198 protein-coding genes, 3 tRNA genes and 2 riboswitches (1 of these 203 only partly in view) are annotated in these 230686 nt (G+C 39.7%); of the genes, 127 read left to right on the plus strand and 74 right to left on the minus strand.

Annotated elements, in window-relative coordinates; translation table 11 throughout:
- From ACULLG_RS06770 to ACULLG_RS06780, 3 genes are all read left to right on the plus strand, one after another.
- The coding region (locus tag ACULLG_RS06770; RefSeq protein ID WP_452126010.1) for a T9SS type B sorting domain-containing protein at positions 1 to 3097 on the plus strand (3097 nt) is incomplete at its 5' end.
- A gap of 7 nt (positions 3098 to 3104) precedes the next feature.
- Complete coding sequence (locus tag ACULLG_RS06775) at positions 3105 to 4103, plus strand: PorP/SprF family type IX secretion system membrane protein (protein WP_452126011.1); 999 nt, start codon at positions 3105 to 3107, stop codon at positions 4101 to 4103.
- 1 nt (position 4104) lies between these two features.
- The gene (locus tag ACULLG_RS06780; protein WP_452126012.1) at positions 4105 to 6045 is read left to right on the plus strand and encodes an OmpA family protein; all 1941 of its coding nucleotides are present in this window, start codon (positions 4105 to 4107) and stop codon (positions 6043 to 6045) included.
- Here the strand turns inward: ACULLG_RS06780 and ACULLG_RS06785 are convergent, their stop codons facing one another.
- On the minus strand, positions 6046 to 7299 hold the full coding sequence (locus ACULLG_RS06785) for an NRAMP family divalent metal transporter (RefSeq protein ID WP_452126013.1): 1254 nt from the start codon (positions 7297 to 7299) through the stop codon (positions 6046 to 6048).
- Positions 7300 to 7387: 88 nt separating this feature from the next.
- On the opposite strand from ACULLG_RS06785, the gene ACULLG_RS06790 reads away from it, so the two are divergent.
- The gene (locus tag ACULLG_RS06790; protein ID WP_452126014.1) at positions 7388 to 8422 is read left to right on the plus strand and encodes an alpha/beta hydrolase; all 1035 of its coding nucleotides are present in this window, start codon (positions 7388 to 7390) and stop codon (positions 8420 to 8422) included.
- Positions 8423 to 8435: 13 nt separating this feature from the next.
- Here ACULLG_RS06790 and ACULLG_RS06795 read toward each other — a convergent pair whose 3' ends face one another.
- Both ACULLG_RS06795 and ACULLG_RS06800 read right to left on the minus strand, forming a co-directional pair.
- Positions 8436 to 9323 carry a nuclear transport factor 2 family protein gene (locus tag ACULLG_RS06795; RefSeq protein ID WP_452126015.1) on the minus strand — a complete coding sequence of 296 codons (888 nt, stop codon included), beginning with the start codon at positions 9321 to 9323 and terminating at the stop codon, positions 8436 to 8438.
- Complete coding sequence (locus ACULLG_RS06800; protein WP_452126016.1) at positions 9316 to 9975, minus strand: GntR family transcriptional regulator; 660 nt, start codon at positions 9973 to 9975, stop codon at positions 9316 to 9318. The genes ACULLG_RS06795 and ACULLG_RS06800 overlap by 8 nt, the downstream gene beginning before the upstream one ends.
- A gap of 220 nt (positions 9976 to 10195) precedes the next feature.
- Here ACULLG_RS06800 and ACULLG_RS06805 point away from each other — a divergent pair, with 220 nt between their 5' ends.
- From ACULLG_RS06805 to ACULLG_RS06825, 5 genes are read left to right on the plus strand one after another with little or no spacing between them, the layout of a single operon-like run.
- Positions 10196 to 11200: a LacI family DNA-binding transcriptional regulator gene (locus ACULLG_RS06805; protein ID WP_452126017.1), complete on the plus strand. Its 1005-nt coding sequence runs from the start codon at positions 10196 to 10198 to the stop codon at positions 11198 to 11200.
- Between the two features lie 14 nt (positions 11201 to 11214).
- A complete protein-coding gene (locus ACULLG_RS06810; RefSeq protein WP_452126018.1) occupies positions 11215 to 14229 on the plus strand; it encodes a PSD1 and planctomycete cytochrome C domain-containing protein in 3015 nt (1004 codons plus the stop codon).
- Positions 14229 to 15680 carry a DUF1501 domain-containing protein gene (locus tag ACULLG_RS06815; protein ID WP_452126019.1) on the plus strand — a complete coding sequence of 484 codons (1452 nt, stop codon included), beginning with the start codon at positions 14229 to 14231 and terminating at the stop codon, positions 15678 to 15680. The genes ACULLG_RS06810 and ACULLG_RS06815 overlap by 1 nt, the downstream gene beginning before the upstream one ends.
- A 12-nt stretch (positions 15681 to 15692) precedes the next feature.
- Positions 15693 to 16616: a beta-propeller domain-containing protein gene (locus tag ACULLG_RS06820; protein WP_452126020.1), complete on the plus strand. Its 924-nt coding sequence runs from the start codon at positions 15693 to 15695 to the stop codon at positions 16614 to 16616.
- 3 nt (positions 16617 to 16619) lie between these two features.
- Positions 16620 to 18032 (plus strand): c-type cytochrome domain-containing protein, encoded by a 1413-nt coding sequence (locus tag ACULLG_RS06825; protein WP_452126021.1) that lies wholly within the window; start codon positions 16620 to 16622, stop codon positions 18030 to 18032.
- On the opposite strand, the gene ACULLG_RS06830 is transcribed toward ACULLG_RS06825, so the two are convergent.
- Positions 18029 to 19021, minus strand: a complete 993-nt coding sequence (locus ACULLG_RS06830; protein ID WP_452126022.1) for an SMP-30/gluconolactonase/LRE family protein — start codon at positions 19019 to 19021, stop codon at positions 18029 to 18031. The genes ACULLG_RS06825 and ACULLG_RS06830 overlap by 4 nt on opposite strands.
- Before the next feature lie 3 nt (positions 19022 to 19024).
- On the minus strand, positions 19025 to 20035 hold the full coding sequence (iolG, locus tag ACULLG_RS06835) for an inositol 2-dehydrogenase (RefSeq protein WP_452126023.1): 1011 nt from the start codon (positions 20033 to 20035) through the stop codon (positions 19025 to 19027).
- Between the two features lie 421 nt (positions 20036 to 20456).
- Between iolG and ACULLG_RS06840 the strand changes: the two genes are divergently transcribed.
- From ACULLG_RS06840 to ACULLG_RS06870, 7 genes are all read left to right on the plus strand, one after another.
- Positions 20457 to 21047, plus strand: coding sequence for an RNA polymerase sigma-70 factor (locus ACULLG_RS06840; protein WP_452126024.1), 591 nt, complete (start codon positions 20457 to 20459; stop codon positions 21045 to 21047).
- A 129-nt stretch (positions 21048 to 21176) separates the two neighbouring features.
- Entirely contained in the window at positions 21177 to 22325 is a 1149-nt protein-coding gene (locus ACULLG_RS06845) for a FecR family protein (RefSeq protein WP_452126025.1), read from the plus strand.
- 126 nt (positions 22326 to 22451) lie between these two features.
- Complete coding sequence (locus ACULLG_RS06850; protein WP_452126026.1) at positions 22452 to 26090, plus strand: SusC/RagA family TonB-linked outer membrane protein; 3639 nt, start codon at positions 22452 to 22454, stop codon at positions 26088 to 26090.
- A gap of 18 nt (positions 26091 to 26108) precedes the next feature.
- Positions 26109 to 28100 (plus strand): SusD/RagB family nutrient-binding outer membrane lipoprotein, encoded by a 1992-nt coding sequence (locus ACULLG_RS06855; RefSeq protein ID WP_452126027.1) that lies wholly within the window; start codon positions 26109 to 26111, stop codon positions 28098 to 28100.
- Between the two features lie 24 nt (positions 28101 to 28124).
- The gene (locus ACULLG_RS06860; RefSeq protein ID WP_452126028.1) at positions 28125 to 28463 is read left to right on the plus strand and encodes an SdrD B-like domain-containing protein; all 339 of its coding nucleotides are present in this window, start codon (positions 28125 to 28127) and stop codon (positions 28461 to 28463) included.
- 306 nt (positions 28464 to 28769) lie between these two features.
- A complete protein-coding gene (locus ACULLG_RS06865; protein WP_452126029.1) occupies positions 28770 to 29183 on the plus strand; it encodes a hypothetical protein in 414 nt (137 codons plus the stop codon).
- Between the two features lie 10 nt (positions 29184 to 29193).
- On the plus strand, positions 29194 to 29592 hold the full coding sequence (locus tag ACULLG_RS06870; RefSeq protein ID WP_452126030.1) for a hypothetical protein: 399 nt from the start codon (positions 29194 to 29196) through the stop codon (positions 29590 to 29592).
- Positions 29593 to 29851: 259 nt separating this feature from the next.
- On the opposite strand, the gene ACULLG_RS06875 is transcribed toward ACULLG_RS06870, so the two are convergent.
- The 3 genes from ACULLG_RS06875 to mutS form a co-directional block, all read right to left on the minus strand.
- Positions 29852 to 29935: transfer RNA gene (locus ACULLG_RS06875), tRNA-Leu, on the minus strand.
- Between the two features lie 37 nt (positions 29936 to 29972).
- Positions 29973 to 30045 (minus strand) — tRNA-Gly (locus tag ACULLG_RS06880).
- Positions 30046 to 30127: 82 nt separating this feature from the next.
- Positions 30128 to 32710 carry a DNA mismatch repair protein MutS gene (gene mutS / locus ACULLG_RS06885; protein WP_452126540.1) on the minus strand — a complete coding sequence of 861 codons (2583 nt, stop codon included), beginning with the start codon at positions 32708 to 32710 and terminating at the stop codon, positions 30128 to 30130.
- 143 nt (positions 32711 to 32853) lie between these two features.
- Between mutS and ACULLG_RS06890 the strand changes: the two genes are divergently transcribed.
- The gene (locus tag ACULLG_RS06890) at positions 32854 to 33405 is read left to right on the plus strand and encodes an RNA methyltransferase (protein WP_452126031.1); all 552 of its coding nucleotides are present in this window, start codon (positions 32854 to 32856) and stop codon (positions 33403 to 33405) included.
- A gap of 105 nt (positions 33406 to 33510) precedes the next feature.
- Here the strand turns inward: ACULLG_RS06890 and folK are convergent, their stop codons facing one another.
- Positions 33511 to 34656 (minus strand): 2-amino-4-hydroxy-6-hydroxymethyldihydropteridine diphosphokinase, encoded by a 1146-nt coding sequence (gene folK / locus ACULLG_RS06895; protein ID WP_452126032.1) that lies wholly within the window; start codon positions 34654 to 34656, stop codon positions 33511 to 33513.
- A 69-nt stretch (positions 34657 to 34725) separates the two neighbouring features.
- Between folK and sppA the strand changes: the two genes are divergently transcribed.
- Genes sppA through ACULLG_RS06910 form a run of 3 tightly spaced genes read left to right on the plus strand, consistent with a single transcriptional unit; the run spans position 34726 to position 39931 of the window.
- Positions 34726 to 36486, plus strand: a complete 1761-nt coding sequence (gene sppA, locus ACULLG_RS06900; RefSeq protein WP_452126033.1) for a signal peptide peptidase SppA — start codon at positions 34726 to 34728, stop codon at positions 36484 to 36486.
- Between the two features lie 4 nt (positions 36487 to 36490).
- Positions 36491 to 37198, plus strand: coding sequence for a queuosine precursor transporter (locus ACULLG_RS06905; protein WP_452126034.1), 708 nt, complete (start codon positions 36491 to 36493; stop codon positions 37196 to 37198).
- A 39-nt stretch (positions 37199 to 37237) separates the two neighbouring features.
- Positions 37238 to 39931, plus strand: a complete 2694-nt coding sequence (locus ACULLG_RS06910) for an AsmA family protein (protein ID WP_452126035.1) — start codon at positions 37238 to 37240, stop codon at positions 39929 to 39931.
- Here ACULLG_RS06910 and ACULLG_RS06915 read toward each other — a convergent pair.
- The 4 genes from ACULLG_RS06915 to ACULLG_RS06930 are packed head-to-tail and all read right to left on the minus strand — an operon-like array spanning position 39928 to position 42579.
- Positions 39928 to 40752, minus strand: coding sequence for an endonuclease/exonuclease/phosphatase family protein (locus ACULLG_RS06915; protein WP_452126036.1), 825 nt, complete (start codon positions 40750 to 40752; stop codon positions 39928 to 39930). The genes ACULLG_RS06910 and ACULLG_RS06915 overlap by 4 nt on opposite strands.
- A 7-nt stretch (positions 40753 to 40759) precedes the next feature.
- Positions 40760 to 40996, minus strand: a complete 237-nt coding sequence (locus ACULLG_RS06920) for a DUF1059 domain-containing protein (protein WP_452126037.1) — start codon at positions 40994 to 40996, stop codon at positions 40760 to 40762.
- A gap of 23 nt (positions 40997 to 41019) precedes the next feature.
- Positions 41020 to 41760, minus strand: a complete 741-nt coding sequence (gene bla / locus ACULLG_RS06925) for a subclass B1 metallo-beta-lactamase (RefSeq protein ID WP_452126038.1) — start codon at positions 41758 to 41760, stop codon at positions 41020 to 41022.
- 24 nt (positions 41761 to 41784) lie between these two features.
- Positions 41785 to 42579 carry a DUF2797 domain-containing protein gene (locus ACULLG_RS06930; RefSeq protein ID WP_452126039.1) on the minus strand — a complete coding sequence of 265 codons (795 nt, stop codon included), beginning with the start codon at positions 42577 to 42579 and terminating at the stop codon, positions 41785 to 41787.
- 100 nt (positions 42580 to 42679) lie between these two features.
- Here ACULLG_RS06930 and ACULLG_RS06935 point away from each other — a divergent pair, with 100 nt between their 5' ends.
- The gene (locus ACULLG_RS06935) at positions 42680 to 44203 is read left to right on the plus strand and encodes a GH3 auxin-responsive promoter family protein (RefSeq protein ID WP_452126040.1); all 1524 of its coding nucleotides are present in this window, start codon (positions 42680 to 42682) and stop codon (positions 44201 to 44203) included.
- A 160-nt stretch (positions 44204 to 44363) separates the two neighbouring features.
- A complete protein-coding gene (locus tag ACULLG_RS06940; RefSeq protein ID WP_452126041.1) occupies positions 44364 to 44903 on the plus strand; it encodes a hypothetical protein in 540 nt (179 codons plus the stop codon).
- Positions 44904 to 44905: 2 nt separating this feature from the next.
- Here the strand turns inward: ACULLG_RS06940 and clpX are convergent, their stop codons facing one another.
- From clpX to ACULLG_RS06975, 7 genes are all read right to left on the minus strand, one after another.
- Positions 44906 to 46141 carry an ATP-dependent Clp protease ATP-binding subunit ClpX gene (gene clpX, locus ACULLG_RS06945; protein WP_452126042.1) on the minus strand — a complete coding sequence of 412 codons (1236 nt, stop codon included), beginning with the start codon at positions 46139 to 46141 and terminating at the stop codon, positions 44906 to 44908.
- Between the two features lie 89 nt (positions 46142 to 46230).
- A complete protein-coding gene (gene clpP, locus ACULLG_RS06950; RefSeq protein ID WP_452126043.1) occupies positions 46231 to 46911 on the minus strand; it encodes an ATP-dependent Clp endopeptidase proteolytic subunit ClpP in 681 nt (226 codons plus the stop codon).
- Positions 46912 to 47000: 89 nt separating this feature from the next.
- The gene (tig, locus tag ACULLG_RS06955; RefSeq protein WP_452126044.1) at positions 47001 to 48323 is read right to left on the minus strand and encodes a trigger factor; all 1323 of its coding nucleotides are present in this window, start codon (positions 48321 to 48323) and stop codon (positions 47001 to 47003) included.
- Positions 48324 to 48416: 93 nt separating this feature from the next.
- On the minus strand, positions 48417 to 48767 hold the full coding sequence (locus ACULLG_RS06960; RefSeq protein WP_452126045.1) for a phage holin family protein: 351 nt from the start codon (positions 48765 to 48767) through the stop codon (positions 48417 to 48419).
- A gap of 76 nt (positions 48768 to 48843) precedes the next feature.
- Positions 48844 to 50424 carry a G-D-S-L family lipolytic protein gene (locus ACULLG_RS06965; protein WP_452126046.1) on the minus strand — a complete coding sequence of 527 codons (1581 nt, stop codon included), beginning with the start codon at positions 50422 to 50424 and terminating at the stop codon, positions 48844 to 48846.
- Positions 50425 to 50556: 132 nt separating this feature from the next.
- Positions 50557 to 51327: an alpha/beta fold hydrolase gene (locus ACULLG_RS06970; RefSeq protein ID WP_452126047.1), complete on the minus strand. Its 771-nt coding sequence runs from the start codon at positions 51325 to 51327 to the stop codon at positions 50557 to 50559.
- Complete coding sequence (locus ACULLG_RS06975; RefSeq protein WP_452126048.1) at positions 51327 to 52043, minus strand: pyridoxine 5'-phosphate synthase; 717 nt, start codon at positions 52041 to 52043, stop codon at positions 51327 to 51329. The genes ACULLG_RS06970 and ACULLG_RS06975 overlap by 1 nt, the downstream gene beginning before the upstream one ends.
- Before the next feature lie 85 nt (positions 52044 to 52128).
- On the opposite strand from ACULLG_RS06975, the gene ACULLG_RS06980 reads away from it, so the two are divergent.
- From ACULLG_RS06980 to murI, 8 genes are all read left to right on the plus strand, one after another.
- Positions 52129 to 52785 carry a CBS domain-containing protein gene (locus ACULLG_RS06980; protein WP_452126049.1) on the plus strand — a complete coding sequence of 219 codons (657 nt, stop codon included), beginning with the start codon at positions 52129 to 52131 and terminating at the stop codon, positions 52783 to 52785.
- Position 52786: 1 nt separating this feature from the next.
- Positions 52787 to 53668 carry an NAD kinase gene (locus ACULLG_RS06985; RefSeq protein ID WP_452126050.1) on the plus strand — a complete coding sequence of 294 codons (882 nt, stop codon included), beginning with the start codon at positions 52787 to 52789 and terminating at the stop codon, positions 53666 to 53668.
- Positions 53669 to 53779: 111 nt separating this feature from the next.
- Positions 53780 to 54463 carry a type IX secretion system protein PorG gene (gene porG / locus ACULLG_RS06990; RefSeq protein WP_452126051.1) on the plus strand — a complete coding sequence of 228 codons (684 nt, stop codon included), beginning with the start codon at positions 53780 to 53782 and terminating at the stop codon, positions 54461 to 54463.
- 1 nt (position 54464) lies between these two features.
- A complete protein-coding gene (locus tag ACULLG_RS06995; protein WP_452126052.1) occupies positions 54465 to 55205 on the plus strand; it encodes an isoprenyl transferase in 741 nt (246 codons plus the stop codon).
- Entirely contained in the window at positions 55177 to 57849 is a 2673-nt protein-coding gene (locus ACULLG_RS07000; protein WP_452126053.1) for a BamA/OMP85 family outer membrane protein, read from the plus strand. Before ACULLG_RS06995 ends, ACULLG_RS07000 begins: the two co-directional genes overlap by 29 nt.
- Before the next feature lie 97 nt (positions 57850 to 57946).
- On the plus strand, positions 57947 to 58783 hold the full coding sequence (locus ACULLG_RS07005) for an OmpH family outer membrane protein (protein WP_452126054.1): 837 nt from the start codon (positions 57947 to 57949) through the stop codon (positions 58781 to 58783).
- 45 nt (positions 58784 to 58828) lie between these two features.
- On the plus strand, positions 58829 to 59338 hold the full coding sequence (locus ACULLG_RS07010; RefSeq protein ID WP_452126055.1) for an OmpH family outer membrane protein: 510 nt from the start codon (positions 58829 to 58831) through the stop codon (positions 59336 to 59338).
- Between the two features lie 89 nt (positions 59339 to 59427).
- Positions 59428 to 60207 (plus strand): glutamate racemase, encoded by a 780-nt coding sequence (gene murI / locus ACULLG_RS07015; RefSeq protein ID WP_452126056.1) that lies wholly within the window; start codon positions 59428 to 59430, stop codon positions 60205 to 60207.
- A 3-nt stretch (positions 60208 to 60210) separates the two neighbouring features.
- On the opposite strand, the gene ACULLG_RS07020 is transcribed toward murI, so the two are convergent.
- Both ACULLG_RS07020 and ACULLG_RS07025 read right to left on the minus strand, forming a co-directional pair.
- On the minus strand, positions 60211 to 60702 hold the full coding sequence (locus tag ACULLG_RS07020; RefSeq protein ID WP_452126057.1) for a dihydrofolate reductase: 492 nt from the start codon (positions 60700 to 60702) through the stop codon (positions 60211 to 60213).
- Positions 60699 to 61088 carry a 2TM domain-containing protein gene (locus ACULLG_RS07025; RefSeq protein WP_452126058.1) on the minus strand — a complete coding sequence of 130 codons (390 nt, stop codon included), beginning with the start codon at positions 61086 to 61088 and terminating at the stop codon, positions 60699 to 60701. Before ACULLG_RS07025 ends, ACULLG_RS07020 begins: the two co-directional genes overlap by 4 nt.
- Before the next feature lie 55 nt (positions 61089 to 61143).
- On the opposite strand from ACULLG_RS07025, the gene ACULLG_RS07030 reads away from it, so the two are divergent.
- Together ACULLG_RS07030 and ACULLG_RS07035 are read left to right on the plus strand one after the other, a co-directional pair.
- The gene (locus tag ACULLG_RS07030; protein ID WP_452126059.1) at positions 61144 to 62223 is read left to right on the plus strand and encodes an aminotransferase class V-fold PLP-dependent enzyme; all 1080 of its coding nucleotides are present in this window, start codon (positions 61144 to 61146) and stop codon (positions 62221 to 62223) included.
- Between the two features lie 161 nt (positions 62224 to 62384).
- Positions 62385 to 62681 carry an isoamylase early set domain-containing protein gene (locus ACULLG_RS07035; RefSeq protein WP_452126060.1) on the plus strand — a complete coding sequence of 99 codons (297 nt, stop codon included), beginning with the start codon at positions 62385 to 62387 and terminating at the stop codon, positions 62679 to 62681.
- Between the two features lie 82 nt (positions 62682 to 62763).
- Here the strand turns inward: ACULLG_RS07035 and ACULLG_RS07040 are convergent, their stop codons facing one another.
- Genes ACULLG_RS07040 through ACULLG_RS07060 form a run of 5 tightly spaced genes read right to left on the minus strand, consistent with a single transcriptional unit; the run spans position 62764 to position 67452 of the window.
- Positions 62764 to 63045, minus strand: a complete 282-nt coding sequence (locus ACULLG_RS07040; RefSeq protein ID WP_452126061.1) for a DUF427 domain-containing protein — start codon at positions 63043 to 63045, stop codon at positions 62764 to 62766.
- 3 nt (positions 63046 to 63048) lie between these two features.
- A complete protein-coding gene (gene egtD / locus ACULLG_RS07045) occupies positions 63049 to 64017 on the minus strand; it encodes an L-histidine N(alpha)-methyltransferase (RefSeq protein WP_452126062.1) in 969 nt (322 codons plus the stop codon).
- Positions 64018 to 64033: 16 nt separating this feature from the next.
- A complete protein-coding gene (gene egtB, locus ACULLG_RS07050; RefSeq protein WP_452126063.1) occupies positions 64034 to 65194 on the minus strand; it encodes an ergothioneine biosynthesis protein EgtB in 1161 nt (386 codons plus the stop codon).
- 36 nt (positions 65195 to 65230) lie between these two features.
- The gene (locus tag ACULLG_RS07055; protein WP_452126064.1) at positions 65231 to 66724 is read right to left on the minus strand and encodes an ATP-binding protein; all 1494 of its coding nucleotides are present in this window, start codon (positions 66722 to 66724) and stop codon (positions 65231 to 65233) included.
- 14 nt (positions 66725 to 66738) lie between these two features.
- Entirely contained in the window at positions 66739 to 67452 is a 714-nt protein-coding gene (locus ACULLG_RS07060; RefSeq protein WP_452126065.1) for a response regulator transcription factor, read from the minus strand.
- Between the two features lie 226 nt (positions 67453 to 67678).
- Here ACULLG_RS07060 and ACULLG_RS07065 point away from each other — a divergent pair, with 226 nt between their 5' ends.
- Positions 67679 to 70087 (plus strand): hypothetical protein, encoded by a 2409-nt coding sequence (locus ACULLG_RS07065; protein ID WP_452126066.1) that lies wholly within the window; start codon positions 67679 to 67681, stop codon positions 70085 to 70087.
- A 303-nt stretch (positions 70088 to 70390) separates the two neighbouring features.
- On the opposite strand, the gene ACULLG_RS07070 is transcribed toward ACULLG_RS07065, so the two are convergent.
- The 3 genes from ACULLG_RS07070 to ACULLG_RS07080 all read right to left on the minus strand — a co-directional run bounded on the left by ACULLG_RS07070 (position 70391) and on the right by ACULLG_RS07080 (position 73210).
- Complete coding sequence (locus ACULLG_RS07070; RefSeq protein ID WP_452126067.1) at positions 70391 to 71200, minus strand: phytanoyl-CoA dioxygenase family protein; 810 nt, start codon at positions 71198 to 71200, stop codon at positions 70391 to 70393.
- A 78-nt stretch (positions 71201 to 71278) separates the two neighbouring features.
- Entirely contained in the window at positions 71279 to 72352 is a 1074-nt protein-coding gene (locus tag ACULLG_RS07075) for a hypothetical protein (protein WP_452126068.1), read from the minus strand.
- Between the two features lie 60 nt (positions 72353 to 72412).
- Entirely contained in the window at positions 72413 to 73210 is a 798-nt protein-coding gene (locus tag ACULLG_RS07080) for a helix-turn-helix transcriptional regulator (RefSeq protein ID WP_452126069.1), read from the minus strand.
- A 185-nt stretch (positions 73211 to 73395) separates the two neighbouring features.
- Here ACULLG_RS07080 and ACULLG_RS07085 point away from each other — a divergent pair, with 185 nt between their 5' ends.
- Entirely contained in the window at positions 73396 to 73590 is a 195-nt protein-coding gene (locus tag ACULLG_RS07085; RefSeq protein ID WP_452126070.1) for a hypothetical protein, read from the plus strand.
- Positions 73591 to 73596: 6 nt separating this feature from the next.
- On the opposite strand, the gene ACULLG_RS07090 is transcribed toward ACULLG_RS07085, so the two are convergent.
- From ACULLG_RS07090 to ACULLG_RS07120, 7 genes are all read right to left on the minus strand, one after another.
- The gene (locus ACULLG_RS07090; RefSeq protein ID WP_452126071.1) at positions 73597 to 74193 is read right to left on the minus strand and encodes a hypothetical protein; all 597 of its coding nucleotides are present in this window, start codon (positions 74191 to 74193) and stop codon (positions 73597 to 73599) included.
- Positions 74194 to 74266: 73 nt separating this feature from the next.
- Complete coding sequence (locus ACULLG_RS07095) at positions 74267 to 75091, minus strand: thymidylate synthase (protein WP_452126072.1); 825 nt, start codon at positions 75089 to 75091, stop codon at positions 74267 to 74269.
- 171 nt (positions 75092 to 75262) lie between these two features.
- Positions 75263 to 75622, minus strand: coding sequence for a four helix bundle protein (locus ACULLG_RS07100; RefSeq protein ID WP_452126073.1), 360 nt, complete (start codon positions 75620 to 75622; stop codon positions 75263 to 75265).
- An 89-nt stretch (positions 75623 to 75711) separates the two neighbouring features.
- Positions 75712 to 77175, minus strand: coding sequence for a NupC/NupG family nucleoside CNT transporter (locus tag ACULLG_RS07105; RefSeq protein ID WP_452126074.1), 1464 nt, complete (start codon positions 77173 to 77175; stop codon positions 75712 to 75714).
- A gap of 9 nt (positions 77176 to 77184) precedes the next feature.
- On the minus strand, positions 77185 to 77817 hold the full coding sequence (locus ACULLG_RS07110) for a bifunctional nuclease domain-containing protein (protein ID WP_452126075.1): 633 nt from the start codon (positions 77815 to 77817) through the stop codon (positions 77185 to 77187).
- A gap of 90 nt (positions 77818 to 77907) precedes the next feature.
- A complete protein-coding gene (locus tag ACULLG_RS07115; RefSeq protein WP_452126076.1) occupies positions 77908 to 78876 on the minus strand; it encodes an electron transfer flavoprotein subunit alpha/FixB family protein in 969 nt (322 codons plus the stop codon).
- Between the two features lie 76 nt (positions 78877 to 78952).
- Complete coding sequence (locus ACULLG_RS07120; protein WP_452126077.1) at positions 78953 to 79699, minus strand: electron transfer flavoprotein subunit beta/FixA family protein; 747 nt, start codon at positions 79697 to 79699, stop codon at positions 78953 to 78955.
- A 174-nt stretch (positions 79700 to 79873) separates the two neighbouring features.
- Here ACULLG_RS07120 and ACULLG_RS07125 point away from each other — a divergent pair, with 174 nt between their 5' ends.
- The 4 genes from ACULLG_RS07125 (at position 79874) to ACULLG_RS07140 (ending at position 86583) form a co-directional block, all read left to right on the plus strand.
- Positions 79874 to 80851 carry a pyruvate dehydrogenase complex E1 component subunit beta gene (locus tag ACULLG_RS07125; protein WP_452126078.1) on the plus strand — a complete coding sequence of 326 codons (978 nt, stop codon included), beginning with the start codon at positions 79874 to 79876 and terminating at the stop codon, positions 80849 to 80851.
- Between the two features lie 157 nt (positions 80852 to 81008).
- Positions 81009 to 83507, plus strand: a complete 2499-nt coding sequence (locus ACULLG_RS07130; protein ID WP_452126079.1) for a DUF5686 family protein — start codon at positions 81009 to 81011, stop codon at positions 83505 to 83507.
- Between the two features lie 77 nt (positions 83508 to 83584).
- A complete protein-coding gene (locus ACULLG_RS07135) occupies positions 83585 to 84109 on the plus strand; it encodes an inorganic diphosphatase (RefSeq protein WP_452126080.1) in 525 nt (174 codons plus the stop codon).
- Positions 84110 to 84222: 113 nt separating this feature from the next.
- Positions 84223 to 86583 carry a sodium-translocating pyrophosphatase gene (locus ACULLG_RS07140; protein ID WP_452126081.1) on the plus strand — a complete coding sequence of 787 codons (2361 nt, stop codon included), beginning with the start codon at positions 84223 to 84225 and terminating at the stop codon, positions 86581 to 86583.
- A gap of 136 nt (positions 86584 to 86719) precedes the next feature.
- On the opposite strand, the gene ACULLG_RS07145 is transcribed toward ACULLG_RS07140, so the two are convergent.
- From ACULLG_RS07145 to ACULLG_RS07155, 3 genes are all read right to left on the minus strand, one after another.
- Complete coding sequence (locus ACULLG_RS07145; RefSeq protein WP_452126082.1) at positions 86720 to 87421, minus strand: energy transducer TonB; 702 nt, start codon at positions 87419 to 87421, stop codon at positions 86720 to 86722.
- A gap of 240 nt (positions 87422 to 87661) precedes the next feature.
- Entirely contained in the window at positions 87662 to 88276 is a 615-nt protein-coding gene (locus ACULLG_RS07150) for a deoxynucleoside kinase (protein ID WP_452126083.1), read from the minus strand.
- Positions 88277 to 88403: 127 nt separating this feature from the next.
- Positions 88404 to 91694, minus strand: coding sequence for an amidohydrolase family protein (locus tag ACULLG_RS07155; protein ID WP_452126084.1), 3291 nt, complete (start codon positions 91692 to 91694; stop codon positions 88404 to 88406).
- Between the two features lie 241 nt (positions 91695 to 91935).
- Here ACULLG_RS07155 and metK point away from each other — a divergent pair, with 241 nt between their 5' ends.
- From metK to ACULLG_RS07295, 28 genes are all read left to right on the plus strand, one after another.
- Positions 91936 to 93189 carry a methionine adenosyltransferase gene (gene metK, locus ACULLG_RS07160; protein WP_452126085.1) on the plus strand — a complete coding sequence of 418 codons (1254 nt, stop codon included), beginning with the start codon at positions 91936 to 91938 and terminating at the stop codon, positions 93187 to 93189.
- Positions 93190 to 93289: 100 nt separating this feature from the next.
- Positions 93290 to 95221: a CocE/NonD family hydrolase gene (locus ACULLG_RS07165; RefSeq protein ID WP_452126086.1), complete on the plus strand. Its 1932-nt coding sequence runs from the start codon at positions 93290 to 93292 to the stop codon at positions 95219 to 95221.
- Positions 95222 to 95241: 20 nt separating this feature from the next.
- Positions 95242 to 95889, plus strand: coding sequence for a class I SAM-dependent methyltransferase (locus ACULLG_RS07170; RefSeq protein ID WP_452126087.1), 648 nt, complete (start codon positions 95242 to 95244; stop codon positions 95887 to 95889).
- Between the two features lie 101 nt (positions 95890 to 95990).
- Positions 95991 to 96098, plus strand: a riboswitch (SAM riboswitch).
- A 173-nt stretch (positions 96099 to 96271) separates the two neighbouring features.
- Positions 96272 to 97567 (plus strand): O-acetylhomoserine aminocarboxypropyltransferase/cysteine synthase family protein, encoded by a 1296-nt coding sequence (locus tag ACULLG_RS07175; RefSeq protein ID WP_452126088.1) that lies wholly within the window; start codon positions 96272 to 96274, stop codon positions 97565 to 97567.
- Between the two features lie 100 nt (positions 97568 to 97667).
- Positions 97668 to 101057, plus strand: a complete 3390-nt coding sequence (thrA, locus tag ACULLG_RS07180; RefSeq protein ID WP_452126089.1) for a bifunctional aspartate kinase/homoserine dehydrogenase I — start codon at positions 97668 to 97670, stop codon at positions 101055 to 101057.
- Positions 101058 to 101151: 94 nt separating this feature from the next.
- Positions 101152 to 101466: a GIY-YIG nuclease family protein gene (locus ACULLG_RS07185; protein ID WP_452126090.1), complete on the plus strand. Its 315-nt coding sequence runs from the start codon at positions 101152 to 101154 to the stop codon at positions 101464 to 101466.
- Between the two features lie 84 nt (positions 101467 to 101550).
- Complete coding sequence (locus ACULLG_RS07190) at positions 101551 to 102726, plus strand: trans-sulfuration enzyme family protein (protein WP_452126091.1); 1176 nt, start codon at positions 101551 to 101553, stop codon at positions 102724 to 102726.
- A gap of 61 nt (positions 102727 to 102787) precedes the next feature.
- Entirely contained in the window at positions 102788 to 103198 is a 411-nt protein-coding gene (locus tag ACULLG_RS07195; protein ID WP_452126092.1) for an RrF2 family transcriptional regulator, read from the plus strand.
- 174 nt (positions 103199 to 103372) lie between these two features.
- A complete protein-coding gene (locus ACULLG_RS07200) occupies positions 103373 to 103636 on the plus strand; it encodes a DUF2061 domain-containing protein (RefSeq protein ID WP_452126093.1) in 264 nt (87 codons plus the stop codon).
- Positions 103637 to 103648: 12 nt separating this feature from the next.
- On the plus strand, positions 103649 to 104272 hold the full coding sequence (locus tag ACULLG_RS07205; RefSeq protein WP_452126094.1) for a phosphoadenosine phosphosulfate reductase domain-containing protein: 624 nt from the start codon (positions 103649 to 103651) through the stop codon (positions 104270 to 104272).
- A 112-nt stretch (positions 104273 to 104384) separates the two neighbouring features.
- Entirely contained in the window at positions 104385 to 105287 is a 903-nt protein-coding gene (cysD, locus tag ACULLG_RS07210; protein WP_452126541.1) for a sulfate adenylyltransferase subunit CysD, read from the plus strand.
- A gap of 55 nt (positions 105288 to 105342) precedes the next feature.
- On the plus strand, positions 105343 to 106590 hold the full coding sequence (locus ACULLG_RS07215; RefSeq protein WP_452126095.1) for a sulfate adenylyltransferase subunit 1: 1248 nt from the start codon (positions 105343 to 105345) through the stop codon (positions 106588 to 106590).
- A 78-nt stretch (positions 106591 to 106668) separates the two neighbouring features.
- A complete protein-coding gene (locus ACULLG_RS07220) occupies positions 106669 to 108759 on the plus strand; it encodes a HEPN domain-containing protein (RefSeq protein WP_452126096.1) in 2091 nt (696 codons plus the stop codon).
- Positions 108752 to 109525: a uroporphyrinogen-III C-methyltransferase gene (gene cobA, locus ACULLG_RS07225; RefSeq protein ID WP_452126097.1), complete on the plus strand. Its 774-nt coding sequence runs from the start codon at positions 108752 to 108754 to the stop codon at positions 109523 to 109525. The genes ACULLG_RS07220 and cobA overlap by 8 nt, the downstream gene beginning before the upstream one ends.
- Before the next feature lie 85 nt (positions 109526 to 109610).
- A complete protein-coding gene (locus ACULLG_RS07230) occupies positions 109611 to 110672 on the plus strand; it encodes an NAD(P)/FAD-dependent oxidoreductase (RefSeq protein ID WP_452126098.1) in 1062 nt (353 codons plus the stop codon).
- Positions 110673 to 110878: 206 nt separating this feature from the next.
- Positions 110879 to 110994: riboswitch (SAM riboswitch) on the plus strand.
- 73 nt (positions 110995 to 111067) lie between these two features.
- Positions 111068 to 112069: a homocysteine S-methyltransferase family protein gene (locus ACULLG_RS07235; RefSeq protein ID WP_452126099.1), complete on the plus strand. Its 1002-nt coding sequence runs from the start codon at positions 111068 to 111070 to the stop codon at positions 112067 to 112069.
- A complete protein-coding gene (gene metH / locus ACULLG_RS07240; protein WP_452126100.1) occupies positions 112066 to 114828 on the plus strand; it encodes a methionine synthase in 2763 nt (920 codons plus the stop codon). Before ACULLG_RS07235 ends, metH begins: the two co-directional genes overlap by 4 nt.
- Positions 114829 to 114830: 2 nt before the next feature.
- Complete coding sequence (gene metF, locus ACULLG_RS07245; RefSeq protein ID WP_452126101.1) at positions 114831 to 115784, plus strand: methylenetetrahydrofolate reductase [NAD(P)H]; 954 nt, start codon at positions 114831 to 114833, stop codon at positions 115782 to 115784.
- A 114-nt stretch (positions 115785 to 115898) separates the two neighbouring features.
- A complete protein-coding gene (locus tag ACULLG_RS07250) occupies positions 115899 to 116999 on the plus strand; it encodes an acyloxyacyl hydrolase (RefSeq protein WP_452126102.1) in 1101 nt (366 codons plus the stop codon).
- 34 nt (positions 117000 to 117033) lie between these two features.
- Entirely contained in the window at positions 117034 to 117810 is a 777-nt protein-coding gene (locus tag ACULLG_RS07255; protein WP_452126103.1) for a head GIN domain-containing protein, read from the plus strand.
- A 57-nt stretch (positions 117811 to 117867) separates the two neighbouring features.
- The gene (locus tag ACULLG_RS07260; protein ID WP_452126104.1) at positions 117868 to 118938 is read left to right on the plus strand and encodes a serine hydrolase domain-containing protein; all 1071 of its coding nucleotides are present in this window, start codon (positions 117868 to 117870) and stop codon (positions 118936 to 118938) included.
- A 55-nt stretch (positions 118939 to 118993) separates the two neighbouring features.
- Positions 118994 to 119227 carry a thioredoxin family protein gene (locus ACULLG_RS07265; RefSeq protein ID WP_452126105.1) on the plus strand — a complete coding sequence of 78 codons (234 nt, stop codon included), beginning with the start codon at positions 118994 to 118996 and terminating at the stop codon, positions 119225 to 119227.
- A gap of 45 nt (positions 119228 to 119272) precedes the next feature.
- The gene (locus ACULLG_RS07270; protein WP_452126106.1) at positions 119273 to 119995 is read left to right on the plus strand and encodes a hypothetical protein; all 723 of its coding nucleotides are present in this window, start codon (positions 119273 to 119275) and stop codon (positions 119993 to 119995) included.
- Positions 119995 to 120258: a DUF2024 family protein gene (locus ACULLG_RS07275; protein WP_452126107.1), complete on the plus strand. Its 264-nt coding sequence runs from the start codon at positions 119995 to 119997 to the stop codon at positions 120256 to 120258. Before ACULLG_RS07270 ends, ACULLG_RS07275 begins: the two co-directional genes overlap by 1 nt.
- Before the next feature lie 55 nt (positions 120259 to 120313).
- Positions 120314 to 120922 carry a MarR family winged helix-turn-helix transcriptional regulator gene (locus ACULLG_RS07280; protein WP_452126108.1) on the plus strand — a complete coding sequence of 203 codons (609 nt, stop codon included), beginning with the start codon at positions 120314 to 120316 and terminating at the stop codon, positions 120920 to 120922.
- On the plus strand, positions 120919 to 121515 hold the full coding sequence (locus tag ACULLG_RS07285) for a Crp/Fnr family transcriptional regulator (RefSeq protein WP_452126109.1): 597 nt from the start codon (positions 120919 to 120921) through the stop codon (positions 121513 to 121515). Before ACULLG_RS07280 ends, ACULLG_RS07285 begins: the two co-directional genes overlap by 4 nt.
- Positions 121516 to 121600: 85 nt before the next feature.
- Positions 121601 to 121882: a hypothetical protein gene (locus tag ACULLG_RS07290; protein ID WP_452126110.1), complete on the plus strand. Its 282-nt coding sequence runs from the start codon at positions 121601 to 121603 to the stop codon at positions 121880 to 121882.
- Position 121883: 1 nt separating this feature from the next.
- A complete protein-coding gene (locus tag ACULLG_RS07295) occupies positions 121884 to 122285 on the plus strand; it encodes a group III truncated hemoglobin (RefSeq protein ID WP_452126111.1) in 402 nt (133 codons plus the stop codon).
- 10 nt (positions 122286 to 122295) lie between these two features.
- On the opposite strand, the gene ACULLG_RS07300 is transcribed toward ACULLG_RS07295, so the two are convergent.
- The gene (locus ACULLG_RS07300; protein WP_452126112.1) at positions 122296 to 123726 is read right to left on the minus strand and encodes a pyridoxal phosphate-dependent decarboxylase family protein; all 1431 of its coding nucleotides are present in this window, start codon (positions 123724 to 123726) and stop codon (positions 122296 to 122298) included.
- 123 nt (positions 123727 to 123849) lie between these two features.
- Between ACULLG_RS07300 and ACULLG_RS07305 the strand changes: the two genes are divergently transcribed.
- The gene (locus ACULLG_RS07305) at positions 123850 to 124833 is read left to right on the plus strand and encodes a response regulator transcription factor (protein WP_452126113.1); all 984 of its coding nucleotides are present in this window, start codon (positions 123850 to 123852) and stop codon (positions 124831 to 124833) included.
- A gap of 65 nt (positions 124834 to 124898) precedes the next feature.
- Positions 124899 to 127223, plus strand: coding sequence for a TonB-dependent receptor domain-containing protein (locus tag ACULLG_RS07310; RefSeq protein WP_452126114.1), 2325 nt, complete (start codon positions 124899 to 124901; stop codon positions 127221 to 127223).
- A gap of 15 nt (positions 127224 to 127238) precedes the next feature.
- Here the strand turns inward: ACULLG_RS07310 and gldA are convergent, their stop codons facing one another.
- Positions 127239 to 128132 (minus strand): gliding motility-associated ABC transporter ATP-binding subunit GldA, encoded by an 894-nt coding sequence (gene gldA / locus ACULLG_RS07315; RefSeq protein WP_452126115.1) that lies wholly within the window; start codon positions 128130 to 128132, stop codon positions 127239 to 127241.
- Positions 128133 to 128509: 377 nt separating this feature from the next.
- Here gldA and ACULLG_RS07320 point away from each other — a divergent pair, with 377 nt between their 5' ends.
- From ACULLG_RS07320 to ACULLG_RS07340, 5 genes are all read left to right on the plus strand, one after another.
- On the plus strand, positions 128510 to 129340 hold the full coding sequence (locus ACULLG_RS07320) for a prephenate dehydratase (RefSeq protein ID WP_452126116.1): 831 nt from the start codon (positions 128510 to 128512) through the stop codon (positions 129338 to 129340).
- The gene (locus ACULLG_RS07325; RefSeq protein ID WP_452126542.1) at positions 129334 to 130482 is read left to right on the plus strand and encodes a pyridoxal phosphate-dependent aminotransferase; all 1149 of its coding nucleotides are present in this window, start codon (positions 129334 to 129336) and stop codon (positions 130480 to 130482) included. The genes ACULLG_RS07320 and ACULLG_RS07325 overlap by 7 nt, the downstream gene beginning before the upstream one ends.
- A gap of 81 nt (positions 130483 to 130563) precedes the next feature.
- Complete coding sequence (locus ACULLG_RS07330; protein WP_452126117.1) at positions 130564 to 131424, plus strand: prephenate dehydrogenase; 861 nt, start codon at positions 130564 to 130566, stop codon at positions 131422 to 131424.
- A gap of 8 nt (positions 131425 to 131432) precedes the next feature.
- A complete protein-coding gene (locus ACULLG_RS07335; RefSeq protein ID WP_452126118.1) occupies positions 131433 to 132515 on the plus strand; it encodes a chorismate mutase in 1083 nt (360 codons plus the stop codon).
- 126 nt (positions 132516 to 132641) lie between these two features.
- The gene (locus ACULLG_RS07340; protein WP_452126119.1) at positions 132642 to 133316 is read left to right on the plus strand and encodes a head GIN domain-containing protein; all 675 of its coding nucleotides are present in this window, start codon (positions 132642 to 132644) and stop codon (positions 133314 to 133316) included.
- Between the two features lie 56 nt (positions 133317 to 133372).
- Here ACULLG_RS07340 and ACULLG_RS07345 read toward each other — a convergent pair whose 3' ends face one another.
- Together ACULLG_RS07345 and ACULLG_RS07350 are read right to left on the minus strand one after the other, a co-directional pair.
- Complete coding sequence (locus ACULLG_RS07345) at positions 133373 to 133813, minus strand: hypothetical protein (RefSeq protein WP_452126120.1); 441 nt, start codon at positions 133811 to 133813, stop codon at positions 133373 to 133375.
- A gap of 115 nt (positions 133814 to 133928) precedes the next feature.
- Positions 133929 to 134369 carry a hypothetical protein gene (locus tag ACULLG_RS07350; RefSeq protein WP_452126121.1) on the minus strand — a complete coding sequence of 147 codons (441 nt, stop codon included), beginning with the start codon at positions 134367 to 134369 and terminating at the stop codon, positions 133929 to 133931.
- Positions 134370 to 134462: 93 nt separating this feature from the next.
- Between ACULLG_RS07350 and rsgA the strand changes: the two genes are divergently transcribed.
- The 12 genes from rsgA (at position 134463) to ACULLG_RS07410 (ending at position 147473) form a co-directional block, all read left to right on the plus strand.
- Positions 134463 to 135413: a ribosome small subunit-dependent GTPase A gene (gene rsgA / locus ACULLG_RS07355; protein WP_452126122.1), complete on the plus strand. Its 951-nt coding sequence runs from the start codon at positions 134463 to 134465 to the stop codon at positions 135411 to 135413.
- Positions 135414 to 135866: a D-aminoacyl-tRNA deacylase gene (gene dtd, locus ACULLG_RS07360; protein WP_452126123.1), complete on the plus strand. Its 453-nt coding sequence runs from the start codon at positions 135414 to 135416 to the stop codon at positions 135864 to 135866.
- A gap of 80 nt (positions 135867 to 135946) precedes the next feature.
- Positions 135947 to 137854: a DUF3857 domain-containing protein gene (locus tag ACULLG_RS07365; protein WP_452126124.1), complete on the plus strand. Its 1908-nt coding sequence runs from the start codon at positions 135947 to 135949 to the stop codon at positions 137852 to 137854.
- The gene (locus ACULLG_RS07370) at positions 137851 to 139791 is read left to right on the plus strand and encodes a transglutaminase (protein WP_452126125.1); all 1941 of its coding nucleotides are present in this window, start codon (positions 137851 to 137853) and stop codon (positions 139789 to 139791) included. Before ACULLG_RS07365 ends, ACULLG_RS07370 begins: the two co-directional genes overlap by 4 nt.
- A gap of 2 nt (positions 139792 to 139793) precedes the next feature.
- Positions 139794 to 140120 (plus strand): nucleotide pyrophosphohydrolase, encoded by a 327-nt coding sequence (locus ACULLG_RS07375; RefSeq protein ID WP_452126126.1) that lies wholly within the window; start codon positions 139794 to 139796, stop codon positions 140118 to 140120.
- Between the two features lie 69 nt (positions 140121 to 140189).
- Positions 140190 to 141419: a 3-phosphoshikimate 1-carboxyvinyltransferase gene (locus ACULLG_RS07380; protein WP_452126127.1), complete on the plus strand. Its 1230-nt coding sequence runs from the start codon at positions 140190 to 140192 to the stop codon at positions 141417 to 141419.
- Positions 141420 to 141507: 88 nt separating this feature from the next.
- Positions 141508 to 142557 (plus strand): tRNA preQ1(34) S-adenosylmethionine ribosyltransferase-isomerase QueA, encoded by a 1050-nt coding sequence (gene queA / locus ACULLG_RS07385; protein WP_452126128.1) that lies wholly within the window; start codon positions 141508 to 141510, stop codon positions 142555 to 142557.
- 80 nt (positions 142558 to 142637) lie between these two features.
- Positions 142638 to 143678 carry a 23S rRNA (adenine(2503)-C(2))-methyltransferase RlmN gene (rlmN, locus tag ACULLG_RS07390; RefSeq protein WP_452126129.1) on the plus strand — a complete coding sequence of 347 codons (1041 nt, stop codon included), beginning with the start codon at positions 142638 to 142640 and terminating at the stop codon, positions 143676 to 143678.
- A 199-nt stretch (positions 143679 to 143877) separates the two neighbouring features.
- Positions 143878 to 144855, plus strand: coding sequence for a polyprenyl synthetase family protein (locus tag ACULLG_RS07395; protein WP_452126130.1), 978 nt, complete (start codon positions 143878 to 143880; stop codon positions 144853 to 144855).
- Between the two features lie 118 nt (positions 144856 to 144973).
- Complete coding sequence (locus ACULLG_RS07400) at positions 144974 to 145546, plus strand: RNA polymerase sigma factor (RefSeq protein ID WP_452126131.1); 573 nt, start codon at positions 144974 to 144976, stop codon at positions 145544 to 145546.
- Positions 145547 to 145557: 11 nt separating this feature from the next.
- The gene (locus tag ACULLG_RS07405; protein WP_452126132.1) at positions 145558 to 146283 is read left to right on the plus strand and encodes a hypothetical protein; all 726 of its coding nucleotides are present in this window, start codon (positions 145558 to 145560) and stop codon (positions 146281 to 146283) included.
- Positions 146284 to 146369: 86 nt separating this feature from the next.
- On the plus strand, positions 146370 to 147473 hold the full coding sequence (locus ACULLG_RS07410; RefSeq protein WP_452126133.1) for a hypothetical protein: 1104 nt from the start codon (positions 146370 to 146372) through the stop codon (positions 147471 to 147473).
- A 75-nt stretch (positions 147474 to 147548) separates the two neighbouring features.
- On the opposite strand, the gene ACULLG_RS07415 is transcribed toward ACULLG_RS07410, so the two are convergent.
- From ACULLG_RS07415 to ACULLG_RS07425, 3 genes are all read right to left on the minus strand, one after another.
- On the minus strand, positions 147549 to 147785 hold the full coding sequence (locus ACULLG_RS07415) for a zinc-ribbon domain-containing protein (RefSeq protein ID WP_452126134.1): 237 nt from the start codon (positions 147783 to 147785) through the stop codon (positions 147549 to 147551).
- Positions 147786 to 147831: 46 nt separating this feature from the next.
- A complete protein-coding gene (locus ACULLG_RS07420) occupies positions 147832 to 148167 on the minus strand; it encodes a DUF6150 family protein (protein WP_452126135.1) in 336 nt (111 codons plus the stop codon).
- A 185-nt stretch (positions 148168 to 148352) separates the two neighbouring features.
- A complete protein-coding gene (locus ACULLG_RS07425) occupies positions 148353 to 149234 on the minus strand; it encodes a bile acid:sodium symporter family protein (protein ID WP_452126136.1) in 882 nt (293 codons plus the stop codon).
- A 461-nt stretch (positions 149235 to 149695) separates the two neighbouring features.
- Here ACULLG_RS07425 and dnaG point away from each other — a divergent pair, with 461 nt between their 5' ends.
- Complete coding sequence (gene dnaG, locus ACULLG_RS07430) at positions 149696 to 151669, plus strand: DNA primase (RefSeq protein ID WP_452126137.1); 1974 nt, start codon at positions 149696 to 149698, stop codon at positions 151667 to 151669.
- A gap of 52 nt (positions 151670 to 151721) precedes the next feature.
- Here dnaG and ACULLG_RS07435 read toward each other — a convergent pair whose 3' ends face one another.
- Together ACULLG_RS07435 and nadE are read right to left on the minus strand one after the other, a co-directional pair.
- Positions 151722 to 152351 (minus strand): response regulator, encoded by a 630-nt coding sequence (locus ACULLG_RS07435; RefSeq protein WP_420321738.1) that lies wholly within the window; start codon positions 152349 to 152351, stop codon positions 151722 to 151724.
- A gap of 156 nt (positions 152352 to 152507) precedes the next feature.
- Positions 152508 to 153296, minus strand: coding sequence for an NAD(+) synthase (gene nadE / locus ACULLG_RS07440; protein ID WP_452126138.1), 789 nt, complete (start codon positions 153294 to 153296; stop codon positions 152508 to 152510).
- Positions 153297 to 153362: 66 nt separating this feature from the next.
- Between nadE and gldB the strand changes: the two genes are divergently transcribed.
- Positions 153363 to 154352 (plus strand): gliding motility lipoprotein GldB, encoded by a 990-nt coding sequence (gene gldB / locus ACULLG_RS07445; protein WP_452126139.1) that lies wholly within the window; start codon positions 153363 to 153365, stop codon positions 154350 to 154352.
- Complete coding sequence (gldC, locus tag ACULLG_RS07450; protein WP_452126140.1) at positions 154353 to 154685, plus strand: gliding motility protein GldC; 333 nt, start codon at positions 154353 to 154355, stop codon at positions 154683 to 154685.
- A gap of 2 nt (positions 154686 to 154687) precedes the next feature.
- On the opposite strand, the gene ACULLG_RS07455 is transcribed toward gldC, so the two are convergent.
- Positions 154688 to 155188, minus strand: a complete 501-nt coding sequence (locus tag ACULLG_RS07455) for a hypothetical protein (protein WP_452126141.1) — start codon at positions 155186 to 155188, stop codon at positions 154688 to 154690.
- 185 nt (positions 155189 to 155373) lie between these two features.
- On the opposite strand from ACULLG_RS07455, the gene ACULLG_RS07460 reads away from it, so the two are divergent.
- A complete protein-coding gene (locus tag ACULLG_RS07460; RefSeq protein ID WP_452126142.1) occupies positions 155374 to 155748 on the plus strand; it encodes a GTPase in 375 nt (124 codons plus the stop codon).
- Positions 155749 to 155752: 4 nt separating this feature from the next.
- Here ACULLG_RS07460 and yihA read toward each other — a convergent pair whose 3' ends face one another.
- The gene (gene yihA, locus ACULLG_RS07465) at positions 155753 to 156364 is read right to left on the minus strand and encodes a ribosome biogenesis GTP-binding protein YihA/YsxC (protein WP_452126143.1); all 612 of its coding nucleotides are present in this window, start codon (positions 156362 to 156364) and stop codon (positions 155753 to 155755) included.
- Positions 156365 to 156367: 3 nt separating this feature from the next.
- Positions 156368 to 157132: an alpha/beta fold hydrolase gene (locus tag ACULLG_RS07470; RefSeq protein ID WP_452126144.1), complete on the minus strand. Its 765-nt coding sequence runs from the start codon at positions 157130 to 157132 to the stop codon at positions 156368 to 156370.
- Positions 157133 to 157396: 264 nt separating this feature from the next.
- Here ACULLG_RS07470 and ACULLG_RS07475 point away from each other — a divergent pair, with 264 nt between their 5' ends.
- The 16 genes from ACULLG_RS07475 (at position 157397) to ACULLG_RS07550 (ending at position 174899) form a co-directional block, all read left to right on the plus strand.
- The gene (locus ACULLG_RS07475) at positions 157397 to 157852 is read left to right on the plus strand and encodes a division/cell wall cluster transcriptional repressor MraZ (RefSeq protein WP_452126145.1); all 456 of its coding nucleotides are present in this window, start codon (positions 157397 to 157399) and stop codon (positions 157850 to 157852) included.
- Positions 157845 to 158747: a 16S rRNA (cytosine(1402)-N(4))-methyltransferase RsmH gene (gene rsmH / locus ACULLG_RS07480; protein WP_452126146.1), complete on the plus strand. Its 903-nt coding sequence runs from the start codon at positions 157845 to 157847 to the stop codon at positions 158745 to 158747. Before ACULLG_RS07475 ends, rsmH begins: the two co-directional genes overlap by 8 nt.
- Before the next feature lie 15 nt (positions 158748 to 158762).
- A complete protein-coding gene (locus ACULLG_RS07485; protein WP_190811295.1) occupies positions 158763 to 159080 on the plus strand; it encodes an FtsL-like putative cell division protein in 318 nt (105 codons plus the stop codon).
- The gene (locus tag ACULLG_RS07490) at positions 159080 to 161089 is read left to right on the plus strand and encodes a penicillin-binding protein (protein ID WP_452126147.1); all 2010 of its coding nucleotides are present in this window, start codon (positions 159080 to 159082) and stop codon (positions 161087 to 161089) included. Before ACULLG_RS07485 ends, ACULLG_RS07490 begins: the two co-directional genes overlap by 1 nt.
- A complete protein-coding gene (locus ACULLG_RS07495; protein ID WP_452126148.1) occupies positions 161086 to 162549 on the plus strand; it encodes a UDP-N-acetylmuramoyl-L-alanyl-D-glutamate--2,6-diaminopimelate ligase in 1464 nt (487 codons plus the stop codon). The genes ACULLG_RS07490 and ACULLG_RS07495 overlap by 4 nt, the downstream gene beginning before the upstream one ends.
- Positions 162550 to 162557: 8 nt before the next feature.
- The gene (gene mraY, locus ACULLG_RS07500; RefSeq protein ID WP_452126149.1) at positions 162558 to 163778 is read left to right on the plus strand and encodes a phospho-N-acetylmuramoyl-pentapeptide-transferase; all 1221 of its coding nucleotides are present in this window, start codon (positions 162558 to 162560) and stop codon (positions 163776 to 163778) included.
- On the plus strand, positions 163778 to 165112 hold the full coding sequence (gene murD, locus ACULLG_RS07505; protein ID WP_452126150.1) for a UDP-N-acetylmuramoyl-L-alanine--D-glutamate ligase: 1335 nt from the start codon (positions 163778 to 163780) through the stop codon (positions 165110 to 165112). Before mraY ends, murD begins: the two co-directional genes overlap by 1 nt.
- Positions 165113 to 165123: 11 nt before the next feature.
- Positions 165124 to 166332, plus strand: a complete 1209-nt coding sequence (locus ACULLG_RS07510) for an FtsW/RodA/SpoVE family cell cycle protein (protein WP_452126151.1) — start codon at positions 165124 to 165126, stop codon at positions 166330 to 166332.
- Positions 166319 to 167428, plus strand: a complete 1110-nt coding sequence (gene murG, locus ACULLG_RS07515) for an undecaprenyldiphospho-muramoylpentapeptide beta-N-acetylglucosaminyltransferase (protein ID WP_452126152.1) — start codon at positions 166319 to 166321, stop codon at positions 167426 to 167428. Before ACULLG_RS07510 ends, murG begins: the two co-directional genes overlap by 14 nt.
- A gap of 9 nt (positions 167429 to 167437) precedes the next feature.
- Positions 167438 to 168790 carry a UDP-N-acetylmuramate--L-alanine ligase gene (gene murC, locus ACULLG_RS07520; RefSeq protein WP_452126153.1) on the plus strand — a complete coding sequence of 451 codons (1353 nt, stop codon included), beginning with the start codon at positions 167438 to 167440 and terminating at the stop codon, positions 168788 to 168790.
- Positions 168780 to 169499 (plus strand): cell division protein FtsQ/DivIB, encoded by a 720-nt coding sequence (locus ACULLG_RS07525; RefSeq protein ID WP_452126154.1) that lies wholly within the window; start codon positions 168780 to 168782, stop codon positions 169497 to 169499. The genes murC and ACULLG_RS07525 overlap by 11 nt, the downstream gene beginning before the upstream one ends.
- 3 nt (positions 169500 to 169502) lie before the next feature.
- Positions 169503 to 170828: a cell division protein FtsA gene (gene ftsA, locus ACULLG_RS07530; RefSeq protein WP_452126155.1), complete on the plus strand. Its 1326-nt coding sequence runs from the start codon at positions 169503 to 169505 to the stop codon at positions 170826 to 170828.
- A gap of 30 nt (positions 170829 to 170858) precedes the next feature.
- Complete coding sequence (gene ftsZ / locus ACULLG_RS07535; RefSeq protein ID WP_452126156.1) at positions 170859 to 172808, plus strand: cell division protein FtsZ; 1950 nt, start codon at positions 170859 to 170861, stop codon at positions 172806 to 172808.
- Between the two features lie 102 nt (positions 172809 to 172910).
- The gene (locus ACULLG_RS07540) at positions 172911 to 173363 is read left to right on the plus strand and encodes a GatB/YqeY domain-containing protein (RefSeq protein ID WP_452126157.1); all 453 of its coding nucleotides are present in this window, start codon (positions 172911 to 172913) and stop codon (positions 173361 to 173363) included.
- 9 nt (positions 173364 to 173372) lie between these two features.
- Positions 173373 to 173446: transfer RNA gene (locus ACULLG_RS07545), tRNA-Arg, on the plus strand.
- Between the two features lie 229 nt (positions 173447 to 173675).
- Positions 173676 to 174899, plus strand: coding sequence for a site-specific integrase (locus ACULLG_RS07550; protein ID WP_452126158.1), 1224 nt, complete (start codon positions 173676 to 173678; stop codon positions 174897 to 174899).
- 108 nt (positions 174900 to 175007) lie between these two features.
- On the opposite strand, the gene ACULLG_RS07555 is transcribed toward ACULLG_RS07550, so the two are convergent.
- The 11 genes from ACULLG_RS07555 to ACULLG_RS07605 all read right to left on the minus strand — a co-directional run bounded on the left by ACULLG_RS07555 (position 175008) and on the right by ACULLG_RS07605 (position 188943).
- Positions 175008 to 175553, minus strand: coding sequence for a BfmA/BtgA family mobilization protein (locus ACULLG_RS07555; RefSeq protein ID WP_452126159.1), 546 nt, complete (start codon positions 175551 to 175553; stop codon positions 175008 to 175010).
- A 562-nt stretch (positions 175554 to 176115) separates the two neighbouring features.
- On the minus strand, positions 176116 to 177363 hold the full coding sequence (locus tag ACULLG_RS07560) for an acyltransferase family protein (protein ID WP_452126160.1): 1248 nt from the start codon (positions 177361 to 177363) through the stop codon (positions 176116 to 176118).
- A gap of 102 nt (positions 177364 to 177465) precedes the next feature.
- On the minus strand, positions 177466 to 179172 hold the full coding sequence (locus tag ACULLG_RS07565; RefSeq protein WP_452126161.1) for an arylsulfatase: 1707 nt from the start codon (positions 179170 to 179172) through the stop codon (positions 177466 to 177468).
- Between the two features lie 64 nt (positions 179173 to 179236).
- Entirely contained in the window at positions 179237 to 180430 is a 1194-nt protein-coding gene (locus ACULLG_RS07570) for a DUF3500 domain-containing protein (protein WP_452126162.1), read from the minus strand.
- 11 nt (positions 180431 to 180441) lie between these two features.
- The gene (locus ACULLG_RS07575) at positions 180442 to 181071 is read right to left on the minus strand and encodes a hypothetical protein (protein ID WP_452126163.1); all 630 of its coding nucleotides are present in this window, start codon (positions 181069 to 181071) and stop codon (positions 180442 to 180444) included.
- Between the two features lie 169 nt (positions 181072 to 181240).
- Positions 181241 to 182599: an amidohydrolase family protein gene (locus ACULLG_RS07580; protein WP_452126164.1), complete on the minus strand. Its 1359-nt coding sequence runs from the start codon at positions 182597 to 182599 to the stop codon at positions 181241 to 181243.
- Positions 182600 to 182759: 160 nt separating this feature from the next.
- Positions 182760 to 183341 carry a hypothetical protein gene (locus ACULLG_RS07585; RefSeq protein WP_452126165.1) on the minus strand — a complete coding sequence of 194 codons (582 nt, stop codon included), beginning with the start codon at positions 183339 to 183341 and terminating at the stop codon, positions 182760 to 182762.
- Positions 183342 to 183950: 609 nt separating this feature from the next.
- A complete protein-coding gene (locus ACULLG_RS07590; RefSeq protein ID WP_452126166.1) occupies positions 183951 to 184820 on the minus strand; it encodes a hypothetical protein in 870 nt (289 codons plus the stop codon).
- A 126-nt stretch (positions 184821 to 184946) separates the two neighbouring features.
- Complete coding sequence (locus ACULLG_RS07595) at positions 184947 to 187502, minus strand: carboxypeptidase-like regulatory domain-containing protein (RefSeq protein WP_452126167.1); 2556 nt, start codon at positions 187500 to 187502, stop codon at positions 184947 to 184949.
- Positions 187503 to 188414 (minus strand): FecR family protein, encoded by a 912-nt coding sequence (locus tag ACULLG_RS07600; protein ID WP_452126168.1) that lies wholly within the window; start codon positions 188412 to 188414, stop codon positions 187503 to 187505.
- Between the two features lie 10 nt (positions 188415 to 188424).
- A complete protein-coding gene (locus ACULLG_RS07605) occupies positions 188425 to 188943 on the minus strand; it encodes an RNA polymerase sigma factor (RefSeq protein ID WP_452126169.1) in 519 nt (172 codons plus the stop codon).
- A 237-nt stretch (positions 188944 to 189180) separates the two neighbouring features.
- On the opposite strand from ACULLG_RS07605, the gene ACULLG_RS07610 reads away from it, so the two are divergent.
- The 13 genes from ACULLG_RS07610 to ACULLG_RS07670 all read left to right on the plus strand — a co-directional run bounded on the left by ACULLG_RS07610 (position 189181) and on the right by ACULLG_RS07670 (position 207679).
- Entirely contained in the window at positions 189181 to 190227 is a 1047-nt protein-coding gene (locus ACULLG_RS07610) for a hypothetical protein (RefSeq protein WP_452126170.1), read from the plus strand.
- 72 nt (positions 190228 to 190299) lie between these two features.
- Positions 190300 to 190713, plus strand: coding sequence for a DUF6438 domain-containing protein (locus ACULLG_RS07615; RefSeq protein WP_452126171.1), 414 nt, complete (start codon positions 190300 to 190302; stop codon positions 190711 to 190713).
- Positions 190714 to 190923: 210 nt separating this feature from the next.
- A complete protein-coding gene (locus tag ACULLG_RS07620) occupies positions 190924 to 191511 on the plus strand; it encodes an RNA polymerase sigma factor (protein ID WP_452126172.1) in 588 nt (195 codons plus the stop codon).
- 158 nt (positions 191512 to 191669) lie between these two features.
- A complete protein-coding gene (locus ACULLG_RS07625; protein WP_452126173.1) occupies positions 191670 to 192878 on the plus strand; it encodes a FecR family protein in 1209 nt (402 codons plus the stop codon).
- Positions 192879 to 193024: 146 nt separating this feature from the next.
- On the plus strand, positions 193025 to 196390 hold the full coding sequence (locus tag ACULLG_RS07630) for a SusC/RagA family TonB-linked outer membrane protein (RefSeq protein WP_452126174.1): 3366 nt from the start codon (positions 193025 to 193027) through the stop codon (positions 196388 to 196390).
- Positions 196391 to 196409: 19 nt separating this feature from the next.
- Entirely contained in the window at positions 196410 to 198011 is a 1602-nt protein-coding gene (locus tag ACULLG_RS07635; RefSeq protein WP_452126175.1) for a SusD/RagB family nutrient-binding outer membrane lipoprotein, read from the plus strand.
- A gap of 15 nt (positions 198012 to 198026) precedes the next feature.
- Positions 198027 to 199187: a hypothetical protein gene (locus ACULLG_RS07640; protein WP_452126176.1), complete on the plus strand. Its 1161-nt coding sequence runs from the start codon at positions 198027 to 198029 to the stop codon at positions 199185 to 199187.
- 257 nt (positions 199188 to 199444) lie between these two features.
- Entirely contained in the window at positions 199445 to 200632 is a 1188-nt protein-coding gene (locus tag ACULLG_RS07645; RefSeq protein WP_452126177.1) for a M14 family metallopeptidase, read from the plus strand.
- Positions 200613 to 202169: an N-acyl-D-amino-acid deacylase family protein gene (locus tag ACULLG_RS07650; protein ID WP_452126178.1), complete on the plus strand. Its 1557-nt coding sequence runs from the start codon at positions 200613 to 200615 to the stop codon at positions 202167 to 202169. Before ACULLG_RS07645 ends, ACULLG_RS07650 begins: the two co-directional genes overlap by 20 nt.
- A 32-nt stretch (positions 202170 to 202201) precedes the next feature.
- Positions 202202 to 203743 (plus strand): glutamate racemase, encoded by a 1542-nt coding sequence (locus ACULLG_RS07655; protein ID WP_452126179.1) that lies wholly within the window; start codon positions 202202 to 202204, stop codon positions 203741 to 203743.
- A gap of 14 nt (positions 203744 to 203757) precedes the next feature.
- Complete coding sequence (locus tag ACULLG_RS07660; RefSeq protein WP_452126180.1) at positions 203758 to 205062, plus strand: fibronectin type III domain-containing protein; 1305 nt, start codon at positions 203758 to 203760, stop codon at positions 205060 to 205062.
- Positions 205063 to 205093: 31 nt separating this feature from the next.
- Positions 205094 to 206410: a dicarboxylate/amino acid:cation symporter gene (locus tag ACULLG_RS07665; RefSeq protein WP_452126181.1), complete on the plus strand. Its 1317-nt coding sequence runs from the start codon at positions 205094 to 205096 to the stop codon at positions 206408 to 206410.
- Between the two features lie 18 nt (positions 206411 to 206428).
- Positions 206429 to 207679, plus strand: coding sequence for a M14 family metallopeptidase (locus ACULLG_RS07670; protein ID WP_452126182.1), 1251 nt, complete (start codon positions 206429 to 206431; stop codon positions 207677 to 207679).
- A gap of 19 nt (positions 207680 to 207698) precedes the next feature.
- Here ACULLG_RS07670 and ACULLG_RS07675 read toward each other — a convergent pair whose 3' ends face one another.
- Both ACULLG_RS07675 and ACULLG_RS07680 read right to left on the minus strand, forming a co-directional pair.
- Entirely contained in the window at positions 207699 to 208184 is a 486-nt protein-coding gene (locus ACULLG_RS07675; RefSeq protein WP_452126183.1) for a monoheme cytochrome C, read from the minus strand.
- Positions 208184 to 209404, minus strand: a complete 1221-nt coding sequence (locus ACULLG_RS07680) for a sulfite oxidase (protein ID WP_452126184.1) — start codon at positions 209402 to 209404, stop codon at positions 208184 to 208186. The genes ACULLG_RS07675 and ACULLG_RS07680 overlap by 1 nt, the downstream gene beginning before the upstream one ends.
- Before the next feature lie 139 nt (positions 209405 to 209543).
- Here ACULLG_RS07680 and ACULLG_RS07685 point away from each other — a divergent pair, with 139 nt between their 5' ends.
- From ACULLG_RS07685 to ACULLG_RS07710, 6 genes are all read left to right on the plus strand, one after another.
- On the plus strand, positions 209544 to 210689 hold the full coding sequence (locus tag ACULLG_RS07685; RefSeq protein WP_452126185.1) for a formylglycine-generating enzyme family protein: 1146 nt from the start codon (positions 209544 to 209546) through the stop codon (positions 210687 to 210689).
- 79 nt (positions 210690 to 210768) lie between these two features.
- On the plus strand, positions 210769 to 212361 hold the full coding sequence (locus tag ACULLG_RS07690; RefSeq protein WP_452126186.1) for an aldehyde dehydrogenase (NADP(+)): 1593 nt from the start codon (positions 210769 to 210771) through the stop codon (positions 212359 to 212361).
- A 221-nt stretch (positions 212362 to 212582) separates the two neighbouring features.
- Positions 212583 to 214199 carry a glutamate synthase-related protein gene (locus ACULLG_RS07695; RefSeq protein ID WP_452126187.1) on the plus strand — a complete coding sequence of 539 codons (1617 nt, stop codon included), beginning with the start codon at positions 212583 to 212585 and terminating at the stop codon, positions 214197 to 214199.
- 4 nt (positions 214200 to 214203) lie between these two features.
- Positions 214204 to 214476 (plus strand): hypothetical protein, encoded by a 273-nt coding sequence (locus ACULLG_RS07700; protein ID WP_452126188.1) that lies wholly within the window; start codon positions 214204 to 214206, stop codon positions 214474 to 214476.
- 17 nt (positions 214477 to 214493) lie between these two features.
- The gene (locus tag ACULLG_RS07705) at positions 214494 to 214865 is read left to right on the plus strand and encodes a DUF1622 domain-containing protein (protein WP_452126189.1); all 372 of its coding nucleotides are present in this window, start codon (positions 214494 to 214496) and stop codon (positions 214863 to 214865) included.
- A 104-nt stretch (positions 214866 to 214969) separates the two neighbouring features.
- Positions 214970 to 216922 (plus strand): thiamine pyrophosphate-binding protein, encoded by a 1953-nt coding sequence (locus ACULLG_RS07710; protein ID WP_452126190.1) that lies wholly within the window; start codon positions 214970 to 214972, stop codon positions 216920 to 216922.
- A 134-nt stretch (positions 216923 to 217056) separates the two neighbouring features.
- On the opposite strand, the gene ACULLG_RS07715 is transcribed toward ACULLG_RS07710, so the two are convergent.
- The 6 genes from ACULLG_RS07715 to rpsO form a co-directional block, all read right to left on the minus strand.
- On the minus strand, positions 217057 to 217809 hold the full coding sequence (locus ACULLG_RS07715; protein WP_452126191.1) for a hypothetical protein: 753 nt from the start codon (positions 217807 to 217809) through the stop codon (positions 217057 to 217059).
- Positions 217810 to 217865: 56 nt separating this feature from the next.
- Positions 217866 to 218846, minus strand: coding sequence for a YpdA family putative bacillithiol disulfide reductase (locus ACULLG_RS07720; protein ID WP_452126192.1), 981 nt, complete (start codon positions 218844 to 218846; stop codon positions 217866 to 217868).
- Positions 218846 to 219505 carry a ribulose-phosphate 3-epimerase gene (rpe, locus tag ACULLG_RS07725; protein WP_452126193.1) on the minus strand — a complete coding sequence of 220 codons (660 nt, stop codon included), beginning with the start codon at positions 219503 to 219505 and terminating at the stop codon, positions 218846 to 218848. The genes ACULLG_RS07720 and rpe overlap by 1 nt, the downstream gene beginning before the upstream one ends.
- A 314-nt stretch (positions 219506 to 219819) precedes the next feature.
- Entirely contained in the window at positions 219820 to 220683 is an 864-nt protein-coding gene (locus tag ACULLG_RS07730; RefSeq protein ID WP_055393867.1) for a sigma-70 family RNA polymerase sigma factor, read from the minus strand.
- A gap of 160 nt (positions 220684 to 220843) precedes the next feature.
- The gene (locus ACULLG_RS07735) at positions 220844 to 223063 is read right to left on the minus strand and encodes a polyribonucleotide nucleotidyltransferase (protein ID WP_452126194.1); all 2220 of its coding nucleotides are present in this window, start codon (positions 223061 to 223063) and stop codon (positions 220844 to 220846) included.
- A gap of 231 nt (positions 223064 to 223294) precedes the next feature.
- Positions 223295 to 223564 (minus strand): 30S ribosomal protein S15, encoded by a 270-nt coding sequence (rpsO, locus tag ACULLG_RS07740; protein WP_420602569.1) that lies wholly within the window; start codon positions 223562 to 223564, stop codon positions 223295 to 223297.
- Positions 223565 to 223717: 153 nt separating this feature from the next.
- Between rpsO and ACULLG_RS07745 the strand changes: the two genes are divergently transcribed.
- Together ACULLG_RS07745 and ACULLG_RS07750 are read left to right on the plus strand one after the other, a co-directional pair.
- Positions 223718 to 224599 carry a hypothetical protein gene (locus ACULLG_RS07745; RefSeq protein ID WP_452126195.1) on the plus strand — a complete coding sequence of 294 codons (882 nt, stop codon included), beginning with the start codon at positions 223718 to 223720 and terminating at the stop codon, positions 224597 to 224599.
- 236 nt (positions 224600 to 224835) lie between these two features.
- Complete coding sequence (locus tag ACULLG_RS07750) at positions 224836 to 225603, plus strand: hypothetical protein (protein ID WP_452126196.1); 768 nt, start codon at positions 224836 to 224838, stop codon at positions 225601 to 225603.
- Between the two features lie 30 nt (positions 225604 to 225633).
- Here the strand turns inward: ACULLG_RS07750 and accD are convergent, their stop codons facing one another.
- From accD to tamL, 3 genes are read right to left on the minus strand one after another with little or no spacing between them, the layout of a single operon-like run.
- Positions 225634 to 226494 (minus strand): acetyl-CoA carboxylase, carboxyltransferase subunit beta, encoded by an 861-nt coding sequence (gene accD, locus ACULLG_RS07755; RefSeq protein WP_452126197.1) that lies wholly within the window; start codon positions 226492 to 226494, stop codon positions 225634 to 225636.
- 24 nt (positions 226495 to 226518) lie between these two features.
- Positions 226519 to 227586, minus strand: a complete 1068-nt coding sequence (fbaA, locus tag ACULLG_RS07760; RefSeq protein ID WP_452126198.1) for a class II fructose-bisphosphate aldolase — start codon at positions 227584 to 227586, stop codon at positions 226519 to 226521.
- Positions 227587 to 227638: 52 nt separating this feature from the next.
- Positions 227639 to 230230 carry a translocation and assembly module lipoprotein TamL gene (gene tamL / locus ACULLG_RS07765; RefSeq protein ID WP_452126543.1) on the minus strand — a complete coding sequence of 864 codons (2592 nt, stop codon included), beginning with the start codon at positions 230228 to 230230 and terminating at the stop codon, positions 227639 to 227641.
- A 24-nt stretch (positions 230231 to 230254) separates the two neighbouring features.
- On the opposite strand from tamL, the gene ACULLG_RS07770 reads away from it, so the two are divergent.
- Positions 230255 to 230686, plus strand: the 5' portion of a protein-coding gene (locus ACULLG_RS07770) for a TrmH family RNA methyltransferase (protein ID WP_452126199.1). Its footprint extends 291 nt past the window's final position; the window shows 432 of its 723 coding nt (coding positions 1-432); it begins with the start codon at positions 230255 to 230257; the stop codon falls past the right edge of the window.

The raw sequence follows: 230686 nt of genomic DNA on the forward strand, positions 1-230686 counted from the left end.
CCTTGCGGGCAGTGTTGACATCCCTGACACGCAGCAGAGCGCTACGATCACCCTTACCCCGATAGACGATTCGGACGTCGAGCTTGACGAGACCGTGACCGTCACCCTTGCCACGGGCACGGGCTATACGGTCGGTGCCCCGAACAGCGCCGATGTCTCGATAAACAGTGATGACAGCGTAATTGTAGAATTCTCCCAAGCTGTTGGTTCTGATGCTGAGAACGTTGGAGGTAACCTTCCAGTACTTTTCATAACAGGCACTGTAAGTTCAGCTACGACGGTAACGGTCACTGATGCAGGAACAGGTAATGCTACTTCCGGGGTAGATTATACATATACTAATCCACAAGTAATTAATATTCCAGCGAATACTTATGATGGAACCCTTGGAACTTCAATAGCAATTCCAACACTCTCTATAAGTGGTGACATTCAAGTAGAAGCCAATGAAACTATCAATTTAACACTTGGTACAGCAACAGGTGATGCAACATTGGGAAGTCAAACAGCAACTACATATACCGTTAATAATGATGATAATGCGGCTGTCACTATAGAAAATGCCAGCGGGAATGAGGATGATGGTGCAATTACCGTCACAGCTACCTTGGACAATCCAGTGGATGGAGGTTTTACAGTTCAGGTTTCAACTGCTGATGATACTGCTACAATTGCAGACAACGATTATGTTGGAATTTTAAATCAAACATTGACATTTGCAGGGACTGCCGGGGAATCTGAAACTTTTGATGTAACCCCAAATGTGGACAGTGTTATTGAAAGTGATGAGGAAGTAACAATAACAATGGGTAATTTGGGCGACACTACCTTGACCATCGATATTTCGGATACCGCTTCGGTAACTTTCAACAATGATGACTCATGCGCAGCTGGTAATGCACCTCCAATTATTGATAATTCAGTAGTTAGGGATTTTTGTGATGCGTTTACCCAGGACCTTGATGACTATAACATTCAATCCATACCTCCAGGGTCAGATTTAAGATGGAGTACAAATTCCGATACAGATAGTACTGGAGATTACTTGTCCACCAGTACCGTTAGTACACCGGGCACGTATTTTGGGTTTTTCTATGATGCCCTTAACGACTGTGCTAGCCAAACATTAAGTGTGACCATAACCCAAAATTTTACACCTTCGGCTGGAAATACCAATAATGTTGCAACATGTAATGACTCCAATGAAGGTGATAGTGTTGTAGACTTGGATGATCAATTGACAGGAGCTGATGCGGGTAACTGGACATTGACAGATGCTCCTGGAGGGGCATCAATAACAATTAATGCCAGCAACATTGTCAACTTTAACGGGCAACCTTTAGGCGATTATACCTTTACATATACCACATCCGGAGCGGTAGCACCCTGCGTTGACCAATCCGTGGATTTGGTTGTAACGGTGCAAGATTGTGCCATTCCATGTAATGCAGGAAACAATGCACCAACCTTGGATGTCAACGAACCAACGGAATTTTGCGATACTGTTTTAGCGGATTTGGATGATTATGTAACAGATATAGCCCCAGCTGGTAGTGTCCTTACATGGAGCACGAATCCTGATCCTTTGGAAACCATTGCACATAGAAATAGTTTAGTAAACGCACCCGGATCTTATTTCGGTTTCTTTTATGATTCCGCCAATAATTGTGCTAGTCCGGTTTTGACCGTTACATTGGAACGTTTTGACACCCCAATAATAGATAGTACTGCCGGAGATACACGATGTGGCGACGGTACATTGACCTTAACCGCCTCGGTAAGTGATGGGAGCTTTTTAAATTGGTATGATGCGCCTACCGGAGGTTCGGTTCTTGGTGCAGGACCATCATTTGAAACACCAATCCTTTCCACTACAACTTCTTTTTACGTGGATGCAACCGCTAATGGTTGTAGCACTGTCAGGATTGAAGTGATAGCTACAGTAAATCAAACCCCATCAACCGGGACTCCAACAAATACAGAGGCTTGTAATGTTGCTGGGAATGGGGGTCCAACCATAATTGATTTGGATACTACGCTTACGGGTGCGGATCCAGGAACTTGGGCGGTTATTACAGACCCATCAGGAGGAACACTATCTATAGGAACAGAGAATAATGTTGATTTTGAAGGTTTGCCGGATGGAAGCTATGTTTTTGAATATACAACCACTAGCGCATCTGCGCCTTGTACCAACAGTACGGTGCAAGTTACCATTTCTGTAAGCGATTGCGTTGTGGATACGGATGGTGATGGACTTACCGATGGAGAGGAAATTGATTTAGGGACAGATCCAAATCTAGCAGATACAGATGGTGATGGGCTAACTGATGGAGAAGAAGTATTGGTCGTAGATGATCCAAATACCACTGCTATTCCTGAAAATGCTACCAATCCGTTGGACTCATGTGATCCCTTCTTAACACCAGCTTGTAACCCAGACCCAATTGATTTGGCGATTACCAAAGAAGTGGATAACAATGCTCCATTGTTGAATAACAACATCAGCTTCACTATCACCCTGGAAAACACAACCATGGATAGGGTGCTAGACGTTGTTGTAACCGATTTGATAGGTGGAACTACAGGATTTGATTATGTTTCACATACCACTTCTAAAGGAATTTACGACCAAACAACAGGAGAGTGGTCTATTGATGAGTTAATTTCAGAAGAAACAATCACACTGGAAATAACGGTGACCGTTTCATCTGCGGGACTACTGCAGAATACTGCTACCATTACTTCATCCTTCCCATTGGATGGGGTCGAATCCAACAATGTGGCCACGGTAGATGTCAACGTAAGTCAGAGTCCGTGTAATGATCCAGGTACCATTTGTAATATATTTTCACCAAATGGCGATGGAATCAATGATACTTTGGTATTTATAGATCCGAATGGGGAGTACACCAATAATACCATAGAAATTTTTGACCGTTATGGAAACAGCGTTTTCCAAATGGACCGATATGACAGTTCATGGGATGGAACAGGAAGCAACGGTGATCTGCCCAAAGGAACATATTTTTATATACTGGATCTTAATGGAGATGGGAGCGAAATAGTTAAAGGCTGGATTCAAATTTTAAGATAAAGCGGAGATGCCAAAAAATAGGGGTTTACATTTTTATAAGAAAATAGTACTGGTGCTTTTAATGGGCCTTACCTTAAATGTTTACGCTCAAAAAGAACCGCAGTATACCCAATACATGTATAATATTGGGAGTTTTAACCCTGCTTATGTGGGAACGGTTGAAAGCCCTGAAATAGCTGGTTTATATAGGGCACAATGGGTGGATATTCCCGGTGCACCGACAACAATCCGTTTTGGTGTCAATATTCCGTTTTCCAATGAAAAAAGCGGATTGGGTCTTAATGTAGTGCAAGATGAACTTGGACCTTCAAAGCAAACCTATGCCAATCTTTCCTATTCTTATTTGGTAAATCTGTCCGATGATACCAAGCTTTCCTTCGGAATGGTGGCGGGAGGTTCATTTCTTAACCTGGATTATTCGGAAGGGACCTTTGTCAACCCATCCGACCCAACCTTGGTAGGTGAAAACCAAAGCAACTTTTATCCAACGGTGGGAGCGGGATTGTTTATGTATGGCGAAGAAGAATGGTACCTTGGGCTTTCAGTACCAAATTTCCTCACCAATGGACTTTATAATGATGAAGTGGCGACCATTGTTGAAGACAATATGCAGTTTAATGCGATTGGAGGATATATTTTTCAGATTTCAGATAGAACCAAATTTAAACCCGCTTTTCTGATAAATTATTTATCAGGGTCACCTGTAAATATAAATTTATCCGCTAACTTTCAGTTTATTGATGCGCTTACCATAGGTGCGTCTTACAGATTTGACAATGCAGTAAGCGGATTGGCAGGCTTTCAGATATCCAATACCATGTTTTTGGGGTATACCTATGACTATAACACAAATGGACTGGGAGAATATTCCGGAGGCAGTCACGAAGCGATATTAAAATTCTATATAGGACGTGAGAGTAGCGGAAATAGAGGTTCACGAAATAAAAACAAGGATAAAAACCAAAAAGGCAAACCCAAACAAATAGATTCCCCAAGATTCTTCTAACATGGCACAAACAAAAAAAATATCCCTCGCACTGTCTTTTTTTATTTTGGGCATCATGCTGTGTTCGGCCCAATCCAAAAGGTCAAAGGGAGACACCTATTTTTTTCAATATGATTACAGAAATGCCATAACAGCCTATGAATCTGATTTGGCCAAAGGAATCTTGACCGAGGAACAATATATTAATCTGGCCGATTGTTATTTTCAGACCAATAATTTTGAGAAAGCGTCCAAGGCCTATATCGAATTATATGAAAAGGATAAATTGGACGATAAGCACCATTTGAACAAAATGTTGCAGAGCATTTCCAAAAGTTCCAAAAAAGAACGAATTGAAGCCTTTTTAACCACCATGTCATCGAAATTCCCCAAAGAATTTTTGGAAAACATGGAGTTCAACACCCAACTTTTGAGTGGGGATACCGATGGACAGAATCTGGATTTCAAGGTTTTCAATCTGAAAACCAATAGTCCACAGCTCGATTTTTCACCCAGTTTTTATGATAACAAACTCCTGTTTTCAAGTGGAAGAATTTTGGGCAAAAAGAAAAATTCACGCTCCGGAGGTTATCTCAACATTTATGAAGCTTCGGTGTCGCAAGACGGTCAAATAACTTCAGCAATTCCCTTTACCGGAATTGCCCACTCCGATTTCCATAAAGCCACGCCAAGCTATTCCAAAGAATTGCAAAGCATATTCTATGTGATGTCGAATACGGAGGACGGTGAACTGTCCTTTGATGAAAATGGGAAAAACGCCCTGGCCATTGCAATGCAGCAAAATGGAGGTCCCCTTCGATTGCTGTTGAAGGATTTGAGCACCTCATTTTATTATCCCTTCTATGATCATCAAAATGGCAAACTCTATTTTTCTGCGAATTTTGATGATGGTTATGGCGGAACGGACATCTATTTTGTGTATACCAACAACGGCCAAATTATGTCCGCCCCCATAAATTTAGGCCCCAGAATCAACTCATCTGGAAATGAAATAGCCCCTTTTATTTTTGAAAACAGCTTCTATTTTTCTTCAGATGTTTTTTATGGACTTGGAGGAATGGATATCTATAAATCCAATATCGAAGGAGATAATTTCAGTATTCCGGTGAACCTGGGAAAAGGGATCAACTCATCTGATGACGATTTTGGATTGGTCATGCGAAATGAAGGCGATGGACTTTTGGGCTATTTTGCATCAAATAGACCGGGTGGTAAAGGTCAGGACGATATCTATGGTTTCAAGGTTGACCAAAAACCAGGACTTAGAACACTTGCCCTTAAGGGCAAAGTGGTAAAGTTGAACAAAAAGTCGGATGTTATACCTAAAACGGCAGTACGACTTTGGGATGTGGATGGCACCCTCTTAGCCGAAACATATTCCGATGATGATGGGAATTACCGTTTGGAAATACCGTGGAAAAACCAGGTGATTTTGGAAGCGGGCAAGAAACGCTTTTCAACCCTTAACAAGCAACTTGGAGAAGAAGAGATGACTCAAATAGGAAGCTCAGATTACGATATAGAAATAGCTTCCTATGACGATTTAGTGGAAGAAAAGGAGGGGCAAATGGTGGTGAAGATGAAAAATTTCTTCTTTGGAAGAAGTTCAACACGACTTACCCCTGAGATTGAAACCGAATTGGATAAAGCAGTTGCATTTGTACGGGAATTTCCAATGGTACAATTACGTATTGAAACGTATACGGACAGTAGGGGAGGCAGTAGCACCAATTTTAGGCTTACCCAAAGTCGATCGAATGCCATTAAGGCTTATTTGATAAGTAAAGGCGTACCATCCACCAATATTCTTTACTCCATTGGTTATGGAGAAGAGAAAATCCTGAACAATTGCAAAAATGGCGTCTATTGCCTGGAGATGCTTCACAAACAAAACCAACGGTCATTGATTGTTGTGCTTAACGATAATGTGCTATTCAATTGATCAGATAAGCAGCATCCAGCAATAATATAGCGCGAAAAGCGCAAGGAAAATCATTCCAATATAGGTAAGCCATTGTAATCGCCTTTTAGGCCGATATTCCATGGGCATATCGTTGCTCATTACCGTTTTCAGGTTCATCCACCCGATTAATGGAGCCATTACAAATGAAACAAAGGTGGCAAGTGCCACTAAATTGCCCATATTGGCGCCAAAGCCAACAATCACAATCCAATTTATAATGGCCATGAGAATAACGGTGATTGGAAAAGCTTGTTTGCTCGAAAAAGAGGTGGTTTTTGGAAAAAGTTTCTGAAGCACATCCAAACTTACCCTTGATACTGCATCATGAGCCGTCATGCAGGTACTGAACATGGTTGCAAAAGCGGCAACTGCAATTAGAAAATAGGCCCAGTTTCCAATATGGGAAGTAAATAGACTTACCACTTGGTCAGCAAAGACAACTGCACTACCACTCAACTCTGTGCCCGTTCCATAAAGGGTCATCCAACCAATAATCAAAAAGAAAATAGCCAAGAGCGCGGTTAAAAAATAACCTAAACCGAATTCTTCAAGGGCTTCCTTCAAAGATGGCTTTTCTTTCATCGTTTTCATATTCTCCATACTCCACAGACTAACCCACCCTGAGGCCTCCACGGCTGTGGGCATCCATCCCATAAGGCTGATCAAAAAAAGAATGCCAACTTCGTTAAAAATTTCAGGTCTTTGGTACGTTTCTGCTCCAGGGACACCTCCCTTGTTGAGCACAACGACCGTGGTAATGATCAATGCCACAAACAAAATGGAAATGACCGCCTTTAGTGAATTTTCCAGAAATCGATACTTTCCAATAATCAACAGGGCTCCGATAAAAACAAACAGACAAAGGGCAACCATGCCTATACTGACATTGGTAATGCTGAAAAGATTCATCAAAAGACCGGCGGTAACTACATAAAGAGCCGCCAATAAAGTGAAAATGGAAACGATGGTCACAAGAGCATAGATCCACAAATATTTTTTACCAAGATTAAGATAGCCCTGGATCAAGCTCTTTTCGGTAACTGTGGTATACCGAATGCCAAACTCAAAAAAAGGGTATTTTAAGATATTGGCCAATGCAATGGGAATTACCATAACCCACCCGTATTGTGCCCCCGCCTTTGTTGAAAGTACTAAATGCGAAGTTCCTATGGCCATACTGGCAAATAATAATCCAGGGCCGAGGTTTTTTAGTAGAATCTTAAGTTTTGACATGAAAGCAGAAAGTACGTCTGACTAAAATAGTATATTTATGTAACTCCATAAAAAGCGTTTTAACCAAAGCCTACTTAATTACATTTTCATGAAACTATTTTTAAAGCTTCTCAAAGGTCTTTTTTTGATTATAGCAATTATTGTTGCCATTTATTTTCTAGGTCCAAAAGTAGACCAACCGAATTTGGACAAGACACTGCCCGAAGTGACATCGGATTTAGTGCAGTTGGAAAAATGGATAAATCAAAAAGAAGATGACATACCCAATATCAAACCTGCAAATGAATCCCGTATTGTTTGGTTTGACAGCATTCCGGAAAAGACGGAGTACAGCATTGTCTATATCCATGGATGGTCTGCCAGTAGCAAAGAAGGAGATCCAATTCATTTACAAACAGCAAAGCGCTATGGCTGTAATTTGTATTTGCCCCGTTTGGCCGGACATGGATTGGATGAAAAAGAAGGTATGTTGACTTTAACCGCCGATCAAGTATTGAATTCTGCGAAAGAAGCCATAGCAATCGCGAAACAATTGGGAAATAAAGTAATTATAATGGCAACGTCTACGGGAGGTACTTTGGCGCTTCATCTAGCTGGAGGTGATAAGGATATTGCCGGAATCCTATTGTATTCCCCAAATATTGAAATCTACGATCAAAGTGCAAAATTACTGACGGGACCATGGGGGATTCAATTGGCCAAAGCAGTCAAGAAGAGTGATTATTATGAGTTTGAAGCCACAGAGGAAAAGAAAAAATATTGGACAACAAAATACAGAATGGAAGCCTTGACGCAGCTTCAAGCTTTGGTTGATCATACCATGGTTCCAAAAACCTTTCAGCAAGTAAGCCAGCCTACTTTCTTAGGGTATTTTTATAAAAATGATTCCATTCAAGATAAAGTAGTTTCCGTTCCGGCCATGCTAAAAATGTATAATGAACTGGGCACTGAGTCTGACTTAAAAAGAAAAATGGCCTTTCCCGAAACAGCTGATCATGTGATGACAAGTTCCATAACTTCAAAAGATTTGGAATCTGTGCAAAAGGAAACAGAAGAATTTTTAGAAGAAGTTATGGGGCTAGAACCAATTCATATTGATTCGGAATTGGTTGCTCAAAAATAAACACAATTTAGACTCAACTACTGGTCTTATTTTTAATAGAAGTTCGCTCTCCTGCTATGATCCATTTTCCATTTATTTTAAAGCAGATAAAGAAGGAAGTTGTGAATTTATCAGGAGAATCTACTCGAACAATAGCCAATTTTCCATGATATAAATCTGTTGACAGGAGTTGGGTATGATTGATGTCCTGCAAAGGTGGATCAAGGTTTTTTAGCAGATCATTCTTCTGGATGATATCCATATTGTTTCCGTTATCAATGATTTTCTTATCCCAATTTTGATGCAATAGTTTGTTCAAAGCGTCACGATCTAAATTGCTGATAGCCTCAAAATACTGAGTGACCAATTGGTTGACACTAACATAATCCGAAGCACGATTTTGATTGGAATTTGATTTTTCCATTGTAGCCCATAACTTATCCATTAGCATCCATTCTCCGTTTAATTTGTAAAGGAAAAAGCTTGTGGTACTCTTTTTATTTATGCGGACAAAGGCGATATTATCATTGGCAAATCCAACGGATGCAAACTCTCTAAATTTGGCATAGCCAGGATATGGTCCATGATCATGGACCCGCTTTATGAATTTTTGCTTGTTTTCCACGTTAAGTGTGATTTCATCGGGAGTGTCCGTATCCCTCATAAACCAGTTGGAGTGAAACACTTCTTGGAGCAGATTAAGCTTCGCATACTCCACACCCTTATAATATTTGGACATTACCGAATAAATTGCTGACAGATTTTCGGAATGTTGGTTCAACTTAGCTTCGTCAAAAATATAGGCTGATTGCATGGTTTGGTTTTCACCTTGGGAAAACCCGAAAGACGTTACCAGAACAAAAAGGAAAAGCAATACCTCTTTTTTGAATTTATGCAATAATGAATGTAGTGATCTAATCATTTTTTTTGGTTTTAGGAGCATATTCGCTCTGGTAGAGCTTTTCAATAAACTTTGCACTTGTCTCCCAATTTTTTTGGAGTAGGGAGGTTGTTTTTTTTATGTTTTTGTCTATTAAAGCTTGGAGTATGGAATAATGGGCTTCAACGGATTTTTGATGGTTTTTGGAATTTTCCATATACTTTAATTCGTAGAAGAAGACGCGAACCTTAAGATCATTCAAAATATTATGGATTACTTCATTTTCGTAGCTACAGGTTAGCGAATTATGAAATTGAAGGTCCAAACGAACTGCGTCTTCCCGAGTGGGAGCTTTTTCGAATTCAGATTGAATGGATGCAAGGGTGGTAATTTGGGAATAACTTATTTGGGATTGCTCTATTGCCAATTTCTCAAGTGCGTAAATGGCCGGATAAATACTTTTGGCTTCTTTTGAACTCAATTGGGGGATGTAAAACCCTCGATTGGAAATATTTCTAACGATTCCGGTTCGGACCAATTGAACCAAAGCCTCACGAATTGGGGTAACACTTACTTCAATATCTCTGGAGAGTTCCGCCAAAGAAAGCTTTTGACCACTTTTTATTTTACCGTTTAGCATTTGCTCCTGCAACCAATGACTTATCTGATCACGTAAGCTTATAGTTCCAATCATAAGGTCAATTTAGTATATAATATACGATTTAACATTTTAAAATAAAGAAAAAACCTCCATAATAGCAAATTTTTATTTGGTTTTAGCCATTTAAGGCAGTACGAATGTCTAACAGCTCAATATCAAAACACCCCTAAAAGGCATACTTTTTTGAAAAAAGCTAATAAAATGTTTGTTATGCTCACGTGAGCATTCTATATTTGAGTATCCAAAGCCTAAAATGAAAGATTCCATTACCATTAAAGATGTTGCTCGTGAATTGGGTATCCACCATGTTACGGTTTCCCGTGCATTAAGGGATACGGGGTCGGTAAAGGAAGAAACGCGGGATTTAATTAAAAAGAAGGCCAATGAGTTGGGATATAAACCAAATCGCTTGGCCCGCGATTTTAGAAATAAACGGAGCAATGTTTTGGCTGTGGTGGTTCCAGATTTGCGTCCCTACTTTTTTGCAAAATTTGTCTCTGATTTTATGGAAGTTGCCAAAGAACAAGGGTATTCCGTTATGATTTTTCAATCAGGAGAAAAACCTGGTATCGAAAAGGATATTATTGACTCCCTTATTGGATATAGAGTTGCAGGAGTTGTGGCGTCTGTGACCAAGGATACGGTTAAAGAAAGTCATTTTGATATACTGAGGGAAGAAAATATTCCATATGTGTTTTTTGATAGAGCACCTCAACAAACAGAAGCATCTCAAGTTTTGGTGAATAACTTTAAAGGAGCTTATGATGCCGTAACTGCTATGATAAAGTCGGGAAAACATCGCATCGCCTATATCTCAACCCAATATAGACATCAAATATTCCGAGATCGTTTGGAAGGCTATAAACAAGCTCTAAAAGACAATAATCTTCCTTTTTCCAAAGAAATGGTAGTTGAGGGAGGTTTCTTTATGAAGGATGGCTTTGATCATGCCAAAAAACTTATGGAATTAAAAGAAAAACCCGATGGCATATTGGCTGTTAGGGATGAAATTGGAATAGGGGTGATTAAATATTTGAAAAAAGCTGGACTTGGAGTTCCTGATGATGTCGCGGTAATAGGATTTGATAATGATCCCATGGGAGTCGCTTGCGAACCTGAATTAACAACGGTCCAGCAATCCATTCCGTCTATGGTTGCTAGCTCGTTTGAATTGTTGCTGACTCAAATAAAAACGACCACTTTAAGTTGCGAAAAGAAGATTATTGAACCTAAGATTATATATCGAGGCTCTGTTTAGTTTATAGGAGTTAAATGGAGATGAGAATTTTAACCAATTGGCACAAAGAATTTTATAACTTGACTATTATGTTCAAATGCACGGATGTTATAAGAAAAACAAGAGAGGTAGGGCTGCTTTGTTTCCTGTCATTCCTGCTGTTTTCTTGTGGTAACTCCGATACTGCCTATGAGCCGCTCCCTAAAACAGTGGATTTTAATTTCCATATTCGCCCCATTTTGGTGCAAAACTGCTATTTATGCCATGGTCCGGACCCAAGTAGTCGAAAAGCTGAACTTAGATTGGATACCTACGAAGGAGCTACCGCCGCACTCAAGGAAGGAGGTTTTGCCGTGGTACCGGGAAAACCAGGCAAAAGTCAACTGATCTTTCGGGTCAATCATGAGCACGAAGATAAAATGATGCCCCCTCCTGAAACCAATAGCAAGCTTACACAAAGAGAAAAAGATCTTTTGGAAAAATGGATCAAGCAAGGAGCAGAATGGAAACCCCATTGGTCGTTTATAAAGCCCGAGATATCCGAAGAAGATCAAACTAAGGATATTGATCAATTTGTAGATCGCCTGCTGGAGCAAAAAGGACTGGTAAAGGCATCAAAGGCGAACAAAAATACGCTCATTCGAAGAGTTTCATACTTGTTGACCGGACTTCCGCCATCTCCCAAAGAGGTTGAGGACTATATTTTGGATTCCTCAGAAAATGCTTATGAGAAAATGGTGGATTATTATTTAAACTCACCGACTTATGGAGAACGATGGGCCCGACATTGGATGGATTTAGTACGCTACGCCGAAACAAAGGGACACGAATTTGATTATGCCATTACAGGTGCATGGAAGTATCGCGATTACCTTATCAGGGCTTTTAACAATGATGTGCCTTATGACCAACTCTTAAAAGAACATTTGGCGGGAGATCTTTTAGACGAAAAGCGTTATGATGACGAAACCGGGGTGTTGGAGTCCCAGCTTGCAACAGCATTTTATGCAATGGGAGAAGGGACCCATAGCCCTGTTGACATTAAGCAGGATGAAGCCAATCGTATCGACAACATGATTGATGTTACCACCAAAACCTTTCAAGGTTTAACTGTTTCCTGTGCCAAATGCCATGATCATAAATTTGACCCTATTACAGCTGCCGATTATTACGCAATGTATGGTGTTATGGAAAGCACACGTTTTACACCTTTGGATGCTGACCAATCGATTTCAAAAGAGGCAACCGCAAAAGAGATACAAGATATTCAGAGCTATATAAAAACTATTGTTTCCGAAAAACTTTCAACAAACCAAGTAAACAGATCAGCTTTTAACCCAAGAACAGACCAAAAGTTGAATTCCAAATTTATTAAAATAGGAGATTTCCGCAATGATGATTTTGATGGCTGGACAACCACAGGTCTGGCTTTTGGCGATGCAACAACCTTAGGGAATCCTGTTTTAGCAAGCCCCTCCGGAAGATTAATGTCGTTGGAAGAAGGAAGGGCATCAAGTAAGATATTTGGGCCCGGTGTTTTGGGTACGCTCCGATCACCCGATTTTATTTTGAATTCAAATTTTATCGGAGTACGTGCCAAGGGTGAGCACAGTACAATCCGGATAATCATCGATAATTTCCAATTGATACAATGGCCTATTTATGGGGGACTTACCCAATCGGTAAGCAGTTCAGGATGGAAGAATTACAAGTTTGATATTGAATCATGGAAGGGACATAAAGCCTATATTGAAATACTTCCAGGGGGATATGACCAACATAATTTTAAGGTGCCTTCCGATGCCTTTATCGAAGCTCAATATGCAATATCCTTTGATTCAGAATGGCCAGAAGAAGCAAATATTTTGACTGATGAGAGGTCTTCTGAAGGTTTTTCCAGTAGTAAAATAAAAGCACTCAATGCCAATATCAAAAATGGAGCGGTTCATTTTCAGTTCCCAGAATTGATTACAGCCATTGATAGCAGTAAAAAGACCTCCAAATCTTTAAAGGGAGGCTCGGTTATCTATGGAGTTTCCGATGGTTCCGCTACCGATAGTCCGGTATTCATTCGCGGTAGATACCAAGAGCCCTCAGAAGAAAACGTCCCAAGAAGATTTTTATCAACACTTCCAATGGGGAATGTACCTTTTGAATCCAGAGGAAGTGGTAGATTGGAACTGGCGGAAGCTATGCTTCACCAAGAAAACCCACTCACCGCTAGGGTAATGGTCAACCGTATTTGGCACCATCTTTTTGGAAAAGGTATTGTTGAAACTGTGGATAATTTTGGACTACAGGGAAAATTACCTTCACATCCAGAATTATTGGATCATTTAGCCATAAAATTTCAAAACGAAGGTTGGTCCATCAAAAAGACGATCAAATACATTGTTACTTCGGAAACCTTTAAAAGGAGTACCTCAAACAACTTAGAACCCTCGGATAAGGATCCGAACAATATATTTTTGGCTTCGTTCCCAATTAAACGGTTGGAATCAGAGGCCATTCGAGACGGAATTCTTGTCGCTTCGGAAAGTCTTGATACCGAACTTTATGGACCTCCAATCCCTACATATCTTACGGAATTTATGGGAGGTAGAGGAAAACCTGAGGAGTCTGGACCATTAGATGGTGCAGGTCGTAGAAGTATTTACCAAGAAGTAAGACGAAACTTTTTGGAACCCATGATGACAACCTTTGATCGCCCCATTCCATTTACCACATTTGGCCGACGAGATGTGACCAATGTACCCGCACAATCCCTAATTCTAATGAACGATCCTTTTGTGATTGCGCAATCTAAAATTATGGCCGAAAAACTGCTGACTCAAAAGAATTTGTCGTTCAAAGAAAAGGTGGAATGGATCTATATGCGAACCTTTTCCCGAAAACCAACTGAAAAAGAAATTGACAATGCTTCCAAATTTATAGCAACCATTGAAGCGATGAAAAATACAGAAGACTTTGAGGGTAACAAGGATTTGGAGATATGGAAGGAGTATTGCCACAGCATTTTTAACCTAAAAGAATTTATATACCTGATCTAATGAGCAAGTACCATAATTTTATGCAAAGACCCCTTTCACGTCGTGAAATGCTGACCATATGTAAAGGAGGGTTTGGTTCGCTCGCTTTTATGAGTCTATTTGGTATCACCACCCTTTCTTGTGGTCGCTCAAAAGGAGGTGTGATTGAAACAGGGTCAAACCTACAATTGGGCCCTCACCATATGCCAAAAGCAAAAAATGTGATTTTTCTTTATATGGATGGTGGTGTTTCCCAGGTAGATTCTTTTGATCCCAAACCGAGACTTGCCAAAGAAAACGGACAAGACCCCAGAAAAAAATTCAAGGTAGATGCCACCCAGTTTGACAATGTGGGTAAAATTTTGAAGAGCCCATGGGATTTTAAGCAATATGGCGAATGTGGTATGCCGGTGAGTGATTTGTTTCCGCATATAGCCACTTGCGTGGATGATATTGCTTTGATAAGGTCGATGACTTCCCAATTTCCAGAACACACCAATGCCAATTACTTTTTGCACACCGGAAGTGGTCTTCAGGGAAGACCAAGCATGGGATCTTGGATGACCTATGGTTTGGGAAGCGAAAACAAGAATATTCCAGGTTATGTGGTGTTGGATGGTGGATTGATACCACCAGGTGGACTTGATAATTTTAAAAACGGATTTTTACCCGCATCCTATCAAGCATCAATACTTAGGGCTGGCCCTCAACCTGTTGCCAATATCATCCCAAAAGAAAATATTCCAAATCTGCAGGAGCATAAACTGGATTTCATCAAACAACTAGATGATAAACAACTGGATGCCCTTGGAGAGGCTGATGCCATAGAGTCTGCTATTTCCAATTATGAATTGGCCTATAAAATGCAGTCATCTATCCCTGAACTTACCGAATTCAAGGAAGAAACTGCGGCAACGAAGAAATTATATGGTTTTGATTCCGATGATCCTCATACCAGGGGATATGCCGCCCAATGTCTGTTGGCACGCAGATTAGTGGAAAGAGGAGTCAGATTTATTGAATTAACATGTCCCAAAGTAAGTGCGGACCGTTGGGATCAGCATGGAAATCTAAAAGATGGTCATGAGAAGAATGCCCACGCAGTGGATCAACCTATTGCAGGTCTGATCAAAGATTTAAAATCTCGAGGGCTCCTTGAGGAAACTTTGGTGGTTTGGACCGGTGAGTTTGGAAGAACTCCTTTTGCCCAAGGATTGGATGGCCGGGACCATAACCCTTCAGCATTTAGCATGTGGATGGCGGGTGCTGGAATTAAAGGAGGGACCATTTTTGGTAGAACCGATGACTATGGATATCGAGTCATCGAAAACGAAGTTACGGTGCACGATCTGCATGCAACCATAATGCACTTAATGGGCATAAATCATGAACGTCTCACCTTTCGATTTGGAGGTCGGGATATGCGATTGACGGATGTACATGGACACATAATCAAGGATGTTTTAGCCTAAAAAAGAAGTCAAATGAAGATGAAATCAGCTTTTAAACTTGGATTACTTTCACTTTTTATAATGCCCTTACTTTTAATGGCACAAGAATCAACCTCAGCTATCAGTCATTCCTTCTTTATTGCCGGGCCAGAATTTACTGGGATTATTGATGAGGCGGGCAATGTAGCTTGGGATTCGGAAAAACCAGGAGCTAGAGATGGCTACGTACTTAAAAATGGAAATATTCTAATTTGTTGGGCCGATGAGGTACGGGAATTCAACAAAAAAAAGGAAGTTATACTTAAGTATAAAAGGTCTGAGGAGCATATGGAGCTTGGGACTGCAGTTCGACTTTCCAATGGGAACACCATGATTACGGAATCTGGAACCCGACCAAGAATCGTTGAAATCAATAAAAAGGGTGAAGCGGTTAAAAGTGTTCCGCTTCAGCCCGAAACGGACAATGTGCACATGCAAACCCGCATGGCCAGAAAACTTAAAAATGGAAATTATCTGGTTCCCCACTTATTGGCTTTTGCGGTCAAAGAATACCGACCCGATGGAACAATCGTGAACACTTTTAGCACTGACTTTGAAGTCTACGGAGGACGCAAGGCCGAGACATGGCCCTTTACGGCAATTCGAATGAAGAATGGCCATACACTGGTCACGCTTACCCATGGGAATAGGGTAGTGGAGTTGGATGCTAAAGGGGATATCATTTGGCAGATAGATAATTCCATTTTTGATGGCGACCCATTGGTGGACCCATGCGGAGCACAACGATTACCGAATGGCAACACGGTAATTGCGAGTTATGGTGCACAAAAAGGAATCAAACTATTTGAAGTGACCAAAAGCAAAAATATAGTTTGGACCTATAATAATTATAGAGCCCACCATTTTCAAATCTTGACGACCAATGGAAAACCCCTAAAAGGAGCTCCACTTAAATAAAGTATGAATTTGTTCGATGTTTTATTGATTAGTGGTGTCGCTGAAGGTCCTTCGGACTTTCTGGTTTTTTTAGGCAGAATGCATCCACTGGTTGTTCATTTGCCCATTGGTTTTTTGCTGTTGGCCGCATTGGTGGAACTGGTAGCCAAAAAACCAAAATTTCAACCCTTAAAAAGTTACACACACTATATATGGGGTTTGGGAAGTATAAGTGCCCTTTTTGCCGTACTCTTTGGTTACTTTCTCTCGCTTTCCGGGGACTACAATGAGAACACTTTATTCTGGCATAAATGGATGGGTGTTGGCGTTTTCCTGTTTTCTATTGTCTTTTACCTTATTTCACGAAAGCAGTTGAAACTTCCATCCTACGGAAGGCCCATTTTACTATTCTTGATTGCATTTGCTATTTTCTTTACCGGTCATTTGGGCGGAAACCTTACCCATGGATCTACCTATTTATTGGAATATGCCCCTAATGTTGTCAGAAATCTGGCTGGTATGCCAGATAAGGCGATACCGAGGGCGAAAGTAACTGTGCTGGATTCAGCAGATGTGTATTTAGATTTGATTTCACCCATTTTGGACAGGCGTTGTGTTAGCTGCCACAATGACGATAAAAAGAAGGGCGATTTGGATTTGACTTCGTATGCGAACCTTGCTTTAGGAGGAGAAAGCGGTGAAGTTGTGGTTCCTGGGGATTCCAATACCAGCGATTTGTTCAGACGTATTACGCTTCCTAAAACGCATGACGATTTTATGCCTACTGAAGGTAAACCACCATTGTCTGAAGAGGAGGTTGCTATAATTGGCTGGTGGATTGAGAAGAATGTACCCCCTACGGGCTACTTTGTGGAAATGGAACCAGATGAAAAAATGAAGGATTTAGCTGAAAAATATTTAGGTCTTGATAAAAACAAGCTGTTAAGCCAAAATGTTCAGATTCCAAATAAGCAAGTTGTGGATTCATTGGTAAACTATGGTTTTATACTGAATTCCCTTATGATTGATAATAACTTTTTGGAAGCAAACTTTAGTTTAAGCGAACAAGAATTGGATGATCAAGCTTTGAAAACACTTATTGGACTTAAAAACCAAGTTGTTTGGTTGAATTTAAGCAATTCCAAAATCAACAATTCCCATCTGGAACAGGTAGGCCAATTGGAAAATTTGATAAAATTAAATCTTAGTACCAATCCAATTTCGGATGAAGGGTTGTCATATCTATCGCAATTACACAATTTGGAATCCATCAATCTTTACAAAACACATGTTTCCGATGGAATTCTTAGGTTGGTTTCTGAACTTCCCAATTTAAAAAGACTTTATCTTTCAGAATCCAATGTTGACAGTATCACCGTGGCTCAACTACTTAGGGAACATCAAGTTTTAAAAATAGTATTTGAAAGAAAGCCCTAAGGCTTTAACCTTACACGCATGAGTTTTGGGCCGGAGGTAATGTATAAAACTTCTTCCTTATCATCCAGAACGCAGTTGGTATTGAACTCATTATTTAGAATGGTGCCCAAATGCTTTCCTTCAGCATTCAAAATGTAGACTCCTCCAGGACCAGTTGCAAAAATAATTCCATCTCTATTTACTTTCAATCCATCTGGATGTCCTTTTTCCTTTGGAGCGTTACCCGTAGCATCAAAGAATTTTCTTCCGTTGGAAATAATACCATTTTCATCAACATCGGCAGCAATCCAAATGGCATTTTGCCAATCCGCATTGGCAATGTAAACCGTTTTCTCATCAGGTGAAAAAGCAATACCGTTAGGACTGGAAAGTGTATCCGTTACCACTTCGATTTCACCTTCGGGAGAGATGCTATATACCGCTGCATTTAATCGTCCCTCTTCTACAGGGGGCGGGTCGGACATGATCATATTTCCATTGGAATGGAAGGTGGCATCGTTGGTGTTGTTAAACCGAATCCCGTTGTATTGGTCAATAAAAACTTCAAAATTGCGAACGGGATTGTTTATAGAACTTTTCATGCGCACCGCTTCTCCATGACCGTACCGCAAAATGACCAACGAATCATTTGGGTCAACCAAAAGTGCACTTGGTCCAGGTCTATCTGGATCGGAATCCGCCATATCAAGATACAGGGTGACACTATCCTTTTCGGTCCATTGGTATAATTTCTGATGTCCAACATCAGTATAAACCAATTTTTGTTCATCTTTTAGCCAAATTGGCCCTTCGGACCAGGCATGCCCTGTGGATAGTATCTCTATAACGGCATTGGACGAAATGACATCGTCCAAGGCTTTATCCAATCGTTCAATTTTGCCTACCGTCTGGAATGTTTTAGATTTTGTTTCCAATTTGTTTTGCTCCTTGCAGGATGAAATCAAAAGGAATGTGGCAAAAACCCCGAATACAAGATTTAGTTTTTTCATGAATCAATCGATTTGAATACTAGCTGTTTTAACTGGACGGTTTTCCTTTAAGGATATAATGGCAGCTTCGGCCAATATCATGGCCTTGAGTCCGTCTTCCCCAGAAACGGGCATCGGGCTGTTGTTTTGTAAAGCCTCAACAAAAACCTTTATCTCTTCGAGATAGGAAGACTCGTATCTATCCATAAAAAAGTTTAGGTGACGGTCTAAACTAGAACCCATCTCCGTGGCAATGCTCACCGAACTTTTTAAAGGATTATCAACTTTTATCACACCCTTAGATCCAAATACTTCCAAACGCTGGTCATACCCGTATTTGGATTCACGGCTATTTTCAATGGTAGCGACGGCTCCATTTTCAAACTTCAATAAAATAGTGGCACTATCAATATCTCCAGCTTCTCCAATAGCAGGGTCGATTAGACAATCACCAGAAGCAAAAACTTCCACTACCTCACATCCCATGATAAATCGAGCCATATCAAAATCATGGATGGTCATATCTTTGAACAAACCACCCGATTTTTTGATATAGGAAATAGGTGGTGGCTGGGGATCCCGGCTCACAATGTGAAGACTGCGCAAGTTTCCAATTGTCCCTCGTGAAATTTCAGTCCTGACCTTTGAAAAATTCACGTCAAATCGTTGATTGAAACCTATCATAAGAGGAACTTTCAAAGCAGCAATTGTTCTAACCGTCTCATGCGATTTTTTAAGGGATTTGTCAATTGGTTTTTCGCAAAAGATGGCCTTTCCTGCTTTGGCCGCTTTTACGGCGTATTCCGAATGTGTGTCGCTGGGTGAACTGATGAGCACCGCATCAATTTCAGGATTCTGAATGATTAAATCGATATTGTCGGAAACGTTTGGAACGCCTTGTTCTAAAGCAAAATTTTGCCCTTCTTTTCCGGGGTTGACTGCTGCAACCAATTCGACCCCTTCGATTTTTCTGGAAAGGTTTTCGAGGTGAATTTTCCCCATTCTTCCTACCCCGATAATTCCAATTTTTTGCATGTGGCTTGGTTTATATAAAAATACGGTTCACAGGTCACTATTGCAACTGAATTTTGTTGTGAAAATGCGGGTTTTCAAAATAAAAAGGTAAGCTTATTTTAATTTTTGAAAAAGCAGTTGACCAATGGAAAAATAAAAAAATATGAGCCTATAAATGATAATTAAAATAACTGATAGACTTCAAATGTGGATGATTGGAGAGATTGAAAAAAGAGTACGGGTTTTGGAAGGTCTTTGTAAATATTTCTTGTACGAAAAATAATCACAATTGTATCAATTTTTACATTTTTATACTTTATTAGAGTTTTGTTGCAAAAAAAGTATTAGAATATGCTAAAAAATTGTAAAGTTTGTATTGGTATTTTTTTATTACTTGGGTACATGGATTTTGTGCATCACATAATACCTGCTGAATACACTTATGACCAAACAAACTAAAATATCAATTCTTCATACCGACGAAGCACTACTGGGCCGTTTGCAAATGAACGATGATAGTGCATTAACTGAACTCTATGATCGGTATTGGGATTCTGCCTATTTGGCGGCCTATAATGTGCTAAGGGATAAAAAGCTTTGCGAAGATGTTGTGCAGGAATTATTTATGGATATTTGGAACCGGCGCACCAAAATTAAAATCAAGACCACGTTTAAAGCCTACTTTTTTTCCTGTGTGCGCTATCAAGTGTTTGCACAAATAAGAAAGAAAGACAAAAATGTTAGAACCGAGCTTTTTGAGAATCTAGATCAGAGAATACATTATAACTGTCCCGAATCGGAATATTTATACCAAGAACTTATTGAAAAAATAAATAATACAGTCGAGCATTTACCTAAAAAATGTAGGGAGGTATACATGTTAAGTAGAAATGAGCACCTAAGCCATGCCGAGATTTCCGATCGATTACATATATCTACCAAAACCGTGGAAAACCACATGACCAAAGCACTTAAAATACTCAGAAACTCAGTGGGTAGTTTACTCTTGATGCTGTTTTGGTTCCTTTCTTAAAATCATTTATAATTATCTGATATTTAGCCGGTTAAATGATAAATTCATTTTTTTTTCATTTTAAGTAGGGGATGCCCTTAATTATTGACACTATAATATTAAAGGCCGCCATCGGCCATCAAAATTGGTATGGATAAAAAGGATTTTTTAAAACTGTTGGATAAATACCGTAAAGGCACTACGACTGCGGAAGAAGAAAGTTTTCTACTAAATTACTTTAATAGTTTTCAGGGAGATGAACTTGACGCCTGGCCCAAAGAATTGGGCAATCCACAAGAGTTAAAAGAAAAAATGCTTGGCCGATTAACCCAGAATGTTCAGAAAAAGACAGCCAAGAATTTGAAACTAAGACAGATTTCGTCTGGGCTATTCCTAAAATATGCGGCAAGCGTTGCCATAATTGTGGGTGCCGTGTATATGATTTTAAGTGACAGGGAGATGGGTCTATCAGGTGAGATTCATGGGAATACCTCTGATGCGATTGTTTTAAAAAGGGATGATGGAAATGTTGACGTAATTGCTGAAAATGACCAAAAAAAGATAATGGATTCCAAAGGCAATGTGGTAGGTTTCCAGAAAGGGAACACCATTGCATATGAGCAGCAAAAGGCCCAATCCAAAGAGTTGATTTATAACGAGCTTACTGTTCCTTTAGGGAAGAAATTTGATTTGGTCCTGTCAGATGGCACACAAGTAAAAGTTAATGCCGGCAGTACAATTAAGTATCCGATACAGTTTATTGAAGGAGAATCCAGACAGGTGGAGGTTTGGGGAGAAGCTTACTTTGATGTGACAAAAGATGAAAACCATCCTTTTTTGGTAAATGCGAACAACATCCAAGTAAAGGTGCTGGGAACCAAATTCAATGTATCCTCTTATCCTGAAGACGATGCCATCAATACTGTTTTGGTGGAAGGGTCGGTTCAATTATTTGATTCAGAAAATAACAATGCACAAAATTCCTTTGTTATTGCTCCAAATCAGAAGGCTTCTTGGAACAAGGAAATGGGGAAAATGACCATAGAAGAAGTAGATACCAGTATTTACACTTCATGGATCAATGGAAGAATAGTGTTTAAAAACACACCCTTTAAAAACATCAGAAAAAAATTGGAAAGACGCTATAACGTGGTCATTGTAAACCACAATGCGTCGTTGGACGAAAAATTTTATAACGCCTCTTTTGATATAGAAACCATTCATCAAGTAATGGAGGCCTTTAGAGAAAATTACGATATAGACTACACCATAACCAACAACCAGATTATTATTAACTAAAAACCAGCTTTTATGAAAGCAAACTAACGAACCAATAAATCACAAAATCGGAGGATGCGGCAACATCCCCCGATAGCTTAACGTGATTCTAACTAAATGTACAACCACAATAACGCTATTAAAAGTATGAAAAAAACAACTAATTCAGGTGTGCTATTATGGGACATCCCGAAATTTGACCTCAAAATGAAACTCACTACAATTTTCTTGATTGTTTCGTTGTTCAGAATTCAGGCCAGCACATACTCTCAAACAACCAAAATCACACTGGACCTGGATCAGGTGAGTGTAGAAAAAGTGCTCGATGAGATTGAACGAAATACCGATTTTAAGTTTCTGGCGGATACTCAGGAAGTAAACTTGGGAAGAATTGTGTCCATTAGGGCTAGAAATGAAAGGATTAAATCCATTCTTGATAGAATATTCAGCAATGATGATGTTGTGTATTCCATCTTGGGAAAACAGATAATCCTTAAAAAGAACAAGCTACAAAAGGCTGATGATGTTACTGAAGCTTTCCAAAGATCCATATCCGGAACAACTGTCGACGTAAGCGGACAACCACTGCCCGGGGTAAATGTCGTTGAAAAAGGGACTGGGAATGGAACATCTACGGATTTTGACGGCAATTACAGCATAAATGTATCCAGTGATTCAGCAGTTTTGGTATTCTCCTACATTGGTTTTGTGTCTGTTGAAGTACCTGTTGAAAATCAGACTGCCATCAATGTAACCATGCGGGAAGATGTAGGACAACTTGATGAAATTGTTGTTACTGCGTTGGGAATCAAAAAAGAAGCCAAAGCCTTAGGATATTCAGTTGCCAAGGTTGGTCAAGAGCGCATTCTTGCAAGTGGCCCTCCAGTTAATGCCCTTCAATCATTGTATGGGGCCGCATCTGGAGTTACCGTTGCTGCAACCGCTACAGGACCAACAGGCGGAATGAAAATCAATATCCGTAATGCGGTATCTTTTGATGCCAATTCTACTACCAGACCCCTAATTGTTGTGGATGGAATTCCAATCCATGATGAAAATACAAACATAACCCGTAATGCAAGAACAGGTCGGGATAATGGTACGGGTATCAATGACATTAATCCAGATGATATTGAATCCTTTGAAATCTTAAAAGGAGCCAAAGCCTCCGTACTATATGGAAGTGAAGGGGCCAATGGGGTTATTTTAATTACCACCAAAAGTGGTTCTAGAAACAGAGGATTGGGTATTTCTGCCTCCTTTACCACAACAATGGAGGAGAGTGCATTTTTACCAGAACTACAAAATTTGTATGGCACAGGTAGAAGCCCAAGTACCTCCCAAACTGACGACCAAGGATATTTCTTGGATGAAAACGGCGAAAGAACATTGGATGTGGCCGGTTCTGCCTTTGGACCCAGATATGATCCCAATGTGACCCTGAACTGGTGGGATGGATCCACAAGACCCTGGGTGGCTAGCAATAGAACAGTATATGACCAGTTATTCAGGACTGGATCACAACAATCTTCCAATGTTTCCTTGAGTTCAGGAGGAGAAAAAGGTTCAGTACGTTTTTCGTATACCAATCTTAGATATTCCCCGATCTATCCAGGAGCAAAATACAGAAAGAACACCTTTAGCCTTAATGCCTCCTATGATCTTAATGATAACATATCCATAAAATATGTCAGCAACTTTTTTGCCACCAAAAATTTGAACTCAGCCTACGAAGGATCTTTTGATTCACAAGGATCGGTGTCCAGTTTAGGGGCTTATTCCAGTGATATCGATGTGGATTTATTAAGAAGTTTCATGGTTACCGAAAACGGGTTCAATTATTTTGCCAACCCAGCAAGAAGAAGCAATTTTATATCTAACGGTAGATCATCTGTAGTAGGAACTTTATGGGATTGGACCCAGAACGTGTCCGAGTTTAACCGTACGCACAGCTTGCAATCCCTAACCCTTGACCTTACATTCAACGATTATTTGAGTGCCACTATTTTGGGAGGATTGGATTATACTGTTGAAAGAAATGTCTACAAAGGCAAACTTCAAGATCCTGATCTAATTGGTCCCAACAGCGGATCAGTGTTTAGAGATGCCAATAGGGTTATCCGAAAAACTTATGGACAAGCTACGTTAAACTATGACTTCAATCTTAATGATTTTGGATTCAATGGTTTTGTCGGAGGTGTTATAAGGAATAATTATTTTGAAACAAAAGGAGCTGAGAAAATTGGAGGTTTTGTGATCCCGAACTTTTTCTCATTCTCCAATTTACCTTCAGGAGTTCAGCCACAATATGTGTTTGATAATGGAGAAGATATGCTTTACAGTCTGCTTGGATCGTTCCAGGTCGATTGGAAAGATCAAGTATATGTAGAGGCCCAGGCACGTCAAGATTGGTCTTCGATTTTGCCTCCAGGGAACAACAGCTATTTTTATCCTGGTTTAAGTGCAACTTGGATTGCTTCCAATTCGTTGAAGCTTCCAGAAGTGGTCCAATTTTTAAAGCTTAGAACGTCTTGGGCAGATGTGGGTAGACCAGGTCCCTTATACTTTAGTAATGTGAACCTTGGTGTTTCTGCTTCAGGGGGTGGATTTATTCTAACACCACCTAATGACCTACCTCCAATCGATGGAAATTTCATTCCCAATCTAAAGCCGGAGCGTAAACGTGAATATGAGGTTGGACTTGAGGGGTATTTCTTTAATGGAAGAAGACTAGGTTTCGATTTCTCTTTCTATCATGCAAATACCTACGATCAAATTATGAGAGTCCAAGCCCCTCCAGGATTGGGAGTTAATAGTGTTAGGATCAATGCGGGCGATGTGGCCAATACAGGTTGGGAATTAGCCCTAAAGACCAGGCCGTTAATGGGCAACAATTTCAGCTGGGATCTTGATATGACATTCGCTGCGGCCAAAACCAAGGTGAGACGATTGGATGGAGAAATTAATTCACTGGCCTTGTGGAGTAGAAATGGATTAAATGCAGTTGCCGAAGTTGGAGGTGAATACGGTCTTATTATCCAGCAAAGTGGAAACCATCACTACATCAACCCTTCAGATGATAACGACCCCAATAATGGTGCACGTATCGTTGATAACAATGGTGCCCGATATGCCTATTCCAGAAGTAGCAATAAAAAGGTGGGGAAATTGCTTCCAGACCTTGCGGGTGGACTTTTCACGCGATTCAATTATAAGAACTTCGGGTTGGTGGTCAATATGGACTACTCCTTCGGAGCAACGTTTATAAACGAGGCTGAAACCTATATGATGGCAGCAGGGGTACTTAACGAAAGCTTGCCGTTCAGGGATGCCCAAAGCGGTGGTATTGCTTATCATTTGAACGACGAAGGCCAAAAAGTGGCCGGTGCTCATCCCAGTGGAGGTGCAACCTATAATGATGGAGTGTTGTTAGATGGGGTTCTTTCAAATGGTGATGCAAACACGCAAGTTGTTGCGGCCGAGGATTATTATGGTTCCTCCTACTTTTCAAACGGCTTTTTCCCTGAGGACAGACTGTTTAAAAGCGATTATATAGCCTTGCGTAACATCGCCTTGGATTACAGACTTCCCGATTTTTCAAAAAAGATAGGGTTGAGCGATGTTGTGCTTTCCGTTTTCGCCAACAACGTTGCCTATCTGTACAGAGCGGCTCCGAATACCATTCCAGAATCTACAAATGGTACCGGATGGGCTGCAGGATCTTATGGGACCACGGCTTTACCGACCCAGCGTTCAGTAGGATTGTCGATCAAGGCTAAACTTTAACTAAAAAAAATAGAAACTATGAGAAATTCAGTAATTAGACTATTACTATCTCTTCTTCTTGTATTCAGCTTTGGATGCACCAAGGAGTTGGAGGAGTTGTACCAAGATCCTGATGGTTTTTCGAAAACACAGGCAGATAAAGCAGGTGTAAGTATTATAGCCGGATATTTTACCTCACAGTTGACCAGGGGCTTTTTGCTCAGAGGTGACTATGGTGCTTCATATCACCAATTAAGAAGTGGTTCCCGTGTCATGGGTACCGGGGTGCAATTGTATTTTACAACCAATTCTTTTGGTGTGCCATACGCGCTTCGGGATGTTGAAAACGATTGGGGATCTAATGCTTTTAACCGAACCGTTTTTAACAACATCAATAGTCCATGGATAAAACAGGTACTTTGGGGACAAAAGGAATTCAATAATATTCCTGAAGCGGATAGAACCAAGCTCGATGTACTCTTTATTAGGTTATTACATGTGCTTAAAGCATATGGATATCAAAGAGGTATCGATTTGTATGACGCCGTTCCTTATTTTCAAACCGGATCAGCTGGAGCATTGGACGGTGAAAAAGCCGAATGGCTTGGTCAAGAGGAAATCTACCCAATAATTATCCAAGAACTTAAAGAAATTGAGGAGTACTTGGCCGGTTTGGAGCTGGAATCAGATGATCAGACTATATTTTCACAGCAAGATGTAATTTTTGGTGGCGATCTAAACCAATGGCGTAAGTATATCAATTCACTTCGATTGCGTTGGGCGATGAACATTAGTGAAGTGCAGCCCAGTATTACTGCCTCGGTACTTGGGGAATTGAATGGCAAACCACTTTTGGACCAACCTTTGGACGTAGCTGGATTGGCCGATATTGCCATTGTTGAACCTTACCGTTTGCAGGTAGAATTGGGAATCACGCGAGCATTTAGAGAGCGTGCCGATGAATGTCGTGCCCCAAAAAGGTTTTTACATGATGTAATGCATTGTATTCCAGATGAGAAAAGCATTGTTGTAAACGGAGAGACCCTCTACTATTTTGATGGAGACAATGCCACCGAAGGTTTAGCCAATGGAACAGTAGATCCTAGGGTTGCATACCTATTCTCAAAGGATGTTATGGGTAGATATATTGGAGCTGAAACCGGATTTGACGATGGAAGCGATCCCAATAGCTATTATAATAAAACCATGAGGGGTTATTATATTAACCACCCCATCATGACTGATATCAATGTAACCGAGATAACGTTTGGAGCTGCTGGCAATGAGCATAACATCAAGTTAAATGATGAAGCGTCTGCAGATTTATCGCTAAGAGAAGCATTCCTTTTGAATGCATTTAGAAATTTCTGCGGCCAGTATCAAGATATCGGATGGACCATTGGTACTGATAGAAATATGGTTGCGGAATACAATGTACGCCCGCAGTACAATTTCGACATCAGATATCCCACTATGCATGCCGTTGAATCTGAACTTTCACTAGCCGAAGCTGCTGTGAGGGGATTCGGTACTGTAGGCGGTTCTGCTCGTGATCACTATAAAAAAGCAATTGAACTTTCTTGTGCATATTGGTATGAGATGAATACGGCCAACACCTATTCAAAACAGACCACACCATCATTCCCAAGTAATATGGACCAGTCTAGAATAGATCGCGACCGTCCAGAGTTGGAATACAATGCAAGCGCCTATGCCGAGTTTGAAGCACAACGCTTTGACGGATTGTCAGATCAAGAAAAGGTGAGGTCCATCTTTAATCAATTGCAACTGCACTACAATATGTTCAATTTTGAGACTCCGTATACCGCAGCTCGTCGATTGGTCAATTACTTAGGCGACAATCCGGGGTCACCCTATGAAATATTCCAGTGGAAAGAACGCTTCCTGTACAACCCAAATATTCAGGCCACAGATCCTGAAGCATGGGCCATCATCAGTCAGCATGACGATGTTAACCTACCCATTTGGTACACAGGTCGTCAAACGAAGTGGAAAAATGTTCTGGAATAAATCACTAACCTAATACTATAACGAATGAAAAGGATACTATTTTTAATGCTCTCTTTGGTCATGATGATTTCATGTAGCAAAGATGATGAAGGATCAATTATTGGTACGGCAAGTGCCGATGGAGGCAATGTGGTTTCCGGAATAACGGTAAAACTATATAATGATAAAGCTGCCCTATTGAACAGTACAACTACAGATGGTGAAGGTAATTTTTCCTTTACCGGATTGGAGGCAGGCAATTATTACGTAGGCGCCACCATTACCGTGGGTGATGTGGTATGGGATTCTGGAAACACCCCACAGCTTGTTTATGTCAGCGATGAGATAGTTAAAGAAATTGCGCTCACGTTGAACCAAAAGTAACTATTCGATTCTGTTCTGGGAATCTAGTGTTTTTTGAACAGAGGTCTACATCGAATATTGTTTGAGTTATGTTCGTTGGATTGCCGGTCATTTATGGCCGGCTTTCTTTTTTAAAGAACCCATGAGGGAGTTAGGAAACATTTAGAGATTCGCAAAAAAGTGTAAAGAGATACCTAAACCTAATGATACAGTTTGGTTGGTAAATGTTGAGGTTAATTCGATTGATATTTGGCGTTTTTTCTTTCAAATGTTGAACTAATTGGTTATATTCCATAGACTTTTGACGGAAAATTTAATCGACATAATATGACTGAGAAAATATCCAACAACTGTGAAGGCAATGGATGGCATGAAATTCCAAATACAGGAGATGATGCTACCTATCCCCGAGATTGGTACTCCTCTACCTGGGATGAAGGCAATGAATATGCTAGAGGTAAGGCAATTGAGGAATGGCTTAATGATTTGGGTTTTTTTGTTGTAGGTTATACGGACAAAACTATCCCTTTCTGTAAACAGAACACCTGTACAGGCAATAAAAAGTGTTTGCCACAAGTAATAGAATCCGACCCTACCGATACTGTAACGATTAAACTGGTCAGTATCACCATGCCTGATAACAAGGTTAAGAAAATGTATTGGGCGTTTGCCAAAGATAGGGGAAGAATCAAATTAAGAGCTACCTCTTGCAAATGCGTAACTGTTCCACAAGAATTTTAAATTACTAAAAATGGAAAAAGTCAAAATGGCAGATACTTGTGTTAAGAACACAACTTGGCAAGAAAGACGAATAGATGATACCGTCCCAGACGAAGCAAAATCTGATTCTTTTGAGGAGGGCGATGCTTGGGGGCAGGCAAGGTCAATAAAGGACTTGATGTTATTGCTAGAGTTCACAGATCAGCAGTGGGAGGCCTTATGCAATGGTAAATGTGCAAGCGACACCAAACAATGTCTACCAAAAGACATTGTAAGGACCCAAACAGACAACCTTATTATCAAGAAAATAACCATGGACCTATCTGGTGGGAAAAAACGAACCATGTATTGGGCCTTGATAAGTACTCGACCAGGTAATATGAAAATCAAGGCAACCGACTGTGATTGCGTGACTATACCTTATTTTTAGTGGTTAATTGATAGTTTTCTAGGGTGATTGATGTGGATTATTGCCTAGATTTTCAATTAGTTTTTTTCTTCTTTTCCCCATCACCTTGTCGATGTGTGACTTTGTTGAAACAAAGCTGTCCAAACCACCAGACAGCCCCTTCCTCAGTGCCGAAGCTGTGTTCAACATCAAAAATATACTTTAAGGGTTAGAAACCAAAAATGTTAACCTCTGGTTAGCCTAGAAAACAAAAAAACCCCAGTAAATACTGAGGTTTATGTACTCGAGGCGGGACTTGAACCCGCACGGGCAAATGCCCACAGGATTTTAAGTCCGGCGTGTCTACCAATTCCACCACTCGAGCAGGACTTAAACAAAAAAACGCTGCAAGCAGCGTTTTGAGCGAAAAACGGGATTCGAACCCGCGACCTCCACCTTGGCAAGGTGATGCTCTACCAACTGAGCTATTTTCGCATTTTAAAGAACATCTGCAGCACCAGTTACTGCCGATGCGGATGCAAATTTAAAACATTTCCGCAAAAAAGAAAGAAATATTTTAAGAGGAAGCCTTTTTCTTTTTGCTTAACAATCGTTTGATCTCGTTAAGTTTCATCAAAGCCTCAACAGGGGTGAGTGTGTCAATGTCCAAATGCAGAATTTCCTCCTTGATTTCTTCGAGTAAAGGGTCGTCCAGATTAAAAAAGCTTAATTGCATTTCGTTCTGGTTGGCTTCCAACTTTTCAGATATTTCTTCGCTCGAGTGCGACTTTTCAAGTTTTTTCAGGATTTTATTGGCTTTTTGAATCACCTGTTGTGGCATCCCCGCCATTTTGGCTACGTGGATTCCAAAACTGTGCTCACTACCCCCTGGAACCAATTTCCGAAGGAAAAGCACATTGTCCTTCAACTCCTTGACCGAAACATTGTAGTTTTTGATACGCTCAAAAGTATTGGTCATTTCATTGAGTTCGTGATAATGGGTGGCAAAAAGTGTCTTTGCCCTTGATGGATGTTCGTGCAAATATTCCGATATGGCCCAGGCAATGGAAATTCCATCGTAGGTGCTTGTTCCCCTTCCGATTTCATCCAATAAAACCAGGCTTCGTTCCGACAGATTGTTCAAAATTGAGGCGGTCTCGTTCATTTCCACCATAAAGGTCGATTCGCCCATGGAGATATTGTCACTGGCCCCAACACGGGTAAAAATCTTGTCCACAACCCCAATATTGGCTTCAGAGGCCGGTACAAAACTGCCCATTTGAGCCAGTAGCACAATAAGCGCCGTTTGACGCAGTATGGCCGATTTACCACTCATATTAGGGCCGGTAATCATAATAATTTGCTGCGTTTCACGATTTAGAGCGACATCATTTGTAATGTAACTTTCACCCAGGGGCAATTGCTTTTCAATGACCGGATGCCGTCCATCTATAATATTAAGAGTAGTGGACTCATTCATATTGGGAAGGACATAGTCATTGGCTTTGGCCAGTTGTGCAAATCCCGCCAAACAATCTAATTGCGCTATCAATTGTGCATTTTTTTGCACGGGAATGATATAATCTTGCAGCCATACCAAAAGCTGTTCGAACAATTGTTGCTCCAACTGTAAAATGCGTTCTTCGGCTCCCAGAATTTTGGCCTCGTACTCTTTGAGTTCTTCCGTGATGTAACGCTCAGCATTGACCAGGGTTTGTTTTCTGATCCAGGTTTCAGGTACCTTGTCCTTATGCGTGTTCCGTACTTCGATATAATAGCCAAAAACGTTATTTGATGCTATTTTAAGAGAGGTGATGCCAGTTTGCTTTGTTTCGCGCTCCAACATCTTGTCCAGATAATCCTTGCCTGAAAAAGCCAGGTTTCGCAACTCATCCAATTCTTCGGAATACCCTTGCGCAATGGTATCTCCTTTTTGGATATTTATTGGAGCACTTTCATTGAGCATCTCCTTTACCTTTTGGCGAAGGTCTTCGCAATTGTTCAACTGTTTGCCAATATGTTGCAATGAAGGGTTTGGACTCCCGCTGGCCAATTGCTTTATGGGTGCTACGGCTTCCAACGAATTTTTTAATTGGATGACCTCCTTCGGATTGATTTTTCCTGTTGCCAGTTTGGAAATCAGACGTTCCAAATCTCCCATTTGCTTAATCCAGTGCTGAATTTTTTCAAGCTGGGTTTCTTCTTCCTTTAAAAAGGACACCACTTGATACCGTTCCTTGATTTTTTCAACATTTTTCAACGGCAGGGCCAACCATCGTTTTAAAAGTCGACCACCCATGGGTGAGATGGTCTTGTCGATGATATCCAGCAAGGTAACCGCGTTGAGGTTATGGGAATGGTACAGTTCAAGATTGCGAATGGTAAAACGGTCCATCCAAACATATTCCTCTTCCGCAATACGTTGGATTTTGTTGATGTGCTGCAACTGCCGATGCTGGGTTTCGGACAAATAATGAAGTACAGCTCCGGAAGAAATAATCCCATTCGTTAAGTGGTCTATACCAAAACCTTTCAGGTTTGTGGTCTTGAAATGGCCATTAAGGCTTTCTATAGCGAAATCTTCCTGAAAAATCCAATCCTCCAGAAAAAAAGTATGGAGTTGGCCTCCAAACTGATCCACAAAATCCTTTTTATGTGCTTTGGATACCAAAACTTCGTTCGGAGCAAAGTTCTGTAGTAATTTATCAACCTGTTCAGCTGAACCTTCAGAAGTTAAGAACTCGCCGGTAGAAATATCCAGAAAGGAAACACCCAATTTGGTACGCCCAAAATGTACCGCGCATAAAAAGTTGTTGCTTTTGGAAAATAGGATGTCGTCATTTAAGGCCACTCCAGGTGTAACTAACTCCGTAACACCTCGTTTTACAATACTTTTCGTAAGTTTTGGGTCCTCTAGCTGGTCGCAAATGGCAACACGTTGCCCTGCTTTCACCAATTTTGGTAAGTAAGTGTTCAGCGAATGGTGTGGAAATCCGGCCAATTCGGTCTTATCACCCCCATTATTTCTGTAGGTTTGGATGATGCCCAATATTTTGGCGGCTTTTACCGCGTCCGCTCCAAAAGTTTCATAAAAATCCCCTACGCGAAAAAGTAACAGTGCATCAGGATGTTTGGTCTTGATAGCATTGTACTGCTGCATTAAAGGGGTTACTTTCTTTGTTTTTGAAGAAGCTGCCAAAGCGATGGATTTTCCGTTATTTTTGAATCGGGTAAAAACGAAAATACCGTTTTCCCGATAGAGCAAAAATTTTTGTTGATATATTTCACTTTGATGTTGAAAAAATGAAGCGCAAACTTGAAAATAGTGAGTTGGAAAGGTTGGATGTGACTGACTTTAAAAAAGTTGAAAAATCGCCCATAATTTTGATTTTGGACAACATCCGAAGCTTAAACAACATTGGTTCCGTTTTTCGCACGGCAGATGCATTCCTGATTCAAAAAATTTATTTGTGCGGAATAACCGCGACGCCACCTCATAAAGACATCCGAAAAACGGCTTTGGGAGCTACCGATAGTGTCGATTGGGAGTATAGGCCGAACACCTTGGAGCTTGTACAAGAATTACAGGCCGAAAACACCAAGATAATAGCCATTGAACAGGCAGAAGGAGCTACAATGCTCCATGATTACAATGCAAGTTTAGGCCAAGCAATGGCCTTGGTTTTTGGGAATGAGGTCAAGGGCGTTTCGCAAGAGGTGGTTTCAGCGAGTGATATGGTTTTGGAGATTCCGCAGTTTGGCACAAAACATTCCTTGAATATTTCGGTAAGCGTTGGGGTGGTGGTTTGGGATATTTGGAACAAAATAAATGCCCAAAAACAAAAAAAGCCCTGAAAATTCAGGGCTAAACATATAGTTTGAGTTAGTTAGTTCCTCTATAAAGAGAAGGCTAATAAAATAAAACCATTCGTTATATCCAAACTTTTTCAGAAAATTCTCTTAAAAATTAGATAAAAGTATCTGGTCTGAAAGTGCCTTTAAAATGGTGTCGTAGTCGTTTTTATTGTCCACAAAATTCAGCTCACTGATATCCAGGATCATACTATTTTGATTAGGGTGGCTTTTGATGAAGTCCAAATACCCCCGATTTATCTGTTCCAAATAATCAGGACTTATGTTTTGCTCATAATCCCTTCCCCTTTTTTTGATATTGTCCAATAATCGCTCTGTATTCTGGTACAGATAGAGGTAAATTTCCGGCTTTTTAACCTCCTTATACATAAAGTTAAATACCTTTCGATATAGATTGAACTCCTCTTCCTGCAAGGTGATTTTTGCAAAAATCAAGGATTTAAAAATATCATAATCACTGATCATAAAGTTCTTGAAGAGATCAAATTGCGAGGTGTCATCAGTAAATTGCTGATACCGGTCCGCTAAAAATGACATTTCGAGTGGAAATGCGTAGCGGGATTGATCTTCATAAAATTTTGGAAGAAAAGGATTGTCCGCAAAGCGTTCCAATACCAATTTGGCATTGAAATCCGAAGCGATCATTTTGGTCAAAGTGGATTTTCCGGCTCCAATATTACCTTCAACTGCGATAAATTGAAGCTGGGAAAAAAGCTCCAGCCTGTTCTTGAAAAGTTTGTGCTTTGTTTTTGTTAACTGATTACGGTCCTTGCATTGCTGTAACAGATTACGGATGTCCTTGTTCAATACCGGGTGGTAAAACTGTGGCGCAATATCGGCCAATGGCCTTAAAACAAAATTCCGTTCAACCATGCTGGGATGTGGTATGGTCAGCTCATCTGTTTTGATGATTTCGTTCCCGTAAAGAAGGATGTCAATATCCAAGGTTCTGGATCGGTAACCTTTGTGCTCGCTTCTTTCCCGTCCAAAATCCCTTTCAATTTGCAATAGTATTTCAAGCAAATCAAATGGTTTGAGCTCCGTTTCAATGGCAATGCAGGCATTTAAAAAATCCTCGCCTTCAAAACCTACCGCAGCATTTTCATAAACAGCGGATACAGTGCTAATTTTCCCAGCTATTTTTTGAATACTGAAAAGGGCGTTTTGTAGTGTAAGAAAGCGATTGCCCATGTTGCTTCCCAAAGAAAGATATACTTGTTGTTTTCGACCCATAATCAGAAAAACAAAGTAAACAAAACAATATAACAATGGTTATATTTGATGCAGAATAAAATTTTTTTGATGAATTTTTTGAGAAATCTTTTAGCCTCGATTTTAGGATGTTTGGTGGCGTTTGGTATACTGTTCGGCATGTTCATGATATTTTTGGCCTTGGTGAGCAGTGCAGATGACGGAGTAGTGGTTAAGAAAAATTCCGTTTTGGAAATAAGTTTTACCGAACCTATCCGTGATTATTTGGGTAAGGATGAAACGGACCCTTTTGCCGGATTTTGGGATGATGAAGCCGGATTGGATGAGATAATACATGCTATAAAAGTGGCTGGAGGCGATGAAAGGATAAAAGGAATTAGTCTTACCACCAGTTTTGTACAGGCCGGACTTGCGCAGGTACAGGCAATACGCAAGGCTTTGGAAGACTTTAATGGGACCGGAAAGTTCATTTATGCGCATTCCGACTTCTTCACCCAGAAAGATTATTATTTGGCCAGTGTGGCCAATGAACTGTATTTGAACCCAGTAGGGGGAATGGATTTTAAGGGGTTGTCCACTGAAGTGCTATATTTTAAGGATTTACAGGAAAAAACAGGTGTTAAAATGGAAGTGATTCGGCACGGAAAATACAAAAGTGCGGTTGAACCCTATCTTTCAAATACTATGAGTCCTGAAAATCGTGAGCAGATTCATGAACTCATAACTTCTTTATGGGATGAGATGATTGGCGAAATAGGAACTTCACGCGGTATGAGTGTAGATCGACTCAATATTATTGCAGATACTCTTGGAGGTCGTACACCTGAGTTTGCTATTGCCTCAGGTCTGATTGATGGCAACCTTTACTTTGACGAATATGAAGGTTTGATTAAGGAAAACATAGGGGTTGAAGAGGATGATGATATCAATTATGTGAGTTTACAAGACTATATTCCATTGGCGAGTGGAACAAAATATAATGTCGGCAAAAATAAAGTCACAGTGATTTATGCCCAGGGAGAGATTTATTATGGCGAAGGATCTAAGGAATTTATAGGACAAGGCCTGATTACAAGAGCACTTCAAAAAGCTGTGAAAAGTGAAAATACTAAAGCGATTGTATTGCGCATTGATTCTCCAGGGGGAAGTGCCTTGGTTTCTGACATTATCTGGCGTGAAGTGGAATTGGCCAAAAAAGAAAAACCGGTGATCGTTTCCTTTGGCAACGTTGCCGCATCCGGTGGGTATTACATTGGGGTAGGAGGGGATAAAATTTATGCTGAACCCACCACAATAACAGGATCTATTGGTGTTTTTGGAACAATCCCGAATGTAAGTGAATTGGCTGGTGATATCGGAATCAACGCAGAACAGGTGGGAACCAACAAGAACTCGGTGGACTATTCACTGTTTGAGCCTATGAGCAATTCATTTCGAGATGTGGTACAAGAAGGTATCGAAGATACCTACAACACCTTTTTGGAGCGGGTGGCAGCTGGAAGAAACATGAGTGTTGAAGAGGTGAACACATTGGCCCAGGGAAGGGTTTGGAGTGGTGTTGATGCCAAGGAAAATGGTTTGGTAGATGAATTGGGCTCGTTAGAAGATGCCATTGAAGCCGCTGCCGAAATGGCTGACTTGGACTCGTACGGGATTCGAAAATATCCTAGGTACAAATCCGATTTTGAACGCTTCATGGAAAATTTTGGAGGTGCAAAAGCCAAACTTGGAGAAACTTTGATACAAGAAGAAATAGGAAGTGAGGCCTACCAAATATTGAAAGAATTTAAACAATTGACCAAACAAAAAGGAATTCAGGCCAAAATGCCATTTAGCCTTAACATCAAATAATAGGATGACGCAAAAGGACAAAAGAGTAGCGTTTTCCATATACCTTTATTTAGGAGCTTTATTTATCACCTCTTTGGTGGTGTCCAATCTTATTTTTCAAAAGTTTTTTTATTGGAACCCCTTCGGAGAAGTGACCATTTTAGGAGCCCCACTTTTTGAAGTTTCCGTTGGGATTTTACCTTATCCCATAACATTTTTGATTACGGACCTAATTTCTGAGATTTTTGGTAAAAAGAAGGCCAATCAGGTTGTGGTGGCCGGTATTTTTGCCTCTTTCTTTTCGTTGTTGATTGTTTCAACCGCCTCTGCCGCACAGGCTACAGATTGGTCCCCGGTTTCCAATGAACTGTTCCATTCAGTTTTTGGGAATACCATAGTAGCCGTTTTTGCATCCATGATGGCCTATCTGTTGGCTCAGTTTGTTGATATCCAGCTATATCACTTCTGGAAAAGGCTCACCAAAGGTAGATATTTATGGCTTCGCAATAACTTTTCAACCTTTTCGTCCCAGTTCATAGATACCTTTACTGTGGTATTATTGCTGTGCAGTTTTGGTGAAATTCCGTGGGAACTTTTTTATGGTCTCGTGATCAGTGGATTTGTTTTTAAGATTTTTATTGCCCTGCTCGACACCCCTTTGCTCTATCTTTTCGTATATATCATACGAAGAAGATTTAACCTAAAATTAGGGGAAGAAATAGCCCTTAATTAAGCACTTCTTTCTTATTTTGTGGTTATAAACGCCCAAATTATGAGAACTAAAGCCTTAAAAATCACTGGCATAACCCTACTTGTCCTTATTTCACTGCTAATTGCCTTGCCTTTGCTGCTCGAGGGAAAGATAGCCGATATCATTAAAAACAAGGTCAACAATAACATCAATGCGACGCTAGATTTCGAAAATGCAAGTTTAAGCTTGACCAAGAGCTTCCCATACGCCCATGTGGAATTGAAGCAATTATCATTGGTAAATAATGCCCCTTTTGAGGGAGACACATTGTTTGCATCTGACCAAATTGCACTAAAAATGTCAATCAAGGAACTGTTCAAAACCGCGGAGAAACCGATAACCATAAAAAGCCTAAAAGTTGATGGAGCCAAGCTCCATATTAAGGTAGACGCGTCGGAAAATGCCAACTACGATATTGGCAAAGCAGATGATGAAGGAGCGAATGAGGAGGAAAATGAAGCGGCTTCCAATTTTACATTGGCCATGGACGCTTATGAAATTACCAATGCTGAAATCACATATGCCGATTTGACCAGTGGAATGGGCTTGACCATTTCAGAATTGAACCATTTTGGAACTGGAGACCTGTCGTTGGAAACTTCCGAGTTAAAGACCATGACTGATGCCCTAGTCTCTTTTGAGTTGGACAGCATCAAATATCTGAACAATAATAAGTTATTCCTGGATGCCTTGATAGGGATAGATTTGACACAAAACAAATATTCATTTTTGGAGAACAAAGCTATGATCAATCAATTGCCTTTGGTTTTCGATGGATTTGTGCAAGTAAATGATGAGAATCAGGAGGTCGATGTCAGTTTTAAAACGCCTTCTTCCGATTTCAAAAACTTTTTGGCGGTGATTCCCGAAGCTTACTCCAAGAATATAGAAGATGTACAAACCACAGGTAATTTTGAGGTGGCAGGGCAGTTTAAAGGCGTGGTCGATGACGCACATATCCCCACTTTCAATATCAAAATAAACTCGGAAAATGCCTCTTTCAAATACCCCGATTTACCCAAATCCGTGCAAAATGTATATATCGATACTGAAATCAACAACACAACAGGGATTGCCGAAGATACTTATGTTGACATTAAAAGTGCTTCTTTCACCATAGATCAGGATAAGTTTAGTCTAAAATCCAGAATCAATGATTTGATGGGCAATACCAAGGTGAATGCTCATTTGGATGGGAAAATGAATTTAGGGAACATTTCCAAAGCCTATCCCGTTCCTTCGGAATATGATTTGAAGGGCATTTTGGAAGCCGATGTTACTACGTCCTTTGATATGGCTTCTTTGGAAAACAACCAATATCAAAATACAAAGACCAATGGTAATTTGGCGCTTTCTGATTTTGAATATGCATCGGAGGAACTGAAGAATCCCGTAGTTATTAGCTCTGCAGTGTTGGACTTTACTCCAGAGACGGTTTCGTTGAACTCCTTTAAGGGAAAAACGGGGCAAACAGATTTTGATGCTACCGGAACTTTGACAAACCTTTTAGGTTTCATGTTCAACAAAGAAAATATAGAAGGAACCTTTTCACTTACTTCCAACACGTTTGCGTTAAACGACTTTATGGTAGAAGAGAAAAGTTCAGATCAGGAAACCGCAAACACTCAATCTGAAGGAGAAGAACGTATCAAAATCCCGTCTTTTTTGGATTGTACGATTGATGCTTCCGCAGGTACTGTGCTTTACGACAACCTCAAACTTAAAAATGTACAAGGCTCACTGATTATCAAAGATGAAACCGCAACAGTACAAAATTTGACCTCTGATTTATTCGGAGGCACTTTAGGTGTATCTGGCGCCGTTTCGACCAAAGAAGATACCTCAACCTTCAATATGAATTTGGGAATGAACAATTTCAATATTGGAGAATCCTTTTCTTCTCTGGAACTATTTAAAGTATTGGCGCCATTGGCCAATGCACTTCAAGGAAAACTCAATTCTGATATCAAAATATCAGGAGATTTAAAAGAAGATTTTACGCCGAATCTGGCCTCTGTTTCAGGCGATGCCTTGGCTGAATTATTATCTACGAAGGTAAGTGCCGAAAGTGCACCCCTGCTGTCGGCAATGGGCAGCAAGCTTAGCTTTTTGAACACTGATGATTTGGATTTAAGTGATTTGAAAACTGCGTTGAGTTTTGATAATGGTTCTGTCAAAGTAAAACCATTCACCTTAAAATATAAGGATATCGCCGTAAATGTGAATGGAAGCCACACGTTTGATAAACAGTTGGAGTATACGGCAACTTTGGATGTGCCCGCCAAATACCTGGGCAATGACGTGAATAATCTGATTGCCAAAATGGATGATGAAAGTTTAAAGGATTTAACCATTCCGGTGGTGGCCAATATTGGAGGAAATTATGCGAATCCAAATGTAAGTACAGATTTAAGTTCTGGGGTTTCCAAGTTGACAAAACAATTGGTGGAGATTCAAAAACAAAAACTATTGAATCAAGGCAAGGATACTGCAAAGGATTTACTATCCGATGTATTTGCCAAAGATGACAAAGATTCCACGCAAAACGAATCTTCAGGAGTCAAGGAAGCACTTGGAACGCTTTTGGGAGGAAAAAAAGAAGATAGTGCCCAAGCAAAAGATTCAACGAGTACCGAAGATCCTGTAAAAAATACCGCAAAATCCATTTTGGGAGGTCTATTGGGCAAAAAGAAAAAGGATACGGTGAATAACTAATCCAGAGTAACAAGAACAGGCAGGTGGTCGGAAGGGTACAATCCGTTTTTTCTTCGGTCGTCGATGGTTCGAAAACCTTCTACTTGAATGTTTTTTGTAAGGACATAGTCGATTCGCCGAGTGAGATTTTCCATTGGATTAAAGCCGTTGAAGGTTCCAATGGGGCCATATACCGGGGTTGATGTGTGTTCATAGGCATCCTCCAGTTCGGTTCTTAAAATTTGAATGGGACTTTCCTCAGGATGACTGTTTAGATCACCAATCACAGCAGTACGTTCGTTCTCAATCCCCATTTTCTTGATCAAATTAAGAACAAGTTTTGATGAATTTTCCCTTGCAAGTTTTCCAATATGATCGTAGTGGCAGTTAAACACATGGATTGTTTTTTTTGTGTTTTTGTCCTTGAACATGGCATAGGTTACAATTCGCTCCATTGAGGCATCCCAGCCAACAGAAACCTTATCAGGTGTTTCGGAAAGCCAATAGGTTTTGGTGTTGATCAATTTCAGTTGTTTCTTGCTGTAGAAAATAGCGGCATATTCACCCTTTTGCTTTCCATCATCTCTACCTACTCCTACAAAAGCATAATCATTGAGGGTTTCATCCAGATACATTACTTGTTTGTGTAGGCCTTCTTGAATACCTAAAATATCGGGGTTGTAGTGTTGTATCAAAGCTGCAACATCTTGTTTTCGGTTTTCCCACCAGTTTTCTTTATCATTTGGATTATTGTATCTAATATTATAGGTCATTATTGATTTTTGGGCATAACCGCTCAGGGAAACCAGTAATAATAGACTTATGCAGATGGACTTTTTCATTTGTTTTCTAACTTTCTGGAAGGGATTCAAACAGTTCTTTTTTGCTGGACATCCATTTTTGCATACCGTCGGGTGTTTTCATCCAGGATTGCATAGCGTCCATAGCTTTTAAATGTGGAGTATCTTGTTTTTGGAACATTTCCATGCCATGTTCTTTGCTCAATTCGGCGATCTCTTCAAAAGTATTTGCAGTGAATTCCATGTCACATGCTCCGCCAAGTTGTTTGCAAGTCATTGTTTTCATTGTGAAAGGTTTTGATGTCAAGATTAATATTGTTTGAACAATTGAATTGTATAATCTAAAAGTTCCACTCCGCCACTTTTGCCATGACCGGGGATTACGATTTTTAAACCAGGAAACTCTTGTTTTATTTTTTCAACTGTTGAGGACCATGCGTAAACATCAGCGTCTTCCAGATTCCCTTTACCAGCTTTGACTGATTTAATAAGGCAGCCACCGAACAAAGCTTCTTCGGTTTGTACATAGCCTACGATATTATCCACAGTGTGGCCAGCACCAAAATATTTTACAACTACCTGTTCTTTACCAACCTTAATCTTAATGCTATCGTTGAAACCTTGCCGAGGTAAAAGGTTTAATCCTTTTTTCTTTAATAAATCGATGGTATTTCTACTGCCGTATGAAATTACTTGGCTGTCATGAAATTGATGAAGCCCGCCCCAACAATCCTCATGAAAATGGGTGATCACAACAGCAACAATTTTCTTTTCCTGTTCTTTTTCAATCCACTCAATGAGCTCTTTGGACGCATTGTCATCAGTAGGAGTGTCAAAAACTATTGCTTCGTCGTTGTTAAAATATACCATACCATTACAACCAACTTTTCCAAAATTATTGGTTTGTAAATACGAAATATGTGTAAAGACGTTGTTGTTTATTGGTTTTACTTTCAAAGTTTCGGAATCGTAGAACCTGGAGCGCTCCTTTTTACTTAAACAGCCACAAAGTAGGATTGCCATGGTCACCGATAAAAGTGAATTTTTCATTCTAACTGGTTAAATGGAAAAAAATCACTTAATATTTATACCAACATAGTATCCTTCACTTCCCCTGACATTGAATACGGTATTGTCTTCAAAAAGCAAGTATTGACCTTTTAAGCCCTTAAGGACGCCAGTATAACTTGGTGTTTTGTCCAAATTAAGGCTTTTAACTTTTTCTGGATACTGCAGGACTGGAAAATCCATATGCGTTTCGTTGTTCGAATCGATGAAATAATCGAGCGCCTCATCAGGGACGCTAGACTTTAGTTTATTTCGCCATTCTACAAGATCAACATCTTCTAGGCTATTTGTCAGCATTTTACGCCAGCTGGTCTTATCGCTAACATGGGCTTTGAGCGCCACTTCGGTAATGCCGGCTAAATATCTGTTTGGAACTTCTACTATTTCAATGGCTTCATGTGCACCTTGATCAATCCAACGCGTGGGGACCTGGGATTTTCTGGTAACTCCAACTTTAACATTGCTGCTATTGGCCAAATACACAATATGTGGTTGTAGTTGCACTTTTTTTTCATACTCCAAATCACGATCTTCCTTGCCCAAATGTGCGGTACTTAATTCCGGTTTCATGATCCAGTCCCCAGCTGCTGGGGATTCATAAAAGCACGATTTACAAAAACCTTGTCGGTAAATGGGCCTTTCCCTTCCGCAATTCAAACATTGATATTTTATAAAATCAATTTGTAATTCTTTGTCCAACAACTGGTTCATGTTTAAAAAATCGTTTTCAAAAACCAAATAATATTGAATGGGATTCCCAAGTTCAGTTTGCATTTTGCGCAGGACACCTTCGTAAAGCATGACGGAATTGATATGTTTTTAGACTGATTTGAAAATGAAGGTAAGATGACCTATTTTAGCTATAGCACCTAACCTCATTATAGGTTAAAGATACCTAAAAATGCCAATACCATTATTCAACTCCATAGCTTCTTGGTTACTTAAAAAACGCTATCATCAAATTGAGCTTTTTTTAAAATATCCCTTGGATGTACAAGGAGAGGTTTTACAGCATTTGGTCGATTTTTCAAAAGAAACCATGCTGGGGAAAAAGTATGGTTTTGGTGATATTGAAAAGTATGAGGATTTTGCCAACCGAGTACCCATTGTAAACTATGAGGGCATTGCAGATTTGATAGAGCGTAGTCGTCGTGGGGAACAAAACTTATTTTGGCCCACGTCCATTAAATGGTTTGCCAAGAGTAGTGGAACTACCAATGCTAAAAGTAAATTTATTCCGGTTAGCACGGAGGCTTTGGAAGACTGTCACTATAAATCCAGCAAGGACCTGCTCTGCTTGTACCTGAACAATAACGAGAATTCACAACTTTTTACTGGAAAGAGTCTTCGACTTGGGGGTAGCAAAAAGTTGTATGAAGATAATGGGACCTTTTTTGGCGACCTTTCTGCCATTTTGATTGATAATATGCCACTTTGGGCCGAGTATAGTAGTACTCCGAGCAATAAAGTGTCGTTGATGAGTGATTGGGAGCCCAAATTAAAAGCCATCATTGATGAAAGCATTCAAGAAAATGTGACAAGTCTGGCCGGAGTTCCTTCTTGGATGTTGGTATTGCTCAATGATGTATTGGAAAAAACGGGCAAAAACCACTTGTTTGAAATTTGGGAAAATTTGGAAGTGTATTTTCATGGTGGAGTGAGCTTTGCACCCTATAGGGATCAATATAGAAAATTGCTTCCCCGAAAAAATTTCAATTACTACGAAACTTATAATGCTTCTGAAGGTTTTTTCGGAATCCAGGATAGAAACAATTCCCAAGACCTTCTTCTAATGCTGGATTATGGCATTTTTTATGAATTCATTCCTATGGATTCCTATGGAAAAGAAGAAAAGGCGATTCCGCTTTGGGATGTGGAAGTGGGAGTTAATTATGCTATAGTCATTACCACAAATGCGGGTTTATGGCGATATAAAATTGGTGATACGGTACGATTTACTTCAACAGACCCATATAGAATAAGAATTACTGGGCGAACAAAGCATTTTATCAATGCTTTTGGGGAGGAGCTTATCATTGAAAATGCGGAGGAGGCCTTGAATCAAATTTGTCAGAAGACAGATGCACAAATTATGGATTATACTGCAGCTCCCATTTTTATGAACGGGAGCGAAAAAGGAGCTCATGAATGGATTATAGAGTTTAGAAAGCCACCCAAAGATGTAGCTTATTTTACAGAATTTCTGGACAATGCCCTAAAGTCGCTGAACTCTGACTATGAAGCCAAACGTTACAATAACACTACGCTACGGATGCCAACCGTACATGTTGCCCGCCAAAACCTCTTTCACGACTGGTTGAAATCCAAAAACAAGTTGGGAGGGCAACACAAAATCCCACGGTTGTCCAATGAAAGAGCGTACATCGAAGAATTGTTGCAGATGAACGTGAATAGCCAAAACTAAGATAAATCGAGATTTACGAAAACGTTTTCGTAAACAGAGACCATTCATCGAGCAAACCCCCGTTTTGGTCAAATAAATATGGATTTTCTTCGTTTATGAGTGAAGTTTGATTCATAAATTTTGAGTTCCCTCATCTTAATAAACTGAATATAAATTAATTATGGCTGAAAAACTTGTTATTATCTCCGACATGTGGGGTGTTAAGAAAGGACTCTGGATTACCTCTTACTTTGGATATCTACAGCAATACTATAATATCGTTTTTTATGATTGTCAACAATTGGGCAACATAGATACGCCAGTATCGAGTGAAGAAAACATTCATAAAGCCTTTGTAGAAGGTGGTATTGACACCGCAGTTGCACATTTACTGAAAAAAGAAACAGCAGCCAGTCATTATTTGGCATTTAGTACCGGGGGAACCATTGCTTGGAAAGCTGCTTTGAAAGGTTTACCGATGAAATCCCTTACAGCAATTTCACCTACAAGGATAAGATTGGAAAATGAGAAACCAGATGGTCCAATGAATCTAATTTTTGGCGAAAAAGATGAATACCGACCTGACGCAAAATGGGCAGATGGGATTGGAACTGAAATCAATGTGATTCCCAACTTTGGGCATCAACTGTATTCTGATGAAAAAATCATTGCTGAAGTTTGTTTGGACCTATTGGATAAGGTGACCAAAAAAGCAGTATAGTTTTAAGAAACCGCTTTTAATTTTTTAATGGTCTCATGCGAGAGCTTTTCTTCTGCATAGGCCTTGGTGACCTTAAATTCCTTTTCATCACTGCTTGGTAATGTAAACATGGCATCCGTGAAAACTGCTTCACAAAGTGAACGCAATCCTCTGGCACCGAGTTTATATTCAACAGCTTTTTCCACAATATAGGCCAAGGCTTGCTCTGTGATACTAAAGGTAATACCATCCATGGAAAACAGTTTTTCATACTGTTTGATGATAGCATTTTTAGGTTCGGTGAGAATTGCCCTTAAGGTTTTTGAATCCAACGGATTCATATGGGTAAGAACAGGAAGTCGACCAATAATTTCGGGAATAAGTCCAAATTCCTTTAAATCTTTTGGAATGATATACTGAAGAATATTTTCATTGTCCAATCTATCTTCAGCCTTGGAAGCGCTATATCCAACGGCTTGCATGTTCAATCGCTTGGTTATGATGCGTTCGATACCATCAAAAGCTCCTCCGGCAACAAAAAGAATATTTTCCGTATTTACTTCGATAAACTTTTGGTCAGGATGTTTTCTTCCACCTTTAGGTGGAACATTTACCACTGTTCCTTCAAGTAACTTTAGAAGTCCTTGCTGAACACCTTCACCCGAAACATCACGGGTAATGGATGGGTTATCACTTTTACGGGCAATTTTGTCAATTTCATCTATAAAGACGATGCCTCTTTCCGCTTTCTCTAAATTATAATCAGCCGCTTGTAGTAATCTTGTCAAGATACTTTCAACGTCTTCACCTACATACCCGGCTTCTGTTAAAACTGTGGCATCCACGATGGCCAAAGGAACATTGAGCATTCTTGCTATAGTCTTAGCAATTAGGGTCTTACCTGTACCTGTTTGCCCAACCATAACAATGTTACTTTTCTGGATTTCTACATCATCATCTTTCCCCTTAGGTTGAAGAAGCCTTTTGTAATGGTTATATACGGCAACCGACATCACCTTTTTGGTGCGTTCTTGTCCAATCACGAAAGTGTCCAAAAAATCTCTGATCTCAACTGGCTTTTTGAGTACCAATTCTGATGAGAGATCTTGGTTTTTAGATTGTTTGGACTCCTCTGCTACAATACTATGGGCTTGTTCTATGCATCTGTCACAAATATGCGCGTCAAGACCAGCTATAAGAAGGTTGGTCTCTGGCTTTTTTCTACCACAAAAAGAACATTCCAAGTTTTCCTTTGCCATATAAACATTTAAAGTTCAACCACTAATAACGTAAAAAATATAGATTTTGTTGGTTAGTAGCAGTCTTTTTTTGACTTCTTAGTACGGTTTTAGGATTTATCCCTTACCAATATTTCATCTATCATACCATATTTTTTCGCCTCTGGTGCCCTCATCCAGTAATCCCGGTCACTATCCTCGTAGACTTTATCGAACGATTGCCCTGAGTGGTTGGCTATGATATGATATAATTCATCTTTTATTTTAAGTACTTCTTTGGCTGCGATTTCAATATCACTAGCCTGGCCTTGCGCACCGGATAAGGGTTGGTGGATCATAACCCTGGAATGAGATAGACCACTACGTTTGCCTTTTTCTCCGGCGCATAAGAGTACGGCAGCCATAGATGCGGCTATTCCCGTACAAATGGTGGCTACATCGGGTTTAATGAACTGCATGGTGTCATAAATACCAAGACCTGCATAAACGCTTCCACCTGGAGAATTGATATAAATTTGAATGTCCTTAACGGCATCCGCACTTTCCAAAAACAGCAATTGGGCCTGAACTATATTGGCTACTTGATCATTGATGCCCGTGCCTAAAAAAATGATTCGGTCCATCATCAATCTTGAGAAAACATCCATCGCAATGGCATTCAATTGTCTTTCTTCGATGATATTTGGAGTCATGCCCACTGGATACATACTACTGACAATTTGGTCATAGTACATGCTATTTATGCCGTGGTGCTTGGTGGCGTATTTTTTGAATTCTGTTCCGTAATCCATAGGATTTTATTCGATTTTGCTTAAAAAAAAGGTGCCGAAAACTAGGCTTTTCGGCACCGTAAAGATACTTAATTTTCTTTTAGCTGAATCTAGCTATAGGCTTCCTTAACAAAGTCGTCATAGGTGACCTCTTTTACTTTAAGGTTTGCATGCTCTTTATAGAAAGTCAGTAATTTTTGACTCATCAACTGTTCAGAAAGTCTTTTCACTTCATCTTGATTCCCCATAATTCTGTTGGCAATATTTTCCAACTCTTCTTCTTGGGGATCCAAATGCCCGTATTGTGCCATTTGGGATTTGATGAAGCCTTTGGCAAACTCTTTCAATTCATCAAATTGAACTTGAAGGTCATTTTCTTTGATTATTTTGCCTTCAATCAATTGATAACGAAGTCCTTTTTCCGACTTTTCAAATTCTTCTTTGGCTTCATCATCGGACAAGGGATTTTCACCACTTACCTGAATCCATTTTTGAAGAAATTCGGATGGAAGGTCGAATTTTGTATCATCGATGAGTCTTTCCGTGATATCGTTCAATAATTTTTGGTCAGATTGCTGTTCAAATTGCTTTTCTGAATCCTCCTTGATTTTATCTTTGAGTTCTTTTTCGGTTTTTACGTTGTCCTTTCCAAACAATTTATCGAACAACTCTTGGTCAAGGGTGGCAGGTTGGCGTTCGTTAATTTCTTCTATGGTAAAGGTAACATCGACATTTAGCTTCTCTGCTTTTTCTTTGCTGATGCCCAATGCACTGGTCAGCAAATAATCTTCTTTAAAAAGACCTTTTGTTTTTAATTCAACGGTATCACCAACTTTTTTTCCGACAAGTGTATCTAAGGCTTTTTTACCCTTGATCTTGTCAAGTTCTACAGTTGTCTTGTTTTCAATCTCTTCCGTTTCATTGGTGAAAGTTCCAGTAATTTCGTCTGATTTTCCAGATTCTGTTTTTGAAATCAGCTTTCCATATTGCTTTTGTATACGGTCTACTTGTTCCTGGATCATTTTTTTGTCCGCAACAATCTTATATTGGGTTACGGCTTTTCTGGTTTTTACTTTTACCTCAAAGTTAGGAGCAAGACCCAACTCGAACTCGAAATCTAGGTTGTCATTGTCCCAATCAAAATCTTCTTGTTGTTTCGGTAAAGGATTTCCTAAAACATCCAACTTTTCTTCGGTAAGATATTTGTTGAGGTTGTCTTGTAACAACTTGTTCACTTCATCTACCAAAACAGCTTTGCCATATTGCTTTTTAATAAGCCCCATGGGTACCTGTCCTTTTCGAAAACCGGGAATATTGGCCTGTTTTCTATAATCCTTCAGGATTTTTTCTACTTTGTCTTGATAGTCGTCCTTGCTAATGGCAACTTTTACAACTGCGTTTAGCTCGTCAATCTGCTCTTTTGTGATATTCATCTCCTACCTAATTTGCTATTCAAAAATGGGTGGCAAAAGTAATGCATTTTCTGATTGACAGCAACTTTTTAAAACATTGAGTGCCAAACTAAATCAATTCTTTTTATCCTCTTTGAAAATGGAATGCAAAATGGACTGTAAAAACGATAATAAAAGACTGAAAATTAGGGCCCACCAAATGCTTGCCACCTCGAAACCTGAGATAAAATGTGCTGTAATTAGAATAATTATTGCGTTAATAATCAAAAGAAACAAACCTAATGTTACAATAGTTATTGGAAGCGTTAGGATGATAAGAACGGGTTTTACAAGGAAGTTTAAAAGTCCTAAAACCAAGGCGACAATGATGGCTGTGGTCGGGGAGTCTACACCAACGCCTGGCAATACGTAAGAAAGAATAACAACCGCTACAGCATTCAAAAGAAGTCTTAAAATTAGTTTCATAGGTACAATGTTAATAGAAAAGAAAGGCACCGCTTTTAAACGGTGCCTAAAATATAGTGAATTTAAGTAGTGTTTTCTAATCAATATAGAGTCCAGTGTAATCCAAAGGATTCACACCTGGGAGGTTGGACCCATGTTTTGCGTTTATTGCCTCAATGAATGAATTGGCTAAAATGGCATATCCTCTAGGGGCAGGGTGTACTCCATCCAAAGAAAACCCTCCGCCTGTGGCAAATACTCCTGTTACCGTGCTGCCATCTGCCAAGGGAAACCCGTTAGCTATGATCTCGTTCATTAGCGAGTTGGTATCAACAAAAGCCAAATCAAATTGTGTGGCCAGAGCTTCTATTGTAGCGTTATACGCGGTTAATGCATTGTTAATGGCAGTTTGTTCTCCCGGTGTCACAACCCACTGATCTTCCAAAGGAAAGGTAATCCCATTTATTGCCAATTGTCCCGCAGTAGCAGCATCCACACCAAGACCTTGTAACATGGCAAAAGCATCTTCGTTTAATGTGGCAATTGTTGTGCTGCTGGTCAACACCAATAAATCATCTTCATTGGACTGGCGAGCCTGACCATACAGCAAGCCTGTAACTGTAGCCGTGCCAGGATCAACACCAACTCCTATCAAAGCCGCTGTGATGGCAGCTGACAAATCGGGTAAATCCTCGTCCTTTATAATAACTGAACTAGCTGCAGAATCTGAGAAGGTAAATTGTCTTTCAGGCACTCCCAAAGCCTGAAATACCTGATTCAACCCTGCAAACTGTGCGTTTAAAACTGGAATCTGGGGTCCGAATGCTGGATTTGTGGGATCCAATGGCGCAAAAGGCACCGTGGTAAAAAATGGTATATCCAATATATTGGGAAGATTGGCAATCACCCCATCGGCTCCACCAGCTGTCATAGCAGTCAGAATGGCATTTAGTGACCCTGCAAAAACGTTGGGGTCAGTAATATCGTTTCGTGAATAGGAGGCCGGAATTAAATTTCCAGTTTGGTCAACGCCAGAACCTCCGTTAGTGGCATAAAGTAATATGTCATTAGCTCCAACCCAAGCGGAGAAAAATGTCGCTCCCTGAACGGCGGCATCACCTATAACAGTCGCGTCTTCAGCTGAGGAAAAACGAGCAAAATATGGGTTTGCGGTTCCTAATGCCACACCAGCAACACTTCCATAACCAGGAGCTAATAATTCATAGCTTTTGGCACCTGGGATTCCATAATTGTTAAAGGAACCAGTGAGTTTTGTTGAAACTTCCGTACTTCCAGCACCTGCAACTGGAGTTGGCGCGGGACCATCAGGTAAAAATGCCAGAATCAATCTATTTCCACTTATAGGATTTCCACCAAGTGTCATTCCACCTAAATTATCGGCCATAAATGGAATTTCAAAGGCACCACCACCTACCAAGGCAAAGTTTGATGCCAACATATTTGGGAGTGAAGCTTCTTGTCCAGCACGGAACAAAGCATTATCCGAAAAACCAGCCGTAAGTGAGTTTCCTACGGAGACATATTTTGAGAAATTGGCAGAACCGGCAGTGTAATCAATCGGAGCTGGGTCTGGTGGGGTTACAATTGCGGTATCATCGTCTTCACATGCAATCAAGAACAACCCTAAAAAGGGGAGCAGGGCATATAACTTTTTCATATTCAAATCTGTTTGAGTTAGCTTAAGTTAGATTTATGTTCAAACCGGTATTACCAAAACTAGGTGAAATTTGTTATACAGACAATAAAATGGCCAAAAAAATTATGCATGCATAATAAAAAGGATGAAATTTTACGAATTAAGAAAGCGAAGCGACTTTTCAAAAAATTGTTTGGGATTTTCAGCATGCAACCAGTGACCTGCGTTGGAAACCGTATCGATTTCCGCATTGGGGAAGTGTTTTTTAATCTCAGGATAATCATTCGGTAATATGTATTCTGAACGATCACCGCGAAGAAATAGGGTGGGACCTTCAAATTTGGCATTGGAACTTATATTTTCCCCTATTTCGTCCATTTTATCCTTCAGAACATCATAATTAAAACGAAAGCCCAATTTTCCGGGCTCAACCCAATACAAGTTTTTTAAAAGAAACTGACGAATGCCGAACTCGGGTAAATAGCGAGCGAGTATTTCATCGGCTTCTTTTCTACTGGCGACCATATCGAAGTCCAATTTTCCCAAGGCATCAACTATAGGCTGATGATGAGCGGGGTAGTATTTTGGAGAAATGTCAGCGACAAGTAGTTTGGATATTCTTTCTGGTTCTGAGACTGCCAATTGCATTGCTGTTTTACCACCCATGGAATGCCCGATTAAATTAGCATCCTCAATTTGGTGAAAGTCCATATAGCCAAGTACGTCAGCACTTAAGAATTCATAATCAAAATCATCGGAATGAAAACTTTTTCCATGGTTACGTTGGTCAACAAGATGTACTTGATATCCATGTTGTGCATATTGATTGCCAAGTGTCTTCCAATTGTCGGACATGCCCAAAAAGCCATGCAGGATGATCAATGGTTTTCCTTCTCCCAGAATTTTTGAATGTAGTAATTCCATTATTTCAATCGGTGTAAGTACATATTGACCACATTTTCCAATCCCAAATAGATGGATTCACAAATGAGCGCATGTCCTATGGAGACTTCCAATAATCCAGGAATATTCTCTTTGAAAAATTGAATGTTTTCCAAATTAAGATCATGGCCTGCGTTGATGCCCAAACCAATTTCGTTTGCTCTTTTGGCCGCTTCAGTGAATGATTTTACTCCTTCCGCTTTTTTTCCAAGGGCAAAATCATGTGCAAAACTTTCTGTGTAGAGTTCAATTCGGTCGGTGCCTGTTTCTGCTGCTCCTTCAACCATAGCCACACTTGGGTCGACAAAAATGGAAGTTCGGATTCCATTTTCCTTGAAAGTTTGAATCACATCAACCAAAAAATCTTTGTGTTTTATGGTATCCCACCCAGCATTGGAAGTAATGGCGTCTTCAGCGTCAGGGACCAGGGTGACCTGAGTGGGCTTCACCTCAAGAACCAGGTCAACGAAGTTTGGAATGGGATTGCCCTCAATGTTATATTCTGTAGCGACCACTGCTTTTAGATCCCGAGCATCTTGATATCGAATATGGCGCTCATCCGGTCTAGGATGAATGGTTATACCTTGTGCGCCAAACGATTCTATATCCTTAGCTGATTTAATGAGGTTGGGCATGTTTCCCCCACGCGAGTTTCTTAGGGTTGCCAGTTTGTTGATATTGACACTGAGTTTTGTCATGTATTCCTATTTTGAACGTCAAAAATAAGAATTAGGCACGCCTTTTGCGATTTAAAATTAGTATTTTGCACCTGAATAAATTGTTATGCAAATCCAAAACCAAATAATATCCACGGTTCCCATTTTTGAGGTCTCTGAGACGTTGAAAGAGGTCATTCAGTTTTTTGAAGAGACTACTTTTTCCCATGTGGCTGTTACCGAAAACGGAGCATTTATTGGATTGCTATCTGAAAATGATTTGGCTTGTTTTGAGCCTAAAAAGAAAATTGAGGATTTCCGATTTGAATTGGAAACGTTTTTTGTGACGAAAGAGACCGCTTGGCTTGATGTTCTGGAGATGTTTTCCAGAAATGAGGCCAATATTCTCCCTGTGCTGGACGAAGAGGAGATTATTATAGGGTATTATGATTTGGAAGATATTGTCTCGGTCTTTATAAATACACCCTTTTTTAGGGAACCGGGAGGTATTCTTGTTGTTTCCATTGGTGTAAAAGACTATTCCTTTAGTGAAATTGCCCAAATTGTTGAGGGCAACAATGCACGTTTATTGGGTGCTTTTATAACCGATTCACAGAATGACATTGTAGAGATAACCCTAAAAGTTGGTTCTGAAAATCTGAACGAGGTCGCGCAAACATTTAGAAGATATAACTACAACATTGTTTTTGGCAACAGCGACGATCAGTTTTTGGAAGATTTGAAACAACGGTCTGACTACCTCGAAAAATACCTTAACGTTTAAAATGAAAGTAGCTGTCTACGGACAAAGTTTTCAAGAACACGATAAAACCTATATCGTTGCATTGCTGGAAGAGCTCGAAGCAGTAAACGCCTCAGTATTTATAGAAATTGGTTTTGAAAAACGTATTGCAGCTCATGTTGAAAAGTTTGAATTTGAGACTTTTTCACAAGATTCAGGTTTGGATTCATCTTTTGATATGTTCATAAGTTTTGGTGGTGATGGCACTATGTTACGGGCGGTAACTTATGTAAAGGATTTGGGAATCCCGATTGTGGGAGTGAATACGGGTCGACTTGGATTTCTATCAACTTTTAAGAAAGAAGAAGTACGCAAAGTGGTTACGGAATTTACCGCAGGGAACTATAAAATTGAAGAACGAAGCTTGGTAGAGGTAGATGTAAATTCTGATCTTGATGAAATAGGAGAGCTGAATTTTGCGTTGAATGAAATTACAGTGAGTCGCAAAGACACTACGTCCATGATCACGGTGGAAACTTATTTGAATGATGAGTTTTTGGCATCATATTGGGCAGATGGCTTAATTGTTTCCACGCCCACCGGTTCTACAGGATATTCGTTGAGTTGTGGAGGGCCTGTGATAGAGCCTTCGGCAAAATCATTGGTGTTGACGCCAATAGCTCCGCATAACCTAAATGCCCGTCCCTTGGTCATTTCAGATGACACTCAAATTCGATTAAAGGTTTCCGGACGCGAAGAAACCCATTTGGTGTCCTTAGATTCTAGAATTGCCGACATACCTAACGGCAAGGAAATCAAGATAAGAAAGTCAAAATTCACTGTCAAAATGATCGAGTACAAATCAGAGAGCTTTTTAAAAACACTTCGCAACAAATTGCTTTGGGGTCAAGATAGACGTAATTGAACCCGTCAAAAACAATAAAAGAAGCTAAAAACTGTTTAACAAAAGAGAACATTCAAACAGTATATCTTATAGACTTTCCTTTACCTCTAATATGTTTAACTTTTTGATAGTATGCGGATAGTTTTGGCTATTTTTCTCTGCTGTGCGTTTAACGCCAGTGCCCAGACCTATGAAATAGGTCTTTTTGCTGGTGGGGCCAATACCATTGGAGATGTAGGAAGAACAAACTTCATTTTGCCTTCAGGACCAGCTTTTGGAGGTGTCTTTAAATGGAACAAGAGCAAAAGATATGCATGGAGGGCAAGTGTACTTTATGGCACATTTACCGCAGATGATTCAAAATCGAGCAAATCCTCACGAAGACAAAGACAGTATGTTATAGATAATTCGGTCTTGGAATTCTCCGGAGGAATAGAATTTAACTTTGTTGAATACAATCTTCATAAGCTCGGACCAGCTTTCACACCCTATCTTTATACGGGTTTCACCTACTTTAGGTATGATTTTAATTATTTTGATGCCCTACAAGTGCAGGATATTAACCAAAAAGACGGTAGTTTTGCAATTCCAATGACGGTAGGGGCGAAGTATCGTTTAAATGAATTTTTGATTCTAGGGGCGGAAATTGGGGCCAGGTATACATTTACCGACAACTTGGACGGTAGTAATCCGGAAGGGTCCAATTTTGAGCAATTTAGATTTGGAAATATATTGAGCGACGACTGGTACGTCTTTTCAGGTATCACATTAACGTATACCTTTGGGCGAAAACCTTGCCAGGATTGTTTTCAATAGAATGTACACATTAGAGGACGTAGACAAACATAAACTTCCAAAACATATTGCCGTTATCATGGACGGCAATGGTAGATGGGCCAAAGAACGGGGCAAGCTTAGGATTTTTGGACATGAAAATGGCGTCGAAGCGGTTAGAAATACTGTGGAGAATTGCGCCAAACTTCAAATAGAATACCTTACACTTTACGCTTTTTCCACCGAAAATTGGAACAGGCCAAAATTGGAAGTCGAAACCTTGATGCGACTTTTGGTCACTTCGCTTCGGAAAGAATGGAAAAGATTACATAAAAACAACATCCGCTTAAAAACCATTGGAAATATAAATTCACTTCCTTCCAAAGCACAAAAAGAATTGGCGGAGGTCATTTCAAAAACCAAGGATAATACCGGAATGACACTCACCATTGCCTTGAGCTATGGCTCCCGTGAGGAGTTGAAAAGTGTTGTTAAGGAAATCAGCATCAAAGTTAAAAATAGCATAATTTCACCCGAAAATATTGACGAAACCGTTATAAATACACATCTTTACACGCATTTCATGCCAGATGTAGACTTGCTTATCCGAACCAGTGGAGAACAAAGGATAAGCAATTTTTTACTTTGGCAGATAGCATACGCCGAATTACATTTTATTGACGTATTTTGGCCCGATTTTAGTGAACATCATTTGGTAGAGGCAATATTAAGTTACCAAAATAGAGAACGACGATTTGGAAAAACTAGCGAACAACTTAACTAAGGTTATAAAAAATACCACCCAACTATACTTACAACTACTCCTTCTTTTACTCTTTACGGGCCAAAGCTTTGCACAGGACACTTCTTTCGAGAATGGTAAGGATTATATTTTAGGAGGATTAACGGTAACGGGTCTTCAAAGCTATAACGAGCAAACAGTAAAAACATATACTGGGCTACGTGTGGGTCAACCAATTACCATCCCCGGAGACGAGATAAGTGCTGTTATAAAGAAACTTTGGAGCCTGGAGCTGTTCAGTAACGTTGAGTTTTACTACACTAAGATTGAGGGTAACCAAATATTCTTGGAACTGAGCATTTTGGAACGTCCAACGCTTACAAATGTCACTGTTTATGGTGTTAAAAAACGAAAGGTTGAGGACATTATTAATGATACAGACCTTAAAAAAGGAAAGAAAATAACAGAAAGTTTAATAGCCAACACCAAGAATTACCTTGAAAACAAATATAAAAAACAAGGTTTCCTTAATGCAAAGGTGACCATTGCTACGGCCAATGATACCGTAGGTGCCAATACCCAAAGCATGATCGTAAATGTTAAGAAAGGGGAAAAGGTAAAAATCAGAAACATTGTTTTCAATGGCAATGAGCAACTTGCAGATAAAAGACTTCAAAAAGCATTAAAAAAGACCAAAAAACGAAAGTTCTATCGCTTCTGGAAAAAATCAAAATACATTCAAGAAGATTACAAGGAAGATTTATCCAATTTAATTGACACTTACGCAGAGCGTGGATATAGAGATGCCAGGGTGTTGTCCGATACCTTTGTAAAGGTCGATGAGAACAGCATCGATTTAAAAATTGATGTAGAAGAGGGCAACAAATATTACTTCGGAGATGTCAATTTTGTAGGAAACTCTGTTTATTCTGATAGAATTTTGAGCCAAGTTTTAGGAATTCGTAAAGGACAGACCTATAACGGGGTGTTGTTGAAAAAGAGAATTGCAGATGACACAAAACCTGACGGAGAGGACCTGACCAATCTTTATCAGAATAATGGATACCTTTTTTCCAGTATCAATCCAGTTGAGGTATCGGCCATAAATGACACCATCAATTTTGAAATCAGGATTATTGAAGGGAAGGAGACCTTTTTGGATCACGTTACCGTAAGCGGAAACGATAAAACCAACGATCATGTAATATTTAGGGAGCTACGCACAAAACCCGGTCAAAAATATAGCAAAGACAATATTGTTAGAAGTATTCGTGAACTTGGGCAGCTTGGATTTTTTGATGCGGAGCAAATTGCACCAGATATTCAAAACCCTGACCCAAATGCAGGTACGGTGGACATCAACTACAGTTTGGTGGAATCAGGTTCAAGCCAAATTGAACTGCAAGGTGGCTTTGGTGGGGGTGGATTTATAGGAACTCTGGGGCTTTCGTTCAGCAACTTTTCGTTAAAGAACATATTTAATGGCGAAGCCTATAAGCCTGTGCCCATGGGAGACGGTCAGACCTTTTCACTCCGTTTACAGGCGAGTAGAACATTTAGGGTCTATAGTCTGAATTTCTCCGAACCATGGCTTGGGGGCAAAAAACCGGTACGATTCAATTTGTCCCTATCCAGAACACAGCAATTCGCCACCAGTTTTAATAACCGTGGTAGGTTTGATGTGGACAAAGACCGTGGATTTGCTATTACGGGAGTTTCAGCAGGTTTGGCAAAACGGGTGCAATGGCCAGATGATTTCTTTACAATCTCTCATTCCGTGGCTTATCAGTTATACGATTTTAATAACTTCAACAACGGACTCTTCAACTTTGGTAATGGTAGTTCCAACTCGTTGAGCTATACCTTGGGAATCTCAAGAAGCTCACAAGGACCGAGCCGAATATTTCCGATGACTGGTTCAAATTTTGAATTGACAGCCAAGTTTACCCCACCATACTCACTTTTTGGAAGCAAAGACTACAAAGAGATTCGTAGTCAAATCAATGAAAAAACAACACGACTCATTGAAATTGGAGGCCCAAATATTGGGACTGTTGAAGAACAGGCCGAATTTGTTCGTCTTAGCGATGAGGTGGAAAATTTGGAAGAAGAGCGTTTTAAGCTTTTGGAGTTCTATAAAGTAAAATTCAAAGGAGATTGGTACACGAACCTAGTAGATAAATTGGTGCTTCGCACAAATGCTGAATTTGGTTTCTTGGGCAGTTATAATAACGATATAGGGGCCGTACCGTTTGAACGCTTTTTTGTTGGTGGAGATGGTCTTGGAAACTTTACCTTGGACGGCAGGGATGTAATTCAGCTTAGAGGTTATGAGAATAGCTCATTGACCCCATTTAGTAGAAATGCGATAACCGGCCAAGATGAAAGAGATGGAGGCACCATCTACAATAAATTTTCATTGGAACTTAGGTATCCACTTACCTTAAAACCTTCGGCTTCCATATATGCACTCTCTTTTTTAGAGGCGGGGAATGCCTTTAACAATTTTAGTGAATTTAATCCGTTTCAATTAAAACGATCTGCCGGAGTGGGGCTACGTATTTTTATGCCGGCATTTGGTCTCTTGGGTATTGATTTTGGATATGGATTTGATACAGATGCAAATCCGTCTTCTATAGGACCAAGCGGCTGGCAAACACACTTCATTATCGGTCAGCAATTTTAACTATAAGAAAATAAAGCTTTGTGATTCAATAAATAGCTCATTTTGAATTAATTAGTTATTTTGGCACGATATTTTCTTTGTAAAAGCGGAAACAAAAATGAATAGTAAAGTTCTTTTGTCATTAATTGTTTTGATGCTATCACTGAATAGCTTTGCCCAAAGAGGTGTACGCATTGGGTATGTAGACATGGAGTATATCCTTGAAAATGTTGAGGAGTACAGAGAGGCGACCGAACAGTTAAACACAAAGGCCATTAAGTGGAAACAGGAAATTGAGCTCAAACAAAGTGTGATTGAGCAAATGAAGAAGGATTTGATGGCAGAAAAAGTATTGTTGACGGATGAGCTCATTGCAGAACGCGAAGAGGAAATCCAAATTCTGGAGGCAGAAATGCTCGATTATCAACAAGACCGTTTTGGACCACAGGGAGATTTAGTGTTGCAAAAGCAATTACTGATACAGCCGATACAAGATCAGGTTTTCAATGAGGTTCAGAAAATAGGAGGAAATAAAAGATACGATTTTATTTTTGATAAATCGGCAGATGTTGTAATGTTGTATTCCGAAAAAAGACACGATATCAGTGACTTGATTTTAAGGGAGATAGCTAGGACACGAAAAGTGAGCAAGTCCAACAAAAAAGCCAAGGAAAAAAGTAGGTTGGACAAGTTTAAGGAAGAACAGGCCGAAGAAGATAAAGAGATTAGCGAGGCGCTAAAAGAACGCCAGGCTAAGGCAGATGCAACAAAGGATGCAAGAGCCAAATCAGCAGAAGAAAAAAGAACAGAAGCACTTCGGTTGAGGGAAGAACGTAAGAAGGCATACGAGGCACGAAGACAAAAATTATTGGAAGAGCGTGAAGCCAAACGGAAAGCGAAGCTGGAAGAACGAAAAAAAGCGCAGGAACAAGAAAAGGATTCAATACAACAGTAAATATTGAAACACTAAAATTAACTTTCAAAATAGTAACTTAGAATCATGAAAAATGTAAAGAAAATTGCTGTAGCCATAGTTTTGTTTGTTGCGGCTACGGGTTTTGTAAATGCGCAGAGCAAGGTTGCCCACATTAACGTGCAGCAATTATTGCAAGAAATGCCGGAGATGAAAGCAGCCCAAGCAGAGCTTAAAAAATTGCAAGAAACCTATAGGGCCGACATAGAAAGTTCTATGACCGAACTTAGAAATAAATATACTCAATATTCAAACGAAGCTACTTCCAAGTCAAAGGAGGAGAATGACAAAAGAGCACAGGAGCTTCAAGGATATGAGAAAAACATTCAGGAAGCCGAACAAGCTGCTGTTCAAGAAATGCAGAAGAAACAACAAGAATTGTTTGCTCCAATTTCTGATAAAGCCAAAGCCGCAATCGAAAAAGTGGCAGCTGCACAAGGTTTTGATTATGTTGTAGATGCAAGTCCGGGACTTAGTCTTATCGTTGCCAAAGGAAAAGATTTACTTCCAGCGGTAAAGCAAGAATTGGGCTTCTAAGACAGCTTTTAAAATACTTTGAAACCGCTTTTTTCTACAGAAAAAGCGGTTTTTTTATTCCATTGAAGTTATAGTATCTATTTTTGAATATGCACAACCCAATTGGCATTTTTGATTCGGGTGTTGGAGGAACCTCCATTTGGAAGGAAATTCACAAAATACTTCCATCAGAAGACAGTATCTATCTTGCCGACAGCAAAAATGCCCCTTACGGTACAAAACCCAAGGAGCAAATTCTTCAATTTAGTATAAAGAATACGGAGTTTCTGCTTGAAAAAAACTGCAAGATCATTGTAGTTGCTTGTAACACCGCTACCACAAATGCAATAGATTATCTAAGAGCACATTATGATGTGCCCTTTATTGGTATTGAACCGGCCATAAAACCCGCAGCTTTGCATACCAAGACAAAAAAAGTGGGCGTTTTGGCAACCAAAGGAACCCTTTCAAGTAGCTTGTTTCATAACACCTCCAATATGTTTGCAGATGGAATCGAGGTATTTGAACAAGAAGGTGCCGGTTTGGTCGAATTAATTGAAGCTGGCGAAATCGGTTCCGAAGTAACAAGAAATCTATTAGTTAAATATGTAAACCCCATGCTCCAAAAAGGAATGGATTGCCTTGTCTTGGGATGTACCCACTACCCATATCTAATACCCGTACTCAAAGAAATACTCCCAGCGGACATCAATATCATTGATTCGGGAGAGGCCGTTGCCCGGCAAACAAAAGCCGTTCTACATACAAATCGGATAGCAACCGTGGAAGACCGAACATCAAATCATGTCTTCTACACCAACACTGCCATTGAGGTGTTGCAAAACATGGTACAAGGTCCCAATGTTCAGGTGGATTATCGGAATTTTTAAAAACTACTTTTTGGTATATGTAAGATAGGTGAAATCAAACGTGTGCCTTGCATCCTTTGGATGGTATTCTTCCTTGATCAACTCCCAAACATCATCATCTATCTCAGGAAAAAAAGTGTCCGCTTCGAACGAATGATGGATTCTGGTCAACTCAATATCTGTGGCAAAAACCATTGATTGTTTATAAATCTCACCTCCACCGATGATAAAGGAACGTTCTGCATTCCCAACAAGTGCAATAGCTTCTTCTAAAGAATGCACAACTGTGCACGGAAACTTTGGGGAATACGTTTTATCCCGGGTCACTACAATATGTTCCCGATTCGGCAAGGCCTTCGGGAAACTCTCCAAGGTTTTACGGCCCATAATGATCTTATGGCCCGATGTCAATGCCTTAAAACGTTTAAAATCGTCCGGTAAGTGCCAAGGAAGGTCATTGTTTATGCCCAGCGCGTTGTTCTCGGCTGCTGCGGCAATAATGATCAATTGTTTCATTGATCTTTTTTTTTATTGACATTGGAAATGGGAAAATCCGTCTCAATATCTTTTTGGATTTCCGAAATACGCTTTTTTTGTTTTTGCACCAATTTTTCACGCTGCTTTCGCTCCCAATCCTTTCCCATAAATCTAAGGGTTACAAAGACATTGAAAGTATGAAGCATCAATAAAAAGGTCCAAAGAAGAATAACCCATATAGACCAATCGTACGCGTCACCATATTTCAGGATTTTATTGGCCAACACCAATAACACGCACCCAATTAAGAACATAACAAAATGAGAGAACAACTTTTTCTTCTGTTTCACCCTTTTTTGCGCATTTTCCAACAGCTCGTGTTGCTCAATATCAACAGTATTTTCAGACTTCTTTTTGGATAACATTGAATGGCTATCTTTATCAACAAATATAACTCAATTAGACTCAAAAAGATTGGTAATGCAGAATCTCCGAAAAAAATTTCCTGTACTAAAGCAATGTATTTATGCAAACACTCCTGCTACCGGATTAATGTATGAAGACCTGTTGGAATGGCGCCAAGAACACGATTTGGATTACCTCATTGGTGGCAGTATGACCAAACATAAAAATTTTGAGGATATCCACACGATAAGGGATACCGTTGGAGGGTTTTTTAACTGTAAATCGGAAAATATAGCTTTGGTGCCCAATTTTACAATTGGATTGAACATCCTATTGGAGGGACTGTCCAAAGAAAACCGAGTGCTTTTACTTGAAAATGACTACCCATCCCTGAACTGGCCTTTTGAAACCAGGAATTTTCATAGGGAATACATCCAGATAGATGAACAACTCGAAGATAAAATTTATTCGAAAGTCGAATCCGGAAAGGTGGATGTCTTGGCATTCAGCATCGTGCAGTGGATAAATGGGATTAAAATTGACCTGGATTTCATTAAAAGGCTTAAAAAAGATTTTCCGGACCTACTAATCATTGCTGATGGTACCCAATTTTGTGGAACCCAATCTTTCAATTTTACCGATTCGGGAATTGACGTGTTGGGAGCTAGCGGATACAAATGGCTTTTGTCGGGATACGGAAATGGTTTTGTTCTGGTTTCAGAAGCGGGCAAAGAACGAATAGTGCCCAAATTTATCGGGAATGGCTCTGTGGACAGAAATGTTGATTTGAGAAATTCTATATCATTTTGCAAACATCTGGAACCAGGTCACCTGGATTCATTCAACTTTGGAAGTCTACAATTTTCCTTAAACTTTCTTGAAAGCATTGGATTGGACCATATACAAGTACAACTTCAAAAATTGTCTTCAAGGGCCAAGGAAGGATTTAATTCATTGGGATTATTGGAGGATGCCGTAGTAAAAAGAAAAGGGCACAGCACCATTTTTAATATAAAGGAAGACCAAGGCCGCTACCGAAGATTAAAAGACAATGATGTGGTCTGTGTAAGACGAGGTAACGGAATCCGATTGGGTTTTCACTTCTACAACACGGAAAATGAGATTGATATGATTATGGATATCATCAAATCTTGATTGCCGATATAACTTTTTATAAAAAAACTACCATTCATTTTATCAAAGTAATGCTACTGTTAGGTGCATTTTATCAATTTGACAAATCGTACTTAACTTATTGTGCATAAGAGGTTTTATCTATTGCTTTGTCTTAGTTTTTAATCAGAAAATAAAATACCATGGCAATAAAAAAGCAATACCTAAAAAGCAAGCCTGTTTGCAAAGTTACATTCACAGTGCCTGCAGAAGAAGCAAAAAAAGTGGCTGTTGTTGGTGATTTCAACAACTGGAATCCAAAAGGAAGCACTTTGAGAAAATTAAAGAACGGAACGTTCAAAGGCATTTTTGACCTTCCAAAGGACAACACCTTTGAATTTAGATATTTGATAGACGATGCCTATGTAAATGATGCTGAGGCGGATCGTTATCAGTGGAACGATTACGCGGGAGCTGAGAACGCGGTTCTAGAGTTATAACAAACAAGATTGTCACATCGAGCGAAGTCGAGAAGTCTTAAAAGGTCTCGACTCCGCTCGACTTGACACGGGTAATAGGTCGTTAAGACTCAATGGTGACTCCCTTCCAAAAAGCCACTCTTCCTTTAATAGATCGGGCCAACTCACTGGTTTCAGGGTAGTACCAAGCTGCATCTGGATTTTCTTTCCCATCCACCTCTAAAGTGTAGTAAGAAGCAACTCCTTTCCAAGGGCAGGTGCTATGGGTTTCACTTGATTTAAAAAATTCTTTTTTGATGCTTTCCGCAGGAAAGTAATGGTTGTTTTCTATAACCACGGTTTCATCACTTTCTGCAATTACAGTGTTGTTCCAGATTGCCTTCATATCTTATTTTTTTAGTACATAGTTTTTGAACCATTGTTTATCGTCAGTAAAATGGGCGACGATGTTAAGATTGGCCTGTTCTGCCAACCATTCCACAATGGAATCATCATATTTTTGGGAAATCTCGGTATGAATGGTTTCCCATGCATTAAGACGTATTTCAAGGTCCAAACTTTCAATTCGAACCATCTGGGTCTCTTGGGATACTAAATAACTCTTGGCAGTTCCGGTCTCAGGATCATAGACTTCCCAGTGGGAAAACTTGTCCAGATCAAAATCCCCACCCATTTCAGTATTGATACGGGTCAGGATGTTTTTGTTGAAAGCCTCCGTAATACCGGTTGCGTCGTTATAGGCATCCAGAACAGTTTGCGGGTTCTTTTTTTGGTCCAATCCCATAAAGATTAAATCATCTTCATTTATGGAATCTCGCATATTTTTCAGGAATTCAATAGCCTGGGGGTGCAATAAATTACCCATGTTCGAGCCCAAAAAAAGGATGACCTTTCGCCTGCCATTGGCATTACCAATATCTCGTAAGGTCTCAAAATAGGTGCCTTGCAGGGTGTTTATTTCAACCTGAGGTATTTCTTCTTTGATTGATGCTTCGAGCTGATTGAGTGCATTCTGGCTGATATCTATCGGTCGATAATCAAATTGCATTTGTTGCTCTACAAAATGTTGAAGCAAAACTTTGGTTTTTTTTCCGTCACCGGCACCCAGCTCAAACAAACTAAAAGGTTCGCCATCCTTTTTGAAAAGCTCAGCGATTTTTTCCTTATTGGATTCAAGAATATCGAACTCGCAATTGGTAAGATAATATTCAGGCATGGCCATGATGTCTTGAAAAAGCTTGTCACCAATCTCATCGTAAAAATATTTGGAGGATAGATGCTTTGGGAATGCCGTTAGGCCTTCGTACACTTCTTGTTCAAAAGCGGCAATTAAAGTAGGAGCTTGTTTTTGTTGCATGAAATCTATGTCGAAATTATTTGGCCAACCTTAATCCGGTAAACTGCCAACGTAATTGTGGATGGAAAAAGTTTCTGTACGTATGTCTTGTATGTTTTTTAGGTGTTGCTACGGAACCGCCGCGTAGTACCTTCTGGTTCACCATGAATTTGCCATTATACTCCCCCAGAGCACCATCCGCTTTTTGATAGTTGGGATAGGGGAGGTAAGCACTTTCGGTCCATTCCCACCGTTTTCCCCAAGGAAAGTATGCCTGGGCGGCTTCCCATTCAAATTCGGTGGGGAGACGGTGACCTTTCCACTGCGCATAGGCAAAAGCCTCAAAATAACAAATGTGGGTTAGTGGTGTGTTAGGATCTGTTTTTTGTAATCCGTTGGAAGTGTAATGATACCATTCCCCATCTATTTTATGCCAATACAAGGGTGAAACAATCTGGTTTTGGTTGACCCAATCCCAACCTTCAGCATGCCAAAGACCAAAACGTTGGTAACCTCTATCCTCTATAAATTGGATGAATTCACCATTGGTGACCAATTTATTGGAAACCTCGTAGGCGTGGAGAAAAACCTTGTGTTCGCCCAATTCATTATCATAGCAAAAGCCTTCAGAATTATGCCCAATGTCATAGATGCCTTCTTCTATGGAAATCCATTCTTGCTCATAGGTTTCAACAGGATGGTCTATGAACTTTTCTGAATAAACAGGTAACAAAGGATTGTTTCCTAAAATATATTTGATATCCGTTATCAAAAGCTCTTGATGTTGTTTTTCATGATGAATACCAATTTCCAATAAGGAATTCAGTTCATCATCTTGAGCCGTTTCAAAAAGCATCTGAATTTTCTCCGTAACATGTTTTCGGTATGCATAAACCTGTTTCACCGAAGGTCTAGACAGATTTCCGCGATCGGATCGCACCACTCTTTTACCTACGGTTTCGTAGTAACTATTAAAGACAAATGAGAAATCTTCGTCAAATTGAACATAACCATCAAGGTGCCGTTTTAAGATAAATTCCTCAAAAAACCAAGTGGTATGACCTAGATGCCATTTGGGTGGACTCACATCAACAACAGGTTGTACCACGTAGTCCTCGATTTCCAAAGGTTCGCAGATGGATTCGGAATGTTTTCGGGTTTCTAGAAAGAAATCCAACAAGGAATCGGTAAGAATCATAGCAATGTTTTACTCCTTAAAGATAACGAATATGGTTTAGCCAACAGCGTAAACCGGAAGACTAAAACTGAAGGATGTGCCCTCATTCGGCTTGCTAAAGACCTTGATGCTGCTATCGTGAATCTCCACTATTTTTTTGACTATGGCCAGACCCAAACCAGCACCTTCTTTTTGTTCGCCTGCCTTGGTTTGTCGGTAACGCTCAAAAATCAAAGCTTGATTGTCCTTTTTTATTCCCGGCCCTGAATCTTTAATAATTACTTCGACATGATCATTTTCTGTTTCGATTTTCACGGTGACCTTTCCTCCTTCCGGAGTAAATTTAAGGGCATTGTCCATCAAGTTTTGAATGGCCCTTTCCACCAGGGAAATATCGGCAAATACCAACGGAGGATTTTTAGACATCGAAAGCTTGAGGTCAATATTTTTTTGCTCAGCCAACAACTTGTAATTTCCGTGAATATCATTGGCCAGTTCACTGATTAGAAAAGGTTCTTTCTGAGGCTGAATTTGATTGGCTTCAAGTTTGGAGTATTCGAACAATTGCGAAATTAATTTGGACAATCGTTCACTGCTTCGCGAAATTGTTTTTAAATATTCTCCTCTTTCCTCCGCACTTAACTCACTATCCTTCATATGCAAGGTTTCAATATATCCTTGGATGATAGAAAGAGGTGTACGAAGGTCATGCGAAATATTGGCAATAAGTTCCTGTCGCAATTGATCTACGGATTTTATTTTTTCAATATCTGATAAAATGGTATCTGCCATATGATTATAGGTGCTGGCCACATTCGCCAAATCTGTTTTTTCCGCATTTTCAATTCGATATTCCAAATCGCCTTGTTGAAAGCGCTTCGCAGCATATATGATCTTCCGCAGACTTCGTGTTAAATACCAAATTGCAAGAACACCTAATAAAGTGGCAAAAATTAATGTCAATATGGAGCCACCCAGTCCTAAGCGCATAAAATAACTGTTAAAAAGGTCACTTCTTGTCGCTAAAAAGTCTTTTCCTGCTAAAATGATATATACATACCCTTTATGGCCATCTTTGTTAAAATGGGCTGCAGAAAAGATGGTTTGCTTGGTCAAATCCTTTGGATCATCACCAAGGGTGTAATTGCTTCCATTTTCATTGATGAATGTCTTAATGGGTGCTAGATCTACCTTTTTTTGCTTGGTTTCTGGAGCATCGTGGTCCAATACGACGGAGTATTGTACATACCCTTCTTCGTCTAAAAGATAAACCTCAATGGCGCGGTTTACGGCCATCATATCATGCATAATATCTCCAAAAAGAGCTTTGTTCACGGTTCCCTCCGAATCGAAAGGATCGGCATTTTTAAACTTTTCATCAATGAGATCTTGTGCAAGGTTTGCATGCAAACGTTGGGTCGTCTCTTGAAAATATTTGTTGGAAAGGTATATCGAGGTGACGGTGTACCCGATTCCCGCCAGCAATAAAATGGCTAAAAAGGAAAGAGAAAGTTTTAAGATGAATCTTCCAGAAAGAATGCTGTTTTTCATGGGTCAGTTTTTGGTCAGGCGCCTATTAGCTCTTCGTTAAATTTGTAGCCCACACCCCAGGTGGTCAAAATAAACATTGGGTTGCTCATATCGGGTTCAATTTTGGAGCGAAGTCGATTAATATGAGAATTTACGGTATGCTCGTAACCCTTAAAATCATATCCCCAAATCATGTTTAAAAGTTTGGTTCTATCATAACTTTTTCCTGGGTTGGAAGAAAGGAGCACCAATAATTCAAACTCTTTCGGAGAAAGTTCAATTTTTCTTCCATCGAGCAACACTTTTCGCATATCCACATCAATGGAAAGGATATCAAACTCCATCAATTTTGGATTCTCTTCGGAAGAAAGCTCAGTAGTGTCCATCTTTTGCCTTCGGAATATGGCTTTTACCCGGGCTATAAATTCACGTACACTAAAAGGTTTGGTAAGGTAGTCATCTGCACCTACCTCTAATCCGAGTACTTTATCAATTTCCTCAGAGCGGGCTGTCAACATCATAATTGGGGTTTTGATGTCACGTGCACGCAGTTTTTGACAGATTTCAATACCATCCATCTCAGGAAGCATTACATCCAATATAACAAGGTCTGGATTTTCATCAACCGCTTTTTGCAGCCCAAGATCACCTCGATTGGCAGTGATAACGTAACAACCTAAATCCTTTAGATGTATTTCCAGAAGTCGAATGATCTCAATGTCATCCTCAACAATCAACACTTTTTTCATGATATAGCGAAGTAAAAAGTAAAATATCACGGAAAGTTCACCATTCCGTATAAAATTTTGATGGTATACCTGTTTAAAAGTCTGTTTTTGGGGTCAATCTTTACAATTTCGCAAATTTTTATTTATAAACAACTGAAAATCAGACAGTAATGAATTTTGATTTTTACGTGATATTTCTGCAACAACTTCCCTTTTCATTTGTAGTGCAATTTAAAACAACACGAAAATGAGCAACTTAAAATCTATTATGACCCTATTGGGCATTGGATTGATTCTGGTTTCATGTGACCCAGAATCGGACGATGCGCCATTGGCATTGAATGCAGGAACTTTATCTGGAGGACCATTTACCTTTACTGTTGATGGAACCCCCGATATGGTAAGTGGAATTACACTAGATGACTCCGATGTTGTAGGACTCATCAGAGGCTATGTAATTACTGATGATTCTGGAAAAATTTTGGGACTCCCTCCAACATTGGCAGATGTTGAAGGAGTAAATTTCGATGGAGCCGGAGCTGGGATATGCTTTATTTGGCATATTGTCTACGAAACTGGCCTTTCCGGACTGGAAATGGGAGAAAATACCGATGATTTATCCGGTGAATATGAACTTTCCAATTCCATTATGGTTACCAGAAATGGACTCAATGCTGGAACGCTTTCAGGAGGACCTTTTACGTTCACTGTTGATGGAACTCCGGACATGGTAAGCGGAATTACTTTGGATGCTACCGACCTTAACGGCACCAATCAAACCTATGTGATTACGGATGATCAAAATAATATCTTGGGCCTTCCACCGACGCTTGAGGCTGTTGAAGGCGTAAATTTTGATGATGCTGGAGCTGGTGTATGCTTAATTTGGCATTTAACCTATGAGGATGGATTGACAGGATTGGAAGCTGGTAAGAATGTTTCCGATTTTGGTGGTCAATATGCACTTTCCAACTCCATAACGGTAACCCGAAACGCACTTAATGCGGGTACAATTTCAGGAGGGCCTTACACCTTCACAGTGGATGGTGTTGCCGATATGGTCAGCGGAATTGCCTTGGACGATACAAACCTCACAGGCTCCAAACAAAGATGGGTCATCACTGATGATAAGAACAATATTTTAGGATTACCTCCTACCATTGAAGCCGTAGAAGGTGTGAATTTTGACGAAGCTGGAACAGGTGTTTGTTTGATATGGCACATTACCTATGAAGAAGGACTAACTGGTTTGGAAGCTGGGAACAATGTCTCTGATTTGGAGGGCGACTACGCACTTTCCAATTCTATTACCGTTACTAGAAATGCAGTGGGAGCTGGTGAAATCTCTGGCGGACCTTTCACTTTCACGGTAGATGGCACTCCCGATATGGTTAGTGGAATCACTTTGGATGACACCAACGTTACTGGACCAAATCAAGGCTGGGTCATTACAGATGACAAAAACAACATTTTAGGCCTGCCCCCAACACTAGAAGCTGTTGAAGGAGTAAACTTTGACGGAGCAGGAGCAGGAGTATGCTTAATATGGCATATCACCTATGGTGAAGGCTTGACTGGACTGGATGCAGGCAACAACGTGGCCGACCTTGAAGGGCCTTACGCCTTGTCAAATTCTATAAAAGTGACCAGAAATGCTTTGGATGCAGGATCAATCAATGGCGGGCCATTTACTTTCACGGTGGACGGTACTCCTGATATGGTCAGTGGAATCACCTTAGATGATACCAATTTGAACGGTTCTAAGCAAGGCTGGGTGATTACAGATGATAAAAACAACATTTTAGGCTTACCACCAACACTTGATGCTGTACAAGGTGTAGATTTTGATGGTGCGGGCGCTGGCGTTTGTTTGATCTGGCATATTACCTATGAAGAGGGACTCACAGGATTGGAAGCGGGTAACAATGTATCCAACTTAAATGGTTACTACGATTTGTCCAACTCCATCACGGTAACCCGAAATGCATTGAATGCAGGTTATCTTTCAGGAGGACCTTACTACTTCGTAGTAGATGGAACACCGGATATGGTGAGTGCCGTATCCTTGGACGATACCGACCTGAATGGCTCAAACCAGACTTGGGTCATCACGGATGACAAGAACAACATTTTAGGCTTGCCTCCAACTCTGGATGCAGTAAAAGGTGTTGATTTTGATGCGGCCGGACCTGGAACATGCTTTATTTGGCATCTTACCTATGAAGATGGCTTGGCCGGACTTACAGCTGGCAACAATGTGGCGGATTTAAGCGGATACTACGCCCTGTCCAACTCCGTAAAAGTGGTTCGAAGCCCCTTGAATGCCGGATACATTAGCGGTGGCCCTTTTGTTTTTAAAGTAGATGGTACACCAGACATGGTTTACGACATTTATTTAGATGATAGTGAACTAAACGGTAGTAAGCAAGGTTGGGTAATCACAGATGAGTATAACAATATTTTAGGATTGCCTCCAACGCTGGAAGCCGTTGAAGGAGTAGACTTTGATGCTGCCGGAGTAGGGGTATGCTTTATTTGGCATATTACTTATGAAGAAGGCTTGAATGGACTGGAAGCTGGCAATAATGTTTCTGATCTGGATGGATTCTATGATCTTTCCAATTCCATACAGGTTACAAGAGAATTACCACACTAATCACATCCAACTATGAAAAAGAAACCGAGTAGGTAGTTTGTTTAATTGTTTGTAAAAGGCACCCAAGTTGATCGCTTGGGTGTTTTTGATGAACTGTCATTCCGCACTTGATGGGGAATCCACTATTTCATCTTTGGATTCCTGCCTTCGCAGGAATGACAAATAGTGTTAAAAAACGCATTGTGGGTGAGGCGAACCTGGTTCTTATGTCAGGTCGAGCTGTCATCCTGAGCTTGTCGAAGGAGCTGTCGAGACCTAAATTACTTCTGGACCACGCTCGAAGTGACACTTAAGTATCCAAGATTAACGCTTAAAAAGAATAGGGTTTAAATGCGAATCAATGACCGAACCGATTTCCACTCCGGGACACCAAGTTTCCCAATCATTGACCTGGCCATCGTTTTCGGGTTTTTTTAAGGTGATGTCCTTGTCCATATAAATGCAGGTCATCACTTTTCGGGTTTGGTTGGTGGTGTTGGCACCTGCCCGGTGGAAAATCCAACCCGAATGAAAACTGATTTCTCCAATATCAAAAGGTTCGGACACTTTAGTGCAATCGGTCAACCGTAACTTTTCACCGATCAAGGTTTCGCTTTCATCGCTGATGGATAAATCCCTTCCTGTTAATATATTTTGACTGCCCGCCGCAAATTCCAGCGGACCCATTTCTGATGGAACTGCCTGTAAGGGAATCCAAGCGGTAATAACATTATCAGTGGAGAGCGGCCAATAATATTGATCCGCATGCCAGGGTGTAATGCCACCACCACCCTCTTTAAAGAGTGCTTGGTCATGGTACATGCGAACGCCATCCACTTCCATAAGGTCGGCGGCCAATTGGGCCAACCGTTTACTGAATATGATTTCCTTGATCTGTTCATCTTGGGTCCAGAGGTTGAAAATCTGCAAAAAAGCTTTACCGTAGGTATCCCGTTCTTCAAGGGCAGTAGTTTGGGTGTTCAGTTCGTCCACTTTGGCGGATATTACCGCGTTGATATGTGCGACAACATCCGATGACAGTACCTCCTTGATCTTGATAAAGGCATTTTGCCTGTAAAAATCGATTTGTGCCTGGGTTAGGACGAAGGGTTCTTGAAGAATATCGAGATTCATAGGCTGGGTTGTGCCTAAGCAAGTTAATCAAAAGTCCTTTAAATCTGGATTTTCGTTTAGAACTTGAGCAGAATCCGGCTATGACTGTATGAAGGACCGAACATCGCTTCCCTTGGATTTTAAAGCTTTGGTATTTTTCTTTAGCAGTTGTCGGGCTGCTTTGTTGATTTGCTTTTTGCTAAGAGTTTTCCATTTTTCCTTTGAAGTTTCAAATTCAGACTTGAAAAGTTTTTTGGATAAATCCCGAATCACACAATAATTGGCTATTTGATGACCATTTTCACTGTCTTTGTTCGCATTTTCAGAAAAAAATGCAATCAAATGGAAAAGGGTATTTTGCGCCAAACTTAATTCAGTAAGCTTTGCCCGGTACTCCAAATCGGCGGATTTAAGATTGGGCCATAACTTTTTATCAGCAAAATGGCGAGCTTCATGTGCCAAATAACTGATCTTAAAATTTTCGCTTTCCAAATCATAGGCTTTTTTTACGCAGTAAATGCCCTCTTCCTCGGTCCAACCTCCGGGATGGTGGGCACCCAAGGTGGCATACTCCATCCAACCCAAAGTGGCAAAATCTTGCATAAAATAGACTGTTGTCTCCTGAGTTTCTCCCCGGCCTAAATCCACTTGATAGACTTTCTGGGTCTGCTTTTTCCATACCATCAAATCAATAAGTCGGCCTTGATAGGTGACTTCATCGGTAGTAAAAAGGCCTTTTTCACGGATATAGTCCCTTAGAAAATAGCCCAAACTATCGCGAGTTACTTTTTTACCACGGACGGGCGGATAGTTTTTCATAAGGAAAGGGACCACATTCCCGCCCAATTCCCGTTCAAAATTCCCGGTAGGATCTAAGAGCGATTTTCGCCAATAACTTTTGAAGTACGAAATCAAGGTTTCAATTTCCGATTCTGGCGCATTGGTTCCCAAATCGTGTTCGCCTTTGAAACGGGCTTCAAAATCCGATTTAAATTTTTGGTCCTTGGCGTTCAATCCATGCTCTTCCAACAAAGAAAAGATTGGGCCAACATCAGCATCCATGCCGTAGGCGTAGATTTGACTATAAGGCAAGGAGTTCTTTTCTTGTTGTGCAACCACTCCTGTAAACAAGAGTGTCAGAAGAGCACAAAGGGTTCTATTTTTTTTTGACATATCGAGATTTGATTGATGGAACAAAAATCGATCTCAATCAGCATAAGAAATTGTACCAGATTAACTATTTAGAATTTTCCGGAAACGGTTGGGCGAAATTCCATAGGCCATTTTAAAAGATCGGATAAAATGGGCATCATCAAAAAAACCATTGGCAAATGAGATGTCAGAAATTGACTGATCAGAGGTGGATAACAAATACACTGCATTATGCAACTTTGACTTGAGTTGGTATTCGCCAATGGTCATTCCTTTTTCGGTCTTGAAGGCTCGGGCCATGTACACCGGATGCACATGAATACGCTCTGCAAGCGATGACAGGGAATGGAATTGGGCAAGCTCGTGCCTTAAAATGCGCTCTACTTTATTGACCCAAGATTTGGCATTGTTTTTAACGTGATAGGGACTTATGGTATGCAGCCAATCCAAGATCAATTCTGTACTGAAGTCTGCATTGTAATCGATTTTAAAGTTTAGCAGCAGTTTGTACAGCGAAGGAAAAGCCGTTTTATTGAAATGTATATGGGTGCTGGGCAATTCCACTTCCCAACCCAACCGTTCTTGCCAGTTTTTTTTAAACTCGATATTGAAACAAGTGGCGGAATCTTCCAAAAAGGTGTTTTGATGGCACCAAGAAGTAGGGCGGAACAGCACATCTGAAGCCTGTACCAATTTGGTGGAACCATCGATGTTTTCCAAATAACTGCCCGAAGTGAGCACGCTGATATAGCTATTATCGTGGTAATGGTCTTCCAGAATACTATCTGGGCTGTAGGCCGTTATGCTAAGCTTGAACAGCTCATTTTCCCGGGCATCCAGATATTCGCCAAAATAAGTGCCTTCCTTTAGGTTGAGCATACAGTACGTGCGTTTCGGTTTGCTTAAAGGTAGGAAAGATTAAGGATTGTGCAGAAATGGTCGGCTAGAAATCAAAAAGTTCACAAATTATCTTCCAAAGTCATAATCTGTTATGACTCTTATCATCTAGAAGGGATTTATCTTTGGATTCTGAAGGGCGAAAGGTTGAAAGGTGAATGGAAAATATGTTGGACAAAAAGCAACTCGAAAATTTAGAAGAGCTTATTAAAGATAGGTATGGTACTCCAGACAAAATGGCCAATGTTCTGGATTTAGGGGTAGAAATGTTGTTTTATGTTGAGGAAGGTGCCTTTTCCCAAAGGGAAATACAGCATGTGGTCACAGCGATTAGGGATATTGTTGTGGTTTTGAGGGGTTAAAATGGTTTATACAGTATTAGTGGTTTCTTCCTGATCCCTATTGAGATCTGTTCCGCTACTTTTAGAAAGAAATTCCGCCATGTTTTGATCATAACTTTCTTTTAGCTTTTTTTGCTCTTGGATGATAATTAATGACTTCTCTAAAATTACCAATACTAGAATGGCCAAGAAATTTAAGTATATGAAGCTACCTTGGCTTGAGTTCAGAAGGTTGATTTGAAATTTACTGGCTACTAAGGCAAAACTAAAGGTGATATTTCCTTCGGTGAAATTGTAACCAAGAAATAAATATCCTCCAGATGTCATTAGATAGGTGAATCCGCCAAATGATATTCCAAGAATTTGTATGCACTGAAAAATCTGGGAATGTCGAACATCATTTTCCTGATGTTTGAAAAGTTTGACTCCTGCAAAAATTGAATAAATATAAAATGCGATGGCAAATAATAAAATCAGTAAAACAAAAGTATTTGTTTCTGTTCCTTGCAACATCAGCCAGAAAATTAGTCCTAGTCCGGTAACACCTCCCACGATTTCAAAAATCCCTATTCCCTTTAAAATATTTCTTTTAGATTTTATTTTTTTTTCAAACTCTTCTCGCATTTTGAATTTTTCAGTTGGTATACCATACAAATATCTAAGTATAGGGTTGAATTGTGGACGGTATTATTTCATTTTAAACCGCCACAACCCCTTTAATATGTGGGTGAGGGTCATAGTTCAAGAGTTCAAAATCATCAAAAGTAAAATCAAAAATGTTCTGCACACTGGGGTTTAACCGCATGGTGGGCAAAGGGCGTGGGTCACGGCCTAGTTGCAGCTCCACTTGTTCCATATGGTTGTTATAAATATGGGCATCACCAAAGGTGTGTATAAAATCTCCGGGTTGGTAGCCGCATACCTGGGCCATCATCATGGTAAATAATGCGTAGGAGGCAATGTTAAAGGGTACGCCTAAAAATATGTCGGCACTACGTTGGTACAACTGGCAAGAGAGTTTGCCATCGGCCACATAAAATTGGAAAAAGGCATGGCAGGGGGGTAGGGCCGCCTTTCCGTTGGCCACATTCTCACCAAAAGACACGGAGGTATCAGGCAGCACGCTAGGGTTCCAGGCAGAAACCAACATTCTTCGGCTATTGGGGTTGTTTTTTAGCGTCTCGATCACTTCTTTGATCTGGTCGATTTCCTCACTGTTCCAATTGCGCCATTGGTGTCCGTATACCGGGCCCAAATCTCCGTTTTCGTCAGCCCATTCGTTCCAGATACGTACGCCATTTTCCTGTAGGTAGCCCACATTGGTATCACCCTTTAAAAACCAGAGTAACTCATGCACAATGGATTTTAAGTGCAATTTTTTGGTGGTCACCATGGGAAATCCTTCGGATAGGTCGAACCGCATTTGGTAGCCAAAAACACTTTTTGTTCCTGTTCCGGTACGGTCGCCTTTTTGGTTTCCGTGTTCCAATACGTGTTTTAGTAAGTCGTGGTATTGTTTCATGTTGTAAAGTTAAAGGGTAAAGGGGGAAAGGTAAAAGGTGAAGGGTTGCAATTTATTAGATTTTATTAACGATGGTTTGGGGGGGAAAGGGGTAAAGGGGTAAAGGGGTAAAGGGGTAAAGGGGGAAAGAGGGGAAGGTAAAAGTAAAAGTAAAAGTAAAAGGGTCTAGGGTTAAGGGTTTTGTTTGTTGTATTTGATTAGAGCAACTATTCGTTTTTGGAGAAGCTGTACTTTTTTGATGATTGGAGACATGTGTTCTGAAGGTATGAATCCCAGATCTTCGCAAAGAATAAGGTGATTTTCCAGTTCGTAAGCAGAACCAAGACTTATCTGAAGAAACCGTACAAAATCCTTGTTGGAATATTTACTACAACCTTCAGCTATATTAGCAGCGATGGAAACGGAACATCTATTAATTTGAGATATCAATCCGTATTTTTCAGTATTGGGGAGTACTTTGGTTATCAAGTAGATTTCTTTGACCAATGTTCTGGCGTCTTGCCAAACTTTTAACTCTCGAAAATTTCTCATTGCAATAATGATTTATTATTTCGAGGTTGAATTTATTTTTTGACGATAGGTTAACCTTTTATCCTCGACCCTTTTACCTTCACCCTAACTTATCCTAAGATCATCCCAGCAATAGTGGCCGAAAGAAGCGAAGCCAATGATCCCCCCAAAACGGCTTTCATGCCAAATTCGGAGAGGGTTTTGCGCTGACCTGGGGCCAAGGAGCCAATACCACCAATCTGGATGCCGATGGAAGCAAAGTTGGCAAATCCGCAGAGCATATAGGTGGCCATGATAACCGATTTACTATAAGTAAAATGCAGGCTACTGCCCATATTTTTGAGTTCTGCAAGTTGAATGTAGCCGATAAATTCACTGGCAGCTAATTTTATACCCAACAACTGCCCCATGAGCATTATATCATCTCCATTTACGCCAATCAACCACATGAGAGGAGCGAAGACGGTTCCCAATATAGCTTCCAAGGAAAAGCTATCGTAGGGTGAGTTGGCAGCAATCCAAGTATTGAATGTGGTAAGGTCACCTACCCAGCCTAAAATGCCATTGATCATGGCAATAAACGCCACAAATACCAAAAGCATAGCTCCCACGTTCATGGCCAATTTAAGCCCTTCCGTTGTTCCATTGGCAATGGCATCCAGAATGTTGGCGCCAATTTTTTCATTGGAAACCTTTACATCGGTATTGATATTTTCCGTTTGCGGATATAAGATCTTGGAAACCACAATTGCCCCCGGAGCTGCCATAACGGAAGCAGCTAAAAGATGTTTTGCAAAGACCAAGCGCAAGGCAGGGTCATCTCCGCCTAAAAATCCGATATAGGCAGCCAAAACCGCTCCGGCCACGGTTGCCATTCCCCCGATCATCACCAAAAGGATCTCCGATCGGTTCATTTTTTCCAAATAGGCCTTGATAAGTAACGGCGCTTCGGTCTGACCTAAAAAGATATTCCCAGCTATGGAAAGGCTCTCCGCTCCTGAAATTCCAAGGGATTTAGTTAACAGCCAAGCCATGGCCTTGACTACTTTTTGGATGACACCCATATAAAATAGAACCGATGTCAAGGCCGAAAAGAAAATGATTGTGGGCAATACCTGAAAAGCAAAAATAAATCCGAAGGTATCCATGTCAACAACCAAACCTTCAAACAAAAATTTACTTCCAGCTCTTGTGAAATCGAGAATGCTTACAAATACCTGTCCTATTTTTTCAAAAATCAATTTCACCAGGGGCACTTTAAGTACACCAATAGCTATTAAAAGTTGTAATGAGAGCCCGATTCCGACCGTTTTCCAATTGATGGCTCTACGATTTGCACTGAACAGATATGAAATCAATATTAAAACCGCCATACCCAAGGCACCACGCCAAAGGCTATTGACGGAAAATCCTTGATTTGGAATGAGTTCAGGTGTTTGCTCTTGGCTAATATCATCCAGAATGGTGGTATCATGTACCAGGGCCAGTGAATCTGTTGGAACCGCATTCTGACCAAAAGTGACTGCACAGGTTAAGAATAAAAGTATGAGTAAACTTCTGGTTTTGTTCAGCATGTAGTTGGTTTATTTGCGCTTGGAGATCTCGTCCCGCAGTTTGGCAGCTTTTTCGTAGTCTTCGTTGGCCACTGCTTTATCCAATTCTTTATGGAGTTCTTCCAAGGTCATTTCTCGATATCCTTGTGATGAAGCTCCGGACTCAATTTCCACGGTTTCACCTTCTTGAAGAATTTCATCTACTACAATGCTATCATCCTCTTCATTTTCCTCATCTTCTTTGTTGGAAAACTTCAAGAAGATACCGGCTTTGTCCAAAATGGTCTTGTAGGTGAAAATTGGAGCATTGAATCTGAGTGCCAAAGCAATAGCATCACTAGTTCGGGCATCGATAATTTCTTCTACCTTGTCACGCTCGCAGATGATGCTCGAATAGAAAACTCCATCAACCAATTTATGGATGATGACCTGCTTTACCACAATTTGGAACCGATCAGAAAAATTCTTGAATAGGTCATGGGTGAGTGGTCTGGGTGGTTTTATCTCTTTTTCAAGTGCAATTGCTATGGATTGGGCCTCAAAGGCACCAATGACTATGGGAAGTTTTCTATCTCCTTCAACTTCATTCAAAATAAGGGCATAGGCACCATTTTGTGTCTGGCTATAGGATATCCCCTTAATTTTTAACCGTACTAAGCTCATATTATCTTCCTAAAATGCAAAAAAGCTGTTCAAATAAGCGGCGATACCTGTTATCTGAACAGCCCCTTGCAAAAGGCAAATTAACAAAAATTAAGCGTTTTGGGCTTTAAATTCCTTTAATTTTTCGATGAGTTTTGGTACCACTTCAAAGGCGTCCCCAACAATCCCGTAATCCGCAGCCTTAAAGAAAGGAGCTTCGGGGTCGTTGTTGATCACTACTTTGGTTTTGGAAGAACTAACTCCGGCCAAATGTTGTATTGCTCCTGAAATACCAATGGCAATGTAAAGGTTACTGGCAACAGGTTTTCCAGTTTGGCCAACGTGTTCACCATGCGGACGCCATCCTAAATCGGATACCGGTTTGGAACAGGCGGTTGCAGCTCCTAAAACTTCGGCCAATTCTTCGACCATGCCCCAATTTTCAGGACCTTTTAGGCCACGACCTCCAGAAACCACGATATCTGCATCGGCAATAGTAGCTTTTCCGACCACTTTATCCACTTCAATAGATTTTACCGCAAAATCTGCATCAGAAAGCGATGGATTAAAATCTTCGACGGTGGCTGAGCCTCCATTTTCATGAATTCCGTAGGCATTGTTTGATACCCCAACAATTTTGATGTCAGAGCTTATTTCGGTGTGGGCAAAGCCTTTGTTACTAAAAGCGGTTCTTTTGACCACAAATGGTGATGTGCTCTCTGGGGCGGCAACTACATTTGGAACGTAGCCTGCACTCAACTTAGCAGACAGAATCGGTGCTAAAAACTTGTTGTCGGCACTTGAGCTAACCACAATAATTTTTGCGCCTTCGGCTTGGGCAGCCTGGGCCAAAACATTGGCATAAGCCTTCGCATTAAAAGTGTCCAATTGATTATCAGAGACCTTAAGTACTTTGGATACTCCATAATCTCCCAACGAAGCATCATCTTCAGCGTTTATGGAGACCGCAGTTACGCTTCCGCCAACTTCCTGGGCCACTTTATGTGCATAGGAAGCCACTTCCAAAGCGTTCTTTTTAAATTTTCCTTTATCTGATTCGGTATAAACTAATACTGACATAACTTTTTAGAATTTCAATGTTCAAAATCCAAATTCCAAAATGGTGTTTGGTGCTTGGAATTTGTGATTTGATTATTTAAATGACTTTCGCTTCGTTGTGTAATAGGTCGACCAATTCTCCCACATTTTCTGCATCAACCAATTTTACCTGTCCTTTTGGTGCTGGTTTTTCAAATTTTTGATCTTGGGTGAGTTTTGATGCCTCAACAGGTTCAACCACATTAAGGGCCTTTTTTCTGGCCATCATGATACCCCTCATATTAGGGATGCGGAGGTCACTTTCTTCCACTAATCCTTTTTGACCACCAACTACCAAAGGTAATGTAGTGCTAATCGTTTCTTTTCCGCCGTCAATTTCACGCATTGCGGTTGCATTGGTTCCGTCAACTTCCAATCCAATACAAGTGTTTACAAAATTCATATCAAGAAGCGTTGCCAAGATACCAGGAACCATTCCGCCATTGTAGTCTATGGATTCCCTACCACCGATAATTAGGTCGTAACCACCATTTTTTACTACTTCTGCCAGTTGCGTGGCTACAAAAAAGCCATCAGTGGGTTCTGCGTTTACTCGGACAGCTTCGTCTGCGCCTATGGCCAAAGCTTTACGGATAGTAGGTTCGGTTTGAGCTCCACCAACAGTAACCACATGAACGGTGGCTCCCTGTTTTTCCTTGAACCACATGGCCCGGGTAAGTCCGAACTCATCGTTGGGATTAATCACAAATTGAACACCATTTGTGTCAAACTTGGTGTCACCTTCCGTAAAATTGATTTTGGAAGTGGTATCCGGTACGTTGCTGATGCAAACTAAAATCTTCATAGTCATTTTGAATTTAACGCCGCTAAGATAGCCATAAAAATTCTATATTTATTATGCATGCATAATAAATATTCATTCTTTTTTTAAATTGCACTCCGGGGTTATTCTTGTAGATTTTGCTATTTTTGCATGCATTTTTTTACGCACACAAACTAAACTTTTTAGGACTACTAAATGAAAACACTACAATTCAGAGAAGCTATCAAAGAGGCGATGTCCGAAGAGATGCGCAGGGATGATACAATATATTTAATGGGTGAAGAGGTTGCTGAGTACAATGGTGCTTATAAAGCTTCAAAAGGGATGTTGGATGAATTTGGCCCTGAAAGAGTGGTGGATACACCTATTTCTGAATTAGGGTTTGCTGGTATCGGTGTAGGTTCGGCCATGATTGGTAACCGACCTATTATTGAATTCATGACCTTTAACTTTTCCTTGGTGGGAATAGACCAAATAATCAATAATGCGGCGAAGATTAGGCAGATGTCTGGCGGACAGTTTGCCTGCCCAATTGTTTTTAGGGGTCCTACCGCTTCCGCTGGTCAATTGGCAGCTACCCATTCTCAGGCTTTTGAAAGTTGGTATGCCAATTGCCCTGGTTTAAAGGTGGTGGTGCCTTCCAATCCTGCGGATGCCAAAGGATTGTTGAAATCTGCAATTCGAGATGATGACCCCGTTATTTTTATGGAGTCTGAGCAGATGTATGGTGATAAAGGTGAGGTGCCCGAAGGTGAATACACGATTCCAATAGGAGTAGCCGAAATTAAAAGAGAAGGTTCAGATGTTACTATAGTTTCCTTCGGAAAGATTATTAAAGAGGCCTATAAAGCAGCCGATGAATTGGAGAAAGAGGGAATTAGTTGTGAAATCATCGACTTACGAACTGTTCGCCCAATGGATCATGATGCCATTTTGAATTCCGTAAAGAAAACCAATCGCATGGTGATTTTGGAGGAAGCATGGCCTTTTGGTAATGTGGCAACCGAGATAATTTACCATGTACAGGATAAGGCTTTTGATTATTTGGATGCTCCAATCGTAAAGATTAATACAGCGGATACGCCGGCTCCATATTCTCCGGTACTTTTGGCAGAATGGTTACCAAATTCCAATGATGTGATCAAAGCTGTTAAGAAAGTGTTATATAAATAAACGGTTTATATTTGTAAGGTATATTAGCCTCGTCAACTAAAGTTGGTGAGGCTTTTTTTAAGGAACAGTTTTTGATAAGAAATTACTTTTAAATCGAACAGACCATTGCACTTTTAAAATTCCTGCATGGAATTTATGAAGTGGCACATATCAAAACATGAAGAAATTCCTTTTAGTTTTTTCCCTGACGTTATTCAGTTTTTTAACTTTTTCCCAGACAAAGGTGGGTGGTATTATTGTGGACGATTCTGGTTCACCCATCGCTTTTGCAAATATTGTTTTTAAAGACTCATCCGAAGGTACCATCACCAATGATAATGGACGATTTTATATTGAATCGGAGGAAACCTATAGCACAATCCTGGTTTCTTTTATTGGCTATGAAACCAAAGAAATTCAGCTTGAAAAGAAGGTGAATTTCAATATGGAGATTGTGTTGGCCGAATCCACAGAACAACTTAAGGAGGTCATTGTATATACAGGAAAGCAATCCAAAAAGAATAATCCGGCCATTGATATTTTAAAGAAAATCTGGGCCAAAAAAAGGGAAAACGGAGTTCGAAAATTCAAACAATATCAATATGACAAGTACGAAAAGGTAGAGTTCGACCTGAACACGATTGACAGCGCCCTTATAAAAAGTAAGATGTTCAAGGGTCTGGAATTTATGTTCGAAGATTTGGATACTTCCCGAATAACAGGCAAGACTTATTTGCCAATGTTCTTGAACGAAAGCTTTTCCAAAGTCTATGGTGATAATATTCTGAATGAAGAAAAAGAAGATGTTTTAGGGAATAAAAATTCTGGTTTTAGTGGAAATCAGGCCATCACCGCCTTTGTAGAAGACTTGTATTCCGACTATGACATTTATGAAAACTATTTGAAGTTTTTTGACAAGAGCTTTACCAGTCCATTATCAAAAACTGGAGTTGACACCTATAATTATGTGCTTTCCGACAGTACATTTATTGATGATAAATGGTGTTATAATATTATATATTACCCCCGACGGAAAAATGAATTGACCTTCAAAGGAGATTTTTGGGTGAACGATTCTACCTATGCCATCAAAAAAATAAATCTACAGGTAACCAAAAGTGCGAACATCAATTGGGTTAAGGAAATTTATATAGAGCAGGATTTTGATGTGGTTAATGATTCTGTTTTTCTATTGAAACGGGATTATATGTTGAGCGATTTTAGTTTTTCCAAAAAAGAAAAATCACGAGGTGTCTATGGCAAACGAACAACGGTTTTTGATAACTACTTGTTCGATACCAATCGTCCTGAGGAATTCTATAAAGCGGAAACCGACCCCTATGATCCAAGAGTGTTTGCGAGAGACAGCACCTTTTGGAAAAATGCCCGTTTAGAAAAATTGAACGAAGATGAATCCGGTATCTTCAAACTATTGGATACGCTGAAAACGGTTCCTAAGTTCAGAACCTATTATGACATTGTAAGCATTTTGGGCTCCGGCTATATTGAAATCGACAAATGGAACATTGACATTGGGAATATTTATAGCGTTCTTGGTTTTAACGATGCTGAAGGAACAAGAGTCAGACTTGGAGCAAGAACCTATTTTGGACAAAATGATACCTGGCGACTTGAAGGTTATATGGCTTATGGGTTTACCGATAAAAAAGCCAAGCACGGTCTTTCAGGAAAGTTTTTGTTGGACAGAAAGAGCAGGCTTATTCTATCGGGTGGTCATCGAAGAGATGTGGAGCAATTAGGGCTGAGTTTAACCAGTACCAATGATGTGTTGGGTAGGAGTATAGCATCTTCTTCCTTAGTGACGGTTGGCGCCAATGATCGATTGACCAACATCAATCTATCAACCTTTAATTTGGAAATTGAACCCGTTAAAAACTTTAGGGTTAGATTGGGAAGCTCACTTCGGACATTGGGTTCGGCGCTCCCCGAAGCCTTTAGTCTAGATTATATAGATCCAGAATCACCAACCGGGATATCTTCCGAGGTAAAACAATTCGATATTAATACCACTTTGATCTATACTCCGGGCAAAAGAACCATAGGTTATGGTGTGGAACGTGCCAATATCAATGACGACCACAGTACTATTCTTTTAAATTATAGCAAAGGGATTAGCGGATTTCTGGAAAGTGATTTTGATTATGAACGACTACAATTTTCATATCGCCAACCCTGGCAAATTGGAGGTTTTGGACGACTTACGAGCAGTATTGAGCTCGGAAAAACCTTCGGAGAAGTGCCATTGAGTCTATTGAGTGTGGTGCCAGGTAATCAAACCCTTTTTTCCTTGTACAATGTTTTTCCCAATCTGGATTTTTACGAGTTCGTGACGGATACCTATGCTACGGTACATTTGGAACATAACTTTAATGGTAGATTGTTTTCACGAATACCAATTTTAAGAAACTGGAACCTAAGAGAAATTGTTGGGCTTAGAGGAGCATGGGGACAGCTTTCAGATGAAAATATTGCACTGAGTGCACCAACCAATATTCCTTTAATAGCACCGGAAGACCAGATTTATTGGGAATATTCCTTTGGAATAGGGAACATCTTTAAGATTTTTAGAATAGACTTCAACTTCAGAGGAAATTACCTCGACAATCCTGATGCTAGACCCTTCGGTGTTACAGGTACCTTCGGATTTAATTTTTAATTAACAGAAACGTCCATATTTGTTGACCTTATTCCCTGTAGGAGCACTATTTTTGCAAAAAAATTTAAAACCTTAAAATGTCAAAGAAAGAAGTAACCTTCGATGTGCTGATAGAAATTCCAAAAGGCAGTAGAAATAAATATGAATATGATTTTACCCTGAATAAAATTCGTTTCGATAGAACTTTGTTCTCTTCCATGATGTATCCTGGTGACTACGGTTTTGTTCCAGAAACCCTTGCTTTGGATAAAGATCCCCTAGATGTACTTGTATTAGGTACCGAGCCTACCTACCCAATGGTTGTAATGGAGGTGAAACCAATCGGCGTATTTCATATGACCGATGAAAAAGGGCCCGATGAAAAAATTATATGTGTTCCAGTACATGATCCGGTTTGGAACAACAAAGCGGATATTACCGATATAAATCCACATAGAAAAAAAGAAATTGAGCACTTTTTTGCCGTCTATAAAGATTTGGAAGAAAAGAAGGTAGATACCGGCGGATGGGGAGATGTTCATGAAGCTATAGAAATCTATCATCAATGTGTGAAACGCTATGAGGAAAGCGAGCACAAAAAGAAAAGAACTTTTACCATTTGAGGTAAAATCAATTAAAGATTTATGCGCTTTTGACTACCAAAAGCGCATTTTTTTTATTAGTCCGTATTTTACTACTTTAGCATCCGTTAAAAAAATATAAATAATCAAATAAAATGGAACTGATCGTAAACTATTTACCTGTATTTGGTGTTTTGGCACTTGTCTTCGTATTCATAAAGAATATGTGGGTTGGAAAGCAAGATGAAGGAGATGCAAAAATGGCAAGAATTGCTAAAAACATTGCAGATGGCGCTATGTCTTTCTTAAAGGCCGAGTATAAAATTCTATCAATTTTTGTAATTGCCGTGGCTGCGTTACTTTATTTCAAGGGCAGTAGCGAAACTGGCTCTAACGGTATGGTAGCCGTATCCTTTGTTGTAGGTGCAATTTGTTCTGCATTGGCAGGATTCATTGGTATGCGTGTTGCTACAAAAGCAAACGTAAGAACTACACAGGCAGCTAAAACATCTTTGGGAAAAGCTCTGGAAGTTGCCTTTGCTGGAGGTGCCGTGATGGGCTTGGGCGTTGTTGGTCTTGGTGTATTGGGACTAAGTGGATTGTTTATTGTCTATCAAAATATGTGGCCTGGAGCTGATAACCTTGGTTTAGTATTGAATGTATTATCTGGATTCTCGCTGGGGGCATCATCTATTGCACTTTTTGCCCGTGTTGGTGGTGGTATTTACACAAAAGCAGCGGATGTTGGAGCGGATTTGGTAGGTAAGGTAGAAGCAGGTATTCCTGAAGATCATCCATTAAACCCTGCTACAATTGCAGATAACGTTGGTGATAACGTTGGTGATGTTGCAGGTATGGGAGCGGATTTATTTGAATCTTATGTTGGTTCCATAATCGGTACCATGGTTTTAGGAGCATTTATTATTACTCCGGATTTTGCTGGCTTAGGTGCAGTTTACCTTCCTTTGGTGTTGGCTGCGGTAGGTATAATAATGTCAATTATCGGTACCTTCTTTGTAAGAGTTAAAGATGGTGGAAATCCACAAACAGCTTTAAATATTGGTGAATTTGGATCGGCTGGTTTAATGGTCGTTGCTTCTTACTTCATCATTAATGCTTTAATTCCTGAGACAGTCGATGGATTACCTTTTGGAGCTATGGGTATTTTTTGGGCAACCTTGGCCGGTCTAGTTGCTGGTTTGGGTGTTGGTAAGATTACGGAGTACTATACAGGTACAGGTACAAAACCAGTAAATTCAATTGTAGAACAATCGGAAACTGGCGCTGCTACAAATATTATTGCAGGTTTAGGTGTTGGTATGATGTCAACAATGATTCCTATTCTTTTAATTGCTGCTGCGATTTTGGTCTCGCACCATTTTGCAGGTCTTTACGGTATTGCGATCGCTGCCGTTGGAATGTTGGCAAATACAGGAATCCAATTAGCGGTAGATGCTTATGGTCCTATTTCTGATAATGCTGGAGGTATTGCTGAAATGGCAGAACTAGACCCAGAAGTTCGCGAGCGTACTGATAAATTGGATGCCGTAGGTAACACTACTGCAGCTATAGGTAAAGGTTTTGCAATTGCGTCTGCTGCCTTAACGGCCTTGGCGTTATTTTCAGCTTTTATGAAAGTTGCAAACGTTACTTCTATTGACGTTTCTAAGCCAACTGTGATGGCAGGACTCCTTGTAGGTGCAATGCTACCGTTTGTATTTTCTGCACTTTCCATGAATGCTGTAGGTCGTGCCGCAATGGCAATGATTGAAGAGGTACGTCGTCAATTCAGGGATATTCCGCAACTGAAAGCGGCCTTGGAGGTAATGAAAGCTGTTGATACCGATATGTCTAAAGCGACCCCAGAGCAACGTGCTACTTTTGATGCTGCGGATGGATATGCCGAATATGACAAATGTGTTGATATTTCAACAAAAGCCTCAATTAAAGAAATGGTATTGCCAGGTTTATTGGCGATTGCAGTTCCTGTTGCAGTAGGATTTATTGGTGGAGCCGAAATGTTGGGTGGTTTATTAGCAGGTGTTACTTCTGCAGGTGTTTTAATGGCGATTTTCCAATCTAACGCAGGTGGTGCTTGGGATAATGCCAAGAAAATGATAGAGTCTGATGGTCGGAAAGGAACAGATGCTCATAAAGCTGCTGTTGTTGGTGATACCGTTGGTGATCCATTTAAAGATACTTCAGGTCCATCGTTGAACATCTTGTTGAAATTGATGTCAGTTGTAGCATTGGTTATTGCTCCAAGTATTGCAATAAGTGCAGATAAAATGATGGCATATAACGAAACTAAAGCTGATACAGAAGTTATCGAAAGACAAATGGAGCAGCATATTAATGTTGAAATGATCAATACTGAGGATGGTACTTTCAAAGCCGTTGTAATGACTACTTCAGAAGTTGATGGAGAAATTACAGAGGAGGCAAAAGAATTTACTGCTGCTACTAAAGAAGAGGTAGAAAAATTGGTAAACGAATACAAAGAGGCGAAGGAATAAATTCGTTTCGTTTTTAAGATATGAAAGGGCCGCACTTTAGTGCGGCCCTTTTTTGTTTAATGTCACATCGAGCGCAGTCGAGATGTAATCACTGCCATACTTATCCGTCAACACTTCGACAGGCTCAGTGTGACAATTATTGGAGCTTAAAAGTGATCGGAATTGAAAAAGGAACTTTTACTGGAGTGCCTCGTTGCTTTCCTGGTGTCATTTTGGGGAGTTTGGAGATGATGCGAGCTGCTTCCTTTTCAAGAGTTTCATGCGGACCTCGCATTCGAACTTCAGCAATACTTCCATCTTTTTGAATCGTGAAAATGATATTGACTCTTCCCTGTAATCCCATTTCTTGGGCTATTTCGGGATAACGGAAATTCTTTCGAACGTGTTTTTGCATCATTTCTTGAAAACAAACTCTTTTGTCGTTTGCATTTTCGCAGCCAGGAAATACAGGAACATCTTCTATAACAATAAAGGATATTTCATCAGGAATATCATCATTGATCACTGGAATATCATCTATCGGGACAATTTCGGTAGTATGATCTGTCTCAGTAGAAGCAATTACGGAGTCTTCAATATCAGGATCATCAGGAACAATTTCAATAGCGGGAGGAGCCTGGATTTTAGGTGGTGGGAGTTTAAGCTCATGAAAAGTAATAGGAGGTTCTTCATCTAGACTATCCGGAGTGTCTAAGTTTTGGACGAACTCTGGGATTTCATAATATGTCTTCCATTCAATAGCCACATAAGCAAATAACAAAATAGCAGTCAGTCCCATTAAGAAATATAGGGTGCTGTTCTTTTTAAGTTCCAATTTTGGATTTTTCTTCTGTTCCATGTTTCAAAATTTATGAAGCCTTAGCTTCGAGTTAGAAATTATGGGTGTTAACCCTAATCTAAAACTAGCTTGAAAACAAAGGGGATAAAACTAAGAATGAGGGAACGGCCCTTTTCAATGAGGGAAAATCCGATTATCATCCTGCTGAACTGGTTTCAGCATCCCATCGGATGAGGTTGACTCAAAATTTTGAATGTGTGATTCTGAAATAAATTCAGAATGACGGTTAAAGATTATGGCTTAAAACAACCCATGAATCTCGGCATCAATCTTATTGATTACTTGTCCCAAATCCTCAGGTTCATCAACAAAATTGAGGTTATCCACATCCAAGACTATGAGCTTGCCCTTTTCGTAGGTGTTAACCCAAGCTTCGTAACGCTCATTCAGTCTGCTTAGGTAATCAATGGAGATGCTATTTTCGTATTCCCGACCTCTTTTGTGGATTTGATTTACCAAATTGGGAATGGAACTGCGCAGATAGATCAATAGATCTGGCGGTTGCACCAAAGTTTCCATCAACTCAAAAAGACTTTTATAGTTTTCAAAGTCACGGTTGGTCATCAAGCCCATGGCATGCAGGTTGGGAGCAAAAATATGGGCATCTTCGTAAATCGTCCTATCCTGAATCACATTTTTTCCACTTTCCCTTATCTTGAGAATCTGACGGTATCGACTGTTCAAAAAATAAATCTGAAGATTAAAACTCCAACGCTCCATTTGGGTATAGAAATCATCCAAATACGGATTGTCAACTACGTCCTCAAATTGTGCATCCCACTTGTAGTGTTTGGCAAGTAAAGTGGTCAATGTGGTTTTTCCTGCTCCAATGTTTCCTGCTACGGCAATGTGCATGGGTCTTGATCTTGAATGGTTATTAGCTTGCTGTGTTCAGTTGCAAAGGCATACAATATACAACGAATCTTGTGGAAGCTAAAACCTAGCTCGGCGGTTTTATCAACCTTTCGATGAAAAACCATTATCAGTGCTTTAACGCATGGCAACTACAACCAGGAATGGTGAAACTCTGGGTTTGTTCATGCCAAGGAAATGCTTGGTTGTATCTGTTGTTTTCCCAATAGAATTTACTGCGTTCTTTGGATTCGTTGCCAATTTCGTTCATGGTTTCGGTGTCGTATAAGCGCCCATTGATCATGGTGTATCTGACTGAATTGGTGTTTTCGATATCCTCCAATGGATTTTCATCGAGAACAATCAAATCGGCCAGTTTATCTTCTTTCAAAGAGCCAATTTCACTTCCCATACCGATATATTCGGCACCGTTAATGGTAGCTGCTTTTAAGGCATCCATATTACTCATACCACCAGCTTTGAGCATCCAAAGTTCCCAATGGGCACCCAAACCTTGTAGCTGACCATGCGCTCCAAGATTGGCCTTTACGCCTGCGTTGGAAAGATCGGTAACCGTTTTTGAAACCAATACATGTCCGTTTGTGTATTCTTCTTGCGGCGCTTTGGTTCTGTGGCGACTACGAGAATCAATGATATGCCTTGGAGTATATTTTAACAATTTCTCATTTTCCCAAACATTGTCCCTTTCGTAATAGAAGTATTCGCCATTTAATCCTCCATAATTTACTATGAGAGTGGGGGTGTACCCACTTGTGCTATTGCTCCAAAGAGTGATAATATCTTTATAAACCGGTGCCACGGGAATATTATGCTCAATTCCGGTATGGCCATCCATAATCATACTCATATTGTGGAAAAAAGTGGATCCACCTTCAGGCACAACATTAACCTCCAATTCTTTTGCTGCTTGCATTACTTGTTGCCGCTGTTCTCGTCGAGGTTGATTGTAACTTTTTACTGAGGTAGCTCCAAAAGCCTTTGTTCTTCGGATAGCGGAACGCGCATCATCCAAACTGTTGACCACCGCCTTAAAATCCCCATCAGCTCCGTAAAGGATGAATCCGGTAGAATAGATTCTAGGACCCACCATTTCACCACTTTTCACCAATTCTGAAAGACCAAAAACCGTTTCACTGTTGGCAGAAGGATCATGTGCTGTAGTAACACCAAAGGCAAGATTGGCATATAGTTGCCAATGTTTTTTAGTGTTCAATCCAGCTCTGAAGGCCCCAATATGTGCATGGGCATCCACAATACCGGGCATTATGGTTTTACCTTTGACATCAATTACTTCAGTATTTGAGGGAATGGTGATTTCCGAAGAAGCACCAATGCTTTCAATTTTATTGTCGTTGATAACGATGGTGGCATTTTCAAGGACTTCATCATTTTCCATGGTAATGATTCTAGCATTGGTAAATGCAATGCGACCTTTGGGTCTATCTGTTTTGGTGACCAGTCCTACCTCGATTCCTTTTTCGGTTATAGGAGGAATGCTGTCTGGAGAATTTTTAAGGTAAGTGAATCTTTGATTCACATCGTTTGAGAAGTATTCACTGCCCAAAGTCCAATGTAGTTTTTTACTGTTGTTGGACCAATGAAGACTGTAACCCGCATCTTTTGCTACTTGAGTGACTGGAAAAGCTTTGCTTTTTGGGTCGAACTCCACAGTTTGACCGGTCATTGTCATCGGAGCTACATAAGCTTTGTGCAAATTGGAAAACAACAACCATTTGTTATCGGGTGATGGCACAATATGATTGGCATATTTGGACTTAAAATGAGTTCGTTCGTCCTTCCCATTCAAATCTACACTTTTGAGTTCCTTGATCAATGATCCAAAGAATTTTCCCCCAGTTTGAAAGAAGATACGAAGATCATCAGCACTGAATGTTGGCGTCAACCCATTTTCTGTGAGTTTTTTGATAGAATTTCCATTGGTTGACATGGTATAAATTCCTGGTTCTTTGCTGAATGTTCGCCCTTGGTCATTGCTTCCACTTTGCTTACCATAAACGATGTGTTTGCCATTATTGGAAAAAGAGGGGAAGCGATAAATACCTTTTTTTAAGGTCAATTTTGTTGATTTACCTCCGCTGGATGAAACCTTATGGATTGCTCCCAATTGCTCATCATCCCAAGATACATATACAATCTCTTTTCCATCTGGGGAGAAAGAAGGTTCAAATTCCAAATCTTTACTGTCCGTTAAGCGTTTGGGTTTACCATTAGGTAATGTTTTGGTCCACAGATGACCTAAAGCACTGAAAACGATTCTTTTTCCATCCGGAGAAGTTTTTACATGTCGAATGACCTTGGCGGTAAACTCGTCAGCATCTACCTGATGTTGCACTCGATGTGTCTCAGCAATTTTGATTTTTGTATCAACCTGGAAAGGGATTGCTTCAACTTGAAGGCTGGCAACATTAATTTTTTGAATTTTACCTCCAGCCCAAAAAACAATTTCAGCACCATTTGGCATCCAGCTGAAATTGGGATAGGTACCAAAAATGGCCCAAGCTTCCATCTGATCCTTGTTCAGCGCATCATAAATGGGCCACTCTTCACCAGTTTCCAAATCATGGATAAACAAAACGGTTTTAGTTCGAACTCGTTTTACAAATGCCAACTTTTTATTGTCTGGAGACACTGTTGGTCTCGAAGCACTTCCTGGACCTCCAGTAATTGTAATGGTCTTGCCAGTTTCGAAATCATAACGTTTGATGGCATAAATCTGAGCATTTGGATCCTTGTTGTATTGAAAGAAACCACCCGGATACATGTCCTCACAGTAGTAAAGGTATTTTCCATCGCTCGAAACCGAAGGTTCGTTGACGTCCTGTTGGTCATTTTTTCTTTTTGTCAACTTTAAGCCACTTCCTCCTGTGATATGGTATTGCCACATTTCCCCGGCACCTAAAGATCGTTGTGAGGTAAAGTGTTTTCTGGCTATTAAGTGGTTCCCATCCGGTGTCCATACAGCATTATTCAACAACCTGAAGTTTTCTTTGGTAATCTGTTCCGCATTGTTGCCATCAACATCCATCACCCAAATGTTGTCTCCGCCGCCAGCATCAGAAGTGAAGCTTATTCTTTTCCCGTCAGGACTAAAACGAGGTTGAACTTCAAAAGGCAATCCTGAGCGCAAAGCCTTGGCATTTCCACCTGAAATGGACATGATGTAAATATCTCCCAACATATCAAAAGCGATTTGTTTGCCATCAGGACTTACATCAAGGTTCATCCATGTGCCTTCATCGGTGGATAAATCAACTTCATTGATCTTCCAATCGGTATAAGGGTTGGAGACATCCCATTTTTTTTCGTCCTTTTTGTCTTGCCCAATGGCTAGGAATGTAAATGAGAATAGGAGGATGGAAAGTAAAGCTTTGTTTTTCATGATTTCTAAATTAGTCGGACAGCAAAATACGGATAAACGGTTTATTATTGGTATCGGGTTTTTAAAAATATTAGGTTTTTAAGACAAAACATTTTCATATTTTAGCCCTCGATTATTGAGGAAAGATTTGACTGCTTGCAACCTCAGATGCTGAACTGAATCCAGCAGAAACAAAAATGCTAAAAAGGTGTAAACTTTTTTGGACTGTCCCGTCAAATCTCTCCATTTAAAATAGAAATACATGCCATATCTGTTTACATCAGAATCCGTTAGCGAAGGACATCCCGACAAAATAGCCGACCAAATTAGCGACGCCCTTTTAGATAATTTTTTAGCCTTTGATCCTGAAAGCAAGGTGGCTTGCGAAACCTTGGTAACTACAGGCCAAGTTATTTTAGCCGGAGAGGTAAAAAGTGACACCTATCTTGATGTACAGCATATTGCCAGAGATGTAATCAACAAAATAGGATACACCAAAGGGGAGTATCAGTTTAGTGGGGATTCCTGTGGCGTGATTTCGTTGATCCATGAACAATCCCAAGATATTAATCAAGGGGTTGATAGGGGGAGCAAGGAAGAACAGGGAGCAGGTGATCAAGGGATGATGTTCGGCTATGCCACCAAAGAGACTGAAAATTATATGCCTTTGGCATTGGATATTTCACACAAGATTCTTCAAGTGCTGGCAGATTTGCGACGTGAAGGAACAAGAATTCCATACTTAAGACCAGATGCCAAAGCCCAGGTGACCATAGAATATTCCGATGACAATGTGCCACAGCGTATCGACACTATCGTGGTGTCTACCCAGCATGATGATTTTGATTCTGACGAAAAGATGTTGGCAAAAATTAAGAAGGATATTATCTCCATTTTGATTCCTGAAGTAAAAAAATTGTTGCCAGAATCCATTCAACAACTTTTCAATGATAAGATTAAATACCACATCAACCCTACAGGTAAATTTGTCATTGGAGGGCCACATGGTGATACAGGTCTAACGGGGCGAAAAATTATTGTTGACACCTACGGAGGAAAAGGCGCCCACGGTGGTGGTGCCTTTAGCGGAAAAGATCCAAGTAAAGTGGACAGAAGCGCAGCTTATGCCGCACGACATGTGGCTAAGAATTTGGTTGCTGCTGGTATAGCCGACGAGATTTTGGTACAGGTAAGTTATGCAATCGGAGTAGTGGAACCAACTTCTATTTTTGTGGATACCTTTGGTACATCCAACATAGAACTTTCAGATGGGGAAATTGCAGAAAAAACATCGCAATTGTTCGACATGCGTCCCTTTGCCATAGAAGAACGCCTTAAATTGAGGAATCCCATTTATCTGGAAACAGCTGCCTACGGCCATATGGGAAAACAACCTCAAAAAATATCCAAGGTTTTTGAATCTCCCTATAATGGAAGAGTTGAAAAAGAAGTGGAATTGTTCACTTGGGAAAAATTGGATAGTGTTGATACGGTAAAGAAAGCATTCGGACTTTAACGTTCTTTGTTTGATTTTTGATAATTAGGGAGAAGGAAAAAGAATCTTTTTAGAAAGAGATTTCTTTGTAGTTTTAGGCGTCAATCAAAATTTCTTTAAGATGAAAATAGTACTTCGTCCCTTGTTGCTGATGTTCGTTTTGACATTGGCCATCTCCTCCTGCAAAAAAACGGTTAAAAAAGAAGTTCAGCAAGAAGATACTTACGTTGCTGACAACTACACCAAAAAAGAAGTAAATATTGAGATGCGGGATGGAATTACACTGCACACCACAATTTATTCTCCAAAAGACACTTCGAAGGAGTATCCTATTTTAATGCAGCGTACACCCTATAGCTCAAGACCTTATGGTGAAGAAAACTTTAGAAAGCAGATTGGGCCCAACATTCATTTAATGAAAGAAGGGAATATTATTGTATATCAAGATGTTCGTGGTAGATGGTTGAGCGAGGGACATTATGAAAACATGCGAGCCTATATTCCGAATAAGACTTCAGATCAAGATGTAGATGAAAGTTCGGATACCTATGATACTATCGAATGGCTGGTGAACAATGTCGAAAACAATAACGGACGAGTTGGTGTATGGGGTATTTCGTATCCAGGATTTTATGCTACTTATGCGACTATTGACGCCCATCCAGCCTTAAAAGCAGCCTCACCACAAGCCTGTATTGGGGATTTCTTTTTTGATGACTTCCATCATAATGGTGCCTATTTGTTGAGTTATTTCAAAGCTACTTCGCTTTTTGGTACTCCAAGACCTAATAACGATCAACCTATAGACACCGCATGGTATATGTTTCCTGATTTACAAACGGAAGATCAATACCAGTTCTTTTTGGATGCTGGGCCATTAAAAAATTTAAATTCCTTTTTTGAATATGAAACCGTTGACACCCCCACTATGCGACCAGATGGGGTTACCGATGATTATTTCTGGAATGAATTAAAGGAGCATCCAAATTATGATGAATTATGGCAAAGTAGAGGGTTGATTCAGCATTTGAATAAATCTAAATCGCATGTAGCAACTATGATCGTTGGGGGATGGTTCGATGCAGAGGACTTATACGGACCGTTGGAAACCTATAAAAACATTGAAAAACATACCGAAGGTTACAATACCATAGTCTTTGGACCGTGGGATCACGGACGTTGGTCAAGACGAAATGGAAGAAGTTTGGTAGGAAACTATTACTTCGGGGATTCCATTTCAGAATTCTATCAGGACAACATTGAAACAAAGTTTTTTAATCACTTTTTAAAAGGAGATGGAGGCGCTAACAGTGGACTTCCCGAAGCTTATGTTTTTGATTCTGGACGCAAAGAGTGGAAAACATATGACTCTTGGCCCCCCAAGGGCGTTGAAAAAGAAACCATGTTCCTTTCAGATGATCAAAAACTGACTTCTAAAAATGGAGAGATTTCTGGAATTCAATTTATAAGTGACATTAAAAAGCCGGTTCCGTATTCCGAAGACGTAAAAACCGTATTTACGCCCAGAAAATACATGACAGATGATCAACGCTTCGCGGCTCGAAGGTCAGATGTGCTTGTTTTTGAAACGGAGGTTATGGAAGAAGACCTGACCCTAGCTGGGGATATAATGGCCAACTTAAAAGTGGCCACTACGGGTACCGCAGCAGATTGGATTGTAAAGGTCATCGATGTACATCCAGACGATGTTGAAACCAATGAAGAAATGCAGGACCATTTAAAAATGTCCAACTATCACCTTATGGTTCGTAGTGAGGTGTTGCGTGGGCGGTTTAGAAACAGTTTTTCCAAACCTGAGCCTTTTACCCCTAATAAAAAAACGGACGTGAGCATCAAATTACAAGATGTCTTCCACACAATCAAAAAAGGACATAAGCTACAGATTCAGGTTCAGAGCACTTGGTTTCCCTTAATTGATTTGAATCCACAAACCTATGTGGACAATATCTTCAAGGCAGATGAAGAAGATTTTAAAACCCAGACCCATACAGTTTTTACGGACTCAAGCATTGAGTTTTCGGTCTTAAAATGAAACTAAGTTCAGCTAAGAAAATGAAAAAACCATGGGCCACGAAGGCTGCTATGGACCAAATTTATAAGGCCAAACTTTGGGGGGATAATGGTTCTGATTTTTATTCTGGTGACGGGTCACATCAGCCTGAATTGGTCAATCCATATATTCATACACTGCAATCATTTTTAAAATCCTTCGCAAAACCATTGACCATTCTTGATTTAGGTTGTGGAGATTTCAACATTGGCAAGGCATTGGTTGAGCATACCAAAAAATATATTGCCGTGGATATTGTTGAAGAGTTGATAAACTTCAACAAAACCAAATTCCAGTACCCAAATTTGGAATTCCATTGTTTGGATATAGCAAAAGATAACCTACCTATGGCGGATTGTGCTATTTTAAGGCAGGTATTACAACATTTGTCCAATTCAGAAATCAAAAGTATAGTAGATAAGCTTTGCAACTTTAAATATGTTGTTCTAACCGAACATTTGCCGCACGGTTATTTTGTTCCCAATATTGATATTATCTCCGGTCAAGGAATTCGATTAAAAAAACAAAGTGGCGTGGATTTATGCAAAACCCCATTTCATTTAAAAGTAAAGGAGTCAAAACAGCTGTTGTCTCAGAATTCTCCAAATCATGGAGGCCGATTGGTTACAACTTTGATTGAAGTGTTTTAGTTTTATAAAAGCGTCAGCTTTTGTGAATTTTTCGTAAAAGATTAGGATTTTAAAAAATTCTGCCTTTATATTTGTCCTCACAAGTTCAAACACGTATTGAATAGTTATCAAGAAAGGTGGAGGGAATAGACCCTATGAAGCCTTAGCAACCCTTGACTTCCAATGTCAAGAAGGTGCTAAATTCTATCCCATTTGGGAATAGATAACAACAACCAAATTTAATTTGGTTTCACTTTCTTATAACTTTTTGATTTTTCCTATCGACCTAAAGGTCGAGCAGGGTTTGGCTTTTTTGTGTTTTTAAAATTCATTTTAAAAACGATGTTATTCCCACGGAAGTGGGAATCCAAAAACAGAATAGTTTAATTAAAAGCAAAAAATCATGAGTGATCAAAAATTTTCAACCAATGCTTTGCATGCAGGCCACGATGTTACCGTCAATGGAGGAACTAGAGCTGTGCCCATTTATCAAAGCACGGCATATGTATTCAACAATGCTGATCATGCGGCCAATCTTTTTTCATTGGCAGAATTCGGAAATATATATACCCGAATCAATAATCCGACCAATGACATTTTAGAGCAGCGCTTGGCTGCCTTGGAAGGTGGGATTGCATCTGTGGTGACTTCTTCGGGGACTGGAGCTGTAAATACGGCCTTATTGGTATTGCTAAAAGCAGGCGACCATATTGTTTCCTCTAATAGCCTTTATGGAGGGACCTACAACCTGTTTAACGTGACCCTACCTCGTTTAGGCATCACAACTACTTTTGTAGACCCTTCTGATCCGTCCAATTTTGGAAAAGCCGTTCAAGAAAATACCCGTGCAATTTTTGTGGAATCGTTAGGGAATCCCAAATTGGATGTTTTGGATCTTAAGGCGATTTCTAAAGAGGCAAAAACAGCAAAAATTCCTTTTATAGTAGATAACACGGTAGCTTCTCCGGCTTTGTTAAATCCCATTGAGCATGGGGCCAATATTGTAATCCATTCCTTGACAAAATATATCAACGGAAACGGAACGGCATTGGGTGGAGCAATAATTGATGCAGGAACATTTGATTGGGCAAATGGGAAATTCCCTGAATTTACCGAACCATCTCCAGGGTACCACGGACTGGTTTATCACGATGCACTTGGTCCAGCAGCATTCATTGCTAAAGTTAGGATTGAAGGTCTACGAGATCATGGGGCATGTTTAAGCCCATTCAATGCTTTTCAGATTATCCAGGGCTTGGAAACTTTGGAAATCCGTATGAGAAAACATAGCGAAAATGCTTTGGCCTTGGCACAATGGTTAGAAAATAGAGATGAGGTCACTTGGGTTAATTATCCAGGGCTGGAATCAAGCAAGTATAAAGCATTATCGGATGAATATTTACCAAAGGGACAGAGTAGTATTGTCACTTTTGGTGTAAAAGGAGGATTTGAATCTGCCAAAAAAATAGCCGATGAAACCAAGATATTTTCCTTATTGGCCAATATTGGTGATACCAAATCACTGATAATTCATCCAGCGAGCACAACACATCAACAATTGGATGATGCCCAACAAGAATCTACTGGTGTGACCAAGGATTTAATTCGTTTGTCAGTAGGGCTGGAAGATTTGTCCGATTTAAAATCCGATTTGGAACAAGCGTTTGCTGCTATCGATAAATCAGTAGTTCACGAATAGAGGTTAATAATAGGTTTCCTCTCCTTTTGAGGAGAGGATTAAGACGAGGTAAACCCCTTATCCCAACCTTCTCCCAGGGGAGAAGGAGCAAAAGTTAAATATGCTCCACAAAACTGAAATAAAGAATTTCGAGACCATAAGCGGTTTTTCCCAAGATGTGCAGTTATCCTACCAAGTTTTTGGAAAGGAATTACACACTGCTCCAATTGTATTGGTGAACCACGCTTTAACGGGCAATTCCAACGTTACTGGAGAGTCTGGTTGGTGGTCCGATATCATTGGAAAGCACAAAAGTATTGATACAGATAAGTATACCATTTTGGCTTTCAACATCCCGGGAAATGGATACGATGGTTTTGTGATTGAAAATTATAAGGATTTTGTTGCAGGAGATATCGCCCGAATCTTTCTTGAAGGATTACAACAGCTGAAAATAGACCGTTTATTTGCTATTATTGGTGGCTCGTTGGGTGGTGGAATCGCATGGGAAATGACTGCCTTAAATCCCAATATTACAGAGCATCTGATTCCAGTGGCTTCTGATTGGAAGTCTACCGATTGGTTGATTGCTAATTGCCAGATACAGGAACAATTTTTAATCAATTCAAAACAACCTGTTCATGATGCTCGGATGCATGCGATGTTATGTTATCGGACCCCGGAATCGTTTAAAGAAAGATTTAAGCGAAGCACCAATGAAGAGCTTCAGGTTTTCAATGTAGAGAGCTGGTTGATGCATCATGGAAAAAAGCTGCAAGAACGCTTTCAGCTATCCGCATATAAACTGATGAATCAGTTATTGAAGACCATCGACATTACAAGAAATGGAGATGAAGCATTCAATGCGCTTCAAAGAAGCGATACCAAGATTCATATTATTGGGGTCAATTCAGATCTGTTCTTTACGGCTGAAGAAAACAAAGAAACCTTTAGGCGGTTGGCGCATGTAAATACCAATGTCACCTATGGTGAAGTACAATCTTTACATGGCCATGATGCGTTTTTAATGGAATTTGAGCAATTGGAAAAACTCTTGGAACCGGTATTCCAGAAAAATGGAAAATCGGAACGTATCAAAATTCTCAAGTTTGGAGGGAAATCCTTGGCAAACGGAGAGGGGATAGAACGTGTCCTCAAAATTATTTCCAATAAAGCCCAAGAAAAGGAGCATTTCGCAGTGGTACTTTCAGCACGAGGAAAAGCTACCGACCAATTGGAATCCATGCTTAAAACAGCAGTAAACAGCGAAGATTTTCAAGAAGAATTCAAACTGTTTAAAAGTTATCAAACGCAGGGCCTGTCGAATCCTTCAATAATTTCTGATGAATTAAAAGCTGTAGAAAAGATTTTAAAAGGGGTGTCACTTACCGGAGATTACAGCTCAAAAACCAAGGACGAACTCATGGCCTACGGAGAGCTGATTTCTGGAAAAATGGTCACCTCTTCGTTAACAGAATCAGGAATAAAAGCACAATTGGTTGATTCAAGATCTTTGATTAAAACGGATGACACTTTTACCAACGCTGAGGTGGATGAGAGTATTTCTAAAGAAAATGTTATTCGTTCTTTTAAAAATCTGGAATCAGATGCAATTCCTATCGTGACCGGTTTTATTGCTTCCAATAGTGAAGGGGAGACCACAACTTTGGGAAGAAATGGCACCAATTATTCTGCCGCCTTGCTTGCCAATTTCTTGGATGCCGCGGAGTTGCTCAACTATACCCATGTTGATGGGATTTATACTGCTAATCCTGATTTGGTGTCTGACGCCAAACTTATCGATGTCATCTCCTATGCCGAAGCCAACGAATTGGCCAATTTTGGAGCGACTATTTTGCATGCAAAGACCATCATCCCCTTAATAGAGAAAAACATTCCCCTACGAATTCTAAATACTTTTAATGACGACAACCAAGGAACATTGATTGGTCCTAAAACAGATAACGGAGGAATTAAATCTTTGTCTGTTTTAGAGAACGTTGCCTTAATAAATCTGGAAGGAAGAGGACTTTTGGGTAAAGTTGGAATAGATGCGCGGATTTTTAAAGCACTTGGTCAGAATAACATTAATGTTGGAATTATTTCCCAGGGCTCTTCTGAACGAGGAATTGGTTTGGTGGTGGACTCCAAAGAAGCCCAAAAAGCAAAAAAAGTACTCGATTTAGAGTTTGAAACGGACTATTCTTCCCATGATGTAAACCAAATTACCGTTGTTAACGATGTTTCGGTTATTTCCATTGTGGGAATGGACTTGAGTACTTTTCATAAACCATTTAATGCCCTGGTTAAAAATCAGGTGGTCCCGTTACTTTTTAACAATACCGTAACTGGTAAAAATGTGAGCTTGGTATTGAAGAAATCAGATTTGCACAAAGCTATTAATGTAGTGCATGGTCAGATTTTCGGAATAGCCAAAAAAGTAAACCTTGCTATTTTTGGACATGGTAATGTAGGAGGGACTTTAATTGACCAAATTTTGGATTCCAAAGTCAACATTGAAAATAGAAAAGATATTGATCTAAGGGTTTTTGCCGTATCCAATTCCAGAAAAGTGGTGTTGAATGCCCAGGGAGTATCAAAAAACTGGGAAAAGGATTTGGACAAAAATGGGATTACCTACCAAATAGAAGAAGTAATTGAGTTTGCTAAGGCAAATCATTTGGAAAATTTGATCGCGGTAGATAATACGGCAAGTGAAGCTTTTGTAGCCAACTATGAAAAGCTTATCGATAGTGGATTCGATTTGGTTTCTTCGAATAAAATAGCAAATACTTTAGGCTTTGATTACTATAAATCCATTCGTAAACATTTGGAGAAAAATCAAAAACAGTATCTCTACGAAACGAATGTTGGTGCAGGACTTCCGCTTATCGATACCATAAAACTACTTCATTTATCCGGTGAGAACATAACCAGGATCAAAGGGGTGTTTTCAGGATCATTGAGTTATATTTTCAATACTTTTTCAGAACAAGAAATCCCATTTTCCGACATTGTGAAAGAGGCTATGAAAAAAGGCTTCACAGAACCGGACCCGCGTGAAGATCTATCTGGAAATGATGTGGGAAGAAAACTGTTGATTTTGGCTCGCGAACTCGATTTACATAATGAGTTTGATGATATCCAGGTTGAAAACTTAATTCCTAAGGAAATACAATCCCTGGATTTTGATGAATTTAAAGGTCAAATCTCAGTGATGGATGAGGTGTTTGGAAAAATAAAGAAAGCTCAGAAAGAAGGTCATGTGTTGCGATACATTGGAGACTTACACGGGGATTTACAAAAAGACAAGGGAATTCTGGATGTGAAATTGGTTTCCGTACCAAAAGAAAGTGCGTTGGGGCAGGTAAGTGGTTCAGATTCCATCATTGAGATTTATACCGAGTCATATGGGGAAAATCCTTTGGTGATCCAGGGGGCTGGTGCAGGTGCTGCGGTTACAGCGAGAGGGGTTTTTGGTGATATTTTAAGAATAGCAGAAAAAATATAACTTCGACTACGCTCAGTTACCCTTTTACTCAGGTGCAAACCAACTATGGTCGGTTTTGGTGGCTGAGCGTAGTCGAAGCCACAATGAAGTATGCATGAAAGGATATGTCTATATATTGGAATGCTCAGATGGAAGCTATTATATGGGGAGTGCGGTGGAATTGGATAAACGATTGAATGAGCATCGTGATGGAAGAGGGGCAAATCATACTAAAAAAAGATTGCCTGTGAAGCTGGTTTATTTGGAAGAATACTTGAGGATTGATTCAGCATTTTATAGAGAGAAACAAATTCAGGGTTGGACTAGAGCTAAAAAAGAAGCACTTATAAATGGAGAGTTTGAAACTCTCCCTAGTTTAGCCGAATGCAAGAACGAAACGCACTTTAGATATTTTAAAGAGAAAGAATAATGTGGCTTCGACTACGCTCAGCCACCGAACAAAAAAATATAGAATAATAATTGTCCCCTTGAGGGGACTTTAGGGGTGTTTTTTATGAAAGAGAACAAGCAACGAAATTTTGAAACAGAAGCAATCCGCACACAAATAGAGCGTACCCAATTCTTGGAACATTCGAGTCCCATGTACCTGACCTCAAGCTTTGTTTTTGAAGATGCCGAGGATATGAGAGCTTCATTTGCAGAAGAAAAGGATAGAAATATCTATTCTAGATATTCTAATCCAAACTCGTCCGAATTCATAGATAAAGTCTGTAAAATGGAAGGAGCCGAAAGTGGTTTCGCCTTTGCATCAGGAATGGCTGCGGTCTATGGAACTTTTGCTGCGCTATTGGAAAGTGGAGATCATATTGTTTCGTGCAGAAGTATTTTTGGGTCAACCCATACACTGTTCACTCAGTTTTTCCCAAAATGGGATATCACTACCAGCTATTTCAACATCAATGATTTGGATGTGGTCGAAGATTTGATTACCGATAAAACTAAAATCATTTATGCAGAATCCCCGACAAATCCAGGCGTGGATGTTTTGGATTTGGAAGTGTTGGGGAATATAGCCAAAAAGCATAATCTAATCTTTATCATAGATAATTGCTTTGCTTCCCCATATTTGCAACAGCCCATTAAGTTTGGTGCCGATTTGGTAATTCATTCTGGAACAAAGCTAATGGATGGACAAGGACGGGTGTTGGCTGGAATTACAGTTGGAAATGAGGATCTTGTGGATAAAATCTATCGATTTTCCAGAATTACGGGACCTTCACTTTCCCCATTTAATGCCTGGGTATTGTCCAAAAGTTTAGAAACTTTGGCATTAAGGGTTGATAGACATTGTGCAAATGCATTGCAAATGGCAACTTATTTGGAAAGTCATCCCAAGATTCAATGGGTGAAATATCCTTTTTTGAAATCGCACCCTAAATATGAGATTGCAAAAAAACAGATGAAAGCAGGAGGTTGTGTGGTGGCTTTTGAAGTAAAGGGAGGCCTCGAAGCAGGAAGAAAATTCTTTGACTCGGTGAAAATGTTATCACTATCAGCGAATCTTGGAGATTCTCGTAGCATTGTCACCCACCCAGCATCAACAACACACGGTAAACTGACCGTTGAAGAACGAAAATCGGTGGGAATCTCAGATGGTATGGTTCGGATTTCTGTTGGCTTGGAACATATTGATGATATCATAGCCGATGTTGAACAGGCATTGAGCTGACTATTCTTGACTTTCACCCAAATTAGAACAGTCAATTGTTAAATTTCGCTATCTTCGTGAGATGCTCTCCAAGAAGACAAAATACGGTTTAAAAGCACTGACTTATCTAGCTTCGCTGGAAACACGTGAACCTGTTCAAATTGCCGAAATCGCCAAACACGAGAACATCTCCCAAAAGTTTTTGGAAAGCATTTTACTTACCTTAAGACGAAATGGATTTTTGGGATCAAAAAAAGGAAAGGGTGGCGGCTATTATCTGATTAAGGAACCTGAAGATATTTTAATGACTGCTGTAATGCGGGTGTTGGAAGGTCCAATTGCAATGGTCCCATGCGTAAGTCTCAATTTCTACGAAAAGTGTGACGATTGCCCCGATGAAAACAAATGTTCCGTAAACAAATTGATGCTTCAAATACGAGATAGCGCTTTGGAAGTCTATCGTAACAATACATTGGCCGATTTGATTTCCTAATTAAAATTCAATAGTATTTTCCCTTCAAGATCAATAAATCCATAAAATTCTTCCCTTCAACCTTTAAAATCTATAAAAACGATAGGGTAATAGTAATTTTATGTGGTTTTTAACGATTCGATTAAAATAAAACGTCTATGTTTGTATTTCCTAGTAAATCGATAGGATAATATTATGATAGCAGACCAATTAATACTGAATTCCAAAGAAACCAAGACATCCTTTGAAAAGGATAAGAATTCTGAAAGACCCATTCGTAGTATTGCCAAAGCCGTTAGCTGGAGAGTTATCGGAACTTTGGACACATTGATAATCTCCTATTTTTTTGTTGAAGAAGTGGTCTTGGCAGCGTCTATAGCCTCTATAGATTTTGTTACCAAGATGATTCTTTACTTCTTCCATGAAAGAATCTGGAACAAGATAGGCTGGGGCAGGTAAAAAATAGATATCATGGCATTTTCACAAGAAAGCATAGCGAAACTGAACAAGCATTTTAAGGGAATTGACCCCCAAGAGATAATTTCTTGGGCCATAGCCAATGGGAAATCCCCTGTGGTGACCACAAACTTTCGCCCGTACGAAGTAGCAATACTTCATGCCGTTACCGATGTGAACAAAGACATTCCTGTGATTTGGTGCGATACGGGTTACAATACTCCCAATACATACAAGCATGCCGAAGAATTGATTTCCAGGCTTGGATTGAACATCAAATTGTTCGTGCCCAAACAAACGGCTGCACATCGAGATGCCGTAATGGGAATTCCACAAATTGATGACCCCTTGCACGCCACTTTTACGGAGCAAGTAAAATTGGAACCATTTAAAAGGGCTATGGAAGAGCATAAGCCAGACGTTTGGTTTACCAATTTACGTAAAGGGCAAACCGCACATAGAGATTCATTGGACGTATTGAGTTTGGGTAAGGATGGAGTACTTAAAGTAAGCCCATTCTATTACTGGAGCGATACCCAATTGGATGCCTATTTAAACGAACGTAGTTTACCTAACGAACATAAATATTTTGACCCCACCAAGGTTTTGGAAAACCGGGAATGTGGATTACACACATAAATAATGTCACACTGAGCCTGTCGAAGTGTTGTTGAGAGAACAGTCGAGAGGTCTAATAGATAAAGATTTGAGCACACTTTTAGAAGAAATACAAAAACCAGAACTATTGGACTTGGAAAAAAGACCAAAGGCCAATGCGTTGGAGCATGAGGCCATTTATATCATGCGTGAGGTTGCGGCCCAGTTTGAAAAACCCGTTTTATTGTTTTCAGGAGGAAAGGATTCCATAACATTGGTGAGATTGGCACAAAAAGCCTTTTGGCCTGCAAAAATTCCATTCCCCCTAATGCATATCGATACGGGACATAATTTCCCTGAAACCATTGAGTTTCGGGATAAATTGGTCGAAGAATTAGGAGTTGAACTCATTGTGAGAAATGTCCAAGATTCCATAGATCAAGGTAAAGTGGTTGAGGAAACTGGAAAATATGCCAGCAGAAATATGCTGCAGACCACTACTTTGCTTGATGCCATTGAAGAATTCAAGTTTGATGCATGTATAGGTGGGGCGCGTAGGGACGAAGAAAAAGCACGTGCCAAAGAGCGTATTTTTTCAGTTCGTGATGATTTTGGTCAATGGGATGAAAAGAACCAGCGCCCCGAGTTGTTTGATATGTTGAACGGTGAAATTGAAATGGGACAAAATGTCCGTGTTTTCCCTATCAGTAACTGGACGGAGCTGGACGTTTGGAGCTACATTGAAAAGGAAAATATTGAGATTCCTTCCATCTATTTTGCACATAAAAGAAACATCTTTTTGAGAGATGGATTGATTTGGTCGGCAGAAGATGGAGTAGTATTTAGAGCGGACGATGAGGTGGTTGAAGAACGAATGGTTCGTTTTCGTACCGTAGGTGATATGTCTTGTACCGCTGCTGTTGAATCTTATGCAGATTCTATTGAAAAGGTGGTGGCCGAGATAAGGGAATCTAAAATTTCGGAACGGGGAGCACGAATTGATGACAAACGTTCCGAAGCCGCAATGGAAAAACGTAAACAACAAGGATATTTCTAAATCAATTTGTCATTCCCGCGTAGGCGGGAATCCAATAAGAATAAAACAAAAAACATTGGAAGTACTAAAAATAGCAACAGCAGGAAGTGTAGATGATGGTAAAAGTACCTTGATTGGACGACTGTTGTACGACACCAAATCGTTGACCGACGATAAATTGGAGGCCATTGAAAGGACCAGTAAACAAAAAGGGTACGACTACCTCGATTTTTCCTTAGCTACTGATGGTTTGGTGGCTGAAAGAGAACAGGGAATTACCATTGACGTTGCTCACATATATTTTTCAACTGCAAAGAAAAGTTATATCATAGCCGACACGCCAGGTCATGTGGAATATACCAGAAACATGGTTACAGGAGCGTCTACTTCTCAAGCCGCAATTATATTAATTGACGCTAGAAAGGGCGTGATTGAACAAACAAACCGTCACTTTTTCATCAACAATCTACTTCGCGTTAAAGAGGTGATTGTAGCTGTCAACAAAATGGATTTGGTAGATTTTTCTGAGGAAAAATACAATGCCATTAAAGCTGACTTTGAGCAATTGATGAGCAAGCGGGATTACGCAGATCAAAAAATCACTTTTATCCCCATTAGCGCATTGAAGGGAGATAATGTTGTAGAGAAATCCAAAAATACACCGTGGTACAATGGCGAGACCATACTGGAACACCTGGAAAGTTTAGATTTGGCCGCAGTGTCCAATGTGGGAACTCCAAGGTTCCCTGTCCAATATGTGGTTCGACCGAAAACTGAAGAATTCCATGATTTTCGTGGATTTGCTGGAAAAGTATATGGTGGTGAACTTAGTGTTGGCGATGAAGTTGTGGTACTACCATCAATGACCAGAAGCAAGATCAAGAACATTTATTTTTACGATAAAGAATACCAAACCGCAACAAGAAGGTCATCTGTGACCATTACCTTGGAAGATGAGGTCAATGTAAGTAGGGGGGATATGTTGGTCAAGGCGGGTGATTTGCCCACAATCGACAAGCAAATTACCGCCACAATTTCTTGGATGGATGCTGATAACTTGACCACAGGCGGCAAATATGTGGTACAGCATGGAGTAAATAAAGTATTGGCAAAAATTGATGTCATTGAGTACAAGATTCATCCTGATTATTCAGGGATTGAAGAAAACGTTTCAACCTTACAGATGAATGATATTGCCAAGGTGAGATTGAAACTGAACAAACCTATTTTTTACGATCGGTTCAAAGACCATCGTACAAACGGTTCCTTTATAATTGTTGACAGTAGAACAAATACCACTGCAGGTGTTGGTTTCATAAATTAAGGAGAAACCATACCAAAATGTAAAGGTGATAATATAGTCGTGAATTAAATCTATTAACCAGATAGGAAAAATAGAATAATGAGAAGCTTTAGAACAGAAATAGAAAGTCCAATTGTTGAAAAGGACATCATTGAATTGGAAAGAAAGATTCGCCAGTTTAAAGGTGGTGAATTGGACGAAGAAAAATTCAGGAGTCTGCGTTTGGCTCGTGGCGTTTATGGTCAGCGTCAGCAGGGAGTTCAGATGGTGCGTATCAAGTTGCCTTATGGCAGGGTAACCTCAAAACAGTTGTTGCGCATTTGCGATGTTTCCGATGAATATTCTAGGGGAAGATTGCATATCACCACCCGTCAGGATATTCAAATCCACTATGTGGATCTTGACCGGACCCCGGAGCTTTGGGCCGAATTGGAACGAGATGATGTTACCCTCCGTGAAGCTTGCGGAAATACGGTTCGTAATGTAACGGCCAGTGAAACTGCGGGAATCGACGTTGATGAACCTTTTGATGTTTCACCGTACGCCCATGCTGTTTTTCAGTATTTTCTTCGGAATCCGATCGGGCAGGAAATGGGAAGAAAATTTAAGGTTTCCTTCTCGTCCAGCGATGCTGACACGGGACTTTCCTATATGCACGATCTCGGTTTCATCGCCAAAATCAAAAATGGAGAAAGAGGTTTTAAAGTTATGTTAGCGGGTGGATTGGGCTCGCAGCCCCGTCATGCCGATGAATTGTACAGCTTCTTACCTACCGATAAAATTGTCCCATTAATGGAGGGTGTAATCCGTGTTTTTGACAGATACGGAGAACGTAAAAGTCGAGCCAAGGCCCGTATGAAATTTTTGTTGAAAGATATTGGCCTAGAAGGTTTCAGAGTTTTGTTGGAGGAAGAGCAATTGGCCATTCCGATCCAAACCTATCCCATAGATTTTGAAAGCTATCCAAAACCTGTGGTTGCCAATGTTGCAGTTCCTTCTATTCAGCTTGAAGAAAATGAGGAGTTCCAACAATGGAAATCTACCAACCTGGTACCTCAAAAACAAAAAGGCTACGTTGCTATCGGAATCAAGGTCTTGTTAGGGGATTTTTATACCGATAAAGCAAGGAAATTGGCAAAATTGGTTCAAGAATATGCTGCAGGCGAGATTCGTTTATCGCTTCGCCAAAATATTCTGATTCCGTACGTAAAAGAAGAATTAGTTCCTTTTTTCTATTCGGAACTAAAAAAATTAGGATTGGCCGAGGCAGGCTACAACAAAGCATTGGATATCACGGCATGTCCTGGTACTGATACCTGTAATTTGGGTATTTCAAGCAGTACAGGAATTGCAGAGGAATTGGAACGTGTTATAAAAGCTGAATATCCGCAATATATCAGCAACCCCGATGTGGTTATCAAAATAAGTGGATGTATGAATGCTTGCGGACAACATAATATGGCAAACATTGGGTTCCAAGGAATGTCAATCCGCACCAAGGATAAATTAGTGGCTCCGGCACTTCAGGTGTTGTTGGGTGGTGGAAATTTTGGAAACGGAAAAGCCAGATTTGCTGATAAAGTGGTAAAAATCCCAAGTAAGCGAGGCCCCCAAGCCCTCAGATTGATTCTGGATGATTTTAATGCAAATGGGAATGGGGCTTCCTTTGCGGATTACTATTGGGAAAAAGGAGAACAATACTTCTACGAGTTCCTAAAGCCACTTTCCAATATTGAAAATCTTACCCAAGAAGACTTTATTGATTGGGGTACTGAAGAAAAATACAAAAAGGAGATTGGAATTGGTGAATGTGCCGGTGTGATTGTGGATTTGGTGGCAACCTTGTTTTTCGAAAGTCAAGAGAAGATTGAAAAAGCAGAAGAAGCATTGACTGAGGAAAAATGGGCAGCGAGTATTTATTATTCCTATCAATCGATTGTAAACTCAGCCAAGGCGCTTTTAACATCTGAAAAAGTTAAGGTAAATACGCATGCTGCTATCATCAAGGATTTTGACAGATTGTATGTTGAAACCGGAAAAATTGATCTAGCGATCAGTTTTGAAGACATAGCACTTCAGCTAAATAAAAATAAGCCAACTAAAGAGTTTGCAAACTCCTATCTGGAAGATGCAAAACAAGTTTTGGAAACATTGGAGGCCTATAGAAAATTGGAACTGGCACATGTATAGCGGAAAATTGACAGTTGTAGGGGCTGGCCCCGGGGATGTGGATTTGATCACCTTAAAGGGAATCAAGGCATTGCAACGCGCAGATGTTGTGTTGTACGATGCTCTTGTTGACTCTGAACTATTGGAGTACGCGCCAAATGCCGAACATATTTTTGTGGGTAAACGGAAAGGATGCTATGCCTATCAACAAGACCAAATCAATGAGTTGATTGTGCAACGTGCAAGTTTGAACAAACATGTAGTTCGGTTAAAAGGTGGCGACCCTTTTGTTTTTGGAAGAGGAGCCGAAGAAATGGAATATGCTGCATCACATGGTTTGGATGTCGAGGTTGTTCCAGGAATTTCATCTTCAGTAGCCGTTCCGGCATCCCAGAATATTCCAGTGACCAAAAGAGGTGCAACGGAGAGTTTTTGGGTGATTACGGGCACAACCAAAGAACATAAATTATCTGCTGATGTGGCTTTGGCGGCAAAATCCAACGCAACCGTTCTGATTTTGATGGGAATGTCAAAATTGGTGGAGATTACCGAACTCTTTAAAAAAGAAGGAAAATCCAATCTTCCTGTGGCCATTATTCAAAATGGAACAACAGCAGATGAAAAAATAGGAATTGGCACTGTTTCCACAATTGTAAATCAAGCTAAAGTGCGGCAATTGTCAAATCCGGCCATCATTGTAATTGGCGAAGTCGTAAACCATCGACAAAAAATAGCAGAGATTCAAAAGAATTATACAAAAGAAGAAGCGATAACGGAAAAGATTTAAAATGTCAGGTTAAACTGTCACCATTGTCACACTGAGCTTGTCGAAGTGCTGTCGAAGGAGCAGTCGAGACCCTTAAACTAAGATTATGATCAAGACAGATATACTAATAATTGGAGCGGGACCAACCGGATTGTTCACGGTTTTTGAAGCAGGATTGTTAAAGCTGAAAACGCATTTGATTGATGCGCTTCCACAACCTGGCGGCCAATGTTCAGAAATCTATCCAAAGAAACCCATTTATGATATTCCTGCCTATCCTGAGATTTTGGCCGGTGATTTGGTGGATAGGTTAATGGAACAAATCAAACCTTTCGAACCTGGATTCACCTTAGGTGAAAGAGCTGATACTTTGGAAAAACAAGAAGACGGTTCCTTTATCGTCACCACAAATAAGGGGACTAAACACCATGCTCCAGTTGTGGTCATAGCAGGTGGATTGGGTTCTTTTGAACCGAGAAAACCACTGATTTCCAATATAGGTGATTTCGAAGATAAGGGCGTAGCTTACATCATTAAAGACCCAGAAGTATATCGAGACAAAAAAGTTGTTATTGCCGGAGGTGGAGATTCGGCTCTAGATTGGGCCATATTTTTAGCTGATGTTGCTTCAGAGGTGGCCCTTGTACATAGGAGAAATGAATTTAGGGGTGCTTTGGATTCTGTTGAAAAAGCTTCAGAATTGGCTAAACTCGGTAAAATTCAATTGTATACTGAAGCGGAGGTAAAAGAATTGCATGGTGAGGATGGGTTAAAGGCAGTTGTCATTAAATATAATGATGAGGCAAAAGGAGAGACCTATGTGGAAACGGACAATTTTATCCCACTTTTTGGACTTTCACCAAAATTAGGGCCTATTGGCAGTTGGGGCTTAGAAATTGAGAAAAATGCCATCAAGGTCAACAATGCCAAAGATTATCAAACCAATATACCTGGTGTTTTTGCCATCGGGGATGTAAATACTTATGAAGGAAAATTAAAACTCATTCTATCAGGATTCCATGAGGCGGCCGTTATGTGTCAATATGCCTACCAGATTATAAATCCTGATAAACGATTTGTTATGAAATATACCACGGTTGGCGGTGTAACCGGATTTGACGGTTCTAAAAAGGAAGCCAAAAAAGAAGTGGTGCAAAGTATAGTCTAAAAGTTTTTTTAGGTTATTTGAGTTAGTCAAACCTTCCACTGTTCCACTTTGGAAGGTTTTAATTAAAAAGAATTCTCCCGATGCAAAGCATCGGAGTTCCGAAAATTGTCATTCCCACAAAAACGGGAATCAAAAAAAGGGGGATTTAAGTTGCTTTTGAGTATAAAGTGTGGTTATTTTGTCCCCAGTTCATTTAAAGATTGAAATTGTTATCAAGAAAGGTGGAGGGATTGGACCCTGCGAAGCCTTAGCAACCCTTTAACTTATAAAGAAGGTGCTAAATTCTACCCACATCGCAAACTCGGTTTGGGAAGGATAACACAGGAAGATTTTCCTTCGTATTCCTACATTTTTCTTGATACCAGATATAACCCTTTATTTAGGGGAATTGTGTTATGAAGAATATAGAAGAAATTTTACAAGAGCGTATTTTGGTATTGGATGGAGCCATGGGAACCATGCTGCAACGCTATAAGTTCGAAGAAGAGGATTTTAGAGGCGAACGCTTTAAAGATTGGGAACATCCTTTAAAGGGAAACAATGATTTACTGTCCTTGACCCAGCCGGAAGCTATTGCTGAAGTCCACAGAAAGTACTTTGCAGCAGGAGCTGATATTGTTGAAACCAATACTTTTTCAGGAACAACAATTGCTATGGCGGATTACCATATGGAAGAGTTAGTTTATGAACTCAATTATGAATCTGCTCGAATAGCTAAAGAAGTTGCTGACGATTTTACCTCTAAAGAGCCCCATAAACCTCGTTTTGTAGCTGGAAGTATTGGTCCAACTAATAAAACAGCCAGCATGTCTCCTGATGTAAACGACCCTGGATATAGAGCTGTCTCTTTTGATGAACTAAGAGAAGCATATAAATTGCAGGTAGAAGCACTTTTGGATGGAGGTTCCGACATCCTTTTGGTAGAAACCATTTTTGATACCCTTAACGCAAAAGCAGCTTTGTTTGCTATTGAAGAGGTAAAGGAAGAAAGAAATATTGAAGTTCCTGTAATGGTTAGTGGAACCATTACAGATGCTTCCGGTCGGACCCTTTCTGGTCAAACGGCGGAAGCATTTTTGATTTCCATTTCCCATATACCCATTCTTTCCGTAGGGTTCAATTGCGCTTTGGGTGCAAAACAATTAGTTCCGCATTTGGAAGTAGTGTCGGCCAAAACGGATTACGGCGTTTCTGCCCATCCAAATGCAGGGTTACCAAATGCTTTTGGTGAATATGACGAATCTCCGGAGGAAATGGCTTCCCAAATCAAGGAATATGTAGAAAAAGGTTTGGTCAACATTGTTGGTGGATGCTGTGGAACTACCCCAGAACATATAAAGGCCATAGCAGATTTGGTAATACAATATCAACCAAGAAAACTAGCCGTTTCCATATGAGCAACCAGAAACCAAGACATTTAAAGCTATCCGGCCTTGAGCCTTTGGTGATTACCCCAGACAGTAATTTCATCAATGTTGGGGAACGAACGAATGTGGCTGGGTCCAAAAAGTTTCTTCGCCTGATCAAAGAGGAGAAATTTGATGAAGCTTTGGATGTTGCCCGACATCAAGTAGAAGGAGGGGCGCAAATCATAGACATCAATATGGATGATGGCCTTATCGATGGAAAAGAGGCCATGGTACGCTTCCTGAATCTTATTGTTGCTGAACCAGACATTGCCCGAGTTCCTATTATGATCGATAGCTCAAAATGGGAAATCATTGAAGCTGGGCTGCAAGTAGTTCAGGGAAAATGTGTGGTCAACTCCATCAGCCTAAAAGAGGGTAAAGAGCAATTTATCCATCAAGCTAAGTTGATAAAACGTTACGGCGCTGCGGTTATCGTAATGGCTTTTGATGAGGTTGGTCAAGCGGATACGTATGAGAGACGGATTGAAATTGCCGAACGCTCCTACAGAATTTTGGTGGATGAGGTCAAATTTGCCCCGGAAGATATCATTTTCGACCTCAATATTTTTCCAGTGGCTACTGGCATGGATGAGCACAAACTGAACGCCTTGGATTTTATCCAGGGAACCAAATGGGTGCGGGAGAATCTACCCCATTGTAGTGTAAGCGGTGGTGTCAGCAATGTTTCCTTTTCTTTCAGGGGGAATAATCCGGTAAGGGAGGCCATGCATTCCGTGTTTTTGTACCATGCAATAAAAGCAGGGATGAACATGGGAATTGTGAACCCTGCTTTGCTGGAGATTTATGATGATATTCCCAAGGATCTTTTAGAACATGTAGAAGATGTGATTCTCAACAGAAGGGATGACGCTACTGAAAGGTTATTGGATTTTGCCGAGACCGTGGTGGGCAAAGCCAAGGAAAGTAAGGTCGACTTGTCTTGGCGAGAAGAGCCTTTACAAGATAGAATAACACGAGCTCTAGTCAAGGGAATTGACCAATATATTGTTGAGGATGTTGAAGAGGCAAGATTGGCGGCTTCCAGACCATTGGAAGTGATCGAAGGCAATTTAATGACCGGAATGAACGTAGTGGGTGATTTGTTTGGTAGCGGAAAAATGTTCCTTCCCCAGGTGGTCAAATCAGCTCGAGTGATGAAAAAAGCCGTTGCTCATCTAACTCCATTTATAGAAGCATCTAAAGATGCAACAACATCCGCCGCTGGTAAAATATTGATGGCAACTGTAAAAGGAGATGTCCATGATATTGGGAAAAACATTGTAAGTGTGGTTTTGGCTTGTAACAATTATGAAATTGTGGATATGGGTGTAATGGTGCCACCCGAAAAAATCATAAATAAAGCGAAAGAGGAGCAAGTTGACATTATTGGTTTGAGTGGTCTGATTACTCCATCGTTGGATGAAATGGTCTTTTTGGCCAAAGAAATGGAGCGCCAACAATTTACCGTTCCGCTTTTAATTGGTGGAGCAACAACCAGCAAAGCCCATACGGCAGTGAAAATTGACCCGCAATACAGCCAAGCTGTGGTGCACGTAAATGATGCATCTCGTGCTGTGACTGTTGTTGGCGATTTATTGCAAAAACAAACCTCTAATGACTATAAAAAATCCATCAAGCTAGATTATGAGAGTTTTCGGGATAAATTCTTGAATCGTACCAAACAAAAAGAATATCTGACTCTTGAGGAAGCTCGAAATAATAAGTTTCAAATTGAATGGAATCCTTCAGATATAACAAAACCCAAAGCACTTGGAATTCAAGTTTGGGAAGATTTTGATTTAAAAAAGTTGTTGGATTTCATCGACTGGACCCCATTTTTTAGAAGTTGGGATCTACACGGAAAATATCCAGACATCCTAAAGGATGATGTGGTCGGGAAACAGGCTACCGAACTTTTTGAGGACGCCCAAAAGATGCTGAAGAAAATATTGGATGAAAAATTGCTAGGAGCAAAAGCTGTTTTTGGACTTTTTCCTGCCAATTCAATCAATGAAGATGATATTGCCCTTCGACTTCGCTCAGGGTCCAAAGATGATAATAAAGGGTCGTTGAGCGGAGCCGAAATGACAGATGAAGTCAGTTCGAGCGCGGTCGAGAACGGTAATGATAAGAAATTTGTTTTCCGTACCCTTCGTCAACAATTGAAAAAAAGAGCAGGGGTCCCAAACATAGCCTTGGCTGATTTTATAGCCCCAGAATCTTCGGGAATTCAAGACTTTATGGGCTGTTTCTGTGTGACCACGGGATTTGGAACCCAAGAGCTGGCCAAGAAATATGAAGAGAAATTAGATGATTATTCCTCCATAATGGTGAAGGCCTTGGCAGACCGCTTGGCGGAGGCTTTTGCAGAGTACCTTCATAAAGAAGTCCGAACAGAACATTGGGGGTATTCAAATAAGGAAAGTTTGTCCAACAATGAGTTGATTGATGAAAAATATCAAGGTATAAGGCCCGCACCGGGCTATCCCGCTTGTCCAGACCATTTGGAAAAGCTCACGATATGGGAATTATTGGGTGTTGAGGAAAAAATAGGTGTAAAACTAACGGATGGTTTGGCCATGTGGCCTGCTGCCAGTGTAAGCGGATATTATTTTGGACACCCACAGGCCAAATATTTTGGATTGGGAAAAATTAAGCAAGATCAGGTAGCAGATTTTGCCAACAGAAAAGGAATTGAACTGGAGAAAGCCCAAAAATGGCTAGCTCCCAATATTGTAGATGAATAATAATGAAAGTAACCGACCACATACAAAAAGCAAAAGGGGAAACACTCTTCAGTTTTGAAATTATCCCACCTGTAAAAGGAAAAAGTATACAGGAACTCTATGACAACATAGATCCATTGATGGAATTTAAACCTCCATTTATTGATGTCACAACCTCCCGTGAAGAGTATGTGTACATTGACCGAGATGGGCTTTTGGACAAAAAACTGACCAGAATGCGCCCAGGAACCCTGGGTATTTGTGCTTCCATTACCCATAAGTATAATGTGGATACCGTTCCCCATGTGTTGTGCGGAGGATTTACAAAAGAGGAAACTGAGTATCTTTTAGTTGATTGTCACTATTTAGGAATTGACAATGTGATGGCGCTTCGTGGTGATGCCATGAAAGAAGAAAAATACTTTTCGGCTACAAGCGGAGGACATAAATTCGCTTCAGATTTGGTACAGCAAATTAGTGATTTGAACAAAGGCAACTATCTTCATGAAGTTATTGAAACTGATAACTGTGCCGATTTCTGCGTAGGTGTGGCCGGATACCCGGAGAAACACATGGAAGCCCCTTCTTTAAAATCCGATTTAAAAAGGTTGAAGCACAAGGTGGATTTGGGAGCCGATTATGTTGTGACCCAAATGTTCTTCGACAATAAAAAATTCTTTGAATTTGTAGATGAAGCTCGAAAAATGGGAATCAACGTGCCCATCATCCCAGGAATCAAACCAATCGCGGTTAAAAGGCATTTACAATTGTTGCCTCAAGTGTTCCGGGTTGATATTCCAGAAGACTTGATTGATGCTGTTGAGTCTTGTAAAACCAATAAGGAAGTAAGGCAAGTTGGAGTAGAGTGGTGTATTCAACAATCTAAAGAGCTTAAAGAAGCTGGTGTACCCGTATTGCATTATTATTCCATGGGAAAATCGGATAATATCAAGGCAATTTCCAAAGAAATTTTCTAAGGCATTTATAGTTTGATACGAATGTTACAAATTTCCTCAAATTGATATTTTCAACAAACACCCAACATTCAACATCTTTCACCCTTCAACCAAATATGTCTATTTTTGCGCCTCATGAAGCGCCTACTTTATTTCTTTGTTTTATTAAGCAGCTTTCATGGATTTTCCCAACAAAAGGAAATCCCTAAAAAGTATGTATTGGATGCCAGCCAGTTTTACGGCTCCGTACTCTTACACAATACGGATATTTCCCATCTGATCACCAATCACCCAGGAGGCTTAATCCTTGGATTTAACCGTAAAAGATTCGGAAATGAAGAATGGGAGTCGCTGTATGGATATCCAGATACCGGATTTTCGTTCGTTTATCAAAACATGAACAATTCCACTTTGGGAGAAAATTTTGGGCTATACGCTCATTACAATTTCTATTTTTTTAAGCGGAATCTGCAGTTTCGAGTGGGTCAAGGAGTGGCGTATAACACAAATCCATATGATAAGAACAACAATTTCAGGAACAATGCCTTTGGATCACATCTGCTAGCGTCAACTCTGGTAATGGTAAACTATCACAAGGAAAATTTGTTCTCAGGACTGGGATTTAAGGCCGGACTTTCGTTGATTCACTACTCCAACGCTAATTTTAAGGCGCCCAATACCTCTACAAATACCATGGCATTGAATGTTGGCTTGACCTATGATTTAGATGGAGGAAGTGCCTATGAATTTATTGAAACAGAATCCAAGGAAAGAATTACCGAACCTATTCGCTATAACCTGGCATTGAGAACTGGGGTAAACGAAAGTGATGTAATCAATTCAGGACGATATGGGTTTTGGATACTTTCGGCCTACGCAGATAAACGATTGGGAAGAAAAAGTGCCATTCAATTCGGAACCGATGTGTTCTTTTCCAATTTTTTAAAGGAATTAATTCGGTTTCAATCCATTGCATTTCCCGAGTTAAACGTAGCATCAGATACCGATTTTAAGCGAGTGGGAGTGTTTGTGGGGCATGAATTGTTCATCAACAAAATGAGTGTAGAGACACAATTGGGGTATTACGTGTATTATCCCTTTGATTTTGAAGGCAAGGTGTATAATAGGATAGGGTTGAAGCGCTATTTTGGAGATAAAATTTTTGGAGCAATAACCTTAAAGTCCCATGGAGCCAAAGCCGAAACTGTTGAATTTGGAATAGGTGTTAGACTTTAGAATTGAGATGAGAGTATTGAGAAAACATAAAAACGTGAAAAATGTCACCTCGAGCGTGGTCAAGAGGTCTTTTTATTTGACTTTGTTTCTCATTTTCTTTGCCTGCAATGGTGAAAACACTCCTGATTGCTTCCAAAATGCTGGAGATTTAGTCAGAAGGACGGTTGAAGTTCCAAGTTTCACGACCATTACCGTTTTCGAGAATATCAATCTGGTCATAAAACAAGGAACCGAACAGCAAGTGGAAATTGAAACTGGGGAATTTTTACAAAATGAAGTTACCGCTCAAGTAGATGACAATCGACTTATATTAAGAAATGAAAACGGTTGTAACTTCATTCGTGATTATGGATTGACTACGGTTTATGTGACTTCACCCAATATTACAGAGATTCGTAGCAGCACAGGATTGCTGATTTCGAGTGATGGAATTTTGAATTACCCAAACCTTAACTTGATTTCTGAAAGTTTTAGTAATCCTGAATTGGAAACCACTGATGGATCTTTTGATATCAATGTGAATACACAGAATATTGGTATAACCACAAATGGACTTGCTTACTTTAAACTTCAAGGTGCTACTACAAATTTTAATGTTTTGGTGGCAGCTGGAGATTCTCGAATTGAAGCAGAAAATTTGATTTCCCAGAATGTAAGCATTAACCACCGTGGGTCAAATGACGTAATCGTAAATCCCCAACAAAGAATTTCTGGTGTGATACGTGGAACTGGAGATGTCATAAGTGTCAACCGCCCACTGGAAATTGAAGTAGAAGAACTTTTTAACGGCCGCCTAATTTTTAGAGATTGACACTCAATGAGGTCAAGCTAGGATTTCTTGTTAAATTCGAAAAGGTAATCCAAGAATTTGAATTCTCTCTTTACATATTTCAAGAACCTTTTTGTTTCCCATCGGGTCAAATCTTTGGAAGGATTAGGAGGAATACAAAAAGCTGATGCAATGCTTCAAAACATGGCTGCTCAAGCAAAAGTTCCTGGAATGGCGGTCACTATCTTAAAAGCCGGAGAAGTAATTCTTGAGAAAGGCTATGGTTATGCCAATCTTGAAAAAAGAGTTCCTGTAACTCCTCAAAACACCATTTTTCGAATCGCAAGCATCTCAAAATGCATTACTGGACTAACCCTGGCCAAGATGGTAGAAGAGGGGTTGGTAGATTTAGATACTTCGTTCTATGAATATGTACCCTACTATCCGAAAAAAGAATATGATTTTACACTTCGGCAATTGGCAGGACATACAGCGGGAATCCGTGCATACCGAGGCAAAGAATTTGCTTTAAATCGTTCTTTCTCCATAAAAGACAGCATTGATGTTTTTAAAAATGATGCCTTGGTTTTTGAATCAGGGAAAAGTTATTTGTATAACAGCTTTGACTTTGTGCTACTTTCCTTAGCCATGCAAGAGGCTGCTGGAACCCCATTTGAAGACTACGTCAAGGAAAAGATTTTGAATCCTTTGGGGTTGCAGAATACGTTTTCACCCCATTTAAATGAGGAAGTGACAAATAGAATCGATGGTCTGGCTGAATTCTACACCAAAACTGCAACCGGTTTTAGAAAGGCAGTCTCTGTCAACAATCACTATAAAATGGCGGGAGGAGGTTACTTATCCACAAGTAGCGATATAGCCAAACTAGGAAGCGAAATATTAAATCCGAAGACGGTAAATCCCAAAATTCTCAGAGAGGTACTTACCACTCAAAACATCAATGGGAATTCGACCTATTATGGTTTGGGTTTTCAGGTTAGTCAAGATGCAATGGGTAAAAGCTTTGTAGGGCACGTGGGCAATAGTGTTGGAGCATATTCCAATTTCTTTGTGTATACTGATGAACAATTAGTGATTTCCATTTTAATCAATTGCACCGACCCCAAAGTGCAAAATGAACTTGATCTCATAAATATTTTATTTAATTAGGAATCCTTACTATATTTGCAAAGCAATATTGCAAAACCCTTAAAAAATAGAAGAAATGAGTAAATCAGTTTTTTATCATGCAGGTTGTCCTGTATGTGTAAGCGCCGAACAAGATTTGGTGAATCTTATCGGTTCGGAGAACGTATCAATTGTCCACGTTGGCGAAAACAAGGAAAAAGTTGGAGAAGCAGAGCGCCTTGGTATTAAATCAGTTCCAGCTTTGGTGACTCCAAATGGCAATGTGCTACACATTAATTACGGCGCATCAATCGAAGATTTAAAAGGTTAATATTTTTTTAACCTATAAAGTTAGGAATCCTAATAAAATAATAAAATGAAAAAAAGAAATTTATTTGTGCTGGGCTTACTACTCAGTGGTGGTCTATTAACTTCCTGTGCTCAGAAAAGTCAATATAACAACAATGACTTTCAAATTAAATCGGTTCAAGTCACTAACAAGGCTGATTTGGGAATTATGATTTGGGAAATTGGCGTCAGTGGTCAAGCTGGAAATACCGTTCCAGTTCCGGCTGGACAATTGGATGGAGCACCCGTTTTGGGCTATGTTTTTCCAACAAGCTTACAACCGACGGATGTTGGTTTTAGTGCTACAGAAGGTATAGTGGCATTGGCCCTAACGTCCCATCCCGATTTTGATGACACCCCTTTATGGGATGAGAACAATGATTCAGTTTTTGATAATGACGGCATAATATGGCACCCTCACTGGGTTGTGCTTACCGAAGACAAGCGCGTAGCTGGTGGACTTTCAGTAAAACAATTCAAGAAAGCCGATGAAACCGTTGTGTTACCACCGACCAACCCTGGTATGCCCATGTATATGGATTCTCCCGGTTATCCGGTAACAACTAAAAGCAATAGCATAAAAGTTGTTGTGCCCCATTACCGGATGAACAACAAAACCGATTTCAATTATGATGGTGTGGCAGCTTTTATGAAGGTCAATACCAGTGTCGAAGATTTACCCATGTTGGGTGTATATGAAGTTTTTAGTGTTGCAAGCGGCGACTTGTCCTTACCTTATACTGTAAAATAATGGAAGTTTCAGTTTGGGATACCTATGTGCCAAGGGAAGATGGAAAAGTGATGCATTTTGACATTTTGGTGCCGTCGTTTTTAACCGATACCGGTATCATTTTTGGATATGGAACGGAATATTTGAAGTCCAAACCTTTTCAGACAGGAATATTATCCACTAATGAATGCCGGTTTTGCCATATGCAATCAGCTCCTGCCAATGTGGTAAAAAACATTGAAGCAGAGGGATATCATATCATTGAAATGGAAAATTGCTCCTAATTTAATTAGGATAACTAACTTTGCCTGTCGAGATTATCGGCAGGCATTGTTCACTATGGATAAAAGAAGCGTTTTTGACCCAGAACAGCAGCAAAATGACCTTTCCAGCAAAATCATTGCCGGGTTGGAGCGTATTTCGCAAGCTTTCAAGGCGCTTTTGTGGGAAAAAGCAAAACAATTGGGGTTAAGTCCTATCCAGATTCAAATCTTGATTTTTGTGGCCTACCATAAAAGTGAATTCAACAATGTGAGCTTTTTGGCTCAGGAATTTAACGTGACCAAGCCTACCATCAGCGATGCCATACGTGTTTTGGTGAAAAAAGAGCTGGTGGTCAAAGACCATTCTTCAAGCGACAACCGAAGCTATTCCATTCTTCTTTCTGGGGAGGGAAAAAAAATAGTTGCAGAAACGGAGCATTTTGCCAATCCTTTGGCGGAGCAATTGGAATTAGTCGATTCTGAAGAGAAGGAAAACCTATTCAAGACTTTGAGCAAATTGATTTATCAATTGAACCAAATAGGGGTATTAACGGTACAACGTACCTGTTTTGCTTGCAAATTCTATCAAAAGAAGGTAGACAATCATTACTGTAACCTACTGGAAAAACAATTGAAGCATTCCGATATTCGATTGGATTGCGTGGAATTTGAAGAAAAAGTATGATTCCAGAAGGAGTTTTGAAAAAATACGGAGCTACCGAGATACCTCTGGAAAAAAAGGAAATCCTTTTTACAATTGATACCTATCCCCGCTATTATTACCAAGTGAACTCTGGCAAAATCAAAATGAACAATTTCAATGAAGATGGAAAAGAGTTCATACAGGGTATATTCTCATCAGGGTCAAGTTTTGGAGAACCTCCGTTGTTTGCTGAATTAAAATACCCAGCTCAAGCAGAAGCCGTGGAGGAAAGCTCAGTCTGGAGATTGGAAAAAGAAAGCTTCTTCAAATTACTCAAGGAAAACCCTGATGTACATTTAGAACTGACCAAGGTGTTGGCCGGACGACTGCACTATAAAGCCACAATGGTGGCCGAGATTTCAACGGAAAGTCCAGAACATCGATTACTGAAGTTGATAGACTATTTCAAGACACATATTCATAAAATACCCAGCGAAGAATCATATTTGGTGGAATTGTCACGTCAACAAATGGCCGACCTTACAGGATTACGCGTCGAAACCGTGATACGAGCTATCAAATCTTTGGAGAAAAAGAATATGGTTCAACTTAAATCGCACAAGATTTTACGTTAGAAGGTAGATTTTATGATTTCAGTCATAAATAATAGCACTTCGACCCCACTAATTTTGTTTCATAATATGACAAATGACAGGTATTATGGAACTCTATCACAAAGGATTGCTCGAATTTGAAAAAAACATGAGCGGCTATGCCGCCATTTTTATCATCGCCCAGAGTTGTTTGGGATCTGTAGCCGCTCTTTATATTCTTGTAAACGGGGTTGCTCCGCTTCAAATGTTCCAATTGTTTTTGATAACCATAGCCTGTATGGGGTTCAATGCTGCGGTGTTATCCCAGCAAAAGCCAAAAGTGGTTTTCAATCTGTTTATTATTAGCATTGTGCTCAGCACCTTGGTATTAATCTTAAATTTGCTCTAATATGTCCAGAAAGCAAATAGAAACAAGGGAAGATGTGAATTTTTTGGTGACCAAGTTTTACCAAAAAGTCAGAAAGGATGCCGATATAGGTCACTTTTTTAATGACATCATTGAAGATTGGCCAGAACATATGGAAAAGTTGACCAACTTCTGGGAAACCAATCTGTTTTTCGTGCAAAAGTATAAGGGCAATCCACTAGTGGTACATGCTGAGGTAGATGAAAAAATGAATCAGACCATAACCAATGAGCATTTTGGAATTTGGTTGCGCCATTGGATTGATACCATTGACACCAACTTCATCGGAGAGAATGCCGAAAAGGCCAAACAGCGAGCTCGAAACATTAGCGTACGTATGTTCATCACCATTTTTGAACACCGTAAACGCTTAGCCTCAAAATAAGGGTTGTTGTTTAAGCGTATTCTTTTGCAAAACCCTCGCAAAGCACCAAGGTTTCCTTTACATCATCCAAGGTAGTTCTTGGGTTAATGAGACACATTCGCAAAACGACCTGCCCGTGCAACAAAGTTGTGACCAAAAGTGCTTTTCGGGATGAGACTACTTTTTCTGAAATGTATTGATTGATTTCGTCCAATTTCTTTTGTGAATGTTTTTTTCCAATCGGATTATACCTGAAATTGATAACGGCCAAAGTAGCTGGAAAAACCACTTCCCATTGACCACTTTTTCGTAAAATGGACTCTGTAGCTTCGGCCAAATCGATATTATAGGCAATCGCATTTCTGAATTCCCGAAGACCGAAGGTTTTAATCGACATATAAAATTTAAGTGCCCTAAACCTCCGGGTCAATTGAATTCCATGGTCATAAAAATTGATTTCAGAGGTGTTTCCTTCTATATCTCTTAAATACTCAGGTTTTTCAGTGAAAGTATGGCTTAAATGTTTATGATTTCGTACCAAAAGACATCCCATCTCATAAGGTTGAAAAAACCATTTATGGGGATCCACTGTCAATGAATCGGCCTTTTCAATTCCCTTCATCAATTGTTTTCCTTTTGGAGATAGAATGGCTGCTGCTCCGTAGGCACCATCAATATGGAACCAAATATCCTCTTTTTTACAAATTTTGGCCAATTCGGGTAGCTGATCTACTGTGCCCGTATTTGTTGTTCCTGAAGTAGCGATTAAACAAAATGGATGTAATCCTTCCAAACGGTCTTTCGCAATACAGTTTTTAAGCTTGTTGATGCTAAACTTGAATTCAATATCGGTAGGAATAATGCGAATTTGCTCCTTTTTGAACCCCAAAACCCGAATAGCCTTAATATTGGAAGAATGGGCTTGATCTGAAAGGTAGATTACAGCTTTCGAAAAATCGTCACCACACTTGATTCGTCGAGCAGTGGTCAAAGCGGTCAAATTGGCCATGGAGCCCCCGCTGGTAAAAATCCCGCCTCCTTTTTTCTGTGGAAAACCAAATATTTTAAGCAACCATTGTATAGTGATGATCTCGAGTTCGGCAGCGGCAGGCGAAGCGACCCATCCACCTGAGAAAATATTGAATCCGGTAGCAAGAGCGTCGGCCATAACACTCACATAATTGCTTGGACCAGGGACAAAGGAATAAGATTTCGGGTGGGACATGTTGGTACTATTGGTCATCACTTTTTCAAGCACAAAATCAAGCACCTTGTCTGCATAGGTGCCGTCTTCCGGAGCTTCTTCAAGAAAAAGAGAGTCCATTTCTTCTCTCGACCCCATCGCGACCGGTAATTTGTCCCTTTGGGAATCAAAATGTTCAACAATGGCATCAACTACCTGATAACCATATGTTTTCATGTCTTCCGAGGATAGTTCAAGCTTGGAATTGTTCCTTTTCATAAACCCAGTTTAGTACTAAACTGCAAAAATACCGATTTGAGTATCGAGATAACATGATATTTGACGTAAAATGGGATTGTTCCTATGATCCAAATCCTTAATTTTATTCAATAAGATTTAGTGATGCACAAACTATTTTTGGTTCTTGTATTGGTTTTAAATGGTATGCAACTTACCGCACAGCAGACTGTCTCAGGATTTGTGAATTTTGATAATTCTGACAACTGGAAGCCTGAAATTTATCTTAGTCAGGTGGATTTGTCGGATGTCGAAAATAATGCACAGCCACAACCCATTGCAATAGCGGATGTTCAAAACAATGGTTTCTTCAAGTTTGATAAAAAACATTTTTCAAAAAGCGACAAAATATATCAGTTGCATGTTCAGCGTATGAGACAAATTGTGAATGACACCGTTGCCAAGAAAGTAACTTTTATGTTGTCCGCACAAGATAAAATCGAATTTAAAAAAGGAACGAAAATTTTTGATGATTACTCCACAACCAACCAAGCCGATCAGGAGTGGCAAAAATTAAAAGACTTTGAATCTAGGTTGGTGAACCAATATTTGGCCAAAGAGGAAATGGTGGTGCCGAGAAAAGTGTTTGTGAAAGATTCTCTGCAAATATTGTTGGTGAAATTGGTTGGAATCAAACAATTGGAAAGCAAAAACCTATTGGAAAAGGATATTGCTGAAAACGAGGTTTATTATCTCAACCTACTTTCCGAATTGCAATCGAGCGATTTAAACCCATCTACCTACGCCTTTTTGGAACGAAAACTGGCTTATTTGACCAATATAGATTTGGAACGAAAATTGGCACAAAGTAAATGGTTGAATGCAGGACTGTTTTTGTTGACTATTGTTTTGGGCATTACGGTAGTGAAAATGAGAAGAAAGCGACATACGGTTTTGGTTTCCGGATTAAGCAAACAAGAGCGAACCATCCGAAACCTAATTCTTCAGGGAAAAAGCAACAAAGAGATTGCCACTGAGCTTTTTATCAGTCTAAGCACAGTAAAGACCCACATCACAAACATTTACAGTAAGTTAAATGTTGCCAACAGAAAGGAACTGCTGCAAAAAAGTACGGGTACTAGTACCTAAATCAGACCTCCAAATTAAGGTGCTAAGCTATTTTCCGAGCTTATTTTGTCTCAAAATGAAATGCTTTGAGACGAATTGGTTTGTTATTTCTTGTATTGGCCCATAGTGCATATACCCAAGATTTATTTAAGGTAGAAGGACAGGTTTTTGATGAAAATGGAACCTCTGTCCCGATAGGTGATGTACTTCTTTTTAAAAAGGGAACAAATGTTATGGAGAAATATGCAACAGTATTGGGAGGCAAATTTATTTTAGAGGAGGTTCAAGAAGGGGGTTATGTGCTTCAGGTTTCAGCCTTAGGTTTTGAGCCATATCAAGAAAGTTTCATTTTGGAAGCAAATCGGATTTTCTCCATAAGATTAAAAGAAGAGACAACAAAATTGGAGGAAGTAGAGGTTGTTGCAGCTAAAAATCCAATTACATATGAAGGCGGAAACTTGAAAGTGGATGTTCAAAATCCATACTTTTCAGCTATCCCCGATCCGTTGGACCTGTTGTCCCGCCTTCCCAATGTGCAAGTATCACCAGATAGGGAATCCGTATCCATTTTAGGCAAGGGAAATCCTTTGATTTATTTAGGGAATCAGCGTATTTCAATGGAGGAGTTTAGTGCATTGCCGATTGATGGGATTGCGACCATTGAGATAATAAATAATCCTTCGGCAAAATACGAAGCAGAAGGCCGCGCTGTGTTGCTGTTAACCATAAAAAAGACCTCAAGCCAAGGTTTGAAAGGAAGCCTACAGGAAACAGCATCAGCAAAACGAAATTTCAATAATTATTTGGGATTCAACTCAAGCTATGCGAACGAAAGATGGACAGCTAGGGGGAATTTGGCGTACAATCAACTGCAACAATGGGAGAGCAACAGCTTTTTATTTGAAATACCGGAAAGGGAAGTTTTGGTCGATTACCTTGTCCTGATTCCGAGAAACGATAGGGTACAACTTAATGGAGGGATGGGCCTATATTTTCAATGGAATGATTCGGACTACCTTTCATTAAATTCAACAATTCGCTCCCAAACCGATGACGCTCCTTTTTTTACGGACACTTTTTTAGTGGATAGGAATGATCAAGAGTTTATCCAAACCCAAACCGGAAATGACAATACAAAAGATTACTATAGTGGATCGTTCAACTTCAATAAAAAATTGAACCATAGTTGGAACCTTTTTACAGGGCTCCAATACTCAGGATTTAAGCAAACTCTGGCTACAGAAATTTCCAATAGTATTGATATGTCAGAATTTATTCTGGATCAAACAAGAGCACAGAAATACCGCATAAATTCATTGGCATTTCGGATTGATGTTGAAAAGACATTTTCGAAAAATTTAAAACTGGAAGTAGGTGCCAATGTGAGTAGAGCCAAGGCGGAAGCCTTCACCAGAATCCAACAGATTTTGACCAATTCAGAGGCACTTATTGATTTTGGTTACGAGGAAAAATTATTTGCTGGTTATGGTTCTCTTTCAGGAAAATTAGGCAGGAAAACTAATTTTGCCACGGGATTGCGCGTTGAGCACAACACAGTTGACGGAGCTATTGCGTCTGACGATTCACCGATTGTTTCCAGAACAAACACCAATTTGTTTCCCAAAGCCAATGTTTCGTTTGTTCTTGATAGTACCAGCACTTTGAGTTTCAACTACGCCAAAAGTATTCGTCGGCCAGATTTCTCACGCACTAGTTCCATTACGGTATTTATCAATCCTTTTTTGGAAGGTTCGGGCAACGTCAATTTAAGACCCACATTGACCAATGAGTTGTCAGCAAACTACCAAAAAGGAAACAAGACCTTTTTTATGACCTATTATCGCAGCACAAATCCTACTAATTTTACCATCTCCTATGATGCCCAAGCCGATACCGCGCTACTTTCATTGGTGAACCTTGACATTGAAAATGGATTTTATGTGGGTGTAACTCTGCCGTATACCAAAGGAATATGGACTTCAAACAACACAGTTTCCCTGAATTATAGCCAACTAAAAGATAATGGGGCCTCTTTTTCCGCTGCCAAGCCCTACATCTATGTATATACCAATCACCAACTGAAGATTGCAAAGGATACCACCTTGGTGTTGGGGGCTTGGGGAATGGGTAGGAGACAAGTGGGTATTTTCAAAAGGAATGGTCTTATGGTTTTCGAAACTTCCCTGTCCAAAACCTTTTTCAAATATTGGGATTGCACCTTGCGGTTCAATGATATTACCAGAGCAATGAATTTTGAAGAAGGGTACACCTTAAATGGGGTTATTGCAGATGGAGTGTATTTTGCAGATGTAAGAGAGGTGGCATTGTCGGTAAAATACCGTTTTGGGGATTCAAAAAAAGCCAAATTTAAAAACCGGGATGTGGATTCAAATTTGGACCGAATAAATTGAGGTTTCCTTGCTCACTTAAGAGGTCAATTCCGTAAACAAACTTTCCAAATTTTTATTTTTTCGACTGAGTTGAAGTGTCTTTAGTTGGTTGTCATGGGCAAAATCGAAAACAGCGGGGCGCATATCCTTTGCAGTGGAAAATGTTAGTTCATACATAAATCCTCCTGTGTTTTTTACTTGAGCAATATGGGGAAGGTTTTGTAAAAGTTGTTCTTCTACCCTGTAATCAAACTCCACCTCAATAATCTGCTCTGTGGCTTCGCGAAGTTCCTCCAGTTTTTTATCGGCTACCAATTCCCCTTTATTGATGATGATCACCCTATCGCAAACGGCTTCAACTTCTTTCATAATATGGGTTGAAAGCAAAATGGTCTTCTGTTTGCCGATGGAACGAATCAGTTTTCGAATTTCTATCAATTGATTGGGGTCAAGTCCAGTTGTAGGTTCGTCAAGAATCAATACTTCTGGGTCATGAAGCAATGCCGCTGCCAAACCTACCCGTTGTTTATATCCTTTGGATAGTTGACTGATTTTTTTGTGCGCTTCAGGGGAAAGTCCGGTTTGTTCTATGACTTCTTCAATTCTTACTTTGGGTGTTTTATGGACATCTGCATTAAAGGCCAAATATTCCTTAACATACATTTCATGGTACAAGGGATTATGTTCTGGTAGATAACCTACGCTGTTTTGAACATTTTTTGCTGCAGCAAGCACGTCATGTCCATTGACGGAGGCTTCTCCATGATCAGCCTTATAATATGTTGTCAATATTCGCATCATTGTGGATTTACCTGCTCCATTTGGGCCCAAAAAGCCGACGATTTCTCCTTTTTCAATTGAAAAAGAGACATCTTTCAACGCTTTTTGTTTTCCAAAAATTTTGGTAATGTTTGAAACGGTAATGGACATGATATGTATTTGAAATCAAAAATACTGTTTTAGAATTCTTAAGGGAAACTTAGAACATAATTTGAATAGGTAGAAGGGTTTTGGATGGATCTTAAGTTCACCTAAAATTCTAAATCCTTAAAAAATCAATACTTCTATGATGCAAAATGTAACAAATTGAACATTTTCGCTAAAAATCGAAAAAATTTTGGGTTTGTCTTTTGTTTTTCAATTGAATACCTATCTTAGCCCAAGATTTTACGAAAATGACAAAGACGTATTTCTGGAACGGTTTTTATTTCTACTTCTTTTTTAAGGGAAGTACGGGACTGTTCTAGATATACACTAAGTATAAAAAAGATATGAAGTCCCGATGTAAATCGGGATTTTTTTTTGCCATGAGTTTAAAAGTAGCCATTCAAGGAATTAAAGGATCTAACCATCATCAGGTTGCAAATGATTTTTTTGGCAACAACATTGATTTGGTAGAATGTCTCTCGTTTGATACAATGATTGACCATTTGTGCAATGGCGTGGCAGATAAAGGTATTATGGCAATTGAAAATTCCATAGCAGGCTCCATAATCCCTAATTATAATCTGGTTTACCATAACAATATCCACATTATCGGGGAGCATTACTTGAGTATCCATCACAATTTGATGGTTTTGCCAGGAAGCACTATTAAAGCTATTGAGGAGGTGCACTCACATCCGATGGCATTATTACAGTGCAAGAAGTTTTTTAAGCAATATCCAGATATTAAATTGGTGGAAAGTGGTGACACTGCAGAAACCGCGAGAAGGATTAGAGCAGAAGGATTAACCAATATTGCGGCCATTGCCCCGAAAAAGGCAGCAGAACTCTATGGTTTGGAAATTATTGCGCCTGAAATTCAAACTATTAAGAACAATGCAACTCGTTTCATAGTTCTCAAAAAACAGAATAAGGTGCTTCCAAAAGAAGAAATCAACAAGGCTTCCCTGCGATTTATTACAGATCACAAAAGAGGAAGCTTGGCCACCGTATTGAATGTGATGAGTGATTGTAATCTAAACCTGACCAAAATCCAATCCTTGCCGGTGATTGAGACACCATGGAAATATGCCTTTTTTGTTGATGTCACTTTCGAGACCTATAATCAATTTGAGAAGGCCAAATCCCTGTTGGAAATTATGTCGGAAGATTTTAGGGTTTTGGGCGAATATAAAAATGCATTGGTATCATGATAACAGCTCAGCGGCTAAATACAGTTCAGGAATACTACTTCTCCAGAAAACTGAGAGAGGTCAGGGGGATGATCAATGATGGAAAACCCATTATCAATATGGGTATAGGAAGTCCTGATTTGGCCCCTTCACAAAAAGTGTTGGAAACTTTGAAAGATTCCATTGCCGATACCGGAGCACACCAATACCAAAGTTATCAAGGATTACCTGCGCTACGCGAGGCTATAGCTGACTTCTATCAAATGAAATTTGGAGTGGATGTAGATCCAGCTTCCGAAATATTGCCGTTAATGGGCTCCAAAGAAGGCATTATGCACATTAGCATGGCTTTTTTGAATGAAGGTGATGAGGTATTGTTGCCCAATCCTGGGTACCCTACCTATGCTTCAGTTACCAAATTGGTAGGGGCAGTACCTAAAACCTATGATTTAAAGGCAGAAAATGGATGGTTTCCAGATTTGGAAACACTTTCCGAACAAGATTTATCAAAAACCAAGATAATGTGGGTGAGCTATCCACATATGCCCACCGGAGCTACGGCGAATTTAGAACAACTCAAAGCATTGGTGGATTTTGCCAACACACATGAAATTTTGCTGGTAAATGATAATCCGTACAGCTTTGTGCTATCCAATAACCCCATAAGTATTTTGTCTATTGAAGGTGCCAAAAACTGCACACTTGAACTTAATAGCTTAAGCAAAACCTTTAACATGGCTGGTTGGAGAGTGGGGATGGTTTTGGGCAACAGCGAACATATCAATGCAGTACTCAAGGTAAAAAGTAATATGGATTCTGGGATGTTCTACGGTATCCAAAAAGGAGCCATTGCAGCCTTGCAAAGTGGAGCTGAATGGTTTGAAGAACTTGATAAGGTCTATACAACGAGGAGGGAATTGATGTTTCAACTGGTTGAAAAATTGGGCTGTGAATATTCGAAAGAGGCTGTGGGCATGTTCGTATGGTGCAAACTTCCTGAAGGTGCTGCTACATCTGAAGAATTTATAGATCACATATTGATCGAAAAAAACATATTTATTGCCCCTGGAACCATTTTTGGGAGCAATGGAGAAGGATATATTCGATTTTCACTTTGTGTGAAAGAAGAAAAAATTAAAGAAGCCATTAACAGATTTGAGTAGTCAGATATGAGAAATAGGTTTTTTATCAAACGCAGGGAGATAACTCTAAAATCTCAATACTCACATCTAAAATCTAGTTAAATGAATATAGCCGTTATCGGAGTTGGATTGATAGGAGGTTCTTTTGCAAAAGACATTAAACTGTTGCATTCTGACTGCAATATTATTGGAATTGATTCGAGCGAGGAAAATTTGCAAGAGGCCTTGGACCTTGGAATTATTGACCAAAAAGGCACCTATGACGAATTGGCTGACACTGAAATGGTTTTTGTTACTATTCCTGTTGATGCCCTTGTGGTAGAATTGCCCAAAATTCTGGATGCCGTAGGTGATGATACCGTTGTTATGGATGCTGGTTCGACCAAAAAGCTAATATGTGAAGCAATTGCCGACCATCCAAAGCGAAGAAATTTCTTAGCGAGCCATCCGATTGCGGGAACCGAGTTTTCTGGTCCTTCCGCTGCTATTTCAGGTCTATATGAAGGAAAGACCAATATTATTTGTGAAGTCGAAAAAACGGCTTTCAAATTGCAGGAAAGAGCACTGGAAATCTTTCAACAACTAAAAATGCGCATTCGCTATATGAATCCTGAGGCGCATGATAAACACATTGCCTACGTATCCCATTTATCACATATCAGCTCGTTTATGTTGGGAAAGACGGTTATTGAAAAAGAAAGAAATGAGCGTGATATTTTTGACATGGCGGGCAGTGGTTTCGAGAGTACGGTACGATTAGCGAAAAGTTCTCCAGACATGTGGACTCCGATTTTTGAGCAAAACAAGGAGAACGTGATTGAAACCTTGGAAGAGTACATTCAAAACCTGGAAACGTTCAAACAATTACTTGTCGACAACGATTTTGAGAATGTTTACAATGAAATGAGCAATACCAATAGAATCAAACAAATATTAAAAGGAATACCACTTACAAAACAATAAAAAAGAAGATGGAAAACAACAAGGAAATGAGAAAATGGTTGGATGATATGAATTTGCCGCACCCATTGGTGATAGCAGGTCCATGCAGTGCTGAAACTGAAGAACAGGTGCTGAAAATTGCCCACAATCTTAAAGATACCGACGTTAATTATTATCGCGCAGGAATCTGGAAACCGCGTACACGTCCAGGTAATTTTGAAGGAGTAGGTGCCATTGGATTAAAGTGGTTGCAAAAGGTAAAGGAAGAAACAGGTTTAAAAACCGCAACAGAAGTCGCAAATAGAGCCCATGTAGACCTCGCTTTGGAACATGATGTAGATCTACTTTGGATAGGAGCCCGTTCCACCGTTAGCCCATTTATTGTTCAAGAAATAGCTGATGCTCTGGAAGGAACCGATAAGGTAGTATTGGTAAAGAATCCCGTGAATCCTGATTTGTCGTTATGGTTGGGAGCGGTTGAAAGACTTTATTCCGCTAACATCCAGAAATTGGGGGTGATACACAGAGGATTTTCAACTTACGAAAAATCCAAATACAGAAACATTCCTGAATGGCAAATGGCGATTGAATTACAGTCAAAGTTTCCAGATTTACCTATCATAAACGACCCTAGCCATATCACTGGTAAGAGGGATATGATCTTTGATGTATCACAAACGGCTTTGGATTTGAATTTTGACGGTCTGATGATCGAGACACATCACGATCCTGATAATGCTTGGAGTGATGCAGCACAGCAGGTAACACCCAAAACCTTGGTTCAGATTATGAGAGATCTTCGTATACGTAAAGAAACAGATGAGGAAGCCGAATACAATAGCAAATTAAGTAATCTCAGGGCCCAAATTGATGTTATCGATAACCAATTGGTCGATACCATGGGTAAGCGAATGAAAATTTCCGATGAAATAGGAAAACTTAAAAAGCAAAAGAACGTAGCCGTACTCCAATCCAATCGATGGAATGCGATTTTAGGGAATATGATTCTTGAAGGGGAACAAAGAGGACTTAGCGAAGAATTCGTTTTACGTATGTTCAAGGCCATTCACCAAGAATCCATCAACCACCAAGAAAAGATCATCAATAGCTAGTCTTTGATTTTTAATGGTATTCAACCATTTGGGGTAGGATGATTTTCTGCTTTAAATGGTTTTTTAATTTTACACTGTAACAGTTTGCCAATTGTGCCATCTCTATATAGATTAAAGAACACTACGATGAAAAAACTTTTTACACTGGGTCTTTTGTTTCTCGCCACAGCTATTTATTCGCAACGCATGATAGATACTGAGGTTGGTGAATTTAATAAAATCAAGGTTTTTGATTTAATAGAAGTGAACCTGATTCAATCGGACGAAGATCGGATTGTAATTAAAGGTAGAAATGTGGACGACATTATATGGATGAACAAGGATGGCGTATTGAAGCTTCGAATGCAACTGGATAGAAAATTCTTGGGAGAAGACACCCTAATCGAGGTTTACTATACAAATTTGGATGTTATAGATGGTAATGAAGGAGCAAAAATTACCTGTAACGAGTTGGTTAAAAAAAACAAAATAGAACTTCGAGCGCAAGAAGGCGCAGTTATACATATTGGGATGGACGTTGAACATGCTGATATCAGAGCAGTAACTGGAGGGATTGTTCAAGCGACTGGACTAGCTAAAAATCAAAGTATCGTAATCAACACAGGCGGAATTTTCGACGGTAAGGATTTGCGCACTGCAACAACCGATATTAAAATATCAGCAGGAGGTGAGGCAGATATATTTGCTTCTGAAGTTGCCGATATCAGTGTAAAGGCGGGCGGAGACGTGCATGTCTATGGAAAGCCCAAAAAAGTATATAAGAATACTTTTATTGGTGGAAGGGTGTATATGGTGGATTAAGAAGAAGTTGATTATTGAAAAACCCCATCTTAAGATGGGGTTTTTGTTTTTAAAATCTATTTTCTGAATATATATCTGGTTATGAAAATTCCCTGACCATCGCCTTCGCCACCATCACTTTCCACGGCACTGCTCACAAAGGCAAGTTCCCAGCCATTGGTGACCATGTCGTTGATCATCGAAGATAATACCGCATCATTGGCAGCAATGTTCTGAAAACGGATTCCGGCAATATTGAAAAAGTTCAACAACTTGGTTTCTTCAAAATTCTTTACCCTTATTTTCCCTCGTTTCGATTTGTTACGGGTATTGTCATCCTCAGTTTGTACACTGGTGTATTCACGATAATCCTTGTCTTCCAGGGCATTGATGATTCTAGATCTTCCCAATCCGCTGGGTACAATGGATTCTACACTGGTAATTACCTTATACTCTTGGGCATTAAGACCAAAACTCATGGTCAATGCTAAACTTGCAACAAATAATAATTTCTTCATGATTATTTTCTTTATAACATCTGAAAGACAAGCGCAAATGTTAAAGGGTTGCATGCGGGCCATAAAAAAGCCCTTTGATTTTTCAAAGGGCTTTATTGAAAGAAAATGTAATTTTTTATTTCTTGAAAATATATCGGGTAATAAAAATACCTTTTCCATCACCTTTTCCACCTTCACTTTCAACAGCACTTGTAACAAAGGCCAATTCCCATCCGTTGGCAACCATATCGTTGATCATGGAAGAAAGCAATGCATCGTTGGCAGCAATGTTTTGGAATCGGATACCACCAATGTTGTAAAAGTTCAACAATTTGGTTTCTTCAAAATTCTTTACACGGATTTCTCCACGTTTTGATTTGTTCCTTGTATTGTCTTCATCAGTTTGCACACTGGTATATTCTCTATAATCTTTATCCTCCAAGGCATTAACGATTCTGGAACGTCCCAAACCGTTTGGTACAATGGATTCCACGCTGGTAATAACCTTAAATTGTTGTGCATTCATTTCAACTGTTGCAGCTAGGGCTATCACTGCGATAAAAAAGATTTTTTTCATGATTAGAATTTTTTGGTTTAATAAACTGTTAACTACATATATCGTACCAATTAGAGGATTATTGTTTCTTTGCAATGAAAATTTTAACAAATAATGCAAGGAACTGTTTATAAATCTACTGGCAGCTGGTACACCGTAAAGGCGGAAGACGGTAGTTTTTATGAATGCCGTATAAAGGGAAAGTTCCGTATAAAAGGCATTAAAAGCACCAATCCCATAGCTGTTGGGGATGAAGTTATATTTGATTTGGAAAAGGTTGGTGATGAAACTGTGGCAGTTATTAGAGAAATTAAGGAGCGGAAAAACTATATCATCCGTAAATCAGTAAACCTGTCCAAACAGACCCACATCATAGCAACGAACTTAGATCAGGTATTTTTATTGGTTACTTTGAACAATCCGCCAACCTTTACCAGTTTTATAGACCGTTTTTTGGTAACGGCCGAAGCTTATGACATTCCGGTAGTGCTCCTGTTCAACAAGATGGATGTTTATGATGAAGATGAAATGGTGGAAGTGGATTATTTGGTACAGTTATACAAAGAAATCGGATATAATTGTATAGAAATTGCGGCCAAAGAAGGGGATAATGTAGATCAAGTTCGGGAATTGATGCTTGGAAAAACCAGCATGTTTGCAGGTCATTCAGGTGTGGGGAAATCCACATTGGTCAATGCTTTGGAACCTGGATTGAAACTAAAAACAGCCGAAATTTCCCAGCAGCACCTTCAAGGGCAGCACACCACCACATTCGCCGAAATGTACGACCTTTCCTTTGATGCTCGGATTATAGATACTCCGGGAATTAAAGGTTTTGGCATTGTGGACATGGACGAGGATGAAATAGGGGATTATTTTCCAGAATTTTTCAAACTGAAATCAGAATGTAAATTCAATAATTGTCTGCATTTGGACGAACCCAAATGTGCCATCAAAAATGCGCTGGAAAATGATGCCATTTCGTGGAGTCGTTATCGTAGCTATGTGCAAATGCTTACAGGGGAAGAAGATAACTATCGAGTTGACATCCATAAAGAGCGCTAGATGAGAGCGGTAATACAACGAGTTTCCAAAGCAAGCGTTACTGTAGGTGGAAAGATTATCTCGAATATTGACCATGGACTACTTGTTTTATTGGGAATTGAAGACTCAGATAACAAAGAAGATATTAAATGGCTTTCCAACAAAATTGTCAACCTTCGGATTTTCAATGATGATGAAGGAGTAATGAATCGCTCCGTTCAAGATATAAATGGAGATGTCATTGTGGTAAGTCAGTTTACTTTGCATGCCCTGACAAAAAAGGGAAATCGTCCATCCTATATTAAAGCCTCAAAACCGGATGTCGCTATTCCAATATATGAGGATTTTGTTCAACAAATAGAGCAGAGTTTAGGTAAAAAAGTTGGAACCGGCATTTTTGGTGCAGACATGAAAGTTGATTTATTAAATGATGGCCCTGTTACCATTTTTATAGATACAAAAAACAGGGAATGATGACCTTTAATCGAATTTGTTTTTATATTTTGTAGGAAAATCAACATTTTAGTACCAGTTAAATCAACCTACCAACCTCAATGCGATTTCTTACCTTTTGTTTCTTTCTACTAGTTTCTTGTTTTTCATTTTCCCAAAAGTTTAAATTTTCTGAAATCCCTCCGGAACTTCTGCAGAATGCCGATGCAGTTGCGAGAATTGATGCTATGGATATTCAAGTAGAGGCCTTGGACAAAATGACCCATATTACCCAGTTAGCGATTACGGTTCTTAATAAAGACGGAGATAATTTTGCGAGAACAAGGGCTTTTTACGATAAGGAGAAAAAAATCAAAAACATAGAAGCCTTCGTTTATGATGCCGAGGGCAACGAAATAGAACATATTAAGCGAAAAGACTTTAGAGACATTGCCGCGGTTGACGGTTTTTCTTTGTATTTGGATGATAGGTTACTATTCTATCGATATGTTCCAATACAATATCCATACACCGTAGAATTCATTTGTGAAGTTGAAACATCGGACACTGGTGTAGTGCCACAGTGGTATTTTATATCGGGCTATGGCATTTCAGTTGAGCAAAGTAGATACTCAATTTCGTACCCTTCTCAAGATTTGAAACCTGTGGTTGTTGAAAATAACTTATCGGATCTTGTTTTTGACAAAAAGGAGGAAAACAACAATATTACCTATACTTCAAATAACATTACGGCGCTTAAAGGGGAAAGTTTAAGTCCACCCTTCAACACTTTTTGCCCAAAATTATCGGTTAGATTGCCCAATTTCCATTACAAAGGATACAACGCCAAAATTGATAATTGGAAAGAAATGGGCTTGTGGATTGATAAAAATCTATTGTCAGGAAGAACCAATTTGGAGGAAGGTACCATAGCCAAGGCAAAAGAGCTGGTCAAAGATGTAGATGATGATTTGGAAAAGGCGAAAATTATATATCAATATGTTCAAGATCACACAAGGTATATAAGTGTTCAAATTGGGATAGGAGGCTTTCAACCCATTAGTGCTATTGAGGTAGATGAGGTGAAATATGGAGACTGTAAAGGACTTTCCAACTACACTAAAGCCCTTTTGGAAGCTGTTGGAGTTGAATCTTACTATGTTGTTGTCCAGGCAGGAAATACTAAAGTCGATTTTACTGACGATTTTGCGGATTTAGCACAGGGAAATCATGCTATTTTAACTATTCCCTATAAAGGCAAGTATTACTGGATTGATTGTACTTCCCAAGTACACCCATTTGGTTTCATAGGGGATTTTACGGATGACAGAAAAGTATTGGTGGTAAAACCTGAAGGTGGTGAGATAGTTAAGACCACTGCTTACTTAAATGAAGACAACCACCAAAATATCGTATCCCAATATCAAGTTTTGGCTGATGGATCAATCCAAGGAGACGTTACAATTGAAACACAGGGAGTTCAATACGATAATCGATTTGGAATTAAAGGAAGGTCAAAGGAAGATATAATCACACACTATCGAGAGTTTTGGGGAAATATCAACGGTCTCGAAATCGATGATTACAACTTTACAAACAATAAAGAAGAAGTGGTTTTTACTGAAAAAGTAAATATTAGGGCCGTGGATTACGCTTCTAAAAATGGGGATGACCTTATAATTCCGGTCAATGCTTTCAACAACAATGGTTATGTGCCAACAAGGTATAGAAACAGAAAATTGCCATTTAGAATACAACGGGGTTTTTTGGATGAAGACGAGTGCATAATTGAATTACCAAAAAATTTCTCCGTTGGTCAGTTACCTCAAAAAATAACCAAAACAACAAAATTTGGAAGTTATGAAGCAGAGGTTACCAAACAAGCAGATAACAAGCTTTTGTACAAAAGGAGGCTTCTCGTTCTAAAAGGAGATTATCCCAAGGAAGAATACAATTCCTATCGAACGTTTAGACGATTTGTGGCTAAAAATGACAACCTAAAACTTATAATAACAAACCAAAACCAATGAGCAAGAATGTAATTGTTATCCTGACATTTGTATTAGGATTTACTGTAAACGCCCAAGACTTCAAATTCAGAAAAGTTTCCAAAGAAGAATTAAAAGAGAGCGTGTACGCCAAAGATTCTTCGGCACCGGCAGCATACCTGTATCATAAGAGGAGCTCATACTATAGGTACTCCAAGGGCGAAGGGCTTCTTTTGATTACCGAAATTCATAAGCGGATTAAAATTTATTCCAAGGATGGTTTTGATTATGCAACGGAAACCATAGACCTCTACAAAGGCAGTTCTGAAGAAAAGGCTTCTTCCATAAAAGGATACACCTATACCTTGGAAGGAGACGATATTGTAGAGACAAAACTGGGAAAAGATGGAATCTTTAAAACCCAACAATCAAAGAACAGAAATCAGGTCAAATTCACCATGCCCAATGTGAAGTCAGGCTCTGTGGTTGAGTTTACCTACAAGGTTATTTCTCCATATGTGCAGAGTATTGATGAATTTGTTTTTCAAGATGCGATCCCAATTAAAAAACTTGAGGCCAGAATGCGAATCTTGGAATATTTTAAGTTCAAACAAAGACAAAAAGGTTTTCTGACTCTTATTCCAAAAGTGGAAACCGTCAGAGATCCGAATCTCGATCTTTTGATAACGGAAACTGAGTTTAAGCTCGAAGACGTTCCCGCACTTAAAAAAGAAAAATTTGTTTCCAACATTAGAAATTATCGTTCAGGTGTAAAATTTGAAATAGTATCTCTAGAGATTCCTGGGCGAACACATAATGTATATTCCAAATCGTGGGATGACGTTGTAAAAACCATATACAAAAGTGATTCATTTGGAAGTGAACTGAATAAAACCAATTATTTTAAAGAAGACCTGGATGCAGAACTTGTAGGGGTAACGGGCGAAGTAAATAGAGTTAAGAAGGTTCTGGAATTTGCTAAAAAGAAGGTAAAATGGAATTCCTTCCGAGGCTATGGAACCTATGAGGGTACAAAAAAGGCATACAAAGAGGGAACAGGTAACAGTGCCGATATCAATTTAATGCTTGTTGCCATGCTGAAACATGCAAATATTACCGCACACCCAGTTTTGGTAAGCACAAGGGATCATGGGGTGCCATTATTCCCGACCCTACAAGGTTATAATTATGTGGTGGCAGCGGCCAAAATAGGAGGTGAATATCGTCTGTTAGATGCCACAAACAGCTATACAACTTTGGATGTACTTCCCACAAGAAGTTTAAACTGGTTGGGTAGAATGGTTGCTGAAAATGGAAACTCGGAGATTATGGATTTAATGCCAAGAAAAAAATCTGTGGACATGGTCATGATGAATGTGGATTTAAATGAAGATGGATCAATCGATGCTAAGTTGGGGCAGCAGTATACCAATAACAATGCTTATTTGTTTAGAAATGCCTTTAATGAAGGAACAGAAGAGTCGTATTTGGAAGAATTGGAAAAAGAGCAGGGTGATATTGAAATATCGGATTATGAGCTCAAAAATAACGAAGCGCTGGACAAACCCATAATCCAAAATTATAACCTGTTTAAAGAAGATGCGGTCGAGACCATAGCCAACAAACTATACTTTTCTCCAATGTTCCATTTTTGCACCATGGAAAACCCCTTCAAATCCGAAAAAAGGGAGTATCCAATCGATTATGGATTTCCATGGGAAGATAAATACTTGATAAACATCAAAATTCCTGAAGGATACAAAGTGGAATCCTTGCCACAATCCGTGGCCTTAAAATTGCCAGAGAACTTGGGCTCGTTCAGGTATATGGTTTCCTCAAATGGAGGGAACATAAGTTTAAATGCTCAGATTTCCAGTAACACAGCGGTAGTTCCGGCCCAATACTATGACAGTTTAAAAGAATTTTACAGACAAGTTGTTGAAAAAGAAACGGAAAAAGTAGTTTTGTCAAAAATATAAGCATGAACATCCAAAACGCCCAAGAAGCAGTAGATGAATGGATTAAGGCCCATGGCGTTCGTTATTTTAACGAACTTACCAATATGGCACAGCTGACAGAGGAAGTAGGCGAGGTGGCAAGAATTATTGCTAGACGCTACGGAGAACAAAGCGAAAAGGAGACAGATAAGGCCAAAGATTTGGGTGAAGAATTGGCCGATGTACTTTTTGTGGTTTTGTGCTTAGCCAATCAGACTGGAGTGGATTTACAAAAGTCTTTTGACAAAAAATTGGAAATAAAGACCAAACGGGACCACGATCGTCACCATAATAACGAAAAACTCAAATAAAAAGGAATACATCACAGCCCGATAAAGCGGTTTTTTCTAGTTTTGGGGTTTCAATCAAACCAGAAGTATTTGAGACTCCAACTTTCCTTTTCGAACAGCAAAAAAATCATTAAATCTGTAAAGATTACTGGCTCCAAAAGTGAGACCAACCGATCTTTGTTGCTGCAGGCACTTTTCCCCAATATCAAAATAGAAAACAAGTCCAATTCCGATGACGGTCAGGTCATGCAAGCGGGGTTGAAAAAAACAATCGGGGAGGTTGATATCCATCATGCAGGTACCGCTATGCGGTTTTTAACAGGATATTTCGCTTCGCAAGGAGGAAAAGAGGTTGTTTTAACAGGGTCCAAAAGAATGAAGGAACGACCGATCAAGGTTTTGGTCGAGGCACTTCGAACCTTGGGCGCACAAATTACCTATGAAAACCAAGAAGGATACCCACCCATAAAAATTACTGGAAAACGATTGACCAAAAGCAAAGTGTCCCTTCCAGCGAACATTAGCAGTCAATATATTTCCTCATTGTTGCTCATAGCTCCCAGTTTGGAAAATGGACTGGAACTTGAGCTTTTAGGTAAAATCACCTCCGTTCCCTATATAAAAATGACCTTGGGTCTATTAAATCAGATCGGGGTTGCCACCCAATTTGAGGGAAACACCATAAAAGTAGAACCCAAACAAAAAGTAGCCGACACTACTTTAGTAGTGGAATCTGATTGGAGCTCAGCCAGTTATTTTTATAGCATTGTGGCCTTGTGCGACGTGGGAACTGAAATGCAATTGTCATCCTACAAAGAAAATTCGTTACAAGGAGACAGTGTCTTAACCAAGATTTACAATGATTTTGGCGTTGAGACCAGCTTTACAGATAATCAGATTACCCTTTCAAAAACAAAAAAATGCGAGTTTGATAAGGTTGAATATAACCTTGCCAATGCACCGGATATAGCACAAACCATTTCAGTTACCTGTTTGGGTCTTGGGATAGGTTGTCATCTTACAGGTCTGCATACCTTGCCCATAAAGGAAACAGATCGCTTGGGTGCAATGAAGACAGAATTGGAAAAATTTGGGGCAAAAGTGGACATTGATACCGAAAGTTTGACTTTCCAGCCTTGTAAAGACATTAATACGGATGTTTCTGTAGATACCTACAATGATCATCGTATGGCGATGGCATTTGGACCCTTAGGGCTGTGTACATCCTTGAAAATCAATGATGCAGGAGTGGTTTCTAAATCTTATCCCGACTTCTGGAATGACCTTGAAACATTGGGTTTTACTATCAATAAGATGTAATTCGCATTTATTCAACAAAATACTTGACATCCCCTATGTCGAGATTGTATATTTGCCCTCTTTTTAAAAACATCCAAAAGAAGCCTACATGAAATTATCAAACTTCAACTTTGAATTACCTAACGAATTATTGGCGGAGTATCCTGCAGAAAATAGGGATGAGTCCAAACTAATGGTAATTCATCGTGAGACCGGAAAAATTGAGCATAAAATGTTCAAGGACCTAATCGATTATTTTGATGAAGGAGACGTTATGGTCTTGAACAATACCAAGGTTTTTCCTGCAAGACTATATGGAAACAAAGAAAAAACGGGAGCACGTATCGAAGTTTTCCTCTTACGTGAATTAAACCAAGAACAACGTCTATGGGATGTTTTGGTTGATCCAGCCAGAAAAATCCGAATTGGAAACAAACTTTATTTTGGTGATGATGAGAGCTTGGTAGCTGAAGTAATTGATAATACAACCTCCAGGGGAAGAACATTGCGTTTTCTCTATGATGGATCATATACCGATTTTAGAAGAAAACTTCGCGAGTTGGGTCAAACACCACTGCCAAAATACATTAAGAGGGATGTTGAACCGGAAGATGAAGAACGCTACCAGACTATCTACGCGAAATACGAAGGAGCTGTAGCTGCACCTACGGCCGGACTTCACTTTTCTAAACATTTATTGAAAAGATTGGAAATTAAAGGACTTGATTTTGCTGAAGTCACCCTCCATGTTGGATTGGGAACCTTTAACCCGGTTGAGGTAGAAGACCTGTCCAAGCACAAAATGGATAGCGAGGAATTGGTGATTGATGAAAAAGCCACCGAAATTGTGAACAATGCTAAGCAAAACAAAAAAAGAGTGTGTGCTGTGGGAACTACCGTGATGCGCGGTTTGGAAAGCGCAGTTTCGTCTGAACATACCCTAAATACATTTGAAGGATGGACCAATAAGTTCATTTTCCCACCATACGATTTCAGCATAGCCAATTGTATGATTACCAATTTCCATTTACCAAAATCAACTTTGTTGATGATGGTTTCCGCTTTTATTGGGCATGATTTGATGAAGAAAGCATACAAACAAGCAATTTTAGAGGGGTATCGTTTTTACTCCTACGGAGATGCCATGCTGATTATATAAAAGATATTGGTACATAAACCATAAATAGAAATCCCGTTGGGCGAAAACCTTACGGGATTTTTCTTGACTATATTTGACCAGTGGATTTAAAAAAGAAGGACATACGAGCCCTTTCAAAAGAACAGCTTCGCGACTTTTTTGTTGCACAAGGTGATAAAGCTTTTCGAGGAAATCAGGTGTACGAGTGGTTATGGCAAAAGTCCGCACATTCCTTTGAGGGTATGACCAATGTTTCCAAGGAGACCCGTCAGATGCTCGAGGATAACTTTGTTATCAACCACATTCAGGTAGACCAAATGCAACGGAGTTCTGATGGGACCATCAAAAATGCCGTTCGACTCCATGACGGATTAATAGTGGAGTCTGTACTTATTCCTACGGAAACAAGAACTACAGCCTGTGTATCAAGTCAGGTGGGTTGTAGTTTGGATTGTAAATTTTGCGCTACAGCCCGGTTAAAGCGTATGCGTAACCTTAATCCGGATGAAATTTATGACCAAGTTGTTGCTATAGACAAGGAAAGTAGACTTTATTTTAATCGACCATTAAGCAATATAGTGTTTATGGGAATGGGAGAGCCCTTGATGAACTATAACAATGTGCTCAAGGCGATTGAAAAAATAACTTCCCCTGAAGGACTAGGAATGTCACCAAAGAGGATTATTGTTTCCACCTCCGGTGTTCCCAAAATGATTAAAAAAATGGCAGACGAAGAGGTGAAATTTGGATTGGCCGTTTCATTACATTCAGCAATTGATGAGGTGCGTACTTCCATAATGCCCTTCAATGCCACTTTTCCTTTAAAGGATTTGAGGGAAGCATTGGAGTATTGGTACAGCAGGACAAAAAATAGGATTACCTATGAATATGTGGTTTGGGATGGAATCAATGATACCCCGGAAGCCGCAAATGCTTTGGTCAAATTCTGCAAATTTGCGCCATCAAAAGTAAACCTGATAGAATACAACCCAATTGACGATGGTGAATTCCAACAGGCGTCTTCAGATGCAGTTCAGATGTATCAGAATATTTTGGAGCGAAACGGCATTACCGTAACGGTAAGAAGATCACGGGGGAAGGATATTGATGCTGCTTGTGGACAGTTGGCCAATAAAAGCTAAATTCAATTATCAATTATCAATTATCAATTATCAATTATCAATTCTTCATTGTTAATTGTCGATTGTCCATTGTCCATTGTCCACGGTAGATTATCGATGGATTTGCCCAACCAAACTAAATCTCAAAGATTCTAATCATCAACTCTTCCATTTTCCCTACTTTTAAGCTCTCAAAACCGAATTCACCAAACCTGAGGTATTGAAGATAGTTTCGCAAATTAGGGAGCCTATTGAACAGGAGATGGAACTTTTTGAAGAAAAGTTCTTGAAATCCATGTCATCTAAAGTGGCGCTTTTCAATCGTATTACATATTACATTGTAAATCGAAAGGGAAAGCAAATGCGACCTATGTTTGTTTTTCTTACCGCCAAGTTGATAAATGGGGGCAAAGTGAACGATAGAACCTATTGTGGGGCCTCTATTATCGAATTGATTCACACAGCCAGCTTGGTTCATGATGACGTTGTCGATGATAGCCACAAACGACGGGGCTTTTTCTCCATAAATGCACTCTGGAAAAATAAAATCGCCGTTTTAGTGGGAGATTTCCTTTTCTCAAAAGGAGTATTGGTTGCATTGGAAAACAAAGATTATGACTTACTTCATATTATTTCCAATTCAGTAAAGGATATGAGTGAGGGCGAACTACTTCAGATTGAAAAAGCCCGTTTACTGGACATTACAGAAGAGGTTTACTATAACATTATTCGTCAAAAGACAGCTACCTTGATTGCCGCATGCTGCAGTATGGGAGCATGTTCCGTGAAACCAGATACCGAACATGTAGAAACCTTTAGGAAATTTGGAGAGCTTTGCGGTATGGCATTTCAAATAAAAGATGACCTTTTTGATTATGGTGCCGAGAAAATAGGAAAACCTACTGGAATAGATATCAAAGAGCAAAAAATGACCTTGCCGTTAATCTACGCGCTCAACAAGAGTGATGATGAAAAAAGACGCTGGTTGATCAATTCCATTAAAAATCACAATAAAGACAAAAAGAGGGTTAAGGAGGTCATTGCCTATGTTAAGGAGATGGGTGGACTGGAATATGCCGTGACCAAAATGCTAGAGTTTAAAGATGAAGCATTGTCTTTGTTGAATAACTACCCTGATTCAGACCATAAAAGCGCCCTTACCCTTATGGTCAACTATGTGGTGGACCGAAAAAAATAACCTTGTCATATCGAGCGCAGTCGAGATGTGGGTTTTGGAACCACAAAAATTTCTTCTCAGGCAACCATTTTGAAACTGACCTCGTCTATCTTTATAAGAACAAAACCGGGAACCACTGTTGAAGATTATTTCTTTATATACCAATGAAAGGCAATTGATAAAAAGGGCAATTGCGGGCAATAGACAGGCCCATCAATTTCTTTATGAAAAGTACGCTTCTAAAATGTTGAGTGTGTGCAGACAATATATTAAAGATGCACAATTTGCCGAAGATGTAATGGTGAATGGATTTGTAAAGGTTTTTGAAAATTTGACATCCTTTCAACATCTAGGAAGTTTTGAAGGTTGGATTCGGAAAATTATGGTGAGGGAGAGTATTTCATACTTACGCAAAAAGCAATTTGTTGTTTATGATGATGAGGTGTTGGAATCAAGACCAAGAGAAGCGAATGAAAGTACATCAATATTGGATGTGGAATATGTGCAGCAGTTAATAGATAACCTACCTGAGGGATATAAAATGGTGTTTTTGCTCTATGCCATTGAAGGATACAAACATCATGAGATTGCAGAAATATTGGAAATTTCAGAAGGCACATCAAAATCACAGTTGTTCAAGGCGCGGAAAATGCTCCAAGAAAATTTAAAATTAAAAGGAATGTCACCTCGAGCGCAGTCGAGAGGTAAATAGACTGAAAGGTTATGGAAAAGTTGGAAAAACACATCAAAAAATCCCTGGAAGAGCGTAGAATTGACCCTTCAGGGCAGGCTTGGGACAAGATTTCTGACCAAGTTAAGGTTACTGAAGTGCAATCAAGGAAAAAATGGCCAATGTATGCTGTAGCAGCAAGTTTTATTGGGGTTATTTTGGTTTCCATTTTCTTTTTTCAAACAGAAATTCCATCGGAAAATACTCCGCAAATGGTGGACATGGAAACTCCTAAAGAAGAACCTGATCAGCTCAATGATGACAGCTTATTTCCGTTGGAAATTGAACCAAATAAAACTGAAGTGGTTATAACCGAAATAGAAAAGACGGTAATCGAAGGTTCAGATGTGGATCAGGTCGCATTCACGGTGTCTGAAGAAAAGACATCCGAAGTAATCAAAAATGAACCTTTAAAGGATGAGATTTTAAATGTGCCAGATGGGTTGATTGCCCAAAAAGTTAACGAAGTTGTCGCTCAAGTTACCTTATTGGAGAACATGAACAGCCAAGTTAGCGATGCCGAGGTAGATTCCCTTCTTAGAGCGGCTCAGCAGCAGATTCTTACTGACAAACTGTTTGAATCGGACAAGGTAGATGCGATGGCTTTGCTCACCCAGGTTGAAGATGAGCTGGACGAATCCTTTAGGGATCAAATATTTTATGCCCTCAAAGATGGCTACTTTAAACTACGAACTGCTGTCGCCGACCGGAACAATTAAAAATATTCATCAATCAAAGACCCTTTTTACTTTCCCTTTCCTTCATTGGGAAGGGGAGGAAGAGAGGGATAAAATCAAAATCAATCATGAGAAATCTTACACTGTTTTTTGCAGTAATGTTACTGTCTTTCCTAAGCCAAAACCTTTTTGGACAAGAAGATTATGAGAATGAAATAGAACACCTAAAAGCACAAAAAGAGAAAATTATCCAACAAGAAAAAGATGCCCTTAAAAAGGAGGTCAAGGATATAAACCAACGTCTGGACCGCGGAGCGTTAACTGTAGAAGAAGCCAAACTGTTAAAGGCCGAAGTGGCCAAAAAAAGGGCATTGAACATTGAAAACCGCGTGGCGATCATTGAAAATAAGATACTGCTGATCCATAGAAATCGAGGTGAAATGTTGACTTTGTCCGAAATGGATTCCATATATGATGGCCGTGTAAGATTTGGAATCGATATTAATGGCAAACATTCCTTTTTTAAAAACCGTCGGAGGAGTAACGAAATAGTACAAGATAGGCGTACATATTCTGATTTGGTAGTGGCTTTTGGCTTGAACAATGCCTTAATTCATGGAGAATCTTTCTCTAACTCACCTTACAAATATTTGGGAAGTCGTTTTTTTGAAATAGGATATGCTTGGAATACCCGAGTATTCAAAAACAGCAATTGGTTACGATTAAAATATGGACTTTCATTCCAATTTAATGGATTAAAACCTACTGAGAATAGACTTTTCCTTCAAGATGGAAATAGTGGTTTTCCAAGGGTTGTTTTGACGACAATTCCTGATGAAGATGGAGAGGTTTGGGAGTTGTCAAAATCAAAATTCCGTATGGATAGTTTTATAGTTCCAATACATTTTGAGTTTGGCCCTTCAACAAAAAAAGAATACGGGGACTATTACCGATATAGTACACACAAACAATTCAAGATGGGCGTTGGCGGATACGTTGGGTTCAATTATAAAAACGTGCAAAAAGTCAAAAGCAAAACGGGATATTTTCAAATACCACCAAGCCTTTCGGGTTTTGGAGATGGTGGTAATCAGAGAACCATATTTGGATTAAGTAGTTATATGGGCTTTGACGATGCTTCTCTATATTTCAAGTATGAACTTACACAGATTTTTCCAGGTCCTTCTACCAAACAAAACAATATTTCCTTAGGCCTTCGGTTCGATTTATAACCAACCAACTGCTATTTTGTCAATTCGAGCGAAGTCAGGTGTTAAATCCACCACTTGTCTTGGCTCGGTTTGATTTTATATGGACTTTTCCATCTCAGGTGAGAAATCTTCCTTATAAAAACCACGTTTGCAGTGTGAACATTCGGCAAACATTGAGGTCTTCAATTTAAAGACAGGAATCCAGAACAAATGCACATAGTTGGGTTGGGAAACCATGTTCAAAGTACCTATTTGTGAACAATGCGGACAGGAAACATGGTATAATGTTTTGGTTTCTTTTTTACCGGGACGTGTACCGAAGAATAAAATCATGATCGTAAAACTACTATTCTTGCGGCAATATTGCCATATTTCAATGCTAATACATGAAATGTTGTTTGGATCTATCTTTCCAGCCTGATTTATATTCCGAATCCACAAAAAATACTTTTAAGTCCGCTTTATATACGGCGTCCGTGAAGTAAATTTTCTTTACTGCCTTGTATTCAGCATCCGTGAAGGACCATTTCCCTTCATTTCCCTTGGCTTTGTATTCAGCATCTACCTTATATACTAAAAGATCAGCTTGGTACTCTTGACCTACAACAAAAACTTTGACATCTGCTTTATATTCTTGGTCTACTGAATAAACTTTTTGTGCGTCTAAACCATTAATGGTGAACAGTAACATAGCAATGGAAAATAGTGCTTTCATATTCTAAATTTTAAATCATGAGCTAACAAACATATAAGTTGATTTTTTAAATCAAGTTTTGTTCCAAAGAAGAGATTAACAATGGATAAGAAGTGTTTAGTCCTGATTTCAAGCAAAAAAATACCGTGATATGGTCCGGAAAAGGGCCATAATCAGTAAAGTCGACTATGCAACTGGGTGAATCATTAATTTGGATTGGATGCCAAATCCTTTCGTCTTCCCAGTGTCAACATTAAGATTCCTCCAGTAGCGAACATCCAAATAGAATAGGCACCTGTAGGAATTCCCATTTCTATATTGTTCAGGATTGTGGTCGCAATTACAAAGGCGAGGGTTCCATTCTGAATACCGCTTTCAACCGTAATTGAAATGGCTTCTTTTAAATTCAGTCGAAGCAATTTGGCAGAGAAGTATCCCAAGCTCATGGTTGCTAAATTAAGAAGCAAGGTCACTGGCCCCACTTTTTTCATCGCTTCACCCAGTAATTTGAAATTAGCCGCAATCACTGCTATAAATATGAGTATAAAAATGACGGTGGAGGCTATTCGCATGGGTTTTTCCATCTTATGCGCAAAATCGGGTTTAAATCGGCGAATGATCATACCAATGGAGATGGGAATTACGGTAATTACCATTATTTGCAATATTGTATCCAAGATGGGCAATTTTATTGCAGTTTCGCTACCACTCCCAAAGTGATTAAGCGCATAGGAAATAATAAAAGGAATCGTAAGAATGCTCACAAAACTGGCAATGGCGGTTAAAGTAACCGAGAGTGCAATGTTTCCTTTGCTCACCAGGGTAATGAGGTTACTGGTAGGGCCACCGGGACAGGCTGCCAAAATCATGATGCCAACTGCCATAGTAGGATCTAAATCAAAAGCCCATGCAAGCAAAAATCCAATAAGGGGCAAAAAAATAAGCTGATTGGTAAGCCCCAACAAAACTCCTTTGGGGTATTTCACGATTCTTGCGAAATCTGCAGGAATCAAGGTCATCCCCATTCCAAGCATAATAATGGCAAGTGATAAGGGAAGCGCAACTTTGGTTAATATGGTTGTAATCATGAATTGGTTATTTCGATTTCTAATGGTGGTTGTATGAGGGAAAATACAATTTATTTGAAGATGATTAAAATGTCTGCTATCCTATCAAGCTAGGCACAAAGCTTCTAAACCCCATGCCTATCTTGGCAGGCAAGTATTCCTAATTCAGGAAAACTGACAAAAACTCTATTTCGGTTACCCTTTTGGAATTGGGGATTGAATTCTCACGGCTTTGATATTTGAACGGTATTTCATTAATATTCGATTAAGATGGTTGTCCTGGACAAGTCAAAGTAATCCAAAGAAAGAAAAGGATAAAAACTAGTCTCATTATGCCGCAGTTGATTTTAAGTAAAATGATAAATCTTTTTAAGATGGTTGTAGATTGATTGACGGATTTGGAATATGATCTGACCAAAAAAACCATTTCTAGGAAAATTTCGTTTTTTAATTACCTTTAAAGGCTATTTTAAAACACCGAGTTGATTTCAAAAAACACCATAGACCAAGTTTACGAAACCGCCCGTTTGGAGGAGGTTATCGGGGACTTTGTGCAGTTGAAGAAATCAGGCTCCAACTTTAAGGGCTTAAGCCCTTTTACCGATGAGCGTACCCCAAGTTTTATGGTATCGCCCGTCAAGCAGATTTGGAAGGATTTTAGTAGTGGCAAGGGAGGCAATGTGGTGGCTTTTTTAATGGAACACGAGCATTTTACCTACCCGGAGGCCATAAAATACCTCGCCAAAAAGTACAATATTGAGATTGAGGAGACCGAGCAGACCAACGAACAAAAGGAGCAGGCCAATGAAAGGGAAAGCATGTATCTGGTCTCGGAATATGCGCAAAAATATTTTACCAAAACACTCTGGGACTCCGAACCGGGCAAAGCCATTGGACTCACCTATTTTAAGGAACGTGGTTTTACCGATGAAACCATAAAAAAGTTCGGATTGGGATATGGCCTGGATGAATGGGAGGCCTTTACCAAAGCTGCGTTGGAAAATGGGTATCAGCTAGAATTTCTCGAAAAAACGGGTTTAACTATTGTTAAAGAGCAAGCAGGGGGTGAAGCTAGGAGATTTGACCGTTTTAAAGGGCGGGTGCTGTTTCCTATCCATTCCATGAGTGGAAGGGTACTTGGTTTTGGAGGTCGAATTTTGACCAACGATAAAAAAGCAGCCAAATATTTAAACTCCCCAGAAAGTGAGATTTACCATAAAAGTAAGGTGCTCTATGGTATTTATTTTGCCAAACAGGCCATTGCCAAGGAAGATAACTGCTATTTAGTTGAAGGTTATACCGATGTGATCCAATTTTATCAAAGTGGAGTACAAAATGTGGTAGCCTCTAGCGGAACCGCACTGACCCCAGAGCAAATACGCCTGATCAACAGACTTACCAAGAACATTACCGTGCTTTTTGATGGTGATGCAGCAGGTTTAAGGGCCTCTTTACGGGGAATAGACCTGATTTTGGAACAAGGCATGAATGTTAAGGTGTGCAGTTTCCCCGAAGGGGAAGACCCTGATAGTTTTGCCAAGAACAATACCTATGAAGATTTAGTGCTCTATTTGGAGGAGAATGCTAAAGATTTTATCCAATTTAAGACTTCCCTTTTGGCGGAAGAGGCCGCCAACGACCCCATAAAAAGGGCAGATACGGTCAGGGATATCGTAAATAGTATCAGCAAGATTCCGGATCGTATAAAAAAGGAAATCTACATTCAGGAATGCGCCAAAATAATGCAGATTTCCGAAGAGGTTTTGTACAATACCTTGGCACAAATTGACAAAAAGGGTTTTACCGATGCTGCTAAAAAGCAAAAGCAAGAACAAAAAGCTTTTGAGGTTGTAAAAAACGAGCAGAGCCTTGAAAAGGTGGATGTACAATACGAATTGGAGCGAAAAATTATTGAAATGCTTCTTTTGTACGGTAACCAAAAACAGGAATTTGAAGATTTAGTATTGAAGGAAAATGAAGAAGGCGATTTGGTTCTTGAACCTGAGGTGGTGGAAGCAAAAGTCTATGAAAAGGTATACCTTGACCTTCAAGAAGATGAAATAGAATTAACGAATGAGCAATTTAGAACTATCTATTATAAACTAATTGAGGATTTGAATGAGAGTGAGGATTTTGCAGTGAATGCGTTTTTGGCCAATTTGGATCAAGAAATGGTAAGTGAGGTATCCTCCATTTTAATGGAAGAGGAAAAATATACCTTGGATGATTGGACCCGAAAAGACATTTATCCCAAAGAAAAACAGCTGGGAGTGGCACAATTGGTAGGGGAAACCATTCTCACTTTGCGGTGCAACTTGATCAAAACACGTATCACGAAACTTCAGAAAAGCACTGAAGATAATAATGGTGACAATTCGGAAGTCTTGGAAGAAATTGTAAACTATTTACAACTAAACAAACTATTGAACGCTAAATTGAATAGAGTACTTTCCTAAAAACAAAAATCTCGGGTATATCCGAGATTTTCATCAGTTTGAACCGGTTATTTTAATAAAGTTCCAATGCTTTTGCTTGTTGCAAAAGGTCTACCAAGTTGTCCACATTCAATTTTTTCATCAAACGGGCCTTGTAGGTACTTACGGTTTTTTCGTTAAGATTCAATCCCTCGGCAACTTCTTTGTTACGTTTTCCGCTGGCCAGAAGTTTAAGAACTTCAACCTCGCGTGAGGATAATTTTCTAAAGAATCTTCGAGGTTTTTGGGTTCCTTCGTCAAATGCAAGACGTTGGGCCAATTCGTTGGTGATGAACATGTTGCCCTCACTAACTTTTCTAACAGCGGTGATAATGTAATCCAAATCGGCAGATTTTGCCAAATAACCGAAGGCTCCTGCACGTATGGTGCTTAGGGCGTACACGTCTTCAGATTGTCCACTGTACATTAGAGTTTTTACGTTGGGGAACTCCTGTTTCATTTTTCTTAAGGTTGCAATCCCATTGATTTCAGGAATATCCATTTCGAGCATTACAACATCGGGGGTAACTTTCTCCAACAATTCAAATAGTTCAGAAGTAGTCGAAACATCAGCAATGACTTCAATATCTGAACTAGATTCGAGCACTTGCTTAATGCCGAGTCGAACTATGGGATGGTTGTCAGCTATTAATACTTTAATCATTTGGTTTGAGTTTTATTCGTTGTTTAGTACTTAATTACTTACGCGGCGTGACGAGCAAGATAACAATTTGTAAGCGTAAAACTCCGTAATTTTTCTTAAAACCACAGAATTTCTATGGTTTTTTTCGTCTTAAGCTGGGATTTTTAGGTTGAAAGGTCATTTTAGGTGCTCAGGAATTTCACAAATAGGTATAGGAATCATCTTATGTTTGTTAGATGTATTAAACCTTTTGTATATAGAAAATACTTCTTTTTTTCTGTCAGAAAAGTCATCTAAATTTCTTCCAGCATCATCCATTTCCATGGCCCATTCCAATTCTGGGTACGATGCACCTATTTGGTCTTCATCCGTTCGGCTATCTCCCCAGAGCCCGTCGGTAGGAGCTGCTTCCATAATATCTTGGTTTATGCCCAGCTCCCTACCAAGTTCATAAACCTCGGTTTTCAATAAGTCGGCAATTGGACTCAGATCTACACCGCCATCACCATATTTGGTATAGAATCCAACGCCAAAATCCTCTACTTTGTTACCGGTACCAGCCACCAAATAGCCTTTTAGGGCTGCAAAATAGTATAATGTGGTCATGCGTAACCTGGCCCGGGTGTTGGCAAGGGACATAAAACGGTCCTCTTCCTTTTCAACCTTGGGGAATGAATCAACCAAGCTGTCAAAGACTGGAGTTAGGTTTACCTGTTGGCGAGAAGTGTTTGGATAATTCTCGATTAACCAATCAATATGCCCATCAGCACGGGTAACTTGGTTTTTGCCTTGGTGAATGGGCATTTCCAAACATAAAAGGTCAAGACCCGTCTTAGCGCAAAGTGTGGAGGTGACAGCCGAATCAATTCCGCCAGAAATACCGATGACAAAACCTTTGCAGTTTGCCTTCACCGCATAATCATTTAACCACTTTACAATGTGCTTTATTACCTTTTTGGTTTGCATACCTTATATATTAGATTCAATAAATTACCTTTGTTGGCTGTAAATTTAAACGGTGTTGCGCTAAAAATGAAGAGGTTGTCAAAATACTTGGGATTTCACCCATATATCCTTCTAGTTTTATCGGTTTCAATCATATACTTGGCATGCAAAGAGGTTGATAAGACCGAAGAATCAATTGCAAAAATTTCCATCGACCTTACTGTTTCACGATTTGATAGGGAATTTGCAAGTGCTACTGCAAAAGACATTCCTACTTTAAAAACTAAATATCCATACCTTTTTCCAAACCAATACCCCGATAGTATTTGGGTGGCCAAGCTAACGGATACTATACAGATTGAATTATCACATGAAGTGGATAAGGCTTTTGGCGACTTTGACGAACAAATCAAGGAGCTCGAATCTCTTTTTCAACATATAGGCCATTATTTTTCGGGATACAAAACTCCCAAAGTGGTTACGGTGACCTCCGATGTAAGATACAATGACAGAATCATATTGACAGACTCGCTATTACTGATTGGATTGGATAATTATTTGGGGTCTGAGCATCATTTTTACGAAAGCATTCAAAGGTACATTGCTGCTGGACTTGATAAAAATTACTTAACCTCGGATGTGGCCAGCGCCTTTGCCAAGACGGTTTTACAATACCCTCGTAATCGAACTTTTTTGTCTAGAATGGTTTATTATGGTAAAGAATTGTACCTAAAGGATAAATTATTGCCCCATACTATGGACGCTCAAAAAATCACATATACCGCGGAGGAAATGAAATGGGCAATGGAAAACGAAGAACAGATTTGGCGCTACTTTGTGGAAAGAGAATTACTGTACAATACCGATGCTACCTTAGATAGACGTTTTTTGGATCCCGCCCCGTTTTCAAAATTTGGATTGGAACTGGATAATCAGTCGCCAGGTAGAGTGGGAAGGTATATTGGATGGCAGATTGTGAGGGCGTTCATGGCAAACAATGATGTAACGTTACATCAAATGTTGGGCTTGCCGGCGGATGAAATTTTTAACAGATCAAAATACAAACCAAGAAAATAGATGGCAATAGCACATACTTCCGAAATAAAACTTACCGTAGAACTGGATGAAAATCGTGTTCCTGAAGGGCTGAAATGGTCAGCTGTAGATGGCGGAATAAAAAATGAAGAGGCCAAAGCGATGATGCTTTCCGTCTGGGACAGCAAGAACAGGGAATCTTTGAAAATAGACCTTTGGACCAAGGACATGCCTGTTGATGAGATGAAAATTTTCTTTCATCAAACCTTGGTCACCATGACAGATACCTTTATGAAAGCAACCCAAGATGAAAAAATGACCGCCACCATGAAGGATTTTTGCGACTACTTTGCCGAAAAGTTGGAGCTGAAATAAACCTATGAATCCAACGGATGATGCAACCTGTTGAACAACTCCCATTTTACACCCTTTAAATTTAAATCGCGTGCAATTTTCTGTTTTGTTGGTCTGATTAGAAAAAAATAAAAAAGAATTGCAGTGGACAGCGCAATGAAAATGAGATTTTGTTTGATAAAAAATGATGCTATTCCAAATAACATAGCGGATTCCACCAAGGCGTAGTTAATAATACAGGCCGTCTGGAACTGCATCAATTGTTGTTTTAGACTCGTTGTAGGGTGAATATTTTTGACCGATTGTTTGAAAATGAAATGCCCTGTAAAAATGCAGGATAAAGTAAAGACGGGGACCACAATTAAAAACAAGTTATCAGCTTCTGCAATGGTGAAATGTGAATCTTGAACGGTACGATAAGAAATTATACCCAAAACAATTGGTGCAATTGCCAATCCTAAATGTATAATGGACAAATTCCAAATAAATCCACCAGACGTGACTTGATTGGTCTGTTTTTCCATAGAATTAAGGAAGGATTTCTTAATGCATAAAGGAATATAAAATTAGGATACCCTAAATACGGCAATTGATCAAACCCCTATATGAAACAAACTATACAGGGTTTGATTTGACAGTCATGCAAAAAATTACAGCCGTGTTGTTAATTTTGCCATGTTTTTTGGACTAAAAGGTCTGTTATTCAACTATGGGAGTAGAAAAGGATACGAAATTGCTATTTGTTTACAATGCCGATTCAGGTGTAAGGAATGCAATTTTGGATAGTATGCACAAGGTTTTTAGTCCATCAACATATGATTGCAATCTTTGCGATATCACTTTTGGGCTAGTTTCGGAAAATAAGGTCTGGAAAAAGTTCAGAGAAGAAAGCCAACACCAAATGGTTTTTCTACATAAAGATGAGTTTGTTAAAATGTATGCTTCAAAGTTTGGCCACAAATTCATTTTCCCCATCGTACTTGCTGAAAATGGAAATGAATTGGAAATTTTGATTTCGACGAAGGAACTGAACAGTTTAAAAACTGCTAAAGAATTGGTGCAGCTGGTCAAAAAAAGAAAATAGCGAATTACTGTGTTGCAAAGAATTCGGAGTTGATGCCATCAATATAACTGAGCAACTCTTCGCGACCTATATGTTTTGCCGAAGAGGTAATAAAATGCGGAGGTGTTTCTTCCCAGGCCCCATCAAGTAATTTTTGAAGATATACATTGGCCTGTTTTTCAATTACGGCAGGCTTTAATTTATCCGCTTTGGTAAAAATGATGGCGAACGGGATTTGATGGGTGCCCAACCATTCCATAAATTCCAAATCCACGGGTTGTGGTTCATGCCTTATATCTACAAGTACAAACCCGCAGACCAATTGCTTTCTTTTTTCAAAATACTCCGTAATATATTTCTGAAAAATCTTTTTATCCTTTTTGGACACACGGGCATAACCGTATCCGGGTAAATCTACCAAAAACCAATTTTTATTTATTTTAAAATGGTTGATAAGCTGGGTCTTTCCTGGGCGACCAGAAATTTTGGCCAAACCTTTCTGGTCCATGAGCATATTGATCAATGAAGATTTGCCAACATTGGAACGTCCGATAAATGCATATTCGGGCAATGGTTCATTGGGGCATTTGGCCACATTGGAATTGCTCATCACAAATTCGGCCGAGGTAATTTTCATAGCTTAGAAATTCCGCTGGTTGAGCCAAGCTTCAAGAATCTTGTTAAAATCCTCTGGGTGTTCCATCATGGGGGCATGACCACATTTTTCTATCCAGAACAAATCCGAATCAGGTAGCAGTTCATGAAATTCTTTGGCAACGTTCGGTGGGGTCACCGAATCGTTTTCACCCCAAATTATACAAGTGGGGGTATCCATATGTGGTAGGTCCTTTGCCATATTATGCCGTATGGCACTTTTGGCGATGGCCAATGTTTTTACCAATTTCATGCGATCGTTCACAGTGGCAAACACCTCGTCCACAATCTCCTTTGTGGCAACTGCAGGGTCGTAAAAGACATCTTGGGCTTTCTTTTTGATGAATTCGTAATCCCCACGTTTCGGATATCCGTCGCCCATGGCACTTTCATAAAGACCAGAGCTACCGGTAATCACCAAAGCTTTGACCATTTCTGGAAACATTTTGGTGTGCAGGAGTCCAATATGGCCACCAAGAGAATTGCCCAAAAGAATAACATCTTTCAGTCCTTTGAACTCAATAAAGCCCTCTAAAAACTTAGCGAAGTTTTTCACCGTGGTTTTAAGCATGGGCATTTCGTATATGGGAAGTTCAGGGATAAGTACCTTATAACCTTTTGATGGAAAATAGTCAGATACCCCTTGAAAATTGCTCAATCCACCCATTAATCCATGTAATATGATCATGGGAGTGCCTTCTCCTTTTTCAATGTAACGGTATTTGCCTTCCTTGATGATTTGTTCTTCCATCTAAAGTTAGTTGGTGCTAAGAAGGGCAAATATAGGCAATTCATATCACACCATTTTAGGCTTAATAACCTTCATGGAATAGGAGTTTTTATGTCAATTCTACGCTCCTATAAATCAAATACAAACAGGCGCAGATTTTTGAGGACAAAATAGATTGAATTTCATTGAAAAGTGGAAAATTTATCAACAATGTGTAGTTTAGTGGAGAAATGTGGAAATAAAATCTATATATTTGAGTTATTATTCTTAACCAATTGATTTCTAGTGACCCATATCATAGGACAACACGATTGTAAAGCTGATGCCAAAGGAAGGGTAATTCTACCTATATCCCTAAAGAATCAGCTGTTGCCTGTTTTAAAGGAGGGCTTTGTAATCAAACGATCCGTTTTTCAGCAATGTTTAGAGCTGTATCCGAAAGAAGAGTTTGATGTACTGATGGAAAAGGTCATGAAGAAAGGAAAAATCAATCGAAAATACGATGCCTTTGTTCGAAATTTTGTCGCTGGCATGCAGGAAGTGGCTATTGATGGGGATACGGGAAGATTGCAGATACCCAAAAACTTGGTCACCTATGCGGAAATAGGTAAAGAAGTTGTGCTTAATGCGGTTTTTGATAAAATAGAAATCTGGAATAAGGATAAATACGAAGCGGTCTTGGCCGAAGGTGAAAAAGACTATGCCGATTTGGCGGAGGAGATTTTTGACGACGATGACTAGCGCGTATCACAACCCGGTAATGCTCCAAGAATCGGTAGACGGGTTGGACATTAAAGAAAATGGGGTGTATGTCGATGTCACCTTTGGTGGCGGAGGGCATTCCAAAGAGATTTTAAGAAGATTGGGGAGTGAAGGTAGGTTGTTGGCCTTTGATCAAGATGAAGATGCACTGGCAAATGCCATTGAAGATGAAAGGTTTCAATTGATCAATCAAAACTTTCAATTTCTCAAACAATATTTAAAGTTCTATGGCATTCGGAAAGTTGATGGAATCTTAGCTGATTTTGGAGTTTCATCCCACCAGTTCGATGAGGCGGACAGGGGTTTTTCAATTCGTTTCAATGCGGATTTGGATATGCGGATGAACCGGAACGATCAATTGTCGGCCTTTGAAGTGGTCAACAAGTATTCAGAAAAAGATTTGGCTTCTGTTTTATTTCAATATGGTGAATTGCGAAATGCAAATGCCATGGCAAAAGCAATAGTTCAGTCTAGGAAAGAAGATACTATTAAAACCACTGACGATTTGAAGAAGGTGTTGAATAGGTTTTTGCCAAAAATGAAGGAAAACAAAATTTTGGCGCAAATCTATCAAGCCATCCGTATTGAGGTCAACCAAGAGATTGAGGTACTCAAAGCATTTTTGCTCCAAGTGCCCGAGGTGTTGAAGGAAGGCGGGAGGTTGAGTTTGATAAGTTACCATTCGTTAGAGGATCGTTTGGTAAAACGCTTTATCAGGGCAGGACAATTTGAAGGAGAACCAGAAAAGGATTTTTATGGAAATATTGATGTTCCACTAAAGAAGGTCGGAGGTTTAATAGTTCCATCAGCAGAAGAGATAGCAAAGAACAACCGCGCCCGGAGTGCAAAACTCCGAATTGCAGAACGAATATAATAACCGAACACAAAAATGAAAAAGGGAATACTGGATTTATTGAAAGGAAAGTTTTTGGTGAGCGGAGACGCTCCCAAAAACTGGATGTTCTTGCTGTTTGCTTCTTTCCTGGCGGCAATGATGATTTCCAGTAGTCACAATGCAGACAAGAAAGTGCATGAAATTGCCGCTTTGAGCGAAGAAGTAAGAAAGCTGAAGAGCGAGTTCTTCGAACACCGTTCCATGGTCCAGCAAATGAAGCTGGAGTCGACCTTACGGCAGACCGTCGCCGTTGAAGGGTTGAAACCATCAAAAATTCCACCACAAAAAATAAAGGTTAAATCGAATAAATAGTGGCGATAACCGAAAAAAATATCATGAACAGACTTTACTTGGTTGCAGGAGGTCTGCTAGTCTTCGCTATTTGTGTTGTGGTGAAGTTGGTGGACATCCAAATGATCAAGGGCGAGGACTATAAGGAATTGGCATTGAACAAGACTGAAAAAATGTTCACCATTGAGCCAAATCGCGGAAACCTATATTCCGATGATGGGAGTTTGTTGGCTGCCTCAGTTCCTAAGTATGAGATTCGGTTTGATGCTAAAACAGTGTCCAGCGAAAACTTTCAAAACAATGTAGCTGCACTTTCCGATTCGTTGGCAAATCTTTTTAATAAACCGTCATCCTATTACAGGCAGCTTTTTAGAAAAGCACGGGCCAATGGGAATCGATACAAGCTAGTTGCCAGAAATGTGGATTATTTGGACTACGTGCGAATCAAGCAGTTTCCGCTGTTCAAATTGGGCCCCTATAAAGGTGGTTTTATTGAGACACATCGTGTGGTAAGGGAATATCCGCTGGGTAAAATGGCGGCGCGGAGTATTGGATACGAACGTGTGGATGAAAATGGTTACTATACCAGAGTGGGGCTTGATGGTGCTTTTGGCGAGCGGTATTTGAGAGGTAAGGAAGGAAAGAGGCTCAAGCAAAAAATAGCAAAAGGACAATGGAAGCCCGTGGGACTTGATAATATTGTTGAGCCTCAAGATGGACTGGACGTTGTTTCCACTATTGATATAAATATTCAGGACATCGCCCATCACGAGCTTTTGGCCCAGCTCGAAAAATATAATGCTGATCACGGTTGTGTGGTAGTTATGGAAACTGCTACAGGAGAAATCAAGGCAATTTCCAATTTAGGTCGTACTTCCGAAGGAAAATATTACGAAAAACTGAATTATGCGGTTGGAGAATCACATGAACCTGGCTCAACGTTCAAGTTGATGTCCATGGTGGCTGCCCTTGAAGACAAGGTTATCGATACCAGCACAGTAATCGATACTGAAAAGGGGAGGTATCGTATTTATGACCGCGTTGTTAAGGATTCAAAATGGGGAGGATATGGTAAAATATCGGCTTCGCATGCCTTTGCGGTCTCTTCAAACACTGCATTTGCCAAAATTATCCATGAAAACTATAAAGAAAACCCTGGGAAATTTGTCAATCGCTTGATGAACATGGGCCTTCATAAAAAATTGGGGTTGCCGATAATCGGTGAAGGGAATCCTGTGATTCGTTACCCTGGTGACAAAGGATGGTCTGGTATATCCCTGGGGTGGATGTCGCACGGATACGAAGTATCTCTAACGCCAATACAGACCCTGGCATTTTATAATGCCATAGCCAATGATGGTGAATTTGTGAAACCTAGATTGATCAAGGCCGTAAGGGAAGGAAATAAAATCTTAAAGAAGTTTGACAAAGAAGTGGTAAACCCATCCATCTGTTCCAAAGAAACAGTGAACAAGGTTCAGCAGTTGCTCAAAGATGTGATTGAAAAGGATTATGGTACAGGAAATGGTCTGTACTCCAAGAGCTTTTCAATGGCTGGAAAAACAGGAACTACGCAAAAGAACTATGTGGCCAAAGATCCCGATAAGATGGCGTACATCTCATCTTTTGCAGGGTATTTTCCGGCGGATAACCCAAAATACTCCTGTATAGTGGTCATCCATGAACCTGATAAGACGGTTGGTTATTATGGGGCGGATGTGTCAGGTCCTGTTTTTAAATCGATGGCGCAAAAAATCTATACTACATCCCCTACAGTGGATGAGGTCGAAGGAAAGGCCTTAAATGAAAAGGAACTGGAAGAAAGATATGAGAAATATTACGCCAAGGCCCAGGAAAAATACAATCAAGTGCCAAATGTAAAAGGTATGTGCGGAATGGATGCCATTTCCCTGTTGGAGAATTTGGGATTACAGGTTGAAGTGAGAGGTAATGGAAAAGTCAGAAAACAGTCGGTAGTTCAAGGAACGGATATTGATCAGGTTAAAAAAATTGTATTGGAACTTTCATGAAATTATTGAAGGACATATTATATAAAGTGAGCCTGTCAGTGGTAACTGGCGATACCAATGTAATGGTCAATCACATTCATTTTGATTCGCGTAAAGTGGAAATGGACGATGTTTTTGTTGCTGTACGCGGTTTAATTACTGATGGGCACAAATACATTGAAAAAGCCATAGAGTCTGGTGCCAAAGCGGTGGTTTGTGAAGAGCTTCCCGAGATTTTGGTGAATGGAGTAACGTATTTAAAAGTTCCGGACAGCAACAGTGCTTTGGCTACCATCGCTGCCAATTTTTACGATAATCCATCCAAAAATTTAAAATTGGTTGGAATTACTGGGACAAATGGGAAAACTACAGTGAGTACTTTGCTGTATCGTTTGTTCAAGAAAGCTGGGTTTAAAGTCGGATTGATATCCACCATTAAAGTTATGGTAGATGATGTCGAGCATCCTGCTACCCATACTACTCCAGATGTGTTGACCATCAACGAATATCTCTCCCAAATGAATGAAGAAGGAGTGGAGTTTTGCTTTATGGAAGTGAGTTCTCATGGTATCCACCAAAAAAGGTCGGAAAGTCTACATTTCGAGGGAGCGATCTTTACCAATCTTTCACACGACCATTTGGACTATCACAAAACATTTGCAGAATACCGTGATACCAAGAAAAAGCTTTTTGATGATTTGCCCAAGAATGCTTTTGCACTGACCAATATCGATGATAAAAACGGGCCGGTGATGCTTCAGAATACAAGAGCAAAAAAATATACCTATGCGTTAAAATCGTATGCCGATTATAGGGCCCAGATTTTGGAAAAACAGTTCAACGGACAGCTTTTAAAGATTGATGAAAATGAACTTTGGTCTAAATTGATAGGAGATTTTAATGCCTACAACCTTCTGGCCATTTACGCCACTGCAGACATTTTGGGTCTTGAAAAAATGGAGACACTCCAATTGATCAGTGAATTGGAAAATGTAGATGGAAGATTTCAATATTACATATCAAAAAATAAAATAACGGCAATTGTTGATTATGCCCATACTCCGGACGCGTTAAAAAATGTGTTGATTACTATCAATGCATTGAGGACTGGAAATGAAAACGTCATCACCGTAGTGGGGTGTGGTGGTGACCGTGATAAGTCTAAGCGTCCGGTTATGGGTCATATCGCATCCGAAATGAGCAATCAGGCAATTTTTACATCTGACAATCCAAGAACTGAACCACCTTCAGTAATCATCGAAGAGATGGAGGCTGGTGTGGAGCCCCAAAACACCAAAAAAGTCTTGTCCATTGAAAATAGAAAGCAGGCCATCAAAACCGCATGCAAGTTGGCTCTGTCCAACGATATCATTTTAGTGGCAGGTAAAGGGCACGAAACCTATCAGGAAACCAATGGGAAAAGAGTGGATTTTGATGATTTTAAAGAAGTGAAAGCGGCTTTGGCCGATTTAAATAAATAATGTAGCCCATGTTATACTACTTGTTCGATTATTTAGAGAAACAATACCAACTGCCGGGAGCAAGCCTTTTTGGGTTCTTGACTTTCAGGGCGGCAATGGCCGTATTGTTATCTCTTTTGATCGCCATGGTCTATGGTAAACGCATCATTCTATTCCTGCAAAAAAAACAGATAGGTGAGAGCATCCGTGATCTAGGACTTGAAGGTCAACAGCAAAAAGCAGGGACCCCTACTATGGGCGGGTTGATTATTATCATGTCTACACTTTTACCGGTCTTGCTGTTCGCAGATATTAAAAACATCTACGTCATTCTTTTGATTATTACCACCATTTGGATGGGCATAATTGGTTTCATAGATGATTATATCAAAATCTTTAAAAAAGACAAAGAGGGACTAAAAGGTCGATTTAAAATCATGGGGCAGGTAACCTTGGGTTTGATCGTGGGCTCCGTTTTGTATTTCCATCCTCAAGTAACCATAAAGGAAAAAGATACTACAAGAATTACAGCTGACTTTAAGGTAGAAGAAGTTTTTGGTCAAGAAATGAAGGCCGTTAAGACCAATGTTCCCTTTATGAAGGGCAATGAGCTTGATTATGCCGATTGGATCTCTTGGGCAGGAGAAGGAATGGCTGATTATGCATGGTTGATTTTTATTCCTGTGGTAATTTTCATTATTACTGCGGTTTCCAATGGTGCTAATTTAACAGATGGAATAGATGGTTTGGCAGCCGGTTCATCCGCGATAATTGTGCTGACTTTGGGAATTTTCACATGGGTTTCTGGTAATATCGAATTCTCAGATTATTTGGACATTTTTTACCTGCCAAGAGTAGGGGAGTTAGTGGTATTTATTGCGGCATTTGTCGGTGCCTTGGTTGGATTTCTTTGGTACAATGCCTATCCCGCTCAAGTATTTATGGGCGATACGGGAAGTTTAACCATAGGTGGGGTTATTGCGGTAATTGCAATCATTGTGCGAAAAGAATTGTTGATTCCATTATTGTGCGGAATCTTCTTTGCCGAAACACTATCAGTAATGCTGCAGGTCAGTTATTTTAAAAGAACAAAGAAGAAGTATGGTGAAGGAAAACGATTGTTTCTAATGGCACCCTTACACCATCATTTTCAAAAGAAATTATATCACGAGAGCAAAATAGTCACACGATTTTGGATTATAGGCATCCTGTTGGCCATTGTTAGTATAGTGACACTTAAGATCAGATAATGGCTCGTTTGGTGATTCTTGGAGGAAGAGAAAGTGGCGTGGGAGTAGCCATTTTGGGAAAGAAAAAGGAATTTGAAGTCTTTGTCTCGGACAAAGGAGAAATAAAAGAGCAGTACAGCAACGTTCTTAAACATTTTGAGATTGAATGGGAGTCGGGCAAGCATACCGAATCTAAAATTCTAAATGCAGATGTGGTGATGAAAAGCCCTGGTATTCCCGATAAGGTACCGTTGGTGCAAAAACTGGTTGAAAAGGGCATCCCTGTAATTTCTGAGATTGAGTTTGCCTCAAAATACACAAACGCAACCTTGATTGGGATTACTGGAAGCAATGGCAAGACCACAACGACCATGTTGACTCACCATTTATTGAAAGATGGTGGATTGAATGCAGGTATGGCCGGTAATATTGGAGATAGCTATGCTAAAATGGTAGCTGAAAGGGATTTTGACCAGTATGTGCTGGAAATAAGTAGCTTTCAGCTGGATGGGATAAGGGATTTCAAACCGCATATCGCCATTCTGACCAACATCACACCAGATCATTTGGACCGATATGATTATCAGTTTGAAAAGTATATCGCTTCAAAATTTCGAATTGCCATGAATCAGGATGGGAACGATTACTTGATTTATGATGCAGATGACGAAATAATTCAAGATTGGCTTAAGAAACATCCAATTCAATCCAAATTGATTCCCTTTTCCTTAAAGGAAAGGCAAGAACAAGGAGCTTGGCTCGAAAATGAAACAATAAAAATGAACGTAGAACATAAAACCTTGGAAATGAGTACAGATATTTTGGCCCTGCAAGGGCAACACAACGTTAAAAATACCATGGCGGCAGGTTTGGCCGCACTTTTGGTCAACGTGAGGAAGGAAACTATCCGTAATAGTATTCAAACATTCCAGGGTGTTCCACATCGACTGGAGCAGGTATTGAAGATAAACCACGTAGAATACATAAACGATTCCAAAGCAACCAATGTAAATGCCACCTATTATGCCCTTGATGGTATTAAGAAACCAATTGTTTGGATTGCAGGTGGCGTTGATAAAGGCAATGATTATTCAGAATTAATGCCTTTGGTTCGTGAAAAAGTAAAGGCAATTATCTGCTTGGGAATGGATAATTCCAAATTAAAAGATGCTTTTGGAAATGTGATTGATCTAATGGTAGAAACCTATTCCATGGAAGAAGCCATAAAAGTGGCCTATAAAATCTCTGAAAGAGGTGATTCCGTATTGCTTTCGCCAGCATGCGCAAGTTTCGACCTTTTCGAAAATTATGAGGATCGTGGAAATCAGTTTAAGACCGCGGTTAAAAATCTATAAATAAGAATAAAGTGTTGGCAGTGTTTAAAAATTTGAAAGGTGATAAAGCCATTTGGGGTGTAGTGGCCCTTTTGGCGCTTTTCTCGTTTTTACCGGTTTACAGTGCCAGTACCAATTTGGTGTATGTAAATGATGATGGCACCACCATCGGACATTTGGTAAAGCACGCAGTGTTGTTGTTTTTAGGCTTTGGAATCATCTACGCTGTGCATCGTATACCAACACATTATTTTAAAGGACTTTCTATCATTGCTTTGCCCATAGTGCTTATTCTTTTGGCGTACACCTTGACTGTTGAGACCAAAATAGGGGGGGTGACCGCCAACCGATGGATCAAGATTCCGTTTGTTGGCGTTAACTTTCAGACCTCGACTTTGGCATCGGTAGTATTGATGATATGGATTGCTCGGTATTTGACCAAAATCAAAGATGTGGCCATTACTTTTAAAGAAAGCATCTTGCCACTCTGGTTACCCACTGCTTTAGTTGTTTTGCTCATTTTACCTGAGAATTTTTCCACAGCGGCCATTATTTGCCTTTTGGTTTTGGTACTCTGCTTTTTGGGAGGATATCCATTAAAATATTTGTTCAGCATTGTTGGAGCAGGACTGGTGCTGGCTTCCATGTTTTTGTTTGTAGTGTTTAAAACTCCTGAAGTCATTCCAGGGCAGCGGGCCACTACCTGGAAATCAAGAATAGAAACCTTTTGGAGCCCCGAAAAGGCAGGAAAAGATGATTTACACCAATTGACTTTGGCCAAAATAGCCATCGCCGAAGGTGGCGTTGTAGGCAAGGGAGCTGGAAAAAGCGTAATCAAAAACATGCTTTCGCAGAGTACATCCGATTTCATTTTTGCCATCATTATTGAAGAATATGGACTGCTGGGAGGTGGTGCATTGCTGTTTTTCTATTTGTTATTGCTATTTCGAATAGTGGTGGTTGCGAATTCGGCCAAAACGGTTTTTTCAAAACTGTTGGTAATAGGTGTGGGATTGCCTATAGTTTTTCAAGCCTTTATTAATATGGCGGTAGTGGTGCAATTATTTCCGGTTACCGGACAACCCTTGCCTTTGATAAGTATGGGGGGTACATCCATATGGATGACCTGTATGGCGATAGGAATCGTACTTAGTGCGAGCAACAAAAAGGAGAATTTAGAGGAGGAATCCTATGATATAGATGAAAGTAATCCTTTAGAAGTGTTAAGTGGACAATTATAGGTTTATACTTTCTGGAGGAGGTACGGGAGGACATATTTATCCGGCAATAGCCATCGCCAATGAGCTTAAAAAAAGACACCCAGAGTCAGAGTTTTTGTTCGTGGGGGCGAAGGATAAGATGGAAATGGAAAAAGTACCGCAGGCGGGGTATAAAATCGAAGGTCTGTGGATAAGTGGATTGCAACGGAAACTGACTTTAAAAAATCTCATGTTTCCATTTAAACTGATCAGTAGTTTGTTTAGAGCACATAACATAGTTAAAAAGTTTCAGCCCGATGTTGCCATTGGTACAGGTGGCTTCGCTAGTGGACCGTTGTTAAAAATGGCTGCCGGCAAGGGAATTCCTTGTGTGCTCCAGGAACAAAACTCCTATGCAGGAATAACCAATAAGCTGTTAGCAGGAAGGGCTAAAACCATTTGTGTGGCCTATGATGGGATGGAAAAGTTCTTTCCACAGGAAAAAATACTCAAGACTGGAAATCCCGTGCGTTCCGATTTGGTCGACCTTAAGGTTGATAGAGCTGAGGCTATTCAATTTTTTGGATTGAATCCCGAAAAAAAGACGGTTTTGGTTATCGGTGGAAGTTTAGGAGCCAGAAGAATCAACCAATTGATAGAAAAGGAGCTTGGATTTTTCGAAGAGAATGCAATCCAGCTGGTATGGCAATGCGGTAAACTTTATCACGAAGAGTATAAAAAATATGACTCAGAGACCGTCAAGGTAAAAGCATTTCTAAATAAAATGGACTATGCCTATGCGGTGGCGGATTTTATCATATCAAGAGCTGGTGCTGGATCGGTATCTGAGCTTTGTTTGGTTGGGAAGCCCGTGGTTTTTATCCCATCGCCTAACGTTGCAGAAGACCATCAAACCAAAAATGCCTCGGCATTGGTCGTAAAGCAAGCGGCTATTATGCTGAAGGAAAACGAATTGGACCAAAAATTTGAAAAAACTTTTTTGGAATTGATGAATTCTAATGATATACAGGATTCGTTGGGGCAAAACATCAAGAAATTGGCTTTGCCAAAGGCAACCGAGCATATTGTTGATGAAATAGATAAGTTGCTGAAAAGTAAAAATGAGCTTGAACTTTAGACTTAATTTTTGAACTTAAAAAATATACATAACGTCTTTTTTATTGGCATTGGAGGGATAGGTATGTCCGCATTGGCACGCTATTTCAATTTTGTAGGTAAGCAAGTTATTGGTTACGACAAAACCCAAACTCCAATCACGGATGAATTGGTCGATAAAGGCATAAAAGTTCATTTTGAAGACGATTTGGGTTTAATACCTGAATCTTTTAATAATATTCAGGATACTTTGGTGGTTTATACCCCGGCTGTTCCAGAATCCCACTCACAGTTACAATTTTTCAGAAGCAATGGTTTTGAAGTAAAAAAACGTTCCGAAGTACTGGGCATTATAACAAAAGACACTTTTTGTTTTGCTGTAGCGGGCACGCACGGCAAAACGACTACGTCGTGTATTTTGGCGCATATCCTTAAAGAGACGGGCACGCCATTAACCGCATTTTTGGGTGGGATTTCAGAAGATTTCAATAGCAATTTTGTTCTCGAGGGAACCAAATACTCGGTAGTGGAGGCGGATGAATTTGATCGCTCCTTTTTGCAATTATCACCCAATGTTGCCTGTGTCACCTCTATGGATGCCGATCATCTGGACATTTATGGAACGGATACGGCCTTACAGCAATCCTTTGTTGATTTTACAAAAAAACTTAAGCCCGAAGGAATCCTTTTTGTTCGAAACGGGTTGCCTTTGGGTGGATATACCTATGGTATCGAAGATGATGCCGATTATCGTATAGAAAATATTTCAATTGAACGTGGTACCTACGTATTTGATTTAGTCACGCCCTCCGAAATTTTAAAACAAGTTCGTTTTAGCAAACCTGGAAGGCATAATCTGCTCAATGGATTAGCTGCTTTTGCAATGGCGGTGCAAATAGGGACCCCACCCCACCGCCTAGCCGAAGCTTTGGGTACGTTCAAGGGCGTACAACGCAGATTTTCATATCAAATTAAGGAGAGGGATTTTGTGTTCATTGATGATTATGCGCACCACCCTACTGAAATTAATGCAGTTCATGATGCCGTTAGGGAAATGCATCCCAATGATCAGGTTACGGTAATTTTTCAACCGCACTTGTTTTCAAGAACAAAGGATTTTGCTGATGATTTTGCTTCGAGCCTTTCAAAGTTCGATGCAATATTGTTGATGGAGATTTATCCGGCCCGCGAAGAACCCATAGAAGGGATAACATCAACATGGCTTTTGGATAAAATTGACAACCCCAAAAAGAAATTGATCTCAAAATCGAACTTAATCGAAGAAGTGAAATATTGTAAAAAAGGAGTTTTGGTAACTATGGGCGCTGGAGATATTGGATTGGAAGTGCCAAAAATCAAAAAAGAATTGGCCTATGCGAGTTAATTGGAATTATATCAAACTTAGCCTATTGGGGGTTGCAGTAATTGCACTTTACGGCTTCTCAGATTATAGGAGTAAGCAAAAAAAAATAGCAGATATCTCTATTAATTTTTTGGGAGACAACAGTTTATATTTAACCGAAGCTTCGGTTAATAAAATGTTAATACAAAATTACGGGAGCCTTAAAAATAGGACTAAAGAACAATTAGCTTTGAATACCATAGAGGAGGTAATTCTGTCCAACGATATGGTAAAACAAGCCCAAGTCTATCTTACTGTAAATGGAGAACTTATATCTAAGATTGTTCAGCGTAAACCGATTGGAAGAATAGAGGGAGTCTCTAAATTTTATTTGGATGATTTAGGAGAGCGTATGCCACTTTCCAAGAATCATTCGGCAAGAGTTCCCATTATAACAGGCCAAATCACGGGTAAAACCCTGGAGGATGCCTATACGATTCTCAATTATATAAACGAGGACGATTTTTTACGAAAAAATGTTATCGGCATTCATATTGAGGAAGAAGGTAAATATCAGCTCAAGTTTCGATTGGAAAACTTTGTGGTGAATTTAGGAGGAGTGGAGAACCTCAATGAGAAGTTCAAGAATTTCATGGCATTTTATGCCAAAGCAACCAAGGACAATTCTTTGGAAAAATATGCTGTTGTGAGTTTAGAATTTGACAATCAAGTGGTTTGCACCAAAATTTAAGATATGGAACAAGGTAAATATTCAGTTGGGTTGGACATTGGAACTACCAAGATCGTAGCGATTATCGGTAAAGAAAATGAATACGGTAAAATTGAGATTTTAGGAACGGGAAAGTCCAAAAGTTTGGGTGTACACCGCGGCGTGGTCAATAATATTACCCAAACCATTTCCTCTATCCAGCAAGCAGTGGAACAGGCGGAGGTAGATGCAGGGCTGAAAATAGGCTCCGTTGTGGTTGGTATAGCTGGTCAGCATATCAGAAGCCTTCAGCATAGCGATTACATTACCAGGCCAAATTCAGAAGAGGTCATCAATGATGATGATTTGGAAAAACTGTGCAACCAAGTGTACAAATTGGTAATGCTTCCAGGTGAGGAAATTATCCATGTACTACCTCAGGAATATAAAGTGGATGGACAATGTGAAATCAAAGAACCCAAAGGAATGTATGGCGGTCGTTTAGAGGCCAACTTCCATGTTGTGGTCGGTCAAGTTTCCTCCATAAAAAATATTGGACGGTGCATCAAAAGTGCAGGACTAGATCTTGGAAACATCACTTTGGAGCCGTTGGCATCAGCAGAAGCGGTCTTGAGTCAAGAAGAAAAAGAAGCAGGAGTTGCTTTGATTGATATAGGAGGTGGAACAACCGATTTGGCCATTTTCAAGGATGGAATAATCCGGCATACCTCGGTAATTCCATTTGGCGGAAATGTGATTACTGAAGATATCAAAGAGGGCTGTTCCATTATTGAAAAGCAAGCCGAACTTTTAAAGATAAAATTTGGTTCAGCTTGGCCAGGAGAAAATAAGGATAACGAGATTGTTTCAATTCCTGGTTTGCGAGGTCGTGAACCTAAAGAGATAACGTTAAAAAATCTGTCCAAAATAATCCATGCCCGCGTGGTTGAGATTATTGAGCAGGTATACGTCGAAATCAAAAACTACGGACACGAAGAACAAAAGAAAAAACTGATAGCTGGAATTGTTTTGACAGGTGGTGGAAGTCAACTGAAACACTTAAAACAATTGGTGGAATACATCACAGGCATGGATACCCGCATTGGATATCCTAACGAACATTTAGCTGGAGATTCAGATGAAGAAGTAGCCAGTCCATTGTATGCCACAGCGGTTGGGCTGCTTATGAATGCTCTGGAGACCACCAGCAACAGCATATCGGAAAGCGAAATGGAGCAAGAGGAAGAGGAAGTCTTGGTTGGACAAGAAAATGTAGTAGGTCAGTCGGTAAAAACACAGACGGCCCCAAGAAAATCAATTTTTGATAAATGGTCTGAGAAATTGAAGGATTTCTTGGACAATGCAGAATAATAACCCCTAAACAACAAACAAAAAACTGTCATGAGTAAGAGCACCGAATTTGACAATATTGCTTTTGACCTTCCAAAGAACAAAAGCAACGTAATAAAAGTTGTCGGCGTTGGCGGTGGAGGTAGCAATGCCATTAACCACATGTTCCAGGCCGGCATCAACGGAGTAGATTTTGTAATCTGTAATACCGATGCGCAAGCATTGCAGAACAGTGCGGTCCCCAACAAAATTCAATTGGGAGTTTCATTGACCGAAGGTCTTGGCGCCGGCGCCAATCCAGATGTTGGTGAACAAGCTGCACTTGAAAGTATGGAAGACATTAAAGTGATGTTGGAACATACAACAAAAATGGCCTTTATTACCGCTGGTATGGGTGGGGGAACAGGAACTGGTGCGGCCCCCATTATTGCCAAAGTGGCTAGGGAAATGGATATTCTGACTGTTGGAATTGTAACTATACCTTTTCAATTTGAAGGTGCCATGCGAAATAAGCAGGCCCAGGCGGGTATTGAAAGACTACGGGCCAATGTTGATTCCTTAATTGTAATCAACAACAATAAACTTCGTGAGGTATACGGCAATTTGGGGTTCAAGGCCGGATTTTCCAAAGCGGATGAGGTGTTGGCTACTGCAGCACGGGGTATTGCAGAAGTAATAACACATCATTATACACAAAATATTGACCTTAGAGATGCCAAAACGGTACTTTCCAATAGTGGAACAGCCATTATGGGATCATCAACTGCTTCAGGTTCTGCAAGAGCTGGTGAAGCAATCGCCAAAGCATTGGATTCTCCATTGCTGAACGATAACAAGATAAATGGTGCCAAAAACGTATTGTTACTCATTGTTTCCGGAACACAAGAAATCACCATCGATGAAATAGGTGAGATCAATGATCATATCCAAATAGAAGCAGGTCATGGCGCTAACATCATTATGGGTGTTGGAGAAGACGAAAGTTTAGGGGATGCCATTGCCGTTACCGTAATAGCTACTGGTTTTAATGTTGATCAACAAGATGAAATTGTAAATACGGAGACCAAAAAGGTTTTTTATACACTTGAAGATGAGCAAACAGCCGAACAGGAATTAACTACAGAAACAACTGCTGTCCAAGATATCAAAATTGAGAAAACTCCTGTGGAACCAGAACCACAAGTGGTGCGTCATACCTTGGAAATGGGGGAGGTAGAAGAAATTAAGCCGCCGGAACCTGAGTCTGAGCTTATCCCCACAACTAAATACATCAAAAACTTCAATGTATTTTATGAAGAGGTAGTTCCGGAGAATGTAGAAGATGATTTTGTAATTATTGAAGCCAAAAGCATTTTAAATGACATTGAGGTGGTTGAACCCGAAACGGTTTCTCCAGAAACCTCAGAAGATCAGTTTGCGTTGAGTTTTGATATGCCATTGAGTTCCGACAAAGAAGAAGAGGAAAAAGAACATACCATCACTTTTAATTTGGATGACGAAGTAAGGGATATTGATGTGAATGAATATGTAGAGGTAAAACCTGTTTTGGAATATAAAAAAGAAGGCGAAACGCGGTATGATCTTGAAGAGTACATGGAATTGGAAACAAAATTAACCGGTGCTAGGTCGGTTGCCGAGACCCATGAACCTAAGATAGTAGAGGACGAGTTGGTTTTTGAAAAGAAAACAATTAAAACGGAAGCTTCTACAAACAATGATACTTCAGGTAATGTAGATCCCTTTAACAGTTCCATAAGTGATTTGTTGAAAGATCGTGCTGACGAACGTAGAAAGAAACTTAAAAACTTCAACTACAAGTTTCAAAACAATAGAAACAGTATTGACGAGATAGAAAAACAACCTGCCTATAAAAGGCAGGGGGTGGATTTGGATGATACCCCACAAGAACAAAAAGTGTCAAGAACAACCTTGAGTGAGGATAGCAATGACGATTTGCAGTTGCGCTCCAACAACTCCTTTTTGCACGATAATGTTGATTAGTAGTGTTTAAATTGACTCCATTTTTTAATGGAAAACCTAAACCCGTTAGTTAAGAGACTTTCGGGTTTATTTTTTATCTTCGCAGCCCAAAATAAAGCTAAAATGAGTTTGCAAGAACAAGTAATGACAGAGATGAAAGCGGCTATGAAAGCCAAAGATACTGTTGCGTTGGAATCATTGCGAGCCATTAAATCGGCAATTTTGTTGGCAAAAACGGACAAAGGTGGTGGGGGAGAACTTTCGGAAGAAGATGAGGTAAAACTTGTTCAGAAATTGGTAAAACAACGTAAGGACAGTGCTGCCATATTTACAGAACAGGGAAGAGAAGATCTTGCGGCTCCAGAACTGGCCCAAGTAGCTGTTATTGAGAAGTTTTTGCCGGAACAGCTCACAGAGGAAGAAATAGAAAAAGTTGTTGTACTAACTATTGATTCCATTGGAGCGTCGGGAATGCAGGATATGGGAAAGGTTATGGGAATAGTTTCTAAGGAATTGGCCGGTCAGGCCGATGGAAAAACGATTTCCACCATTGTTAGAACAAAATTAAGTTCATGAAAGAAATAAGGCCACGTAGCTCAGCTGAATAGAGCACTGGATTTCGGCTCCAGCGGTCGTAGGTTTGAATCCTACCGTGGTCACTGAGGATTATCATCCAAATTCGAAAAGTCTGTAAATCAATGTTTTACGGACTTTTTCATTTTTACCAAATCCATCTGATATCATATAAAACCATACAATTCGGTGGACGATTCGGTGCGCTCTTTTTCATGATTCGCAAAAAGAATATCCGATGTATGTTAAAGAACAGGAGAAGGGGTTTTTGAACGGAAAGTTATTAGAAATTCAGTAACCTAAAGTTTGGAAAAAATGAGAGATTCCTTTTCTACATTGTTCTACATCCGGGGCAGTAGGCTCGATAAAAATGGCATGAGCCTTATCTATTTGCGGGTCACCGTCAATGGCAAGAGGTCAGAGATGAGCCTGCAAAGAAAGGCAAGCCCCGAGAAATGGGACCCTAAAAAAGGTAGGGTCAGGGGCACGGTTCCTTCCACCCTGGAACTGAACCGGTTCCTTGACGGGACAGTATCGAGGGTCTATCAGATACAGGGGGAATTCATCTCCGATGGCATTCCCTATACCTCGGACATGGTCCTAAATGCCTTTCAAGGAAAGGGCAACGGGCAAAAAACACTTTTATCAATTTATGGCGACCATAATGAAGAACTTTCAGAATTGGTCGGAAGGGAATTCTCATCGGGGGCATACCAAAGACATCTACGGACCGCTAAACATTTACAAGCTTTCATAGAGAAAGAATATGGCTATGGTGACATCAGTGTAAAAAAGGTGGACCTGAAATTCATCAACCGTTTTGAACATTTCCTAAAGACAACTTTGAAGGACTGTGGGCAGAACACAGTGACCAAATATGTGACGAATCTCAAGAAGATAATGCGGATATGCTATGCCAATGGTTGGATCTCAAAGGATCCCTTCTACCATTGGAAGGCCAAATGGAAGAAGGTGGAACGCGATATCCTCGATGAACGGGAACTGAAGGCCATAATGGAAAAGGACCTCCCTTCAAAAAGGTTGGACCAGGTGAGGGACATCTTTGTCTTTTGCTGCTTTACCGGCCTTTCCTATATCGATGTGCAAAAACTTTCGACCAACCATATCGTGTTGGCAATGGACGGAAAGAAATGGATAAAGATAAAGCGTACAAAGACCGATACCAAGAGCAGTGTCCCATTGTTGCAGGTCGCCGAACAAATATTGGACAAATACAGTGCATGTGAAGGAACGGAAAACACGGACAGGCTTCTTCCTGTGGTCAGCAATGTGAAACTGAACCTCTATCTAAAGGAAATTGCAGGTCTGTGCAACATTGAAAAGAGGCTCACCTTTCATTTGTCAAGACATACCTTTGCCACGACCGTCACCCTTGCCAATGGTGTTCCCATAGAATCGGTCAGTAAAATGTTGGGGCACCAATCTTTAAAGACCACCCAGATCTATGCCAAGGTGCTGGACAAAAAACTTATGGAGGACATGGAACTGGTAAGGGCCAAATTCAAGATCGGGGGATGATATGGGCACAAGATCAGCGAGCAAAACCGGGTTTTGCGCTGCAAGCCCAATCTTACCTTAACTAATTTACTGAGCGAGGCAAAAGCTCTATAAGCGTTCGCAGATTATCTATAGGTTTTGAAGTGTCCGTTTATAGTTTTCCAATTCCCCTTCGGTGATCTCCAACTTCAAATAAGGTTTCCCAAAAGAGGGCTTTATCAAACTCACATGGTCAATTACATATTGGCTCTCCCTTTTGAGCATTTCCATCTTATCTGTTAGGCGCTCATATCTGATCCTGGGAACGGTTATTTCAATCTGAGGTTGTTTTTTGGCTACTTTTTGTTCAACCCTCATCGGTTTTTCCTGTTTGACCTTTTGTTCCAACAGGGCTTGGAGGATGGCATTTGTTGGTCTGGTCTGTGTAATCTCAATGTCACGGATAATTGCAATGGAGGCCTCGGTGCGTTTCCGGTTCTTAAGGATTTCTTGAAGAATGTTTTTTTCAAACTTTTCATTGGGAGTGAACCCGTGCCACTCAAAAAAGTCCATGATGCACGTCAAAGTTTCGGTATGTGAGCTGGCGATCCTCTTGGAGAAACGACGGAACCTTTTTGCGACATTTACCTTGATGCTGATGGCTGAAAACCCATGTTCTTTTACTCTCTGGACCATTTTACAGTAACTTTTTTCAGTGTTTCAGGGTTCTTCGAGAAGGTTTACAGTAAATGTCCAATTCCACAGGAATCTTTATTTTTCCATTAACCCCTTTGTTCATGGGCCTTTGCGGAGCAAAATGTTTTCGTAGCACCGCCTTGGCGTGCTACCCTCTCGCTTCTCCGAATATTCAACAAAGTTGAATTCGAAGAACCTTTCCTTAAGATAAAAGGCACTTTAAACAATAAGATTGGGTTGGACGGATTTTAAGGAATTGAACAGGAACATTTTGTGAACAATGCATCCATGGTTTAGAATTCATGGAAATTCAGCAATAAAGTATGGAGTGCTGATAGGATTTAAGACAGAAAATATCTTATTGGGCCAAGAAGTTTTAAACAGACACAAAAGTCAGCCGAGAGCTGAATGCGCCCTAACGTGTTCGTGTATGATTCCGTTGCGAGCGAATTCGCAAGATTTCGGTCATAGGAATCAATGTTGAACAAGAGGTACGAAAAACGCCTTTACCTAACCAATTAAGCTACGGATTATAAATGTTGTCAGGCTTAGAATTATATTGTTAAGTATTCAGTGTAAGTTTATTTCTTAATCTTTGAAAAGGTTGTTCTATGATTAAATACATGAGAGCGGCTACTAGCAATATTACAATTAGCGAAACAATTCCATTTGCTATTATTATGGTAGAGTCTGAAAACATCGTCTCTTTAAAATATGCTGCTGCTTTTGGAAAGTACCAAAACATAAACATTTCATGAAACAAATATGCAGAATAGGAAACTTGGGCAATAGGATAGAAAAATTTTAAAGATAAAAATGATTTAAACGGTTTAATGGCAAAACCTTTAAAAAACAAAGAGGCCAGAATTAAATAAGCAATAATATAACAAAACACCTCACGGTGTAATATTTCATACCAACTTCCAATAGCAGGAGGTAAACTGTCAAAAATTGAATTTTCAGCAATAGTCCATTGACCTAAAGTGATGCTAGATATTATTATTAATACTATAAAGGAAATAACAATTAATACGTTATTCAGCTTTACGTACTTAAAAAAATAATTTTTTAAGTTCTCACTTTTAAATACATACAGATATGAAGCAATAACACCAGAGAGTAAACCTCCATATCTTAAATGCGTATAAACGTAATAATCCCAGAACCAAGTTAAATGAGCATCATCTATAAATACGCCTTCAAAAGGGATTTTAAAATCATGCACAATTACAGAATTATGATATTTTAATACAATGGGTATTATGGCAAGAACTACAAAAAAGAAAGTTTTTCTTTTGAACAGTGGAAAAATAAAAGCGATTAAAAAAGGAATAATTATATAGAATTGCTCCTCAATCGCTAAAGACCAAGTCCAAGGCATATAAGAACCAGTAATGTAATTATTTATATATAGTAAGTTTGCCCAAGACAGGTGCCAAGTATCAAGAACGGTTCCCTTTAGGAAATATATTCCAATAATCATAGCAAATATGTACACTGGAATCAGTCTAAAAAAACGTCTTATATAAAACTTTTTAAAATTAAGGTTCGCGTTCTTTTTATATTCTTTAAATAGTATTGATCCGATTAAAAAGCCACTGATCACAAAAAATAAGTCTACTCCTAAATCTCCTCTCGAAATCCAGACAAAAAATTTATTCTTAACAACTTCTTGACTGGTTTCTAAAAACAAGTTGAGTTGAAATAACCACGAGTGAAATACTATTACCCATAGAATCGCTACAGCACGAATCCCATCAATTACTTTAAAGTTTTGTTTAGGGCGATTGAATAAATTGGATAAACTCATCTTGGTTAGTGGTTGGTTATTTTACGCCTAACGGTTAGTATATGAGGCGTTGCCAGCATTTTCTGACAATGAACGTTATGCATATTGTTGTGCACTCATGTTTTATTCAGATTGATTCGTAGATTTTGGAGTAGGAAATTGTGCTTTAATATTGTTTGAAAAAGTTTCCCATTCATCTATTAGTTCATCATATTTCTCTTTTTCCTTTTCTTTAAGGTCATGAAGCTCAGCAAGGTCATTTTTAACATTGTAAAGCTTAAAATTGGCCAGAGAAAAAGGCTTTTCAGTATTAGTTATTTTCCAATCTCCTTTTCTGATCATGGCTAACTCATCATGCTCAAGACCAAACACATAATCTGAATCGTGAATATGGTCTTTTTCTCCAGAGAGGTAGGGTAATATTGAATTACCTGCTAGTGGACTTATTATTTTGTCATTAAAAGTCTCTGGGTATTCCACCTGTGCCAGCTCATAAAAAGTTGGCGCAATATCCATTAAAGTTAGAAACTCATGTTCAACCTCGTGTTTAGCTTCGACACCTTGCCCAGAGATAATCATTGGAGCAATCATACCTCCTTCAGTTGTATATCCTTTATAAAATTTGAAAGGAGATGAACCTGCCTCAGCCCATTGTGGACCATATGAAATAAATGAGTTTGGTTTTCCCATATTTTCATATTCAGCATTGAAGTGTTCTCTAAGGAAGGGGCCAAAATAATCACTATAGTAAAAATCTTCTGCCGCAGCCCCATTGTCCGACATAAATATGATCAGCGTGTTTTCGTACTCTCCAATATCTTTCAAGTGCTTAACAATCCGCCCAATATTATAATCCAGATTGTCAACCATTCCAGCATACAGTTCCATTTTTCTTGATTCTATCTTCTTTTCAATGGTACTTAAAGAATCCCATGGAATTACTTTTTCATGACTCGAAGGTAGTTCAGAATCATATGGTATAAAACCTGCTTGTTTGAGACTATTGAAACGTTTTTCTTTTTGCACTTCGTAACCCTCATTATAGCGACCTTCATATTTTGCCCAGTATTTCTCATCTACCTGCAGTGGCCAATGAGGAGATGTATAAGCAGCAAAGCCAAAAAAAGGTTGCTTATCTTCTTTATGTTTATCAATATACTCGATGAGTTTATCCGTATAGAAATCTGTTGAATAATCTCCTTTTTTCCATTGGGCAACCTCACCGTCTTCTGTGTAGGGAGAAACAGGGTCTTCTTTGAATAGTCCTTGATCATCATAATGATTGCCGGCTCCTCGAAGTAGGGCGAATGAATGTTCAAATCCTTTTTTGGAAGGATTTGATGAGGGCTCTTTTCCAAGATGCCACTTCCCTACCATGTAGGTATGATAGCCAGCTTTTTGTAAAATCTGAGGGATAGTGGCAATCCGTTCCGTCAACTTTCCTTCATATCCAAATTCATTGGTAACTCGCCCTTGTCGCCCCATTCCAGCAATATGATTATCGTTTCCTGATAAAAGCATAGCTCTGGTAGGTGCGCAAAGAGGTGAAGTATGAAATCTGCTGAACCTTATTCCTTGGGCTGCTAAATTATCTATGTTTGGTGTTTCAATGTCGCCACCATAACAACCCAAATCTGCATAGCCAAGGTCATCGGCAACTAATAATAAAATATTTGGACCTTTTTCTTTTTTGTTAGAGTCAGCGCATGAAAAAATTATTAGGGAAGGGAATACCAAAAGATAGATTGCAATCTCTTTGATCCAATTCTTCAATTTAAAAAATATCGACTGCTCTTTCATTGGTATTTGTTTTTCTCTTTGATTTTTCATGGTACACAACGTTTGGTGTAAAATACGTTTTCAATGCATTTTTACACAGTGTTACCAGCTTTTTCTAATGTTCATGGGTCATTAAATGCTGTTTGAGTAGGTCCTTTCCATAATCATTTCCGTTAGGTGTTCTTACAACCGTATGAATATGGTTTCTTGATGGCTTACCATCATCTGCGTTTGGAACTCCAACAACTCTTTGGTGATCAAATTCAATTAACACAACTGGACTATGAATACGATAATAAAACACCGCATCTTCTGTCGTTTTGCCTATCCAAGAAAACCATGTATTTTCAATATGTAGGATTACTTCTTCCATTTTTACCTCCTGGTGGCCTTCTCTCATATTGCTGATATATTGATTAATCAAACTCAATAATTCATCCTTTTGCTGGTCTGTTAGATCTGAAGCCTGTATTCCCTCATAATTGAGCCTTAAATTGTCTTTGTTAGCCTCAGCAACATTACTATTTTCAATTTTTGTTTTGGAGATTGTAGCAAATGTCTGCTGCTCATTTGATAATGATTGCATAAAAGCCAACCCTAGGTTTTGTTCATCTTGAAATAATGTATTGCCTTTATATTTTCCAGTTGTCGTAATAATTGGTTCGGCTCCCATAAATACTGGGGACATGACCACTTGATCACCTAAAACAAAATAATTAATCACCAAATGATGTCCATCTAATTGCCAACCCCATGGTTCTGTTAAGGAGGGTTCGCCCATTATAGTAAAGAAATAAAGCTCTTCATCATAATCATTTGACCCATTATTAAGTTCTTTGAGCGTTTGGTCAGTTTTCATAATGTCCTTACTTAACTGTAATCCTTTGGCACTCAAGGAAACTTGCATTAATTCAAATGCTGATTTTTTTTGTGCTTCGGTCATTTCTTTTAAGCTTACTCCTTGGCGATCATAGATGCCATTATCAACATTGCACCACTTGCGCCATTCCTGATCATCAATATCAAAGGTCGTTTTCAACAATTGTTCGGGTTCCAAACCCTTTAAAAATTGATTTGCCATATCTACAATTGGAGCAGTTGAAACATTTGACGCTTTGATAGGAAACAAGTTTTCGAACGTGTCAATTTCGTTGAAAATACCACTATAGGGCTCTTTCAAAGCATCAGCTTCCATTTTAGCAAAACGTTCCTTGACAGGGTTGACTTCTTCATCACTACTTTTGTCTTTTTTGGTAGCTGGTGAGCACGCGTAAATGACGGTTATTGTTAGTATTAAGATTTTTTTCATGATGTTGCTGGTTAGTAACTACGTATGAATAACACAACCAGATAAACGAAAAATCCAGAAAGTGCTACTAAATATGGCTTGTATTCACGATGATTGATTTTGTCCCAAAAAATTAACCCTACTAAGATCAAATTAATAGAACCCCATGTAATCATAGTTGACCAAAAACTATTAATATGTGTCCAATGTGATAAAATCCTTGCCAATGTTGGGCCAATAAATATCAAAGTAATTGCTATCATATATCGCATATGAAGCGTGATGTTTTTCTTATTTTTAATAGCAAGAGGGTAAAAAAGCAATAATAACCCAGCGTCAAAAACAGGATTTATGACCGAAGCTAAACCATCAAAATTTCTGATAATTAATGGTATGAAAGTAAGGATTAGTAATGGGAAAACGATGTAAGAAACCTTACCAAATAATCGGTGTACATGGTATTTCTTATACCGGATTAGCAAGGGTTGGGAAATCAGTAATCCAATCCAAACAGATGATACTATTGCATGAAAATGAATATAACCATCAATTACGATATCAATATCTGGTGACTGAATAATATAGGATTTATAAAATCCTAAGATTGCCATTGGAATCAATAGGAGGAATACATATCCTATATTTTTATATGGTTTTTCCATTTAGTTGACGTTTGTAATGACAGATAGTTGGCGGTAACGGTCTTTTGTATGATTAGTTGCAGACTTTTCCAACGGAAAATGTCCGCCTGTACCGAAGATAGTTAATTACAAGGATTTCCATTTTGGAAATTCAGCCGCAATGGGCTATACACGTTGTTGTGCTTCGTTATTAATTTTTCAAAAGTCTCAACATTTGACTAATTGATTTTCCATCAAATATTTTTCCTTTATTAATCACAATGTTGATTTCTTCAATATTTTTAATATTTTGGAGAGGGTTCTTGTTTAATAAGATCAAATCTGCGACTTTATTATTTTCTATACTGCCATAAAAATTCTCCAAACCAAAGAATTTAGGACCATTGACTATAGAACATTCAAGTGCTTGCTGTGGGGTAAGGCCAGCTTCTACCAACATTATTAATTCTCCATGTAATGATTCTCCTGGATAGTTGTAGGAGTTAAATGGGCCGCAGTCTGAACCAGCTAGCACGTTAATTCCAGCTTGATACATAGGAACAATCATTTCTACAAACTGCATTAATGTTTTGGCTCCTAAATCGCTTCCTTCCGCTTTATTTTTTATGGCACGATCAATTCGCATCTGGTATGTCTCTTGAATACCCTCTCCTATGTATGCTAATATTTCATCATCTGCGTGATCCGTATCTAGAATTTCAATAAGTATTTTTTGAATATTTAAGGTTGGAGTTATATAGAAGTCTTGAGATGCCATTTTAGCATATACTTCAGCAGCACTTTTGGAATCAAATTTAAGCTCTCCTTTGACCATTTTTGAGCAAGCTTGCAAGGTTGAGAACATATGTTCTTCACCATCAAATCCATATTCAATTGCTTCAATGACATTAGCAGATTTAGGAACATGTCCAGTTGTTTTAAGACCACGCTTTTCTGCTTCTTTTATGATGTTATAAAAAATCTCTTTGCTTAATGTGTAATTGTAAAGTTTGACATAATCAACATCAATTCCTTCTAGAGAATCTAATGCCATTTTTATCTGATTAGAATTGACAATATTAATTGAGCCTTCCCATGTTGGTTTTTGTCCATCTAGTTTAGGTCCCGAGGTAAAAATATTTGGTCCATTGAGAGTACCATTGTTTATTTGATTTTTCCATTTCATTACACTTGGGGTCATATCTCCTCCGGCATCTCTAATGGTTGTAACTCCATGGCTGAGAAAAAGTGGAAGAAGGTTTTTATTTTCCTGAATAAGCGAATCTCCTCCTCTAAAGTGAACATGCATATCCCATAAACCTGGCATCACATATTTATTAGCAGCATCAATTGTATCTTTTGATTCGAGCATACTCATATCGTTCATCTTGCCTATTAACCGAATTGTATCATTTGAAATAGCAATAAAACTTCCATTGTTTAGTGTGCCGGTTTTAACATCAACAATAGTTGAATTTAAAATCAATAAATCATATTTACTTTTCTTCTCTTCTTTGCAAGAGTAAATTACAAGTATCAATATGAGTAATAAAGAAAAGTGATTTTTCATAATTTTTGAGTTTAATGAAGCACAACGGTCTCGTATAACCGTCAGTTACGGGTTAATATGCGTTAATTTTCGGTTTAGTACTGACTTTAGCAATTCCGAGTGGATTCGGACGTAGTCGAATCCGCCGTAATTGCGGTTATACATTGTTGTGAGCAGTATTTTATTCACAGTATTTTGTCAGTTTTATGCTTTTCAGGGCTTTAAAAAATTCCATTTGCGTTGAGTCAGATAGACTATTTCCATAAAAACTCAAACTGGTTTTATTAGAATTCGGTCCACCGCCTTTTAAGCTGTCAATGTAAATTCCGCTTGCTCCAAATCCTTTGTTTCTTGGTTTTATAAATTTGGCTACAAAGCAGTCAATACTGTCTAATTCGTATTCGTACTTAAAGTAATCTTTTGCGTCATATTCAGCGGTTAGAAAATCCTCAATAACCAAGTGCTTTACATTTTCTAATTGCTTTTTTTGCTTGTCGCCAAATTCGGCATATTCAGACTGTTCAAATACCAATACCTCTGGGTTTTTAGTCAAATCGGGTGAGTACCAACCCAAGTCAAAAATCAGCGTATCGTTTTTGTCCGTTATCAATCCGCTAACATAGCTGTCTATTCCGTTTATTTCATATTCCGACCAATTTTTCGGAACTGTTATTGCAAACACATCGTAGTCAATCGTTTTATAGTCCGACTTTTCACAGGATAAAATCAGAAACAAAATTAATATCGACAGCGTTTTTCTCATATTGCTCACAACAATTGTATATGATCATTGATCATATATTCATTATACGCCTAAGATAGCAAATCCTCTATTTTCATAAACGACCCGTCGGCAACATGTGTGTATATGTCTTTGATCCTTGTGGATTCATGTCCAAATAATTATTGAATGTGTGTAATGTCAGTACCTTTTCAAACAAATGGGTAGCAAAAATATGGCATAACATATGGGGAGTACCCCTTCTGTTTATTCCACCTTCATCTAACCTAACTCTGTTATGGATTTTCTAACTTCAGATGGACTGGCCTTGTTTCTTTTGAACTGAAAAAAAATGATTAAATTTAAGGTCAAATAAGTTCATTTGAAGTCCAAGTGCGATCCGGCTGGCATTTCGGTGCGCACACAGAATAAATAAAATTATAACTTTTTGAATATCAGATAGATAATTAAGATATTCCGACCCTACCGTGGTCACGAATTAACAAAAGGCTTCACGTCAAATCAAGCTTGCTTGAATTTGTTAGTGGGGCTTTCTGGTTTTCAAAGCGGAGCTTTGTGTGGATATTAAATCCTACCATGATCACAATAAAAACAAAAAACGCTCAAGTAATCTTGAGCGTTTTTTGACAACTATCTTTTATAAGTTCCATCCGGTAATACACTGGGAAGTTTGTAGGAAGGATTTGTAAATATCGCCCAGGCTTTTGTATCAGTTGATTGCACCTTGGCTTTTGTATTTAAAGTCCATTCATTCCCAATTTCATTTAATCGGTTTTCTTGGGCACCCAAAATAGAGGTCATAACCCAGTAGAGATATTCGCCAACCTGACAATTGTAATCACAGGTAGAATCATCGTAGGTATACCATGCTCCTTCGGGATAGGACGAAGGTGGATTTTGAAAGTTTCCACCTCGAGCCACATCCATGGCTTTACTGATTTCCGAACCGGGTTGGGAACTGAACACATTGGGATAGGCCCTTTCATGCCCTCCATTGGTAATAATATGCCATACTTCCTCTAGAGCAGCATCAAAAGTACCAGTATGTCCATTGATGTGCCATTGGGGTACCGTTTCATCCACTCCCAAGTCCTGACCTACGGAAAATCCACTTGGTGGATTAAAATTATCCCGATCCGCCTCGATTTTCCACATAAATAGAAAGGCTTTGTTGGTCTTCATGGAATTATGGATTGTTGTATTGTCGATATTGCCATCCTCATCATTATCCAGATATTGGGCCATCAAGTTTGCGGCATGAAGCAGTTTGCTATCCTCGACACGTTGGACTGCATATATAGGGATATCAAACACGACCACTTTTCTATTGAAATGTTGAAACCCTACATCAGTATTTGCAACTATCTTAAAATTAGGATCGGTGCCAGGGTCTATTGTTGCAGTAGTTGTAGGACCGTCATCTTTGGAACAGGATAGGATGAATAAACTCAATAAAAATGATAAAAATTTAATGGTTCGTTGCTGTTTTGAAATTTTCATGATATAAATTTTGATTCGACTAATTTTTATCACAACAGAACGGCAAGGGATTACCCTATTTTACAGGCGTTAATAAAAGTTAAAAGTTAGCATTGAATAAATATACTGGTGAGTGGATTGGTCTACCTAAAAATTTAATCTAAATACCAGATTAGGTGTAGTGCCCAAAGAATATCTGGTTATTTCTTGAAGTTCAATAGTGTTATTGTTTTGTTCGTCCGAAACTTGAAACAGTCCAAAACTTTTGTTCAAAATATTTCTTTGCCCGTATATGTTCTGCACCGAAAACCCAAATTTGGCAGTGACTGGACTCTCCTTTTTGGATAGCACAAAATCATAAATCAATGAAAAATCCAAGCGGTGATAGTCGGGTAAGGTCTCTGCATTTAGCGTTCCATATTGAATTTGGATGTCATCTCCCGTTCCTGTGGTTCCAATTGCATCGGTAAACGGAATACCGGTCCTATATTTCCATCCCAAAGAAAATTGAAGGCTTTTCCAGGTATAAAAATGTGACCAGGTAATGGAATTGCCGATGTTGTTGTTGCCTTTAAAAGCATTGCCCATATTGAGTTCGGAAAACTCAAAATCGGTATTGGAAAGAGTATATCCCAACCATGTGGAATAGTTGTCCCATTTCTTTTTGAGAAACAGATCCATTCCTTTAGTGATGCTTTTTCCTTCGGTAAAGCTATCATCAACGGATTCAAAACCACGTGTAAATGAAGTGATCCCATCTATGATTTTGTAATATCCCTCGATATCAGCGCTCCATCCATTTTTGTTCCAAAGAAGCCCGGTTGAGAACTGATAACTCTTTAATAGTGGAATGTCTACGCCATTTGCGAGTGCCCAAATCTGGTTGTCAAGTCCAAAATCCAATGTGGCAAATTCCAAAACTTGACTTATGGCCTGACCCCTAACATCTGCTGACCCTTTTAACCTAAAACTGTTTCCAATTTTTTTTTCAGCATAAAGTCTTGGCTCAGCTAGAAATCGTTTCAATTCAGAATAATAAGAAGTTCGAAGCCCTATCTGTACATAGCCTTTTTCAAACTGATGAACAAGATTTTGAAACAAGGTATGGGTAGGATTGTCTACTTTGTCACTTTCTGAAAAATCGTCTTGTTGTAATAGAAAATCCACTTGGTTATTAAAAAACTGATATCCGTTGGAAAGTGACCATTTCTTATTGAGTTTTGTGTCAATTTTAAATGTGAAACCAACTTCCTTTATCGTGTTTTTTTTAGACGTGGTCTGTTCGGAACTAAAGTATTGGTTTTGTCCATCGTAGGCAAAATCATAAGTAGAATGGTATGCCTGAAATTTTGATGAAGTATTACTGTTCCAATTACTTTCCCATGCAGCATTGATACCATAGTTTTTGATATTGAGCTTGTCGCTTGAAATATCGATAAACTCAGTATCTTCAAAAGAATAATCCAATTTATTTCTGGTTGATAGCGAGGAAACCGTGATTTTGTCGTTTTTTGAAACATCCCAAATGGCCTTTAGAGTAACATCGGTAAAATAGAATGTTTGTGTGCTTTCGGTGAATTCTGGTTGAAATACTTCTTGATTTCTTTTGATACTGGTATTCTGAAAGACCTTATCGGTAAATTTATTGAAGGTAGGGGTGTCAAAAAGGTCGGTTAACGCTCTTCTGGCGGATACCTGTAGTCCAAGTTTTTCGGACATCGGAATTTTAAGATAGCCATCTGCATGGGTCATATTAAACCCCAACCCTCCCTGTACTCTTTTTGAAATGGTATTGTCGGTTTTAATGTCCAATACGCCCGAGACCCTATCGCCATACTCGGGAAGAGCACCACTGCGGTAGACCTTCACATTTTTCACAATATATGGGTTAAAAGCAGAGAGCATTCCAAAGAAATGGTCCGAATTGTACATCTTAATACCGTCCCAAAGAATAAGGTTTTGGTCGGGTGTACCCCCTCTTATGAAAAGACCAGAAGCGGTCTCATTCGGACTTTCAATTCCTGGGAGCAATTGCGTACTTTGCAGTACATCTGGTTCTGGTAGTCCTGAAAGGATATCCTGGTTATTGGGCGCAATTTGTATAGATCCATCTTGGTTTTTGGAAATTCCGCGAGCCAAGTATTCTTTGACCACTACCTCTTGAAGTGCCTGGGCATCTGTGGACAATGCAAACACCTCGCAGTCATTTTCGTTGATGGCATTTCCGGAAACTGTAAGGGTTTTATAACCTAGATATGATATAGAAAGTGTATCTGTGGATGCTATTTTATCAAGCTTAAAAAAGCCAATATTGTTGGTAACCGTTCCTGTTTTCTTTTTGGAATTGGCAATTGTTGCCCCCACGATAGGGAATCCATCCGTTTTATCCTTTAGGTATCCGCAAAAAATACGTGTTTTACCCTTTAAGATATAATAGCGTTCATTTATTTTATCATAGGACATTCCTGAAGAATTGGCCAGTTCCCGAATGGTATTTTCCAGGGACATATTATTAATATTCAGGGTGACCCGTTTGTTTTTGACCAATATGGTCTTGAAAGAAAATTTAATGTCAAACGTCTTGGCTACTTGATCAAGGGCTTTCTCCAAAGGAATATCGTTAAACGTAAATGAATACGTCACCTCTTGGGCATATGCGTTAAAGCATAGCAGGAAAAAAAAAGGAATAAAAAGGTTTTTCATCTACTTCTCCACAAGAATAACGGTATTCTTGTTGGTAAAAGTATATGTAATATCCATGGACTCAAAAACGATTCGCAATGCGGCATTCAAATCCCCGTGAGTGAAACTTCCTGTGAAGCGAGCATCTGTATCAACATTTTCATCTTTTATGGTGATTCCAAATTGATTTTCCAGTGCTTTGATGACCTCAGTTAAGGGGGCATTGGTAAAATTGCTTTCACCCTGTGTCCAAAAAGGTTTGATATCTGATAATTTCCAATTTTCAACGGTGCCTTCGTGTATTCTCAAAGCATCCCCCTGAAGTAAAATTTGAGATGCTTCTTTATGCACCACCTTAACTTTTCCCTCATAACAAACCACTTTTAAAAAGTCGGTTTCAGCTTTAACGGTAAACTCGGTGCCGAGTACAGTTACCTGCCCACTTGGAGTTTCAACGGTAAAGTCCGAACCTTTTTTAACTTTAAAAAAGACCTCTCCAATTAAACTCACCGTTCTTATCCCATTTCCCCAATCTTTTTGCTTAAAAGAAAGGGTTGAATTTGCGTTGAGTATTACCTGTGAGTTATCTGGTAGATCAGTGGCTAACTGCTCACCATAATCCGTGGTAAATTCTGTGGCACTTCCTGCGAGCCAAGTGTACCCAAAAAATAGAATCGCTATGGCCGCGGCGGTGGCATAAACCCATTTTGGGATAAGTGGAACAAGCTTTCCTTCATTTTCTTTTTGCTGTTGAACTTTTTGGAAAAGGTCCTCCTTGTTGTAAGATGGAACATCCAATACCTCTGTGCCTTCAAGAATTGCTTTGTAATAGGGATAATCTTCAGATTGCTCAAAGGCCTTCTTTTGGTCAGGGGACAATTCCCCGCTTGACCATTTGGCTAAAAAGTCGTCTATGTTTTTAAACTCTTCCATCTTTTCCATTTTAAATGGACCTACCTATTTTTTCCCTTAATTTTAACAATGCTAGGTGCATTCGTCGTTCAACAGCTTTTTGGGTTATACCTACAATTTCGGCAATTTCCCTATACGTTTTTTTGTCTTTTCTGCTCAGTAAAAACACAATCCGTTCCTTTTCCGGAAGATTGGCAATGCTTCGTTGTAACTTTTCCAAGAATTCCTTCTCCTCCATTAAAAATTCAGGGTTTTCCGTAAATGTCTTTTTGATGGAAGCCGATGCATTGTATTTTAAAACCACCTTTTCATGTGCTGCTTCATTATAAAATGCATTTTGAGCCACTTTCATTACAAACGATTTGGCTTTGCTGAAAACCACCTTTTTACAATTCTTCCAAAGTTTTACAAAGGCGTCTTGTGTAATGTCCTCGGCCTGTTGCATATCCTTGCATTTGTAATAGATGAAATTTCGAATTACTTCGGAATGCTCATCAAAAATCTGCTTAAAGGTGTTTTCTTCACAAACGGATTTATGCTCAAATCCCATATTTGAAATAAAGTTTGTATCCCAAAACTAATTATTTCAAAAAGGTTATTCCTCTCATTTTTCCATTATTCCAAATTTCCCCTGTTAATGACACAACAAGAAGGTGCGTTTTTACCCTAGTTTTTTGTGATTAAAAGTTGGATAAAGTCATTTTTTAAAAAAAGAAAGAAAAAAATAGGGTGCTTCAAAAGTTAACTGTTGTGGATTAAAATAAATGTTCAATTAAAGATTTTAAGTATGAAAAGGCTGCAACAACTAAAATGGATTTTATTAATAGTTCTGGCGATAATTACCATTCAATCCTGTCAAAAGGATGATATACTTATTGACCCCAATCCGGTAGCGGATACTTCAGATACTGATAACACCGATGGAGATAACAACGTAGACAACGGTAATGACAATACCGATGGGAATGGTGGGGAAGACCCAGGTGATGGCTCCGGAACCGATGAAGGCGAAGGGGAAATAACATTATACACGGTGCAAGGTTCAACTATTGTAAAAAAGACCGATTACAAGGTAAGCGGGTCGGACTTGGAGTTTCAAAAAGACATTGACAAGCACAATGAAGTATGGGATCTAGTCAAGAAAATTGTCCCGACCAGCTACTTGGCCAGAATGAGTGAATTTATGATTTTCTCTGGTGAAAGTAGTGGAACAGCTGGATATGTTTTCCCTACTTCCAATGATTTGTCTAAATGGCAAATGGGCATTGCTATTGATTTTGCCTATGACGGTGGTTTTAATGCGGGAGGAGAACTGGCCTATACGATTATCCATGAATTTGGACATATTCTAACCTTGGATATTGACCAAGTGGACGCATCAATTTCCGAAAGTGACTGTAACAATTATTTTACAGGCGAAGGTTGTGCAAAGACCGATTCGTACATCAACAAACTACAATCCAAATATTGGGCGGACATATGGAGTGAGTTTCAAGCCGCCCAGGATAGCGAGGAGAAACTAGAGCAATTTTATCAAAAACATAGAGACCGATATGTAACCGCTTATGCATCTACCAATCCGGGTGAGGACATAGCAGAGGTGTTCGCAACTTTTGTAACAAGAAAAGGAGGGCCCAACGGCAATTCCATTGCCGAACAAAAACTCCAACTTATGTATGACCACCAGGAGCTGGTTACATTTAGAAACTTTATCCGTGGGAATATGTCGTCCTCAAAAGGTAGGAGCTATCTGCCTGTTGCTGGCTCTTGGAAAAAGGCAAATACCATTGGAAATCCAAAAAAGGGCTGCACCCATCACAAAAAGGCGAGTTGAAAATAAATAAATAAGACCCCTTGGCTTTGGTCAAGGGGCTAACACTACAAATTCATTATGAAAAAGGTATACATGATTATGATACTAGCACTATTTGCCTGCAGATCAGGTGAAGAAGCTGTTGCAATCCAGCAAAAAGAACCTCTGCTTCACTATTCCAAAGGCCCCTGCTTGGGTAGATGTCCTGTTTACGATTTTTGGGTCTATCCTGATGGAAACTTTGTTTATAAAAGGGCAAGGGGAACCAAATCCAATAGGGAAATCAAAGGAAGGCTAACCTCAGAGGAAATGGAGAAATTAAAAAAATACCTACATAACAATCTAATAGAACCGGTTGTTTTTAATAGGATAAGGGATTTACCTGTTTCCACACTAAGATTTAATGGAAAAAAGTATGAATATCATGCCAATAAAATTAAAGCAGGATTGAAAGAGGTCAATACGCTTATAGAAAGCATTGTGACAATTGTAATTTCTAGGGAGTAAACCTATAACTTCTTGTCCAATATGCATTTACAAGGTGAATTGAAATAAAATATTCAGTTTAACACGAAAAACAAAACATTTTTAAAGCCCGAATCAGCAATTCCGTTCAAAAATCCCAGATAAACAAAGGTTAAATTAATTTTTTAAGTTTGTTTATAATCAACTAAAGCTTGGAGCGCGATCAATGCGTACATAGCTACTCGGTTATATATGGATCAGGGCAATTTATGGTCAAAATTTAAAGCTGGTGACAAAACTGCATTCGAATCAGTTTATAAATCATGTATAGATGATATGTATGCCTATGGACTAAAGTTGGATTCGGACAAGGAATTGATAAAAGATTGCATACAAGAGGTTTTTATAGACATTTTTGAGCACAGAAATGCGATATCCGAGCCCAATAATATCAAATTTTATGTCCTGAAAGCCCTAAAGCATACCATATTCAAAAAGCAAAAAAAAGAACGGAAAAAGACCAAACTGGATGAACAGGCCCCACATGCTTTTAGTGCTGGTCACAATTTTGAGGATAAGAGAATTTTATCAGAACTCGATGAAGAAAAAAAACGTTTGGTCAATGAGGCATTGGATTCCCTTTCTTCAAAACAAAAGGAAATAATGTATTTACGCTTTAGTGTTGGGCTAAGTTATAACGACATTTCGGAAATTGTAAATATTGACCATGCGTCAGTTCGAAAACAAGTATATCGGGCTGTAAAAAAGTTAAGAAACAGTAAAGCTTTTGATGATTATAAGGGAATTGTTCTTTTCTATTCCACCTTAGGAATTTTTTAAATTCCACTCATATTCCATGTTTTTTTTACAGTTTTAAACGAAGGGGAGCAAGTCTCGATTCCCAAAAATGCAGGGAATTAGATAAAAAATTAAAAAAACCTTAAAAAAAGTGTCCACAAAATGCATACTTCTGTCCCTATGGAATAAATAGCATAGAATTGGACGACTTTACCAAATATCTTGATGATGAAAAATTTGTGGATTGGATAGCCAATCCAACAGATAAAAAAAATGCGTATTGGGAGGCATATATCTTAGAAAATCCTAAGGAAGAAACCAAAATTCAAATTTTAAAGGAATTTCTTGAAAAGTTGGAAGCTACCAACCAAAAGCTATCACAAGATGAAAAAAGGGAGATACTAGATCGAATATATGTCAAGACAGGTATTGAGAAGTCAAAAGGAGGTATAATCTATCTAAACATCTTAAAATATGCTGCGGTGTTGGTGGTTCTAATTGGGGCCACGGTTTATTTCAGTTTGGGCACTCCAAATGGCAATGAAGTTAATATAGATTCATTGCTGCAAGTCTCTATAGATTCTGCAACAGATACAAAATTGATTCTTGAAAACGATCAGGAAATTGCTATTGGTCAAAAGCGGTCGGTGATCAATTATTCCAACAACAACAATTTGGTTATCAATAAAAGAGACACGCTTAATATTGATAGCAAAAGTGCTGCCGAAGACCTTCAAATGAACCAGCTTATCGTTCCATTTGGCAGGCATAGCAAAATTACATTAAGCGACGGATCTATAGTTCATGTGAATTCGGGTTCAAGATTGGTTTTTCCGAAGCGGTTTTTAGGAGATGTAAGAGAAGTGTATTTGGATGGCGAGGCATTTTTCGAGGTAGAATCCAATCCAAGCAAACCCTTTACGGTAAAAGTCTTAAAGGATGATCAGTTTTCCATCACTGCTGTGGGAACAAAGTTTAATGTAAACTCCTATAGCAAGAATGATATGGTAACCACGGTATTGGCAGAAGGCGAGGTTCATTTGACCAACCAATCGAAGAAATTGTTCGCCAATGAAACAAAAACCGTGATGAAGCCTAACGAGCTGGTAGCATGGAGTGTTTCTTCCAAAACTGTTCAAACAAAAATGAAAGTGAACACCGAAATGTATATTTCTTGGATCAAGGGACTGTTGATATTTAAAGGAGAGACCTTACAAGATATTTTGGAACGGGTAGAAACTTATTACAACGTTAAAATAAGCTTGGGAGAAGGTATTAACCAACAATTTAGGTTGACGGGTAAATTGGATCTTAATGACTCAATTGAAGAGACTATGGAAAATTTGGCCATTTCGGCCTCAGCCAAATATGAAAAAAATGGAATCAATGCGTATGTGATTACCAAATAAAAAAACCAGAGCATGGTACGAACATGCTCTGGCGTGTAACCTGTTAAAAACAGGAATTGTTTAAACAAACAACTAACTAAATTATGGAAAAAAAGGGGTTTCCATATGATTGCCCAGGCAATTTTATGGACAAAATCAAAAAAGTGATGAGGTTTCTGACACTATTTTTATTGCTCTTCACACTTTATTCTTACACGGACGCTTACTCACAAAAGACGAAATTAAAAGTCAACCTAAAAGATGCTTCCTTGCTAGATATCATTTCTAGCATCGAAAGTCAAAGTGAGTTTGTTTTTATGTATGGTGAAGATCTATTACCTGCCTTAAATGAAAAAAAGGGGGATTTTAAAATTAAAAACCAAACTATTGATGCAGCTTTGGAGCGCCATTTTAAGCCGAACCATATTGGATACCATATAAATGGTAGGCAGGTTGTGCTTAAGAAAGCTGAAATTCCTGTGGCTGTTAAACCACAAATGGCAGATGAGCTCCAGATTACGGTTACGGGGGTGATCAGTGATGACTTGGGACCGCTGGCCGGTGCAAGTGTAGTGATTAAAGGCACAACCACTGGGGCCACAACCGACTTTGATGGAAACTACTCCATTGAAGTGCCGGATACTAACGCCGTATTGGTAATCAGTTACATTGGTTATGCAACAACTGAAATCACCGTAGGTGACCAGACGGTCATAAATGTAATCTTAAAAGAAGATGCGCAATCTTTGGAAGAAGTTGTGATTACGGCCCAAGGTATCAAGAAGTCAAAAAAGGCGTTGGGGTATTCAGTTACAAAGTTGAATTCTGAAGATGTGGAGAAAAGACCGGAGGCGAACTTGGCAAAAACATTACAAGGTAAAATCGCAGGGGTCAATATCTCCACCACCGATGGTCAAACCGGGTCTGCTGCCCAGATTAGGATTAGGGGTTCCATATCCCTTACCCAGTCCAACGCACCATTACTGGTTGTAAATAATGTGCCCTTTGCGGGAAGCATTAGGGATATAGATCCCAACGACATCCAAAGTATGAATATACTTAAAGGTTTCAATGCAGCCGTTTTATATGGTAGTGAAGGTCGAAACGGTGTAATCTTGATTCAGACAAAAAGCGGAAATGCGGCTTTAGGTGAAAGTAAGACTACGGCATCGTATTCTACAACTACATATGTAAATACCGTTTCTCAACTACCGGAATACCAAAACACTTATGGTCAAGGACAAGAAGGTAATTTTATTCCAACCTTTTTATCGGTTTGGGGACCTGCTTTCACTGAGTTGGACGAAGTAGCCCACCCTTACGCCGGGCAAAGCGATATATTTCCTGAATTTGAAAATGCGACCATTCCATATAAGGCCAAACCAGATAATGTTCGCAATCTCTTTGATACGGGCTTTGGAACAATTCACTCCCTTACGGTTTCTTCTTCCAAAGAAAAACTGGGATTTAATATTTCGACCGGATATACTGATGAAACAGGAATTTTAGGAGATAACGATTTAAAAAGATTCAATATCGGGATTGGAGGTAATGCCCAAGTGACCGATAAATTCAATGTTTCGGCTACTTTAAATTATTCCACTAGAAAGGTTGACCGAATTCAGACACAGGAAATCTTCAGAAGAATTTTCTATTTGCCAAGGAATATTGACATCACAGAGTTACCCTTCCAAAACCCGGTAACCGGAGAATCCGTGTACTATAGAAATGATACAAATCCACTTTGGGTACTCAACAATTCTGGGGTCCGTGACGATGTTGTACGTGTTTTTGGTACCGTAAATGCCAATTACCAGTTTAATGACAATCTTAATCTTACTTATAGGGTAGGTTATGATAGCGAACATTGGGACACTTTTGATTTTTCCAACAAAGGAGGGTTTAACAATGATGAATTTAGAAATGGTTATTTGAACTTGGATTACAGAAAGGAAGTAACCGTAGATCAAACCGTCATTTTGGGGTATAACAAGTATCTTACAGAAGACCTAAATTTGGAAGCACAAGTTGGTTTTAACTCTAAATTGACCAGGGCCAAACGGATTTCATCCGATTCACAAGGACAGATTGCCTATGGTTTTTTAAGACCGAGCAACTATGAAACTTCACAAACCGATTTCACATCTTCAAGAGAGAATATTGCTGGGGCATTTGGCCAGTTTCAGTTGGGGTATAAAACATTTTTATATGCTACCCTCTCCGGAAGAAATGATTGGGGAAGTACCGTGGAATCTCAAAACCGCTCCTTGTTTTATCCAGGTGCCTCTGTATCATTTGTACCAACTTCGGCTTTCGATTTTGGAGATAGTTTTATCAACTACTTGAAATTTAGGGGAGCCTATGCGACTTCCTCCGGATTTCCAGAACCCTTTAGAACAAGAAATACCTTGGTCATCGATGCAAACCGCTTTGCAGCTGCCGATGGTACTTTTCCCGTTACCAATAGATTCAGCAGAATATTTGCGAATCCAGATTTAAAACCTGAGTTGCACAAAGAATTTGAGATAGGGGTGGAAGCCAAACTGTTCAACAACAGGGTTACTTTGGAAACATCATTATATAAGAGAATTTCTGAGGATCAAATTGTGGAATCTCCTTTATCACCTTCGACCGGCTTTGACATTCAGTTCATTAATCTTGGTCGAGTGGATAACGAAGGTATTGAAGTGGATTTGGGCATTGATTTGATCAGAAAAGAACACTTTAGATGGAACTGGAGAAATATTTTTACTGCCGATGAATCCTTAGTGGTGAAGACCACCGAAACAGGGGCAGATATCAGGCTGACATCAACTGCAGACAGATGGGCAGTGGAAGGTAGACCCATAAATGCCATTGTGGGAGATTATGCCTTACGGGATGATGAAGGTAATCTGTTGATCAGTGGTAATGGATCCAGTTCAAGAGTAGGAGAGGTGATTGCAAGCTCCGACGTTGGTTTGGACAACAGGGTAATTGGTGACCCCAATCCAGATTGGAGATTGACAACCATCAACAATATCAGTTATAAGAACTTTACATTTTCCACGCAATTGGAGTACCGACATGGTGGCGAAATCTCCTCCAGATCTGTAGAAGATATATTGGAGCGGGGTGTTACAAGGGATACCGAAAACAGGGAAGGCTCATTTGTTATTCCTGGATTTTTGGCCGATGACGATACCGGAGAGATTCTATTGGATCCAAGCGGTAACAAAATACCCAATACCATACAGTTGAATGGGTTAAGGACCGTTTTCTCCAATTTCTACAATGCGAACGATCTGAGCATGTGGGATGCATCCGTGTTTAGGATACGGGAAGTTTCATTGGGATATACACTGCAAGGGAAGAGCATTCATAAACTTCCTTTTGAAAAAATCGATTTCACTTTGACAGGAAGGAATTTATGGTACGTAGCACCAAACTTTCCAAAGTATGTGAATTACGATCCAGAAAATGATGGCGGTTTGGGTAGGAACAACATTCCTTCCACCAAACGATTCGCCTTTGGACTTGCAGTGACATTCTAACCAATTAAAAAGTAAAAAGATGAAAAGAATATCAAGATATTTCAGTTTAAGTGTAGCCACTGTTCTGATGCTTCTGTCCTGTGAGGTCAACGATTTTGATTTGCAGGAGAACCCGAATTTTTTAAGCCCTGAAAGCGCAGATCCTGAATTTTTACTGAACGAAGTGCAATATCTGTTTCAGGATATCATGGGAGACATGATCATCAATAGCGATGATATTATGCGGTACGAAGCAATGACCGATAGCTATGGGGATGTTGCCGATGTTGCCGTACTCAATGTTGAATGGGAAAGATACTATGAAGCCTTGAATATTTCAAGAACCATTGAGAACCAAGCTTCAACAGATGAAAATCTATTGTTTCATAATGCGATCAATAAGCTCTTGCTTGGTTATCTCACCATCACCATGGTAGACTACGTGGGGAGCATACCATATTCAGAAGCTGGCAATCCCAGTGAATTTCCAAGTCCAAAATTGGATAGTGGAGTGGATTTATATAGACAGGTGCTAAGTGATATTGATCGGGCCATTTTGGATATCAATGAGGCCACGTTCGATGTTTCGTCAGATTTATTTTATGGAAGTGACAAAAATAAATGGATTGCATTTGCCAATTCCTTTAAGCTTCGATTGCTGGTTCAGGCCAGACTAGCTGGTGGAGATTTGAATGTTGGTAGTCTTCAGGGTGAAATTAATGCACTGTTGAATTCCAATATTATTGACAGTGAATCGGAGGATTTCGTTTACAACCATGTGGCTGTGGAAGAACCAGAGAGCAGACATCCCTATTTTACAAGAGGATATATCAATGGATTTTCACAATACATAGGCAATTACTTTATGTTTATGTTGAAGGATTCTAAAAGTAACAGTGATCCAAGAATTCGGTATTATCTCTATCGTCAGTCCGACGAAGATCCATTTAGTGGGCCTCCATATTTGGCCTGTCAAGGAGACCCTGATGTAGATTTCTGTTATGTGGGAGACCAATATTGGGGATTAGACCATGGAGAAGGTAGGACAGGACGAGGTGATAATCTGTTAAGAACGGTTTATGGAATTTACCCTGCGGGTGGGTCTTTTGATGAAGATCAGTTCCAGGAATCTCCTGACACACAGAACCTGGGAGGAGCAGGATTTTTACCCATACTAACAGCATCCTATGTTAAATTCTTGTCGGCCGAGGCGGCTTTGGTACTGGGTACAAATGGAGACCCGGCCACCTTGCTGGAAGAAGCAATCAGAGCTTCAATGAGTAAAGTTTTGGGATTTGGAGGAGTAACTTCCACAATGGCAGCAACAAGCACCGATATTGACGATTATGTGAATGAAGTAATGGCAAATTACGCCGCAGCAACTTCAGATGAAGAAAGATTGGACGTTATTATTACGGAGTATTATTTGGCAGCATTTGGGAATTCAATTGAAGCCTACAATGCTTACAGAAGAACCGGATATCCTTCCAACATCCAAATACCCATAGATGACGATAATCCGACATTTCCAAGGAGTTTTCCATACGCTGACGATGCCGTTTCAACCAATGCATCCATTTCGCAAAAGCAAAATACGGTCAAGGTATTTTGGGATACTAATCCTGATGGGTTCATTAAATAACAAAAAATTAAAAGCATGAAAAAAATAATCAAAATATTAAGCTGCTTTTTCCTAATAATGGGATGTTCCGATGACAATAACCTTTTGGAAGATATAGCTGTAAGAGGAGGTTTTGTACAATTTGAAGACGTACCAGACCTAAATTTCAATATTCTGGAAGCAGATTCCCAAACGATTTCTGCAAGATTGCTCGACCCGAACAACAATATAACCAGCTACTCTTTATCTGCCGTTTATGATGGTAATGTTGCTAACAATATTGTAGAGATAACATCTTTCCCTGCAGACTTAAATCTTTCAGTTGGCGATATTCTAAGTGCCTTGGGTATCACCAACAGTGACCTGAGCTTAAGCGAAGGGATTACCCTGGTCGCAACGGTGACAACACCAACCGGTGTATTTTCAGGTGAAACGCCAGCTTACGATGAGAACAATGTGAATCAAGGAGGTGATTCTACGGTACGTTTAAAGGCAACTGGTTTAAAAGATGCCATAGAATTTGATGTAACTTTCTTTTTGCCACCGGCAAAAACTATTAGGAGCACTTCATTTGAAGAAGTTGCTATTGGTCCCAACGATGATGATGTTTATGTGCGTAATGGAGGTGCCGATGAAACGGGTGACCTTCTCAATGGAGCCAATCCACCTTTTGTAGATTTCATGGCAACAGGCTCGGGTGCCGATGACGAAATTGGGTTTAACACCGAATATTTTGCCATACCAGGTATCAGTTCTAGCAGTCTAGGGTTTATAGAAGAGCGAATAGGTGTTTACAGTTTGTTTGAGGATTATGAAGCCTATCCTGACGGAACCCAAGGATACCATATTGAAGATGCCGACGGAGGTATTCGTATCACCTTTGATATTGTTGACGTTCCTGATGGACAGAACAATTCAGGAATCTCATTTCAAGCCTTTTTTGGTGACACTTCTTGGGAATCTGAAGATGGGATCCACGCCTTTGTCAATATCACTACTGATTCTGGAAATGAAACCATTGACATGGTCAATATTTTTGATGATGATGTGGAGGCCGTTGCCGGAGTTTGGAATGAATATAACACGGGCTTTCTGCAAGGAGTACGATCCTATCAGCTAGTGATTGAGGCATCTTGTGGGGCAACAGCCGAATCTTTTGATATCGATAATATCATAGTCTTTGAGCCAGAAAATTAAATACGCATTACGTAGTGCTTTTGAATAGGCACTATGGTAGAGATTAGCTAGGATGCTATAGTGTAGTTTGAGTTAGTAATTATGCATTTTGTTCTCTAAAGCAGGTCGTTCGTGCAAGAACGGGACGACCTGCTAATGAGACAAGTGATGTTCGATGTTTCTCTTAAAACCATAAAATACTGGTTCCTTGGGATGAAAAACTCATTGTTGCCTCTTACTATGGTTCAATACCTATCCAACGATTAATAAAACAAAACATGTCAATTAGACAACTGGTGGCTATCTGTGCTTTTTGCATGTTGCTTTTTGCATGTAGGAGTGATAAAAATGCTGATGCACAACTCTCAGGAGATGACATTACTTTTGACACTTCTTTTAATGGTGCTCGACTTAGTAAAGTTCATCGCTTGGAAGAAAATAAATATTTGGGTCAGGTTTTTCCCGAATCTGAACCCGTTAACAACAGCCCATGGTTTGCTTTTGGAGTAACGGCTAACAATAAAAAATCCATACAGATTACCCTCGATTATGGAGATTATCCCCATAGATATGCCCCCAAAATAAGCACAGATAAAATTCATTGGCAGGTAATGGATGCTTCAAAGGTGAAGGTCGATTCCAGTAACGGAAATGCAACCCTGTTTTTAGAGGTGTCTCCGAAAAAACTATATGTCTCCGCCCAAGAAATAGAAACTTCAGAAGACACCTATAATTGGATGAAAAAATATTTGGAGGGCAATCATCAAATCGAAAGTAAAGTAGCTGGGAAAACTGCTTTGGCAAATGACAATTATGTTTTGGAGCACGAAGTAGACCAGGAAGACTGCATTGTTTTGATTGCGCGGCAACATCCGCCGGAGATACCTGGGGGAACCATAGGATTCAAGAGCTTTTTTGAGACCCTTTTCTCTGATGCTGACATCGCCAAAAGTTTTAGGTCCAACTTCAATATCTATACTTTTCCATTGTTGAATCCTGATGGCGCCGATATGGGAAATTGGAGACACAATGCCAATGGGGTGGATTTAAATAGGGATTGGGTCGATTTTACCCAACCAGAGACCCAAATGGTCAAAAATTATATGGAAAACAAAGCAAAACAAGGTAAAAGAGTTCGTTTCGCTTTGGACTTTCATACGTCGCATAGTGGCCCATATTTATTAGTGCTCGATTCTATTAACGAGACCAAAACCGCAGGGATAATTCCCGAGTGGATAAAAAATATTGAAACTACATCCACCTTCAAAGTAGAAGCTAGACGAAGAAGCCAAGAATTGCCCTATTGCTATAATTACTTCATCAACACCTATAATTCCGAAGCCGTCACCTATGAAGATGGTGATGAAATTGACCGGGACACAATCAGAAAAAGGGCCGCTGTTTATGCCGAAAAACTGATGCAAACCTTATTAAAAAAGCAAAAAGATGAGGCATTTACAAAGTAAGATTTTCTTGGCAGCCACCACATTGTGTGCGGTAATCTCATGTTCAGGCCCACAACAATATGTAGACATACTCATTGTGAACGGAGATGTTTACAATGGTTTGGACAATGAGCCTTCAAAGGTGTCAATAGGGTTAAAGGATGACAAGATTGTTTTTGTTGGGAATAAAACAGAAAACATAACTGCCCAAAAAACCATTGATGCGTCAGGTTTGATTGTTGCACCAGGATTTATAGACCCGCATACCCATGCAGATAGGGACTTAATTAAACCAGAAACTGCGGCCAATCTACCTTTTTTAATGCAAGGGGTGACCACGGTAATTGTAGGTAACGATGGGGATAGTTTCTATCCATTATCCAAATACAAAAATCTCTATACAGAGCAAGGTGTCGGAACAAACGTAGTGCCACTCTTGGGACACCATCAAGTCATCAAAGCGGTCATTGGCAGTAGCGATGTAAGCCCAACTCCTGAAGATATTCAAAAAATGCAAGAGTTGGTTCAAAAAGAAATGGATGCAGGTGCTTTTGGTATGTCAACCGGACTTTATTATGCGCCAGGGAGCTACACAAAGACCGACGAAGTAATCGCACTCGCCAAAGTGGTAGCACAAAATGGAGGCATTTACGATTCCCATTTGAGGGATGAAGGGTCAAGTAGTGTAGGCTTGATAACTGCAGTGGAAGAAGCCGTTCAAATTGGCCGTGAGGCCAAGTTGCCCATTCATATATCACACATAAAATGCTTAGGAGTCGATGTTTGGAAACAAAGTGATTCTATTGTCACCTTGGTTTTGAATGCCCGAGCCGAAGGATTGGTTGTCACGGCCAATCAGTACCCCTATGATGCTTCTGCAACTAGTTTAAATGCAGCAGTTTCACCTAGATGGGCCGAGAGCGGGGGTAAAGATTCATTGCTTTTAAGAGCAAATGATCCACTGACCAGAACACGGGTATTGGAGGACACCCAAAAAAATATTGCCAGAAGAGGTGGACCCGACAAGCTGTTGATTGTAAAGTGTGATGACGAGAGATTTCTTGGAAAGACACTTTTGGAAGTTTCCGGAATCTTGGAGCTAACCCCAGAAGAAGCGGTATATCCCATTCTGGAAACCGGTTATGTGCGTGTGGCCTCCTTTAACATGAATCCATATGATATTGAAAACTTCATGAAACAAGATTGGGTAGTAACCGGATCGGATGGGAACACGGGGCATCCACGGAAATATGGTTCTTTCCCTAGAAAGTATCATAAATATGTAAAAAGTGACTGCATAATCAATTTAGCAACTTTTATCAACGGCAGTACTTCAAAAACCGCCAAAATATTCAAGATTCCATATAGGGGTGAAATCAAGGATGGGTATTATGCGGATATCATCATATTCAATCCAAACACTTTTAGGGATAAGGCGGATTATTCAGATGCATTTCAATATTCAGAAGGGCTGGAGTATAGTATCATCAATGGCAAAATAGCGGTTGAAAAAGGTCAATTTACCCAAGAATTAAATGGGAAAGTCCTGGAGAAATGATTTCATCAAACAATATAAAAACACAAATGATCATGAAAAAAGTAAAAATATTCATCTCTGTTTTGACGGTCTTGGCAGTGGTTAACTGCAAAAAAAAGGTCGAAACCGATAAGCTTGAAAAGCCGGAAGTATCCAAAGGAGATATTGTCAACACCATCATCAATGATGAAGAAAATTTCTATCATATTGACTTTAAAAATTACCCCTCAAATGATAAAACCCTACCTATTGGGGTTTTTGATTCAGGAACTGGCGGATTGACTGTCTTAAAAGCCATTGTAAACTATGACCAGAATCAGAACAATTCATATGAAAAAGGTAGTGATGGCGAGCTAGATTTTAACAAAGAGTCTTTTATCTACTTAGGGGATCAGGCCAATATGCCATATGGAAACTATTCCAGTGTTGACAAAGTGGATCTATTGAACGAACACATTATTAAAGATGCCCAATTTTTATTGGGCAACAAATACTATTCCAATGCATTGGATGCTTCAGTGAATACGGACAAGCAACCGGTCAAGGCTTTGGTGATAGCTTGCAATACGGCAACGGCTTATGGTAAAGACTATATCGAAGAATTTTTGGAGAGGGCCAATTCAGGGATTAAAGTCATCGGGGTGATCGATGCAGGCGTTCGGGGCACTTTGGAGAGCATAAAAAAAGACGAAGACGCCATTGTTGGAGTATTGGCAACCGCTGGAACAGTAGCTTCCAAGGGATATCGCAACACCCTATTGGAAATGAAGGATGAATTGGGTTATTCAGGAAAAATTGAGGTGTTTTCCCAAGGCGGTGTGGGCATAGCGGAGGCAGTCGATGAGGACCCGGATTATTTTGACAAGAACCTTAAAAAACCCCGTAATTCATACAAAGGGCCAAGTTTAGATGGTGGTGTTAAGATAGACAGAACGCTTTTTGATATCTACAATTTTGATTTTGACGATAGCAAAATGCTATGCGATAGCGAAAAAACAGATGATTGTTCCATTCTTCAGATCAATGATGCAAAAAACTATGTGCGCTACCATTTGGTGACACTGATGGAACAGATCAGACAATCGGGGACTAAGAACCAACTTAAATCTTTGATACTGGGATGTACCCATTACCCGTATATGACCAATGAGATTTCAGAAATATTGGAAGAACTCTATAACTACAAAGGGAAAGAGGGCAATTACCTATATAGAAATTTAATGGTGCCCGACATTAAGCTTATAGATCCAGCGGTGGATACGGCCAAGGAATTGCATGAGCATTTAAAAAGAGAATCCTTGTTTAATCCTAGTGGTAATATGAAACAAAGTGAGTTTTATATAAGTGTCGCCAACAAGGATAACGAGGCAAATGTGATTGATGATACCGGTCGTTTTCCGTACGATTTCAAGTATGGCAGAAATGCAGGAGAGATTCAAGAATATGTAAAAGTAGTTCCCTTTAGTAGGGATAACATTTCAGATGATATTTTGAACCGCTTTCAAAAACAGATTCCATATGTATACCAATTGATGCAGAATTTTAATGAGACAAGCAACAAGACAAAAGATTTAAAAGAGGAAAGCAAAATTTAGATAATCATCTCATTATGAAAATTCTTCGATATCTATTTTTAATGGTATTTGTTGCTATTAATGCCTGTTCCAATGATGCTTCTTCAGGTGAACCGACACAGGAAGATACGGTTCCCCCGTCGCCGCCATCAAATCTTTCAGCATCCAATACTGCAATTGCATCAACAGAATTGAGCTGGACGGCTTCGACGGATAATGTGGGTGTGGCCAACTATAGCATTTATCAAAATGATGTTGCTCTGGTATCGATTCAGTCAACTTCACATATCGTAAACGGCCTGACAGCTGATACCGGATACACCTTTAAAGTAAAAGCTAGGGATGCAGCGGGTAACGAATCGGACTTTAGCAATACCATCAATGTCCAAACTGAGGATAACGCTGCTGTTCTTGTTACGACCTCTGGCGATATTGAAACCTATTTGGGGAATTTGATTGACACAGTACCAGGGGATTCCGGCAATGATTATCAACAACCCTCAACAGAACAATTGAATATATGGAACCTGGTGATAGATGCTATTTTATTAGATGATATTGATGAAGCTGTACTCAAGGCCGCTGAGGTCAATTATCAAATAAACGAGTTTACCGATACTTCGATGACCCCAAACCAAGTCTTCTACATTGTGGAAGAAAGAAGTTCAAAAAGCAATCACTGGGGCACCTACGTTTTTAGCAAAACACCGATTATAGACAATCTTGTTCTGCAAGCACCACATATTAAAAACGATATCAATACCGGGAAACAAGCAGTCCATTGCTTTAAGAATAATGTTGCAAAAGCTGTTTTTATCAGTGGTACCCATCGATGCAACCATAACACTGCTTCCTCTTGTTCAGGAACGACAAGTACCTGTAATTCAGGTTCAGAGCCGTATAGAATTTCAGATTTGGCCCATAATACCACTTCGGTCTTTCAAAAAACAACTGAAAATGTTTTTAATGCTATTGCCAATACGGTTTTTGTTCAGTTACACGGTTTTGGAAAAAAAGCCAGTGATCCCTATGTAATTCTGAGCAACGGTACCCGTGAAACACCAGCTACCGATTATGCTGCAGATTTAAGGGATGCATTATTGGTTGAAGATGCATCATTGACTTTTAAAATAGCTCATATAGATACAGATTGGACCAGACTGATAGGGTTTACCAATACCCAAGGTCGATTGATCAATAATTCCGCCGATCCCTGTTCAGTTTCGGCAACTGGTACTACAGGACGATTTATCCATGTAGAGCAGGAAAGGTCCAAGTTGAGGAACAATGAAGCAGGATGGACTAAAATGAACAACGCTCTTGGCACTGTTTTCAACTGATTTATAAACCAACCAAACAACTCATATTTCGATGAAACTAAAACTTGCACTTCACTGGAGAATTTTGATAGGGATGATATTGGGCGTTTTATTAGGCCTACTGATGTCAATGTTCGATGGCGGCAAAGGAATTGTTCAGGATTGGATCAAACCGTTCGGGAAAATATTCATAAATGCTCTAAAGTTGATTGCCATCCCATTGATCTTGGCAGCCCTCATAAAAGGAGTTTCTGATTTGAAGGATATTTCAAAACTCTCCAAAATGGGTGGAAGGACCATAGGAATCTATCTGGCCACGACCATAATTGCAGTAACAATAGGGTTGTTCTTGGTCAATGTTATAAAGCCAGGAAAGTCCATTACCGAATCCACCAGAACCGAAATGGTGAGCAATTATACTGACAATACCCAGACTTACAAAGAAACAGCAAGGCAGCAAAAAGAAGCTGGTCCTCTCAAGCCACTGGAAGATTTGGTCACCGATAACATATTTGCTTCAGCCACTAGTAACCGAAATATGTTACAGGTCATCTTTTTTGCGGTCTTTTTTGGAATAGGATTGATATTGATTCCGTCCGAAGTTGGTAGTACAGTCAAACATTTCTTTGACGGATTCAATGAAGTGATCCTAAAAATGGTGGATCTTATTATGCTTGCTGCGCCCTTTGGTGTATTTGCCCTATTGGCTGCCATAGTGGTCGAGGCACCAAGCGTGGATCTATTTAAAGCATTGGCATGGTATTCCTTTACCGTTGTTGTCGGATTGTTTATAATGATTTGCATTTATACCTTATTGGTGTACCTCATAACTAAAAAAACTCCTCGCTTTTTTATCAATGGTATTTCGCCGGCGCAATTACTGGCTTTTTCCACCAGTTCAAGCGCTGCAACATTACCTGTGACCATGGAACGGGTGACCGAACACTTAGGAGTTGAAGAAGAAGCTGCAAGCTTTGTTCTACCTATTGGAGCAACTATAAATATGGACGGAACCAGTCTTTACCAGGCCGTTGCCGCTGTTTTTATAGCCCAGGCATTCGGTATGGATCTTGACTTTTCAACGCAATTGGGAATTATTGCCACTGCAACCTTGGCATCTATTGGGTCGGCAGCAGTGCCCGGGGCGGGTATGGTCATGTTGGTTGGGGTTATGGGCTATGCCGGTATCCCCGAGGCAGGACTGGCACTCATTTTCGCAGTAGATAGACCATTGGATATGTGCAGAACCATGGTTAACGTTACCGGTGACGGAGCGGTATCAATGGTGGTTGCAAAATCCGTTGGCAAATTAAGAGAGCCCAAGATTAAAAATTGGGATGATAACTATCCTTTGAACAAGGTAGATTAACTAACAAAAAAATAGCACATGAAAAATGTTTATATAAATAACCTTCAATTAACAAAACACTTTTTATCCATTATTGCTGCTACAGTTTTGGTGAATTGTACTTCGCCTAAAAAAGTGAAATTCAACAAACCGGTTGATACAACAAACAAACCAATTACATATCAAATAAAAAAGACCTATAAGTTCAAAGATTTGGGAGTTTGGTTGAGCAATGAGTTTGATGGAGCCCACCTTAATGGTGCCTCCCAACTTAATGACTCCACCATCGTACTAAAATTTGACCCAGAAAACTTTCCAATAAACAATAGCCCCTATTACGCGTTTAAGACTTGGTCAGATACTCCAAAAAAAATCTATTTTGGTTTCGATTATCCAGAAGGCTTTGATCATCGATATATTCCCAAAAGGAAAAATAAAGGGCAATGGAGTATTATGGATTCCTTGGATTTGATCCGTGTCGATAATGATTTATTTTTAAAACTAGATGTAGATGCCGAACCCCAGACCATCGCTGCCCAAGAAATAAATGCATCTAAAGATGTTCAGGAGTGGTTTATGGAGCATATAGTGGCATCCAACAGTTTTGTGCGCTTAAAAAGCACTGGGACCACACAGTTGGGCAAAAACATGCCCGTATTGGATATTTACAATGGAAACCCGGAAGGTAAACCCATCATTGTTTTGTTGACCAGACAGCATCCACCAGAAGTGACAGGATATTTTGCTTACCAGCATTTTCTTGCAACCATTGTTGACAAATCAGCGCTTTCAACTGAGTTTTTAAATAAATTTAGGGTTTTGGCCTTTCCAATCCTAAATCCAGATGGAGTGGATCTGGGCCACTGGAGACATAATGCCAATGGGGTTGATCTAAATCGGGATTGGTCAAAATATAGACAACCCGAAATCAAGAACGTGGTATCTTTCATAACAGAGACCAGTAAAGAGAGTAAGGGCAGGATTATTTTAGGCTTGGATTTTCACTCAACCTATGAAGACGTCTTTTATACCAACGTAAAGCGGGAGGGAACAACTTTACCCAATTTTATTGATGATTGGTTTGAGAGCTTGGAGAAAAACATTGAAGGTTATAAAGTGAACGAAGCTGCTGCAAATAGTACCAGTCCTGTGTCCAAAGGCTGGTTTTTATATGGACAAAATGCTACCGGAGTCACCTATGAAATAGGAGATAGTACACCAAAAGAAAGAATATCTGAAATTGGAAGTGCCTCTGCCAAATCTATGATGAAAGTGCTTTTGAAAAAGTAAACCATGCGACAAAAAAAGGTCAATGATCTTCTAATTTGTACCAGTCAATAGTGTTGAGGTTTGGGCGTCTGCCTCCCTTTTTGGGAGCATAGTGGGTGGCCAAATAAGTTACAATGATTTCTTCGTTTTTCCCAAGATCCCATAGGTTTTGGGTTTCCTGCATCCATCTAATGGTAGCGGACCATTGCTCTTTGCTCATACGATTTTGGGTTACCAATTTAGCGGAATGGCAGTTTGTGCAGTTATTGACAACCAATATTAAACCATCTCCTTCAACAAGACCTGTGCGTAGATGTACACCATTTTCAATGTTATCAAAATCGGCTTCATCTTGTTCTGAAACGGTTATGTAGGTGCTGTTGGAATCACTTTTGAATGTCGAAAACGAAGGGTCAACCATAACATATACCAGAAATCCTGCTAAAACCACAAAAACAAAAAACACCAGATACATCAACCGAAATACCTGTTTAACACTTTTTCTATACCTTGTGTGATTGTCCATCAACTAACTTTTATGGCGATTCGATGACAGGCATTGTTCAAATAACCCTTCGGGTTCCATCCTGGCAGGACCATAGGTTGAGAGACGCCTAGAGAATCTGTGGCTCTGACCCAAACTTCATAATACCCTTTCTGTGGGAATTGGACATTTGCATTAAAATGTTGCCAAGCCAATCGATTGACAGCTTTTTCCAAAGAACAGCGTTTCCAGGTACTTCCAAAATCAATGGAGAATTCTACTTTGGAAACATTTAATTCACCTGCCCAGGCATGTCCACGTATTTTTAAAGACTGTCCTTCTTTTATAATAGCTCCACTTTTTGGATAGGTTATCAGGGATTTAATGGGCATGGATTCTATGATGCACATATTATCGTCTTCCACCTTATCTCCAGGAGGCACAGGTTTACAGGGGACTCGATATGCCGTTCCAGTCATTTTTGAGCCATCATGCACTTTGTTTCGGATACTGATGCCTTTCAACCACTTTCCAGATGCTGATGCTGGCCACCCACCAGCAATCAATCGAAGTGGATACCCATGAGCCAATGGAATAGCTTCCCCGTTCATTTCAAAGGCTAGGAGAGTTTCATCTTGTAAAGCCTTGGCCATGGGAACTCCCCTTGAGATAGGCTCTTTGTTCGGGTCACCACTTAAATGTGTGTCAGCAGCATGGTACCCAATATAGACAGCATCCCTTTTGATACCTACATCATCTAGAACGTCCTTAAGTCGAATACCTGTCCATTCAGCACAGGAAACCGCACCAACTGTCCATTGGTTACCCTTGGCTGGCGGGTCAAATTCGCTTCTACCATTTCCACCACACTCAAGTGTAAGTTGATAAGTATGATGCTGAAAATTCGCTTTTAGCTCCTTTAGGGTATACGTTTTCTTTTGAGACACGGATTCCCCATCAAAAGTCAGCGTCCAATCATCTACAGTGATATTTTGTGGGATAATACCATTGTTTCTGATAAACATGTATTTGTTAGGAGTAATTTTGTCGTCCAATAAATGGGCTTGCGCCTCAATATTCCATGGTTTATCGTTTAAAACAACCATTTGGTTGTCTTTCTTGAACATTTTAAACGGGTCGGGATCTTGCAGCCCCAGAATATCGTAATCGAGGGGGAGCGTTTTGCCATATACAATTTCTGCTCCCAAAAGAGCTGATATGGAGATTAGGGTTCCCTTTTTAACAAATTTTCGTCGTTGCATTAGCTCATCAAATTATGGATAGGGCTTACAAATAGGTTTTGAAGTCAAGGTATATAGAAAAAACACAATTATTGCAAATTCTAAATATAATTATGATTTACCTTTGGTGTCATTTATAATAAAAAACACCATCTACTTCATGGCTTCAACCCCATTTTTTAAACAGGCTTTGCGAATCATGTGTTTAGCACCTCTGTTAACGATTATGATGTCTTGCGGAGATAAGAAAAACACAGCTAAACAAAGGGAGAGTAGAACGGTTGAGACCAAAGAAAAGGGAATAGATACATTAGACCTTATAAAGAAAGTACCTTCAAATATTGAAGTTCCAGAAGGTATGATTTGGATTCCGGGAGGAACTTTTAAACAAGGTGCGGTTCCACAAGACACTGAAGCAATGCATCATGAAAAACCGGCACACGAAGTGGCGATGGATGGATTTTTCATGGATACTACTTTGGTAACCAATGCCAAGTTTTCAAAATTTGTGAAGGAAACGGGTTATGTTACCGTGGCCGAACGTATTCCAGATTGGGAAGAACTCAAAAAACAACTCCCCGAAGGAACCCCCAAGCCACCGGATTCAATTCTTCAACCAGGATCATTAGTTTTCAAGAAAACGAAATCATCCGTCCCTAACTTATACGATTTTTCCCAATGGTGGACATGGTCTATTGGAACAAGTTGGAAAAATCCAGAAGGTCCCGGAAGTTCCATCAAGGGAAAAGACGATCATCCAGTGGTCCACATCTCATATGAAGATGCTTTGGCTTATTGTAAATGGTCCAATCGAAGATTACCTACAGAAGCAGAATGGGAATATGCAGCAAGAGGTGGAAAATCTGGCGCCACTTTCTTTTGGGGAAATGATGTTGCAGAACTATCAAAGCATTCCAATACATGGGAAGGAGAATTTCCGGTAGAGAACACCAAAATTGATGGTTTTGAGGGAAGTTCACCCGTTGCAACATTCCCAGCCAACGATTTTGGACTCTATGATATGTCAGGAAATGTTTGGGAATGGACCAATGATTGGTACAACCCAAAGTATTATCAGGAACTTTTGGTGCAAGGAATAGTGCGTAACCCTAAGGGAGCGGAAAGGCCCTATAATCCTAACAACCCTTATGCGAAGGAAAAAGTGATTCGGGGAGGGTCGTTTTTATGTAGTGATTCCTATTGTGCAAGCTATCGAATTTCGGCTAGAATGGCCTCCACCATGGATTCGTCAATGGGACATTTGGGATTTAGAACCGTGGTTGATGTGGATATGCTCTCAAAATAATTGCATTTAAAGCTGGATTAAATACATTTGTCTTCGTTTTTCAAATCATTGATAACCATTAAACCAATCCTTATTGACAATGGAATTGACTGGTAAAAATATACTGGGTGGAGCTAGCTCAGCAAAAGGAGACACCCTTTTTTATGCAAGCGACCCATCCACAGGGGAACAATTGAAAACTTCCTATCATGAAGCTACTTTACAAGAGGTGGATCAGGCCATTAAACTTGCTGAAACAGCTTTTACATCATATCGGGAGAAAACAGGTGTGGAAAAGGCCGTTTTTTTAGAAACGATAGCCGATGAATTAGCTGTTTTGGAACAGGACATTGTTACAATCGGTTCGCAGGAGACGGGATTACCGGCCGGAAGGTTGACTGGCGAGTTGGGTCGAACCACTGGTCAATTACGACTTTTTGCTTCTTTATTGCGCGATGGATCATGGGTAGATGCTAGAATTGATACCGCTGATCCAAACAGAACACCTGTGCCCAAACCGGATACACGACAAATGCAGATTGCATTGGGGCCTGTTGGCGTCTTTGGAGCAAGTAATTTTCCCTTGGCTTTTTCCGCTGCTGGTGGCGATACAGCTTCAGCGCTGGCCGCTGGTTGTACTGTAGTGGTGAAAGCGCACCCTGCCCATCCTGGCACTTCGGAATTGGTTGGAACAGCAATTATCAAGGCCGCCAAGAAATGTGAAATGCCCAATGGGGTATTCTCCATGGTTCAGGGCGCTTCCATTGCTGTAGGACAGGCGGTTGTTAGGCACCCTTTAATAAAAGCTATCGGTTTTACAGGTTCTTTTAGAGGAGGCAAATCCTTATTTGATGAAGCTGCCAGACGCGAAGAGCCCATTCCAGTTTATGCAGAAATGGGAAGTACCAACCCAGTTTTTGTGCTCCCGGGTGCGTTAAAAGCAAATCATGAAGCATTGGCAACTGGCTTATCCGGTTCCGTGCAATTGGGTGTGGGGCAGTTTTGTACCAATCCAGGATTGACTATTGTTCCAGATCAAGAAGAAGGCAATCTTTTTGAGAACGTACTAAAGGAAAGTATTGCTGATGCCGAATCGGCAACAATGCTTACCGCATCCATCCATAAGGCATACAACTCAGGACTTGAAAAATTAAAGTCAAAAGGAGCTGTTGAATCTATTTCCTCTGGAAAAAAGACTGAACATGAAGCGCAAGGCGTGCCGGAAGTTCTTTCTGTTTCTGCAGATAGTTTTCTTTCGGACAAAGAATTGGAAGAAGAGGTTTTTGGCCCATCCACACTCTTGGTACGAACTCAAGATAAAAATGAGATGATCAAAATAGCTAAAGGACTGAACGGACACCTTACGGCTACTGTTCAAGGTACGGAAGCGGATTTGGTTGAGTACGCCGACCTGCTTAAAATTTTAGAGCGAAAAGTGGGTAGATTGTTGATCAATGGTTTCCCAACAGGAGTGGAAGTATGTCATTCTATGGTACATGGCGGACCTTTTCCCGCCACTTCAGATGCACGCATGACATCTGTAGGTACCGCTGCCATTACTAGGTTTACAAGACCTATTTGTTATCAGAATTACCCAGACGTGTTGCTCCCAGACGAGTTAAAAACTGCTAATCCATTAAATATCTTAAGGCTGGAAAACGGCACCTATGTGCTTCCCAATAAGCAAGATTAAAAAAATACTTAGCTAAATCAACTTTTTGAAATAAGAGACCCAAGGACAAAGCGTTCTTGGGTTTTCTTTTGAAAAAAACTGAACAATACTTACCGCAGACGACATATTGCTTTGGTTTTTGGTAGAAAGTATGTGTATTAGTCTTAACTTACTGTTGTAATGCGAATTAAAATTGTTCGACCTAAAAGTTAATTCAACTAACCCAAAATACTGAACCAACAATGTCACAAAAGCTTATTGAGATTGCCAAGATTTCCAACCTTGAAGAAAAAAAACCTACCTACGCCTTAGTCAAAAACACAGATTTAGTCATAATAAAACACGAAACAGGAGTATCTGTCTTATATGGCCGCTGCCACCATCGAGGTGCCCTTTTGGCGGATGGACATATAGCAGGGCAAAATCTTATTTGTGGCGTTCATGGATGGGATTATCGATATGATACGGGGATTAGTGAGTACAACAATGATGAGCAATTGCACAAATTCCGGGAATATATTGATGGTGATTCACTTCAAGTCGATGAAAATGAGGTAAATGCTTTTGAAAAAGAGCATCCACAACCTTTTGACCGGGATGCTTATTTGGGCACTTATGCCGATACCCATCCTGAAGATACCGAACCATATACTGGTTACATCAAGGAATTGGCCAGAAATGGCTTGAAGAATTTAGGACATCACGGATTCTCTGCATCCATGGGAGTGGATAGAAATACCCTTCCTAAATGGAATGACATCCAGTTCTTACCTGCCCAATTGGCCACAAGACCTTTATTGGACCACGAAGAAGTTGCCACTAAAGTAACTATTGGACCAAAAGCAAAAAAACCATTGGTTTTGGATATACCGCTTTTTGTGAGCGATATGAGCTTTGGGGCTTTGTCGCGAGAAGCCAAAATAGCATTGTCCAAAGGTGCGGAGATGGCCGGCACCGGGATTTGCTCCGGTGAAGGAGGGATGCTGCCCGATGAGCAAAAGAACAACTCTAGATATTTTTATGAACTGGCCTCCGCCCAATTTGGTTTTTCTTGGGACAAGTTGGACAATGTTCAGGCATTTCATTTTAAGGGAGGACAGGGCGCAAAAACAGGTACGGGAGGACACCTTCCCGGAAACAAGGTGAGCAAGGAGATTGCAGAGGTTAGAGGATTAAAAGAAGGCCAGACAGCAATTAGTCCGGCTACATTTCCAGATTTTCATGGGGTAGAGGACTTTAAGTCCTTTGCCGAAAAAGTAAGGGAACGCACAGGGGGAATCCCCATTGGATTTAAAATTGCGGCGAGCCATATTGAAAAAGATATCCAATTTGCGTTGGATGTAGGCGTGGACTACATCATTTTGGATGGAAGAGGAGGAGGAACCGGTTCTGCGCCGACCATTCTTCGAGATAACATAAATGTTCCGACAATTCCGGCATTGGCCAGAGCTAGAAAATATTTGGATAAAGTGGGTGCTAAAGATGTGACCTTGGTCATTACAGGTGGACTTCGAATAGCCGAAGACTTCTCAAAAGCAATGATGTTGGGAGCCGATGCCATTGCCGTTTCCAATGCTGCTATCCAGGCGGTTGGATGTTTGGGCATGCGGGCATGCGGCACCAACAATTGTCCAGTGGGTATCGCAACCCAAAAAGAGAACCTGCGGAGTAGATTGATTATTGACGCCTCAGCCAAGCAGTTATATAATTTTTTCAGTGCTACAAATGATTTGATCAAAGTAGTGGCGCGTGCATGTGGTTATGATGATATAAACAAGTTCAACGCGCAGGATTTAAGTACTTTTGACTTAGATATACATAAACTGACTGGTATCCCATATGCCGGAACAAACCCATGATCTTATGAGTCTCTATAGTTCAATTTTAAGCTACTTTACCAAAAAAGATAAAGGGGAAAACTTGAAAGCTCCCGAAGGTGTTTGCCCCAATTGTTGGGGAACACAAGATTATGACGGTCAGTTCAGGGAAATATTCAAAGACAAACAGATAAACGTCAATAACCATGGGGAGAACTATGCTTTTGTCCAGGATTTCATAGTGAACCACGTGGATGGGATTCGATTGAAAACAGATAGTTCCGGGGTTAAGTGTCCATCCTGCAGGGTTAGATATTAATGGTTTAATGGAGAATCATGGAGCAGATTAAGGACGGATTGTCCCTTTTAAGTGAAATTGTCAGTTACATTGGGGTGGTTGTTTTAATGTACGGTTTTGCTAAAGGGCTGATTCAACTAATTAAAACCGAGGTTACACTAAAAAGAAAGGACGATTTCTTTGGCTCCATACAAAATGTCCGCTCCAAAATAGGCTTGTATATCCTGTTGGCGCTGGATTTTTTGATTGCTGCCGATATCATTGACTCAGTGATCCATAGGACTATCGATGAGCTTACTAAATTGGGAATTGTTATAGCGATTAGAATCGCAATAGGATATTTTTTGGGAAAGGAGATAACAGAAATCCATACCGCGACTGAAAAAACACTTCCAATCGATGACAAATAATTTCTCTCCAAAGAGCAAGGAGTAGTAGGTTGATGTGATTAACTGGAAACAATCGTACTCGTAATTGGTGAAAGAAATGGCAATAAGCTAAAACATAACGAAATATGGCTGCAAAAAACGTAAAATGGCATAAAGTACTTGAAAATAAAAATGAACTTCCTGAAGGTAGGGTCAAAACAGTAACTGCCGCGCACAAGGGAATCTGTTTGACGCACTTTGAAGGTAAGTTTTCTGCATTGGACAATAGATGTCCACATCAAGGGGGTCCTTTGGGAGAGGGATCCATTGAAAACGGAATGCTTCGTTGTCCATGGCATGGTTGGGATTTTCACCCCTGCACAGGACTTCCGCCAGGAGGATACGATGATGGGATAGAGACTTTTGAAGTCAAAGAAGAGGACAATGCCATTTATGTTGGACTTGAAGAGGAACAGGCCCATGAAACCACTGTGTCCGATATCATGGCCGAGACTATGGTGAATTGGGGCGTAACCAAAGTTTTTGGAATGGTGGGACATTCCAATTTGGGATTTGCCGACGCTATGAGAAGGCAAGAAGAAAAAGGAAAATTGAACTTTTATGGCATCCGACATGAAGGAGCGGCGGCTTTTGCTGCCTCGGCCTACGGGAAATTAACAGGTAGGCCCGCTGCATGTTTTTCGATTGCAGGACCTGGTGCTACAAACATGTTTACCGGAATGTGGGACGCAAAAGTGGACCGCGCCCCTTTATTGGCCTTAACAGGTCAAGTAGCAACACAGGTGGTCGGAACCGGAAATTTTCAAGAAGTAGACTTGGTTCAAGCTTTTGGTAGTGTTGCAGAATTCAATCATAGGGTGCAAAGCGATAGCAGACATGGAGAATTGATGTCACTCGCAGTAAAACATGCTATATTGAAACGGGATGTTTCCCATTTAACCTTTCCAGATGAAGTGCAGGAACGAAAGGCCAAACTTGGCGCTAGGGCAAAAAGCCCAGAAAAACGAATTACTTCCATGGAGATTGCCCCTCCCAAAGAAGCATTGAATGATGCAGTAGAGTTGATTAAAAAATCTAAACGCCCCGTTATTATTATGGGTCATGGGGCACGGGCCCATAAAAAGAGTATAGCCAAATTCGCAGAAAGCTTGAACGCTTGTGTAGTAACCACTTTCAAGGGGAAGGGGCTTATTCCTGATAACCACCCTTTGGGTGGTGGTGTTTTAGGTAGAAGTGGAACACCGATTGCTTCTTGGTTTATGAACGAATCCGATTTGCTTATCGTGTTTGGAGCGTCTTTTTCCAACCACACAGGGATTACATCCAAAAAACCCATCATACAGGTGGATTTTGATCCTTTGGCCCTGAGTAAATTCCATAAGGTGGAAGTAGCAGTTTGGGGTGAAATATCAAGAACCTTAGAACTTTTTGAAGATAAATTAAAAGGTAGAATAAATACCATTGACCAAACCAAGGAGATTGCGGACCGTTGGAAAATATGGAAAGCAGAAAAGGCAAAGCGATTAATGGAAACCTCTGATAATGGAATCAGTTCCATTGCCGTTTTCGAGGCCATGAACAAATTGTCACCTGAAGATGCAGTGATGTGTGTGGATGTAGGTAATAATGCATACTCCTTTGGGCGCTATTTTGAGTCCAAACAACACGACTTTTTGATGTCAGGGTATTTGGGATCCATTGGTTTTGCGCTTCCAGCGGCAATTGGTGCATGGACAGCAGTTGGGAATTCAAGGCCAGTAGTTGCCGTGGCCGGTGATGGAGGATTATGCCAGTATTTGGCCGAAATCACCACTTTGGTAAAATACCATATGCCTGTGAAGCTTATTGTATTGAACAACCATGAGCTTGGAAAGATATCCAAGGAACAAAGAGCTGGAGAGTTTGATGTATGGAAAACTTCACTTTCCAATCCAAACTTTGCTGAATTTGCCGAATCTTGCGGTGCTTGGGGAAAAAGAATCGAGAATCAAGATACTTTGGTAGAAGGCATGAATGAGTTTTTTGCTCAAAAGGGACCGGCTGTACTGGAAGTAATAGCGGATGTAAACCTAATTTAATAGAGGACCAGTTCTAACAATTTTAAATATCCATTTTGGTCTTAAATGATTGGGAAACCAATGTGATTATCAATGGTTCAGAAGTGGAAAAAGGGTTTGTAGGTGGTATTTCAGTGAAATGCCAGTTTTTTGTTTTAAAAGGTGTAGGCCTTGAAAGCTTCTTGAAAAAATTGGACGACTGTACTCTCTGAAACCTTCTGCGCTCCTAAAACCCCTCCTTTAAAGCCTTCATTTTTCCATTCACCGTTAGTGAGATGTTCAAATGTAGAAGTATCGATGCTATCATGGCCACGATATCCACTTATATAAAAATAATGCTCGGAAATCATACTATCTGGAATGGCCAAGCCCATACCGATGGATTTTCCAGAACCGTCATTCAATACTACAAAAGCTCCGGTATCAAAGTGATGGGGCCAAATTCGGATATCTGATGCTAAATTTTCTATTTCAAGAAAAGATTTCAACGCCTTTTGAGAAACTGTCCGTAAATGGATCAGTTCTTCTAATTCTTCTGAACTGGGAAGTCCAAATGTAAAATTATCACTTATGGAATAAGGTAAGTCATAATGTAAATTGTAGGTGTATGGTTTACCAAGTTTTGATTGGGAGGCCATTGTTGAAATCCAATCCACAACCTCTCGATGAGAGCAGCCCTTAAGGGCAAACACCTCATCTTTACCCATGTAAACCCATTTTAATGAAAAATTTTGGTATTGAAAGGCCAAATAGCTGCCTGCTTCATCCAAATTCCATGTTCGCAGTGTATGGTCATCCGCAAAAAAGCCAACATTGGTGTGGCTATCATCAGATTTAGGCTCTAAAAAACTTTTGCCTGCAGTGGCCAAATATTGGGATGCCAGATGAACTTGTGCTAATGTATCCATAACCTAAATGTATGGAATCTTAGTCGTGTCAAATACAATTGATTACAAAAAGAAAATCAAGATTTGGCAGCTTCACGTTTTTTGATGATGGCATCCATGATAATGGGTGCGTGAATCCTAGAATTCTCGATAAACCATTTGTGGGTTTCCATACCTCCACAAATAACACCGGCCAAATATAAACCATTGATGTTGGTCTCCATGGTATCCGTATTATACTTAGGAAGGCGTTTATCATCCTGGGATAGTTCAATCCCCAATTTTTCTAAAAATTCAAAATTGGGCATATAGCCTGTGAGGGCCAAAACAAAATCATTTTCAAGGATCACTTCCCCTTCTGGAGTATCAATTATCAGTTCTGTTGGACGAATTTCCTTAACATTGGAATTATAATACGCTTTTATGCTCCCTTCTTCAATACGGTTGATGATATCGGGACGCACCCAATATTTGACCCGTTGTCCTACCTCTGGCCCCCGGATAATCAAAGTGACTTCTGAACCTTTACGCCAGCACTCTAATGCGGCATCTATGGCAGAATTACTTGCTCCAATTACAGCCAATTTCTGGCTTGCATAAAAATGGGGATCCTTGTAATAATGTGACACCTTTGGCAAATCCTCTCCTGGAACATTAATCTTGTTAGGTAAGTCGTAAAACCCTGTGGCAACAACAATGTTTTTGGCTGAATATTGGGCTTTATCCGTTTTAATGGAAAAAATTTGGGCTTGCTTCTTTACGCCCAATACTTTTTCAAAAAGATGGATGTTCAATTCGTTGGAGGTCACAATCCGGCGATAATATTCCAAAGCCTCGTTTCGTTTAGGTTTAGCTTCTTTACTGATAAAGGGAATATTATCTATCTCCAATCGTTCTGAAGAAGAGAAAAACTGCATATTGATGGGATAGTTGAAAAGCGAGTTCACAATCGGCCCTTTTTCAACAATAAGATATGAAAGTCCTTTTTTCTTCGCTTCAAGACCACAAGCTATTCCAATGGGGCCACCTCCAATGATGAGTACATCAAATTCTTGCATTAACCGATTATTTCTTTTAGGTTTTTGATAGTTTTGGTAGGATTCTCACTTTTGAAGACAAAACTACCCGCAACCAAAACGTCTGCCCCCGCATCCACCAATTTTTTTGCATTGGTCGCATTTACCCCACCGTCAATTTCAATTAAGGTGCTAGAATTTTTTCTTTCGATGATATTTTTTAAATCTGAGACCTTTTGATAGGTGTTTTCTATAAAAGATTGTCCACCAAAACCTGGATTTACACTCATCATACAAACCAAATCGATGTCTTGGATGGTGTCCTCCAACAAATTTACAGAGGTATGCGGGTTGAGTGCTACACCAGCTTTCATACCCTCGGCTTTAATAGCCTGCAAGGTACGGTGCAAATGTGTACAGGCTTCGTAATGCACCGTAAGGTAGTTGGAGCCCAGATCAGCAAAAGTTTTAATATATCGGTCTGGGTCAACAATCATTAAATGGACGTCCAATGTCTTTTTTGCATGTTCTGATATAGCTTTAATAACAGGCATTCCGAAGGAAATATTAGGAACAAAAACACCATCCATGATATCCAAATGAAACCAATCGGCTTCACTTTGATTCACCATTTCTACATCGCGTTGTAAGTTGGCAAAATCTGCTGCCAATAGGGAAGGAGCTACTAGTTTTGAATTCATTTTTTACTTTATCTGTTCGCAAAAATAGCAAATGCATTTTTGGTTCTATCCTTCTATTGGAATGGCTTTCGAATTTATGCACATCATTTTCAAATTTGGGAGACTTTAACAATAAAGACTTATGGATTGTCAATTTATTTGACAGTGCGTTTGGGTATATAAATGAAAAAACTCCGGTAATCAGCCGGAGTTTATTCATCAATCAAAAAACGAACAGTCATGATAAACTGTTGTAGGACTACAAATTACAACTTTCTTGCCAAAAAACAAATTTAAGGTTTGTTTAACTGTAATTTGCGCAGATAATCTTACGATTATCCCAAATAAGTCTTTAAAATCTTGCTTCTAGAGGTATGTTTCAACCTTCTGATTGCTTTTTCTTTTATCTGGCGAACGCGTTCTCTTGTTAAGTCGAATGTTTCCCCAATTTCTTCCAAAGTCATTGAATGTTGACCTGCCAGTCCAAAGTATAGTCGGATAACATCTGCTTCCCTTGGAGTCAATGTTTCCAATGCGCGTTCTATCTCAGTGCGCAATGATTCATGCAACAAGTCTTTATCCGGATTTGGAGATTCGCCACTTCGCAATACGTCATATAAGTTGGAGTCTTCACCATCAATTAATGGCGCATCCATGGACACGTGGCGACCAGAGTTTTTTAAGGATTGTTTTACATCTTCAACGGTCATGTCCAATTCCTTGGCAATTTCTTCTGCTGATGGAATTCGCTCATGCGCTTGTTCCAAGAAAGCAAAAGTCTTGTTGATTTTGTTAATGGAACCAATCTTGTTCAACGGCAAACGAACAATACGTGATTGCTCGGCCAATGCCTGAAGAATGGACTGGCGAATCCACCAAACAGCATACGAAATAAATTTAAATCCACGGGTTTCATCAAAACGTTGGGCTGCTTTGATTAATCCCAGGTTTCCCTCATTGATTAAATCAGGAAGGGTCAATCCCTGGTTTTGATACTGTTTTGCAACAGAAACCACGAATCTGAGGTTGGCTTTAGTTAATTTTTCCAAGGCTATTTGGTCTCCCGCCTTGATTCGCTGTGCCAATTCTACTTCTTCATCGGCGGTGATCAAGTCCACTTTACCGATTTCTTGTAAATATTTGTCCAACGAAGCGGTTTCCCTATTGGTAACCTGTTTTGTAATCTTTAACTGTCTCATTTATTTTCCCTTCAAATTAAATTTGTGAACCGAAGCTCATTAAGTTATACGTAGGAAAATGCAAAAAGTTACATTTTGCCGAAATTTATTTGGATTTTTGTTGTAAAAAAGGCCCCAAGCGGTGCTTGGAGCCTATATTTTTGAAAAATTTGACTAAATACTAGTCTCTTCTAGGTTTTCTATCACGATTATCTCTACCTCCACGACGGTCACCACCTCTGCGATCATTGTTTCTAGGTGGACGCTCTACATAACCTTCTGGTTTTGGTAAAAGCGCTTTTCTAGAAACTTTCTCTTTTCTGGTTCTTGGATCAAGTCCGAAGTATTTCACATCAAAAACATCTCCCATGTTCACTACATCGGATACATTTTCGGTGCGTTCCCAAGCCAATTCAGAAACGTGGAGTAAAACCTCATTGCCCGGAGCTTCAACATATTCAACTACTGCACCAAAGTCAAGCATCTTGATCACTTTTACTTCGTAAACGCTACCAACTTCTGGCTTAAACATTAAGGCGTCAATTTTTGCAATAACAGCATCGATACCATCTTGACCGGTACCTAAAATTTCCACAATACCTTCTTCAGTATCAGGATCTTCGTTGATAACAATAGTCGTATTGGTTTCTTTTTGCAATTCTTGAATCACTTTTCCACCAGAACCGATAACAGCACCAATATATTCACCAGGAATAATCTTGGTAACAATTTTTGGAGCGTATGATTTAACGTCTGCGTTTGGAGCGGCGATAGTATCAGTTAGTTTTTCAAGGATATGAAGTCTTCCGTCTTTAGCCTGCATCAATGCTTTTACCAAGATTTCGTAGGACAAACCTTTTACTTTGATATCCATTTGGCAAGCTGTGATACCATCAGCAGTACCTGTGACTTTAAAGTCCATATCTCCTAAGTGGTCTTCATCGCCTAAAATATCGGAAAGAACGGCATATTTGCCAGTCTCCGTATCGGTAATCAATCCCATTGCTATACCAGAAACAGGTTTTTTAAGCTGAACACCTGCATCCATAAGGGCCATTGTACCAGAACATACGGTAGCCATGGAAGATGATCCATTGGACTCCAATACTTCAGATACTACTCTGACGGTATATGGACAATCTTCTGGAATCATACCTTTTAATGCACGTTGGGCCAAGTTTCCGTGACCTACTTCTCTTCGGGAAGTACCACGAATTGGTCTTGCTTCCCCGGTTGAGAAAGGAGGGAAATTGTAGTGCAAATAGAAGGTTTCTTCACCTTCAAAAGATGGCATATCTATCTGATTGGCTTCTCTGGATGTTCCCAAAGTAACGGTAGCCAAAGCCTGTGTCTCACCTCTGGTAAAGATGGAAGAACCATGAACAGATGGTAAATAATCGATTTCACACCAAATTGGTCTGATTTCATCGGTTTTACGTCCATCTAAACGAAGACCTTCTTCCAATGTTAGGTTACGAACAGCCTCTTTTTCCGCTTTGTAGAAGTATTTTGAAACTAAATCACCAAAATCTTCCAATTCTTCTTCTGAAAAAGTAGCTTTTACTTCCTCTTTAATAGCGTCAAAAGCAGCACTGCGTTCATGTTTTGCTGAACCTGCCTTCGCCACCGCATATACCTTATCATAAGTAAGATCATATACTTTTTTTGCTAGGTCTTCATCTTCTCTTTCAGGTTCGTACTCCCGTACTTCTTTCTTCCCAAAAGCTTCGGCCAATTTTATTTGCGCAGCACACTGAACCTTAATGGCTTCGTGTGCAAATTTGATAGCCTCAGTCATTTCCTCCTCGGAAATCTCATCCATCTCTCCCTCGACCATCATTACAGAATCAGCTGAGGCACCAATCATCATATCAATGTCGGATTCTTTTAACTGCTCTCTAGTTGGGTTGATGATGAATTCACCATTAACACGTCCAACCCTAGCTTCTGAAATGGCGCATTCAAACGGAAAATCTGAAAGTTGAATTGCGGCAGAAGCGGCAAGTCCGGCCATTGCATCTGGCATAACTTCCTCGTCATGTGACATTAATTGGATCATTACCTGAGTTTCGGCATGATAATCTTTAGGGAATAATGGTCTTAAAACCCTATCCACCAAACGCATGGTCAATACTTCGCCATCACTTGGTCTTGCTTCACGTTTGAAGAAACCACCGGGATAACGCCCAGCAGCAGCAAATTTTTCTCGATAATCTACCGTGAGCGGTAAAAAATCAACATCACTTTGCTTGTAATTGGAGACAACTGTACATAATAGCATACACTTGCCCGATTGGACAACAACAGAACCATGGGCCTGTTTTGCCAATTTTCCGGTTTCGATAGAAATTTCCCTACCGTCACCAAGGTCAATGACCTCTTTAAAAGTTTTTGGAATCATAGAATTAGTCTTACCCACTAAAATTTGCGTGGGTCGTTAAACATTTGGTCTACCGCCATCCGGACGGTCGGGTTGTGTTGTTGTTGTGTGTGCCAATGGCACTGACCAATGAAAAACTGTAGGCAGCTTTTTGTGTTTGCCCAATCTTAAGATTGGGACTTCTTTAATTTGTAATACCCTTCAGCAAGTTCAGGGTAAAAATAATGGGAGCCGAATAGACTCCCAATTATTTTATTTTCTAATACCTAGTTCTTTAATTAACTCACGGTATTTTACAATATCTTTTTTCTTTAGGTAATCCAAAAGACTACGTCTTTTACCTACCAATTTCACCAAAGAACGCTCAGTGTTGTAATCCTTGTGGTTCTTTTTAAGGTGTTGTGTTAAATGGTTGATACGGTGCGTGAACAATGCAATTTGTCCTTCCGTAGAACCGGTGTTGCTCTCAGAGCCGCCGTGTTTCTTAAAGATATCGGCCTTTACTTCTTTAGTTAAATACATTCCAATATTTGTTTAAATGATTTTTATGTATTGATTGTCTTTCAATCAGCGTGCAAAGATAACTTCTTTTTTTAGAATGAAAAATTCTGAAGTCGGATTAAACCTTTTGCTTTTGGATGGGTCATAGAACCAAACCCAAAAATTTTAATCATTATGAAAAAGAATCTTAAACAATTCAATTTTAAGAAAATCACCTCACTCTTTTTTGGAACAATTCTATTATTGGCAACATCCTGTTCAAAGGAGGAGGATTCTACCGAAAGTTTAGCTAGCACAGAAGTGATTTCGGCAACAGAATTACAGTATAGTGATGAGACCGAAATGATTTCGGAAGAGGTTACTGCCATTGCTGAGGATGTATATGCCTCGGACGAAATTTCGTTCATCTCAAAAGTGCCACACCGATCGGACTTTCTCCCAGATTGTGTCACCATAACCACGGTTATCACGGATACCACCAAAGAAAAGACCATTGATTTTGGTGAAGGTTGTGAATTGCCCAATGGAAATGTGTTGAGCGGAATTATCAACTTGAGTTATGCAAAGGATATGGAAGCTGCCACTAAATCTTTAGCGTTAAGTTTGGAGAATTTTACTTTCAATGGCGTTACTATCGAGGGAAGTGCAGATATTCTTAGAGAGCGCTCCAACGAGAACGGGAATCCGCAATCAACCGCCAATGCATCTTTTTCGGCAACTTGGCCTGATGGTGATACTGCTTCCTTTGAAGGAACCCGGACTAGGGAATGGATAGAAGGTTATGGCTCTGGTTTTTGGGGAGACAATGTTTTCTTAATTACTGGTAAAAGAACTTACATAGGACGAGAAGGTAACATCTTTATAAAAGAAGTGATCACACCTTTACGTAGAGAGATGGCCTGTAGGTTTATTGTTAGTGGAGTTTTGGAAATCTCAAGAAATGAGAACACCGCCAGCTTGGATTTTGGTGATGGCACCTGCGATGCTGTGGGAATCTTGACACAGCCCGATGGTACCGAAAAGGAGATTTTTTTGAGAAGGTTCAAGAAAAAATAACTTGTTAAAGAAAAACAGTCATATCGAGCGCAGTCGAGATGTCTCTTTTAAACTTATCATGAAAAAATAAAGGTTCTCGACTGCGCTCGAACTGACAATAAAAAGCCCCAATTTTGGGGCTTTTTTATATTTAAAATGGACCGTTCATCAATTCAGGGAATGTTTCATGAATCAAGGCGAAATAAAAATTCCGAATTACTGTTTATTAGGAGGATTCTTAATTAAGAAATAAATTGATGAGAATAAAGCTGGGCACCTATTCCCTTAAAATAAAATCGTTTTCCGCAGATGAACTCGGTTTGAAGGATGTTGAAAACCTTACCTTCAACATATATCAAAAGGTCTTTCATTTTTGGTATATCCCAATTTTTCCTGTGGAAAAACATTGGAAAATAAAGGATAAGGAAACAAAGAAGGAGTTTGAAGATACCACCCCGGAAATGCGCTCTGCCATAAACCTGAAAATGCTGAAAAGGCGCAGTCCAATCTGGAGCTATTCAGGTTCAATAGTTTTAGCACTTCCCGTATTGTTTTTGCTGGGTTATGTGATTTATGGAGCGGTTGATGTGTCAGCAGAGAATATTGGTAAGAGTTGGACCAAGAATTCCAGAATATCTGCAAAAGAGGATTTGGTTAAAATACCTGAAATTGATGATTTGTATACATTTAAGGTGATAGAGGTAGAGGCCGTAACGGATATGAACGGCCATATAGCCAAATATCAACCAAGCCCCTATTTTTCACCGCAAAAAATGGATTTCAAGGTCAATTATGTTTCCAAAGACTCTATAGGTTTCGATTTTGTAGAAGATCAAGGTTTTGTGGTTTATGGAAATGATGTTAAAAAGGAATTTAAACTTTCCAAAAAAGCCCTGTTGGGGGCAATTAAAGGATATAAAGATTTGAATATACTTAAACGTCCCAATGAAGAGGGGAGCAAGACTAAAAAACTGGCGGGAATCTTTCAAATTAAAAAGTCGGAGAATTTGGAAGGTAAAAACTGATATAAAAAAAGCCCCATTCCGGGGCTCTTTTTATGCTCTTAAGGGTTGATTTGTAATCAAATCGATGTATTGATTGATTTTCTTTTTTAAATCCCTTCTGTGGGAAATAAAATCCAAGAACCCATTTTCTTTTAAAAACTCAGAGGTTTGGAAACCTTCGGGAAGATCTTTCCCAACCGTATCTTTTACCACACGGGGCCCTGCAAAACCAATTAACGCCCCAGGTTCAGAAATGTTAATATCACCCAACATGGCATAAGAAGCAGTTGTTCCGCCTGTAGTTGGATCCGTGCAAAGGGAAATGTACGGAATTTTAGCTTCGGCCAACTGGGCCAGTTTAGCAGAAGTCTTTGCCAATTGCATTAGTGACAATGCAGCCTCCATCATTCGAGCTCCTCCTGATTTTGAAATCATTACAAAAGGGACTTTCTTTTTCTTGGCATGGTCAATGGCTCGTGAAATCTTTTCGCCAACCACACTTCCCATTGATCCACCAATGAAACTGAAATCCATACAGGCAATGACCAATTCTTTCCCCATAGACTTGCCTACAGCTGTTCGAACGGCATCTTTTAAACCAGTTTTTTGCTGAGCAGCTTTTAAGCGCTCCGAATATTTCTTAGTATCAACAAATTTAAGAGGGTCTTTGGCCGACAACTTTTCATCCAATTCTTTGAACTTATTGTCATCAAAAAGAATCTCAAAATATTCCTTACTGCCAATTCTTACATGGTAATCATCTTCAGGGCTTACGTAAAAATTCTTTGCCAAATCCTCAGATTCAACAATCTTTCCGGTTGGAGATTTGTACCAGAGTCCCTTAGGGGTGTCTTTTTTCTCCTCGGTAGCTGTTTGTATTCCCTTTTCCTTTCTTTTAAACCAAGACGACATGGAATCTATATTAGGTTAAACCGCTTAAAGCGTATTTACGTTATTAAGGTCTTCGAAGGCTTGTTTCAGTCTTTCTACAAAAGATTTTTCACCTTCTCGAAGCCAAACACGTGGGTCATAAAACTTCTTGTTCGGTTGATCGGCCCCATCAGGGTTGCCAATCTGTGCTTGCAAATAACCAGATTTATCTTGCACATAATCCCTAACTCCGGATAGGAAAGCATATTGAAGGTCAGTGTCAATGTTCATTTTAATGACACCGTATCCGATGGCCTCTCTAATTTCCTCCAAAGTAGATCCTGAACCACCATGGAAAACAAAATCGATATGATTGTGCTCCACTCCAAATTTTTCAGCAACAAATTCCTGCGAGTTTTTCAAGATTTTGGGCGTCAAAGTCACGTTTCCTGGTTTGTATACCCCATGAACATTTCCAAAGGCGGCCGCAATTGTAAATTTTGGACTCACCTTAGACAATTCTTCATAGGCATAAGCTACTTCTTCGGGCTGGGTATAAAGTTTAGAGCTATCTATATCGGTATTGTCCACACCATCTTCCTCGCCTCCAGTAACACCAAGCTCAATTTCCAACGTCATGTCCATTTTGCTCATGCGTTCCAAATAGTTCTTGCAGATCTCGATATTTTCTTCGATGGGTTCTTCGGAAAGATCGATCATATGTGAACTGAAGAGTGATTTTCCTGTAGCTGCATAGTGTTCTTCACTGGCATCTAAGAGGCCATCTACCCAAGGCAATAATTTTTTGGCACAATGATCCGTGTGCAATATTACGGTAGCACCGTAAGCTTCGGCCAACTGGTGAACGTGTTTGGCGCCAGCCACCGCTCCTTGTACGGCTGCTCTTTGGTTTTCGTTTGACAATCCCTTTCCGGCATTGAACTGAGCTCCACCATTGGAGAATTGGACAATAACAGGAGAATTTAAGGCTGCAGCAGTTTCCAAAACAGCATTTATGGTATTAGATCCAATCACATTTACTGCAGGAAGTGCATAACCATTTTCCTTGGCATGATTAAAAATAGCTTGAACTTCATCGCCCGTTGCAACGCCCGGCTTAATATTGTGGGACATACTTAGTTAATTTTTGGTTAAATAAGTGAACAAAAGTAATAAAATATTCGGTCTAGAAGGGATAATTTATACCGATATTAAAACCAGCGTTCTTAAAGTTATACTGCCTAAACCAACGTTTTGATGCTTCTTCGGCCGGATTGTAGGTTTTAAAACCAATGTCAAGCCTAAAAACAAAGTAGGTGAAGTCGTACCGCAGTCCAAATCCTGTACCCAATGCAATATCCGACAAGGAACTGAATCCACTGAAGATGGCTTCCGGGTTGTCCTCATTGTCAAATACATTCCAAATATTGCCAGCATCGGCAAAAAGAGCGCCTTTTACATCCCCAGCTATTGGAAAGCGATATTCCAGATTCATTGCCAGTTTAAGGTTAGCCTCATTAAAATCGTTGATGTTACTCGTTTTGCCCGGCCCGAGTTCATATGCGTTCCATGCCCTATTGTCATTAGAACCTCCGGCAAAATAACTGCGGACAAAAGGGATGCTTTCGGAATTTCCATATGGAATGGCAAGACCGAAAAAGCTTCGAAAAGCTAAAACTTTTGCGTTTCCAACTTCCCAATGACGAATAAAATCAAGTTCGGTTTTAAAATATTGGGAAAAAGGAACTCCAAAAACCAAAAGCTGGTCATTGTCATTTTTATTGTAGGGAATAACCCCGTCCAAAACAGAGAGCAGATTGCCCGCACTTTCCAATTTCATTCTGAATTGATAGAAATCGTTGTCATTGATATCGACCTTGCTATTTTTGGAGAGGGTATAATTACTGGCGAAGATCAAGTTGTTCTCTGTGAGTCGTTGTCTTCTTTCCTCAATACTATTTACATCACTAAATTCTTCGGGAGATACGGGAATCTCATTGTTCAATACTCGTTGGGCAAAAGTATCCGCACCGGAGGGAATAATTAACTGTAGCGGGTCTTCATTATTTTCCACGGATTCAAATAGAGAAGCATATTGAGGGTCATCTTGAAACTGATCAGCAATATTATCCAAATTACTGAAGGTGTTCTGGTAAACATTATAAAAGTTATCCGGGTTTACATTGCGTACAAACTCCACATTGAGCAATTCTATGGTATTTCGAAGACTGTTAGAGGGATTCCAATTGTAAGAGAGTACCGTATTGAAGGATTGTTTGTCGAGCCCGATATTTTTCTGAAAATTGGTACCCACCAAAAACCTACTTTGGGGCAACATATAATAAGGAATGATTTTTTCAGTATTGAATGGGAACCAGATCCTTGGAAAAGTAATGTTTACATCGCCTCCTATTTCTGAAGTAAATGTGCCGCTTGCCAAAGAAGAGTTACGGTCGTTAAGCAGACCAACAGAACCCCGGGCCGAAATGTTCAAAGTCTCGGCACCACCAAAAACGTTTCTGGTAATTACCGATGCACTAAATGCAGTACCTACACGCTGAATGTTGGAATGTGTTACATCGAAATCCAGATTTAGCGAGAATTTGGGACGGGGGGCAAGGTAGATGTTTGATGTCAGCATTGCCTCCCCAGTTTCCGGAATGAACTCAATATTTGGGTATTTGAACGTATTTAAATTGGTGATCTGGCGATACGTTCTGATTCTGTCCAAATCTCGATATACACTATCTTTTTCAAAGAAAATGGCATCCGTAAGGGCTTTGGGTTTATATTTTAGCTCGTTATTATAATAAATGGTATAGTTTTCGTGCTCAATCGATTGGAGCGAATCCGTGCTTCCTCCGATTAAATAGTCTGCATAAACATTGATTTTTTTAAAGCGGTGAATTTTATAGGTATTGTCAGAGAGGCTGTCATTGGCACTTCTGGGTTTTTGTATATTGAGCTGAACATCCATCTTTTGATCATCTGCCACCTTCGTGGTATCCCTAAGAATGTCATAATTGATGGAACTTTCTTGAAAATTGTAGACACCTGAATTTCTGAACAGCGTTGTGAGGCGTTCCCGTTCTACCGTAAAATTGCCTAGATCAAACTGATCTCCACTTTTAACGAGCGATTTGTCAAATGCCTTAATGTAAATGGAATCAAGTTCAGGGGAACTAATATTTTTTTGCAGGGTATCAATATAAAAAGGTTTATTCAAGGTAATTTGATATTCGATTTCTGCCCTTTTTTTCCGCTTTCCCTTTACAACATTATAGGTTCCTGTATTATTAAAATAGCCTTTACTGTTGTAGTAGGCTTTTAATCGATCTACAGATTTTTGGGTTTGTGTTGTGTCAATAACCACTGGTGCTTCCCCAATTCTTTTTAAAAAATCACTGGCCCCTTTGACCAAAAAAGATTCGCGCAGGCGGTTCACCTGTTTTTGCGAAAGGAGGTTATTTAAGCGTTTTTCCCTTTTTTCTTTTCGGTATAGCCAATTTTGAAAAGAGGAATCCGGATTTTCTTTGGCCATATTGTAAAGGTTTAAACGAAGCGGGTATCCCAGCAGGGTGCTGTTGGGTTTTTGGGAGATTAAGCTCTTGATATCACTGTTATTGACCTTTGAGCTATCCGCATATAGGGAATTTTTGGTAAGTAGAAATTCCCCGTCATCCACTTTTTTTAAGGTATTGCAGGCAGCCATGCCAAACATAAGCAACAATAATCCTATTTTTGCCCAGTTGTGCAATAGACCTGAAAGTGCCCTCATAGAAGCCAAAAATACACGATTTAGATGGTTACCAAAAACCAAATTAAACTAGTTAAGAGCTTACAGCAAAAAAAGTACCGAACTCAACATAAACTGTTTGTTGTGGAAGGAAAAAAAACGGTTTTTGAATTGATTGAAGCAGGTTTGGAACCATATCATCTGTTTGTGGATGCCAAAATCGTAAATAAGGATTTTAAAGATTTTGTTACGGTCTCTTCTTCAGAGTTAAAACAAATGAGCAGTTTAAATACCCCGAATGGGGTCTTGGGTGTATTTAAAATGCCAATTGATATGCCAACTAACAGTTCAAATTGGGTAATAGCGTTGGACAATGTCCGTGATCCGGGTAATTTAGGGACCATTATTCGATTGTGTGATTGGTTTGGAATAAAACAGCTGATATGTTCATTGGGTACAGTGGACTGTTACAATCCAAAAGTGCTGCAGGCGACCATG

The organism is Flagellimonas sp. 2504JD1-5, from assembly GCF_053618295.1.

What these genes read in the sequence shown, in the direction of transcription:
- mraY (WP_452126149.1), top strand. Translation starts at nt 162,558, where the DNA reads ATGTTATACTACTTGTTCGATTATTTAGAGAAACAATACCAACTGCCG.
- ACULLG_RS07295 (WP_452126111.1), top strand. Translation starts at nt 121,884, where the DNA reads ATGTCCAGAAAGCAAATAGAAACAAGGGAAGATGTGAATTTTTTGGTG.
- ACULLG_RS07150 (WP_452126083.1), bottom strand. Translation starts at nt 88,276, where the DNA reads ATGCACATTGCCGTAGCAGGAAACATTGGAGCAGGAAAAACCACATTG.
- ACULLG_RS07270 (WP_452126106.1), top strand. Translation starts at nt 119,273, where the DNA reads ATGAAAAAAAGAAATTTATTTGTGCTGGGCTTACTACTCAGTGGTGGT.
- ACULLG_RS07700 (WP_452126188.1), top strand. Translation starts at nt 214,204, where the DNA reads ATGAGTCTCTATAGTTCAATTTTAAGCTACTTTACCAAAAAAGATAAA.
- ACULLG_RS06850 (WP_452126026.1), top strand. Translation starts at nt 22,452, where the DNA reads ATGAAAAAAACAACTAATTCAGGTGTGCTATTATGGGACATCCCGAAA.
- ACULLG_RS07715 (WP_452126191.1), bottom strand. Translation starts at nt 217,809, where the DNA reads ATGGATACATTAGCACAAGTTCATCTGGCATCCCAATATTTGGCCACT.
- yihA (WP_452126143.1), bottom strand. Translation starts at nt 156,364, where the DNA reads ATGAAAATTACCTCGGCCGAATTTGTGATGAGCAATTCCAATGTGGCC.
- ACULLG_RS07250 (WP_452126102.1), top strand. Translation starts at nt 115,899, where the DNA reads ATGAAGCGCCTACTTTATTTCTTTGTTTTATTAAGCAGCTTTCATGGA.
- ACULLG_RS07370 (WP_452126125.1), top strand. Translation starts at nt 137,851, where the DNA reads ATGAGCAAGAATGTAATTGTTATCCTGACATTTGTATTAGGATTTACT.
- clpP (WP_452126043.1), bottom strand. Translation starts at nt 46,911, where the DNA reads ATGGATTACGGAACAGAATTCAAAAAATACGCCACCAAGCACCACGGC.
- ACULLG_RS07580 (WP_452126164.1), bottom strand. Translation starts at nt 182,599, where the DNA reads ATGAAAAATCACTTTTCTTTATTACTCATATTGATACTTGTAATTTAC.
- ACULLG_RS06825 (WP_452126021.1), top strand. Translation starts at nt 16,620, where the DNA reads ATGAATTTGTTCGATGTTTTATTGATTAGTGGTGTCGCTGAAGGTCCT.
- ACULLG_RS06920 (WP_452126037.1), bottom strand. Translation starts at nt 40,996, where the DNA reads ATGAAAACAATGACTTGCAAACAACTTGGCGGAGCATGTGACATGGAA.
- ACULLG_RS06865 (WP_452126029.1), top strand. Translation starts at nt 28,770, where the DNA reads ATGACTGAGAAAATATCCAACAACTGTGAAGGCAATGGATGGCATGAA.
- ACULLG_RS07060 (WP_452126065.1), bottom strand. Translation starts at nt 67,452, where the DNA reads ATGAAAAAAGTGTTGATTGTTGAGGATGACATTGAGATCATTCGACTT.
- ACULLG_RS07640 (WP_452126176.1), top strand. Translation starts at nt 198,027, where the DNA reads ATGAAAAAAATAATCAAAATATTAAGCTGCTTTTTCCTAATAATGGGA.
- murI (WP_452126056.1), top strand. Translation starts at nt 59,428, where the DNA reads ATGCACAACCCAATTGGCATTTTTGATTCGGGTGTTGGAGGAACCTCC.
- tig (WP_452126044.1), bottom strand. Translation starts at nt 48,323, where the DNA reads ATGAATATCACAAAAGAGCAGATTGACGAGCTAAACGCAGTTGTAAAA.
- ACULLG_RS06775 (WP_452126011.1), top strand. Translation starts at nt 3,105, where the DNA reads ATGCCAAAAAATAGGGGTTTACATTTTTATAAGAAAATAGTACTGGTG.
- ACULLG_RS07130 (WP_452126079.1), top strand. Translation starts at nt 81,009, where the DNA reads ATGAAGAAATTCCTTTTAGTTTTTTCCCTGACGTTATTCAGTTTTTTA.
- ACULLG_RS07650 (WP_452126178.1), top strand. Translation starts at nt 200,613, where the DNA reads ATGAGGCATTTACAAAGTAAGATTTTCTTGGCAGCCACCACATTGTGT.
- ACULLG_RS07675 (WP_452126183.1), bottom strand. Translation starts at nt 208,184, where the DNA reads ATGGACAATCACACAAGGTATAGAAAAAGTGTTAAACAGGTATTTCGG.
- ACULLG_RS07025 (WP_452126058.1), bottom strand. Translation starts at nt 61,088, where the DNA reads ATGTTATCCAAAAAGAAGTCTGAAAATACTGTTGATATTGAGCAACAC.
- egtD (WP_452126062.1), bottom strand. Translation starts at nt 64,017, where the DNA reads ATGCAACAAAAACAAGCTCCTACTTTAATTGCCGCTTTTGAACAAGAA.
- folK (WP_452126032.1), bottom strand. Translation starts at nt 34,656, where the DNA reads ATGGGTCGAAAACAACAAGTATATCTTTCTTTGGGAAGCAACATGGGC.
- ACULLG_RS07595 (WP_452126167.1), bottom strand. Translation starts at nt 187,502, where the DNA reads ATGAAAAACCTTTTTATTCCTTTTTTTTTCCTGCTATGCTTTAACGCA.
- ACULLG_RS07010 (WP_452126055.1), top strand. Translation starts at nt 58,829, where the DNA reads ATGAAAAATGTAAAGAAAATTGCTGTAGCCATAGTTTTGTTTGTTGCG.
- ACULLG_RS07645 (WP_452126177.1), top strand. Translation starts at nt 199,445, where the DNA reads ATGTCAATTAGACAACTGGTGGCTATCTGTGCTTTTTGCATGTTGCTT.
- ACULLG_RS07550 (WP_452126158.1), top strand. Translation starts at nt 173,676, where the DNA reads ATGAGAGATTCCTTTTCTACATTGTTCTACATCCGGGGCAGTAGGCTC.
- ACULLG_RS07140 (WP_452126081.1), top strand. Translation starts at nt 84,223, where the DNA reads ATGGAACTGATCGTAAACTATTTACCTGTATTTGGTGTTTTGGCACTT.
- ACULLG_RS07375 (WP_452126126.1), top strand. Translation starts at nt 139,794, where the DNA reads ATGAACATCCAAAACGCCCAAGAAGCAGTAGATGAATGGATTAAGGCC.
- ACULLG_RS07470 (WP_452126144.1), bottom strand. Translation starts at nt 157,132, where the DNA reads ATGGAAGAACAAATCATCAAGGAAGGCAAATACCGTTACATTGAAAAA.
- ACULLG_RS07635 (WP_452126175.1), top strand. Translation starts at nt 196,410, where the DNA reads ATGAAAAGAATATCAAGATATTTCAGTTTAAGTGTAGCCACTGTTCTG.
- nadE (WP_452126138.1), bottom strand. Translation starts at nt 153,296, where the DNA reads ATGCAAACCAAAAAGGTAATAAAGCACATTGTAAAGTGGTTAAATGAT.
- ACULLG_RS07415 (WP_452126134.1), bottom strand. Translation starts at nt 147,785, where the DNA reads ATGATTTTATTCTTCGGTACACGTCCCGGTAAAAAAGAAACCAAAACA.
- ACULLG_RS07090 (WP_452126071.1), bottom strand. Translation starts at nt 74,193, where the DNA reads ATGCGAGAAGAGTTTGAAAAAAAAATAAAATCTAAAAGAAATATTTTA.
- ACULLG_RS07280 (WP_452126108.1), top strand. Translation starts at nt 120,314, where the DNA reads ATGGATAAAAGAAGCGTTTTTGACCCAGAACAGCAGCAAAATGACCTT.
- ACULLG_RS07610 (WP_452126170.1), top strand. Translation starts at nt 189,181, where the DNA reads ATGAAAAGGCTGCAACAACTAAAATGGATTTTATTAATAGTTCTGGCG.
- ACULLG_RS07670 (WP_452126182.1), top strand. Translation starts at nt 206,429, where the DNA reads ATGAAAAATGTTTATATAAATAACCTTCAATTAACAAAACACTTTTTA.
- ACULLG_RS07070 (WP_452126067.1), bottom strand. Translation starts at nt 71,200, where the DNA reads ATGAATCTCGATATTCTTCAAGAACCCTTCGTCCTAACCCAGGCACAA.
- ACULLG_RS07720 (WP_452126192.1), bottom strand. Translation starts at nt 218,846, where the DNA reads ATGCAAGAATTTGATGTACTCATCATTGGAGGTGGCCCCATTGGAATA.
- ACULLG_RS07685 (WP_452126185.1), top strand. Translation starts at nt 209,544, where the DNA reads ATGGCTTCAACCCCATTTTTTAAACAGGCTTTGCGAATCATGTGTTTA.
- ftsZ (WP_452126156.1), top strand. Translation starts at nt 170,859, where the DNA reads ATGAGTAAGAGCACCGAATTTGACAATATTGCTTTTGACCTTCCAAAG.
- bla (WP_452126038.1), bottom strand. Translation starts at nt 41,760, where the DNA reads ATGAAAAATTCACTTTTATCGGTGACCATGGCAATCCTACTTTGTGGC.
- ACULLG_RS06960 (WP_452126045.1), bottom strand. Translation starts at nt 48,767, where the DNA reads ATGAAACTAATTTTAAGACTTCTTTTGAATGCTGTAGCGGTTGTTATT.
- metH (WP_452126100.1), top strand. Translation starts at nt 112,066, where the DNA reads ATGAGCAACCAGAAACCAAGACATTTAAAGCTATCCGGCCTTGAGCCT.
- ACULLG_RS06800 (WP_452126016.1), bottom strand. Translation starts at nt 9,975, where the DNA reads ATGATTGGAACTATAAGCTTACGTGATCAGATAAGTCATTGGTTGCAG.
- ACULLG_RS07145 (WP_452126082.1), bottom strand. Translation starts at nt 87,421, where the DNA reads ATGGAACAGAAGAAAAATCCAAAATTGGAACTTAAAAAGAACAGCACC.
- rpe (WP_452126193.1), bottom strand. Translation starts at nt 219,505, where the DNA reads ATGAATTCAAAACTAGTAGCTCCTTCCCTATTGGCAGCAGATTTTGCC.
- ACULLG_RS07585 (WP_452126165.1), bottom strand. Translation starts at nt 183,341, where the DNA reads ATGAGAAAAACGCTGTCGATATTAATTTTGTTTCTGATTTTATCCTGT.
- ACULLG_RS06985 (WP_452126050.1), top strand. Translation starts at nt 52,787, where the DNA reads ATGAAAGTAGCTGTCTACGGACAAAGTTTTCAAGAACACGATAAAACC.
- ACULLG_RS06995 (WP_452126052.1), top strand. Translation starts at nt 54,465, where the DNA reads ATGTACACATTAGAGGACGTAGACAAACATAAACTTCCAAAACATATT.
- ACULLG_RS07020 (WP_452126057.1), bottom strand. Translation starts at nt 60,702, where the DNA reads ATGAAACAATTGATCATTATTGCCGCAGCAGCCGAGAACAACGCGCTG.
- ACULLG_RS07560 (WP_452126160.1), bottom strand. Translation starts at nt 177,363, where the DNA reads ATGAGTTTATCCAATTTATTCAATCGCCCTAAACAAAACTTTAAAGTA.
- ACULLG_RS07195 (WP_452126092.1), top strand. Translation starts at nt 102,788, where the DNA reads ATGCTCTCCAAGAAGACAAAATACGGTTTAAAAGCACTGACTTATCTA.
- ACULLG_RS07095 (WP_452126072.1), bottom strand. Translation starts at nt 75,091, where the DNA reads ATGAAACAATACCACGACTTACTAAAACACGTATTGGAACACGGAAAC.
- rsmH (WP_452126146.1), top strand. Translation starts at nt 157,845, where the DNA reads ATGACTAGCGCGTATCACAACCCGGTAATGCTCCAAGAATCGGTAGAC.
- ACULLG_RS06795 (WP_452126015.1), bottom strand. Translation starts at nt 9,323, where the DNA reads ATGATTAGATCACTACATTCATTATTGCATAAATTCAAAAAAGAGGTA.
- queA (WP_452126128.1), top strand. Translation starts at nt 141,508, where the DNA reads ATGAAATTATCAAACTTCAACTTTGAATTACCTAACGAATTATTGGCG.
- ACULLG_RS07275 (WP_452126107.1), top strand. Translation starts at nt 119,995, where the DNA reads ATGGAAGTTTCAGTTTGGGATACCTATGTGCCAAGGGAAGATGGAAAA.
- ACULLG_RS07495 (WP_452126148.1), top strand. Translation starts at nt 161,086, where the DNA reads ATGAAATTATTGAAGGACATATTATATAAAGTGAGCCTGTCAGTGGTA.
- ACULLG_RS07615 (WP_452126171.1), top strand. Translation starts at nt 190,300, where the DNA reads ATGATTATGATACTAGCACTATTTGCCTGCAGATCAGGTGAAGAAGCT.
- ACULLG_RS07335 (WP_452126118.1), top strand. Translation starts at nt 131,433, where the DNA reads ATGGAAAACAACAAGGAAATGAGAAAATGGTTGGATGATATGAATTTG.
- ACULLG_RS06965 (WP_452126046.1), bottom strand. Translation starts at nt 50,424, where the DNA reads ATGAAAAAGTTATATGCCCTGCTCCCCTTTTTAGGGTTGTTCTTGATT.
- ACULLG_RS07485 (WP_190811295.1), top strand. Translation starts at nt 158,763, where the DNA reads ATGAAAAAGGGAATACTGGATTTATTGAAAGGAAAGTTTTTGGTGAGC.
- ACULLG_RS07570 (WP_452126162.1), bottom strand. Translation starts at nt 180,430, where the DNA reads ATGAAAAAAATCTTAATACTAACAATAACCGTCATTTACGCGTGCTCA.
- ACULLG_RS07110 (WP_452126075.1), bottom strand. Translation starts at nt 77,817, where the DNA reads ATGAGCTTAGTACGGTTAAAAATTAAGGGGATATCCTATAGCCAGACA.
- ACULLG_RS07340 (WP_452126119.1), top strand. Translation starts at nt 132,642, where the DNA reads ATGAAAAAACTTTTTACACTGGGTCTTTTGTTTCTCGCCACAGCTATT.
- ACULLG_RS07710 (WP_452126190.1), top strand. Translation starts at nt 214,970, where the DNA reads ATGGCTGCAAAAAACGTAAAATGGCATAAAGTACTTGAAAATAAAAAT.
- ACULLG_RS07230 (WP_452126098.1), top strand. Translation starts at nt 109,611, where the DNA reads ATGATCAAGACAGATATACTAATAATTGGAGCGGGACCAACCGGATTG.
- ACULLG_RS07305 (WP_452126113.1), top strand. Translation starts at nt 123,850, where the DNA reads ATGCACAAACTATTTTTGGTTCTTGTATTGGTTTTAAATGGTATGCAA.
- ACULLG_RS07100 (WP_452126073.1), bottom strand. Translation starts at nt 75,622, where the DNA reads ATGAGAAATTTTCGAGAGTTAAAAGTTTGGCAAGACGCCAGAACATTG.
- ACULLG_RS07455 (WP_452126141.1), bottom strand. Translation starts at nt 155,188, where the DNA reads ATGGAAAAACAGACCAATCAAGTCACGTCTGGTGGATTTATTTGGAAT.
- thrA (WP_452126089.1), top strand. Translation starts at nt 97,668, where the DNA reads ATGCTCCACAAAACTGAAATAAAGAATTTCGAGACCATAAGCGGTTTT.
- ACULLG_RS07290 (WP_452126110.1), top strand. Translation starts at nt 121,601, where the DNA reads ATGGAACTCTATCACAAAGGATTGCTCGAATTTGAAAAAAACATGAGC.
- ACULLG_RS06905 (WP_452126034.1), top strand. Translation starts at nt 36,491, where the DNA reads ATGACGCAAAAGGACAAAAGAGTAGCGTTTTCCATATACCTTTATTTA.
- ACULLG_RS07065 (WP_452126066.1), top strand. Translation starts at nt 67,679, where the DNA reads ATGAGCAACTTAAAATCTATTATGACCCTATTGGGCATTGGATTGATT.
- murD (WP_452126150.1), top strand. Translation starts at nt 163,778, where the DNA reads ATGGCTCGTTTGGTGATTCTTGGAGGAAGAGAAAGTGGCGTGGGAGTA.
- ACULLG_RS07575 (WP_452126163.1), bottom strand. Translation starts at nt 181,071, where the DNA reads ATGGAAAAACCATATAAAAATATAGGATATGTATTCCTCCTATTGATT.
- ACULLG_RS06980 (WP_452126049.1), top strand. Translation starts at nt 52,129, where the DNA reads ATGCAAATCCAAAACCAAATAATATCCACGGTTCCCATTTTTGAGGTC.
- tamL (WP_452126543.1), bottom strand. Translation starts at nt 230,230, where the DNA reads ATGAGGGCACTTTCAGGTCTATTGCACAACTGGGCAAAAATAGGATTA.
- metF (WP_452126101.1), top strand. Translation starts at nt 114,831, where the DNA reads ATGAAAGTAACCGACCACATACAAAAAGCAAAAGGGGAAACACTCTTC.
- ACULLG_RS07005 (WP_452126054.1), top strand. Translation starts at nt 57,947, where the DNA reads ATGAATAGTAAAGTTCTTTTGTCATTAATTGTTTTGATGCTATCACTG.
- ACULLG_RS06935 (WP_452126040.1), top strand. Translation starts at nt 42,680, where the DNA reads ATGCCAATACCATTATTCAACTCCATAGCTTCTTGGTTACTTAAAAAA.
- ACULLG_RS07115 (WP_452126076.1), bottom strand. Translation starts at nt 78,876, where the DNA reads ATGTCAGTATTAGTTTATACCGAATCAGATAAAGGAAAATTTAAAAAG.
- ACULLG_RS06870 (WP_452126030.1), top strand. Translation starts at nt 29,194, where the DNA reads ATGGAAAAAGTCAAAATGGCAGATACTTGTGTTAAGAACACAACTTGG.
- ACULLG_RS07170 (WP_452126087.1), top strand. Translation starts at nt 95,242, where the DNA reads ATGAAAAAACCATGGGCCACGAAGGCTGCTATGGACCAAATTTATAAG.
- ACULLG_RS06975 (WP_452126048.1), bottom strand. Translation starts at nt 52,043, where the DNA reads ATGACAAAACTCAGTGTCAATATCAACAAACTGGCAACCCTAAGAAAC.
- ACULLG_RS07175 (WP_452126088.1), top strand. Translation starts at nt 96,272, where the DNA reads ATGAGTGATCAAAAATTTTCAACCAATGCTTTGCATGCAGGCCACGAT.
- ACULLG_RS07205 (WP_452126094.1), top strand. Translation starts at nt 103,649, where the DNA reads ATGGCATTTTCACAAGAAAGCATAGCGAAACTGAACAAGCATTTTAAG.
- ACULLG_RS06855 (WP_452126027.1), top strand. Translation starts at nt 26,109, where the DNA reads ATGAGAAATTCAGTAATTAGACTATTACTATCTCTTCTTCTTGTATTC.
- ACULLG_RS07185 (WP_452126090.1), top strand. Translation starts at nt 101,152, where the DNA reads ATGAAAGGATATGTCTATATATTGGAATGCTCAGATGGAAGCTATTAT.
- ACULLG_RS07330 (WP_452126117.1), top strand. Translation starts at nt 130,564, where the DNA reads ATGAATATAGCCGTTATCGGAGTTGGATTGATAGGAGGTTCTTTTGCA.
- clpX (WP_452126042.1), bottom strand. Translation starts at nt 46,141, where the DNA reads ATGGCAAAGGAAAACTTGGAATGTTCTTTTTGTGGTAGAAAAAAGCCA.
- ACULLG_RS07695 (WP_452126187.1), top strand. Translation starts at nt 212,583, where the DNA reads ATGTCACAAAAGCTTATTGAGATTGCCAAGATTTCCAACCTTGAAGAA.
- ACULLG_RS07320 (WP_452126116.1), top strand. Translation starts at nt 128,510, where the DNA reads ATGAGTTTAAAAGTAGCCATTCAAGGAATTAAAGGATCTAACCATCAT.
- ACULLG_RS06860 (WP_452126028.1), top strand. Translation starts at nt 28,125, where the DNA reads ATGAAAAGGATACTATTTTTAATGCTCTCTTTGGTCATGATGATTTCA.
- ACULLG_RS06940 (WP_452126041.1), top strand. Translation starts at nt 44,364, where the DNA reads ATGGCTGAAAAACTTGTTATTATCTCCGACATGTGGGGTGTTAAGAAA.
- ACULLG_RS07155 (WP_452126084.1), bottom strand. Translation starts at nt 91,694, where the DNA reads ATGAAAAACAAAGCTTTACTTTCCATCCTCCTATTCTCATTTACATTC.
- ACULLG_RS06930 (WP_452126039.1), bottom strand. Translation starts at nt 42,579, where the DNA reads ATGCTTTACGAAGGTGTCCTGCGCAAAATGCAAACTGAACTTGGGAAT.
- egtB (WP_452126063.1), bottom strand. Translation starts at nt 65,194, where the DNA reads ATGATTCTTACCGATTCCTTGTTGGATTTCTTTCTAGAAACCCGAAAA.
- ACULLG_RS07425 (WP_452126136.1), bottom strand. Translation starts at nt 149,234, where the DNA reads ATGATTACAACCATATTAACCAAAGTTGCGCTTCCCTTATCACTTGCC.
- ACULLG_RS07200 (WP_452126093.1), top strand. Translation starts at nt 103,373, where the DNA reads ATGATAGCAGACCAATTAATACTGAATTCCAAAGAAACCAAGACATCC.
- ACULLG_RS07265 (WP_452126105.1), top strand. Translation starts at nt 118,994, where the DNA reads ATGAGTAAATCAGTTTTTTATCATGCAGGTTGTCCTGTATGTGTAAGC.
- ACULLG_RS07605 (WP_452126169.1), bottom strand. Translation starts at nt 188,943, where the DNA reads ATGGGATTTGAGCATAAATCCGTTTGTGAAGAAAACACCTTTAAGCAG.
- iolG (WP_452126023.1), bottom strand. Translation starts at nt 20,035, where the DNA reads ATGCAAAAAATTGGAATTATCGGGGTAGGAAGAATGGGGAAAATTCAC.
- ACULLG_RS06840 (WP_452126024.1), top strand. Translation starts at nt 20,457, where the DNA reads ATGACCAAACAAACTAAAATATCAATTCTTCATACCGACGAAGCACTA.
- gldA (WP_452126115.1), bottom strand. Translation starts at nt 128,132, where the DNA reads ATGTCCATTACCGTTTCAAACATTACCAAAATTTTTGGAAAACAAAAA.
- porG (WP_452126051.1), top strand. Translation starts at nt 53,780, where the DNA reads ATGCGGATAGTTTTGGCTATTTTTCTCTGCTGTGCGTTTAACGCCAGT.
- ACULLG_RS06915 (WP_452126036.1), bottom strand. Translation starts at nt 40,752, where the DNA reads ATGAAAAAGTCCATCTGCATAAGTCTATTATTACTGGTTTCCCTGAGC.
- ACULLG_RS07165 (WP_452126086.1), top strand. Translation starts at nt 93,290, where the DNA reads ATGAAAATAGTACTTCGTCCCTTGTTGCTGATGTTCGTTTTGACATTG.
- ACULLG_RS06810 (WP_452126018.1), top strand. Translation starts at nt 11,215, where the DNA reads ATGGAGATGAGAATTTTAACCAATTGGCACAAAGAATTTTATAACTTG.
- ACULLG_RS06790 (WP_452126014.1), top strand. Translation starts at nt 7,388, where the DNA reads ATGAAACTATTTTTAAAGCTTCTCAAAGGTCTTTTTTTGATTATAGCA.
- ACULLG_RS07665 (WP_452126181.1), top strand. Translation starts at nt 205,094, where the DNA reads ATGAAACTAAAACTTGCACTTCACTGGAGAATTTTGATAGGGATGATA.
- ACULLG_RS07660 (WP_452126180.1), top strand. Translation starts at nt 203,758, where the DNA reads ATGAAAATTCTTCGATATCTATTTTTAATGGTATTTGTTGCTATTAAT.
- ACULLG_RS07410 (WP_452126133.1), top strand. Translation starts at nt 146,370, where the DNA reads ATGAGAAATCTTACACTGTTTTTTGCAGTAATGTTACTGTCTTTCCTA.
- ACULLG_RS07630 (WP_452126174.1), top strand. Translation starts at nt 193,025, where the DNA reads ATGAGGTTTCTGACACTATTTTTATTGCTCTTCACACTTTATTCTTAC.
- ACULLG_RS06890 (WP_452126031.1), top strand. Translation starts at nt 32,854, where the DNA reads ATGAAGCGCAAACTTGAAAATAGTGAGTTGGAAAGGTTGGATGTGACT.
- ACULLG_RS07030 (WP_452126059.1), top strand. Translation starts at nt 61,144, where the DNA reads ATGCAGAATCTCCGAAAAAAATTTCCTGTACTAAAGCAATGTATTTAT.
- ACULLG_RS07405 (WP_452126132.1), top strand. Translation starts at nt 145,558, where the DNA reads ATGGAAAAGTTGGAAAAACACATCAAAAAATCCCTGGAAGAGCGTAGA.
- ACULLG_RS07750 (WP_452126196.1), top strand. Translation starts at nt 224,836, where the DNA reads ATGAGAATAAAGCTGGGCACCTATTCCCTTAAAATAAAATCGTTTTCC.
- ACULLG_RS07055 (WP_452126064.1), bottom strand. Translation starts at nt 66,724, where the DNA reads ATGAAAAACAGCATTCTTTCTGGAAGATTCATCTTAAAACTTTCTCTT.
- ACULLG_RS07135 (WP_452126080.1), top strand. Translation starts at nt 83,585, where the DNA reads ATGTCAAAGAAAGAAGTAACCTTCGATGTGCTGATAGAAATTCCAAAA.
- ACULLG_RS07590 (WP_452126166.1), bottom strand. Translation starts at nt 184,820, where the DNA reads ATGAAAATTTCAAAACAGCAACGAACCATTAAATTTTTATCATTTTTA.
- ACULLG_RS07525 (WP_452126154.1), top strand. Translation starts at nt 168,780, where the DNA reads ATGCGAGTTAATTGGAATTATATCAAACTTAGCCTATTGGGGGTTGCA.
- rpsO (WP_420602569.1), bottom strand. Translation starts at nt 223,564, where the DNA reads ATGTATTTAACTAAAGAAGTAAAGGCCGATATCTTTAAGAAACACGGC.
- ACULLG_RS07460 (WP_452126142.1), top strand. Translation starts at nt 155,374, where the DNA reads ATGGGAGTAGAAAAGGATACGAAATTGCTATTTGTTTACAATGCCGAT.
- ACULLG_RS07190 (WP_452126091.1), top strand. Translation starts at nt 101,551, where the DNA reads ATGAAAGAGAACAAGCAACGAAATTTTGAAACAGAAGCAATCCGCACA.
- ACULLG_RS07365 (WP_452126124.1), top strand. Translation starts at nt 135,947, where the DNA reads ATGCGATTTCTTACCTTTTGTTTCTTTCTACTAGTTTCTTGTTTTTCA.
- ACULLG_RS06780 (WP_452126012.1), top strand. Translation starts at nt 4,105, where the DNA reads ATGGCACAAACAAAAAAAATATCCCTCGCACTGTCTTTTTTTATTTTG.
- ACULLG_RS07345 (WP_452126120.1), bottom strand. Translation starts at nt 133,813, where the DNA reads ATGAAGAAATTATTATTTGTTGCAAGTTTAGCATTGACCATGAGTTTT.
- ACULLG_RS07105 (WP_452126074.1), bottom strand. Translation starts at nt 77,175, where the DNA reads ATGCTGAACAAAACCAGAAGTTTACTCATACTTTTATTCTTAACCTGT.
- ACULLG_RS06910 (WP_452126035.1), top strand. Translation starts at nt 37,238, where the DNA reads ATGAGAACTAAAGCCTTAAAAATCACTGGCATAACCCTACTTGTCCTT.
- ACULLG_RS06830 (WP_452126022.1), bottom strand. Translation starts at nt 19,021, where the DNA reads ATGAAAAAACTAAATCTTGTATTCGGGGTTTTTGCCACATTCCTTTTG.
- accD (WP_452126197.1), bottom strand. Translation starts at nt 226,494, where the DNA reads ATGTCGTCTTGGTTTAAAAGAAAGGAAAAGGGAATACAAACAGCTACC.
- ACULLG_RS07220 (WP_452126096.1), top strand. Translation starts at nt 106,669, where the DNA reads ATGAGAAGCTTTAGAACAGAAATAGAAAGTCCAATTGTTGAAAAGGAC.
- ACULLG_RS06785 (WP_452126013.1), bottom strand. Translation starts at nt 7,299, where the DNA reads ATGTCAAAACTTAAGATTCTACTAAAAAACCTCGGCCCTGGATTATTA.
- dtd (WP_452126123.1), top strand. Translation starts at nt 135,414, where the DNA reads ATGAGAGCGGTAATACAACGAGTTTCCAAAGCAAGCGTTACTGTAGGT.
- ACULLG_RS06845 (WP_452126025.1), top strand. Translation starts at nt 21,177, where the DNA reads ATGGATAAAAAGGATTTTTTAAAACTGTTGGATAAATACCGTAAAGGC.
- ACULLG_RS07125 (WP_452126078.1), top strand. Translation starts at nt 79,874, where the DNA reads ATGAAAACACTACAATTCAGAGAAGCTATCAAAGAGGCGATGTCCGAA.
- ACULLG_RS07565 (WP_452126161.1), bottom strand. Translation starts at nt 179,172, where the DNA reads ATGAAAAATCAAAGAGAAAAACAAATACCAATGAAAGAGCAGTCGATA.
- ACULLG_RS07420 (WP_452126135.1), bottom strand. Translation starts at nt 148,167, where the DNA reads ATGAAAGCACTATTTTCCATTGCTATGTTACTGTTCACCATTAATGGT.
- ACULLG_RS07120 (WP_452126077.1), bottom strand. Translation starts at nt 79,699, where the DNA reads ATGAAGATTTTAGTTTGCATCAGCAACGTACCGGATACCACTTCCAAA.
- cobA (WP_452126097.1), top strand. Translation starts at nt 108,752, where the DNA reads ATGTATAGCGGAAAATTGACAGTTGTAGGGGCTGGCCCCGGGGATGTG.
- ACULLG_RS07285 (WP_452126109.1), top strand. Translation starts at nt 120,919, where the DNA reads ATGATTCCAGAAGGAGTTTTGAAAAAATACGGAGCTACCGAGATACCT.
- ACULLG_RS07040 (WP_452126061.1), bottom strand. Translation starts at nt 63,045, where the DNA reads ATGAAGGCAATCTGGAACAACACTGTAATTGCAGAAAGTGATGAAACC.
- ACULLG_RS07690 (WP_452126186.1), top strand. Translation starts at nt 210,769, where the DNA reads ATGGAATTGACTGGTAAAAATATACTGGGTGGAGCTAGCTCAGCAAAA.
- ACULLG_RS07035 (WP_452126060.1), top strand. Translation starts at nt 62,385, where the DNA reads ATGGCAATAAAAAAGCAATACCTAAAAAGCAAGCCTGTTTGCAAAGTT.
- ACULLG_RS07620 (WP_452126172.1), top strand. Translation starts at nt 190,924, where the DNA reads ATGGATCAGGGCAATTTATGGTCAAAATTTAAAGCTGGTGACAAAACT.
- ACULLG_RS07705 (WP_452126189.1), top strand. Translation starts at nt 214,494, where the DNA reads ATGGAGCAGATTAAGGACGGATTGTCCCTTTTAAGTGAAATTGTCAGT.
- ACULLG_RS07540 (WP_452126157.1), top strand. Translation starts at nt 172,911, where the DNA reads ATGAGTTTGCAAGAACAAGTAATGACAGAGATGAAAGCGGCTATGAAA.
- ACULLG_RS07435 (WP_420321738.1), bottom strand. Translation starts at nt 152,351, where the DNA reads ATGATTAAAGTATTAATAGCTGACAACCATCCCATAGTTCGACTCGGC.
- ACULLG_RS07235 (WP_452126099.1), top strand. Translation starts at nt 111,068, where the DNA reads ATGAAGAATATAGAAGAAATTTTACAAGAGCGTATTTTGGTATTGGAT.
- ACULLG_RS07745 (WP_452126195.1), top strand. Translation starts at nt 223,718, where the DNA reads ATGAAAAAGAATCTTAAACAATTCAATTTTAAGAAAATCACCTCACTC.
- ACULLG_RS06820 (WP_452126020.1), top strand. Translation starts at nt 15,693, where the DNA reads ATGAAGATGAAATCAGCTTTTAAACTTGGATTACTTTCACTTTTTATA.
- ACULLG_RS07085 (WP_452126070.1), top strand. Translation starts at nt 73,396, where the DNA reads ATGTTGGACAAAAAGCAACTCGAAAATTTAGAAGAGCTTATTAAAGAT.
- metK (WP_452126085.1), top strand. Translation starts at nt 91,936, where the DNA reads ATGCCATATCTGTTTACATCAGAATCCGTTAGCGAAGGACATCCCGAC.
- ACULLG_RS07075 (WP_452126068.1), bottom strand. Translation starts at nt 72,352, where the DNA reads ATGTCAAAAAAAAATAGAACCCTTTGTGCTCTTCTGACACTCTTGTTT.
- ACULLG_RS07080 (WP_452126069.1), bottom strand. Translation starts at nt 73,210, where the DNA reads ATGCTCAACCTAAAGGAAGGCACTTATTTTGGCGAATATCTGGATGCC.
- ACULLG_RS07350 (WP_452126121.1), bottom strand. Translation starts at nt 134,369, where the DNA reads ATGAAAAAAATCTTTTTTATCGCAGTGATAGCCCTAGCTGCAACAGTT.
- ACULLG_RS06805 (WP_452126017.1), top strand. Translation starts at nt 10,196, where the DNA reads ATGAAAGATTCCATTACCATTAAAGATGTTGCTCGTGAATTGGGTATC.
- sppA (WP_452126033.1), top strand. Translation starts at nt 34,726, where the DNA reads ATGAATTTTTTGAGAAATCTTTTAGCCTCGATTTTAGGATGTTTGGTG.
- ACULLG_RS07600 (WP_452126168.1), bottom strand. Translation starts at nt 188,414, where the DNA reads ATGGAAGAGTTTAAAAACATAGACGACTTTTTAGCCAAATGGTCAAGC.
- ACULLG_RS07555 (WP_452126159.1), bottom strand. Translation starts at nt 175,553, where the DNA reads ATGGTCCAGAGAGTAAAAGAACATGGGTTTTCAGCCATCAGCATCAAG.
- ACULLG_RS06970 (WP_452126047.1), bottom strand. Translation starts at nt 51,327, where the DNA reads ATGGAATTACTACATTCAAAAATTCTGGGAGAAGGAAAACCATTGATC.
- ACULLG_RS06815 (WP_452126019.1), top strand. Translation starts at nt 14,229, where the DNA reads ATGAGCAAGTACCATAATTTTATGCAAAGACCCCTTTCACGTCGTGAA.
- gldB (WP_452126139.1), top strand. Translation starts at nt 153,363, where the DNA reads ATGAAGAGGTTGTCAAAATACTTGGGATTTCACCCATATATCCTTCTA.
- mutS (WP_452126540.1), bottom strand. Translation starts at nt 32,710, where the DNA reads ATGCAGCAGTACAATGCTATCAAGACCAAACATCCTGATGCACTGTTA.
- fbaA (WP_452126198.1), bottom strand. Translation starts at nt 227,586, where the DNA reads ATGTCCCACAATATTAAGCCGGGCGTTGCAACGGGCGATGAAGTTCAA.
- ACULLG_RS07735 (WP_452126194.1), bottom strand. Translation starts at nt 223,063, where the DNA reads ATGATTCCAAAAACTTTTAAAGAGGTCATTGACCTTGGTGACGGTAGG.
- ACULLG_RS07730 (WP_055393867.1), bottom strand. Translation starts at nt 220,683, where the DNA reads ATGAGACAGTTAAAGATTACAAAACAGGTTACCAATAGGGAAACCGCT.
- rsgA (WP_452126122.1), top strand. Translation starts at nt 134,463, where the DNA reads ATGCAAGGAACTGTTTATAAATCTACTGGCAGCTGGTACACCGTAAAG.
- ACULLG_RS07680 (WP_452126184.1), bottom strand. Translation starts at nt 209,404, where the DNA reads ATGCAACGACGAAAATTTGTTAAAAAGGGAACCCTAATCTCCATATCA.
- ACULLG_RS07655 (WP_452126179.1), top strand. Translation starts at nt 202,202, where the DNA reads ATGAAAAAAGTAAAAATATTCATCTCTGTTTTGACGGTCTTGGCAGTG.
- ftsA (WP_452126155.1), top strand. Translation starts at nt 169,503, where the DNA reads ATGGAACAAGGTAAATATTCAGTTGGGTTGGACATTGGAACTACCAAG.
- gldC (WP_452126140.1), top strand. Translation starts at nt 154,353, where the DNA reads ATGGCAATAGCACATACTTCCGAAATAAAACTTACCGTAGAACTGGAT.
- ACULLG_RS07300 (WP_452126112.1), bottom strand. Translation starts at nt 123,726, where the DNA reads ATGAAAAGGAACAATTCCAAGCTTGAACTATCCTCGGAAGACATGAAA.